General features: G+C 25.1%; 203 protein-coding genes, 4 tRNA genes, 1 rRNA gene, 1 other RNA gene and 5 pseudogenes (2 of these 214 only partly in view). 124 read left to right on the forward strand and 90 right to left on the reverse strand.

The genetic code is table 11. The features are described 5' to 3' along the window. Positions 1 to 644: the end of a methionine--tRNA ligase gene (gene metG / locus BUSG_RS00560; RefSeq protein WP_011053638.1), read on the forward strand. The gene continues 994 nt to the left of window position 1, outside the view; 644 of the gene's 1,638 nt are visible here — the last part of the coding sequence; the start codon falls outside the window, past its left edge; it ends in the stop codon at positions 642 to 644. Positions 645 to 678: 34 nt separating this feature from the next. Here metG and tilS read toward each other — a convergent pair whose 3' ends face one another. After that, positions 679 to 2,016 (reverse strand): tRNA lysidine(34) synthetase TilS, encoded by a 1,338-nt coding sequence (gene tilS / locus BUSG_RS00565; RefSeq protein ID WP_011053639.1) that lies wholly within the window; start codon positions 2,014 to 2,016, stop codon positions 679 to 681. Between the two features lie 28 nt (positions 2,017 to 2,044). Beyond that, positions 2,045 to 2,118, reverse strand: a tRNA-Val gene (locus tag BUSG_RS00570). Positions 2,119 to 2,261: 143 nt separating this feature from the next. On the opposite strand from BUSG_RS00570, the gene BUSG_RS00575 reads away from it, so the two are divergent. From BUSG_RS00575 to tyrS, 10 genes and pseudogenes are all read left to right on the forward strand, one after another. Continuing rightward, a complete protein-coding gene (locus tag BUSG_RS00575) occupies positions 2,262 to 2,888 on the forward strand; it encodes a riboflavin synthase subunit alpha (protein ID WP_011053640.1) in 627 nt (208 codons plus the stop codon). Positions 2,889 to 2,922: 34 nt separating this feature from the next. Continuing rightward, a complete protein-coding gene (rsxA, locus tag BUSG_RS00580) occupies positions 2,923 to 3,504 on the forward strand; it encodes an electron transport complex subunit RsxA (RefSeq protein ID WP_011053641.1) in 582 nt (193 codons plus the stop codon). Positions 3,505 to 3,512: 8 nt separating this feature from the next. Further along, the gene (locus tag BUSG_RS00585; protein ID WP_164464359.1) at positions 3,513 to 4,013 is read left to right on the forward strand and encodes an RnfABCDGE type electron transport complex subunit B; all 501 of its coding nucleotides are present in this window, start codon (positions 3,513 to 3,515) and stop codon (positions 4,011 to 4,013) included. 133 nt (positions 4,014 to 4,146) lie between these two features. Continuing rightward, positions 4,147 to 5,657: pseudogene (gene rsxC / locus BUSG_RS00590) on the forward strand (electron transport complex subunit RsxC). Between the two features lie 51 nt (positions 5,658 to 5,708). Beyond that, entirely contained in the window at positions 5,709 to 6,743 is a 1,035-nt protein-coding gene (locus BUSG_RS00595; protein WP_079169856.1) for an RnfABCDGE type electron transport complex subunit D, read from the forward strand. Further along, positions 6,740 to 7,348: an electron transport complex subunit RsxG gene (rsxG, locus tag BUSG_RS00600; protein ID WP_011053644.1), complete on the forward strand. Its 609-nt coding sequence runs from the start codon at positions 6,740 to 6,742 to the stop codon at positions 7,346 to 7,348. The genes BUSG_RS00595 and rsxG overlap by 4 nt, the downstream gene beginning before the upstream one ends. A 16-nt stretch (positions 7,349 to 7,364) precedes the next feature. After that, positions 7,365 to 8,036: an electron transport complex subunit E gene (locus BUSG_RS00605; RefSeq protein ID WP_011053645.1), complete on the forward strand. Its 672-nt coding sequence runs from the start codon at positions 7,365 to 7,367 to the stop codon at positions 8,034 to 8,036. 7 nt (positions 8,037 to 8,043) lie between these two features. Continuing rightward, positions 8,044 to 8,673, forward strand: coding sequence for an endonuclease III (gene nth, locus BUSG_RS00610; protein WP_011053646.1), 630 nt, complete (start codon positions 8,044 to 8,046; stop codon positions 8,671 to 8,673). A gap of 26 nt (positions 8,674 to 8,699) precedes the next feature. Further along, positions 8,700 to 10,862, forward strand: coding sequence for a replication restart helicase PriA (gene priA / locus BUSG_RS00615; RefSeq protein WP_011053647.1), 2,163 nt, complete (start codon positions 8,700 to 8,702; stop codon positions 10,860 to 10,862). 162 nt (positions 10,863 to 11,024) lie between these two features. Further along, a complete protein-coding gene (gene tyrS, locus BUSG_RS00620) occupies positions 11,025 to 12,293 on the forward strand; it encodes a tyrosine--tRNA ligase (protein WP_011053648.1) in 1,269 nt (422 codons plus the stop codon). A gap of 23 nt (positions 12,294 to 12,316) precedes the next feature. Here tyrS and BUSG_RS00625 read toward each other — a convergent pair whose 3' ends face one another. Then, positions 12,317 to 12,706 (reverse strand): iron-sulfur cluster assembly accessory protein, encoded by a 390-nt coding sequence (locus BUSG_RS00625; RefSeq protein ID WP_011053649.1) that lies wholly within the window; start codon positions 12,704 to 12,706, stop codon positions 12,317 to 12,319. A gap of 227 nt (positions 12,707 to 12,933) precedes the next feature. Here BUSG_RS00625 and ydiK point away from each other — a divergent pair, with 227 nt between their 5' ends. The 12 genes from ydiK to yajC all read left to right on the forward strand — a co-directional run bounded on the left by ydiK (position 12,934) and on the right by yajC (position 25,278). Then, a complete protein-coding gene (gene ydiK, locus BUSG_RS00630) occupies positions 12,934 to 14,028 on the forward strand; it encodes an AI-2E family transporter YdiK (RefSeq protein WP_011053650.1) in 1,095 nt (364 codons plus the stop codon). 411 nt (positions 14,029 to 14,439) lie between these two features. Then, a complete protein-coding gene (locus tag BUSG_RS00635) occupies positions 14,440 to 15,486 on the forward strand; it encodes a 3-deoxy-7-phosphoheptulonate synthase (protein ID WP_011053651.1) in 1,047 nt (348 codons plus the stop codon). A 117-nt stretch (positions 15,487 to 15,603) separates the two neighbouring features. Further along, entirely contained in the window at positions 15,604 to 17,532 is a 1,929-nt protein-coding gene (gene thrS, locus BUSG_RS00640) for a threonine--tRNA ligase (RefSeq protein WP_011053652.1), read from the forward strand. 3 nt (positions 17,533 to 17,535) lie between these two features. Beyond that, complete coding sequence (gene infC / locus BUSG_RS00645) at positions 17,536 to 18,075, forward strand: translation initiation factor IF-3 (RefSeq protein WP_011053653.1); 540 nt, start codon at positions 17,536 to 17,538, stop codon at positions 18,073 to 18,075. Positions 18,076 to 18,146: 71 nt separating this feature from the next. Next, positions 18,147 to 18,344, forward strand: a complete 198-nt coding sequence (gene rpmI / locus BUSG_RS00650) for a 50S ribosomal protein L35 (protein WP_011053654.1) — start codon at positions 18,147 to 18,149, stop codon at positions 18,342 to 18,344. Positions 18,345 to 18,385: 41 nt separating this feature from the next. After that, a complete protein-coding gene (gene rplT, locus BUSG_RS00655) occupies positions 18,386 to 18,742 on the forward strand; it encodes a 50S ribosomal protein L20 (protein ID WP_011053655.1) in 357 nt (118 codons plus the stop codon). Between the two features lie 154 nt (positions 18,743 to 18,896). Beyond that, positions 18,897 to 19,886, forward strand: coding sequence for a phenylalanine--tRNA ligase subunit alpha (gene pheS / locus BUSG_RS00660; RefSeq protein ID WP_011053656.1), 990 nt, complete (start codon positions 18,897 to 18,899; stop codon positions 19,884 to 19,886). A 9-nt stretch (positions 19,887 to 19,895) separates the two neighbouring features. Beyond that, positions 19,896 to 22,292, forward strand: a complete 2,397-nt coding sequence (pheT, locus tag BUSG_RS00665) for a phenylalanine--tRNA ligase subunit beta (protein WP_011053657.1) — start codon at positions 19,896 to 19,898, stop codon at positions 22,290 to 22,292. Positions 22,293 to 22,296: 4 nt separating this feature from the next. Then, entirely contained in the window at positions 22,297 to 22,599 is a 303-nt protein-coding gene (locus tag BUSG_RS00670) for an integration host factor subunit alpha (RefSeq protein ID WP_011053658.1), read from the forward strand. A gap of 75 nt (positions 22,600 to 22,674) precedes the next feature. Continuing rightward, positions 22,675 to 23,748 (forward strand): tRNA preQ1(34) S-adenosylmethionine ribosyltransferase-isomerase QueA, encoded by a 1,074-nt coding sequence (gene queA, locus BUSG_RS00675; RefSeq protein ID WP_011053659.1) that lies wholly within the window; start codon positions 22,675 to 22,677, stop codon positions 23,746 to 23,748. 56 nt (positions 23,749 to 23,804) lie between these two features. Beyond that, a complete protein-coding gene (gene tgt, locus BUSG_RS00680) occupies positions 23,805 to 24,911 on the forward strand; it encodes a tRNA guanosine(34) transglycosylase Tgt (RefSeq protein WP_011053660.1) in 1,107 nt (368 codons plus the stop codon). Positions 24,912 to 24,945: 34 nt separating this feature from the next. Continuing rightward, the gene (yajC, locus tag BUSG_RS00685; protein ID WP_011053661.1) at positions 24,946 to 25,278 is read left to right on the forward strand and encodes a preprotein translocase subunit YajC; all 333 of its coding nucleotides are present in this window, start codon (positions 24,946 to 24,948) and stop codon (positions 25,276 to 25,278) included. Positions 25,279 to 25,307: 29 nt separating this feature from the next. On the opposite strand, the gene glyS is transcribed toward yajC, so the two are convergent. Together glyS and glyQ are read right to left on the reverse strand one after the other, a co-directional pair. Then, positions 25,308 to 27,383 (reverse strand): glycine--tRNA ligase subunit beta, encoded by a 2,076-nt coding sequence (gene glyS / locus BUSG_RS00690; RefSeq protein ID WP_044006080.1) that lies wholly within the window; start codon positions 27,381 to 27,383, stop codon positions 25,308 to 25,310. Positions 27,384 to 27,411: 28 nt separating this feature from the next. Beyond that, a complete protein-coding gene (gene glyQ / locus BUSG_RS00695; RefSeq protein ID WP_011053663.1) occupies positions 27,412 to 28,290 on the reverse strand; it encodes a glycine--tRNA ligase subunit alpha in 879 nt (292 codons plus the stop codon). Positions 28,291 to 28,473: 183 nt separating this feature from the next. On the opposite strand from glyQ, the gene folE reads away from it, so the two are divergent. The 3 genes from folE to rplY all read left to right on the forward strand — a co-directional run bounded on the left by folE (position 28,474) and on the right by rplY (position 30,451). Then, positions 28,474 to 29,130 carry a GTP cyclohydrolase I FolE gene (folE, locus tag BUSG_RS00700; protein ID WP_011053664.1) on the forward strand — a complete coding sequence of 219 codons (657 nt, stop codon included), beginning with the start codon at positions 28,474 to 28,476 and terminating at the stop codon, positions 29,128 to 29,130. Positions 29,131 to 29,276: 146 nt separating this feature from the next. Continuing rightward, a complete protein-coding gene (nfo, locus tag BUSG_RS00705) occupies positions 29,277 to 30,116 on the forward strand; it encodes a deoxyribonuclease IV (protein WP_011053665.1) in 840 nt (279 codons plus the stop codon). Positions 30,117 to 30,160: 44 nt separating this feature from the next. Continuing rightward, positions 30,161 to 30,451: a 50S ribosomal protein L25 gene (gene rplY, locus BUSG_RS00710; RefSeq protein WP_011053666.1), complete on the forward strand. Its 291-nt coding sequence runs from the start codon at positions 30,161 to 30,163 to the stop codon at positions 30,449 to 30,451. A 46-nt stretch (positions 30,452 to 30,497) separates the two neighbouring features. Here the strand turns inward: rplY and BUSG_RS00715 are convergent, their stop codons facing one another. After that, positions 30,498 to 31,256, reverse strand: coding sequence for a DedA family protein (locus BUSG_RS00715; RefSeq protein WP_011053667.1), 759 nt, complete (start codon positions 31,254 to 31,256; stop codon positions 30,498 to 30,500). A 259-nt stretch (positions 31,257 to 31,515) separates the two neighbouring features. On the opposite strand from BUSG_RS00715, the gene BUSG_RS00720 reads away from it, so the two are divergent. From BUSG_RS00720 to BUSG_RS00730, 3 genes are all read left to right on the forward strand, one after another. After that, entirely contained in the window at positions 31,516 to 32,817 is a 1,302-nt protein-coding gene (locus BUSG_RS00720) for a peptidylprolyl isomerase (RefSeq protein ID WP_256359014.1), read from the forward strand. Between the two features lie 67 nt (positions 32,818 to 32,884). After that, positions 32,885 to 33,709, forward strand: coding sequence for a 16S rRNA (adenine(1518)-N(6)/adenine(1519)-N(6))-dimethyltransferase RsmA (rsmA, locus tag BUSG_RS00725; protein ID WP_011053669.1), 825 nt, complete (start codon positions 32,885 to 32,887; stop codon positions 33,707 to 33,709). Positions 33,710 to 33,738: 29 nt separating this feature from the next. Then, the gene (locus BUSG_RS00730) at positions 33,739 to 34,560 is read left to right on the forward strand and encodes a symmetrical bis(5'-nucleosyl)-tetraphosphatase (RefSeq protein ID WP_011053670.1); all 822 of its coding nucleotides are present in this window, start codon (positions 33,739 to 33,741) and stop codon (positions 34,558 to 34,560) included. A 34-nt stretch (positions 34,561 to 34,594) separates the two neighbouring features. On the opposite strand, the gene folA is transcribed toward BUSG_RS00730, so the two are convergent. The 8 genes from folA to ribF form a co-directional block, all read right to left on the reverse strand. Then, positions 34,595 to 35,080, reverse strand: a complete 486-nt coding sequence (gene folA / locus BUSG_RS00735) for a type 3 dihydrofolate reductase (protein WP_011053671.1) — start codon at positions 35,078 to 35,080, stop codon at positions 34,595 to 34,597. An 80-nt stretch (positions 35,081 to 35,160) separates the two neighbouring features. Continuing rightward, positions 35,161 to 38,394, reverse strand: coding sequence for a carbamoyl-phosphate synthase large subunit (carB, locus tag BUSG_RS00740; protein WP_011053672.1), 3,234 nt, complete (start codon positions 38,392 to 38,394; stop codon positions 35,161 to 35,163). Positions 38,395 to 38,407: 13 nt separating this feature from the next. Continuing rightward, positions 38,408 to 39,553: a glutamine-hydrolyzing carbamoyl-phosphate synthase small subunit gene (carA, locus tag BUSG_RS00745; protein ID WP_369665112.1), complete on the reverse strand. Its 1,146-nt coding sequence runs from the start codon at positions 39,551 to 39,553 to the stop codon at positions 38,408 to 38,410. Between the two features lie 149 nt (positions 39,554 to 39,702). Next, positions 39,703 to 40,524, reverse strand: coding sequence for a 4-hydroxy-tetrahydrodipicolinate reductase (gene dapB / locus BUSG_RS00750; protein WP_011053674.1), 822 nt, complete (start codon positions 40,522 to 40,524; stop codon positions 39,703 to 39,705). Positions 40,525 to 40,536: 12 nt separating this feature from the next. Then, a complete protein-coding gene (ispH, locus tag BUSG_RS00755; protein WP_011053675.1) occupies positions 40,537 to 41,478 on the reverse strand; it encodes a 4-hydroxy-3-methylbut-2-enyl diphosphate reductase in 942 nt (313 codons plus the stop codon). A 73-nt stretch (positions 41,479 to 41,551) separates the two neighbouring features. Continuing rightward, a complete protein-coding gene (lspA, locus tag BUSG_RS00760; RefSeq protein WP_011053676.1) occupies positions 41,552 to 42,022 on the reverse strand; it encodes a signal peptidase II in 471 nt (156 codons plus the stop codon). Beyond that, on the reverse strand, positions 42,019 to 44,835 hold the full coding sequence (gene ileS / locus BUSG_RS00765) for an isoleucine--tRNA ligase (RefSeq protein ID WP_011053677.1): 2,817 nt from the start codon (positions 44,833 to 44,835) through the stop codon (positions 42,019 to 42,021). The genes lspA and ileS overlap by 4 nt, the downstream gene beginning before the upstream one ends. A gap of 28 nt (positions 44,836 to 44,863) precedes the next feature. Continuing rightward, complete coding sequence (ribF, locus tag BUSG_RS00770) at positions 44,864 to 45,802, reverse strand: bifunctional riboflavin kinase/FAD synthetase (RefSeq protein ID WP_011053678.1); 939 nt, start codon at positions 45,800 to 45,802, stop codon at positions 44,864 to 44,866. 163 nt (positions 45,803 to 45,965) lie between these two features. On the opposite strand from ribF, the gene rpsT reads away from it, so the two are divergent. Next, positions 45,966 to 46,235: a 30S ribosomal protein S20 gene (gene rpsT, locus BUSG_RS00775; protein WP_011053679.1), complete on the forward strand. Its 270-nt coding sequence runs from the start codon at positions 45,966 to 45,968 to the stop codon at positions 46,233 to 46,235. Positions 46,236 to 46,291: 56 nt separating this feature from the next. Here the strand turns inward: rpsT and dnaJ are convergent, their stop codons facing one another. Together dnaJ and dnaK are read right to left on the reverse strand one after the other, a co-directional pair. Beyond that, positions 46,292 to 47,428 carry a molecular chaperone DnaJ gene (gene dnaJ / locus BUSG_RS00780; protein WP_011053680.1) on the reverse strand — a complete coding sequence of 379 codons (1,137 nt, stop codon included), beginning with the start codon at positions 47,426 to 47,428 and terminating at the stop codon, positions 46,292 to 46,294. Between the two features lie 102 nt (positions 47,429 to 47,530). Beyond that, positions 47,531 to 49,447: a molecular chaperone DnaK gene (gene dnaK / locus BUSG_RS00785; protein WP_011053681.1), complete on the reverse strand. Its 1,917-nt coding sequence runs from the start codon at positions 49,445 to 49,447 to the stop codon at positions 47,531 to 47,533. A gap of 369 nt (positions 49,448 to 49,816) precedes the next feature. Here dnaK and ndhC point away from each other — a divergent pair, with 369 nt between their 5' ends. From ndhC to BUSG_RS03315, 17 genes are all read left to right on the forward strand, one after another. Next, positions 49,817 to 50,197, forward strand: coding sequence for an NADH-quinone oxidoreductase subunit A (gene ndhC / locus BUSG_RS00790; RefSeq protein ID WP_011053682.1), 381 nt, complete (start codon positions 49,817 to 49,819; stop codon positions 50,195 to 50,197). Positions 50,198 to 50,254: 57 nt separating this feature from the next. Further along, positions 50,255 to 50,926 carry a NuoB/complex I 20 kDa subunit family protein gene (locus tag BUSG_RS00795; RefSeq protein ID WP_011053683.1) on the forward strand — a complete coding sequence of 224 codons (672 nt, stop codon included), beginning with the start codon at positions 50,255 to 50,257 and terminating at the stop codon, positions 50,924 to 50,926. Between the two features lie 105 nt (positions 50,927 to 51,031). Continuing rightward, entirely contained in the window at positions 51,032 to 52,825 is a 1,794-nt protein-coding gene (nuoC, locus tag BUSG_RS00800; RefSeq protein ID WP_011053684.1) for an NADH-quinone oxidoreductase subunit C/D, read from the forward strand. Between the two features lie 20 nt (positions 52,826 to 52,845). Beyond that, complete coding sequence (gene nuoE / locus BUSG_RS00805; protein ID WP_044006081.1) at positions 52,846 to 53,334, forward strand: NADH-quinone oxidoreductase subunit NuoE; 489 nt, start codon at positions 52,846 to 52,848, stop codon at positions 53,332 to 53,334. Continuing rightward, the gene (gene nuoF, locus BUSG_RS00810) at positions 53,331 to 54,674 is read left to right on the forward strand and encodes an NADH-quinone oxidoreductase subunit NuoF (protein WP_011053686.1); all 1,344 of its coding nucleotides are present in this window, start codon (positions 53,331 to 53,333) and stop codon (positions 54,672 to 54,674) included. Before nuoE ends, nuoF begins: the two co-directional genes overlap by 4 nt. 71 nt (positions 54,675 to 54,745) lie before the next feature. Further along, the gene (gene nuoG, locus BUSG_RS00815) at positions 54,746 to 57,478 is read left to right on the forward strand and encodes an NADH-quinone oxidoreductase subunit NuoG (RefSeq protein WP_011053687.1); all 2,733 of its coding nucleotides are present in this window, start codon (positions 54,746 to 54,748) and stop codon (positions 57,476 to 57,478) included. Then, entirely contained in the window at positions 57,475 to 58,443 is a 969-nt protein-coding gene (nuoH, locus tag BUSG_RS00820; protein ID WP_011053688.1) for an NADH-quinone oxidoreductase subunit NuoH, read from the forward strand. The genes nuoG and nuoH overlap by 4 nt, the downstream gene beginning before the upstream one ends. 21 nt (positions 58,444 to 58,464) lie before the next feature. Beyond that, the gene (gene nuoI / locus BUSG_RS00825; RefSeq protein ID WP_011053689.1) at positions 58,465 to 59,007 is read left to right on the forward strand and encodes an NADH-quinone oxidoreductase subunit NuoI; all 543 of its coding nucleotides are present in this window, start codon (positions 58,465 to 58,467) and stop codon (positions 59,005 to 59,007) included. A gap of 14 nt (positions 59,008 to 59,021) precedes the next feature. Further along, a complete protein-coding gene (gene nuoJ, locus BUSG_RS00830) occupies positions 59,022 to 59,513 on the forward strand; it encodes an NADH-quinone oxidoreductase subunit J (RefSeq protein WP_011053690.1) in 492 nt (163 codons plus the stop codon). A gap of 42 nt (positions 59,514 to 59,555) precedes the next feature. Beyond that, complete coding sequence (gene nuoK / locus BUSG_RS00835; protein WP_011053691.1) at positions 59,556 to 59,858, forward strand: NADH-quinone oxidoreductase subunit NuoK; 303 nt, start codon at positions 59,556 to 59,558, stop codon at positions 59,856 to 59,858. Beyond that, positions 59,855 to 61,702 carry an NADH-quinone oxidoreductase subunit L gene (gene nuoL / locus BUSG_RS00840; protein ID WP_011053692.1) on the forward strand — a complete coding sequence of 616 codons (1,848 nt, stop codon included), beginning with the start codon at positions 59,855 to 59,857 and terminating at the stop codon, positions 61,700 to 61,702. The genes nuoK and nuoL overlap by 4 nt, the downstream gene beginning before the upstream one ends. A gap of 84 nt (positions 61,703 to 61,786) precedes the next feature. Further along, on the forward strand, positions 61,787 to 63,292 hold the full coding sequence (gene nuoM / locus BUSG_RS00845; RefSeq protein ID WP_011053693.1) for an NADH-quinone oxidoreductase subunit M: 1,506 nt from the start codon (positions 61,787 to 61,789) through the stop codon (positions 63,290 to 63,292). 31 nt (positions 63,293 to 63,323) lie between these two features. Further along, a complete protein-coding gene (locus BUSG_RS00850; RefSeq protein ID WP_011053694.1) occupies positions 63,324 to 64,784 on the forward strand; it encodes an NADH-quinone oxidoreductase subunit N in 1,461 nt (486 codons plus the stop codon). A 159-nt stretch (positions 64,785 to 64,943) separates the two neighbouring features. Continuing rightward, positions 64,944 to 65,783 carry a TerC family protein gene (locus BUSG_RS00855; RefSeq protein WP_158294246.1) on the forward strand — a complete coding sequence of 280 codons (840 nt, stop codon included), beginning with the start codon at positions 64,944 to 64,946 and terminating at the stop codon, positions 65,781 to 65,783. A 110-nt stretch (positions 65,784 to 65,893) separates the two neighbouring features. Further along, positions 65,894 to 67,150, forward strand: a complete 1,257-nt coding sequence (folC, locus tag BUSG_RS00860; RefSeq protein WP_011053696.1) for a bifunctional tetrahydrofolate synthase/dihydrofolate synthase — start codon at positions 65,894 to 65,896, stop codon at positions 67,148 to 67,150. A 22-nt stretch (positions 67,151 to 67,172) separates the two neighbouring features. Then, the gene (locus BUSG_RS03340) at positions 67,173 to 67,370 is read left to right on the forward strand and encodes a CvpA family protein (RefSeq protein ID WP_044006045.1); all 198 of its coding nucleotides are present in this window, start codon (positions 67,173 to 67,175) and stop codon (positions 67,368 to 67,370) included. Between the two features lie 5 nt (positions 67,371 to 67,375). Further along, entirely contained in the window at positions 67,376 to 67,630 is a 255-nt protein-coding gene (locus tag BUSG_RS03315; RefSeq protein WP_071812947.1) for a CvpA family protein, read from the forward strand. An 87-nt stretch (positions 67,631 to 67,717) separates the two neighbouring features. Here the strand turns inward: BUSG_RS03315 and BUSG_RS00875 are convergent, their stop codons facing one another. Beyond that, positions 67,718 to 68,665 carry a ribose-phosphate pyrophosphokinase gene (locus BUSG_RS00875; protein ID WP_011053697.1) on the reverse strand — a complete coding sequence of 316 codons (948 nt, stop codon included), beginning with the start codon at positions 68,663 to 68,665 and terminating at the stop codon, positions 67,718 to 67,720. Positions 68,666 to 68,734: 69 nt separating this feature from the next. Next, positions 68,735 to 69,613, reverse strand: coding sequence for a 4-(cytidine 5'-diphospho)-2-C-methyl-D-erythritol kinase (ispE, locus tag BUSG_RS00880; RefSeq protein ID WP_011053698.1), 879 nt, complete (start codon positions 69,611 to 69,613; stop codon positions 68,735 to 68,737). 331 nt (positions 69,614 to 69,944) lie between these two features. Here ispE and prfA point away from each other — a divergent pair, with 331 nt between their 5' ends. From prfA to sirB1, 3 genes are all read left to right on the forward strand, one after another. Next, positions 69,945 to 71,030 carry a peptide chain release factor 1 gene (gene prfA, locus BUSG_RS00885; protein WP_011053699.1) on the forward strand — a complete coding sequence of 362 codons (1,086 nt, stop codon included), beginning with the start codon at positions 69,945 to 69,947 and terminating at the stop codon, positions 71,028 to 71,030. Beyond that, positions 71,027 to 71,854, forward strand: a complete 828-nt coding sequence (prmC, locus tag BUSG_RS00890) for a peptide chain release factor N(5)-glutamine methyltransferase (RefSeq protein WP_011053700.1) — start codon at positions 71,027 to 71,029, stop codon at positions 71,852 to 71,854. The genes prfA and prmC overlap by 4 nt, the downstream gene beginning before the upstream one ends. A gap of 164 nt (positions 71,855 to 72,018) precedes the next feature. Further along, positions 72,019 to 72,828 carry an invasion regulator SirB1 gene (gene sirB1 / locus BUSG_RS00895; protein WP_011053701.1) on the forward strand — a complete coding sequence of 270 codons (810 nt, stop codon included), beginning with the start codon at positions 72,019 to 72,021 and terminating at the stop codon, positions 72,826 to 72,828. Between the two features lie 18 nt (positions 72,829 to 72,846). On the opposite strand, the gene nadE is transcribed toward sirB1, so the two are convergent. Continuing rightward, positions 72,847 to 73,653: an ammonia-dependent NAD(+) synthetase gene (gene nadE / locus BUSG_RS00900; protein ID WP_011053702.1), complete on the reverse strand. Its 807-nt coding sequence runs from the start codon at positions 73,651 to 73,653 to the stop codon at positions 72,847 to 72,849. A gap of 121 nt (positions 73,654 to 73,774) precedes the next feature. Between nadE and BUSG_RS00905 the strand changes: the two genes are divergently transcribed. Together BUSG_RS00905 and pta are read left to right on the forward strand one after the other, a co-directional pair. Next, complete coding sequence (locus BUSG_RS00905) at positions 73,775 to 74,986, forward strand: acetate kinase (protein WP_011053703.1); 1,212 nt, start codon at positions 73,775 to 73,777, stop codon at positions 74,984 to 74,986. A gap of 53 nt (positions 74,987 to 75,039) precedes the next feature. Then, a complete protein-coding gene (gene pta, locus BUSG_RS00910; RefSeq protein WP_011053704.1) occupies positions 75,040 to 77,169 on the forward strand; it encodes a phosphate acetyltransferase in 2,130 nt (709 codons plus the stop codon). 8 nt (positions 77,170 to 77,177) lie between these two features. Here the strand turns inward: pta and yfaE are convergent. From yfaE to gyrA, 4 genes and pseudogenes are all read right to left on the reverse strand, one after another. Beyond that, positions 77,178 to 77,437: pseudogene (gene yfaE, locus BUSG_RS03150) on the reverse strand (class I ribonucleotide reductase maintenance protein YfaE). Between the two features lies 1 nt (position 77,438). Then, positions 77,439 to 78,569, reverse strand: coding sequence for a class Ia ribonucleoside-diphosphate reductase subunit beta (nrdB, locus tag BUSG_RS00915; protein WP_011053705.1), 1,131 nt, complete (start codon positions 78,567 to 78,569; stop codon positions 77,439 to 77,441). A 50-nt stretch (positions 78,570 to 78,619) separates the two neighbouring features. Continuing rightward, complete coding sequence (nrdA, locus tag BUSG_RS00920; protein ID WP_011053706.1) at positions 78,620 to 80,911, reverse strand: class 1a ribonucleoside-diphosphate reductase subunit alpha; 2,292 nt, start codon at positions 80,909 to 80,911, stop codon at positions 78,620 to 78,622. A 100-nt stretch (positions 80,912 to 81,011) separates the two neighbouring features. After that, on the reverse strand, positions 81,012 to 83,489 hold the full coding sequence (gyrA, locus tag BUSG_RS00925; RefSeq protein WP_011053707.1) for a DNA topoisomerase (ATP-hydrolyzing) subunit A: 2,478 nt from the start codon (positions 83,487 to 83,489) through the stop codon (positions 81,012 to 81,014). Positions 83,490 to 83,767: 278 nt separating this feature from the next. On the opposite strand from gyrA, the gene BUSG_RS00930 reads away from it, so the two are divergent. After that, a complete protein-coding gene (locus BUSG_RS00930; RefSeq protein WP_011053708.1) occupies positions 83,768 to 84,472 on the forward strand; it encodes a DUF2076 domain-containing protein in 705 nt (234 codons plus the stop codon). A gap of 102 nt (positions 84,473 to 84,574) precedes the next feature. Here BUSG_RS00930 and BUSG_RS00935 read toward each other — a convergent pair whose 3' ends face one another. Continuing rightward, positions 84,575 to 85,171, reverse strand: coding sequence for a peroxiredoxin C (locus tag BUSG_RS00935; protein ID WP_011053709.1), 597 nt, complete (start codon positions 85,169 to 85,171; stop codon positions 84,575 to 84,577). 116 nt (positions 85,172 to 85,287) lie between these two features. On the opposite strand from BUSG_RS00935, the pseudogene ung reads away from it, so the two are divergent. Next, positions 85,288 to 85,954 (forward strand): annotated as a pseudogene (gene ung / locus BUSG_RS00940) (uracil-DNA glycosylase). Between the two features lie 78 nt (positions 85,955 to 86,032). On the opposite strand, the gene BUSG_RS00945 reads toward ung, so the two are convergent. Next, positions 86,033 to 86,599 carry a nucleotide exchange factor GrpE gene (locus BUSG_RS00945; RefSeq protein ID WP_011053710.1) on the reverse strand — a complete coding sequence of 189 codons (567 nt, stop codon included), beginning with the start codon at positions 86,597 to 86,599 and terminating at the stop codon, positions 86,033 to 86,035. Between the two features lie 105 nt (positions 86,600 to 86,704). Between BUSG_RS00945 and nadK the strand changes: the two genes are divergently transcribed. Next, complete coding sequence (gene nadK / locus BUSG_RS00950) at positions 86,705 to 87,583, forward strand: NAD(+) kinase (RefSeq protein ID WP_011053711.1); 879 nt, start codon at positions 86,705 to 86,707, stop codon at positions 87,581 to 87,583. A gap of 89 nt (positions 87,584 to 87,672) precedes the next feature. Beyond that, positions 87,673 to 87,987: an outer membrane protein assembly factor BamE domain-containing protein gene (gene bamE, locus BUSG_RS00955; RefSeq protein ID WP_011053712.1), complete on the forward strand. Its 315-nt coding sequence runs from the start codon at positions 87,673 to 87,675 to the stop codon at positions 87,985 to 87,987. A 32-nt stretch (positions 87,988 to 88,019) separates the two neighbouring features. On the opposite strand, the gene ssrA is transcribed toward bamE, so the two are convergent. Continuing rightward, positions 88,020 to 88,393, reverse strand: a transfer-messenger RNA (tmRNA) gene (ssrA, locus tag BUSG_RS03155). Positions 88,394 to 88,515: 122 nt separating this feature from the next. Between ssrA and grxD the strand changes: the two genes are divergently transcribed. Then, a complete protein-coding gene (gene grxD / locus BUSG_RS00960) occupies positions 88,516 to 88,839 on the forward strand; it encodes a Grx4 family monothiol glutaredoxin (protein ID WP_011053713.1) in 324 nt (107 codons plus the stop codon). A gap of 108 nt (positions 88,840 to 88,947) precedes the next feature. Here grxD and rnt read toward each other — a convergent pair whose 3' ends face one another. Further along, positions 88,948 to 89,607, reverse strand: coding sequence for a ribonuclease T (rnt, locus tag BUSG_RS00965; protein ID WP_011053714.1), 660 nt, complete (start codon positions 89,605 to 89,607; stop codon positions 88,948 to 88,950). 332 nt (positions 89,608 to 89,939) lie between these two features. On the opposite strand from rnt, the gene BUSG_RS00970 reads away from it, so the two are divergent. From BUSG_RS00970 to ychF, 3 genes are all read left to right on the forward strand, one after another. Next, the gene (locus tag BUSG_RS00970; protein ID WP_011053715.1) at positions 89,940 to 90,551 is read left to right on the forward strand and encodes a Fe-Mn family superoxide dismutase; all 612 of its coding nucleotides are present in this window, start codon (positions 89,940 to 89,942) and stop codon (positions 90,549 to 90,551) included. Between the two features lie 153 nt (positions 90,552 to 90,704). Next, the gene (pth, locus tag BUSG_RS00975; protein ID WP_050702904.1) at positions 90,705 to 91,238 is read left to right on the forward strand and encodes an aminoacyl-tRNA hydrolase; all 534 of its coding nucleotides are present in this window, start codon (positions 90,705 to 90,707) and stop codon (positions 91,236 to 91,238) included. Between the two features lie 73 nt (positions 91,239 to 91,311). Beyond that, on the forward strand, positions 91,312 to 92,400 hold the full coding sequence (gene ychF, locus BUSG_RS00980; protein ID WP_011053717.1) for a redox-regulated ATPase YchF: 1,089 nt from the start codon (positions 91,312 to 91,314) through the stop codon (positions 92,398 to 92,400). Positions 92,401 to 92,457: 57 nt separating this feature from the next. Here the strand turns inward: ychF and thrC are convergent, their stop codons facing one another. From thrC to thrA, 3 genes are read right to left on the reverse strand one after another with little or no spacing between them, the layout of a single operon-like run. Then, a complete protein-coding gene (gene thrC, locus BUSG_RS00985) occupies positions 92,458 to 93,747 on the reverse strand; it encodes a threonine synthase (RefSeq protein WP_011053718.1) in 1,290 nt (429 codons plus the stop codon). Positions 93,748 to 93,750: 3 nt separating this feature from the next. After that, positions 93,751 to 94,680, reverse strand: a complete 930-nt coding sequence (gene thrB / locus BUSG_RS00990; protein WP_011053719.1) for a homoserine kinase — start codon at positions 94,678 to 94,680, stop codon at positions 93,751 to 93,753. 19 nt (positions 94,681 to 94,699) lie between these two features. After that, positions 94,700 to 97,144: a bifunctional aspartate kinase/homoserine dehydrogenase I gene (gene thrA, locus BUSG_RS00995; protein WP_011053720.1), complete on the reverse strand. Its 2,445-nt coding sequence runs from the start codon at positions 97,142 to 97,144 to the stop codon at positions 94,700 to 94,702. A gap of 768 nt (positions 97,145 to 97,912) precedes the next feature. Between thrA and hpt the strand changes: the two genes are divergently transcribed. Next, positions 97,913 to 98,446 (forward strand): hypoxanthine phosphoribosyltransferase, encoded by a 534-nt coding sequence (hpt, locus tag BUSG_RS01000; RefSeq protein ID WP_011053721.1) that lies wholly within the window; start codon positions 97,913 to 97,915, stop codon positions 98,444 to 98,446. An 8-nt stretch (positions 98,447 to 98,454) separates the two neighbouring features. Here the strand turns inward: hpt and panC are convergent, their stop codons facing one another. From panC to dksA, 3 genes are all read right to left on the reverse strand, one after another. Beyond that, the gene (gene panC / locus BUSG_RS01005; protein WP_011053722.1) at positions 98,455 to 99,312 is read right to left on the reverse strand and encodes a pantoate--beta-alanine ligase; all 858 of its coding nucleotides are present in this window, start codon (positions 99,310 to 99,312) and stop codon (positions 98,455 to 98,457) included. Between the two features lie 15 nt (positions 99,313 to 99,327). Next, the gene (gene panB, locus BUSG_RS01010; protein WP_011053723.1) at positions 99,328 to 100,119 is read right to left on the reverse strand and encodes a 3-methyl-2-oxobutanoate hydroxymethyltransferase; all 792 of its coding nucleotides are present in this window, start codon (positions 100,117 to 100,119) and stop codon (positions 99,328 to 99,330) included. 98 nt (positions 100,120 to 100,217) lie between these two features. After that, positions 100,218 to 100,673, reverse strand: a complete 456-nt coding sequence (dksA, locus tag BUSG_RS01015) for an RNA polymerase-binding protein DksA (protein ID WP_011053724.1) — start codon at positions 100,671 to 100,673, stop codon at positions 100,218 to 100,220. 306 nt (positions 100,674 to 100,979) lie between these two features. Between dksA and truA the strand changes: the two genes are divergently transcribed. The 7 genes from truA to BUSG_RS01035 all read left to right on the forward strand — a co-directional run bounded on the left by truA (position 100,980) and on the right by BUSG_RS01035 (position 107,286). Then, positions 100,980 to 101,771: a tRNA pseudouridine(38-40) synthase TruA gene (gene truA, locus BUSG_RS01020; protein ID WP_011053725.1), complete on the forward strand. Its 792-nt coding sequence runs from the start codon at positions 100,980 to 100,982 to the stop codon at positions 101,769 to 101,771. Between the two features lie 390 nt (positions 101,772 to 102,161). Then, positions 102,162 to 102,290: a hypothetical protein gene (locus tag BUSG_RS03260; RefSeq protein ID WP_234414139.1), complete on the forward strand. Its 129-nt coding sequence runs from the start codon at positions 102,162 to 102,164 to the stop codon at positions 102,288 to 102,290. After that, positions 102,256 to 102,507 (forward strand): transglycosylase domain-containing protein, encoded by a 252-nt coding sequence (locus BUSG_RS03320; RefSeq protein WP_071812949.1) that lies wholly within the window; start codon positions 102,256 to 102,258, stop codon positions 102,505 to 102,507. The genes BUSG_RS03260 and BUSG_RS03320 overlap by 35 nt, the downstream gene beginning before the upstream one ends. Positions 102,508 to 102,623: 116 nt before the next feature. After that, positions 102,624 to 102,788: a transglycosylase domain-containing protein gene (locus BUSG_RS03325; protein ID WP_256359012.1), complete on the forward strand. Its 165-nt coding sequence runs from the start codon at positions 102,624 to 102,626 to the stop codon at positions 102,786 to 102,788. 854 nt (positions 102,789 to 103,642) lie between these two features. After that, the gene (locus tag BUSG_RS03330) at positions 103,643 to 103,771 is read left to right on the forward strand and encodes a hypothetical protein (protein WP_256359013.1); all 129 of its coding nucleotides are present in this window, start codon (positions 103,643 to 103,645) and stop codon (positions 103,769 to 103,771) included. Positions 103,772 to 104,239: 468 nt separating this feature from the next. After that, positions 104,240 to 106,864 carry a preprotein translocase subunit SecA gene (gene secA / locus BUSG_RS01030; protein ID WP_011053726.1) on the forward strand — a complete coding sequence of 875 codons (2,625 nt, stop codon included), beginning with the start codon at positions 104,240 to 104,242 and terminating at the stop codon, positions 106,862 to 106,864. 29 nt (positions 106,865 to 106,893) lie between these two features. Further along, positions 106,894 to 107,286 (forward strand): NUDIX domain-containing protein, encoded by a 393-nt coding sequence (locus tag BUSG_RS01035; RefSeq protein ID WP_011053727.1) that lies wholly within the window; start codon positions 106,894 to 106,896, stop codon positions 107,284 to 107,286. A gap of 25 nt (positions 107,287 to 107,311) precedes the next feature. Here BUSG_RS01035 and coaE read toward each other — a convergent pair whose 3' ends face one another. Then, positions 107,312 to 107,944 carry a dephospho-CoA kinase gene (coaE, locus tag BUSG_RS01040; RefSeq protein WP_011053728.1) on the reverse strand — a complete coding sequence of 211 codons (633 nt, stop codon included), beginning with the start codon at positions 107,942 to 107,944 and terminating at the stop codon, positions 107,312 to 107,314. 149 nt (positions 107,945 to 108,093) lie between these two features. On the opposite strand from coaE, the gene BUSG_RS01045 reads away from it, so the two are divergent. The 4 genes from BUSG_RS01045 (at position 108,094) to lpdA (ending at position 114,732) form a co-directional block, all read left to right on the forward strand. Further along, positions 108,094 to 109,143 (forward strand): GMP reductase, encoded by a 1,050-nt coding sequence (locus BUSG_RS01045; RefSeq protein ID WP_011053729.1) that lies wholly within the window; start codon positions 108,094 to 108,096, stop codon positions 109,141 to 109,143. Positions 109,144 to 109,369: 226 nt separating this feature from the next. Continuing rightward, positions 109,370 to 112,036, forward strand: coding sequence for a pyruvate dehydrogenase (acetyl-transferring), homodimeric type (gene aceE, locus BUSG_RS01050; protein WP_011053730.1), 2,667 nt, complete (start codon positions 109,370 to 109,372; stop codon positions 112,034 to 112,036). A gap of 12 nt (positions 112,037 to 112,048) precedes the next feature. Then, positions 112,049 to 113,275 (forward strand): 2-oxo acid dehydrogenase subunit E2, encoded by a 1,227-nt coding sequence (locus BUSG_RS01055; protein WP_162465260.1) that lies wholly within the window; start codon positions 112,049 to 112,051, stop codon positions 113,273 to 113,275. A 26-nt stretch (positions 113,276 to 113,301) separates the two neighbouring features. Next, on the forward strand, positions 113,302 to 114,732 hold the full coding sequence (lpdA, locus tag BUSG_RS01060) for a dihydrolipoyl dehydrogenase (RefSeq protein WP_011053732.1): 1,431 nt from the start codon (positions 113,302 to 113,304) through the stop codon (positions 114,730 to 114,732). Positions 114,733 to 114,819: 87 nt separating this feature from the next. Here lpdA and speD read toward each other — a convergent pair whose 3' ends face one another. The 23 genes and pseudogenes from speD to BUSG_RS01160 all read right to left on the reverse strand — a co-directional run bounded on the left by speD (position 114,820) and on the right by BUSG_RS01160 (position 137,292). Beyond that, a complete protein-coding gene (speD, locus tag BUSG_RS01065) occupies positions 114,820 to 115,626 on the reverse strand; it encodes an adenosylmethionine decarboxylase (RefSeq protein ID WP_011053733.1) in 807 nt (268 codons plus the stop codon). A 27-nt stretch (positions 115,627 to 115,653) separates the two neighbouring features. After that, complete coding sequence (speE, locus tag BUSG_RS01070; protein WP_011053734.1) at positions 115,654 to 116,514, reverse strand: polyamine aminopropyltransferase; 861 nt, start codon at positions 116,512 to 116,514, stop codon at positions 115,654 to 115,656. Between the two features lie 222 nt (positions 116,515 to 116,736). After that, positions 116,737 to 117,444 (reverse strand): 5'-methylthioadenosine/adenosylhomocysteine nucleosidase, encoded by a 708-nt coding sequence (locus tag BUSG_RS01075; RefSeq protein ID WP_011053735.1) that lies wholly within the window; start codon positions 117,442 to 117,444, stop codon positions 116,737 to 116,739. Between the two features lie 77 nt (positions 117,445 to 117,521). Then, the gene (gene erpA / locus BUSG_RS01080) at positions 117,522 to 117,866 is read right to left on the reverse strand and encodes an iron-sulfur cluster insertion protein ErpA (RefSeq protein WP_011053736.1); all 345 of its coding nucleotides are present in this window, start codon (positions 117,864 to 117,866) and stop codon (positions 117,522 to 117,524) included. A 274-nt stretch (positions 117,867 to 118,140) separates the two neighbouring features. After that, the gene (ftsZ, locus tag BUSG_RS01085; protein WP_011053737.1) at positions 118,141 to 119,295 is read right to left on the reverse strand and encodes a cell division protein FtsZ; all 1,155 of its coding nucleotides are present in this window, start codon (positions 119,293 to 119,295) and stop codon (positions 118,141 to 118,143) included. A 47-nt stretch (positions 119,296 to 119,342) separates the two neighbouring features. Beyond that, entirely contained in the window at positions 119,343 to 120,599 is a 1,257-nt protein-coding gene (ftsA, locus tag BUSG_RS01090; protein ID WP_011053738.1) for a cell division protein FtsA, read from the reverse strand. A 345-nt stretch (positions 120,600 to 120,944) separates the two neighbouring features. After that, a complete protein-coding gene (locus tag BUSG_RS01095) occupies positions 120,945 to 121,865 on the reverse strand; it encodes a D-alanine--D-alanine ligase (protein ID WP_011053739.1) in 921 nt (306 codons plus the stop codon). After that, positions 121,862 to 122,989, reverse strand: coding sequence for a UDP-N-acetylmuramate--L-alanine ligase (gene murC, locus BUSG_RS01100; protein ID WP_244372253.1), 1,128 nt, complete (start codon positions 122,987 to 122,989; stop codon positions 121,862 to 121,864). Before murC ends, BUSG_RS01095 begins: the two co-directional genes overlap by 4 nt. Positions 122,990 to 122,997: 8 nt before the next feature. Next, complete coding sequence (locus BUSG_RS03270) at positions 122,998 to 123,312, reverse strand: Mur ligase domain-containing protein (RefSeq protein ID WP_234414126.1); 315 nt, start codon at positions 123,310 to 123,312, stop codon at positions 122,998 to 123,000. Positions 123,313 to 123,363: 51 nt separating this feature from the next. Then, positions 123,364 to 124,428, reverse strand: coding sequence for an undecaprenyldiphospho-muramoylpentapeptide beta-N-acetylglucosaminyltransferase (gene murG / locus BUSG_RS01105; RefSeq protein WP_011053740.1), 1,065 nt, complete (start codon positions 124,426 to 124,428; stop codon positions 123,364 to 123,366). Next, positions 124,429 to 125,580 (reverse strand): cell division protein FtsW, encoded by a 1,152-nt coding sequence (ftsW, locus tag BUSG_RS01110; RefSeq protein WP_050702897.1) that lies wholly within the window; start codon positions 125,578 to 125,580, stop codon positions 124,429 to 124,431. Next, positions 125,576 to 126,898 (reverse strand): UDP-N-acetylmuramoyl-L-alanine--D-glutamate ligase, encoded by a 1,323-nt coding sequence (murD, locus tag BUSG_RS01115; protein ID WP_011053742.1) that lies wholly within the window; start codon positions 126,896 to 126,898, stop codon positions 125,576 to 125,578. Before murD ends, ftsW begins: the two co-directional genes overlap by 5 nt. Then, positions 126,898 to 127,964, reverse strand: a pseudogene (gene mraY / locus BUSG_RS01120) (phospho-N-acetylmuramoyl-pentapeptide-transferase). The gene murD and the pseudogene mraY overlap by 1 nt, the downstream one beginning before the upstream one ends. Further along, the gene (locus tag BUSG_RS03275; protein WP_315968472.1) at positions 127,948 to 128,529 is read right to left on the reverse strand and encodes a glutamate ligase domain-containing protein; all 582 of its coding nucleotides are present in this window, start codon (positions 128,527 to 128,529) and stop codon (positions 127,948 to 127,950) included. The pseudogene mraY and the gene BUSG_RS03275 overlap by 17 nt, the downstream one beginning before the upstream one ends. Beyond that, entirely contained in the window at positions 128,505 to 129,320 is an 816-nt protein-coding gene (locus BUSG_RS03280) for a Mur ligase family protein (protein ID WP_244372255.1), read from the reverse strand. The genes BUSG_RS03275 and BUSG_RS03280 overlap by 25 nt, the downstream gene beginning before the upstream one ends. After that, a complete protein-coding gene (locus tag BUSG_RS03285; RefSeq protein ID WP_369665111.1) occupies positions 129,317 to 129,613 on the reverse strand; it encodes a glutamate ligase domain-containing protein in 297 nt (98 codons plus the stop codon). The genes BUSG_RS03280 and BUSG_RS03285 overlap by 4 nt, the downstream gene beginning before the upstream one ends. Continuing rightward, positions 129,613 to 130,812 (reverse strand): Mur ligase family protein, encoded by a 1,200-nt coding sequence (locus BUSG_RS01130; RefSeq protein WP_244372257.1) that lies wholly within the window; start codon positions 130,810 to 130,812, stop codon positions 129,613 to 129,615. Before BUSG_RS01130 ends, BUSG_RS03285 begins: the two co-directional genes overlap by 1 nt. Positions 130,813 to 130,828: 16 nt before the next feature. Continuing rightward, positions 130,829 to 132,535 carry a peptidoglycan glycosyltransferase FtsI gene (ftsI, locus tag BUSG_RS01135; RefSeq protein ID WP_011053743.1) on the reverse strand — a complete coding sequence of 569 codons (1,707 nt, stop codon included), beginning with the start codon at positions 132,533 to 132,535 and terminating at the stop codon, positions 130,829 to 130,831. Positions 132,536 to 132,606: 71 nt separating this feature from the next. After that, positions 132,607 to 132,852 (reverse strand): cell division protein FtsL, encoded by a 246-nt coding sequence (ftsL, locus tag BUSG_RS01140; RefSeq protein ID WP_011053744.1) that lies wholly within the window; start codon positions 132,850 to 132,852, stop codon positions 132,607 to 132,609. A gap of 2 nt (positions 132,853 to 132,854) precedes the next feature. Beyond that, complete coding sequence (rsmH, locus tag BUSG_RS01145; protein WP_011053745.1) at positions 132,855 to 133,793, reverse strand: 16S rRNA (cytosine(1402)-N(4))-methyltransferase RsmH; 939 nt, start codon at positions 133,791 to 133,793, stop codon at positions 132,855 to 132,857. A gap of 172 nt (positions 133,794 to 133,965) precedes the next feature. Then, complete coding sequence (ilvN, locus tag BUSG_RS01150; protein WP_011053746.1) at positions 133,966 to 134,442, reverse strand: acetolactate synthase small subunit; 477 nt, start codon at positions 134,440 to 134,442, stop codon at positions 133,966 to 133,968. A 4-nt stretch (positions 134,443 to 134,446) separates the two neighbouring features. Then, complete coding sequence (locus tag BUSG_RS01155; RefSeq protein ID WP_011053747.1) at positions 134,447 to 136,162, reverse strand: acetolactate synthase 3 large subunit; 1,716 nt, start codon at positions 136,160 to 136,162, stop codon at positions 134,447 to 134,449. A gap of 212 nt (positions 136,163 to 136,374) precedes the next feature. After that, positions 136,375 to 137,292, reverse strand: coding sequence for an FAD:protein FMN transferase (locus BUSG_RS01160; RefSeq protein WP_148140853.1), 918 nt, complete (start codon positions 137,290 to 137,292; stop codon positions 136,375 to 136,377). A 305-nt stretch (positions 137,293 to 137,597) separates the two neighbouring features. On the opposite strand from BUSG_RS01160, the gene degP reads away from it, so the two are divergent. Continuing rightward, positions 137,598 to 139,034: a serine endoprotease DegP gene (degP, locus tag BUSG_RS01165; RefSeq protein ID WP_011053748.1), complete on the forward strand. Its 1,437-nt coding sequence runs from the start codon at positions 137,598 to 137,600 to the stop codon at positions 139,032 to 139,034. Between the two features lie 48 nt (positions 139,035 to 139,082). On the opposite strand, the gene dapD is transcribed toward degP, so the two are convergent. Further along, positions 139,083 to 139,904, reverse strand: coding sequence for a 2,3,4,5-tetrahydropyridine-2,6-dicarboxylate N-succinyltransferase (gene dapD, locus BUSG_RS01170; protein WP_011053749.1), 822 nt, complete (start codon positions 139,902 to 139,904; stop codon positions 139,083 to 139,085). 49 nt (positions 139,905 to 139,953) lie between these two features. Further along, the gene (gene map, locus BUSG_RS01175; protein ID WP_011053750.1) at positions 139,954 to 140,739 is read right to left on the reverse strand and encodes a type I methionyl aminopeptidase; all 786 of its coding nucleotides are present in this window, start codon (positions 140,737 to 140,739) and stop codon (positions 139,954 to 139,956) included. Between the two features lie 287 nt (positions 140,740 to 141,026). On the opposite strand from map, the gene rpsB reads away from it, so the two are divergent. The 9 genes from rpsB to dnaE all read left to right on the forward strand — a co-directional run bounded on the left by rpsB (position 141,027) and on the right by dnaE (position 152,777). After that, positions 141,027 to 141,761, forward strand: a complete 735-nt coding sequence (gene rpsB / locus BUSG_RS01180; RefSeq protein WP_011053751.1) for a 30S ribosomal protein S2 — start codon at positions 141,027 to 141,029, stop codon at positions 141,759 to 141,761. A gap of 41 nt (positions 141,762 to 141,802) precedes the next feature. Beyond that, positions 141,803 to 142,606 (forward strand): translation elongation factor Ts, encoded by an 804-nt coding sequence (gene tsf, locus BUSG_RS01185; RefSeq protein ID WP_011053752.1) that lies wholly within the window; start codon positions 141,803 to 141,805, stop codon positions 142,604 to 142,606. Positions 142,607 to 142,703: 97 nt separating this feature from the next. After that, positions 142,704 to 143,426: a UMP kinase gene (gene pyrH, locus BUSG_RS01190; protein ID WP_011053753.1), complete on the forward strand. Its 723-nt coding sequence runs from the start codon at positions 142,704 to 142,706 to the stop codon at positions 143,424 to 143,426. A 49-nt stretch (positions 143,427 to 143,475) separates the two neighbouring features. Next, complete coding sequence (gene frr, locus BUSG_RS01195) at positions 143,476 to 144,033, forward strand: ribosome recycling factor (protein ID WP_011053754.1); 558 nt, start codon at positions 143,476 to 143,478, stop codon at positions 144,031 to 144,033. Between the two features lie 104 nt (positions 144,034 to 144,137). After that, a complete protein-coding gene (ispC, locus tag BUSG_RS01200; protein ID WP_011053755.1) occupies positions 144,138 to 145,334 on the forward strand; it encodes a 1-deoxy-D-xylulose-5-phosphate reductoisomerase in 1,197 nt (398 codons plus the stop codon). A 50-nt stretch (positions 145,335 to 145,384) separates the two neighbouring features. Beyond that, complete coding sequence (gene uppS, locus BUSG_RS01205) at positions 145,385 to 146,134, forward strand: polyprenyl diphosphate synthase (RefSeq protein ID WP_011053756.1); 750 nt, start codon at positions 145,385 to 145,387, stop codon at positions 146,132 to 146,134. A 192-nt stretch (positions 146,135 to 146,326) separates the two neighbouring features. Continuing rightward, positions 146,327 to 148,726 (forward strand): outer membrane protein assembly factor BamA, encoded by a 2,400-nt coding sequence (bamA, locus tag BUSG_RS01210; RefSeq protein ID WP_011053757.1) that lies wholly within the window; start codon positions 146,327 to 146,329, stop codon positions 148,724 to 148,726. 75 nt (positions 148,727 to 148,801) lie between these two features. Then, positions 148,802 to 149,260 carry a 3-hydroxyacyl-ACP dehydratase FabZ gene (gene fabZ / locus BUSG_RS01215; RefSeq protein ID WP_011053758.1) on the forward strand — a complete coding sequence of 153 codons (459 nt, stop codon included), beginning with the start codon at positions 148,802 to 148,804 and terminating at the stop codon, positions 149,258 to 149,260. A 31-nt stretch (positions 149,261 to 149,291) separates the two neighbouring features. Next, the gene (gene dnaE, locus BUSG_RS01220) at positions 149,292 to 152,777 is read left to right on the forward strand and encodes a DNA polymerase III subunit alpha (RefSeq protein WP_011053759.1); all 3,486 of its coding nucleotides are present in this window, start codon (positions 149,292 to 149,294) and stop codon (positions 152,775 to 152,777) included. Between the two features lie 19 nt (positions 152,778 to 152,796). Here the strand turns inward: dnaE and BUSG_RS01225 are convergent, their stop codons facing one another. Then, a complete protein-coding gene (locus BUSG_RS01225; RefSeq protein ID WP_011053760.1) occupies positions 152,797 to 154,512 on the reverse strand; it encodes a proline--tRNA ligase in 1,716 nt (571 codons plus the stop codon). Positions 154,513 to 154,723: 211 nt separating this feature from the next. On the opposite strand from BUSG_RS01225, the gene flhB reads away from it, so the two are divergent. Further along, positions 154,724 to 155,869, forward strand: coding sequence for a flagellar biosynthesis protein FlhB (gene flhB / locus BUSG_RS01230; protein ID WP_011053761.1), 1,146 nt, complete (start codon positions 154,724 to 154,726; stop codon positions 155,867 to 155,869). Next, positions 155,862 to 157,949, forward strand: a complete 2,088-nt coding sequence (flhA, locus tag BUSG_RS01235) for a flagellar biosynthesis protein FlhA (RefSeq protein WP_011053762.1) — start codon at positions 155,862 to 155,864, stop codon at positions 157,947 to 157,949. The genes flhB and flhA overlap by 8 nt, the downstream gene beginning before the upstream one ends. 104 nt (positions 157,950 to 158,053) lie before the next feature. Here flhA and argS read toward each other — a convergent pair whose 3' ends face one another. Further along, positions 158,054 to 159,796 (reverse strand): arginine--tRNA ligase, encoded by a 1,743-nt coding sequence (gene argS, locus BUSG_RS01240; RefSeq protein ID WP_011053763.1) that lies wholly within the window; start codon positions 159,794 to 159,796, stop codon positions 158,054 to 158,056. A 375-nt stretch (positions 159,797 to 160,171) separates the two neighbouring features. Here argS and BUSG_RS01245 point away from each other — a divergent pair. The 3 genes from BUSG_RS01245 to BUSG_RS01255 all read left to right on the forward strand — a co-directional run bounded on the left by BUSG_RS01245 (position 160,172) and on the right by BUSG_RS01255 (position 161,950). Beyond that, positions 160,172 to 161,723: ribosomal RNA gene (locus BUSG_RS01245) — 16S ribosomal RNA — on the forward strand. 61 nt (positions 161,724 to 161,784) lie between these two features. Next, positions 161,785 to 161,861 (forward strand) — tRNA-Ile (locus tag BUSG_RS01250). A gap of 16 nt (positions 161,862 to 161,877) precedes the next feature. Further along, positions 161,878 to 161,950 (forward strand) — tRNA-Ala (locus tag BUSG_RS01255). A gap of 1 nt (position 161,951) precedes the next feature. On the opposite strand, the gene gloB is transcribed toward BUSG_RS01255, so the two are convergent. Together gloB and rnhA are read right to left on the reverse strand one after the other, a co-directional pair. Further along, entirely contained in the window at positions 161,952 to 162,704 is a 753-nt protein-coding gene (gene gloB, locus BUSG_RS01260; protein ID WP_011053764.1) for a hydroxyacylglutathione hydrolase, read from the reverse strand. Between the two features lie 23 nt (positions 162,705 to 162,727). After that, positions 162,728 to 163,213, reverse strand: coding sequence for a ribonuclease HI (gene rnhA / locus BUSG_RS01265; RefSeq protein WP_011053765.1), 486 nt, complete (start codon positions 163,211 to 163,213; stop codon positions 162,728 to 162,730). 43 nt (positions 163,214 to 163,256) lie between these two features. Between rnhA and dnaQ the strand changes: the two genes are divergently transcribed. The 5 genes from dnaQ to BUSG_RS01290 all read left to right on the forward strand — a co-directional run bounded on the left by dnaQ (position 163,257) and on the right by BUSG_RS01290 (position 166,044). Further along, complete coding sequence (gene dnaQ, locus BUSG_RS01270; protein ID WP_011053766.1) at positions 163,257 to 163,961, forward strand: DNA polymerase III subunit epsilon; 705 nt, start codon at positions 163,257 to 163,259, stop codon at positions 163,959 to 163,961. 91 nt (positions 163,962 to 164,052) lie between these two features. Next, positions 164,053 to 164,126 (forward strand) — tRNA-Asp (locus tag BUSG_RS01275). A gap of 60 nt (positions 164,127 to 164,186) precedes the next feature. Next, complete coding sequence (lpcA, locus tag BUSG_RS01280; protein ID WP_011053767.1) at positions 164,187 to 164,771, forward strand: D-sedoheptulose 7-phosphate isomerase; 585 nt, start codon at positions 164,187 to 164,189, stop codon at positions 164,769 to 164,771. Positions 164,772 to 164,874: 103 nt separating this feature from the next. Beyond that, a complete protein-coding gene (gpt, locus tag BUSG_RS01285) occupies positions 164,875 to 165,339 on the forward strand; it encodes a xanthine phosphoribosyltransferase (RefSeq protein WP_011053768.1) in 465 nt (154 codons plus the stop codon). Positions 165,340 to 165,435: 96 nt separating this feature from the next. Beyond that, positions 165,436 to 166,044 (forward strand): nucleotide exchange factor GrpE, encoded by a 609-nt coding sequence (locus tag BUSG_RS01290; RefSeq protein WP_011053769.1) that lies wholly within the window; start codon positions 165,436 to 165,438, stop codon positions 166,042 to 166,044. Positions 166,045 to 166,048: 4 nt separating this feature from the next. Here BUSG_RS01290 and BUSG_RS01295 read toward each other — a convergent pair whose 3' ends face one another. Next, positions 166,049 to 166,336 carry an RnfH family protein gene (locus BUSG_RS01295; RefSeq protein WP_011053770.1) on the reverse strand — a complete coding sequence of 96 codons (288 nt, stop codon included), beginning with the start codon at positions 166,334 to 166,336 and terminating at the stop codon, positions 166,049 to 166,051. A 122-nt stretch (positions 166,337 to 166,458) separates the two neighbouring features. Here BUSG_RS01295 and smpB point away from each other — a divergent pair, with 122 nt between their 5' ends. Next, entirely contained in the window at positions 166,459 to 166,950 is a 492-nt protein-coding gene (gene smpB / locus BUSG_RS01300) for an SsrA-binding protein SmpB (protein WP_011053771.1), read from the forward strand. A 9-nt stretch (positions 166,951 to 166,959) separates the two neighbouring features. Further along, positions 166,960 to 167,415, forward strand: a complete 456-nt coding sequence (tadA, locus tag BUSG_RS01305) for a tRNA adenosine(34) deaminase TadA (RefSeq protein ID WP_011053772.1) — start codon at positions 166,960 to 166,962, stop codon at positions 167,413 to 167,415. 25 nt (positions 167,416 to 167,440) lie between these two features. On the opposite strand, the gene acpS is transcribed toward tadA, so the two are convergent. From acpS to lepA, 5 genes are all read right to left on the reverse strand, one after another. Beyond that, positions 167,441 to 167,821 carry a holo-ACP synthase gene (acpS, locus tag BUSG_RS01310; protein ID WP_011053773.1) on the reverse strand — a complete coding sequence of 127 codons (381 nt, stop codon included), beginning with the start codon at positions 167,819 to 167,821 and terminating at the stop codon, positions 167,441 to 167,443. Positions 167,822 to 167,914: 93 nt separating this feature from the next. Beyond that, positions 167,915 to 168,751: a GTPase Era gene (era, locus tag BUSG_RS01315; RefSeq protein WP_011053774.1), complete on the reverse strand. Its 837-nt coding sequence runs from the start codon at positions 168,749 to 168,751 to the stop codon at positions 167,915 to 167,917. Further along, a complete protein-coding gene (rnc, locus tag BUSG_RS01320) occupies positions 168,748 to 169,428 on the reverse strand; it encodes a ribonuclease III (RefSeq protein ID WP_011053775.1) in 681 nt (226 codons plus the stop codon). The genes era and rnc overlap by 4 nt, the downstream gene beginning before the upstream one ends. 137 nt (positions 169,429 to 169,565) lie before the next feature. Next, a complete protein-coding gene (lepB, locus tag BUSG_RS01325) occupies positions 169,566 to 170,504 on the reverse strand; it encodes a signal peptidase I (RefSeq protein WP_011053776.1) in 939 nt (312 codons plus the stop codon). 16 nt (positions 170,505 to 170,520) lie between these two features. Next, positions 170,521 to 172,314, reverse strand: coding sequence for a translation elongation factor 4 (gene lepA, locus BUSG_RS01330; protein WP_044006049.1), 1,794 nt, complete (start codon positions 172,312 to 172,314; stop codon positions 170,521 to 170,523). Positions 172,315 to 172,576: 262 nt separating this feature from the next. On the opposite strand from lepA, the gene mnmA reads away from it, so the two are divergent. The 10 genes from mnmA to ribA all read left to right on the forward strand — a co-directional run bounded on the left by mnmA (position 172,577) and on the right by ribA (position 182,902). After that, positions 172,577 to 173,680 carry a tRNA 2-thiouridine(34) synthase MnmA gene (gene mnmA, locus BUSG_RS01335; protein WP_011053778.1) on the forward strand — a complete coding sequence of 368 codons (1,104 nt, stop codon included), beginning with the start codon at positions 172,577 to 172,579 and terminating at the stop codon, positions 173,678 to 173,680. Between the two features lie 149 nt (positions 173,681 to 173,829). Further along, on the forward strand, positions 173,830 to 175,200 hold the full coding sequence (purB, locus tag BUSG_RS01340) for an adenylosuccinate lyase (protein ID WP_011053779.1): 1,371 nt from the start codon (positions 173,830 to 173,832) through the stop codon (positions 175,198 to 175,200). A gap of 247 nt (positions 175,201 to 175,447) precedes the next feature. Further along, the gene (locus tag BUSG_RS01345; RefSeq protein ID WP_234414137.1) at positions 175,448 to 175,876 is read left to right on the forward strand and encodes a transglycosylase SLT domain-containing protein; all 429 of its coding nucleotides are present in this window, start codon (positions 175,448 to 175,450) and stop codon (positions 175,874 to 175,876) included. Positions 175,877 to 175,949: 73 nt separating this feature from the next. Continuing rightward, on the forward strand, positions 175,950 to 176,732 hold the full coding sequence (locus BUSG_RS01350) for an enoyl-ACP reductase (RefSeq protein ID WP_011053780.1): 783 nt from the start codon (positions 175,950 to 175,952) through the stop codon (positions 176,730 to 176,732). A gap of 193 nt (positions 176,733 to 176,925) precedes the next feature. Then, a complete protein-coding gene (gene rnb, locus BUSG_RS01355) occupies positions 176,926 to 178,866 on the forward strand; it encodes an exoribonuclease II (RefSeq protein WP_011053781.1) in 1,941 nt (646 codons plus the stop codon). Between the two features lie 63 nt (positions 178,867 to 178,929). Next, positions 178,930 to 179,565, forward strand: coding sequence for a YchE family NAAT transporter (locus BUSG_RS01360; RefSeq protein ID WP_011053782.1), 636 nt, complete (start codon positions 178,930 to 178,932; stop codon positions 179,563 to 179,565). Positions 179,566 to 179,643: 78 nt separating this feature from the next. After that, a complete protein-coding gene (lipB, locus tag BUSG_RS01365; RefSeq protein ID WP_011053783.1) occupies positions 179,644 to 180,300 on the forward strand; it encodes a lipoyl(octanoyl) transferase LipB in 657 nt (218 codons plus the stop codon). Between the two features lie 170 nt (positions 180,301 to 180,470). Then, a complete protein-coding gene (gene lipA / locus BUSG_RS01370; protein WP_315968474.1) occupies positions 180,471 to 181,382 on the forward strand; it encodes a lipoyl synthase in 912 nt (303 codons plus the stop codon). 94 nt (positions 181,383 to 181,476) lie between these two features. Further along, on the forward strand, positions 181,477 to 182,187 hold the full coding sequence (gene pyrF / locus BUSG_RS01375) for an orotidine-5'-phosphate decarboxylase (RefSeq protein WP_011053785.1): 711 nt from the start codon (positions 181,477 to 181,479) through the stop codon (positions 182,185 to 182,187). 124 nt (positions 182,188 to 182,311) lie between these two features. After that, entirely contained in the window at positions 182,312 to 182,902 is a 591-nt protein-coding gene (ribA, locus tag BUSG_RS01380) for a GTP cyclohydrolase II (protein WP_011053786.1), read from the forward strand. A 186-nt stretch (positions 182,903 to 183,088) separates the two neighbouring features. Here the strand turns inward: ribA and cls are convergent, their stop codons facing one another. The 8 genes from cls to trpD form a co-directional block, all read right to left on the reverse strand. Continuing rightward, positions 183,089 to 184,549, reverse strand: coding sequence for a cardiolipin synthase (gene cls, locus BUSG_RS01385; protein ID WP_011053787.1), 1,461 nt, complete (start codon positions 184,547 to 184,549; stop codon positions 183,089 to 183,091). A gap of 359 nt (positions 184,550 to 184,908) precedes the next feature. Then, positions 184,909 to 185,316, reverse strand: coding sequence for an acyl-CoA thioester hydrolase YciA (gene yciA, locus BUSG_RS01390; protein WP_011053788.1), 408 nt, complete (start codon positions 185,314 to 185,316; stop codon positions 184,909 to 184,911). Positions 185,317 to 185,357: 41 nt separating this feature from the next. Further along, positions 185,358 to 185,891, reverse strand: a complete 534-nt coding sequence (locus BUSG_RS01395) for a septation protein A (protein WP_011053789.1) — start codon at positions 185,889 to 185,891, stop codon at positions 185,358 to 185,360. A 28-nt stretch (positions 185,892 to 185,919) separates the two neighbouring features. Beyond that, entirely contained in the window at positions 185,920 to 186,663 is a 744-nt protein-coding gene (locus BUSG_RS01400) for a YciC family protein (RefSeq protein ID WP_011053790.1), read from the reverse strand. 111 nt (positions 186,664 to 186,774) lie between these two features. Continuing rightward, positions 186,775 to 187,590, reverse strand: coding sequence for a tryptophan synthase subunit alpha (gene trpA / locus BUSG_RS01405; RefSeq protein ID WP_011053791.1), 816 nt, complete (start codon positions 187,588 to 187,590; stop codon positions 186,775 to 186,777). Next, a complete protein-coding gene (gene trpB, locus BUSG_RS01410; protein WP_011053792.1) occupies positions 187,577 to 188,776 on the reverse strand; it encodes a tryptophan synthase subunit beta in 1,200 nt (399 codons plus the stop codon). The genes trpA and trpB overlap by 14 nt, the downstream gene beginning before the upstream one ends. Positions 188,777 to 188,813: 37 nt before the next feature. After that, on the reverse strand, positions 188,814 to 190,169 hold the full coding sequence (trpCF, locus tag BUSG_RS01415) for a bifunctional indole-3-glycerol-phosphate synthase TrpC/phosphoribosylanthranilate isomerase TrpF (RefSeq protein ID WP_011053793.1): 1,356 nt from the start codon (positions 190,167 to 190,169) through the stop codon (positions 188,814 to 188,816). A 1-nt stretch (position 190,170) separates the two neighbouring features. Next, positions 190,171 to 191,178: an anthranilate phosphoribosyltransferase gene (gene trpD, locus BUSG_RS01420; RefSeq protein ID WP_011053794.1), complete on the reverse strand. Its 1,008-nt coding sequence runs from the start codon at positions 191,176 to 191,178 to the stop codon at positions 190,171 to 190,173. A gap of 211 nt (positions 191,179 to 191,389) precedes the next feature. Between trpD and BUSG_RS01425 the strand changes: the two genes are divergently transcribed. The 4 genes from BUSG_RS01425 to topA all read left to right on the forward strand — a co-directional run bounded on the left by BUSG_RS01425 (position 191,390) and on the right by topA (position 196,854). Further along, positions 191,390 to 192,292: a DMT family transporter gene (locus BUSG_RS01425; RefSeq protein ID WP_011053795.1), complete on the forward strand. Its 903-nt coding sequence runs from the start codon at positions 191,390 to 191,392 to the stop codon at positions 192,290 to 192,292. Then, positions 192,289 to 193,062, forward strand: coding sequence for a pseudouridine synthase (locus tag BUSG_RS01430; RefSeq protein ID WP_011053796.1), 774 nt, complete (start codon positions 192,289 to 192,291; stop codon positions 193,060 to 193,062). Before BUSG_RS01425 ends, BUSG_RS01430 begins: the two co-directional genes overlap by 4 nt. A 46-nt stretch (positions 193,063 to 193,108) precedes the next feature. Beyond that, entirely contained in the window at positions 193,109 to 194,137 is a 1,029-nt protein-coding gene (sohB, locus tag BUSG_RS01435) for a protease SohB (RefSeq protein ID WP_011053797.1), read from the forward strand. Positions 194,138 to 194,292: 155 nt separating this feature from the next. Further along, on the forward strand, positions 194,293 to 196,854 hold the full coding sequence (gene topA / locus BUSG_RS01440) for a type I DNA topoisomerase (protein WP_011053798.1): 2,562 nt from the start codon (positions 194,293 to 194,295) through the stop codon (positions 196,852 to 196,854). A gap of 10 nt (positions 196,855 to 196,864) precedes the next feature. Here topA and BUSG_RS01445 read toward each other — a convergent pair whose 3' ends face one another. Beyond that, complete coding sequence (locus tag BUSG_RS01445; RefSeq protein ID WP_011053799.1) at positions 196,865 to 197,674, reverse strand: inositol monophosphatase family protein; 810 nt, start codon at positions 197,672 to 197,674, stop codon at positions 196,865 to 196,867. Positions 197,675 to 197,837: 163 nt separating this feature from the next. Here BUSG_RS01445 and BUSG_RS01450 point away from each other — a divergent pair, with 163 nt between their 5' ends. From BUSG_RS01450 to glyA, 4 genes are all read left to right on the forward strand, one after another. Beyond that, positions 197,838 to 198,929, forward strand: a complete 1,092-nt coding sequence (locus BUSG_RS01450) for a bifunctional tRNA (adenosine(37)-C2)-methyltransferase TrmG/ribosomal RNA large subunit methyltransferase RlmN (RefSeq protein WP_011053800.1) — start codon at positions 197,838 to 197,840, stop codon at positions 198,927 to 198,929. 113 nt (positions 198,930 to 199,042) lie between these two features. Further along, complete coding sequence (gene ispG, locus BUSG_RS01455; protein WP_011053801.1) at positions 199,043 to 200,146, forward strand: flavodoxin-dependent (E)-4-hydroxy-3-methylbut-2-enyl-diphosphate synthase; 1,104 nt, start codon at positions 199,043 to 199,045, stop codon at positions 200,144 to 200,146. A gap of 44 nt (positions 200,147 to 200,190) precedes the next feature. Next, positions 200,191 to 201,477 (forward strand): histidine--tRNA ligase, encoded by a 1,287-nt coding sequence (hisS, locus tag BUSG_RS01460; protein ID WP_011053802.1) that lies wholly within the window; start codon positions 200,191 to 200,193, stop codon positions 201,475 to 201,477. 71 nt (positions 201,478 to 201,548) lie between these two features. After that, a complete protein-coding gene (glyA, locus tag BUSG_RS01465) occupies positions 201,549 to 202,802 on the forward strand; it encodes a serine hydroxymethyltransferase (RefSeq protein WP_011053803.1) in 1,254 nt (417 codons plus the stop codon). Positions 202,803 to 202,891: 89 nt separating this feature from the next. Here the strand turns inward: glyA and bioD (BUSG_RS01470) are convergent, their stop codons facing one another. The 3 genes from bioD (BUSG_RS01470) to bioB form a co-directional block, all read right to left on the reverse strand. Beyond that, a complete protein-coding gene (gene bioD, locus BUSG_RS01470; RefSeq protein ID WP_369665113.1) occupies positions 202,892 to 203,449 on the reverse strand; it encodes a dethiobiotin synthase in 558 nt (185 codons plus the stop codon). Beyond that, a complete protein-coding gene (bioD, locus tag BUSG_RS03290; RefSeq protein WP_244372261.1) occupies positions 203,395 to 203,598 on the reverse strand; it encodes an ATP-dependent dethiobiotin synthetase BioD in 204 nt (67 codons plus the stop codon). Before bioD (BUSG_RS03290) ends, bioD (BUSG_RS01470) begins: the two co-directional genes overlap by 55 nt. Before the next feature lie 225 nt (positions 203,599 to 203,823). Next, positions 203,824 to 204,852 (reverse strand): biotin synthase BioB, encoded by a 1,029-nt coding sequence (gene bioB / locus BUSG_RS01475; protein WP_011053804.1) that lies wholly within the window; start codon positions 204,850 to 204,852, stop codon positions 203,824 to 203,826. A gap of 80 nt (positions 204,853 to 204,932) precedes the next feature. Between bioB and bioA the strand changes: the two genes are divergently transcribed. Beyond that, entirely contained in the window at positions 204,933 to 206,231 is a 1,299-nt protein-coding gene (gene bioA / locus BUSG_RS01480) for an adenosylmethionine--8-amino-7-oxononanoate transaminase (RefSeq protein ID WP_011053805.1), read from the forward strand. 25 nt (positions 206,232 to 206,256) lie between these two features. On the opposite strand, the gene pgl is transcribed toward bioA, so the two are convergent. Together pgl and mfd are read right to left on the reverse strand one after the other, a co-directional pair. Continuing rightward, complete coding sequence (gene pgl, locus BUSG_RS01485; RefSeq protein ID WP_011053806.1) at positions 206,257 to 207,258, reverse strand: 6-phosphogluconolactonase; 1,002 nt, start codon at positions 207,256 to 207,258, stop codon at positions 206,257 to 206,259. Positions 207,259 to 207,349: 91 nt separating this feature from the next. Beyond that, on the reverse strand, positions 207,350 to 209,407 hold the full coding sequence (mfd, locus tag BUSG_RS01490; RefSeq protein WP_044006050.1) for a transcription-repair coupling factor: 2,058 nt from the start codon (positions 209,405 to 209,407) through the stop codon (positions 207,350 to 207,352). Between the two features lie 829 nt (positions 209,408 to 210,236). On the opposite strand from mfd, the gene BUSG_RS01495 reads away from it, so the two are divergent. The 4 genes from BUSG_RS01495 (at position 210,237) to gap (ending at position 214,440) form a co-directional block, all read left to right on the forward strand. Then, positions 210,237 to 211,436 carry an ABC transporter permease gene (locus BUSG_RS01495; protein ID WP_011053807.1) on the forward strand — a complete coding sequence of 400 codons (1,200 nt, stop codon included), beginning with the start codon at positions 210,237 to 210,239 and terminating at the stop codon, positions 211,434 to 211,436. Further along, positions 211,429 to 212,118 (forward strand): lipoprotein-releasing ABC transporter ATP-binding protein LolD, encoded by a 690-nt coding sequence (lolD, locus tag BUSG_RS01500; protein ID WP_011053808.1) that lies wholly within the window; start codon positions 211,429 to 211,431, stop codon positions 212,116 to 212,118. Before BUSG_RS01495 ends, lolD begins: the two co-directional genes overlap by 8 nt. Before the next feature lie 20 nt (positions 212,119 to 212,138). Then, entirely contained in the window at positions 212,139 to 213,380 is a 1,242-nt protein-coding gene (locus BUSG_RS01505; protein WP_011053809.1) for an FtsX-like permease family protein, read from the forward strand. Between the two features lie 61 nt (positions 213,381 to 213,441). Beyond that, positions 213,442 to 214,440 carry a type I glyceraldehyde-3-phosphate dehydrogenase gene (gap, locus tag BUSG_RS01510; RefSeq protein WP_011053810.1) on the forward strand — a complete coding sequence of 333 codons (999 nt, stop codon included), beginning with the start codon at positions 213,442 to 213,444 and terminating at the stop codon, positions 214,438 to 214,440. Positions 214,441 to 214,575: 135 nt separating this feature from the next. Here gap and queF read toward each other — a convergent pair whose 3' ends face one another. Both queF and fldA read right to left on the reverse strand, forming a co-directional pair. Further along, entirely contained in the window at positions 214,576 to 215,364 is a 789-nt protein-coding gene (queF, locus tag BUSG_RS01515; RefSeq protein WP_011053811.1) for an NADPH-dependent 7-cyano-7-deazaguanine reductase QueF, read from the reverse strand. 144 nt (positions 215,365 to 215,508) lie between these two features. Further along, a complete protein-coding gene (fldA, locus tag BUSG_RS01520) occupies positions 215,509 to 215,973 on the reverse strand; it encodes a flavodoxin FldA (protein WP_011053812.1) in 465 nt (154 codons plus the stop codon). Between the two features lie 281 nt (positions 215,974 to 216,254). Here fldA and phrB point away from each other — a divergent pair. From phrB to BUSG_RS01555, 7 genes and pseudogenes are all read left to right on the forward strand, one after another. Next, a pseudogene (gene phrB / locus BUSG_RS01525) lies at positions 216,255 to 217,696 on the forward strand (deoxyribodipyrimidine photo-lyase). Positions 217,697 to 217,700: 4 nt separating this feature from the next. Beyond that, positions 217,701 to 218,444 carry a Nif3-like dinuclear metal center hexameric protein gene (locus BUSG_RS01530; protein ID WP_011053813.1) on the forward strand — a complete coding sequence of 248 codons (744 nt, stop codon included), beginning with the start codon at positions 217,701 to 217,703 and terminating at the stop codon, positions 218,442 to 218,444. A gap of 97 nt (positions 218,445 to 218,541) precedes the next feature. Next, on the forward strand, positions 218,542 to 221,313 hold the full coding sequence (locus BUSG_RS01535; protein ID WP_011053814.1) for a 2-oxoglutarate dehydrogenase E1 component: 2,772 nt from the start codon (positions 218,542 to 218,544) through the stop codon (positions 221,311 to 221,313). An 11-nt stretch (positions 221,314 to 221,324) separates the two neighbouring features. Then, the gene (sucB, locus tag BUSG_RS01540) at positions 221,325 to 222,506 is read left to right on the forward strand and encodes a dihydrolipoyllysine-residue succinyltransferase (RefSeq protein WP_011053815.1); all 1,182 of its coding nucleotides are present in this window, start codon (positions 221,325 to 221,327) and stop codon (positions 222,504 to 222,506) included. Between the two features lie 171 nt (positions 222,507 to 222,677). Continuing rightward, positions 222,678 to 223,370 carry a 2,3-diphosphoglycerate-dependent phosphoglycerate mutase gene (gene gpmA, locus BUSG_RS01545; RefSeq protein ID WP_011053816.1) on the forward strand — a complete coding sequence of 231 codons (693 nt, stop codon included), beginning with the start codon at positions 222,678 to 222,680 and terminating at the stop codon, positions 223,368 to 223,370. 206 nt (positions 223,371 to 223,576) lie between these two features. Further along, entirely contained in the window at positions 223,577 to 224,539 is a 963-nt protein-coding gene (gene pfkA / locus BUSG_RS01550) for a 6-phosphofructokinase (protein WP_011053817.1), read from the forward strand. 83 nt (positions 224,540 to 224,622) lie between these two features. After that, entirely contained in the window at positions 224,623 to 225,411 is a 789-nt protein-coding gene (locus tag BUSG_RS01555; RefSeq protein WP_011053818.1) for an MIP/aquaporin family protein, read from the forward strand. A gap of 4 nt (positions 225,412 to 225,415) precedes the next feature. Here the strand turns inward: BUSG_RS01555 and tpiA are convergent, their stop codons facing one another. From tpiA to serC, 5 genes are all read right to left on the reverse strand, one after another. Then, positions 225,416 to 226,180, reverse strand: coding sequence for a triose-phosphate isomerase (gene tpiA / locus BUSG_RS01560; RefSeq protein WP_011053819.1), 765 nt, complete (start codon positions 226,178 to 226,180; stop codon positions 225,416 to 225,418). A 93-nt stretch (positions 226,181 to 226,273) separates the two neighbouring features. Then, the gene (ihfB, locus tag BUSG_RS01565; protein WP_011053820.1) at positions 226,274 to 226,555 is read right to left on the reverse strand and encodes an integration host factor subunit beta; all 282 of its coding nucleotides are present in this window, start codon (positions 226,553 to 226,555) and stop codon (positions 226,274 to 226,276) included. A 39-nt stretch (positions 226,556 to 226,594) separates the two neighbouring features. Next, complete coding sequence (rpsA, locus tag BUSG_RS01570) at positions 226,595 to 228,274, reverse strand: 30S ribosomal protein S1 (protein WP_011053821.1); 1,680 nt, start codon at positions 228,272 to 228,274, stop codon at positions 226,595 to 226,597. A gap of 821 nt (positions 228,275 to 229,095) precedes the next feature. Continuing rightward, positions 229,096 to 230,382 carry a 3-phosphoshikimate 1-carboxyvinyltransferase gene (gene aroA / locus BUSG_RS01575; RefSeq protein WP_011053822.1) on the reverse strand — a complete coding sequence of 429 codons (1,287 nt, stop codon included), beginning with the start codon at positions 230,380 to 230,382 and terminating at the stop codon, positions 229,096 to 229,098. A 64-nt stretch (positions 230,383 to 230,446) separates the two neighbouring features. After that, on the reverse strand, positions 230,447 to 230,686 hold the 3' end of the coding sequence (serC, locus tag BUSG_RS01580; RefSeq protein WP_011053823.1) for a phosphoserine transaminase. The gene runs 846 nt beyond the window's last position; 240 of the gene's 1,086 nt are visible here — the last part of the coding sequence; its start codon lies off the right edge, out of view; the stop codon is at positions 230,447 to 230,449.

The following is a 230,686-nucleotide window of genomic DNA, read 5'->3' on the forward strand; positions in this document are numbered from 1 at the left end:
AATTATCAAAATCTCGAGGTTTTTTAATTAAAGCGTCAGACTGGATTAAATGTTTTGATTCAGATAGTTTACGTTATTATTATGCAAGTAAATTAAGTAATAATATTAATGATATTGAAATTAATTTAGAGGATTTTATCCAAAAAATTAATAGTGATATTGTCAATAAATTAGTTAATTTGGCTTCAAGAAATGCTAGTTTTATTCATAAGTATTTTGATGGATATTTAGCTGATTCTTTGGGAGATTGCAATTTGTATCAAGATTTTATTGATATAAGTAAAAAAATTGCTAATTTTTTTGAAAATCGTCAATTTAGTAGTGTAATTCGCGAATGCATGAAATTGTTAGATTTAGCAAATCAATATATTAATCAAAGAGAACCCTGGAAAATAAAACAAGATAATTTTAATAAATTACATACAATTTGTACTGTAGGTATTAATTTATTCAGATTAGTTGTAATTTTTTTAAAACCAATAATACCAGATTTAGCTAAAAAAACAGAGTATTTTTTAATTTCAGATCTTACTTGGAAGGGTATTGATAAACCTCTTTTATCTCATAAAATAAAAAAATTTAAAAAATTATATAATAGAATTAATCATGATAAAATTTTACAATTATCTCTTTTATGTAAATAAAATCTCATTTTTTTTATCATTTTACTAGATGATTTTAATAAAATAAAAAGAAATTTTTTCTATTAAAATGTACGTTGTTGATCCAAGATATTTTCCAATTTTTTTGAATTTCTTTTTCCTTGTTAATAATTTTTTCCTTAATAACAAACAAACCAATAGCGCTAATAAAACGATTATTATAAAATAAAAGAGGAATTTTATTTCTCAACCAAGGAGGTATATTGTGTTCTTGCCATATTTTTTTGATTTTTCTTCTTTTTTCTCGTCCTAAAATGAGAATTTTACCTTCAAGTTGAAAACGAATATTAATTAATTCATTTTTTTTAGGTGAAGGAAGAATAAAGCCTTTGTCGTTTTTTATTAAATATCCTAAATCTTCAGGAAGCAATAATTTTTTATCTGTGTTATGCCAGAACAAAAATATATTACTGATATCTTTTTGTATTTTTATAAAATAGAGAGATGTTTTGTAACGTCTGATCTCGTTTTTGTCTATAATTATTTTTGGATTAGAATCTTTCTTACTGCATATTATTTCATTATAAATGCATTCAATTGTTTTATATGATGGCATTTTTATATTTTTTAAAGAAATCCAATATCGAATAAGTGCTTTACATACTTCTTTATTTATGTTTTTAAAATTTTGAATATTTAAAGATTCATCAAAATTAATAAGATTTTGAATTTTTTCTTTTAAAAATATATTTTTTAATTTAGTTTCTTCGCGACATATAACTGTTGTTCGAAAACAATTTTTTAAAAAAAAAGGCCATCTTTGTTCTAATATAGGAATTAATTTATGACGTATAAAATTACGATCGTAATCAATATTAAAATTACTAAAATCTTCAATCGATTCTAAGTTGTTTTCGCAAGCCCATTTTTGTAATTCTTTTTTAGTTTTTGTTAAAAAAGGACGAACTATTCTTTTTTTTCCTAAAAAATTTTCAATAGACATTCCGGATAATCCAGTTGGTCCACTTCCTCTTTTTAAAGATAAAAAGAGTGTTTCACATTGATCATTCAGATGATGTCCAGTAAGTAAAATTTCATCATTAAGTAAATAATTATAAATAGTATTATATCGTTTAATTCTTAATGTTTCTTCGATATTTTTTTTTAAAAGAATCTTAATTTCTTTAGTAATTATTGGTATTTTATATTTGTGACAAATTTTTATACAGTGTTCTTCCCATTTTTTTGAAGATGGATGAAGATTGTGATTAATATGAATGGCACGTATTTTAATTTGAGGATTTTTTTCTTTTATTTTTAACATTTTATAAAGAAGAACTGTAGAATCGATTCCGCCACTATATGCTATTAAAAATAATTTTTTTTGATATTGATTAATAATTTTTTCAATCAAATACAGATAACCTAGTAAAATTTTTTAATACGTTCGAGTGGACTTGAACCACTAACCTCTACCATGTCATGGTAATGCTCTAACCTATTGAGCTACGAACGTAAAATTTAAATTAATTTTTAATATTTAATTATATAATAATATTATTATAATATACAAATATTTTTTATAAAAAATCAGATATTTTCTAAATTTTATTAACTTTAAATTTATTATCTACATTGTATTAATTTTAAGAGGGTTTTATGTTCACAGGCATTGTAAATGGCATTGCAAGAGTTGTTTCCATAAATAAGAAAAAAAATTTTCATACCTATACTGTTAATTTTTCGTCTATTTTGTTAAAAAATCTGAAAATAGGTGATTCAGTTGCTCATAATGGATGTTGTTTAACTGTTAAATATATTAATTGTCCTCATGTAGTTTTTGATATTATGAAAATTACGATTGCGAATACTAATTTAGGAGTTTTAAATATAGGAGACTATGTTAATATTGAAAGATCATTAAAATATGGTGATGAAATGGGAGGTCATATTATATCAGGTCATATTATGAATACAGGTGAAATTTCTAAAATATCAAAATTAGATAAAAATTATATTCTATGGTGTAAAGTAAAAGATCTTTCTTTAATGAAATATATTTTTTATAAAGGTTTTATCGCTATTGATGGCATCAGTTTAACTATTAATAATATCATTAAAAATGAATTTTGCGTTAGTATAATACCAGAAACTTTATCTTCAACTACTATAGGATTTAAAAAAATAGGACAATTAGTGAATATTGAAATCGATTTTTATACTCAAATCATTGTAGATACAACAAAACGTTTGATTAAAAAAGATATATCTACGTTGTTTAAGTAGTTTCATTTTTTTAGTCATTTCAAGGAAATTATCAATGAAAAGTTACTTTTTTTTTATTTTATCAAATATATTAATTGATAATTTTATTTTAGTAAAATTTCTTGGTTTATGTCCCTTCATAGGTGCGTCAAATCAAATAAAACAAGCTTTTGGAATAAGTTTCGCCACTTCTTTTGTTGTAGTTGTATCGACAGTTTTATTATGGTTTGTTAACTTTTTTATTTTGTTACCTTTTGATTTAGTTTATTTAAGAATTATAGTGTATATGTTAATTATTTCTTTTGGTGTTCAATTAATAGAAATTATTTTACGAGGGACTAGTCCTATCTTATATCGTATACTTGGTATTTTTCTCCCTTTAATTACAACTAATTGTGCCGTTTTAGCTATTCCATTGTTTAGTCTCTATTTAAATCATACATTCTTAGAATCTATTCTTTATGCAGTCAGTGCCTCTTTTGGTTTTACTTTAGTGATGGTTATATTTTCTAGTATTCGTGAACGTATATTATTATCTGACGTTCCTTTAGCATTTCAAGGGTCGCCTATTGTTCTTATTACTGTAAGTTTAATATCTATTGTATTTATGGGGTTTAAAGGTTTAGTGAGAATTTAATTATGTCTATTACAATTATTTTAATTTTTTCTATCTTATCTTTTCTTTTAGGTATAATATTAAGTTATGTAAAATATATTTTTCCAATAAAAAAAAATTCTATTATAGCTGAAGTTGATGATTTATTACCGCAGAGTCAATGTGCACAATGTGGTTACTCTGGATGTTATCCTTATGCAAAAGCAATAGTTAAAAATAATGAAAATATTGATAAATGCATTCCTGGAGGAAATAATTTAAAATTTAAAATTGCCAAGGTACTTAATATAAAAAATATTAAATACTCTTTAGATAATTTAAATGCTAAAAATGAAAAAAATATTCATACTACTGTTTTAATTGATGAAAAAAATTGTGTTGGTTGTTCTAAATGTGCTTCTTTTTGTCCAGTAGATGCAATAATTGGTACTCCTAATTTCATGCATACAGTGTTACAAAAATTTTGTACTGGTTGTAACATTTGTTTATTACACTGTCCTACAAATTGTATAAAAATAATTAAAGAATAATATAAAATGTTAAAAATAAATTTTTTTTTAAAAATATTTCTCATTAAATACTGGAAAAATTTAATTGTTAATTTTATAAATAAAAAATTTTTAAATAAAAAAAAAATATAATTTTAAAGGAGGTATTCAATGTATAACAACAAAAAAAGATCGTAACGAATATTTTTTAAATTATTTACCTCATCCTGAAAAATTTTTTATTTATATAAAACATAGTAATTTTAAAAAAAATATTTTAAGAGTAAAAGTAGGTCAAGAAGTTTTATGTGGACAACCTTTAACTTTTGGCAATGATTTAATAGTTCCTACTCATTCTCCAACTTCAGGTTGGATAGAAAATATTTCTTTCAATTCAGATTCTGATAATACAAATCAAGAAAAAATAAAAATTGTTATTTTATCTGATCACTTAAATAAGTGGATTAGATTAAAAAGTATTAAAAATTATAAAAAATATACTCCTAACAGTTTAATCAAAATAATTTATCAATCAGGTGTTGTTGGACTTGGAGGTGCTCAATTTCCTTCTTTTAAAAAACTAATGTTAAGTATTAATAAAGTACATACATTAATTGTAAATGCGATTGAAAGTGAACCATGCATAACATCCGATTATTGTCTCATGAAAAACTATATTAATGAAATTTTAATAGGGTGTGAAATTGTAGGTTGGATATCAAAAGTTAAAGAAATTTTAATTGTTATTCAAGAAGATAAAACAGAATTAATTTTAAAAATTCAAGAAATTATTAAAAATAAAAAACTTTTTAAACTTTGTATCATAAAAAAAAAATATCCTGGTGGAAGTAGTAAAATACTTGTTAAATCTTTAACAGGAAAAGAAATTCCTTATGGAAAACATTCTATAGATATAGGATATCTTGTTTTTAATGTAGCAACTATATACGCTATTAAAAGATCTATTATTAACGGAGAACCATTAATTAAACGAATTGTTACCCTTTATAATGAAGATAAAAATATTTTATCTAAAAACTTTTGGGTTAAAATAGGTACTCCTATTCGTTTTTTTTTAAATTATTTAAAAATGAACAATTCAAATTTATTAATATATTCAGGAGGTATTTTTATGAAAGATTTGATTGTTGATTTAAATTATTCAATACAAAAAAACATAAATTGTATTTATACAAAAAATAAAAAAAAAATAGAAAAATAATTGAGTATCCATGTATTAATTGTGGTTATTGTGTTGTTTCATGTCCGGTTAATTTACTTCCTCAGAAAATTTTTTTATCTTGTAAAAATAATAATAATAAGAAATTAAAAGAATTAAATATTTTAGATTGTATTGAATGTAAAATATGTGAAAAAGTTTGCCCTAGCAATATTCCATTAGTAAAACATTTTAGAATTGCAAAAAAAACACAAAAAATTATAGATTTAGAAAATAATCGTAAAAGATTGTTTTCATCTCTTTTTAGAAAAAGAGAAAAAAGATTGTCAATTGAGAAAAAAATATCTTATTCAAAAGATCAAATTTCTAATATTAAAATGATAAATGTTTTTTCAAAAATAAAAAAGAAGAAAAATAATCATTCTATTAATCAAAAAATAATAGAAAAATCTCTTAGGAAAGAAATGTTAAAAGAAGCAATAAAACGCGCAAGATTAAAAAAATAAAGTTTTATATCAATATTTCTTTTTTTCTATAAATATATGAAATTAAAAAAAATGAATCTACCTTATATAAGTAATACCTATGATGTAAGAAAAATAATGTTTTTAGTTGTTTTATCTTGTATCCCAGGATTATGTACTGAAATTTATTTTTTTGGATGTGGTGTCTTAATACAAACATTATTATTTGTGATAATTTCCTTATTATTTGAGATAATAATTTTAAAAATGAGACGTAAAAATATTAAAAATAGTTTATTTGATTATTCATCATTTTTAACTGCAGTATTACTTGGATTAAGTACTCCCTGTGCACTTCCTTGGTGGATGATAATTTTCAGCTGTTTTTTTGCTATTGTTATTTCAAAATATTTATATGGAGGTCTTGGGCAAAATATATTCAATCCAGCTATGATTGGTTATGTAGTGCTATTGATATCTTTTCCTGTACATATGACTGCTTGGAATGAAAAAAACTCTTCTTTATCTTTTTACAATGATATAAAAAAATCTATAAATTTAATTTTATTCTACAACAAATTGAATAATTCTAAAAAAAAAATTTGTCCTGATAACTTTACGGAAGCCACACCTTTAGATGATTTCAAAACTAAATCTCATTTTGATTATGATTTTTTTCCAGAAGAATCAGCAGTGAAAAAAAAAACAAAGATTGTTTCAATAGCTTGGAAATATATAAATATAAGTTTTTTAATAGGAGGATGTTTTCTATTATATAAAAAAGTTATTTGTTGGCGTATTCCATTGAGTTTTTTATCCAGCTTAATTTTTTTTTCAAGCATAACTTATTTTTATTCACAAAAATTTTTTTGTTCTCCTTTATTTCATCTTTTTTCTGGAGGAACAATGATGTGTGCTTTTTTTATAGCTACTGATCCTGTAACAACTTCTTGTACTAAAATAGGAAAAATATTTTTTGGTTTAATTATTGGTTTTTTAGTCTGGATAATTCGAAATTATAGTGATTATCCAGATGGCATTGCTTTTTCAGTATTATTTGCTAATATGATTGTTCCATTAATGGATGCTTATTTAAAGACATCTGGATATGGTCATAAAAATTTATGAAATCTTTTAAAGAAACTATAATAAATGCATGTTTAATGGGATTTTTTTCTTTTTTTTCTCTTTCAAGTGTCATTTTTGTTAAAAACATAACAAATAATCAAATAAAAAATATAAAAGAAAAACAAAAAAATACTCTTATTCAACAAGTTATACCAAGAGTTATGTACCATTCCTTTGAAAAAAAATATTTTTTGATAAAGGATAAATTATTAGGAGATCAAAAAAAACATAATTTATGGCTTCTTTTTAAAAACAAACAAGCTAAAGTAGCTGTTGTTGAAAGTATTGCTCCAGATGGATATTCTGGTTCAATTTCTATCTTAGTAGCTGCATATCTTAATGGAAAAATTATTGGTGTACGAGTTTTATCTCATAAAGAAACTCCAGGAATTGGAGATAAAATTGAAATATCTATTTCTAATTGGATTACAAAATTTCAAGATATGAATGTAATTGATTTAAAAGATAAAAAATTTTTATTAAAAAAGTATGGGGGTAAGATTGAACAATTTACAGGAGCTACTATTACACCTCAATCAGTTTCTAACGCTGTAAAAAGAACTGTTGTTTTTATTAAGAAAATACCATTAATATTTTCATTATAATAGAGTAAAAATATATATGGAATTCAAAAAATTTTTTAAAAAGAGATTGTGGAATAATAATTCTTCTTTAGTACAGCTTTTAGGTTTATGTCCAATTTTAGCCATGACTACAAATACTATTAATGCTATAGGATTAGGAATAACAACTACCTTTGTATTAACTATAACAAATAGTATTATTTCAATTTTAAAAAACTTTATACCTAAAGATATTAGAATTCCTATTTATATGATAATAGTTTCTTCGACAGTTACTTGTATAGAAATGCTATTGCATGCTTATCAATTTAATTTATATCAGTCATTAGGCGTCTTCATTCCGTTAATAGTAACTAATTGTATTGTTGTTGGAAGAGCTGATTGTATTGCTTATAAAAGTTCTTTTGTAATTTCTTTTTTAGACGGTATGTCAATAGGCTTAGGGTCAACCTTTGCAATGTTTGTAATTGGTTCCATACGTGAAATACTGGGAAATGGAACTTTTTTATTTGGTGCAAATAAAATTTTTAATGTTTTAGATCATTCATTTTTTTTTACGTTCATAGATAAAAACTCTACAATAATTTTAGCTATGTTACCTTCAGGTGGATTTTTAGTATTAGGTTTTGTAATTGCTTTCAAAAATTATTTAGATTTAGGTAAAAAAAATTGTTTAAAATGTTTTCATTCGTGTAAACTAAAAAAATAATATTAATATGAATAAAAAAAAACGTTTTGAAATTTTGTCTTTATTTTATAAAAAAAACTCTAATCCTAAGATAGAATTAGTTTTTTCTTCTGATTTTGAATTACTTTTATCAGTTATTTTATCTGCAAAATCAACTGATGTTATGGTAAATAAAATTACTGGTACTTTATTTCAAATAGCTAATACTCCTCAAAGCATTTTAAAATTAGGTTTTAATAAATTACGACACTATATTAAAAGTATTGGTTTATATAATACTAAATCTTTAAATATTATTAATAGTGCATATTTAATTAAAACTAAATATAACAATAAAGTTCCATCAAATCGTACTGAATTAGAATCTTTACCTGGAGTTGGCAGAAAAACAGCAAATATTATTTTGAATGTATTGTTTAATAAAAACACTATTGCTGTAGACACGCATGTTTTCAGAGTTGCTAATCGCACTGGATTTGCTAAAGGGAAAAATGTAATTGAAGTCGAAAAAAAAATGATTAAGATAGTTCCGTCTATTTTCAAAAAATATGTTCATTTTTGGTTTGTTTTACATGGTAGATATGTTTGTACTGCTCGTCAATTGAAATGTAAAACATGTTTCATAGAAAAATTATGCGAATTTGACAAAAAAAAATAAGCACTCTATTTATTTTGGGTACATAAGTGATTATTGTAAAAGTTGTTTTACCTTTACCTATTAGAAAGTATTTTAAATATTTTATGCCTGATTCTATGTGTCCTATTATTGGTGGGCGAATCGTTGTGCCGTTTCGTTCTAAAGATATAGTAGGAATTGTAATTTCATTTTGTAATAAAAAAAATATAAGTAATTTAAATTTAGCATTTGTTAAATCATGTATTGATACTGAGTCTATTTATAGTGATGTTGTATTTAGTATTTTAATATGGTTAAGTAGATATTACTATTTTCCTATAGGAAGCATATTTTTTTCAATATTGCCAAAATATTTAAAAAAAATCTGTTTAATAGATAATAAAAATTATAAATTTGCTATTTTAAGAAAAACAAAATATAAAGATTTTAAAACATTTAATCTTTTATTTTTTTGCAAAAAAAAAAGTTTTATTGACAAAGATTTAGAAAAATATACTTTTTTTGATTTTTTTTTAAAAAAAAATTTTTTGCAAAAATCATGTAAAAATTATTTTTATCATGAAAATATTCCTCATATATATCAAAATTATTTAATTAAAAAAAAATTTTTTTTAAATAAAAAAATAATTTTTATAATTAATAAAATTTTAATGAAAAATTGTTTTACATCTTGGCTAATAACTAAAAATAATTTTTATTTAAAAGTTAAATTTTATTTAGGTTTAATTAAAGAGTGTTTAAGTAAAAATTTACAAATTTTAATTTTAGTCCCCTTTGTTAAGGATATATATCAAATATTATTTTTTTTAAAAAAATACTTTAATGTATATATTGATATTATTCATTCTCAATTAAATAATGAAGATTATTTAAAAAAATGGATTAGAACAAAAAGTGGTAAAAATTCTATTATTATAGGCACAAAAAATAGTGTTTTTTTCCCTTTTTTAAAACTAGGTTTAATTATTGTTAATCAAGAACATCATTTGAACTATAGAAATTTAGATCAATGTAGATATAATGTTAGAGATATAGCAATATTAAGAGCCTATAAACAAAATATACCAATTATTTTAGATTCTGATACTCCTTCTTTAAGAACATTATATAATATTTTACATAAAAAATGTTTTTATATTAAATTTATAAAAAATAAAAAAACATTTTTTTTAAAAAATAATGTTATTGATTTAAGAAAAGAGAGAATAAAAATAGGTTTATCTTCGACTCTAATAAATGAAATATTTAATAATATTCAAAAAAATTATCCAGTATTATTAGTTTTGAATAAATTTAGTTTTGTTTTTTTTGGTTTAATATGCAGAAGATGCGGCAAGATAGAAAAATGTCATATTTGCAATGATTATTTTGAAACGAAAAAATACGATAATTTTTTATTTTGTCGAAATTGTTTAATCAAAATAAAAAAACCATTGTTTTGCTATAATTGTAAAAATTTTTCTTTAATCGTATTTGATTTTGGCATAAAAAAAATAAAAAATAGTTTCAAGAAGATTTTTCCTAACATAAATTTATTTTTTTTATTAAGCTTAAAAAAAAACAAAACAAAAAAATTAAAAATACAATTTTTTAAATTTCCTATTTCTAATGCTTGTATTATTATCACTACTGAAAAAATTTCTCAACATTACTATTTTCCTTATGTTAGATTTATTGCTTTAACAAACGTTGATCATTATTTTTTTTCTTTTCATTTTTGTTCTATAGAACACTTTTTACAATTTTACTTTAATTTAATTAATTTAACGGGAGAAAATAAAAAATTATTAAAAATATTTATACAGACGTCTTATCCTAATAATAAATTTTTATTAAATCTGTGTAGTAGTGATTATTTTTTATTTTGTCGTAAGATATTATCTTTAAGAAAAAAATATTTTTTACCGCCTTGGAATTTTCAAGTAATTTTTTACTCTTCAAGTAAATTTTTCGAAAAAAGTTTTATTTTTTTAGAATGTATACAAATAATTTTAAAGAAACAATCTAAAAGAGATAACGTTTCTTTATGGTTTGTAGGTCCTCATCCTGTATTTTCATTGAAAGATAGAAAAAAATGTTTTTATCAATTATTAATACACTCTCCTTCACGTACTTATTTAAAAAAAATATTAAAAGAATCAATTAATATAGTTCAATGTTTTTCTATATCGCAAAATGTTCAATGGTTTTTAGATATTGACATTTATTAAATTGAAAATTACTAAAAAATATTCAATTTTATTGAAATATCTTCTTTATTGAAGTAATTGAAGTAAAAAAGAAATTAGAATAAAATACTGTAACATTGCATTTTTAAAATGCTTAGTAACAATTATTGTTGTATCTATATTTAAAATAAGGTTTTAAATAAAATGGATTTAATTAATGAATTACATCAAAGAAATTTAATATTTCATATTACAAATGAAAATAAATTAAAAGAACTTATTAAAAATAAATATATTTCACTTTATTGTGGTTTTGATCCTACAGAAGATAGTTTACATGTGGGTCATCTATTACCTTTAATCACTCTTAAAAGATTTCAAGTTTTAGGTCATAAACCTATAGTGTTAATAGGAGGCGCTACAAGTCTTATTGGAGACCCTAGTTTTAAAACAAAAGAAAGATTGCTAAAATCAGATAGTTTTGTGGAAAAATGCACACTAAAAATAAGTCAACAAATTTCTTTTTTCTTAGATTTTAATTCTAATTTTAATAGTGCAATTATATTAAATAATAATTTGTGGTTTAAAAAGATTAATATTCTTCAATTTTTACGTGATGTTGGCAAATATTTTTCAGTTAACGCTTTAATTAATAGAGAAGCTGTTAAAAAACGAATTAAAAGGTCAGATCAAGGTATTTCTTTTACAGAATTTTCATATAATTTATTACAAGCATACGATTTTTTTATACTAAATCAAAAAAATCAAGTATCACTCCAAATTGGGGGCTCTGATCAATGGGGAAATATTTCTTCAGGTATGCATTTAATTCATCGAATATCTAAAAAAGAAGCTTATGGTTTAACTCTTCCATTACTTATGCAATCTAATGGTATTAAATTTGGAAAAACAGAATCAGGAACTGTGTGGCTAGATCCTCAAAAAACTACTCCTTATAGATTTTATCAGTTTTGGATGAATATAGAAGATTCTAATGTTTACCGTTTTTTAAAATTATTTACTTTTATAGATATTCATGAAATAAATGAACGGGAAAAAAATAGCTATAAAAAAAATCAAATTGTTTCTGATAAGGTTTTATTAGCTAAACATATGACTCGTTTAGTACATGGAGATGAAAAATTATCAGCTGCAGAAAGAATTACAAATATTCTTTTTTTTAAAAATATTAATGATATACAGATATCTGATTTAGAACAATTAAGAAAAGATGGTGTTCCTGTAGTGGAAACTTATAAAATAAAAGATTTACAAGAAGCTTTGGTTTTGTCTTCTTTAGCACAGTCTCGCACTCAAGCTAAAAATATGATAATATCAAATTCAATATCTATAAACACTAAAAAAATAGTCAATAAAAATTATATTATTGATGATAATGATAAATTATTTAATCAATTTACCTTACTTTCTAGAGGAAAAAAAAATCACTGTCTTATTTATTGGAATAAATAGAATTTTAATTGATTTTTGCTATTTTAATCAATTGAAAAACTTTCTCCACAACCACAGAATGTTTTTATTCTAGGATTGCAGTATTTAAATACTTCATTAATACTATCTTTTACAAAATCAATTTTTATGCCGTTTAAAAATGGTGCTTCTTTTAAGGAGATGTATACTAGAATATTGTTATAGTAAAATACTATATCATTTTTATTTTCTTTTTCTATTGTATTATTTTTAACTAATTCCATTGTATATCGAAATCCTGCACATCCAGACTTTTTTGTACCTATTCTTATGCCTTTATTTTTAGGATTCTTATTAATTAAAAATAAAATTTGTTCTATAGCTTGTTCAGTTATTTTAATACCTTTCCATTTATATTTTTTTGGTGAATAAAAATTCATTTTTTCTATTTTCATGTTTTTCTCTTTAAATATGAAATAAGATTGTTAATCATACTAAGATTATCAAGTATATAAAAAAACAATTATATTATAAATTAAGTTTTTTGTTTTTAAGAATGTTATTTTTATTTATTATTTTTATAAATTTTAATGTTATAATTGTTTAGTTATAAAAATTTTGTAGTAAAATTTCGTTTTGCAAATTGATTTATAATATAAAAATATTGAGGTGAAACGATTATATGCAAAATCCAAAAGAAAAAATGGATTTATCGCAATTTATTTTATCACTAATATTTATTATTGCTATAAGTGCTACAAGTTTCTTAATAATTCAACCGTTTATACTTGGTTTTTCTTGGGCAAGTATGATTGTCATTGCAACTTGGCCTCTTATGTTAAAAATGCAAAAATTTTTAGGAGGTAAACGCTTAGTTGCCGTTATTGGCATGATTATTATTTTACTACTATTATTCATCATTCCTATAGTTTTTTTAGTAAACAGTTTAATTAAAACTAGCATTCCTCTTATTCATTGGTTTAGTTCTAATAATTTAGAATTTCCAGAGTTAATTTGGCTTCAAGATATACCCATTATTGGTAAAAAAATCTTCATCAGTTATCAAGAACTATTAGATAGTGATGGAGGTGAATTAATTCGTGAAATTAGACCATATATGGGACGTACAACAGAATTTTTTATCATTCAAGCTAAGAATTGCGGATTATTTATTATGCATTTGACTTTAATGTTGTTATTTAGTCTTTTGCTATATTGGAACGGAGAGAAAATTAGTAATTCTATTCGTCAGTTCGCGTCGCGTCTCAGCTCTCGGAACGGAGAGGCTATTGTTTTACTTTCAGTTCAAGCTGTGAGAGCTGTTGCATTAGGTGTAGTAGTAACAGCTTTAATTCAAGCAGTTTTATCAGGAATCGGATTACTCATTTCCGGTGTTCCATATTGGACATTACTGATGATTTTAATTGTTTTTTCATGTTTAATACAATTAGGACCATTACCAATCTTAATACCTTCCGTTATTTGGCTTTATTGGAACAGTAATACAACTTGGGGTACATTGTTATTAATTTGGAGTTGTTTTGTTTTTATATTGGATAATATATTGAGACCATTTTTCATTAGAATAGGATCAGACTTGCCTACTTTTCTAATTTTATTAGGAGTAATTGGTGGTTTGCTTGCTTTTGGAATGATTGGATTATTTATCGGTCCTGTCGTATTAGTAATATTATATCGTTTGATAGTATCTTGGATATATGGAATTTCAATTGCTTCTTTTCTAGAAAATACAACTTTGAAATCAAAATCTAATTAAATTTATATCTAAAAAAACATTTTAAATGTTTTTTCATGATAAAATTAAGCGCAATTAATTTTTTAATAACATAAAAAATAAATAGAATACCAATTTTTAACTTAAGTAAATGATAAATTGTGATATTATAAAAAATAATTTAATTATATTTAATAATTACTAAACAGGATACTAATAATCTTGTATAATTATATTATTTTTAAGATTTTATCTTCATTTTATTTCCTGTTTTAAACTTCTGTCACTGTATTTTTTTAGTATACTATTAAACTTATCCTCCCTAATATTACAATTTTTATATTGATTAATTTTAAAAATTTATTAGAAATGAGTTTATGACTAGTTAGTTTATCGTGATTTTATCACATCTTGCTATTCTTTTCAGGATAAAAAATTCATTTAGAGAACAAAATGAAAAAAACAGATGAACTACGTACAATACGAATTGATCCATTGATAACACCATCTGAATTAGCAAAAAAATATGCTATTACTTCAGAAATCATGGATAATGTTATTATAACGAGACAAAATATAGCTCGAATTATGACTGGAGAAGATTTGCGTTTGCTTGTTGTAATAGGTCCATGTTCAGTACATGATCCAATTGCAGCAGTTGAATATGCTCATCGATTATATGAACTACGTAAAAAATATCAAGATCGTCTTGAAATTATAATGCGTACATATTTTGAAAAACCAAGAACAGTAGTTGGTTGGAAGGGATTAATTTCAGATCCAGATTTAAATGGTAGTTTCAGAGTTAATCATGGTTTAGCTGTTGCACGTAAATTATTATTAGATATCAATGAACTAGGAATGCCTGCAGCAACAGAGTTTTTAGATATGGTAATAGGGCAATTTATTGCGGATTTAATTAGCTGGGGTGCGATTGGAGCTAGAACTACTGAAAGTCAAATTCATAGAGAAATGGCTTCAGCTCTTTCTTGTCCAGTAGGTTTTAAAAATGGAACAGATGGAAATATACGTATTGCAATTGATGCTATTAGAGCAGCACAAGCACGTCATTTGTTTTTTGCTCCGAATAAAGATGGACAAATGACTATTAATCATACCAGTGGAAATCCTTATGGACATATAATTATGAGAGGTGGTCGAACTCCTAATTATCATGCTCACGATATTAATTCAGCAATAGAACATTTACGTGAATTTAATTTGTTAGAACATTTAATGATTGATTTTAGTCATGGTAATTGTTTAAAGGAACATATTCGTCAAAAAGATGTTGCTAAATCTGTTTCAAAACAAATTTCTCAAGGTTCAAAAACTATATTTGGTGTAATGATTGAAAGTTTTTTAGAAGAAGGTTTTCAAACAGTTAAAGAAAATCAACCACTAATATATGGAAAATCAATTACTGATGCATGTTTAAATTGGAAAGACAGTGTCCTTATTATTAAGCAATTAGCAGATGCGGTAGATACTCGTTTTTAATAATTATTGTGTATGCTAGTCAAAAATTTGACTAGCATCTTTTTATTAAACTCAACAGTTGAAATTTTTTAAATAATTTTTAAAAAATAATATTTTTTTAATTAAGGATCTAAAAGAATGCCTGTGATAAGATTTTGTGATGGGAGTCAGCAGGTATATAAGCATTCTGTCTCATTGAGAGAAATTATAGAAAATAAAAAACCTAATATAATTAGGTCCCTTATTGCTATTTCTGTCAATAATAGTTTTTCAAATTTTAATACTTTAATAACAGAAGATTCTTCTATATCATTTATTAGTAAAAAAGATTGCGAAGCATTAAATATTATTCGATATTCTTGTATACAGCTTTTAAATTATGCAGCGAAAAAAACATGGCCATCGTGTAAGATTGGAGAAAGTGAAATTACAAAAAGTGGTTTTTATTGTGATATTGATTTTGAAAATAGTATTACAGAAGAAGATTTTTTTATATTAGAAAATAATATGAAAACTCTTATAAAAAGAGAATATTTTATATCTCATCAAAACATTTCTTTTGATCATGCGTATGAAATGTTTAAAAAGAAATCAGAAATATATAAGATTCATTTAATAAAAAAATATATAAATAAAAAAAATAAAATATCATTGTATTATCATGAAAATTATTTTGATATTGATATGGGGATGCAAGTTTTTAATATAAAATTTTGTAAATATTTTAAATTACAAAAAATTGGAGGTATTTATTGGAAAGGTGATCATAAAAATAAAATGTTACAACGTATTTACGGTACTGCTTGGTCAACTAAAAAAGAATTAGATAAACATTTAAGCTATATTAATGAATTAAAAAAAAGAGATCATAGAAAAATTGGAAAATTGTTAAATTTATATCATATGCAGAAAGAATCTCCAGGTATGATATTTTGGCATAATAACGGTTGGATCATTTTTAATGAACTAGAAATATTTGTTCGAGAAAAACTAAAAGAATATAAATATAAGGAAGTTAAAACACCTTTATTAATAGATAAATCAATATGGCAAAAAAGTGGTCATTGGGACAATTATCAAGATGCTATTTTTACTACTTCATCAGAAAATCGAGAATATTGTATTAAACCAATGAATTGTCCAGGACATGTTCAAATTTTTAACTGTGGATTAAAGTCATATCGAGATCTACCTATTCGTATGGCTGAGTTTGGAAGTTGTCATCGTAACGAATCTTCAGGATCTTTGCATGGTCTTATGAGAATTCGTAATTTTACTCAAGATGATGCTCATATATTTTGTACCCAAGAGCAGTTGCGATATGAAATAAATAATTGTATTAAGATGATATATGATTTATATAGTACATTTAATTTTAAAAAAATATTAGTAAAATTCTCTACTCGACCAAAAAAACGTATTGGAGATGAATCTGTTTGGGATCAAGCAGAAAAAGATTTATCTGATGTATTGATAGAAAATAATCTAAAGTTTGAACATCAAGAAGGAGAAGGTGCTTTTTATGGTCCTAAAATTGAGTTTGTTTTACAGGACTCTTTAGATCGTAATTGGCAGTGTGGAACGATTCAACTTGATTTTTATTTGCCAATTCGTTTACGTTCATTTTATATTGATGAACACAATCATCAAAAAATTCCTATAATAATTCATCGAGCGATATTAGGTTCAATAGAACGTTTTATTGGAATATTAATTGAAGAGTTTTCAGGAAAATTGCCTACATGGTTATCTCCAATACAGGTAGTAATACTCAGTATTACTGATAGTCATATAAATTACGTTAAAAAAATAGTCCAACATTTTTCTGATATTAATATTCGAGTTGAATCAGATTTAAGAAATGAAAAAATAGGTTTTAAAATTCGTGAACATACATTGCGTCAAATTCCATATATATTAATTTGTGGAGAAAAAGAAATTAAATCTAAAAAAATTTCGGTTAGAACTAGAAATGGTTACAATTTAGGAATTATAGATATTGATTGTTTTATTAAAAAGTTACAAAAAGAAATTTTTACTCGTAGCTTTTATCAAATGGAGGAATAAAGTATTAAAGGCGGAAAAAGAATTCAATTCACGCGGCCGAATCGTATTAATAATGAAATTCGTGCCATTAAAGTTCGTCTTACTGGTGTCGAAGGCGATCAAATTGGGATAGTTAATTTACGTGAAGCTTTAGAAAAAGCTGAGGAATTAGGATTAGATTTAGTAGAAATTAGTCCAAATGCAGAACCTCCAGTTTGTCGTATTATGGATTATGGCAAATTTCTTTATGAAAAAAGTAAATCTTCTAAAGAACAGAAAAAAAAACAAAAGGTAATTCAAGTAAAAGAAATTAAATTTCGTCCTAGTACAGATGAAGGAGATTATCAAGTTAAATTACGTAATTTAATTCGTTTTTTAGAAGATGGGGATAAAGTTAAAATTACCCTACGATTTAGAGGACGTGAAATGGCACATCAAAAAATAGGTATTGATGTGTTGAATAGAGTGAAAAATGATTTAATTGAATTAGCAATTATTGAATCATTTCCATCTAAAATCGAAGGTCGTCAAATGATTATGGTATTAGCACCAAAGAAAAAATAATAATTTTTGACTAAACATGCCAAAAAGAAATATGTAGTTTATTTTTTTTTACAATTAAAATGAAATATTTTATGCCAAAAATTAAAACTTTAAGAAGTGCAGCAAAACGTTTTAAAAAAACTGCATCTGGTAAATTTAAACGTAAACAAGCAAATTTACGTCATATTTTAACAAAGAAAACAACAACTAAAAAACGTCATCTTCGTCCTAAAATTCTAGTTTCAAAAGGAGATATAAGTAAAGTTAAATCTTTTTTACCATATTTTTAAAATAATTTCTAATAAATTTCTATAAATAGGGAAGTATATCAATGGCTCGTGTAAAACGTGGCGTAACTGCTCATGCTCGCCATAAAAAAGTTTTAAAACAAGCAAAAGGTTATTATGGAGCTCGTTCTCGTATTTACAGAGTTGCATGTCAGGCAGTAATTAAAGCCGGACAATATGCTTATCGTGATAGACGTCAAAGAAAAAGACAATTTCGTCAATTATGGATTACACGAATTAATGCTGCAGTTCGTCAAAGTCAAATGTCTTACAGTAGTTTTATGTATGGATTAAAGAAAGCTTCGATTAATATTGATCGAAAAATATTGTCTGATATTGCAATTTTTGATGGATTTTCATTTAATATATTAATAAAAAAAGCAAAAGAAGCTTTATTGTAAAACTTTATTATTTTTTTTCAATAAATAAAACGAGGAAATTGATCTCCTTTATATTTTAAATGTAAAACATACTAAGCTTCCTTTATGGAAGCTTTTTCATATTTTAAATATATGTATTTAAATTAAAAATATAAAAAAAATAGGTATATAATATATGTTGATTTTACAAAAATTATTTGACAGCGTAAAAATTGAAATTAAGAATTCACACACAATAGATAAATTAGATCATATACGAATTAAATATTTAGGGAAAAAAGGAATTTTTTCTAATCTTATAAAAGATTTAAAAAATTTTTCTCTTGAAGAAAGAAAAAAATACTTTATCATTTTTAATGAAATTAAAAAAAAAACAATAAATCAAATTAATAAAAAAAAAATAGAACTAAATAAAATTATTTTAGATAAACAGATTGAAAAAGAAAAAATTGATGTATCTTTACCTGGTCGTCGTATAAAAAACGGTGTTATTCATCCTATTAATCATACTATTACTTATATAAAAAATTTTTTTTCTAAATTAGGATTTGAATCTATTAGTGGATTTGAAATAGAAGACGAATATCATAATTTTGATGCATTAAATATTCCTAAAGATCATCCTGCTCGCAATATTCATGATACCTTTTGGTTTGATGAAAATCGTTTATTAAGAACACAAACTTCTAGTATGCAAATTAGGATTATGAAAAAAGAAAAACCTCCTATTAGGTTGATTTTTCCTGGAAAAGTATATCGTAATGATTATGATTCTACACATACACCTATGTTTCATCAAGTTGAAGGATTAATAGTCGAAAAAAATATTAATTTTTCTAATTTAAAATGGATTATATATAATTTTTTACGTAATTTTTTTCATAAAGATATTGCTATTAGATTTCGTCCATCTTATTTTCCGTTTACTACACCTTCTGCAGAAGTTGATGTTGTTACAAATAATGGAAAATTATTAGAAGTATTAGGATGTGGTATGGTTCATCCATCAGTTTTAAAAAATGTGAATATTGATTCAAATTTTTATTCTGCTTGTGCATTTGGAATTGGTATAGAACGAATTACTATGCTACGTTATGGAATTTCTGATCTTCGTTCTTTTTTTGAAAACGACATAAGGTTTATAAAACAATTTAAACATATTTAGTGAGATAAAATGAAATTTAATGAAAACTGGTTACGTGAATGGATTAATCCGAAAATAACTAGTGTTAGTTTAAGAAATCAAATTGTTGAATCTGGTATAGAAATAGAATCAATACATGAATTTAATCCTATTTTTGATGGTTTTTTAGTTGGTAAAATAGTTGAATGCATCAATCCTTGTAAAGGAAATAATTTAAAAATATTAAAAGTAGATGTAGGATATAAAAAATTATTAAATATTGTATGTGGAGCTTCAAACTGTCGTAATAATATTAAAGTTGTAGTGGCTACGATTGATAGTATTTTGCCAAATGGATCAAAAATTAAGATAAAAAAAATAAAAGAAAAATTATCTGAAGGTATGATATGTTCTTTTTTTGAATTAGGTTTGTTTAATTTTTGCAAAGATATTATTGAACTTCCTGAAGATATTCCTATAGGAAAAAAAATAAACGATTTATTTTTATTAAAAAAAGATACTTTTATTAAAGTTGCTGTTACACCTAATCGTCCAGATGGATTAAGCATTTTAGGAATAGCTCGAAATATAGCTGCTATTAATAATTTAAAAAAAATCCGATTAAAAAAAAGAATTCTTCCAACAACAATTGAAGATCAATTTCCTATTACAATTAATACTGAAAAACAAAGTGTTAATTATTTCGGAAGAATTATTCAAAATGTTAATTTAAATGTTGACACTCCATTTTGGATGAAAAAAAAATTATTTTTTTGTGATTTGTTATCAGATAATATAATTGAAAATATTCTTAATTATATTTTAATAGAAATTGGACAACCATTAAATATATTAAATGCAGATAAAATAGATGATGTAATTGAAATTCGTATGGCTATAAAAAAAGAGTTTTTAATTTTAAAAAATGATACTCGAATAGTATTAGATAAAGATATTTTAGTGTTTTCAGATAAAACAAAAATATTGTTTATCCCGGGTAATATAAACAATTCTGATTTAGAACCAAATAAAAATACTAAAAATATATTTTTAACATCATATTTAGTTGATAAAAAATCGATATTAAATATTTTAAAAAAAATAGATTCTAATAATATTTTAGACTATTATAGTCATGGTGTTGATGCATCACTGCAAAAATATGCTATAGAATATGCAACATATTTAATTGTTAAGATATGTGGTGGTAAAATAGGTCCTATTAATACAAAAAAATCTAATTTTAATTCTTTATCTTGCTCAAATAAGATTAAGTTATATCATCAAAACTTCAATAAATGTATAGATTCTTTCGTTGATTCTTCTATTATTTCAAACATTTTATTATGTCTTGAATATAAAGTTAATTTTCACAAAAAATATTGGTATGTGTTTCCACCTAGTTGGCGATTTGATATTTTGATTGAAGAAGATGTAATAGGTGATATACTTCGTATATACAATTATAATAATATTCCTTTAACTCCATTAAAACAAAATTACTATTTTAATAGTAAAAATAAAGACTTAAAAAGTCCCTTATTAGATGAAGCAGCTGTATTACTTATTAATAGAGGATATTATGAAATAATAACATATTCTTTTATCAATCCCTCTCTACAAGATGATATTATTCCAAATAATAATCAAATATTAATTTCTAATCCTATTTCTAAAGATTTTTCGTCTATGCGTTTATCATTATGGCCAGGTCTTCTTAAGACTGTTTCTTATAACAAAAATCGTCAACAAGAAAGTATGCGTTTTTTCGAAAGAGGACTCTGTTTTTCAATTGATGAATCACAAATTCTTGGAATACGACAAGAAATGTTTTTAGGAGGCGTAATAAGTGGTTTTTATAGTAAAGAAAACTGGTTTTCTGTTAGAAGGAAAGTAGATTTTTATGATTTAAAAGGTGATTTGGAATCTTTATTAGAAGTTATATGCGGATTAAATAAATTTGAAATAAGGCATCAAAATATATTAGGTTTACATCCAGAACAAAGTGCAAAGATTTATTTAGATAATAAGTATATTGGTAGTCTTGGTAAAATTCATCCGAAAATAGAAAAAAAGTTAAATTTATATAATTCTACATTTTTATTTGAACTATCATTAAATTATATTTCAAAATTAAAATTTTATAATACAGAAGAAATTTCTAAATATCCTACAAGTCGTCGTGATATAGCTATATTAGTATCCAAAGATATTCCGTTTTTAGACATTATTACAGTATGTAAAGATTTTTTTGTTAATAAAAAAGTAGAAATTAATTTATTTGATGTATATTCTTGTAAAGAATTTGATAACAGAAAAAAAAGTTTAGGAATTAGTTTTGTATTTCAAAATTTTAAAAAAAATTTAAAAGAAAATGAAGTTAACTTAATGCTTCATGATTGTATAAAAATATTAAAGAAAAAATTTCAAGTAGTTTTAAGGAAATAAATTTATGGTAGTTACAAAAGCTGCAATTTCAGAAAATTTATTTGAAAAATTAAAATTAACTAAACGTGATTCTAAAGAATTTGTAGAGTTTTTTTTTGAAGAAGTTAGAAAGTCTTTAGAAAAAGGTGAAGATGTTAAATTATCTGGATTTGGAAATTTTCAATTAAAAAACAAAAAAGAACGCCCTGGTAGAAATCCTAGAACAGGAGAAAACATTCTTATTACCCAAAGGCGTGTAGTTATTTTTAAAGCAGGTCAAAAATTGAAAAATAGAGTTGAACATTATTTAATGAAGGTTAAATATTAACGATATTTAATTTTTACTTGTAAAAAAAATCTATATATATTAGGTTTATACACTATTCTCTTAAAGAAATAAAATATGCATCTTAGTAATTTTTATTTTAAAATACCAAAATCACTTATAGCTTTTTATCCATGTTTTATTCGAAGTCAATCTCGTTTACTTATAATCAATGGTCACACAGGGAAAATAGCTCATAAATTTTTTTTTAATATTTTAAATGAAATTAATTCTGGTGATTTGATCATTTTTAATGATACTAAAGTAATTCCTGCTCGTTTATTTGGTTATAAAAAAAGTGGTGGTAGAGTTGAAGTTTTATTAGAAAGAATATTAAATAAAAATAGTATTTTAGCCAGTATTAAATCTTCTAATGAAATTAAAATGAATTCTTATTTGTTTTTTGGAAAAAAAAATAAAATTAAATCTTTTATAATTGGTTATAAAAATCCCTTTTACATAATTAAATTTTTGCATAATAAGAAATCAGTTATTGATATATTTAATAATATTGGACATATACCCTTACCTCCTTATATTAAAAGATTTAATGAAAAAATAGATTCAAGTTTATATCAAACAGTGTATAAAAAAAATTTAGGTTCTGTTGCTGCACCAACTGCTGGATTACATTTTGATTTACCTTTATTAGAAGCATTAAGTAAAAAAGGTGTTGATATAGATTTTTTAACATTACACATAGGAAGCGGAACATTTCAACCTATTAGAACTGCAAAAATAGAAAAACATATTATGCATTCTGAATTGGTTGAAGTTTCATCAAATTTAATTCAAAAGATTAAATTATGTAAGAAAAAAGGCGGTCGTATAATTGCGGTTGGTACTACTACTTTGCGTGCATTAGAAAGTGCTTATCATTCTAATTCGTGGAATAATAAGAAAAACTATGTTAAAGATACAAATATTTTTATATATCCTGGTTATAAACATAATGTTGTAGATGCTTTAATTACTAACTTTCATTTTCCTGAATCAACATTGATAATGCTAGTATGTTCTTTTTTAGGTTATAAAAATACTATGAATGCTTATCATGAAGCAATTAAAAATAATTATCGTTTTTTTAGTTATGGGGATGCAATGTACATAACTTATAACACACATGCTCCATATGAAAAAATACTAACTTAATATAATCTTACCTTTTATTAAAAAGTTGAATTTTTTATAAAATTTGCGGAAAAAATATGAAATTTCAGGTTATTAGTCAAGACAAAGAAGCCCGACATGGTATGTTTAACTTTAATGGAAATATTATCGAAACTCCTGTTTTTATGCCAGTTGGAACATATGGAACAGTAAAGAGTCTTAATATAGAAGAAATTAAAAATACTGGTAGTAAAATAATTTTGTCTAATGCACTCCACTTATATTTAAGACCAGGTCAAGATATAATAAAACTACATGGTAGTTTGCATAATTTTATGAATTGGAACGGTCCTATTTTAACTGATTCAGGTGGATTTCAAATTTTTAGTCTTTCAAACTTTTGTAGAATTAAAGAAGAAGGAGTAATTTTTAAAAATCATATTAATGGTAAAAAATTTTTTTTAACTCCAGAATTATCAATGGAAATTCAAATAGATTTGGGTTCTAATATTATTATGATTTTTGATGAATGTATTGCATATAATAAGGATTGGGAAAAAACAAAGTTTGCCATGGAAAGATCATTAAACTGGTCTAGAAGAAGTCGTATACATTTTGATTTAAAGAAAAAAAACAAGAAAAATCTTTTATTTGGTATTATTCATGGTGGATCATATAAATCTTTACGTGATATTTCTCTTAAAGAATTAATAAAAATGGATTTTGATGGATATGCTTTAGGTGGATTAGCTGTTGGTGAATCTAAATTAGAAATGCATGATTTATTAGATCATATTACTCCTCAAATACCTAAAAAAAAACCAAGGTACTTGATGGGAGTAGGAAAACCTGAAGATTTAATTGAATCTGTTTATCGTGGAATAGATATGTTTGATTGTGTTCTCCCCACAAGAAATGCTAGGAATGGACATTTGTTTGTAACAAATGGTATAATAAAAATCAGAAATGCCAAATATAAAAAAGATTTGTCTGTATTAGACAAAAAATGTACTTGTTATACTTGTCAAAATTATAGCCGATCTTATTTACATCATTTAGATTCTTGTAATGAAATCTTAGGAGCTCGTCTTAATACAATACATAATTTACATTATTATCAAACTTTGATGTTCAATATAAGAAATGCAATAAAACAAAAAAAGTTTGATGAATTTGTATCAAATTTTTATAATCAAAAAAAATAAATATATTTTTTTAATACATTAGGAAAACTATTTAATGAGTTTTTTTATTAAAGATGCTAATGCAGCAGTGAATCAAGCATTAGAGGGAAATTCTTATTCCTTAATTTTCATGCTAGTAACATTTATATTAATATTTTATTTTATGCTCTTTCGTCCTCAGCAAAAAAAAGATAAAGAACATAAAAATCTTATGAATTCTATTGCTCCAGGAGATGAGGTAATGACAACTAGTGGTTTTTTAGGACGAGTTAAAAAAGTTACAGAAAACGGATATGTTTTACTTCAATTAAACAATACCACAGAAATATTTATAAAAAAAGATTTTATAGTTTCATCTCTTCCTAAAGGTACCTTAGAATCTTTATAAATAATTTTTAATTAAAATTTTTATGTTTTTTAATATAAGTAAGAAAAATTTGCTATTTTTAAAAAAAATTTTTGAATTTTTATTAAAAGCAATAATCTATTTTGTCTAATTTCAAAATTTGAATGATTTATTTGTACTTTATCAAAAAAATTATCTATTGGTTTTTCAAGTTTTTTTATTTCTACTAATATTTCTTTATATTTTTTTTGTATAAATAATTCTTTTGTTTTACTATTAAAAATTTTTATTTCTTTTAATAAATTTTTTTCTTCTGTTTTTTTCATCAGTTCAACATGAATTTCACTAGAAATTATTTGATGGTTGTTTTTTACTATATTATCTATTCGTTTAGCAATTAATATAATTGATTCTATTTTTTTAAGATCAGATATTGCATTAATTCTTTTATCGATATCTAAAGGTTCTGTCAATTTACAGGATAATACTGATTTAATGACTTTAGTACTATATCCTTTTTTTTCATAAAAAAACGATAATCGTGATATAAAGAATTTTATAATCTTTTTAGATATAATTGAATAGTTTACTTTTTTAAAAGTATAAATTTTTAGGCTGATTTCAATTATTTTTTTTAAATCTATTGGTATTTTTTTTGTTATAATAATGCGTAATATTCCTAAAGCAGCACGTCTTAATCCAAATGGATCTTTTTCTGGTGTTGGAGTCTCTCCAATCGCGAACATTCCTGATAAAGTATCAATTTTATCAGAAATAGATAATAGACAACCTATCGGGGTAGAAGGTAATTCATCACCTGAAAAAGACGGTAAATATTGTTCTTTAATAGCTATAGCGACTTCTTTATTCTCTTTGTTTTCTAAAGCGTAATACATTCCTATAGTGCCTTGTAATTCTGGAAATTCATCTACCATTTGAGTTATGAGATCACATTTTGATAAAACAGCTGATCTGATTAAGTCATTTTTATTAATTGTATTGGTATAACACGAAATAGATTCTATAAGTAATTTTAAACGTAATGTTTTTTCATATAATGTACCTAAATTATTATAAAATGAAACTTTTTTTAAAAATGGGAGATAATTTTCTAATTTCCTTTTTCTATCTTGTTTTAAAAAAAACATAGCATCTGATAAACGTGCATGCATAACTTTTTCATTTCCTAAAATAATTTCTTTATTTTTTTTAGATTTTATATTAGAAATAAAAATAAAATATGGTAAAATTTCTTTTTTTGAATTATTACTATATATTGAAAAGCATCTTTGTTGTTTTTCTATAGTATGAATAAGTATTTTTTTAGGTATGTAATTAATATAATCTTTTTTAAAACGTGCTAAAAGTGCTTGAGGTGATTCTACTAAAGAAGTAACTTCTTCAAGTAGAAAAGGATTCGTTTTTATAATTCCATCAACTTTTTTTGCTATTTTTTTTGCTTCATATTTTATTTTTTCTTTACGAGTTTCATAATTAGCTATTATTTTATTTTTTTTAAAAAGAACTGCAGGATATTCTATTGCATTTTTAATGTATATTTTTTCTTCTTTACAAGAAATATGGTGATAAAGAAAATTATTAGAAGGTACATTAAATACTTCGCTTTTAATAATTTTTTCATCTAATAGCATTACAATATTACGGATAGGACGAATAAATCTAAGATTAGTAGTTTCCCATCTCATCGTGTTTTTCAAATTAATTTGTTTAAGTATTTTTTCTATTATTTTAGGAAATAACAATTCAATTTTTTCTTTTTTTTCTTGTATACGATGTATGATCCATTCTCCTGTTTTAGTTTTCAATCTTTCAGCTTGATTTAAATTTATTTTACAACTCTTAGCCCAATAGTAAGCTGCTTTTGTTGGATTACCGTTTTCATCAAAAGCATGTTTTATTGCTGGACCTTTTTTTATTTTTTCATTTATTTTTTCTGAAGTGTCAAGTTCTATAATTTGTAATGCTAATCTTCTTGGAGTAGAAAAATAATTGATGTTTTTATATAAAATTTTATTAAAACTTAGTTCATCTACAAAATTTTTGTAAAAAACTAAAATAATTTTTTTAAGGATGTTAGAAGGTAGTTCTTCAGTTCCTATTTCGACTAAAAATGTTTTTTTTATCATTTTTTTCTCGTTAATTATAATAAAAATTTTATTTTTTTCTTGAATATAAATATTCTTGTGCAATTTTTTTAGCTAATTTTCGAATTTTTAAAATATAATTTTGACGTTCACTAGAAGATATTGCTTTTCTTGCATCTAGTAAATTAAATACATGACTTGCTTGTAATATTTTTTCATAAGATACTAATAGCAAAGGTTTTTTTAATTCTATTAATTTTTTTGCTTCAAATATATATTTTTGAAAATATTCAAATAACAAATTAATATCAGAGTATTCAAAATTATATTTGGATTGTTCTATTTCATTTTGTTGAAAAATATCACCATAAGTAATTTTTTTAAATTTATTTTCGCTCCAAATAAGATCATATACGTTTGATTGATTTTGCATGTGCATAGCTATTCTTTCTAAACCATAAGTTATTTCTACAGTTACAGGATTGCATTCTAATCCACCTACTTGTTGAAAATAAGTAAATTGAGTAATTTCCATTCCATTTAGCCAAACTTCCCAGCCAATGCCCCAAGCACCTAATGTAGGATTTTCCCAATTGTCTTCTACAAAACGTATATCGTTTCTTTTTTCACTTATTTTAAGTAAATTCAATGATTTTAAATAAATGTTTTGAATATTTTTTAAAGGCGGTTTTATAATTACTTGAAATTGATAATAATGTTGTAAACGATTTGGATTTTTTCCGTATCTTCCATCTGTAGGACGTCTACAAGATTGTATATATGCTGCTCGTATGGGTTCTGGTCCAATGGTTCCAAAAAATGTTGTATTATGGAATGTACCTGCTCCTATCGGTAAGTCTAAAGGTTGAAAAATAGCGCATTCCTGTTCTGTCCAATATTCTTGTAAAATTGTAATTAGATTAGAAAAATTGTTATGATTATTTTCCATTTTTATATCCAAGAGAAGCAATAGTAGATATATTTTTATTATATATATTTATATATAATTTATATATTTATATATAATTAATAATGATTTTTTTACGTATAAATGTTTTAGTTATAAATCAGTTTAAATGGTTTTCACATGTAAAAATAAAAAGTGTATGATATTTAATTTAAGGAAAAAATTATGATTAAAATCACTAAAGAAGCTAATATTGCACGTAATGTTTTATTATTAAAAGGTTTAGAAAATCCTATTTTAAAAGAATACAATGATATAAAAGAAAAAGAAAGAGAATTATTAATTGCAGAATATTTATATAAAATTATGTCTTTACTAAATTTAGATCTAAAAAACGAAAGTTTAAAAGATACACCTATTCGAATATCAAAAATGTATGTTAATGAAATATTTTCTGGTTTAGATTATAAAAATTTTCCAAAAATTATGTTGATGGATAATAAAATAAAATTTCATGAAATGATTATAGTACGCGATATTCTATTAATAAGCACTTGCGAACATCATTTTATTACTATTAATGGACAAGCTACTATTGCATATATTCCTGAGAATAAAATTATTGGTTTATCTAAAATAAATAGAATTGCACAATTTTTTGCAAAAAGACCTCAAATTCAAGAACGTTTAACAAAACAAATACTTCTAGTTCTGCAAGTTTTATTACAAACTAAAAATGTTGCAATAATTATTCATATGGATCATTTTTGTGTTAAAGCTCGAGGAGTATGTGATACCAGTAGTAGTACTGTTACTTCATGTTTAGATGGTTTATTTAAATCTGATAAAAATATTCGAGAAGAATTTTTTTTTAAAAAATAAAAAATAGGAATAAATATATCTATTTTATTGATTAAAACAATTTTTCTCAGTATGATATTAATTATTCATTAAAATATATAATTTTTAAAAAAATCAATTTTTTCTCCTTGCTAAAAAATATAAAAATCTTTACGGAAAAGAAAAATATGAACTATATTGGTGCACATGTTAGTTCTTCTGGTGGTTTAGAAAAAGCAGTCTTTCGTGCTTTTCAAATAAAAGCAACAACTTTTTCATTTTTTACTAAAAATCAACGTCAATGGATTTCTCTTCCCTTACAAAAAAAAAATATAGAGGATTTTAAAAAAGCTTGTATTAAATATAATTTTTCACCGGAAAAAATTTTACCTCATAGTAGTTATTTAATTAATTTAGGTCATCCTATTGATTTTTTTTTAGAAAAATCTCGGGTTGCTTTTATTGATGAAATAGTTCGTTGTGACCAACTTGGTTTACGTTTTTTAAATTTTCATCCCGGTAGTCATTTGAATAAAATTTCTGAAGTGACTTGCTTATCAAGAATTTCTGAATCTATTAATATAGCCTTAGAAAAAACAAAGAACGTAGTTGCTGTAATAGAAAACACTGCAGGTCAAGGAACTAATATTGGTTATAGATTTGAACATTTATATGAAATTATTAAAAAAATTGATGATAAATCTAGAATCGGAGTTTGTATCGATACGTGTCATTTATTTGCTTCAGGATATGATTTAAGAACAAAAATAGATTATGAAAGTACATTTAATAAATTTTTTGATTTAATAGAAATGAAGTATTTAAAGGGTTTCCATTTGAATGATTCTAAAAAACAGTTTAATAGTCGTGTAGATCGGCATGAAAATTTAGGTTTAGGTGAAATTGGAAAATCAGTTTTTAAATGGATTATAAAAAATAAAAATTTTCATAATATTCCAATGATATTAGAAACAATTAATCCAAAACTATGGGAAAAAGAAATTGATTGGTTAAGATCATTACAATGAAAATCTAACTAATTTTTTTATTAAAATCAGAGAGAGTATCCCCTATGTTTATAGTCAAAGCGGAAATAAGAGATAAAAAAGGTAAGAGTTTTAGTAGAAAATTACGTATAGAAGATAAATTTCCAGGAGTTTTATACGGTTTTAACAATACTCCCATATCCATTACAATGGATCATAATTTAGTTTTTAATTTGCAAAAAAAAGAAGATTTTTATAAAGAAACTTTATGTTTATTAATAAAAGAAAAAAAATATACAGTAAAAGTGCACGCTATACAACGGCATGCATTCAAAATGAAGATATTACATATTGATTTTATTTATGCGAAGATCTAGTATCTTTAGTAGTATATTGATATCAATTATCTTGATACCAATATCTTTATAATATAGTTGAAAAAACTTTTCTGACAATTATCATTGTAGGATGAAATTGAATTAATATTAACCCTATGATTCCAGATGATAGTATAATTAATGCTATCCATCCTATGTTTCTTTTAATAAAATGTATATTATTTTTATTTTTTATTTTTTTTATTTTCCACCATTTTGATGTTAACCATATTCCAAACCATATTAAAATTGCAATAATCAATAAAAGCCATTTAAAATAGTCATTTTTTGGATTTGGAGGTATATTAATAGTTATTCCTGTAATAATTCCTGGAAAGAAATATATTGGAGGCCATAAAATGCATCCTAATAAACTAGGAAGAATAAATTTTTTTAAAGGCAATTTTAGCATTCCAGAAACCATTGGTATAAGAGGTCTAGTTGGTCCTATAAAACGACCTACGAGTATTGTTATCATACTGTGTTTATGCAATAGAGATTTAGTTTTATCAAGCAAATGACAATTTTTTTTTAAGAATTTTAAACTATATAGCCAATTTTTAAAGTATAAACCGATAAAGTATGAACACCAATCTCCTAGTAAACATCCGATTATACCTGCTATCCAAGAGGGATAAAAAGGCAGTTTTCCATTACCTATAAATGTACCTAATGTTGCCATAAACACTATTCCAGGTAATAGCAATCCTACTAAAGCGAGTGATTCTAAAAAAGATACAATTCCAACTATTAATATTGAAAATGTTAAAGACTGTGTTATTAAAGATGTTAACCAAGATTCCATAAATACTCATTAATTTTTCAAGTTTTTTATTGTAAAATATATAAAATAATTTTAAATGTAATTATTTTTTAATTGATTTAGTTTTTTTTGATAAATATTGAATATTGTTTATTATATATATTTTTAATATAATCTCCAAAAAAATTTAAAGAAAAATTAATCTTAAAATTATAACAAAAAATAATTAAAAATTAATATTTTGAGAAAATTTAAGCATTTTTTCTAAAAAAATCAAGAAAATTTAAAAGAAAGAAGAATAATAATGAAAGTATATTTTTTTTTAATTTTATATGTTTTTTTAAGTTTTTTTTCTATTACTTATTCTAAAGAATTAGAAATTGATAAAATTATTGCTATCGTAAATAATCAAATTATATTAAATAGTGATGTAAATCAAGTTCTTTTTTCGTTAAAAGAAGAAGATCAAAGAGTAAAAATACCTTTAAAAATTAATTTTTTAAGAAATAAAATAATTAAAAAATTAATTACAGAAACTTTAATTTTAGAAGAAGCAAAAAAATTTAATATTGTAGTAACTGATGATCAAGTAAATAATGTACTTAGTAAATACGCTTTAAAAAAAAATATTACTATTGAAGAATTAAAAAGAAATATATTAATGAACAATACTAATACTTCTTTCAGTTACAATGATTATTTTAACAAGATTAAAAATTCATTAAAAGTTAAAATTATTCAAGATTATGTGTTACATAATCGCGTTCATATTTCAGAAAAAGAAGTAGATTTATTTTTAAATAAACTAATAAATACTCAAAATGAATTAAAAAAAATAGATATTAATTGTATTTTTCTACCTTTTATAAAAGAAAAAAATAAAATTTTTATTAAAAATACAAAAATTTTAGCAGATCATTTTGCCAAAAAAATAAAGAAAGATGCTTCTTTCAACTATTATTATGAATATTTTAAAAAAAATAATAATATATTTTTATCAAAAGAAATAAGATCTAAATCGTTAAAATATTTAAAAAAAATATTCTTGAATAAATTAAAAATTATTAAAAAAAATCAAATATTAGGTCCTATTTTAGGATTGAAAGGTTTTTATATTTTAAAAATAAATAAAATTGAAAACGAGAATAAAGAAAACTTGACAACTGAATTTCATATACAACATTGTTTAATACGTCCTTCTGTTATTTTAGATGATAAACAAGCAAAAAATAGTATATATTATATATATAATAATATTAAAAACAAAAAATATAGTTTCGATTACGCTGTTCAAAAGCTATCTCATGATGTTTATTCATCTCACAAAAAAGGTGACTTAGGATGGATTTCAACTGATTTTTTTAGCAATGATTTTCGCAATTTTTTGACTGATTTAAGAAAAAATGAAATCAGTAAACCAATTAAATCTAATTTTGGATGGCATATAATTAAGTTGTTAGATATACGTCAAGTAGATAAATCCAATAGAATAGATAAAAATTTAGTTTATCGTTTTTTGTTAGAAAAAAAGATAAAAAAAGAAAGATATAATTGGATAAGACAACTAAAAAAATCATCTTATATTAAGATTTTTAAAAATTAATTAAATTTAAAATTAACTTTTTAGTAAAAAAAGTTTAATTCTTATATCAAGTAATTACTATATTCTAATGAAAAAAAAAATAAAAAAACATTTGCCTCTTAAAAGATTTAGTCAAAATTTTCTTATAAATCAAAATTTAATTAAAAAAATAGTTAAGTTTATAAATCCTCAATTAAAGCAAACACTAGTTGAAATTGGTCCAGGTTTAGGTGCATTAACTAAACCTATATGCAATATAGTAGATGAGTTGATTGTTATTGAAATTGATTTAAATTTATTAAATTTTTTAAAAAAATATTCTTTTTATTCAAAGTTAATAGTTTTTTGTCAAGATGCTTTAATCTTTGATTATTTAAATTTGTTTTATAAAAAGAATAAATTAATTCGCATTTTTGGAAATTTACCATATCATATTTCTACATCTTTGCTTTTTTGTTTTTTTGAAAAAAATAAAATAATTCAAGATATGAATTTTATGCTACAAAAAGAGGTTGCTGAACGTTTAATTGCTTTTCCGGGAACTAAATCATATGGTCGTTTAAGTATTATAGCGCAGTATTATTGTAATATTAAAATCATATTTAACGTTGCATCTGAAAATTTTCGACCTATTCCTAAGATTGATTCTACATTTGTCAATTTAGTTCCTCATAAAAAATCTCCTTATTTTACTCATGATATCAAAGTTCTTAGTTATATAACAAATTTAGCTTTTCAAAAAAGAAGAAAAATATTGCGTCATAGTTTAGGGAAGATATTTTCTGAAAAAATTTTTTTAAAATTAAATGTTGATCCAAAATTAAGAGCAGAAAATCTTTCTATACTGCAGTATTGCCAACTATCTAATTATATAATTGAAAATGATATTTTAAAAAATAAAAATTTTAATTAATTATTTTCTTTTAAAAAAGTGAAAAATATATGAGCATTTATTTTATCAGTGATATTCATGGTTGTTATAAAGAATTCAAGTTACTTTTAAAAAAATCTTTTTTTAATGATAAAAAAGATTTTTTATGGATTGCAGGTGATCTAGTATCTAGAGGACCAGATTCTCTTAAAGTAATAAGATATCTTTATTCTTTAAGAAAACGAATAAAAATCATACTTGGAAATCATGATTTAAACTTAATTGCAGTGTATTCTGGTGTTAAAGAAAATAAAAAAGAAAATTATTTTGATGAATTTTTATCTGCAAAAGATAATTTACAATTGATTAATTGGTTGCGATGTCAATCTATTTTAAAAATTGATGAAGAAAGAAAAATTATTATGTCACATGCTGGTATTAGTCCTAAATGGGATATCGATACAGCAAAAAAATATGCGTTAGAAATTGAAAAATGTTTATCAGGTAAAAATTATTCTTCATTTTTAAGATCTGTTTTTAACAATAAAATTAATTATTGGAACTTAAATTTAAATAAATTAGACCGATTACGATATAGTATTAACGTTTTTACGCGTATGCGATATTGTTATCCTGATAGTAGATTAAACCTTATTTGTAAAAAATCTCCTAATTTAGTTAAATATCCTCTGATACCATGGTTTAAAATACCAAATAAGATTCCAAAAGAATATTCAGTTTTTTTTGGACACTGGTCTTCTTTAATAGGAACAAAGGTACCTCAACCATTTTTTCCATTAGATAGTGGTTGTTGTTGGGGAGGAAAATTAACCATGTTTCGATGGGAAGATAAAAAATACTTTTTTCAATCTTTTCAAAAAAACAATAGTTAAAATTAAATTAAAAATATTTAATTAATATATTTTTTTATCTTGATAAAATTTCAAAACAAAAATTATAAGGATTATTTTTATCTTTAAAATGTTGTTTTCTAAATATAGTTTTCCAAAATTTACATGATTTATATTGAGGAAAATAAGTATCACCAATTCCATTAAAATCTACATGTGTTAAATATAGCTTAGTTGCATAAAACAACATTTGTTTATATATTTTTGATCCTCCGATTACCATAATTTCTTTGTCATATGTAGTAGAAAGCAATGCTTTCGAGATTGAATTGGCCCATATCACATCCTTATGTATGATTTCTTTATGACTGATTACAATATTTTTTCGCATTGGTAAGGGATGATTTAAAATAGATTCCCATGTGAGACGTCCCATAATAATATCTTTATGTATTGTATTTTTTTTGAACCATTTTAGATCTTCTGGAAGATACCAAGGTATTTTATTATTATGTCCAATTACTAAATTATTTGAAATTGCTGAAATTAAACTAATTTTCATCTTAATTTACGATTTTTTAAAATTTAAAATTATAAATATGTTTTACAACATATTTATAAAAAGTTATAAATTTAATTTTTTTAATTAATTAAATTTATTTTTTTGTGAATTTCTTGTAAAGATATAATGTTTTCTGTTGGCTCTTCATTTAATGCCATAACAGTTGCAAAAGCACCGTTAACAGTAGTATCATAATGTACTTTATACTGTAAAGCACTCCGGCATATTAACTGAGAATCTTTCATACCCTGATGACAAGATGTAGTATTTACTATATATGAATATTCTCCATTTTTTAAACGATCTTGTATATGAGGTCTTCCTTCATGGACCTTGTTCACTAATCGAGCCATAATTCCAGATTTTTTTAATGCTATAGAGGTACCCTTAGTAGCATCTATTTTAAAACCAAACTTTTGAAGTTTAACTGCTAAATTCACAATGCTATTTTTATCATCATCTCTTACTGAAAGAAGTACACGACCTGATTTTTTCATATTTGTATGAGAACCTAACATTGCTTTAGAAAATGCTTCTGAAAAATTTTTTCCTATTCCCATAACTTCACCGGTAGAACGCATTTCAGGACCTAATATAGGATCTACTCCTTGAAATTTATCAAAAGGAAGGACTGCTTCTTTTACTGAGAAATATGATGGTATAACTTCTTTACAAAATCCTTGTTCTGATAATGTTTTACCATACATTACACGAACAGAAATTTTTGCAAGTGCTAAACCTGTTGCTTTTGATACAAAAGGTACTGTACGAGCTGCTCTAGGATTGACTTCGATAATGTATATTTCATTGTTTTTTATAGCAAATTGAACATTCATTAATCCCTTTACTGATAATGCAAAAGCTAATTTTTTAACTTGTTCTCTAATTTTATTTTGAATCTTATTTGTTAGTGTATATGCTGGTAAGGAACATGCTGAGTCTCCAGAATGAACTCCAGCTTGTTCAATATGTTCCATTATACCTCCAATTAATACCTTTTCTCCATCACATATTGCATCTACATCAACTTCTATAGCATAGTTTAAATATTGATCTAATAAAATTGGAGTAATATGATTATTTTTTAAAAATTTTTTAAAATAGTTATCTAGATCACATGGCTCATAAACAATTTCCATCGCTCTACCACCTAATACATAAGATGGTCGAACCATAATAGGATAACCAATTTCTATAGCTTTTTTGTGTGCTTCTTCAAGGGTTAGAACAGTTGCATTTAAAGGTTGTTTTAATTTTAATTTAGTTACAATTTTTTGAAAACGATTACGATCTTCTGCCTTGTCGATTGCATCAGGATTAGTTCCAATAATTGGTATGCCTTCTTTTTCAAATTGACGTGCTAATTTTAATGGTGTTTGACCTCCATATTGAATGATGACTCCTTTTGGATTTTCAATTCTAACTATTTCTAAAACGTTTTCTAACGTAATGGGTTCAAAATAAAGTCGATCAGAAATATCATAATCCGTAGATACAGTTTCTGGATTACAATTAATCATGATTGCTTCGAAACCATCTTCTCTTAAAGCTTGAGCTGCATGTACACAACAATAGTCAAATTCTATTCCTTGTCCTATTCTATTGGGCCCTCCACCTATAACGATAATTTTTTTAGTGTTTTTCGTTGGATGAGATTCACATTCATCTTCCCATGTTGAGTACATATATGCTGTTTCAGTTGAAAATTCAGCTGAACAGGTATCAATTCGTTTATAAACAGGATGTAAATTTAATTCATATCGAAGTTGACGTATTTCTTCTTCTTTTTTATTAGTTAAAATTGCTATACGCAAGTCTGAAAAACCTTTTCTTTTAATAAAATAAAAGAAATTATAATCTAATCCAATAAATCCCTTTTGTATGATTTTTTTCTCTAATTGAATAATTTCTTGAATTTGAACAAGAAACCAGGGATCAATAGACGTCAATTCAAATACGTCATTTACAGACATTCCACAGCGAAATGCATCACCTATATACCAAATTCTTTCCGCTCCAGCATCTTTTAGTTCGTGTCTAATTTTTATTATGTCTTGTTTATTATCAGCAAATGATACCTTAGAATCAAAACCACTTGATCCAATTTCTAATCCACAAATGGCTTTTTGTATAGATTCTTGAAAAGTTCGTCCTATAGCCATTACTTCTCCGACAGATTTCATTTGAGTAGTGAGTCTATCGTTGCATCCTAAAAATTTTTCGAAATTAAACCTAGGAATTTTAGTTACTATATAATCTATTGATGGTTCAAAAGATGCTGTGGTATTTATCCCTGTGATGTCATTAGCAAGTTCATCTAATGTGTATCCTACAGCTAATTTAGCTGCTATTTTTGCAATTGGAAAACCAGTTGCTTTAGAAGCTAAAGCAGAAGAACGAGAAACTCGCGGATTCATTTCAATTACAATCATACGGCCATTTTTAGGATTAATTGCAAATTGTACGTTGGAACCTCCTGTTTCTACTCCTATTTCTCGTAAAATTGACATAGAAGCATTTCTCATAATTTGATATTCTTTATCACTTAAAGTTTGTGCTGGTGCTATAGTAATTGAATCACCAGTATGAATACCCATAGGATCTAAATTTTCAATTGAACATACGATAATACAATTATTATTTTTATCTCTTACAACTTCCATTTCATATTCTTTCCAACCGATAAGTGATTCATCAATTAAGAGCTCAGTAGTAGGAGATAATTTTAATCCTCTTTCACAAATATCTTCAAATTCTTCTTGATTATAAGCAATTCCTCCACCATGTCCGCCCATAGTAAAGGAAGGTCGTATAATACATGGAAAACCTACATTTTTTAAAACTAATAATGCTTCTTGAATATTATGTGCAATTCCACATTTTGCAGTTTTTAGATTCAGTTTTTTCATAGAATCTTCAAATAATTTTCTATCTTCTGCTTTATTGATAGCATCAATAGTAGCACCTATTATTTTTACATTGAATTTTTTTAGTATTCCTCTTCGATTTAATTCTAAAGCACAATTCAGCGCAGTTTGACCACCCATAGTAGGAAGCAATGCATCAGGTTGTTCTTTTTGTATAATTTTTTTTACTATTTTCCAATGAATAGGTTCAATATATGTAGCATCTGCCATGCAAGGATCAGTCATAATAGTTGCAGGATTAGAATTTACAAGAATAATTTTATAACCTTCTTCTTTTAGTGCTTTGCATGCTTGTGCACCTGAATAATCAAACTCACATGCTTGTCCGATGACTATTGGTCCCGCACCAAGAATTAAAATTGATTTTATATCAGTAGATTTAGGCATCTTTTTTTCCTAATTAATTACTGAATTTTACTTGATTGAGTAATTTAATGAAATGATCAAATAAAGATGAAGCATCATGTGGTCCAGGACTAGCTTCTGGATGTCCTTGAAAACTAAAAGCTAATTTATCAGTTAAACATAATCCTTGTAATGTTCCGTCAAAAAGTGAGCTATGTGTTATAGCAATATTATTTGGCATATTTTTTGCATCTACGGTAAAGCTATGATTTTGTGATGTGATTATTACTCGATTTGTTTTAATTTCTTTTACAGGATGATTTCCACCATGATGACCGAATTTCATTTTGATAATATTAGCTCCACTAGCTAATGCAAGAAGTTGATGTCCTAAACAAATTCCAAAAATAGGAATGTTTTTTTTTAAGAAACATTGAATTGCATGAATAGCATAATCGCATGGTCTTGGATCACCAGGACCATTAGATAGAAAAATTCCATCAGGATTTAAATTTAAAGCTATTTTGGGATCAGTTTTAGCCGGTACTACAGTTAAATAGCATCCTCTATCTACAAGCATACGTAATATATTTCTTTTTACTCCAAAATCATATACGACAATATGGAATAAAAATTTTTTTTTCTTTTCAAGTTTAGATTTTGATTTATTGATAAAAAAGCTGCCTTTATCCCAATTATAGATAAATTTAGTACTAACTTTTTTAGCTAAATCTAATCCTTGTAAACTTAAAAATTTTTTTGCTTTTTGATATGCGACACTGTAATTTTCTTTTTTGTCTTCTATAATACATCCATTTTGTGAACCTTTAGTACGTAAAATCCTTGTTAATTTTCTTGTATCAATATCGGATATTGCAACAATATTGTTTTCTTTTAAGTAAGAAGAAAAACTTTTTTCGCTCCTATAGTTACTTGATATTGGTGACATATCACGAATAATTAGTCCTCTTATATGAATTTTTGATGATTCTTCATCGTTACAATTAGTGCCAATATTGCCGATATGAGGATGAGTTAATGTTACGATTTGATGTGAATAGGAAGGATCAGTAATGATTTCTTGATATCCAGTTATTGATGTATTAAAAACAACTTCACCTACAGTTGTCCCCTTAGCTCCAATAGAACGTCCATGAAATCTAGTTCCATCTTCTAAAACTAGTACTGCTAATTGGCCCAAAGCATCCTCCATTTAAAAATTTTTAAATAAAAGCACAAAATCGTTAAAAAAATATGAAAAATTGCATATTATTTTAACTAAATTTAATATTTTTGTCTATTATCGTAGTAAATATTTATATTTTTATAAATTTTTTTAATATGCATACTTTAAAATTTATCTTTTAATATATCGTTCATATTAAATAATCCGTGTTTTTTTTCGTGAATCCATACAGCTGCTTCAATAGCACCTTTAGCAAAAGACTCTCTATTAAAAGCACTATGAGTAATTTTAATTTCTTCATCAGAGCTTGAGAATAAAACAGTATGTTTACCAATAATATTTCCTGATCTTATACTAGAAAAACCAATTTTTTTTGTTTCTCTGATTTTTTTTGTTATACCTTTTGTATAATACAAAGAGTGTTTATTTAATTCCCAGTTCATGACTTTTGATATATTTTCTCCAATACTGAGTGCTGTTCCTGAAGGTATATCTATTTTATTACGGTGATGATATTCTATAATATCAATATCTGAAGTATTTCCTAAAATTTTAGTAGTTTTTTGAATTAATTGATATAATAAGTTAATCCCAATACTAAAATTTGATGCTTTAATTAAAGCAATTTTTTTAGCATATGAATTTATAGTTTTAATTTCTTTCTCTGAAAAACCAGTGGTTCCTATAATCATATTTTTTTTAAATTCATAGCATTGTTCTAAAAAATAAAACGTACCACTTGGTTTTGTAAAGTCGATTAAAACGTCAAAATCATTTTTTTCTATATTTATATCACTACTAATAGATACGCTTGTTTTACCTATTCCGATTTTTTCTCCTATATTTTGACCAATCAAGGGATGATTATTTTTTACTAATGCCGCTGTTAAAACAGTATTTTTATTTTTTTGTATTTCTTTAATTAATACCTGGCCCATACGTCCCATAGCACCAGTAATTGCGATACGAGTTATTTTTTTTTTCATAATTGTATTTTTCTAATTTTGTACGTTTAAATTTTTGGGTATTTTAAAAATTGTTTTTTCTTCATCTCCTAACATTTCTTTTGGTGGATTTTTAAAACCTAGTTTTTTTAAATGTTTGATTACTTCCTCTACTAATATATCCGGTGCGGAAGCACCAGCTGTAATGCCAATATTTTTTTTATTTTTTAGCCATTCTTCTTTAATATCAGAAAATGATTCAATTTGTTTCGTAAATACACCTGTTTCTTTTCCTAATTCTGAAAGACGACTAGAATTAGAAGAATTTTTAGAACCAATTACAAGTATTATATCAGTTATTTTAGATAATTTAATAATTGCATTTTGTCTATTTGTTGTTGCATAGCATATATCCTCTTTTTTAGGACCAGATATATTTAAAAATTTTTTTTTCAAAGCTAAAATAATAGATTGAGTATTTTTGATAGATAAGGTTGTTTGTGTAAAAAAATTTAATTTTTTATCTATTTTAATTGTTAATTGATTAACATCTTCTATATCTTCAATAAGATGTATTTTTCCCTTTTTATTATCATATTGACCAATTGTACCGATAACTTCCGGATGTCCTCTATGACCAATTAGAATTGTTTCTATGCCATTTTTACTTGATTTAGAAACTTCTAAATGCACTTTTGTCACTAATGGGCAAGTGGCATTTAATATTGTTAAATTTTTTTTTATAGCTTTTTTTTTTATTTTTTTTGATACTCCGTGTGCTGAAAAAACTACTATTGAATTATTTGGAATATCTGAAATATCTTCAACGAAGACAACTCCCTTTTGACGTAATGTTTCTATAACATATTGATTATGTACTAGTTCATGCTGAACATAAATAGTTTTTTTATAAATTTTTAAAGCATTTTCAACTATTAAGAGAGCTCTTTTAACACCTGCGCAAAAACCTCTTGGTTTGGCTAATATAATATTCACTATTTTTCTCAAACTGTATTTTTATTACAAACAAAATTTATTTAATTGATAATTAAAATTCATTATAGATTCATTACGAATTATAATAATTTTTTTTTATGATCATAATCATGCCAATAAATATACTGAAATCAGCTATATTAAAGGTTGCAAAATGCCAACTTTTAAAGTGTAAATCAATAAAATCTATTACAAATCCATAGTTAATACGATCTATTAAATTTCCTATTGCACCTGCGAGAATGAGAGAATAAGAAAGAATTTTATTTTTATCTTTTTTTTTAAATTTTATCATTATTTTTATAATTGCTAATATAATAATTATACTAAATATTAACAGGAAATATTTTTGCCATCCGTTTTGATCTGACAAGATGCTGAATGCTGCTCCAAAATTATGGACATGAAATAAATTTAATATGAAAAATACTTTTTGTTTTTCATATATATTTAAATGATTTAAAATCCATTTTTTACTATAAAAATCTACTGTTATGATAAAAAATATAATATTTATATATATCCAATAGTATTTTCTTTTCATATAAAAAAGCGCTTTTCACCATTTCCTTTAGTATTTAAAATACAACGTGTACAAATTTTATCATTATTATTTTCAATAAAAATATTATAATGCCAGCATCTTGGACATTTTTTTTCTTTTATTTTTTTTAAAAATATTTTAAAATTAGAAATTTTTTTACTTTTTGTTGAATTTATTGGTGCTGTATTATACAATTCTATTTTAACTTTAGATGTTAAGAATATAAATTTTAATTCTTCTCCTAAAATATTTAATGTTTTCTTTACTTCTGGGGTTACATATAATATTAAACATGCCTCTAATGAATTGTTTATATTTTTATTTTTTATTTCAGTTTCTAAAAATTTATTTATTTCATTTTTCATTTCTATTAGATTTTTCCAAAATTCACGGTTAAATAAATCATTTTTATCTAAATCAAATAGTTTATTAAACCATTCTTCTGTAAATACATATTGAGCATGTTTTCCAGGTAAGTGATTCCAGATTTCATCAGCAGTAAATGATAATATTGGTGCTATCCAACGGACGAGGGCATTGATTATATAGTATATAGCTGTTTGACAACTTCTTCGTTCTTGACTATTTGTTTTTAAAGTATATTGTCTGTCTTTTATAATATCAAGATAGAAAGAACCCATTTCAATAGAGCAAAAATACATTAAACGTTTTATGATGGCATGAAAGTTGTATTTTTTATAAAATTCAATGATTTCTTCTTGCACTATTTTTGCTTGACTTATAGCCCATCGATCTAAAAGGACCATGTTTTCTTTTAAAACAGTGTTTTTTTGAGGATTAAAATCGTTTATGTTTGCTAACATAAAACGTGCTGTATTTCTTATTCTTCGATAAATATCTGAAGAACGTTTTAAAATTTCATTAGAAATAGAAATATCATTAGAATAATTAGAAGAAGCAACCCATAATCTTAAAATATCTCCTCCTAATGTTTTTACTACTTCATTAGGACTAATAGTATTTCCTATAGATTTAGACATTTTTTGACCATTTTTGTCAACTACGAAACCATGAGTTAAAACTTCAGAATATGGTGATTGATTCTTTACTAACATAGAAATAATTAACGATGACATAAACCATCCTCTATGTTGATCAGAACCTTCTAGAAACATATCTGCATGATTTTTGCTGTATTTTTTATTTTTATATTTTATTACAGTATGAGTATTTCCTGATTCAAACCATACATCTAATATATCAAATGTTTGATTATACATGTTATATGTTTCACCCAACATTTCTTTCAAATTAATCTTCCACCATGCTTCTATTCCTTCTAATTCTACTTTTTTTATTATTTTTTTTATTAATAAGGTATTTTCAGGATGAATTTTTCCTGTTTTTTTATGCAGAAAAAGACACATTGGTACACCCCATTTTCTTTGTCTTGAAACACACCAATCAGGTCTTTTTTTTATCATTTCTTCTATTCTAGATCCTCCCCATTTAGGTATCCATGATACCTTTTTGATTTCTTCAAGAGTTTTATAACGTAGTTTTTTCTGATCAATATTTATAAACCATTGTTCAGTTGCTCTAAATATAACAGGAGTTTTATGTCTCCAACAATGTGGATAACTATGTTTTAAAATATTATGATGCAATAAACAATCTTTTTTAATTAATAAATTTATAATTATTTCATTAGCTTGAAAAATATTTACACCATTTAATTTTGGATGTATATTATTTATATAATTACCCTTAAAATCTACTAAATTCATTGTTTTTATTTTATATTTTTGACTAACGATATAATCATCTGGTCCATGATCTGGTGCCGTGTGAACAGCTCCTGTACCTGAATCAAGATTGACATGATCTCCTAATATTACGGGTAAAGAAATATTTTCTAAAAATGGATGTAAAAACTTTTTTCCTTCTAAAATTTTACCTTTAAAAGAACTTAAAATATTCCAATGATTTATTTCTAAAATTTTCATTACATTTTTAACTAATTCTTTTGCTAAAATTAGATTGTATTTTTTAGTTTCTATTATTTGATATTCAAAAATTGGATTGACTGTAATAGCTTGACTTGATGGAAGAGTCCATGGTGTAGTTGTCCAAATAGGCAAATATATATCTTTTTCACTTGAAATATTCAGATTTAATACTTCTTTTAAAATTTTATTATTTTTACTTTTTATAGCAACAAAAATTGAATCTGATTCTTTATCAAAATGTTCGATTTCTGCATCAGATAATGATGAATAACATTTTAAACACCAATGTATAGGTTTAGATTCTTTATATAAATATTTTTTTTCGATAATTTTAGATAGTGTTTTAATTATATTAGCTTCATTTTTAAAATCCATTGTAAGATGTGCGTTTTCCCAATCTCCAATTACACCTAATCTAATAAAATCTTTTTTTTGTTTTTTTATTTGTTTTTCTGCATATTTTCTACATTTTTTTTGAAATATTGTAGTAATTATATTGTTGCTTTTTAAACCCATCTGTTCTTCAACTTTTTGTTCAATAGGTAATCCATGACAGTCCCAAGATGGTATGTAAGGTGCATCGAAACCTGACATATTTTTTGATTTGATAATTATATCTTTCAAGATTTTATTAACTGCGTGTCCAATATGAATGTTTCCATTAGCATATGGAGGTCCATCATGAAGAAAAAAAATTTTTTTACCTTCTTTTTTTTGTCTTATTAATTTATATAGATTATTATCATACCAATTTTTTAATATTTTTGGTTCTTTTTGAGATAGATTAGCTCGCATGGAAAATTGTGTTTTAGGTAAATTTAAAGTATTTTTATAATCATTCATAACTTTCTCTTTATTTTTGATATTAATTTTAAATTAGGTTAAAATATTTTTTAACAATTTCAATATCTTTTGAAATTTGTTCTTTTAATTTGTTTTTAGAAGAAAAAAAACATTCATTTCTTATTTTTTTGTATAAAAAAACTTCTATTTTTTCTTCATATAGATTCAAATTAAAATTGAATAAGTGGACTTCAAGAAGTCTATGTTTTTTAGAAGAAAAATAACTTGGTTTAATTCCAATATTACATATTCCTACAAATTTTTTATTAAAAAAACAGGAGATTTTTACAGCGTATACTCCGTTATTTAAAGGTATATTTTTACGTAATGATATATTTGCAGTTGGATATCCTAATTTTCGTCCTATTTTATTCCCGTGAATTACACGACCTGAGATACTAAATGGTCGACCAAGTAATTTTCTTGCTAGTTCAATTTTGTTTTCTAATAAACATTTTCTTATATTAGTGCTGCTTATTTTAATTTTATTTTTATATAATAATGAACTGATTTCTATAACTTTAAAGTTATATTGATATCCAATTTCTTTTAAGAGAGATATATTTCCATTTCTTTTTGATCCGAATCTAAAATCATCTCCAATTATTATAAATTTTATATTCAATTTTGTTATTAAAATATTTTTTATAAATTTTTCTGCGCTTAAAGATGAAAAAGATTCATTGAATTTAATACATAAAATAATATCAATTTTCCATGATTGAATGTATTTAATTTTATTTTGTATTGTTGTAAGTCTTTTAGGAGAGTTTTTATTGTTTAAAAATTCTAATGGTTGTGGTTCAAATAAGATAAGTACAGTTAATATGTTGTTTTTTTTTCCTATTTTGTATAAATTAGAAAGTAATTTTTGATGTCCTAGATGTACTCCATCAAAATTTCCAATACTTACAGCTGAATTAGAATTTATTTTTTTTAGATTATGAATGCCTCGTATGAGCTTCATTGTTAAATTGACCTAATGAAATGAAGTGATTTGTTATTAAAAATTTTTGTTTATTTTATAAATAATTTTGATGTATTATTCTTACTAATATATAATATTATTTTTATTTATAGATAAATTTTTAATTTATTAAAAAATTATTTTTTATATTTGGGAGTTAAAATTGGCAAATATTAAATCTGCTAAAAAAGATTCTATAATTTCAGAAGAACGTCGTAAAAAAAATGCTAGTCAACGTTCAAAAATGCGTACTTTTATAAAAAAAGTTCGTTTAGCCATCTCTTCTGGAGATAAAGAAAAATCATATGATGCTTTTAAGAAAATGCAACCTATTATTGATAAATATGCAACTAAAGGTTTAATACATAAGAACAAAGCTGCACGATATAAATCTATTTTGTCTTTCAAGATTGCAAAATTGCATAAAAATTAATTTTTTACAATGGTATTGCCTCTAATTTTTTTAAGAAGCAATACTTTACAATTTTTTTATTTTGTTAAATCATCAAAAAATCTTTTGACACCATCAAAAAATCTTTTCGAACGTGGGCTGTTTTTATCTCCTCTAAATCCATTAAAACTATTCCCTAGTTCACTTAAAAGATACTTTTGTTTTTCGTTGAGATTAACTGGAGTTTCTACTACCACGCGACATAATAGATCGCCTCGACTTCTACTTTGTACTGATTTTACTCCCTTTCCTCTAATGCGAAAAAGTTTTCCTGATTGAGTTTCAGACGGTATCTTTAAATTAACTCTACCATCTAGAGTAGGTACCTCGATTTCTCCACCCAATGCAGCCATAGTAAAATTGATTGGTACTTCACAGTAAAGGTTATTCTCTTCTCTTTCAAAAATAGGATGTTTATTGACCTTCATTTGTACATAAAGATCACCTGGTTGTGCACCATTTGTTCCTGCTTCACCTTCTTTACTCAATCGAATTTTATCATTAGTATCAATACCAGGTGGAATTTTTACCGATAATGTTTTATTTGTTTTTATTCTTCCTTGTCCTCGACACATACGGCATGGATTTTTAATTACTGTACCTATTCCATTGCATGTAGGACATGATTGTTGAACAGTAAAAAATCCCTTTCTAATATGAATTTGACCTTTGCCATGACATGTTGAACATCCATTAGGTTTAGTTCCAGTACTTGTTCCCATACCATAACAGGTTTTGCATTTTTGAAAAGTTGGAATACGGATTTCTTTTGTTGTTCCTTTCACGGCTTCTTCTAGTGAGATTTCCATATTATAGCATAAATCGGCTCCTTTTTTCACTCTTTGATTTCTGCTTCCTCCGAAAATATCACCAAAAACATCTCCAAAAATATCGCCAAAATCTGTAGAACTAGTAAAAGTACTATAAGTATTATTTTGATTGTAACCGTTTTCAAAAGCAGCATGTCCATATTGATCATATGCAGTTCGTTTTTCTTCATTAATTAAAATTTCATATGCTTCTTTTATTTCCTTAAATTTATTTTCAGCATTTTTATCTCCTTGATTACGATCAGGGTGGTATTTCATTGCTAATCGTTTATAAGCTTTTTTAATTTCTCGTTCTTCAGCTGATTTTGGAATGCCTAAAATTTGATAGTAATCTTTTTTTGCCATATTGCTATTCTTCCTGCTTTCAAAATAAGTACACGGGCGTAGATTTTTTCTACGCCCGTGCTGGTTTAAATACTCTAATGACTTTTTTTAGATTGAAGTTTATTATTTTTTAGGATCTTTTATTTCTTCAAATTCTGCATCTACAACGTTTTCATCTTTTTTTGATTCAGATGATGTATCTTCTTTTTTTAGATTTTCTTCTGATTTTTTTTGATTTATTTCTGTTAGCTTAGATGAAATATTTAAGAGATTTTGAATATTTTTTTCAATTTCAGATTTATTTTCTCCCTTTAATGATCTTTCTAGTTCATCTAAAGCTGATTTTATTTTTTCTAATTCTTTTTTTTCTATTTGATTTTTGTTTTCATCTAATTGTTTTCTAATACTATGTATTAATTGATCACCTTGATTTCTTACTTGAATTAATTCTTCAAATTTTCGATCTGCTTCAGAATTAGCTTCGGCATCATTAATCATTTTTTTTATTTCTTCTTCATTAAGACCAGAAGAGGCTTTTATAGTAATTTTTTGTTCTTTTCCAGTTTTTTTGTCTTTTGCGGATACATGTAATATACCATCAGAATCAATATCAAATGTTACTTCAATTTGTGCTGTTCCTCTTGGTGCTGGTTCAATTCCGTCTAGATTAAATTGTCCTAAAGATTTATTGTCTAGTGCTCTTTTTCTTTCACCTTGAAGTATATGTATTGTTACAGCGGATTGGTTGTCTTCTGCTGTTGAAAACACTTGACTATGTTTAGTAGGAATAGTAGTGTTTTTATTTATCAGTGAAGTCATTATACCGCCCATAGTCTCGATGCCTAATGACAATGGAGTTACATCGAGTAATAAAACATCTTTAACGTCTCCTGAAAGTACGCCTCCTTGAACTGCAGCACCAACTGCAACAGCTTCATCTGGATTAACATCTTTTCTAGGTTCTTTTCCAAAGAAATCTGCTACCTTGGACTGTACCATAGGCATTCTTGTTTGACCACCTACTAATATTACGTCATTGATATCTCCAACAGACAGTCCTGCATCTTTTAACGCTACTTTAAGTGGTTCAATAGAACGCATTACTAAATCTTCTACTAAAGATTCTAACTTTGAACGAGTTACTTTAATATTTAAATGTTTAGGTCCATTAGAGTCAGCTGTAATGTAGGGTAGATTTACATCAGTCTGTTGTGCTGATGATAATTCTATTTTTGCCTTTTCTGCAGCTTCTTTTAAGCGTTGCATTGCTAATGAATCATTTCTTAAGTCAATACCTTGTTCTTTTTTAAATTCTTGAACTAAATAATTAATTAGCCTACTATCGAAATCCTCTCCACCAAGATGGGTATCTCCATTAGTAGCAAGAACTTCAAATGTTTTTTCTTTATCAACATCGTCAATTTCAATAATTGATATATCAAAAGTACCTCCACCTAAATCGTATACTGCTATAGTCCTATTTCCTTCACCTTTATCTAAGCCATAAGCAAGCGCTGCAGCTGTAGGTTCGTTGATAATTCTTTTAACTTCTAATCCTGCAATTCTACCGGCATCTTTAGTGGCTTGTCGCTGAGCGTCATTAAAATAAGCAGGAACTGTAATAACAGCTTCTTTTATTGATTCTCCTAAGTAGTCTTCTGCAGTTTTTTTCATTTTTTTCAGTACTTCTGCAGAAATTTGAGGAGGTGCCATTTTTTGTTTTTTAACGTCAATCCATGCGTCACCATTTTCAGAATTAATAATAGAATAGGGCATAATTTTGATATCACGCTGAACTTCATCATCTCTAAATTTTCTACCAATTAATCTTTTTATAGCAAACAATGTGTTTTTGGGATTAGTGATAGCTTGACGTTTAGCAGGTTGTCCTACTAAAACTTCTCCTTTTTCAGTATACGCAATAATTGAAGGTGTTGTGCGATCACCTTCAGAATTTTCTAAAACACGCGGTTTGTTGCCATCCATAATGGCAACACAAGAGTTGGTTGTTCCCAAGTCAATACCAATAATTTTGCCCATTGAAATTCTCCTATTTATGATTGTTTGATAAATTGGGTTTGCAACCTTTATGCGGCCATTTTTTTTGGCTTTATAATTTAGCTACATAGGTTTGTTTTTAATATATCGTTTAATGATTATTAGATGGGGTCTTTTTTCTCGTCATCAAGGTCTCAGTATAAAAAAATAATTTTTTTAACCTCAATTTTTTTTCATTTTAATAAACATAATTTATTATTTCATATTTTTCATGTATATTTTATTTTTATTAACTATTTCTACATTTTAAGACAAATTGCATTTTTTTATTGATTTTTACTAAGATACAATAGATAGTTTGATTATCATAGTTATAAAAATATTTTTATATTTTATTAGGAACTATAAATAATGCTGAAAAATACATTAGATATGACTGAATATTTATCTTTTCTTTACTTTATTTTTTTTTCTTTATTTTTTTGTTGTTTTATGCTATTTACAAGTTGGTTTTTAGGGGGAAGATCGTTATCAAGATATAAAAATACTCCTTTTGAATCTGGCGTTGTTTCAGTAGGTAATACACATCTTCATTTTTCTGTAAAATTTTATTTAATTGCAATTTTTTTTGTAATTTTTGATGTTGAAGCACTTTATCTATATGCATGGTCTGTTAGTATAGTTGAATCAGGGTGGATCGGTTTTGTTGAAGCCACTATATTTATACTTTTTCTTCTTTTATCATTGTTTTATTTAGTCCGAATTAAAGCTTTAAACTGGGTTACGTCATGATAATATCAAAAAAATTGACATTGATTATATTTAGGATTTAATTAGATGAAAGAAAAAATGAATTATACTTTAACTAGAGCAGAAAGAAAAAGTCAGAGACATTATCCGAATGAGACAACTCAATCTACTATAGATCCTATAGAAGGATATTTAAAGAAAAACATTCTTATGGGTAAAGTTACTAAATTACTTCATAAAATAGTGAATTGGGGTCGAAAAAATTCTCTTTGGCCTTATAATTTTGGTTTATCTTGTTGTTATGTTGAAATGGTTACAGCATTTACTTCTGTACATGATGTTGCACGTTTCGGTTCTGAAGTATTAAGAGCCTCTCCAAGACAAGCAGATGTTATGGTAATTGCAGGTACACCATTTATTAAAATGGCTCCTGTTATTCAAAGATTATACGATCAAATGTTAGAACCAAAATGGGTTATTTCTATGGGTGCATGTGCTAATTCTGGTGGTATGTACGATATTTATTCTGTTGTACAAGGAGTAGATAAATTTTTACCAGTAGATATTTATATTCCTGGTTGTCCACCAAGACCTGAAGCATATATACATGCCTTAACATTACTTCAAAAAACAATTAATGAAGAAAGAAGACCTTTATCTTGGGTAGTTGGAGAACAAGGCATATACCGCAAGAAAATGTTATCAGAAAAAATTCAAAACAGAAAAAAAAGAATTTCTGTTGTGAATCTTCCAACTTCAGAAAAGATATAATTTTTTTTAAAAAGAATATAAATTTTTCATACTACTAGATCGTATTTTTTGTAAATATATTATTAATATTAAAAATTTTTAGGTTAATGAAAAAATGAGAAATCTATGATAGATGAAAATAAAAAAAAAAATACTAATTTAAATAAAAATGAGTATGAAGAAAAATCAATTCTTAAAGATTTATTTCATTTTTTTGGTAAAGATTTTTGTGTTGTACAGGATACTTGTATAGATTTTCCAGTAATCTGGATTAATAAATCTTTATTGTTGAAAGTCGGTAAATTTTTATCTAGTTCACCTAAGCCTTATAATATGCTTTTTGATTTGCATGGTGTAGACGAACGTTTTCGATTAAATCGATTAAATTTACCTGAAGCGGATTTTTCAATTTTTTATCATCTAATATCTATTGAACGGAATAGTGATATTCTGATTAAAGTTCCTTTATTGAAAGACGATTTAAATGTATCAACTTTTATTAGTTTATTTCCCAATGCGAATTGGTATGAACGTGAAACATGGGAAATGTTTGGTATTATTTTTGATCAACATCCTAATTTAACTCATATTATTATGCCGAATGAATGGAAGGGATTTCCTTTGAGGAAAGATTATCCAGCTAGGGCAACTGAGCATGAGTCTTTTTTTTTAGATGAACAAAAAGAAGATTTAGAAATGGAAAATCTAAGGTTTAAACCTGAGTTGTGGGGGATGAAAAGAAAAAATGATAATGTAGATTTTATGTTCTTAAACTTAGGACCTAATCATCCTTCTGCTCATGGTGCTTTTAGAATTGTTTTACAATTAGATGGTGAAAACATTGTAGATTGTGTTCCTGATATTGGTTATCACCATCGTGGTGCAGAAAAAATGGCAGAAAGACAATCATGGCATAGTTATATTCCATATACTGATCGTATTGAGTATCTAGGTGGTTGTGTTAATGAAATGCCTTATGTTTTAGCAGTAGAAAAATTAGCTAATATTTCTGTTCCAGAAAAAGTAGAAGTAATCCGAGTCATGTTATCTGAATTATTTAGAATAAATAGTCATCTTTTGTATATTTCTACCTTTATTCAAGATGTGGGATGTATGACACCTGTTTTTCTTGCTTTTACTGATCGTCAAAAAATATACGATTTGATTGAAGCAATTACTGGAGCTCGTATGCATCCTGCTTGGTTTCGGATTGGTGGAGTAGCTCACGATCTTCCTAAAGGATGGAATGTTTTATTAAAAGAATTTCTTGAATGGATGCCAAAAAGATTAAAATATTATGTACAATTAGCTTTAGAAAATCCAATCTTAATAAGGCGTTCTAAAGGCATCGCTCAATACAATCAAAAAGAAGCATTACAATGGGGTGTAACAGGATCAGGTTTACGCTCTACAGGATTAGATTTAGATGTAAGAAAGTGGCGTCCTTATTCTGGATATCAGAATTATACTTTTGAAATTCCTATAGGTCAAGGTATCAGTGATTGCTATTCGAGAGTTATAATTAAAGTAGAAGAAATATATCAAAGTTTAAGTATTTTAAAACAATGCTTAAAAAATATGCCAGAGGGTCCTTTTAAATCTGACCATCCATTAACTACTCCTCCTCCTAAAGAACGCGTTCTAAAAGATATAGATACAATGATTACTCATTTTTTACAAGTTTCTTGGGGTCCTGTTATTCCAGCTAATGAAAGTTTTCAAATGATTGAAGCAACTAAAGGTATTAATAGTTATTATTTAATAAGTGATGGTGGTACAATGAGTTATCGAACAAGAATACGAACACCTAGTTTCCCTCATTTACAGCAAATACCTTCAGTTATTCGTGGAAGTTTAATATCAGATTTAATTGTATATTTAGGCAGTATAGATTTTGTCATGTCAGATGTGGACAGATAATTATGGATAAAAAAAAAAAAATAAAAGAAATCTCTACAACATTTACTTTAACTACTTTTGAAATTAATGAAATAGAAAAGCAAAAAAAATATTATGAAAATTCTAGATCAGTTTCAATAGAAGCATTAAAAATTGTTCAAAAAAAACGAGGATGGGTCTGTGATCAAGCAATTATAGAAATTGCAAACATACTCAATCTTAATCCAAGTGAAGTAGAAAGTGTAGCTACTTTTTATAGTCAAATTTATCGTCAACCTGTAGGTCGTAACGTCATAAGATATTGTGATAGTGTGGTTTGTTATTTAACTGGTTATGAAAAAATAAAAAAATTTTTAGAAGACTATTTATTTATTAAAATAGGTAATACTACTGTAGATGGTAGATTTACCTTATTGCCAGTTTGTTGTTTAGGAAATTGTGATAAAGCTCCTACCATAATGATTAATGAAGATTTATATTCTCACCTTAATCCAGATTTAATACCAAATTTGCTGGAATTATATAAATGAATAATATTATCCCCACTGAGGAGACACATCCGTTAACATGGAGATTAAGAAATGATCGAGAAACAGTTTGGATTGAAGAATATTGTAAAAAAAATGGTTATTTTAGTTTAAAAAAAGCATTAAAAACTATGTGTCCAGAAGATGTTGTACATTTGATAAAAGAATCAGGTTTAAAAGGAAGAGGAGGAGCTGGTTTTTCTACAGGTTTAAAATGGAGTTTAATGTCTAAAGACAATAGCTCTAAAATTCGTTATTTATTATGCAACGCTGATGAAATGGAACCTGGAACTTATAAAGATAGATTTTTAATGGAAAATATACCTCATCAATTAATTGAAGGAATGTTATTATCAGCGTTTGCCTTAAATGTTTCTCGTGGTTATATTTTTTTACGGGGTGAATATATTAAAGCTGAATATATTTTAAAAAAATCTATACAAGAAGCAATTAATTTTGGTTTTATTGGTTCTAATATTTTAAATAGTGGTTTTAATTTTGAACTTTTTTTACATACTGGAGCTGGTCGTTATATTTGTGGCGAAGAAACTGCTTTAATTAATTCGCTAGAGGGACGTAGAGCTAATCCAAGAGCTAAGCCACCTTTTCCTGCAGTATTTGGGCTATGGGGAAAACCTACTTGTGTTAACAATGTTGAAACATTATCTAATGTTCCTTCTATTGTATTACATGGTGTTAATTGGTATAAAAAACTATCTAAAAGTACTGATACTACTGGTACTAAGTTAATGGGATTTTCAGGAAAAGTAAATAATCCTGGTGTTTGGGAATTACCTTTTGGAACTACTGCACGTGAAATTTTAGAAGATTATGCACGTGGAATGAAATCAGGTTTATTTTTAAAATCTTGGCAACCTGGTGGAGCAGGAACAGATTTTCTCATTGAAAAACATTTAGATTTACCGATGGATTTTACAAGTATTGCAAAAGCCGGAAGTCGTTTAGGAACAGCTATTGCTATGGCTGTAGATAATAAAACTAATATGATTTCTTTAGTTTGCAATATAGAAAAGTTTTTTTCTCGTGAATCATGTGGTTTATGTACACCATGCAGAGAAGGATTACCCTGGATTGTAAAGATATTAGAAAGTTTAGAGAAAAAAGAAGGTCATAAAAATGATGTCAAAAATTTAGAGAGGTTATGTTTAGATTTAAGTCCAGGAAAAACATTTTGTGCTCATGCACCTGGTGCAGTAGAACCTTTACAAAGTGCTATAAAATATTTTCGTTTAGAGTTTGAAGCTGGTATTAGCATAAAAAAATTAAAAAAATGTTCAAATATTCTTGGAATTCAATCAAATGAATTTACTTCAAAAGTTTAATTTTTTATATAAATAATTTCTAATATAAAGATTTTTATAAAAATAAAAGTTTTTTTTGGAACTCTTCTATTATGGCTAAAATTTATGTAGATGGAAAAGCATATTGTATGAGTGAATCAGATAACTTATTGCAAGCATGTTTGTCGTCTGGTTTGAACATTCCTTATTTTTGTTGGCATCCTATATTAGGAAGTTTAGGAGCATGCCGACAATGTGCTGTGACACAGTATAATAGTTCTTTAGATAATCAAGGAAAGTTGATTATGTCTTGTATGACACCTGTAATTGATGGAACTATTATTTCTATTAACGATGATACATCAAAGAAATTCAGAAGTAATATTGTAGAGCTTCTATTAACAAATCATCCTCATGATTGTCCAGTATGCGAAGAAGGTGGTAATTGTCATTTACAAGATATGACTGTAATGACGACTCATAACTTTCGAAATTATAGATTTTCTAAGAGAACACATAAAAATCAATATTTAGGATCATTTATCAAACATGAAATGAATCGATGTATTGGGTGTTATCGTTGTGTTAGATATTATCGAGATTATGCAGACGGTACTGATTTAGATGTCTATGGTGCGAATAATAATATTTATTTTGGTCGTATAGAACACGGTGTATTAGAAAATGAACATTCAGGTAATTTAATAGAAATATGTCCTACTGGAGTGTTTACAGATAAGACACATTCTAAAAAGTATAATCGTAAATGGGATATGCAGTATGCTCCAGGAATTTGTCAAAATTGTAGTATTGGTTGTAATATTAGTATTGGAGAACGTTATGGTGAAATACGTCGTATAGAAAATAGGTATCATGAAAGTATCAATCATTATTTAATTTGTGATCTTGGACGTTTTGGATATTCTCATACTAATTTAAAGAATAGACCTAAAAAACCTATTTTATCTACGAAAGAAAATGATGTAAATATATTAAATTTTAACAAAGCAATTGAATATGCAACAAATTTTTTTCAACGTTATAAAAATGTAATTGGAGTTGGCTCTATTCGTTCTAGTATAGAAAATAATTTTGCTTTACAAGAATTAGTTGGTAAAGAGAATTTTTGTAATGGAATGTCTGATAAAGAAAATTCTTGTATTAAGCTGATTTTAGACACTTTAAAGAATAATCAATTATATATCCCCTCTTTAAAAGAAATTGAAAGTTATGATACTATTTTGATTTTAGGTGAAGATTTAACACAAACAGCTCCTCGTATTGCTTTAGCAGTACGTCAAGCTATGAAGAATAAAGCTAAAGATTTAGCTGAACTGTATGGAATTCCAAAATGGAATGCTGCTCCTATATCTCAAATTTCAGAAATTTATAAGAATTATCTTTATATTTTTAACACGCATGAAACTAAATTAGATAACATTGCTGATTGGTCTTATTTTTCTTCTATTGATAATCAAGTACGTTTTGCACGTGCTATTGCTTATGAATTAGATAAAAATTTACCGGATATTTCATTTTTAGATTCTAATTTGCGCAAAAAAGCATCTTTAATTGCAAAAAAAATAATATCTTCAAAGAAAGTATTGATTATTTCTGGTTCTCATGTCTATAGCAAATCTATTATCCAAGCTTCTATAAATATAGCTATATCAATCAATCAAAAAAATATTAATCATGTTGGTTTAACCTTTGTAACTTCTTCTTCAAATACTTTAGGATTAGGAATACTTGGTGGTTTTTCCATAGAAAATGCGTTAAAAAAACTAAAAAATAGAGAAGCCGAAGCTATAATTTTTATGGAATATGATTTATATCGTTATATATCTAAACATGATTGTGACGTTTTGTTTAAAAAAAATGACAATATTATGTCTATAGATCATCAATATACTCAAACATATAAAAATTCTGGATTTGCGCTACCTTCTGTAAATTTTACAGAAAGTTCAGGTACCATAGTAAATTTTGAAGGTAGAGCACAGCGTTTTTTTCAAGTATATGATCCTATGTTTTATGATAAAAAAAATTGTCTTTATGTAAGTTGGAAATGGTTATCTTTCATTAAAAGTAAAATTGAAAAAAAAGAAATATCTTGGATAAACTTAGATAATATTATTTCCGAATATTCTGACAAATATCCTATTTTCAAAAAAATAAAAACAGCTGGACCTAATGCTTCTTTTCGCGTTCATGGTCAAAAAATTGCTCGTTCTCCACATCGGTCAAGTGGTAGAACAGCTTTACGAGCAAACATTAATATACATGAGCCCTCTCAGCCAAAAGATGCTGATACAATGTTTTCGTTTTCTATGGAAGGATACAGTCAGCCAAACAAATCTATATCACATATTCCATTTGCTTGGTTTCCTGGATGGAACTCACCACAAGCATGGAATAAATTCCAAAAAGAAATAGGAAGACAATTAATATCAGGTGATTCTGGCGTTCATTTATTTAAAAGTAATAAAAAAATTTTAGATATTTATTTTCATTTTTCTCCTAAAAAATTTATTAAAGAAAAATACTGGTATGTCATTCCATATTATCATATTTTTGGAAATGAAGAATTAACTCAATATTCATCTATTATAAAACAAAACATACCCTTAGAATACGTATTAATTAGTGAGTTGGATGGATTAGAATTAGGTCTTAAAAAAAATTCTATAGTAGAGTTTAATTGTTTAAATCAAGATTTTCGTTTACCCATACGATTGTCTAAACATTTAACTTCAAAGCACATAGGTTTACCTATAGGAAGAAAAGGATTTCCTATCTCTCTTATAGGTGAAAAAGTCAAATCTTTATGGGAAGTTATGTCATGAATTCTTTAGGAATCAATATTTATGAAATATTATTTCAAATTTTACATATAACGTTGATTATAATTTTTATTATTTTTTTTGCAGCAACTTTAAGTATTTTGGAACGTAAATTTTTAGCATTTTTTCAAAATAGACATGGTCCTAATCGAGTCGGTTGGTTTGGCAGTTTACAATTATGCGCTGATATGATTAAAATTTTATTCAAAGAAGATTGGGTTCCTCAATTTAGTAAAAAATCAATTTTTATTTTGTCTCCAATTATAGCTTTTGTTTCTTTATTGTTAGTTATTCCAACAATACCCTTTACACCTAATTTTTTGATAATAAATCTAAATATAGGAATTTTATTTTTTTTAATGATGGCTTCTTTATCAGTTTATGCAGTATTATTTGCTGGTTGGTCAAGTAATAATAAATATTCTTTATTAGGTGCGATTCGCGCTTCTGCTCAAACTTTGAGCTATGAAGTTTTTTTAGGTTTATCATTAATGGGTGTAATAGCTCGATCAGGATCTTTTAATATAGTAGATATTGTTAATAGTCAAAAAGAAGTTTGGAATGTTATACCCCAATTCTTTGGTTTTTTATGTTTTTTTATAGCTGGTATAGCTCTTTGTCATAGACATCCCTTTGATCAACCTGAATCTGAACAAGAGTTAGCTGATGGGTATCATATTGAATATTCTGGTATGAAATTTGGTTTATTTTTTATTGGTGAATACATTTCTATTATTACAGTTTCAGCATTAATTTCGACAGTTTTTTTTGGAGGATATTTTGGTTTTTGGGGATCTAGTTTTTTTTGGCTTTTTTTAAAAACAGTTTTTTTTATTTTGATTTTTATTTTAATTCGAGCATCTTTACCAAGACCTAAATACGATCAAATAATGTCTTTTGGATGGAAAATTTGTTTACCGTTAACGCTATTGAATTTAATTATAACAGCTTTTTTTATATTAATATAAGCTTTATTAAGAGATAATTATATGACTGTAAAAGAAATTATTATTGGATTTTTACTGCAAATAAGAAGTATTTTGATGGTTTTCAAAAACATATTTTCTAAATCTGAAACTAAAATGTATCCAGAAGAAAAATTATATTTATCTCCTCGATATCGAGGTCGAGTGATTTTAACACGTAATATTGATGGAGGAGAACGTTGTGTCGCTTGTAATTTATGTGCTGTAGTGTGTCCTGTTGATTGTATTTCTCTTCAAAAATCCGAAAAAAAAAATGGTCGTTGGTATCCAAAATTTTTTAGAATCAATTTTTCTCGTTGTATTTTTTGTGGATTATGCGAAGAAGCATGTCCTACAGCTGCTATTCAACTTATGCCTGATTTTGAATTATCAGATTTTAACAGACAAAATTTAGTTTATGAAAAAGAAGATTTATTAATTTCGGGTCCAGGAAAATATCCGGATTATGATTTTTATCGTTTTTCTGGTGTAGTTATCAAAGATAAGAAGGTAGATAAGTTAGAAGGTCAATTAAAACCTGTAAATGTGAAAGATTTATTACCATAGAGAGGATTAGTTCAATGGAATTTGTTTTTTACGCATGTTCTTTGATAGCTGTTATTTCTACTTTATTAGTTATTATTCAAAAAAATGCAGTATATTCTTTATTATATTTAATAATTTCTCTTTTATCAATATCTGGTATTTTTTTTATATTTGGAGCTTTTTTTGCTGGTGCTTTAGAAGTTGTTATTTATGCTGGAGCAATTATTGTTTTGTTTGTTTTTGTAATTATGATGCTTAATCTTGGTAAAAAAAATGATCTTCAGGAAAAAAAGTATTTAAATCCTATTTTTTGGATTGGTCCAAGTTTTTTGTCTTTAATATTATTTTTATTAATGACATATGCTATTTTTTTTGTTAAAGATAAACAAATATATTTTAGTTTAATTGATGTAAAAGAAGTAGGTATTAATTTATTTGGTCCGTATTTATTATTAGTAGAACTTTCTTCTTTGCTTTTATTATCTGCTTTAGTTGTCGTTTTCCATATTGGAAAAGAAAAAAAATGAATTAAAAAATAATCATTTTCATTATTAAAAGGGTAATATTTTATGATTTCTTTGTTTCATGGTTTATTTTTATCATTAATATTATTTATTTTAGGTTTGACATCTCTTATAGTTCGTCGCAACATACTATTTATGTTAATTAGTTTAGAAATAATGATGAATGCTGCTGCATTAGCATTAGTAGTATCAGGAAGTTATTGGAAACAGTCCGATGGTCAAATAATGTATATACTTGCTATTACATTAGCTGCGTCTGAAGCTAGTATAGCATTAGCTTTATTACTACAACTTTATAGACGTCAAAGAACGTTAAACATTAATGCTTTAAGTGAGATGAGTGGATGAATATTATTTTCTTGATAATTTTATTTCCATTAATAGGTTTTTTATTTTTGTCCCTTATACAAGGAACTATTTCTGAAAGAAACACAAATATTATAGGTATATCTTCAATATTTGTTTCCTTAATTATTACTTTTTTTTATATTACAGGTTTTATAAACTATTCATCTCAAATTTTTACTCAAAAATTATTCAGTTGGATTTCTATTAACGAATTAGATATAGATTGTAGTCTAATTTTAGACGGATTATCTTTAAGTATGTTAGCTATGATTCTAGGAATAGGATTATTAATACATATTTTTTCTACTTGGTATATGAAAGATAAGGAAGGTTATTCGCGTTTTTTTGCGTATACTAATTTATTTATAGCAAGTATGTCATTGCTAGTTTTAGCAGATAACTTTTTGTTTATGTATTTAGGATGGGAAATTGTAAGTATATGTTCTTATTTATTAATTGGTTTTTATTATAAAACTACTAATAATACTTCTTGTGCTCTTAAAGCATTTGTTTTCACTAGAATTTCAGATGTATTTTTAATCATTTCAATGTTTTTAATATATAATAAATACGGTACTTTTAATTTTCAAGAAATTAAATTTTTATCAAATTTTTTAAATGTAGAAGATTGTTTTGATTTAAATGTTCTTACACTATGTTTATTATTAGGAGTAATGGGAAAATCAGCCCAATTACCATTGCATACTTGGTTATCTGACGCTATGGTTGGTCCTACTCCTGTTTCTGCTTTAATACATGCAGCTACTATGGTAACAGCAGGTGTATACTTAATAGCAAGAACACATTTTTTATTCTTATTAACTCCAAAAATATTATATCTTATAAGTTTGATTGGTATAATAACAATATTTATTTCTAGTTTTTCAGCTTTAGTTCAACAAGATATAAAACGTATTCTTGCATATTCTACTATGAGTCAAATAGGATATATGTTTTTAGCTTTAGGTGTCAAAGCATGGACGGCAGCTATTGTTCATTTAATTGTACATGCTATTTTTAAAGCATTGTTATTTTTATCTTCAGGTTCTTTAATTCTCTCTTGTAATAATGAAAAAAATATATTTAATTTAAGTAAGGTCAGTTCAAAATGTCCTCTTTTATATGTTTCTTTTTTGGTGGGAGGTGCATCTTTAGTTTCTTTTCCTTTAATCACATCAGGTTTTTACAGCAAGGGGAATATTTTATTTAGTGTTTTAAAAGATGGTTATTTTAATTTGTTTTTAATCGGTTTATTTTGTTCTTTCTTGACATCTATTTATACATTTAGAATGATTTTTGTTATTTTTCATAGAAGTAGTGTTTCTTTTGTTTTTTCTAATAAAAGATTAGCACATAATTTACCGTTGTTAATTTTATTGTTTTTTTCTACTATGTTTGGTTATTTTATAATAAGATTACCCCTATTTTATGTTTTTCCGATGGTAAAAAGTTTAGAAAATGGTAAGTTTTTATATGAAATAATATCTAGTTTTATATCTTTTTTAGGTATATTTATTGCTTATCACATTTGGATTAAACAACCATTTTGGTTTTTTCGATTTTTAAAATTCAAAATAATTAAATTAATTCACAAATTTTTATTAAATGGATGGTATTTTGATTTTTTTTATAAAATTTTATTTATTCATCCTTATTTATTTATATCTAAAATTTTATCCTATGAACCATTTGATTTTTTTCCTACTTTTTTTGTTGCATTTATTAAAAAAACTAACTCAATTGTATTAAAAAGCGTTAATGGTAATGTAAAATGCTACATATCAACGATGTTTGTTGGTATTAATTTGTTTTTTATTTTAGTTTTATGTTCTTTTTTATCATAGAAATGTTTTTTATTAGTTGTTTTTAAATTTTTACATCCTTTTTTTGATTATATTAATATAATAAATAATAGGAATATACGTCTAATGTTGCTTTCTCTATTAGTTATAATTCCATTTCTTAGTGGTATTTTTTCATTTTTTTCTTTTAGATTCCAGAAAAATATTCCTCGTTGGATTGCATTGACAGGAATGGGATTAACTTTATTAACTGTTATTAGAATATGGTTTTTTGAAGATTATTATACTTATCAAATACAAAGTTACACTCATTTAAGTTATCAATTAATATTGCCTTGGATATCAAGTTTTGGAATTCAATTTCATATTGCTGTTGATGGTTTTTCAATTGTCATGCTTTTTTTAACTTTATTTTTAGGGATAATTGCTATTTTGTGCTCATGGAATGAAATTAAAAAAAATGAAGGATTTTTTTATCTGAATATTATGCTTGTTTTAATGGGTACAATTGGTGTTTTTATTGCTTTTGATTTATTTTTATTTTTCTTTTTTTGGGAAATTATACTTATTCCAATGTATTTTTTAATTTCATTATGGAATCAAAAAAAAGAAGATAAAAAAAAATGTATAAATATTGCTAATAAGTTTTTTATATATACTCAAATATCAGGTTTAATAATGTTAGCATCAATTTTATTATTGGTTTTGAATTATTATATTAACAATAAAATTTTGACTTTTAATTATGATTTGTTACTTATTCAACCAGTTGATAAAAGTATAGAATATATTATTATGTTAGGTTTTTTTTTAGCCTTCATTATAAAAATGCCGATTGTTCCCTTTCATGGATGGTTAGCAGATTTTCATGAAAGATCTCCATATTGTGGTGCTGTTGACATAATTGGTGCTTTATTAAAAACTGCTCCATATGGTCTTTTACGCTATAATAAAATGCTTTTTCCGAATGCAACAGAACAGTTTGCACCTATAGCGATCTTTTTAGGTTTTTTGAGTATGTTTTATGGAGCTTGGGTTGCTTTTTCTCAAGTCAATATTAAACGTTTAATCGCTTATTCGTCTATTTCTCATATGGGATTAATGTTAATTGCTATTTACGGTGGTAATGAAATATCTTTTCAAGGCTTAATCATTCAAATTTTATCTAATAGTATATCTACTTCTGCTTTGTTTATTTTATCAGGTCAAATTTACAAATATCTCAAAACACAAGATATAAGTGAAATGGGAGGATTATGGACGAATATTTATTGGATTCCAGGTTTTTCTTTATTTTTCGCGTTATCTAATTTAGGTATTCCAGGAACAGGGAATTTTATTGGTGAATTTTTAATATTATTTGGTATATTTAAAGAACATCCACTTGTGTCTATAATTTCTACAATAGGTATTATTTTTTCATCTATTTATTCTTTAAACATGATTCAAAAAATATATTATGGTTTATCTAAGCATGATTTTCCTAAATTTTTTTTAAATATAAAAGAATTTTGGATATCAATAGTACTGATTTTTGCATTAATTTTTTTAGGTTTAATACCTCAAAAAATATTAAATATTTCATTTGAATCGATACATTTTATATATAATTTTTCAAAAAGAATTCAGTAATTCTATTTTAAAGATAAGGTTATGATTAATAATGATAATTAATCTACAAGAATTAATAGCACTTTTACCTTTTTTAATTTTACTACTAACTGTAGTAATAGTTATTTTATCTATCTCTTATAATCGCAATCATTTTTTTATTGCTTTTTTAACTATAATCAGTTTAATAGTTAGCCTTTGTTCATTGTATTTTTTAATTGCTATAGTTCCTATTGATATCACTAGTTTGTTTCATATTACCAAACGTTCTATTTTATATATAAGTATGATTATAATTTCTAGTATCGCCACTTGTGTTTTTGCTTATCCTTGGTTGTTAAAATATGCTTTTAATAAAGAAGAATTTTATTTGTTAACGCTTATTTCGACATTAGGTGCTATTTTTTTAACTATTTCTAATCATATGGCGTCTTTATTTATTAGTGTTGAGTTAATGTCTTTACCAATCTTTGGTTTGATTGCTTATTCTAATTCTCAAAAATATTCTTTAGAAGCATCTTTTAAATATCTTGTTTTATCTGGTGTTTCTTCTTCTTTTTTATTGCTTGGTATTTCATGGATATATGCTATTTCTGGAAATCTTAGTCTTTTGTGCTTAAATCAAATTTTTTCCGATTTATCAAATAGTGAAAAAATGATGGTTTTATTCGGTATAATTATGGTATTAATGTCTTTTTTCTTTAAATTATCTATGGTTCCTTTTCATTTATGGACAGCTGATATTTATCAAGGAACTCCTGCATCTGTTTTGTCTTTTTTTTCTGTTTCTGGAAAAATCGCAATTTTTAGTATTTTACTTTATTTTTTTTCATACTTTTCAGTTTTTGATAATAAAGTAATATTTTTAATATTGTCATTAATTAGTTTTTTTTCAATATTATTTGGTAATTTAATGGCTATATTTCAAACGAATATCAAAAGGTTTTTTGGTTATTCATCTATATCACAAATAGGTTATTTATTAATAATACTGCTTGTATCAAAAGATGAGTATTTTTTTTCTGTGCAAACTGGTGGGATTTTTTTACTTAATTATTTGTGTACTAATATAGTATATTTTGGTGTTATTAATTTATTTTCTAATTCTTGTGACTATGATATAGATTCAATTCATTTATACAAAGGTTTATTTTGGGTACAACCTCTTTTAGCTAGTATAGTTACAATTGTACTACTTTCTTTAGGAGGAATTCCTATAACTTTAGGATTTTTTGGGAAATTTTGTATTTTTTCTATTATTATAAAAAATCATTTATGGACTATTGGTGCTTCATTCTTGATTGGTACAATATTAGGTTTATATGGCTATTTAAGATTAATTGTTAATATGTATTTAAATCCATCGGAACAATCATTCATTAATGATATAAAAAAATCTAATTTTTGGTTATGTAGTCCTTCCGGGATTTTAATATTCATTTCTGGAATAATGTTATTGATATTAGGAATATATCCTAATCCATTAATTAACTTGATAAATTCAGTTCAATAATTTAATAAGTTAGTTTTTATATGAAATTGATCATTTTTATTAAAAAATATAATAAGAATATTTTTAATGATTTATTTTTTTATCTCATCATTGTTTTTTTTGATTTTAATTACGTTAATGTTCAGTAAAAATATTTTTAAAAATATAAAAAAAATAAAATTGTTTTCTAAAAATAATTTTTTTTTCTATTTTCTTTTATTTGTATTATTTATTTTTATATTTTGGTTAGTTGTTTATACTGATCAAGGAATTAAAGTAGCCAATCAGAAAATCATTTATTTTTTAACTAGTTACTTTTTAGAAATTTTACTTTCAATTGATAATGTTTTTGCATGGTTTTTTATCTTTAAATCTTTGAAAATACCACTGATTTATCAGAAAAAAGTTTTATTGTACGGTTTATGGGGTGCTTTAATTCTACGTTCTATTTTTTCTTTTTCTGGAAGTTTTTTGTTTTCTAAATGGCATTGGATTTTATATTTATTCGGGGGATTTTTTATATTAACTAGTTTAAAATTTATTTTTTTTTCTAATTTAGAATGTGATAATAAAGAAGAAAATATAAAAAAATTATGGATTTATAAATTTTTTAGAGTTACTGAGAATATTAATAACGAAAATTTTTTTGTAAAGATTGAGAAAAAAATATTTATTACGCCTCTATTTGTATCTCTCATTCTTATAGAATTAAGTGATATTGTATTTTCAGTAGATAGTATCCCTGCTGCTTTATCTGTTAATAACGATTTATTTATTATTTTTTCTTCAAATTTTTTTGCTGTTTTAGGTTTAAGATCTATGTATTTATTTACAGCATATTTTTTAAAAAATTTTCCTATAATGAAATATGCTTTATCACTTATTTTAATGTTTATTGGATTTAAAATATTAATTGAAAAATTTTTTACTTTTTCGATTTTTTTAACTCTTGCTGTTATACTGATAATATTAATTACTACATTTTTAATAAATTTAATTTTTAATTTAAAAAAATGTTAATAATTTTAAAAAAAATATAAAATTTTTTATTAGTAGTGAAAAACATTATTTTTTATGTCATTTTTTATTTTTAGTAAATATATAAAAATTTTTTTTAATAAATTGAAAATATGCACAAAAAAAAATATACCTTTTCTATGTGGATGAAATATTTAGAAAAATTTGATAAAAAAGATAGAAAAAATCTTTTTGAATTAAAACTTATTGCAAAAAAATTAGGTTTATTAAACTTAAAATCCTTTTTTTTTACTGTTGGTGGCACTAATGGAAAAGGAACAACCTGTGCAATGTTAGAAAAATTACTTTTGGATTCAGGTTATCAAGTAGGATTATATACCTCCCCCCATCTTATAAATTATTCTGAAAGAATTAAAGTTAATGGATTATATCTTAGTGAAAAAGATCACATTTTTTCTTTTTTAATTATAGATGCTGAAAAAGGTAATGTTTCTTTAACTTACTTTGAATTTATTACTCTTTCAGCCTTATTTCTATTCAGTCAATATTCTTTGGATATAATAATATTAGAAGTAGGTTTAGGAGGACGTTTAGATGCAACTAATATTATAGATTCAGACTTATCTGTTATCACTAATATAGGGATTGATCATACTTCTTGTTTAGGAACAGATCGAATTAGTATCGGTCGTGAAAAATCTGGGATTTTTAGAAAAGGCAAAATTGCAGTTATTGGAGAAAAAAACATCCCAATTTCTGTTGACGAAATAGCTAAAGAAAAAAAAACAATTTTAAAAAAAATTGATGTAGATTGGTTTTGGACAAGAACAAAAATTGATTCATGGAATTTTATTCATTCAAATATTGAATTATATAATCTTCCAGTTTCTCGAATACCTTTGTCTAACACTGCTATTGCATTAGCATCTTTATTCTATTCTGGTTTAGAAGTTAATTTAAAAAAATTAAAAAGTAGTATTTCTAAAGTGCAATTATCTGGTAGATTTCAAACAGTTTTTAATTCTCCTCGAATCATTCTCGATGTTGCTCATAATGTTCATGCGGCCTTATATCTATCAGAAAAAATTGATGAAATAGATACAGAAGGACAAATATATGCAGTTTTTGGAATCTTAAAAGATAAAGATGTTGCAGGAGTTGTTCAAGTATTACAAAAAAAAATTAACTACTGGTATGTTGTAAACTTAAAAACAAATCGTAGTGCTAGTATAAACTATTTAAAGAAAAAGTTATCCCTTAATAACGCTCTTTTTTTTAATAATATTAATGAAAGTTGGCAAGCGATTAAAAAAGTAATAACTAAAAAAGATATTATTTTAGTCTTTGGTTCTTTTTTTACTGTCTCTGAATTTATGTCTATAAAAGATAGAAGATTAACATTGTATTAAAAATATAATTTTGGAAAAAAATATGATTTTTATAGATTATGTTTTTCTTTTAATTATTTTTAGTTCTTTTTTTTTAGGATTATTTCGTGGTTTTATTCAAGAATTAATTTCTTTTGTACGTTTGTGTTTTAGTATTTATTTTTTCAGTAATTATCATTATTTCAATTCTTTTTATGTAAAAAAATCGAAATTTTTTTTTGAAAACGATTTTTTTTTATAATTATAATTTTTTTATTGTTTTATATTTTAGACGTTATTTTAAATTTTTTTATAAAAAAAATATTTATAAAAATTGGATTGTCATATTTAAATATTTTTTTAGGAGCTATATTTGGTTTATTGCGTGGAATTATATTAGTTTTTTTTATTCTTTTTTTTATTTGCTATTTAAATAATTTAGTTTATTTACATTATTTAAAGCACTCTTTATTAATTAACATTTTATTTCATCTAAAAGATTATGTATTATTAAATTTCTAGTGATTTTAATAATTTTTTGAAAATGCTAAGCACATTAATAAGAAATATAGTGTGCTTAGGATTATTAAAGTTATTTTAAAAAAATTCTTAATGTTCAAACATAGCAGAAATAGATTCTTCATTACTAATTCGTCTTATAGCTTCTGCTAGCATACCTGCTAACGTTAAAGTTCTTACATTTGGTAATAATCTAATTTTTTCTTCTAATGGAATAGTATCACATACAACTACTTCATCAATAACAGATTTTTTTAAATTTTCTGATGCTTTTCCAGAAAAAATAGGATGTGTAGCATATGCAAAAACTCTTTTAGCTCCTCTTTCTTTAAGAGCTTCAGCTGCTTTGCAAAGTGTTCCTCCTGTATCAATCATGTCATCAACCAAAATACAATCTCTATTTGCTACATCACCAATAATGTGCATGATTTGCGAAATGTTAGGACGAGGCCTCCTTTTGTCTATAATAGCCATATCTGTGTCATAAAGAAGTTTAGCAATAGCTCGAGCTCTTACTACTCCTCCAATATCTGGTGAAACAACAATTGGATTTTTTAATTCTCTTTGTAGCATATCTTCTAAAAGAATTAAACTTCCAAAAACATTATCTACAGGTACGTCAAAAAAACCTTGTATCTGTTCTGCATGAAGATCTACTGTCAGTACTCGATCAACTCCAATACTGGATAAAAAATCAGCGACTACCTTAGCAGTAATTGGCACACGTGCTGATCTTACACGACGATCTTGACGAGAATACCCAAAATAAGGTATTACAGCTGTAATTCTACCAGCTGATGCTCTTCTTAAAGCATCTACCATCACGACTAATTCCATAATATTGTCATTAGTAGGAGAGCAAGTAGACTGAATTATGAAAACGTCGCTACCTCTAACATTTTCATTTATTTGAACACTAATTTCACCATCACTAAATCTACCTACAGCTGCGTTTCCTAAATTTATATAAAGTCGATGAGCAATAAATTTTGCTAATTTTGGAATAGAGTTTCCAGCAAATAATTTCATATCTGGCATAAAAAAACCTTGTTTTTTTTATTTAAAAGCGTGTTTTTTAATTATTTCCACATTAAACTAATTTAGTTTTTAGTTAAAAAGATTTATGTTTTTTTTATAAAAAGCATGATGTAATGGTGAAACGTTGACACTTTTCACAATAGTTCCTTGAACGTTGTGAGGAAGCAGAGAATGTATTTTTTGTGCAGATTTTTTGTCATTAAATTCAGCAAAAATACATGATCCTGTTCCAGTAATACGTGAAGGGGCATAAAGAGATAACATAGAAATTAATTGTTTTATTTTTTTAAATTTTTTTTTAATTACGTTTTCAAAATCGTTATGAAAACGTGATCTTAATAAAAAATCAATCGGTTTTTTTATTGTATTTTTTTTAATAGAGTAAATAGAAAATATATTTTTTGTTGATATTGAAATATTAGGATAAACAATTAAATACCATTTTTCTTTTCTATGAATAGGATATAAAATTTCTCCTATTCCTTCAACAATTGTTGTTTTTCCCATGATAAAAGCAGGTATATCTGATCCTATTTTTAAACTTAATTCAGCTAATTCTTGTAAAGTAAATTTTGTTTTCCATAAATTATTTAATACTACTAATGTAGTTGCAGCATTAGATGAACCTCCTCCTAATCCGCTTCCAATAGGTATTTTTTTATTTAAAAAGATTTTTGCTCCAAAATGAGAAGTTTTTTTTCCCAAAGAATGTAATGCTTTTTCTTTTAATAATTCAGCTGCAGTAATGATGCTATTTTTTATGTTTACAAGTGAATTACTTTCAGTAAATAGCTCAATAGTACCTTTTGTGTTTGGAATAATCGTCAACGTATCACCATAGTTAAGAAATTGAAATAAGCTTTGTATATAATGATATCCATCTGAACGAATACCAGTGACATAAAGAAATAAATTAATTTTTGCAGGAGATGGCCATGTATTTATCATTTTAATATTTGTATCTTAAAATAATTATTTTTTATATTCATGTTAGTTAAAATTATACTGAAAAATGTTAAAAATGATATAATCATTTTAATTGAAAATTTTTTATTTTTATCTTTTGTTTAAACTACATATAGAATATTTTTTTTATTAAAATTTTTAATTTAAAATTATTCTTATATATTTTTTTAAAAAAAAGAGTTGTTTATTAAATAACATATTGAATAAAGAAAATTTTTATATTTGCATATGTATAATTAATGCTGTGAAATTTTTTATTCTTTTAACTTAACAAAGTTGTTTGTAAGATAAATTATAAATAGGATAATATTTTATGAATTCGTCTATTTTTAATAAATTAAAATCCTTAAGAAATCGTTATGAAGAAATTGAAATTATGCTTTCTCAAAAAGATACTATATCAAATCAGGAAAAATTTAAGAATCTATCTAAAGAATATTTACAAATTTCAGAAATTGTTAAAAATTTTATTAAATGGGAAAAACTAGAAACTGATATTAAAAATATTAATTTATTATTTAATGATGTAGAAATGCATGACATAGCTCAAGAAGAGCTTTTTATAGTAAAAAAACAAAAAAAAAAATTAGAAGAAAAAATTAAAATATTATTACTTCCTGTAGATCCTAATGATCAGCATAGTTGTTTTATTGAAATTAGAGCAGCAACAGGAGGAGACGAATCTTCAATTTTTGCTGGCGAATTATTTAGAATGTATACGCGTTATGCTGAAAATTATATGTGGAAAACAGAAATAATGAGTTCAAGTGAAAATGAAAGAGGAGGATTTAAAGAAATAATAGCTAAAGTTACAGGAAAAGGTGCATGTGGTCGTTTAAAATTTGAATCTGGAGGGCATCGTGTTCAAAGAGTACCTGAAACAGAATCTCAAGGAAGAATTCATACATCAACTTGTACTGTAGCTATTATGCCTGTGAGACCTAAAACTAAAAAAGAAGAAATTAAAGTTTCTGATTTAAAAATTGATACCTTTCGTTCCTCTGGTGCAGGTGGTCAACATGTAAATACTACTGATTCTGCAATTCGCATCACTCATATTCCTAGTGGAAATGTAGTAGAATGTCAAGATGAAAGATCACAACATAAAAATAAAGCTAAAGCTTTATCTATTTTATCTGCTCGTGTATACGCTGATAAATTAGCAAAAAGTCAAAAAGAAAATTCGTCTATGAGACGTATTTTATTAGGAACTGGTGAAAGATCAGATAGAAATAGAACATATAATTTCGCTCAGAACAGAATTACAGATCATAGAATTAATCTTACTATATACAAATTAAATGAAGTTTTACAGGGAAAATTAGACTTACTTATTGATCCAATAATGCAAGAGTATCAAGCAGATATGCTTTCTTCTTTATCTGAATTTAAATTATGAATATAAACTATTGGTTAAAAAAAGCAATTAAAAAACTATCTCATTGTGAGAATCCTCGATATGAAGCTGAGATTTTATTAAGTCATGTTTTAAAATGTACACGTATTGCAATTATAATTAATCAAGAAATTGATTTAAGTAAAGAGCAATATCAAAAATTAAACAATTTTATTTATAGAAGATCTATAGGTGAACCTATAGCCTATATAATAGGAAAAAAAGAATTTTGGTCTTTATCTCTTTGTGTGTCGTATAAAACACTTATTCCTAGACCAGATACTGAAATTTTAGTAGAAAAAATACTGTCTAAAGTTAATAAAAATTTCAGATCAATCCTTGATTTAGGAACAGGTTCCGGAGCGATCGCTTTAGCTTTAGCTAGTGTTTGTTCTCATTGGAATATTATTGGTGTTGATAATTCATATTCAGCACTTAAAATAGCTAAGATAAACGGATTGAAATTAAATTTAAAAAATGTAGAATTTTTTTATAGTAACTGGTTTTCTCATATAAATGAGAAATTTCATATTATTGTCAGTAATCCTCCTTATATCGGTATAAAAGAAATACAGTCACTTAAAAAAGATATTTTTTATGAACCATTTAATGCATTAATTTCAAAAAAAGATGGATTACTAGATATTGAATTAATTATACAAAAAGCAAGTCAATATTTATTTGACAAGGGTTGGTTATTTATTGAACATGGATGGAAACAAAAATTAAAAGTGCAGTATTTTTTTAAAAAATATAATTTTTTTTGTATACAATCTTTTAAAGATTATGGAGGTAATGATCGAATTACTTTTGGTCAAAAAAAATGATAAAATCATTAAAATACCATATTGAATAAAATAATTTAATATTTTTTTATATAAAAAAAATAAAAAATATAATTTTACATTATGATTAAATATATATTAATATATCTCTACCTTCAAATTTTAAATTTTTTATTATCTAAACAATATTTATATAACTAATAACTATGAAATCTTTTTCCAATATTGATTTTTCTAAATTATCGCTTATTGATTCTATTATTGCGACTTCTCAAATAATTAGAGAAGATTTTCCTACAAAATTTGTAATTTCTGATTTATATAATAAGGTAAAAGAAGCCAAATTTTATATTTCATCTGAAATTGAACCAAACTTAAAATTAAAAAAATTGCTGAAACTTTTTTATAAAACTTGGAATTTTGGTGCTGCGAGTGGTATATATAAACTTTCAGATGTTTTATGGATTGATAATGTTTTAAAAACCCGTCAGGGTACTGCTGTTTCTTTAGGTATTCTTTTTTTACATATTGCACAAGAATTAAAATTACCCTTAAATCCTGTAGTATTTCCTACACAACTCATTTTAAGAGCAGATTGGATAAATAAAAAAAAATGGTTAATTAATCCCTTTAATGGAGAAATGTTAGATCAACATACTCTAGAGGTATGGCTGAAAGGTAATATTAGTCCAACTGCAGAATTATATGAACATGATTTGTACAAAGCAGAATCTATTACTGTTATTCGTAAAATGTTAGACATATTAAAATCAGCTTTAATGGAAGAAAAAAAAATGGAATTAGCACTAAATGTAAGCAATTTACTATTACAAATCAATCCTAATGATCCATATGAAATTCGTGACAGAGGACTGATATATGCAAATTTAGAATGTAATCATGTTGCTTTAACAGATTTAATTTATTTTGTTGAACATTGTCCTGAAGATCCTATTAGTGAAATCATTAAAGTACAAATTCATGCTATTGAGCAGAAAAAAATGATATTGCATTAGTAATTTTTTTTAAATATTTTATCCTAAGTTAATTATTTTACGTTTATGTTCTGTTGTTAAATATAACCTTTCAATTATTTGTTTATTTAAAGAATTTACTTTTTTTCCTTCCAAATAATCATCAATTATATTATATTTTATACCTAATGCTACTTCGTCTTCTTTTTGTGGTTTCTCATCTTCAAGATCAGCAGTAGGTTTTTTTAAATATAAGTGTTTAGGACAGTTTAATTCTTTTAATAGAAATTTACCTTGTCTTTTATTTAATTTAGAAATTAAGTTAACATCTGTTCCGTTGTCTCCATATTTTGTAAAAAATCCAGTGACGTTTTCTGCTGCGTTTCCTGTTCCAACAACGAGTCCATTTGTTATAGCTGCAAAACTATACTGTACTTTCATTCTTTCTCTTGCTTTTTCATTGCCTTTGATATAGTCTGAGATTTGTATTCCTTGTTTTTTTAATGATCTTTCACTATTTAAAACTGCGTTTTTAATATTAATTGTAAAAATTTGATCTGGATTTATAAAATTAATTGCATCTCTGCAATCTTTTTCGTCTATTTGTACACCATAAGGTAATCTTAATGCGATAAATTGATAAGATTTTTCTTTTTTTTCTTTTCGTAACTCTTGAATTGATAACTGACATAATTTTCCAGTTAGAGTTGAATCTTGTCCCCCGCTGATACCTACTATTAACGTTTTTAAATGGGTATTTTCAATTAAGTATCTTTTTAATATCTGAATACGATTTTCTATTTCTTTTTTAGGTATAATTAGCGGTTTAACTCCTAATAATTCGATAATTTTCTTTTGTAATGTCATTTTTGTCCTGTTATTATAGTTTTATTTTAAACATTATCTTTTATACATAGAGTTCATGATTATATATTAAAAATAATAATTGCAAAAGTTTATATATAAAATATAATCTTTTAATAAAGAAATGGTAAAAATATTGAATAATTTAATTTTTGTATTGAATTGTGGCAGTTCTTCTGTAAAGTTTGCAATATTAAATCCTGATAATAAAAAGAAATATTTATCTGGTTTAGTAGAGTGTTTGTTTTTATCAAAAACATATATGAAATGGAAAGATTTAACAACAGAACATAAAAAATGTATCGGTTCTAATTTATCTCATAAAGATGCTTTAAACTTTATTTTTAATAAGTTTTTTTTGGAAAAAAAAGATATATATAAAAATATAGTAGGTATAGGACATAGAGTAGTTCATGGAGGAAATAAAATAAAATCGTCGACTTTAATAGATGATAACATTATTCAATTAATTCAAAAGGCTATTTCATTTGCTCCATTACATAATCCAGCAAATTTAATTGGTATCAAAACAGCCATAGAGAAATTTCCTATTTTTGCAAAAAAAAATGTAGCTGTTTTTGATACATCTTTTTATCAAAATATGCCAGAAACTTCATTTTTATACGCGATACCATATTTTTTTTATAAAGAGCATCATATTCGAAGATATGGCGCTCATGGTACAAGTCATCATTATGTTGCTTCCGAAGTTGCTTTGATTTTAAATAAAAATTTTAATTCACTTAATGTTATTACGTGTCATTTAGGTAATGGAGCTTCTGTTTCGGCAGTATGTAATGGAATATGCGTAGACACTTCTATGGGATTAACACCTTTAGAAGGATTAGTAATGGGTACTCGTAGTGGTGACATAGATCCTTCAATTATTTTTTTCATGTATCAAAAACTTGGTATGAGTATTGACGAAATTCATACAATACTTACAAAAGAGTCTGGTTTATTAGGTCTAAGTGGAATAAGTAGTGATTTTCGTTATTTTGAAAAAAAATACTATTTTGAAAAAAAAGCGAGATTAGCTGTAGATATATTCTGTCATCGTTTATCTAAATATATTGCTTCTTATATGTCTTTAATGGAAAATAATTTGGATGCTATAGTATTCACTGGAGGGATTGGCGAAAATGTGCCATTAATTAGAGAAATTACCTTATCAAAATTATTATTAATAGGTTTTAAAATAGATACTCAACGTAATCTTGGTATTAAAAATGGAAAACATGGATTAATTACTACAGATAAATCTCGTCCTGCATTTGTTATTCCGACAGATGAAGAATTAGCAATAGCTCAAGAAACTATTAAGATAATAAAATAAAATTAAAACTGTTTTATAGTATTTTCTACATTAAATATAAATAAAAAAAAATTATGTCACGAATTATAATGTTAATTCCTTTAAACAAAAAAGTTAGTTTAACAACAATAAGTTTAAGTATACTTTATTTTTTTAATAAAAAAGAACAAAAAAATTGTTTTAAGTCTTTTTCTTATTTACCTCTTATCAAATCAGATAATATAAACTTTATCAGGGCATATTTTTCAAAAAAAATAAATGTACTAGATGACATAAATTTTTTTAAGAAAAATTTTAATTCTGATGAATATTCTTATCTTTTAGATAAGATAATTAAGGAATGTTTTAATAAAAAAAAGATAAACGAATTCATTTTAATTAAGGGTATTAGTCGAAAAGAGCACGATGATGCAGATCAAATTAATTTTGATATTGCGCAAAATATAGATGCAGAAGTAATATTTATAGATAATTTAAAAGATTTTTCTTTAGGGTGTTTTAAAAGAAAAGAAAGAAAAATAAATGTGTTTTTACAACAAAAAAAATATAAAAATTTTTTAGGTTTAATATTTAGTGATATTAATTCTCCCTTTATTTTTAATAAAATGAAATATAATTTTTTTGATAAATTAATAATTTTGAAAAATACAAAAAAAAATACATGTATTCATGCAATTAAAAAAAATATTTTTTTTAATAGTTTTTTTCGTGTTATAGCTTTTATTCCTTGGAATAAAAAATTAGTTAAATCATCTGTAATAAATATTTTTAAATTTTTAAATGCAACTCTTGTTAATACAATAAGCATAAAAGATGCTTTTATAAAAAACATAACAATATTTGATGAAGATTCTTCAGTCATTTTAAAAAAAAGTTATGCTAATACACTAGTATTAATTTCTTCAAGTCGAATGGAAACGTTTTTCAAAACATTATATTTAGTATGCAAATCAAAAAAAATAGGTGCAATTTTATTAACAGGCGTATTAAAATTAAGTGAAAATTCTATTAAACTCTTGAAATTTTTAACCAATCAAGGTGTTCCTGTATTTTTTATAAAAGAAAACACAGTAGAAACGTTGTCTCAATTGCAAAAATTTAATTTTAATATTAATGTTCAAAACAAATATTTTATTAATAAATTATTAGAATATACCTCTAGTTTCTTTAATAAGAATCATTTAATTAGCTTAAAGAAAAAAACTACTAATTTTTATAAAAAAACATATTCACCTAAAGAATTTTGTTATCGATTAAAAATACTATCTAAAAGCAAACATAAACGTATTATACTTCCTGAATCATATGAGCCACGTATATTAAAAGCAGCTTCGATATGTCATCGATTAGGTATAGCAGAATGTATATTATTAGGTGATCCGAAAAAAATTTATAATATTGCAAATGAAAATAAAATTGATTTAAATAAAAATATTGAGATAAAAGATCCTATTTTAATAAGAGACCAATATGTCCCACGTTTATTAGAAATTCGTAAAAATAAAAAAATAGATGAAATTTTTGCAAGAAAGCAATTAAAAGATAATGTGATTTTAGCAACTTTAATATTAGAATCTGGTAAAGTTGACGGATTAGTTTCTGGAACAATTAATACAACAGCTAATACTATACGTCCAGCACTACAGATAATTAAAACTGATCCTATTTATTCTTTAGTATCATCTATATTTTTTATCTTGTTACCAAACGAAGTTTTAATTTATGGAGATTGCGCAATTAATATAGAACCAAATTCAAAAGAATTAGCTGAAATTGCAATTCAATCTGCTAATTCAGCGAAAATGTTTGGTATAGAACCACGTATAGCAATGTTATCCTATTCTACTGGTTTTTCTGGAACTGGATGGCAAGTAGAAAAAATTAGAGATGCTACTTCTATTGTAAAAAGTAAAAGACCTGATTTACTTATTGATGGTCCAATTCAGTATGATGCAGCAATTTCAAAAGAGGTGGCTAAGTTAAAAATTCCGTATTCGTCTATTTTAGGATCAGCTAATATTTTTATTTTTCCAGATTTAAATTCTGGTAATATAACCTATAAAGCAGTTCAAAGATCAGCTGATCTTATTTGTATTGGACCAATGCTACAGGGTTTAAAAAAACCAGTAAATGACTTGTCAAGAGGTGCATCAGTTGAGGATATAGTCTATACAATTGCATTGACATCAATTCAGTCTTTATAAAATTATTTTCATATTTTAATTATAATATTACCATCAGGTTCGCAACAGCATGGTAGAATTTCTTTTTTTTTGAATAGAGCTGCCATTGGTTGTCTTATTGAATAAGACACATTACCTTTTAATATTTCAATACGACATGCGCCACAGTAACCAGATTTGCATTGGTATTCAATTTTTATGTTATGTTTTTCTAAAATTGATAATAAAGATTTTTTTTTTTATAAATTATTGTTTTTTTATTGAGTACTTTAATAGTAAAATTATTCATTTTATAATTTAAAATTTTTAAATTCTTGATTAGATATTTCTGATTCGATTTGACCTACTAAATATGAGCTAATTTCTGTTTCTTGAGGAGCAGCTTGTATATAATCAGAGTTCAACCAAGAGTTAATCCAAGGAATTGGATTTGATGTTTTTTCAAAAGGCATTTTAAAACCTATTGCATGCATACGAATGTTGGTAATATATTCTATATATTGACATAAAATATCTTTATTCAATCCTAACATTGAACCATCTTGAAATAAATATTTAGCCCATTTTTTTTCTTGTTCTGAAGCAGATATAAATATTTTAATTGCTTCTTCTCTGCATTCTAAAACGGTATTTTTCATGTTTTCATTATTTTTTTCATTATTTAAAATATTTAAAATATGCTGAGTTCCAGTTAAGTGTAATGCCTCATCGCGTGCTATTAATCTAATAATTTTGGCATTTCCTTCCATGATTTCTCTTTCAGCGAATGCAAAAGAACACGCAAAACTAACGTAAAATCTGATAGCTTCTAATACATTTACACTAATTAAACAAAGATACAATCTTCTTTTTAATAATTTTAAATTAATTTCAACTTTTTTTTCATTAATTTTATGATTTCCTTCACCGAGTAAATGCCAATACGCTGTTATTCTGATTAATTCATCATAATAAATGGAAATGTCTTGTGCGCGATCATTAATGTTTTTATTAGAAATAATATCATCAAATACGATAGATGGATTATTAATAATATTTCTAATAATGTGTGTATATGAACGCGAATGAATTGTTTCTGAAAAAGACCATGTTTCAATCCACGTTTCTAATTCAGGAATAGAAACTATAGGTAAAAAAGCGATATTAGGACTTCTTCCTTGAATAGAATCGAGTAAAGTTTGATATTTTAAATTACTTATAAAAATGTGTTTTTCGTTAGAAGGTAAATTATCAAAATCTATTCTATCTTTAGATAAATCTATTTCTTCTGGTCTCCAAAAAAAAGAAAGTTGCTTTTCAATTAATTTTTCAAAAATGTTATATTTTTGTTGGTCATATCGAGCTATATTTACAGATTGTCCAAAAAACATCGGTTCTTTAAGTTGATTGTTTTTCTTTTTTGAAAAAGTTGTATAAGACACTTATGTTATATCCGAAAAATTTTTAATTTTTAATTAAATTTATATCATTATTATATCGTACAAGAGCCACTTGTACAATTATCTTCTTTTATGTTTTCAATAGATTTATTCAAATTTTGATTATCTTCAGCACCATCACGAGTATTTTGATAATAAAGTGTTTTGATTCCCAGTTTATAAGCTACAAGTAAATCATATATAAGCTGTTTCATAGGTATTTTTTCATTTAAAAATCGTTTTGGATCATAATTAGTATTTGCTGAAATAGATTGATCAACAAACTTCTGCATAATTGCAACAAGTTCTAAATATCCTATATTATTTGGTATCTCCCAAAGTAACTCATATTCAGATTTTAATTTTTTATATTCTGGAACAACTTGTCTCAGCATTCCATCTTTTGAAGATTTTATACTGATAAAACCTCTTGGAGGTTCAATACCATTAGTAGCATTAGATATTTGAGACGAAGTTTCTGAAGGCATTAAAGCGGATAAGGTAGAATTTCTTAATCCATATTTTTTAATTTTTTTACGTAATAAATTCCAATTTAAATGCAATGGTTCATTACATATTGAGTCTATATCTTTTTTATATGTATCAATGGGAAATTTACCTAAATAGTAATTAGTTTGATTGAATAATGAACAGGATCCTTTTTCTTTAGCTAACTCGCAAGAAGCTTTTAGTAAATAATACTGTATTGCTTCAAAAGTTTTATGTGTTAAATTTTTTGCGCTACCGTCTGAATAACGTACTTTATTTTTAGCTAAATAATATGCGAAATTAATTACACCAATTCCTAAAGAACGTCTTGAAATAGCTGATTTTTTCGCGCATACTACTGGATAGTTTTGATATTCTAATATTTCATCTAATGCTCGTACAGATAATGTAGATAATTCTTTAAGATCGTGTAAGTCATTAATTAAACCTAGATTAAGAGCAGATAAAGTACAAAGTGCAATTTCTCCATTTTTATCATCAATGTTATTTAATGGTTTTGTAGGCAATGTAATTTCTAGACATAAGTTAGATTGTCTTATTGTTGCTAATTTAGAATTAAATGCACTATGTGAATTACAATGATCTACATGTTGTATGTAAATTCGTCCAGTTGATGCTCTTTCTCGCATAATTAAACAAAATAAATCAATTGCATTAATACTTTTTTTTCTTATATTTCTATTTTTTTCATATTTAATGTAAATTTCTTTAAATTTTTTTTGATCAGAGAAAAAAAATTCATATAATTTAGGAACGTCGGAAGGACTAAACAGTGTAATTTTTTGCCCTAGTAGCATTCTTTGATACATTAATTTATTAATTTGTACAGCATAATCAAGATGACGTACTCTATTTTCTTCAATGCCTCGATTATTTTTCAAAACTAATAAACTTTCAATTTCTAGATGCCATATTGGGTAAAAAACAGTTGCTGCTCCTCCTCTAACTCCACCTTGAGAACAAGATTTTACGGCGCTTTGGAAGTGCTTATAAAAAGGAATGCATCCAGTATGAAATGCTTCTCCATTTCTAATAGGACTCCCCAAAGCCCGAATTTGACCAGCATTAATACCTATTCCTGCTCTCTGAGAAACGTATTTTACAATTGCACTAGTTGTGGCATTAATAGAATTTAAATTATCTGCACACTCAATTAGTACACAAGAACTAAATTGACGAGTTGGCGTTCTTACTCCTGACATTATTGGTGTAGGTAAAGATATTTTAAAAGTAGAAATTGCGTTATAAAAACGTTGAATATAATTCATACGAACTTTTTTTTCGTATTTAGAAAATAAGCATGCGGATATTAAGATATATAAGAATTGTGCACTTTCATATATTTGTCCAGTAACGCGATTTTGTAGAAGATATTTTGCTTCTAACTGTTTTACTGCTGCATAAGAAAAGTTCATATCGCGCCGATGATCGACAAATGAATTCATTTCAACATATTCTTCAAAAGAATAATTTTGTAGTAATTTTTCGTCATATTTTCCCAACTGAACCATTTTTTTTACATGATAATAAAGATTTGGCGGTTCAAACTGACCATAAGCTTTTTTTCTAAGATGAAAAATTGCAAGTCTTGCGGCCATATATTGATAATCAGGTGTATTTTCAGAAATTAAATCTGCTGCAGCTTTAATGATTGTTTCATGTATATTCACAGTGCTAATATTATTATAAAACTGAATACGTGAACGTAATTCAACTTGGGAAACAGATATATTTTCTAATCCTTTCGCTGCCCAATTTAAAACTTTGTGTATTTTATCTAAATTTATTTTTTCTTTTTTTCCATTGCGTTTTGTCACAAATAAACTATTTTTCATATTTAAATTAACCTATTTAAAAAAATATATATAAAAATATTGTTTTTGAAATGTAGTATAAAAACTCTTTTAGTTAAAATGGTTTTTTATTAAAATATTTTTATATAGGTTCTACAATTCTTTGTAAAGCAACAACTTTTTCATTTTTTGATGTTCTTATTAAGATGACACCTTGTGTATTTCTTTTTAAAACACCTATTTCTGACGCTCTAATTCTAACTAGTGTCCCTGCGTTAGTAATCATCATAATTTGATCTTTTTCTACCACTTGTATAGCTCCAATTATTTTTCCGTTCTTTTTAGTAATTTTTATTGAAATTACACCTTGTGTCGCACGTGATTTAATTGGAAAATCAGTTATTTTTGTGCGTTTTCCATAGCCGTTATTTGTTGCTATTAAAATACTTTCTTTTTTATACGGAACAATAAGGGATACTACTTTGTCATTTTTAGAAATTTTAATTCCTCTTACTCCAGAAGCTGTTCTTCCCATTGTTCTAACACTATTTTCTAAAAATTGAACCACTTTTCCATTTTGTGTAAATAACATGATATTGTTCTTACCATTTGTTAATGAAACTCCAATAAGTTCATCATTAGCTCGTAAATTAATTGCTATAATGCCTGCAATTCTAGGTTTTTTAAATTCTTTTAAAGAACTTTTTTTAACTATTCCTTGTGCAGTAGCCATAAAAATATTTAGATTATCTTTAAATTCATGAATAGGAAGTATTGCTGTAATTCTTTCCTTGTTACTTAATGGTAACAAATTGACTATGGGTCTACCTTTTGCATGTCTACTAGATTCTGGTAGTTGATAAACTTTCATCCAATATAGGATACCTCGACTGGAAAAACATAGTATAGTATCATGTGTATTCGTCACGACTAAACTTTCTATAAAATCTTCTTCTTTAATTTTAGCTGCTGATTTTCCCTTTCCTCCTCTTTTTTGAGCATTATAATCAGAAAGAGGTTGATATTTAACGTATCCAGAATGAGATAATGTTACTACTACATCTTCTTGATTAATTAAATCTTCAATGCTAATATCAGGATTATTTTCTGTAATTTCTGTTCGTCTCTGATCTCCGAAATTATTTTTTATTGATACTAATTCATCTCTAATAACTTCTCGCATACGATCGCGACTTTTTAAAATTTTTTTTAATTCTTTGATTTTTTTAGTTAAACAATCGTATTCTAAAACAAGTTTATTTTTTTCTAAACTTGTTAATTTATGTAAGCGTAAATCTAAAATAGCTTGCACTTGTTCTTCAGTAAAATGATAATCATGATCTTTTTGATTTATTTTTTCTGAATTTTTATAAATCCACGTTTTTTTTATTATTAACTCTTTTGCTTCTAATGAACTTTTAGCTTTTTTTATTAGATCAATAATACAGTTAATGTTTATTAAAGCTATACTTAATCCTTCAAGAATATGAGATCTTTTACAAGTTTTATCTAATTCAAAAATACTGCGGCGTGTAACTATTTCTTCTCTATGTGATAAAAAATGTTTTAATATCTCTTTTAAAGATAATGTTTTTGGTTGTCCTTGGCATAATGCAACCATATTTATACCAAAAGAAATTTGTAGTTGAGTAAGAGAATATAGTTGATTTAAAATTATTTCTGACATAGCTTCTTTTTTTATTTCAACTACAATTCTCATTCCATCTTTGTCTGATTCGTCACGTAAAGCAGTTATTCCATCAATTCTTTTTTCCTTTACTAGTTCTGCTATTTTTTCAATTAAACGTGATTTGTTAACTTGATAAGGAATTTCATAAAAAATAATTGATTCTTTTTTGTTTTTTTTATTTTTTTCAATTTTGTTTCGAGCACGAATATAAATCTTTCCCTTTCCTGTTCGATATGCTTCTTCAATTCCCTTTTTACCATTGATAATTCCTGCAGTTGGAAAATCTGGTCCTGGAATATGTTGAATTAATTCTCGTAGTGTAATGTTATCATCTTTTATATAAGCTAAACATCCGTCAATTACCTCATTCAAGTTGTGAGGAGGAATATTCGTTGCCATACCCACCGCTATTCCTGATGATCCATTAATTAAAAGATTTGGTATTTTAGATGGCAGGATTTCTGGAATATGTTCTGTTCCATCATAATTCGGAATGAATTCTACAGTATTTTTTTCTAGATCAGCTAACAACTCTTGAGAAATTTTAGACATACGTACTTCTGTATATCGCATTGCTGCTGCTGCATCCCCGTCAATTGAACCAAAATTGCCTTGACCATCTATTAACATATAACGTAATGAAAAATTTTGCGCCATTCGCACGATTGAATCATATACAGCAGAATCTCCATGTGGATGATATTTACCTATTACATCTCCTACCACTCTAGCAGATTTTTTATATGCTTTATTCCAATAATTACTTAATACATGCATTGCAAAAAGTATTCTTCTATGGACTGGTTTTAAACCATCTCGAACATCTGGCAAGGCTCGTCCTACTATTACAGACATAGCATAGTCTAGGTAAGAACTTTTCAATTCTTTTTCAATATCGACTTGTACAATTTCTCGAGCAAGGTGTTTCATATTAACTATTTTCTCTTTTTTGCGTTGATTAATAGAATTATATTGAGTATAAAATTATAACATAGTTAAAGTGTCAGATGCATTGAAAGAACTGATTCTAAATAATGAAATTATTATTTATAATTAGATTTTTTTTAAATAGTTAAAAAATATTTTTTATATTGTTTATTTTAAATGAAAGTATTAAAATAATGAGTTATTAGAGTATTTTATATAGATCAATACTGAATTATATAAATAATAACTTTTCTAAGTTTAATGGAAAATGAGATACTTTTATGAAAGATGAAGAAAAAAATTTAATAGAAAATTTATTTCATCGTTTGAAAAAAATTGAACTAAACTGTTCTGAGCGCGATGATACAGCAGATGTTTTAATCCAAAATTTAGTAAAAAAACAGCCTTATTCTTCTTACTACATGGTGCAAACAATCTTAATTCAAGAAACAGCTATAAAAAAAATGAATTTAAAAATCGAAGAATTAAAAAATCAAATATCAATTTTAAATTCAGATCAAGTGAATAAAAAACCAAGTTTTTTATCAAACTTTTTAAAAAAAGATCCAGGATCAAAAACTATATCCTATGATAATACTATATGGAAAAAAAACCAGAATAACTTAGAATCTTGTAATACAAATATTCCTTCTTCTTCAGCAGCAACTACCAGAAATAGCGGATTTCTTAAAAACGCATTACAAACAGCGACAGGTGTAGCAGGAGGTATGATTTTAGGAAATATGTTAATGAATTTGTTTAATCATACTACACCGGAAGAAGAAATTTTTGATAATATTAATCAGTCGTCAGCATCTGATATAGATAATGAATATGATTCTATTCAGAATAATCATTCTGATTTAGTAAATTATGATAATCAAAACGAACCACTTGAAAATTATTCTGATGATAATAATTTTTCTAATTTTGATGAAACGGAACATGTTGATGATAGCGAGATGAATGATGATAATTTTATTTGATAATGTTTAGTATTTAAATCAAAGTTGTTAATAATTTATTTTTAAATTAAAAATAAAGCCAGCATATTTTTTTTTGCTGACTTTAAAATTATCTGTTAATTTTTATGAAAAATATTTTTTTAAATATGAAGAAACTCCCTCTTGAGAAGCTTTCATCCCCTCTTGTCCATGCTTCCAATTTACAGGACATACTTCTCCGTATTTATTATGAAAATTTAAAGCGTCTATCATCCGTATCATTTCATCAATGTTACGTCCGAAAGGAAGATCATTAACAACTTGATGACGTATAATCCAATTTTCATCAATTAAGAATGAGGCTCTTAATGCTATATTTAATTCCGGATGTTCTATATGATAAGATTTTTGAATTTCATGTTTTATATCAGAAACCATAGGAAATTTTATTTTTCCAATTCCTCCATTTTCAGGAAAGGTATTTTGCCATGCTTGATGAACAAAAACACTATCAATAGAAACACCAACAATTTTTACATTTCTTTTTTCAAAAGCTTCAAAGGTTTTATTAAATTCGATGATTTCAGAAGGACAAACAAAAGTAAAATCCATAGGCCAAAAAAACAATACGGTTATTTGACCATTAGAATATTTTTTTAAATCAAAATTATTCATGATTTTACCATTTTTTAAAATTGCTGGTGCTATAAAATTTGGCGCTTTTTGTGTTACTAAAGTCATTTTTTTTCCTTTTAATTAAAAAAATAGAATAAGATATGTGTTCCTTAATAAAAAAAAGAATTTATTTTGATAAATAATTATGTGTAAAATTAATTTTTATTTAAAGTGGAGGTAATGTGAGAAATAGTTTAACTTGGAAAGATCTTTTATCTCAAGAAAAAAAAAAAATATTTTTTTAAAATTATTAAATTTCTTAAAGAAGAGCGTCTAAAAAAAATAATATATCCTGCTTCAAAAGATGTTTTCAATGCTTTTTTGTTAACTCCTTTTAGTAAGATAAAAGTTGTTATAATTGGACAAGATCCTTATTTTTCCAAAGATCAAGCTCACGGATTAGCTTTTTCAGTCCCTAGAAATCATATTATACCACCTTCTTTAAAAAATATATATAAAGAATTAAATAATGATTTTAATAAAAATCATATATTTTATCATGGTTGTCTTGAAAACTGGGCTACTCAAGGTGTTTTTTTATTGAATACTATTTTAACTGTTGAATCAGGAAAACCAAAATCTCACTATAATATAGGATGGCATATTTTTACGGATAATGTTATTTCTCTTATTAATTCTTATAAAGAATTCATTGTTTTTTTAATTTGGGGTAATGATGCAAAAACAAAATGCAATCTAATTGATACAAATAAACATTATATTTTAAAAACATCTCATCCTTCTCCTTTATCAGCACATCGTGGTTTTTTAGGATGCAAACATTTTTCGAAAACTAACAAAATTTTACTTAAACACAAAAGAAATAAAATTGATTGGTTTAAGATTTAAAAATAGAAAAAATTTTAAATTTTTTCTATTTTTAAAAAATTTTAAAAATGTTTTTTATTAATATCAAAATATATTTTTTTAAGTTTTAGAAATTACAACAGCTGCCTTACGAAGTATTGTTTTTTTAAAAATAAAACCTTTTTTCTTTACAGAAATAATATAATTTGGTTCTATTGTATTTGATGACTCAGTTAAGATGACATCATGAATTTTTGGATTGAATATTTCATTTTTTTTGCCTTCTATTTTTACTCCAAATTTTATTAATATACTTAGCAAAGATTTTAATGTTAATTCTATCCCCTGTATTGATGGTTCATCATTTAAATTTAACTTTGTAGAAATTGTTAATATGTCTTCAAGATTATTTATAATAGGAATAATTTGTTTAAAAAAGTTTTCTATTTCTGCATTTTTTATTTTTTTTATTTTTTTTTCAGTATTTTTTTTAATATTTTCTATATTTGCTAGATGTCTTAGTTTAAGATTATTTATTTCTTTTTTATTTTTGAATATTTTTTCCCTTATTTCATTCATTTTTTTATTTTGAAATATTGATTCATCATTTTTTTTTTCTTTATTTTTTTCTAAATCATTTTCTTTATCAGTATTTTGATAGTTTGTTTTTTTCTCTTGATTATCCATAATATTACCATTTTAAATGTTATTAATTAAATGTAGAGTTTTTAATATGTTTTTCAAGGTAATTTTTTTATTAAAAATATTTTTTTTATTGGGAAATTTAATGCAATGAAACAATATTTTAATTGTATTGGTATTGTTGGACGTCCGCGTCATTCAACTGCATTAATAACACATGAAATACTTTATAAGTGGTTAATTAAAAAAGGTTATCAAGTTTTTATTGAATATAATATTTCTAAAAAGCTAAATTTAAAAAACCCTAAAACTGCGACATTAATAGAAATTGGTCGATTATGTGATTTAGCAATTGTAATAGGCGGAGATGGAAATTTATTATTTACAGCTCGTATTTTATCATATTTTAATATTAAAATCATTGGTATTAATTGTGGAAATTTAGGTTTTCTTACAGATTTGAATCCAGATAATAAATTTAAAAAACTTTCAGAAGTTTTGTCTGGTAAATATTTCGTAGAAAATCGATTCTTATTAGATGTAATGATTTATAAAAAAGAACAAGTTTCTAAATCTAGTATTGCAATTAATGAAGTTGTTTTGCATCCTAAAAACGTAGCGCATATGATAGAATTTGAAGTTTATATTAATGACAATTTTGCTTTTTCTCAACGTTCAGATGGCTTGATTATTTCAACTCCAACAGGTTCAACAGGTTATTCACTTTCAGCTGGAGGACCTATTATAGAAACTTCCTTAGAATCTATTTTGTTAGTACCTATGTTCCCCCACACTTTATCTGCGCGTCCTTTATTAATTCGCAGTGATAGTGTAATTCGTTTGAGATTTTCTGATATAGAAACTGATTTAAAAATTAGTTGTGATAGTCAAATAGTTTTACCTGTTAAGAAAAAAGAATATGTATTTATTCGTCGCAGTAACTATTATTTGAATCTCATACATCCTAAAAGTTATAATTATTTTGAAACTCTAACATCTAAATTAAATTGGTCTAAAAAATTTTTTTAGATTATTAAAGATTTTTATAAAATTTTTTTATAGTTAAAGATTGTTATTAACAATATTTCATATAAAATATTATAGGTAGTGATTTTTTTATGAGTAATCAGATTGTTTTAGGAATGTTAATGATTTTTTTATTCTCGAGTTGTTCAGTATTAGAGAATAAACACTATGTTTTAAATAATAATTTAAATGAGTCTTATTTTAATTTAAATAAATTTAAAAAAAATTATAAAGGAATGACAAAAGAACAAATAATTTATATTTTTGGAAATCCAATTATTTCAGATTCCTTTAATGATGTTTTTCACTATATTATTTGTGCAGAAGAAAACGGATTTGGATGTCATCAAAAGATACTAAACATATTTTTTAAAAAAAATAAAGTGTCAAAATTAGATATTCGATAATTTATAAGTAATAATTATTTTTTTTAATTTTTTTGGAGCTGGCGGGATTTGAACCCGCGTCCAAAATTTCTATAAATAAAGATACTACATGCTTAGTTTTTCTTTATTTTTTCATTGCTTAATTTGGAAAAACTCATTTTAAGCTTATAGCTTGAAAAATTAATTTTGTGTCACTATCAAGCATAGTGCTCACATTTTTCTCTTTAAATGTCGGCCTTTCTTAAAAATTTCTCGTTCTCAAGAGAGAAGTCAGAGATGAAAGGGCTTTATACAGTTTTTTAAGCTGCTAAAGCGTAGTTTTGTTTATTATTTGCAGCTATTTTTTTACGGTTTTTTATCGAGGCAAACCGTTCCTCGGCATGCACTTTACTTTTTTGATAACTTTGTCGAATCCAAAAACAGCCCCATAATTTAAAGTTAAAATTCATTATTTAGTATTGCAAAAAAAAATGAAATTGTCTATAAAATTTTTTTAAAAGTGTTTTTTAATAAAGCATTTTATTTCTTTAACTTTATTTTGGAAAAAATATGAATGTAATTGAAAAGATAGAACGTCAAATTAAAGATAATATTATTTTAATTTATATGAAGGGTACACCTCAATCTCCTAGTTGTGGTTTTTCAGCTCAAGCAGTACAAGCTTTATCTATTTGTGGAGAAAAATTTGCATATGTTGATATTTTAGAAAATTTAGATATTAGAAAAGAATTACCAAGATACGCTAATTGGCCAACTTTTCCTCAGTTATGGATAAAGGGAGAGTTAATTGGTGGATGCAGTATTATACTCGAAATGTTAGAAAACGGAGAACTAAAAAAAATAATATCTAATGCAGTATTAAATTCTAAATAATAAATTTAAACAAAATAAGATATGACATTATGTAAAAATCAGAATTGTTATTATTAATGTCATATCTTTTTTTATAAAAAGTTTAAAAATATTTTTTTTATTATTAACTTAATATGAATTTTGTTTACTTTTTTTAACATTTATAGGCCATCCGCCTAAACCTTTCCAACGATTTACTATTTTACAAAAAAGATTAGCTGTTTGTAAACTATCGTATAGTGCTGAATGCGCTTGATTATTGTCAAATGACAAACCAATTGCCTTGCATGCTTTTGCTAACACAGTTTGACCTACGGCTAGCCCACTCAATGCGGCTGTATCAAATGTAACAAAGGGATGAAAGGGATTGTTTTTAATTTTAACTCTTTGAATAGCTGCCATTAAAAAATTATGATCAAAATGAGCATTATGTGCTACGACTATCCCCCGAGTGCATCCCTGTATTTTTATTCCATAATTTACTTTTTCTAATATTGATTCAATAGCTAATGTTTCACTAATAGCTCCACGTAAAGGATTAAATGGATCAATTTTATTAAAAGCAATAGCATCAGAATTGATAATAGATCCCTTAAATGGTTTTATATGAAAGTGAAGTATATCTTCTTTATGCAGCCATCCTAATTTATCCATTTTTAAAGTTATTAATGCGATTTCTAATACTGCATCAGTTTTTGGATTAAACCCTGCTGTTTCAATGTCGATAACAACAGGATAAAAAGTGCGAAATCGATTACTTAACAAATTGAATTCTTGAGTTATAGACATCAAAATCTCATCATTTAAAACACTTCGTGTGTAATATAGTTAACTTTTGATTTATTTTTATTAATCTTTTAAGTTATATTTTTTTGGTTTTATTGATAGATAAAATATTAAAAATGAATCAAAAAATGAGTAGTGAAAAATATTTTTGATAAAAAATTTTAAATAAATATTTTAATGAAACAATATTTTTTAATTTAGATATTGATTGAATATTCGTTATGAACCTTGTTTACAACCTAATAATTGTACTATAATTTAATAAAATATTTAAGATTAAATTACTAATTTCATCTTAAATTTATTATTTTATTTTTTTATTTATAGGAAAAAAAATGTCTTATTCCCTACCTGATCTATCTTATGCATATAATGCTTTAGAACCTTTTTTTGATGAAGAAACAATGAGAATTCATCATACGAAACATCATCAAAATTATATTAATAATACTAATTCTATTTTAGAAAGAACAAATTTTTCTTCACTTTCAATTGAAGAGTTAATGTCTATTTTTAATGAAATAAGTTTAGAAAATAAAAATGTATTACGTAATAATGCAGGAGGACATATAAATCATAGTTTATTTTGGAAAGGTTTAAAAATTGGAACAATATTGCAAGGTGATTTAAAATCAGAAATTAACAAACAATTTGGAAGTGTTGAATATTTCAAGAGTAAATTTGAAGATATTGCGTTAAACCACTTTGGTTCAGGTTGGATTTGGTTAGTAAATCAAAATGGTATACTATCTATAGTATCTACAATAAATCAAGATAATCCATTAATGGGTAAATCAATATCTGGTACTCATGGTAATCCTATTTTCGGATTAGATCTTTGGGAACATGCTTATTATTTAAAATATCAAAATAGACGATTAGATTATATTAAATCTTTTTGGAATGTAGTAAATTGGGATGAAGCATCTCGTCGTTTGTCCAAATAGTTTTTAATTACTTTTAATGTATAATTATTTTTAATATAAATCTTTAATTAATAAATGTTTTAAAATAAAAACATATAATATTTAATATTATATGTTTTTCATTTTTTATATAAATCTGAAAATGTTAAAGGATTTTTTTTGAATAAAATAAAAATGATAGTAGGATTATCTAATCCTAAAAAAAAATATCATAAAACGCGTCATAACGTTGGATCTTGGTATATTTATTCGTTAGCAAAAAATTATTTGAGTATTTTAAAAGAAGAAAAAAAATTTTTTGGTTTTACTGGTTGTTTAAATATCAAATCAAATTTTATTCGTTTACTCATACCTGATATTTTTATGAATATAAATGGTTTTTCCGTACATAGAATGGCTTCATTTTATAATATAAGTTTAAATCAAATATTAATAGTACATGATGATCTTGATTTAGCACCTGGAATTATAAAATATAAATATAGTTACGGGCATAGTGGTCACAACGGATTAAGACATATTATTAAAGAATTTAATACTAAAGTGAATTTTTATCGATTGAGAATTGGCATTGGTCGTCCAAAAAATAAAAATGAAATATCATCGTTTGTACTTTCTATACCTGATTTCAAGGAAATGAAGTTAATTAAGAAATCTATTTCATATGCAATAAAAGAAAATTTTACATTATTAAATTTGATACAATAGTCAGATATAAAAATTTTTTTATATTTTTTAAATCAATTTTGTGTAATTGTTCATTTTTTAAGGCGTATAAAATATGGGTTTTAAATGTGGAATTATAGGATTACCCAATGTGGGTAAATCTACTTTATTTAATGTTTTAACTAAAGGTAATTCGGCAGTTGCCAATTTTCCATTTTGTACTATTAAGCCAAATATAGGTATTGTTTCAGTCCCTGATAATCGCATTAATAATCTTTCTAAAATTATTTTACCTAAAAAAATAACAAATGCTTTTATAGAATTTGTAGATATTGCTGGTTTAGTGAAAGGTGCGTCTAAAGGAGAAGGTTTAGGTAATCAATTTTTAAGTAACATACGTGATACTCATGCAATTGCTCATGTTGTTCGCTGTTTCAAAGATGATAATGTTAGTCATATTTATAATCAACTACAACCTAAAATAGATGTTGATATAATTAATTCTGAACTTATATTAGCAGATTTTGAAACTTGTGAAAAATCTATATTAAAATTGCAAAAAAAACTAAATTTTAATAAAAAAGAGATAGAAGAAAAATTAGTTGTATTAAGTAAGTGCCTTGATCATTTAAAAAAATTTTTAATGTTAAAAACACTTGAGTTAGATGAAAATGAAAAGAAAATTATTAGTTATTTACGATTTTTAACTTTAAAACCCACAATGTATATTGCTAATATTAATGAACAAAAAGAGTCATGTTTTTTTTTAAATGAGTTAGAAAAAATGGCTAAAAAAGAAGGTTCTTCAGTCATTCCAATTAATTCGAATCTAGAATTAGATTTAATAAAAATGAATGAAGATGAACAAAAATATTTTATGAAATCTTTTAATATAACGAATTTAGGATTAAATAATATTATTAAATCTGGTTATAAAATACTTAATTTAATAACATTTTTTACCGCCGGAATAAAAGAGGTTCGTGCTTGGGCTATACCTAATGGCAGTACGAGTCTTCAAGCTGCTGATAAAATACATAGTGATTTTAGACGAGGTTTTATTCGGGCACAAATCATCAATTATTTAGATTTTATAAAATATAAAAGTGAGACGAAGGTTAAAGAAGCAGGGAAGTATCGAAGCGAAGGAAAATTTTATCAAATTCAAGATGGCGACATTATTAATTTTTTATTTAATGTTTAAAAAAAGTTATTTTTTATTAGAGAGGAAAATTTAATTTATCCTCTCTAATTTATATGATTATTTTTCTAATAAAAATTCTTTTAATTTATTAAAATCAGGATTAATATTATGGGATAATAATGGTAAATTATTTCTATTTTTCAATTCTTTTGGTAAAGAAATACTGTTTTCTAATATTTTTTCTACAGTATCTTTAAATTTAGACGGATGTGCAGTTCCTAAAAACAAACCGAATTCTTCTTTTTTTAATTGATCATGCAATAGCCTGTAGGCAATTGCAGCATGTGGTTCGGATACATAACCCATTCGAAATAACTCTTTAAGAGTCTCTTTAGTAACATTATCTGATACACTTCCGAATCTTAATTCTTTTAAATCCCATTTTTTACGACGAAATAATTCTTCAATTCGGGGCCAATTATTAGGGCAACTAATATCCATAGCATTAGAAATTGTTGATACAGTTTTTTTAGGATTCCATTTTCCACTATTCAGAAATCTTGGAACTGTATCATTAGAATTAGTACATGCAATAAATGATTGAATTGGCAAACCAAGAGATTTGGCTAATAAACCAGCTGTTAAATTACCAAAGTTACCGCATGGAACGGCTATAACTAAATTTTTTCTTTTTTCTTCAGAAATCAATGAAAAAGCTTCAAAATAATAGCATATTTGGGCTAATAAACGACTTATATTAATAGAATTAGCAGAATTTAATCCTATTGATTCTTTTAATTTTTTATCATCAAAGGCTTTTTTGACTAATTTTTGACAATCGTCAAAACTACCGTTAATAGAAATAGTTTTTATATTTTTCCCTAAAGTACAAAATAATTGTTCTTGTAATAGAGTGATTTTTCCCTTTGGATATAAAATAATTACTCGAATGTTTTTCATTCCATAAAAAGCATGAGCAACTGCAGCTCCGGTGTCTCCTGACGTTGCTGTCAAAATCGTAAAAGATTCATTTTTTTTATTAAGACATAGTATCATTTGAGCCATAAAACGTGCCCCAAAATCTTTAAATGCTAATGTTGGGCCATGAAATAGTTCAAAACAGCTTATATTCTTATTAATACAAATTTTTAATGGTTTTGAAAATGAAAATGCTTTTTTAACATGTTCATGCAATACTTCTTTAGAAATTTCACTACTAATAAATTTAGAAAGTATTTCAGTACTTCGTGTAATAAAATCCATTTTTAATATTTTTGATAACTCTACAGGAGTCATAATTGGTAATTTTACTGGAAAAAACAAACCTTGTTTCTGTCCTAATCCAAGTTTTACGGCAGTTTCAAAATTTACTTGTTCGTTATGGTTTTTTAAATTATAGAGTTTCATTTTTTATCCTATTTTTCGCACACCTTTTACATCTACAGCACAAATGTGAACAAATCCTGTTTTATTTTGTAAATAATTATTTTTTAGCCATAAAGATATCTTTTCAGCAGTTTTTATTTTATCAGAAATTGCAAAAATAGTAGGACCTGATCCAGATATTCCACAACTTATAGCTCCAATTTTTTTAATTTTTTCCTTGGCGTTTAAAAAATTAGGAAGTAATTTACTACGATATGGTTCTGCTATGAAATCTTGCATACATCTAGCTGCTAAATGAGATTGTTTAGTATACGATGCATGAATAAAACCTGCTAAATAACGACTATTTTTAATACAAATATCTTTTTTATATTCTTTAGGCAAAATTTTTCTTGCTTCTGCAGTAGAAACTTTAATTCCTGGCCAAGCAATAATCCAAAACCAATGTTTAAAATTAGGGATCTTTTGACTTATAATATCAGAATCTTCTAGTATTAATTGAAGACCTCCTAAATAAGATGGTGCTACATTATCATAATGTATGCTTCCTGATATTTCACCTTCTATTTCACCCATAAGTAATAGTAATTCTTTTGAATTCAAAGGATTATTACAAATTTGATTAATAGCAACTAAAGTAGCAACTACTGAGCATGCACTAGATCCTAGTCCTGATCCGATGGGCATATTTTTTTCAAGTATTATAGAAACTGGAATATTTTTTTTTATTACTTTACAAAATTTGAACCAACATTTCCAAACAATGTTTTGTTCTTTATTTATAGGTAATTTATTAGAAAAAATCCCTTTATTAATTAATTCAAATTTTTTTGATAACTTTACTGTTACACAATCACCTAACAAAGTACCATTTATTGGTATAATGGCTGCACCTAAAATATCAAATCCAACTCCAACATTAGCAACAGAAGCTGGTGCATAAATTTTAATCATTACTGTACTCCGCTGATGCTTATAATATTATACGTAGTAAGTCGGAAAACACCCCAGAGGCAGTAACATCGTTACCCGCACCATATCCTCTTAATACAAGAGGAATTGGTTGATAATAATTTGTATAAAATGTTAGTGCATTTTCACCATTTTTTACCTTATATAATGGATTATTGCTATTTATTTCCTCAATTTTCACTGAACATTTTCCATTTTTTTCTATACTTCCAATAAAACGCAGTACATTGCCTATATCACGTGCTTTATTAACTCTTTCTGAAAAGAATGAATCTAGTTCTTTTAATTTAAATAAAAATTCTTCAGAATTTTGATATTTTTTAAATCTTTCTGGTAATATGGGTTCAATGCTTATGTCTTTTAGTTCTATTGAATATCCAATTTCTCGAGCTAAAACTAATAGTTTTCTAGCAACGTCGATTCCAGATAAATCATCGAAGGGATTAGGTTCAGTAAAACCTAATTTTTTTGCTTCTTTAGTTGCTTCAGATAATAAAACACCTTCTTCCAGTTTTCCAAATATGAAAGATAAAGAACCAGATAATATACCTTTAAAAGATATAAGACAATCACCTGTACTAAATAAACTTTGAAGTGTGTTAATAACTGGTAATCCTGCTCCAACATTAGTTTCATATAAAAATTTTTTATTTTCTTTTAATGCAGTAGTTCTAATTTCACTGTAATATTTTAACGAATCTGTATTAGCTTTTTTATTCGAAGTAATTATATGAAATCCCTTTTTAATGAAACTGATATATTGCTTTGACAAAATATAATCAGATGTACAATCTATTATTACTGAATTAGAATCGCAGGTATTTTTTAATAGTTCATTTAATATTGTTAAATTAAATTTTTCTTTTGATTTTTTAAAATTTTCTTCCCAATTATTTAAATTTATTGAATTTTTTAAAAAAAGTAATTTTTTAGAATTAGCAATCATACGAAATTGTATTTTTATATTTTTTTGGTCTAAAAATTTTTCTTGCTTTAAGATTTGTTTTAATAATGCTTTTCCCACTCCACCTATTCCAATTAGAAAAACATTTATGATTGTTTTCTTAAAAAATAATGTATTATGAATATTTTGTATACCTTGTAAAAGGTTTTCTTTTTTAATTACTATTGATATAGAATGTTTTGAAGATCCATGTGCAATTGCAAGTACATTGATTTTTGATGAACCTAAAGAAGAAAAAATTTTTGATGCAATATTATTTTTTTCAGAAATATTAGAGCCAATAACTGACAAAATAGTTAAATTTTTTACTATATTAAAATCATTTAATAATCCTTCTTTTATTTCTAACGTAAATTCTTTTTTTAATATTAATAAAATATAATCAATGTCTTTTTCGAAAGTACAAAAATTTATTTGATTTTCTGAAGAAGATTGTATTATTAAAATAATTTTCATACTCTCTCTTGAGAGAATAGTAAAAATACGTGCAATTGTATTTCCTGAATCTTTTAGACAAGAACCAGAAATATTGAACATTATGATGTTATCAAGATATGTCACCCCTTTTAGAGAATTGTCACTTGGATTATTTTCTTTACCAATCCAAGTTCCCTTAGACTCAGTGTTATTAGTGTTTTTTATGACGCAAGGTATTTGAAACTGAGAAATTGGTTCAATAGTTCGAGGATGTAGTACCTTAGCCCCAAAATAAGATAATTCCATGGCTTCTTGATATGATATGTAATCCAATAGGTAAGTATTTGAAACTATCCTCGGATCTGCTGTCAAAACACCATCAACATCAGTCCAAATTTCACAACATTTGGCATTTAAGCAAGAAGCTAAAATTGCAGCAGAATAATCAGAACCATTACGTCCTAGTACTACTAATTCTCCTTCTTTATTGCCTGCAATAAAACCAGCCATTAAAATAATATTTTTTTGATCTATATTAATTTTTTTAATACGTTTTTTAGACTCTTTAATATCAATAGTAGAATCTAAATAGTTTCCTATTGATAAAAGATTTGTGACTGGATTTAAAATAGTAACTTCATGATTTCTAGATTGTAATATATTTTTCATAATATCAACTGAAAGTATTTCTCCACGAGATATTATGATAGGTTTAATACCTTCTGGACATTGTTTTATTAAAAGAATACCATTGATTATTTTTTTTAATTTATTAAATTCTATTTCAATTGTTGATTTTGTATTTTCATATGGGAAAAGTGGTTGTATTCTTTTAATGTCTTGTATTAATTCAATAAAAATGTTTTTTGCAAGATTAATTTTTTTTAAAACTTCATCATCAATCTTATTTTCAATTATTGTAGCTAAGTAATTAGTTATTTTAGCTGGAGCTGAAAGAACAACTGCAATTTGTTCCTTTTTATTTTTTTTTTCTATAATGTCAGCTACACATAAAAACTTTTTTGCATTAGCTAGCGAAGTTCCACCAAATTTCAATAGTTTCATATTTTTTTATATCCTTAAATTTATATCATAAAAAACCCGCATTATTTTTGAGCGGGTTTTTATTAAATATATACATTGTCTCATATTAATTATGATTAGTTATAATAAATAAAAACAGTTCTTCTATTTAGAGAAGAAACGATAAGAAGCAGATATTAATATTGTTGACGCAGTATCCTTGATATATAAATTAATAAAAGTTTAAAGTAATTGAATTAGTTTATTGAATAGTGTTGTTTAATAAGATTTAGAGCCGTAATTAAGAATATTTTTATTTTTTATTTTTTATTATAGCGTATATTTTAAATATTATTAATGTTATCACAGATTTAGTTTATTAATATTGTAAAAAGTTATTAGGAAAAAAAGATATGTTTTTTATTTAAAATTTTTTCTATTTCTGTATATGATTTTTTTAAAAAATAATTGTATAAAATCATTATATAATATGAAATATTAATATTTTTTGTTGATTATAAAAAAATAATAACAATTCTAATTATAGAATAAATATTACTTAACAAATGTAAAATAAATTGAACTAATTTATAAACTTTTTTATTAAATTAATATTATTTTTTTCTATTAGTAGTTTGATTTTTATAACATAATGATTATTATTAGTGCAATAGTTAAAAATAAATATTTTGTTTTTAAATTTTATATTACAATTTTTGTTGTTGAATATACTCGCTATTTTGAATAAATATCAATAAATGATTTTTAGTATAATAATTTAAAATATACATTAAAAACTTATTTCATATTATGAAACATACTATCAAAGTGATTATTTCTGAAAAAGAACTAGATATTCGCGTTCGTGAATTGGGTGAAGAAATTACTAAAAAATATAAAAATAGTAAAAATAAAATAATATTAATTGCTTTATTACGTGGTTCATTTGTATTTATAGCAGATTTATGTCGTAGAATTAAAATTGAACATGAAATTGATTTTATGACCACTTCTAGTTATGGACGTGGCATGATATCTACTGGAGATGTAAAAATTATAAAAGATTTAGACGAGGATATCTATAACAAAAATGTTTTAATTGTTGAAGATATTATTGATTCTGGAAAAACGTTAAGTAAAGTACTAGGTATTTTAAAATTAAGAAATCCGAAATCATTATCAATTTGCACTCTTTTAGATAAGCCAGAATGTCGTGAAGTTAATATTAATATTGATTTTGTAGGTTTCTCTATACCTGATGAATTTATGGTTGGATATGGAATAGATTATGCTCAATCTTATCGATATTTACCATATATAGGAAAAGTGATTTTTAAAAAATAAAAATTTTTTTAATCTCTTAGTATTATTTTTTTATTGTCAATTAATCGAATTTTTCCTAACCAAACTGATGCTATTATAATAATATTTTTGCTGTCTTTAGATATAGGATCAAGTGTTTTGGAATCATACGCATTAAATATATCAATATAAAATCCTTTTTTTATAAGATATTTACGTGATGTATGAATATTTTTTTTAATGTTTTTCCCATTGTTGTTTTTAATAAAATTACAAGTTTGTTTTATAGCTTGATATAAGTAAGATGCTTTTTGTTGTGCTAGATCGCTCAGGTGCTTGTTACGAGAGCTAAAAGCTAATCCGTTTTTTAATCTTATTATAGGTAAACTAATAATTTTTATAGGATAATTTAATTCTTTTACTAATTTTTTTATAATTAATAGTTGTTGATAATCTTTTTCTCCAAAGAAAGAAAAATTTGGTTGTATTAAGTTAAATAACTTACAAACTATTGTTGTTACGCCTATAAAATGTCCAGGACGTACCTTTCCTTCTATAATTTTAGATAATTTAGGTACATCAATATATGTGTGATTTTTTAATCCAAGAGGATACATTTCATTTACATCCGGACAAAAAAGAATTTCAACTTTTTCTTGTTTTAAAATACAACAATCTTGTTCAAAAGTTTTGGGATATTTTTTAAGATCCAATAGATCTTCAAATTGCATAGGATTAATAAAAATGCTTACTATTACAATATCTACATTTTTTTTTGCTAATAAAATTAATTTTATGTGACCATCATGTAAATTTCCCATTGTTGGTACTAATCCAATTATTTTATTCTTTTTTTTTAGTTCTTTTATTTTTTTTTCTAGTAGGTTGATATTTTTTATAATATTCATGATCATTCCAAAAATTTAAAAACTATATTTTTCACTGGGGAAATTTCCATTTTTAACTTCATTGATATATTGTTTAATAGCATTTTGAATGCTTCCATTGTGACAAAGGAAATTTTTTACAAATTTTAGTTTTTTTCCATCCGTTATTCCTAATAAATCTTGCATAACAAGTATTTGTCCGTCAGTATGATGACCTGATCCTATACCAATTACTGGAATAGATAAGTTTTCAGTTATTTTTTTAGCTAAAAGTGAAGGAATACATTCTAAAACTAGCATTTTAATTCCTGCTTCTTCTAGAATAAAGGCTTCATCTATTATTCGTTGTGCATCATTTTTTTCTTTTCCTTGAATTTTATACCCGCTTAAAAAATTTATAGATTGTGGGGTTAATCCTATATGACCACACACTAATATTGATCTTTTTGATAGTTCTTTGACAGTTTCAACTAACCATTTTCCACCTTCTATTTTTATCATATTAGCACCAGATTGTATAATTTTAGCTGTGTTTTTTAAAGTTTCTTCGATACTATAATACGACATAAATGGTAAATCAGACAATAAAAAGGAATTTGGTGCACCTCTTCTCACTGCTTTTGTATGATATTTAATATCTTGAATTTTTACAGGTAGTGTAGAATTATGACCTTGAATAGTCATACCTAGAGAATCACCTACAAGCATAATAGGAATACCTTCCTTTTCAAAAAGTCTAGAAAAACTGAAATCATAAGCTGTAATAGCAGCAAATTTTATTTGATTTTTTTTCCAGTTTTGTATTTTTGATATAGTAATAGATTCCATAATTTACCTACTTTGTTTAAAGAACATAATTGACAAAACTAAAGAAAGGATACTCGATATAATTTAATATATCAATCGAATATCCTCATCTATATATATTAACCAGCCATTTGTTTTTCTCGAATTTCTGCTAGTGTTTTACAGTCAATACACAAATTTGCAGTAGGTCTGGCTTCTAAACGACGTATGCCAATTTCAACAGCACAAGAATTGCAATAACCAAAATCTTTATCTTTTATTTTTTTTAAAGTTTCTTGTATTTTTTTTATTAATTTACGACTTCTATCTCGATTTCGTAATTCTAAACTAAATTCTTCTTCTTGAGCTGCTCGATCAATAGGATCTGGAAAATTAGTTGATTTATCCTGTATATAAAGCAAAGTATGATTAATTTCAATTGTTAATTGATTCTTCCATGTTTCAAGAATTTTTTTAAAATGTAACATTTGTTTTTCATTCATATATTCTTCATCTGTTTTTTTTTGATAAGGCTGTAAACCAGCAATAGCAAGAACGTTTAGAGATGATGTTTTTTTATTTTGTTCTTTTTCCATATTTTTTTCCAATAAAAAATTTACATGTATTTAAAATAAAAAATCTATTATTAGCATAATATTAATTATTAACAATACATGTTATTCAAAAAATGTTTACATAAAAATAAGAATAGAAAAATAATTTAGATATTATTTTTTTAATAAGATTAATTTTTATAATTGAAAAATTTATTTTTTTCTTTTTATAAAAGAAAAAATTAATATAAATAATATTAACATAAACTTTAGTTAAATATATTCTATAGAAGTATGTTGATTTAAAAAATTATATTTTTTTATCTATAATTATAGGAAATGTAATAAATGAAAGAAAAAAAAAATAAAAAATTTGCCTTAGGAGTAGAATACGATGGAAGTTATTATCATGGTTGGCAAAGTCAAAAAGGACTTTCTACTATTCAATCAGAAATAGAGAAGGCTTTGTCTAAAATTGCAAATCATCAAGTGAACGTTATATGTGCTGGTCGGACTGATTCCGGTGTTCATAGCATAGGACAAGTAATACATTTCACTAGTATTTCGTTTAGAAGTGATTTTTCTTGGATAGTGGGAGTGAATAGTTATTTATCTAAAAATATTTCTGTAAAATGGATTAAAGAAGTTTCAGAAAATTTCAATGCTCGTTATAGTGCAATTTCTCGCTCTTACCGTTATATAATATATAATCATAAATGTCGTTCTGCTATTTTTCGAAATAGATCAAATCATGTTTATAAAGAATTAAATGTTGATAAGATGTATTTTGAAGCACAATCCTTATTAGGAGAACATGATTTTTCATCTTTTCGATCCTCAGGCTGTCAATCACGTTCTCCTTTCAGAACAATTACTGATTTAAATATTCGGCGTTTAAAAAATTTAGTTATTATTGATATTACTGCTAATTCTTTTTTATATCATATGGTTCGAAACATTGTTGGTTCATTGATTCAAATCAACGATAATACAAAAAAAAATTATATAAAAAAAATATTAGATAAAAAAGATAGAAACTATGCAGGTCCTACTGTTTCAGCTCGAGGGTTATACTTATTTTTTGTAAAATATCCTATGTGTTTTAATTTGCCTATATTTAAGGATGATTTTATTATTTGAAGAATAAAAATGCACGTCAGATTACTTTTTAGAATAGTTGACTTCTTAAATTTATCATTAATTATATTCAACAAGTTATGTATATGCTTTTCAAATGAAAATTTATTTTTTTCAATAAAAAATTTTAATTAAAAGGGTTTTTGATGTATTTAAATAAAAGAAAAATAAAATTATTAGGAAAGATTTTTTATATATGAAAATAAGTCGATTAATTAATCTGAAGGTCTGGCATTTTCTTACGTTAATATAAAGTCGTATAATAAATTTAGAGCCTGGTAATTCATATTCTCAGAAAAGGTATCAAAATTTTTGAAAGGTACTCTGTATAGAGAAGTTAATACTGTTATGTAACTAGGTGAATATAACATAAAGAATAATAATATAGAATTTATACATCGTTCTTTTGACTTTTCAGATTTGAAAGAGAATGAATTTCATGTAAAGTTGTTTTTTAATAAAGATTATTTATTAAAAATTAAAAATCTTGAACATAATCGTAATTTTATTTTTTTCATTTAGAATCCAAGTTAATTGCTGTGTTAGAATCTCCAAAAGGAAAAAACATATTTTTATTCCTAAATCGAAATATTCAGAACTTTTAATTAAAACATTATTAGCAATTAAAGATAAATATTTTTATGAACATAATGATATTAATATATCTTCGATTGGAAGAGCTTTTTTAGTAAATATAATGACAGGTCGAATAGTGCAGGATGGTACTACTCTTACTTAAAAATTAGTCAAAAATCTTTTTTTTAACAAATGCTCGTTCAATATGGAGAAAAATTAATGAAATGTATATAGCTTTAATTTTAGATTGCTTTTGTAAAAAAAGATCGCATTTTAGAAATGTATTTAAATGAAGTTTATTTAGAACAAGATGGTAACGAACAAATGCGAGGTTTCCCTCTTGAGAGTTTATATTGTTTTGGTAAACCAATTGATGAATTAAATTTAGATCAGTATGCTTTATTAGTAGGAGTAGTTAAAGGGGCTTATTTATATAATCTTTGAAGCAAACCTGATTTTGCTTTAAATAGAAGAAATTTCATTTTACTTTCATTATATTATCAAGAATATATTTCAAGAAAAAATATATTTTAAATTATGTGAAAGACCTTTAAATGTTAAAACTAAGGGATATTTTATTTCTTTTTATCCTAATTTTACAGACCTTGTTCAAATAGAAATAAAAGAAAAATTAAAATTAAAAATTCTTTAGGCATGAAAGTTTTTAGAACTTTAGATATTTTTTCACAAAGTGCTACTGAAAAAGCTGTTAAGATAGGAATTCTAATTTTAAAAAAGAAAAAAAATTAAAAGATTTAGAAATTGCCATGGTTGTAGTAGATTGTTTTACTGGAAAAATTCAATCTTTTATGAGAGGTTTTAATCCAAAACTTTTTGGTTATAATTGTGCTTGACAGGTTCGTCGTGTTATTGGTTCTTTATCTAAACCAATAACTTATTTAAAGGAATTATCTTATCCTAAAAAATATCATTTACATACTTGGATTCCTGACTTTCCAATTGCAATTAAATTGAATAATAGTAAATTCCAAAAAATAATAATTATCATTTTAGAGAACAAGTTATGTTAATAGATGTATTAACCAATTCGATAAATATTCTTACTATTAATTTAAGTATGGATATGGGTTAAAAATTTTTAATGAAAAATTGATTTCATTATAGGTATTTCTAAAAAACTAATTACCCCTGTTCCCTCTATTATCTATAGGAGCAATTAATTTAACACCTATTGAAACAGCTCAAGTTTTTTAAGTAATTGCAAGTAGTGGTTATAAAATTTTTCGTCTTCAGTTTGATCAATTATTTCTAATGATGGCAAGGTACTGTATCAAAACTTGCCTCAATCTAAAAATATAAGATCTATTAAAGTCATTTATTTAACATTTTATAGTATGCAAAAAGTAGTCAGTTGCGGAACAGCAAAATCATTAGGCTCTATTTTTAAAAATTTTTCTTTAGCATAAAAAATAGGTACTACAAATAATTTAGTAAATAATTGGTTTGCGAGTATTGATGGAAGACAAATGATAATTATCTGGATAGGAAGAAATAACAATAAACAAAGTAAATTTTATCCTTTTTCTAGTGTGATGCAGATTTATAGAAGATATCTTGAATATCAAAGTCCGATGCTATGAAAATTAAAGCTTTCTAAAAATGTCAATGTTTTTTATATGAATAAATCAGGAATATTATTTTGCGAGAGAAATTATGAATATAACAAACCTTTACCAACATAGTTATTTCATGATGAAAATATATGTGGTAAATAAATCATTTTTAAAAAATTTTTAAGAAATTTAAAAAAAATAAAAGAAAATTTATATTTTTGATAAAACTTTTTTTATATTCAATTAATAAAAATAGTATTTTTATTGAATAAATTTTTATTTTTTTGACTAGTAAAATAAGTATAACCTGAGAATTATAATATGTTTATTAAATTTTTACATAAAATATTTAGTAATCGTAATGATCGTATTTTAAAAAAGTTCAAAAAGATAGTATCTTCAATTAATCAATTAGAAGAAAAATTTAAAAAATTATCAGATAAAAAGTTACAAGAAAATACAGGAATATTTCGTTTAAGATTAAAAAAAGGTGAATGTTTAGACGATTTATTACCAGAATCTTTTGCAACAGTTAGAGAAGCAAGTCGTCGTGTTTTCAATATGCGTCATTTTGATGTTCAAATTCTTGGTGGAATAGTTTTAAATAAACAATGTATTGCAGAAATGCGTACAGGAGAGGGAAAAACATTAACCTCTACCTTACCTGCTTATTTAAATGCATTAACAGGTCGAGGCGTTCATATAGTTACTATGAATGATTATTTAGCAGAGAGAGATGCTAAAAATAATACTCCTCTATTTGAATTTCTTGGTTTAACAGTTGGTTTAAATTTACCTGAAATGTCTTTTATTGATAAAAAAAAGGCTTATTTATGTGATATTACCTATGGTACTAATAATGAATACGGATTTGATTATCTTCGAGATAATATGATTTTTTCTGCTGAAGAAAGAGTTCAACGTGAACTAAATTATGCTTTAATAGATGAAGTAGATTCGATCTTAATAGATGAAGCCAGAACACCTTTAATTATTTCTGGACCTTCAGAAGATAGCTCTTTTTTATATAAAGAAATTAATAAATTGGTACCATCTTTAATTTGTCAAAAAAAAGAAGATTCAGATAAATTTCATGGTAACGGTCACTTTTCTATCGATGAAAAGTCAAAACAAATATATTTAACCGAAAGAGGTTTAGTTGAAGTTGAAAAAATATTACTTGATCGAAAATTAATGAAAAAAGAAGAATCTTTATATTCTTCAAATAATATTATATTAATGCATCATGTTATATCTGCCTTACGTGCTCATAATTTATTTACACGAAACATAGATTATCTTGTAAAAGATAACAATATTATTATTGTTGACGAACATACAGGTCGAACTATGCCTGGTAGAAGATGGTCTGATGGATTGCATCAAGCAATAGAAGCAAAAGAAAATGTTACTGTAAGAAATGAAAATCAAACTTTAGCGTCAATTACATTTCAAAATTATTTTCGTTTATATAAAAAAATAGCAGGTATGACGGGTACTGCTGCAACTGAATCTTTTGAATTTAGTTCAATTTATAATCTTGATACTGTGATAATCCCCCCTAATAAACCAATGATAAGAAAAGATCTCTCTGATTTAGTTTACATGACGGAAGAAGAAAAAATCAATGCTATCTTAAAAGATATTAAAAATTGTATAAAAAAAAATCAACCTGTACTAGTTGGTACTATTTCAATTGAGAAATCAGAAATGATTTCAAAAAAATTGAAAATTTTAAATATTAAACATAATGTTTTAAATGCTAAATTTCATGCAAGGGAAGCTGAAATTATAGCTCAAGCAGGAAAACCAAAATCAGTGACAATTGCTACTAATATGGCTGGTCGGGGTACAGATATTGTACTAGGAGGTAGTTTAGAATCACAATTAGAAAAAAATATGTATTTAGATAAAATTGAAACAATTAAAAGAAATTGGAAAAAACAACATGATTTAGTTGTTTTATCTGGAGGATTACATATTATTGGCACTGAACGTCACGAATCACGTCGTATTGATAATCAATTGAGAGGTCGATCTGGTCGACAAGGAGACAGTGGTTCTTCACGTTTTTATCTTTCTATGGAAGATTCTCTGATGAGGATTTTTGCATCTGATAAAATTATTAGTATGATGCGAAAGTTAGGACTTTCTTTAAACGAAGCAATCGAGCATCCTTGGGTGACGAAAGCTATAGAAAATGCTCAAAAAAAAGTAGAAAATCGTAATTTTGATATTAGAAAACAATTATTAGAATATGATGATGTATGTAATGAACAACGTCGTGTAATTTACGCACAGCGTAATAAATTAATTGATTCAGAAAACATTCAACAAAATATTTATGATATTTTAAAAGATGTATTACATAGTATAATCAAAACACACTTAAATTTCGATTTTCCAAAAAATACACGAAATATTCTAGATTTAGAAAATAAATTAAGCATTGAATTTAATTTAAATATTTCAATTAAAGATTGGTTGAAAAAAGATCATGATATAAAAAAAGAAAACATTATAAAAAAAATTATTGATATTGCAAAAAAAAATTATCTGAATAAAGAAATTCAAATAGGTTTTCATAACATTAGAATGATAGAAAAGTCTATTATGCTAAAAACATTAGATTCTCTTTGGAAAGAGCATTTATCCGCAATGGATTATTTAAGACAAGGTATTCATTTACGTGGTTATGCTCAAAAAGACCCTAAACAAGAATATAAACGTGAATCTTTTAACATGTTTTCTAACATGTTAGAATTATTAAAATATGAAGTTATATCTTTTCTTAGTAAATTAGATATATCTTATATAAAAAGCAATTTGCATTTAAACATGAATAATAATTCTTCTATTGTAAATAATGATATTAAAATGGGAAGAAATACGCCCTGTTTTTGCAAATCTGGAAAAAAATATAAGTATTGTCATGGAAGTTTATAATTTTTTTTTAAAAATTTGGATTCTATTTAATGAAGTATACAAATATAGTAATTGGAATAATTATAAAAAAAAATAAAATTTATATTACTAAAGCAAGAAAAAAAAAATATGTCTTAGATTTATGGGAATTTCCTGGGGGAAAGGTAAAAGAAAATGAAAATTTAACATACTCGTTGAAACGAGAATTATCAGAAGAGGTAGGTCTTAAAATATTAAGATTTCGTTTTTTTCGGTGTATTAAATATTTTTATAAAAAAATAAAATTATATTTTTTTTTAATTACTAGATGGAAAGGTAGAATATATAGTAAAGAAGGATATTTATATAAATGGATATTTCTTGATGATCTAAAATATTTTAACTTTCCTAGTCCAAATAGTCATATTATTCATGATTTACAGAAAATGATTTTTTTTAAGTGAAAATTTATATTCTTAGTAAAATTAGTTATATTATTTTTTTCATGTTTTTTGGATTGTTCTGTTTTGATAAATATATATAAAAGTTATTAAGATAATGAATATATAAACTTAACTTTTCAATATTTTTATTTTTGTTTAAAATAATATCATCTGATAATGAAATTCTTTTTTTTCTTCTAACTTGATAAGAAATAATTTTTTTAGCTTCATTAATATTTATTTTATCTCGTTTTATCATACGTCTTATTTGTATTCTTATTGGTGTATCAATTAAAAGTATTCGATTGGCTTTTTTTTGTATTTTTTTTTCAAAAAGCAATGGAACAACCCATAAACACCATGTTGATTGTATTAATTTTATCTTTTTTTTACTTTTTTTTAAAATTTCAGGATGTAGTATATTTTCTAACCATAATCTACTTTTTTTTTCATTAAAAATACAATTTCGAAGCAAAAAACGGTTTATTGAATTATCTTTATTTAATATTTTTTTACCAAATTTTTTTTTGATTGAATCTGATATTTTTTTATTTTTTTCTATTATTTTTCTTCCAATTACATCAGTGTCAATAACATTAATACCTATTTTTTTAAATCTATCAGAAACAGTAGTTTTTCCGCTACAAATTCCTCCAGTAAGTGCTACAATATAAATCATAATTTTTTATTTATTTAAAATTGAGTATTTTCTAATTATTAGAAATATAAAATATTTAATTTTTATTAAAAAAAAGAATTTTAATATATTTTTATATTATAAAATTTTTTATATCATATTTTTACTATTCAGTATAGGATTTTTATTTTATGCGTATTGAAGAAGATATTAAACTGGGTTTTAAAGATGTATTAATAAGACCGAAAAGATCTACCTTAAAAAGTCGTTCTGAAGTTAATCTCATTCGTTGTTTTTCCTTTAAATATTCCACCATGAAATGGTTTGGAATTCCACTTATTGCTGCTAATATGGACACTATAGGTACCTTTCGTATGGCTGAAGCTTTATCAAAATTTAATATATTAACAGCAGTACATAAATATTATTCTTTTGATGAATGGAAAAATTTTATTAGTGTTTCTTCTAAAGAAATATTAGAACATGTTATTGTGTCAATTGGAACGTCTAATCTAGATTTTTTTAAAATAAAAAAAATTTTTTCATTATCTTCTGAATTGAAATATATTTGTATTGATGTAGCTAATGGTTATTCCGAACATTTTGTGTCTTTTTTAAAAAAAATAAGAAGTTTTTTTCCAGATAAAATAATTTGTGCAGGTAACGTTGTTACTGGTGAAATGGTAGAAGAACTAATTTTGTCTGGCGCAGATATAGTAAAAGTAGGAATAGGACCTGGTTCTGTATGTACTACACGACTCAAAACGGGAATAGGTTATCCTCAACTTTCAGCTATCATAGAATGCGCTGACGCTGCACATGGATTAAATGGTCAAATTATTAGTGATGGTGGTTGTACTGTTTCAGGAGATATTGCAAAAGCCTTCGGAGGAGGTGCAGATTTTGTTATGTTGGGTGGTATGTTTGCAGGACATACTGAATGTTTAGGAGAAATAATTCAAGAAAAATCTAAAAAATTTATGTTGTTTTATGGTATGAGTTCGACTTCTGCAATGAAACGCTATACAGGAAAAATTCCAGGATATCGTGCATCTGAAGGTAAAATCGTGAAAATACCTTTTCGTGGGAATGTAGATGTGACTGTACGTGACATTTTAGGAGGACTCCGTTCTTCTTGCACTTATGTAGGAGCCCAAAAGTTAAAGGAATTGACTAAAAGAACTACTTTTATACGAGTTAGTGAACAAGAAAATTGTATTTTTAATAATTTTAAAAATTAAAACATATTTTTTGTTAAAAAGTTAAATAAAATCAATAAAATTAATTATACTCATAGTTAATTTTATTGATTTTTTTTAGAAAAAATAATTTTTTAAAAAATTTTTATTTTTGTAGTAAATCAAAATTATTTAATTATATAAAATTAACTATTAATATTACAATAATAATATTTTAAGTCAAATATTCATTTTGTCATTAAATATAAATACATAAGGAATTTAGACCATGTCAGAAAAGTTATATAATTATGACGTGGATCCAGTCGAAACTAATGATTGGGTGCAATCAATTGAATCTGTTATTCGTGAAGAAGGTCTTGAAAGAGCTAAATTTTTAATTGAAAAGATCTTAAAAAAATCTAAAATAACTAGAGCAAATTTTTTTAAATGTTTTTTTACAAGTGATTATATTAATACAATTAGTAGCGAAGAAGAAGTTGAATATCCAGGTGATTTAATTTTAGAAAAGCGTATTCGTTCAGCTATTCGTTGGAACGCAATAATGATGGTTTTACGTGCTTCAAAAAAAGATTTAGAATTAGGTGGACATTTATCATCTTTTCAATCTTCTGCAACAATATATGAAGTATGTTTTAATCATTTTTTTCGTTCTAAAAATGATGAAGATGGAGGCGATTTAGTTTATTTTCAAGGTCATATTGCTCCAGGTATTTATGCTAGATCTTTTTTAGAAGGCCGTTTATCAAAAAAACAAATTGATAATTTTAGACAAGAAGTTGATGGGAAGGGATTATCTTCTTATCCTCATCCTAAGTTAATGCCAAATTTTTGGCAATTTCCAACTGTTTCAATGGGATTAGGCCCACTGTGTGCTATTTACCAAGCAAAGTTTTTAAAATACTTGCAGAATCGTGAATTAAAAAATACCTCTAAACAAACGGTTTATGCTTTTTTAGGAGATGGTGAAATGGATGAACCAGAATCTAAAGGAGCAATTTCTATTGCTGTTCGCGAAAAATTAGATAATTTAATTTTTGTAATAAATTGTAACTTACAAAGATTAGATGGTCCAGTGGTAGGTAATGGAAAAATTGTGAACGAATTAGAAAGTTTTTTTTATGGTGCTGGATGGAAAGTAATAAAAGTTATATGGGGAGGAAAATGGGATTCCTTATTGAAAAAAGATAAAACTGGAAAATTGATTCAACTAATGAATGAAACAATAGACGGTGAATATCAAACATTAAAATCAAAAGATGGAGCATACGTTCGAAAATATTTTTTTGGTAAATATCAAGAAACACTAGAGTTAGTGAAAAACATGACGGATGAAGAAATATGGAATTTAAACAGAGGAGGACATGATCCTAAAAAGATGTTTAATGCACTTAAAAAAGCTAAAGAAATTAAAGATAAACCAACTGTGATTTTGGCACATACAGTGAAAGGATACGGTATGGGTGTTATTGCTGAAGGGAAAAATATAGCGCATCAAATAAAAAAAATTAATATTAATGGAATTATATATATTAGAGATCGTTTTAATATTCCTATATCAAATGAAGATATTAAAGAATTACCGTATGTTGTATTTGAAAAAAACTCAAAAGAATACTGCTATATGCATCAACAAAGAAAAAAACTAGGTGGTTACATTCCATTTCGTTTGTCTAAATTTACTAATGCACTAAACATTCCAGATTTAATAGATTTTAAATCTTTATTAAAAGAACAAAACAAAAAAATGTCAACAACTATTGCTTTTGTTCGTGTTTTAAATTTAATTTTAAAGAATCATTCCATTAAAAATTTGATAGTTCCGATTATTGCTGATGAGGCTCGTACATTTGGCATGGAAGGTTTATTTAGAATGATTGGAATTTATAGTTCTATTGGACAAAAATATGTTCCTCAAGATCGAGAACAATTAGCTTATTATAAAGAAGAAAAAAAAGGACAAATACTGCAAGAAGGAATAAATGAATTAGGTGCTGCTTCATCTTGGTTAGCTGCTGCTACTTCTTATAGTACTAATGATTTTCCTATGATTCCCTTTTACATTTATTATTCAATATTTGGTTTTCAAAGAATAGGTGATCTTTTTTGGGCTGCTGGAGATCAACAAGCAAGAGGTTTTCTCATTGGAGGAACTTCTGGAAGAACTACTTTAAACGGAGAAGGTTTACAGCATGAAGATGGTCATAGTCATATACAGTCATTAACGATTCCTAATTGTGTTTCTTATGATCCTGCATTTGCTTATGAAGTTGCCGTTATTATACAGGATGGATTAAGAAGAATGTATGGCCCTCTCCAAGAGAATATATACTATTATATTACAACAATTAATGAGAATTATTATATGCCTGCTATGCCTCAAGGTGTGGAAAAAGGCATTTGTAAAGGTATTTATAAGTTAAAAACTTTTTATGCCACTGAATTAAAAGTTCAATTAATGGGATCTGGAGCGATTTTACGTTGTATTTGTAAAGCTGGTGAGATTTTGTCTAATGATTATTGTATAACTACAGATATTTATAGTGTAACTTCTTTTACAGAATTAGCTAGAAATGGTGAAGATTGTGAAAGATGGAACATGTTACATCCGTATGAAAAGAAAAGAATTGCTTATATTAAAACTGTAATGAATTCCTCTCCAGCTGTAGCAGCAACTGATTATATGAAGTTATTTGCTGAACAAATTCGTCATTATATTCCATCAAATGAATATCATGTATTGGGTACAGATGGTTTTGGACGTTCAGATAGTCGTGATAAATTGCGTGATCATTTTGAAGTTAGTGCTTATTATATTGTAGTAGCTGCTTTAAACTTATTAGCTAAATTAAATAATATTAATAAAAAAGTAGTAGAAGAAGCAATTATTAAATTTAATATTAATGCAGATAAAATTAATCCGCGTTTAGCTTAAGAGGTGAAAAAAGTGCATATTGAAGTTAAAATGCCTGATATTGGTTTAGAAGAAGTTGAGGTAACAGAAATATTAGTAAAAATTGGTGAAGAAATAAAATTAGATCAAGGATTAATAACTGTAGAAGGAGATAAAGCTTCTATGGAAATACCCTCACCAATATCTGGAATTGTAAAAGATATTACTATAAAAATTGGTGAGAAAGTAAAAACTTCTTCTATAATTATGATTTTTAAAGTTAATAACTTGAATTCTATTAAAAATGAAAAAGATTTAAATTATATAAAAACAGAAAAAAAATTAAATGAAAACTTTTTAGAAGAAAAAAAAGATATTAAGAAAATTGTTTTAGTTCATGCAACACCAGTTGTAAGACGTCTAGCTCGTCATTTAAACGTTGATTTAAAAAATATTACACCTTCTGGTCCTAAAAATCGTATCTTAAAAGAAGATATTGAATTATATATACGAAATAATACTTCAAATAAAAGTTCTTTTAATATAGAAAAAAATAATACTACAAATTTTCATAAAGATTTGTTTAATGAAATACCTATTACAAATATTCAACAAATTATTGGTAAGAATTTACATCAAAATTGGGTCAACATCCCCCACGTTACTCAATTTGATGAAGTTAACATAACTTTATTAGAAGAATTTCGTCATAAATATAATACTGAAAAAAAACAAAAAAATAATATGTGTTCTAAAATTACTATATTACCTTTCATTATAAAATCTGTCGCATATGGGTTATTAGAATTTCCTATTTTTAATAGTTCCCTATCTGTGAATAAAAAAACAATTTTTTTAAAAAAATATGTTAATGTTGGTATTGCTGTTGATGTTCAAAATGCTTTATTTGTCCCTGTTTTAAAAAATGTTGATAAAAAAAATATAGCAAATTTATCTTCTGAATTAATATTTCTTTCAAAAAAAGCACATGAAAATAAATTAGATGCATCAGATATGAAAGATGGTTGTTTTACAATTTCTAATTTAGGTGGAATTGGAGGGAGTTGGTTTTCTCCCATTATTAATTCTCCTGAAGTTGCAATTCTTGGAGTTTCAAAAGCTTTAATAAAACCATTATGGAATGGAAAAGAATTTATCCCTTCTTTAATGTTGCCATTATCTTTATCATATGATCATCGCGTTATTAATGGAGCAGATGCCGCTCGTTTTTTAACTTTTATTGGAAAAATGTTATCTGATATACGTTTTTTAATTATGTGATTTTTTTTCTAAAGAGGTTTATTAAAATGCATCAAGAAATTCAATCTGAAGTCGTAATTATAGGTTCAGGACCTGCAGGTTATTCTGCTGCCTTTCGATGTGCAGATCTAGGTTTAGAAACTGTTTTAATAGAACATCAAGAACGATTAGGTGGTGTTTGTTTGAATGTAGGATGCATTCCCTCAAAATCATTATTGCATATAGCTAAGATAATAAAAGATGCAAGTGAATTATCTGAATCAGGAGTTTTTTTTAATAAACCAATTATTGATATTAAAAAGATTAATAATTGGAAAGAAAAAATTATTAAAAAACTTACTACTGGACTGTCTAATATGGGGGAGAAAAGAAAAGTAAGAATCGTTCAAGGAAAAGCGTTATTTAATACTGATCATAGTGTTTTGGTAAAAAATAAAAAAAATGATTTTACGATTTTTTTTAAACATGCAATTATTGCTACTGGCTCTAAACCTATAAAAATACCTTCCTTGCCTAATGAGGATAATAGAATTTGGAATTCAACAGATGCTCTATCATTAAAAAGCATACCTAATCGTTTTTTAATTATAGGAGGAGGTATTATTGGATTAGAAATGGCAACAATATATAGTGCATTAGGTTCAAAAGTAGATATTGTTGATCGATTTAATGCTTTTCTTCCTTCAGTGGACAAAGATATCACTGATATATATATAAAAAGTATTAAAAAGAGATTTAAGTTATTATTAAATACTCATGTTAAAAGTGTTGAAAAATCAAAAGATAACGATCTTATTGTAAAAATAGCTGAAGAAAACAGTGATGAAAATGTTTGTTGTTATGATAATATACTGGTTGCAATTGGAAGAAGTCCAAACGTTGATTTTTTAGGATTAGAAAAAATTGGATTAAAATTAAATGAATCTGGATTTATTGAGATAAATCAACAATTAAAAACAAATATATCTCATATTTATGCTATTGGTGATGTCACAGGTTTTCCTATGTTAGCTCACAAAGCAGTACAACAAGCACATATTGCAGCTGAAGTGATTTCTGGTAAAAAACATTATTTTGAGCCTAAAGTTATTCCATCAGTTGCTTATACAGATCCTGAAATAGCTTGGGTAGGTTTAAGTGAAAAAGAAGCTGAAAATAATGATATAGATTATGAAGTGTCTTTATTTCCTTGGAGTGCATCAGGAAGAGCACATGCATCAAATTGTACTTTAGGTATGACAAAATTAATTTTTAATAAAAATACTAACAAGATTATTGGTGGATCTATAATAGGTACAAATGCAAGTGAATTAATCAGCGAAATTGGACTTGCAATTGAAATGGGATCTGATGCTGAAGATATTTCACTTACTATTCATCCACATCCAACTTTGAGTGAATCAATTTCTTTGGCTTCAGAAGTTTTTCAAGGAACAATAACAGATCTTTTAAATTTAAAAAAATCGTTGTTAAATTAACAATTGATACACTTCTTTTCTTGGTGTAAAAGAAGTGTATCAATTTTTTAACTTTTGAATACATTATAAAAAATATAAGTTCAAAAGTTATATTTTTTTAATCATAGAGATATTTTTACCATGATATATTTCTCTCATTTCTTTCCATAACAAGTCTATAATATAAGAGTGTTCTTTTTTTGATAAATCTTTTACGTTAATATTAAATAAATAGTTTTTTAAATTAAATTCTTTTAGTAACATACGAGTATGAAAAATGTTTTCTTGATATATATTAACATCAAACATTTCATACATTGATTTTATATCATGAGACATAAAATTCTGAATAGAATTAATCTTATGATCAATAAAATGTTTTATACCATGAATATCGCGCGTGAATCCTCTAACACGATATTCAATTGTTACAATATCTGATTCTAGTTGATGAATAAGATAATTTAATGCATTAAGAGGAGAGATTATCCCACATGTTGAAACTTCTATATCTGCGCGAAAGGTACAAATTCCACTTTGAGGATGACTTTCTGGGTATGTATGAACACAAATATGACTTTTATCTAAATGAGCTAATACAGAAGATGATATAATTTTATTACTTTTATTTACAATATTTACTTTTTCTAAATTTATTGGTTCTTCGCATACTAAAATAGTTACGCTGGCACCTTGAGGTTCATAATCTTGATGAAAAACGTTAAGAACGTTAGCACCAATAATTGAACAGGTTTTTTTTAAGATTTTTGTTAGTCGAATAGCATTATATTGTTCATCAATATAAGAAATATAACTATTTCTTGAATCATTAGTATTCGCATAACAAATATCATAAATACAAAAACTTAGGCTTTTAGTTAAATTATTAAAGCCATATAATTTTAGTTTTTGCAATTTAATTACTCTCCTATATCAGGATTTTTAACTTTTATCTAATGTATTAATTATATATTGAGGTAAATAAAAACTGCTTATATGAATATTGGAATTATAGTAATTAAAAGTTAATTTTTTATCTTTTATACGTTTTTCTAAATTTTTAATATTTATTTGACGAAAATCTATATTATCAGTACCCCAAGAAAACATCATTGTTCCACCATAATAACTAGGAATAGTTGCTTGATAAAAACTTACGTCATGAAAGTTTTTTTTTAAATTTTTATAGCTTTGATTAATATCATTTTTTTGAAGAAAAAAAACGCCATTTTGTCCTACAAATATACCGTTTTTAACAAGACAATTCTTACAATGAAAGTAAAAATCTGATAAAAATAAATCTTTTCCACAACCAATTGGATCAGTGGAATCTGATATAATAAGATCAAATTTTTCTTTTGTTTTTTGTACGAAGTTTAATCCATTATCTATAACTATTTTTAGACGTGGATCTTTATATGCATTATTGTTATGTTTGGGAAAAAATTGTTTACATAAATCAATAATATTTAAGTCAATTTCAACCATAGTGATATTTTCAATACTCTTATGTCGACATATTTCTCGTAGTATACCGCCGTCTCCTCCACCTACTATTAGTACATTTTTTATCAACCCGTGATAAAATATAGGCACATGAGTTAACATTTCATGATATATAAATTCATCTTTTTCTGTTGTTTGAACGACACCATCTATTGCCATAATTCGTCCCATAATCGAATTTTGAAAAATGATAATATCATGGTATTTATTTTTTTTTTGATATAATATTTTATCAATTGAAAAATATTGTCCAACATGACGATGAAGTTTTTCATGCCATATTTTTTCGTTAATCATGGTTTTTTTATCCTGTAAAATATAAATAATTTGAGGACAAATAGTTCACTACTGAATAGTGAAATAATAGAATTTATTTTTAGACTTTTTTAAAAGAAGGATAATTATTTCTATAGTAAAAAATCTTAAAGTCGATTGATTATTGTAAATAATACATTTTTGAATATGAATTCAAAAGATACTACAAACTTATTAAGAATATAATAAAAATGTTATTTTTAATTAAATAGAATTTTGAGAACTTATTTTTTTTAATAATAATTTAACTAATTTTGAAGATTTTAACGATGCAATTGGAATGTTTTTCTCAAAATGCGAAGTAGCGTTATTATCGGATAAATCAGATATTGATTTTATTATAATAAATGGTATTTTAAAATTATGACACACTTGACCTATTGCGGTAGATTCCATATCTACTCCTATTGCTGAAGAAAATTGATTTTTTATTTTTTTTATACAATTACTTTTTCTAATAAAAGAATCTCCAGTAACAAGTAGTCCTGTCAAAAATTTAAATTTAAATTCAACAGCAATTTCTTTTAGAATTTCACGTAAATTTTTATTTGTTTTAAAGGTTTGAGGATATTCAGGTATTTGTCCCTTAGAATAGCCAAAATTTGTTAAATCTACATCATAGTAACATGTTTTTTTGGGAATAATAATATCACCTATCTTTAAACAAGCATTTAAACTTCCCGCAGAACCACTATTAATAATAAAATCAGGTTGAAATAAATTTATACTAATCGTAGTAGACATACTAGCAGAAACTTTTCCAATTCCTGATAGAATCAAGAAAATTTCTATTTTTTTAAATGTTCCTGTATAAATTTTAATATTGCCAATTTTTTTTATTTTTAAATTATTTATAATTTCTTTGATTTTTCTAATTTCTTGTTCTATAGCACCAATGATTCCAATTTTCATTTTTTCCAATAAGATATAATTTTTTTAGAGTATTAATAATTTTTAGAATTTTAATTTTTTAAAATTAATGCAATATTTTAAATACTGAAAGATAGACCGCATCCGCAGGTGTTTTTAGCGTTTGGATTAGATACTATAAATTTTGACCCTTCTAAATTTTCTAAATAATCTATTGTACCACCATGTAAATACTGTAAACTGATGGGATCAATTACAAGACAAATATTTAATTTTTTAACTAAAATATCATCTTCATTAATTTTTTCATCGAAAATAAATTGATATTGAAATCCACTGCATCCACCACCAATAATATATATTCTTAATTTTACATTTTTATTTTTTTTTTCTTTAATAATGCTTTTTATTTTTTTAGCAGCTGAATTAGTGAACTCAATGTATTTTATAGGATTTTTTTCCATTTTTAATATATTCTCAAAATATTTAAAGAAATTTTAGAAAATAAAATATTTTATTTAATTTTATCATAAAAAACAATTTTAAACATATTTTTAGTATGAAAAATGTTAAATCAATTTTTTTTACTATAAAAAATAAGTCCTTGCGCCGATAGATAATACATTAATTATTGGCGCAGGTTATGGAATAATAATATTATTTTAATTCGTTAGAATAAAAAAAGATTTACAATAATATTTCTTAATATATTCATTTTTTAAATGCTTGTAAGAAAAGTTAATCAGATCGTTTGCGAAGAAAAGCAGGAATATCTAAATATTCTGGTTCCTTTCTTTTTTTATTATCTGTTTCTTTTATTTCATTTTTTACATTTTTTTTATCTATTGCTGTAGGAGAAATATTTAAATATTGATAGCGATAATCCATTAGTATTTCTTTAGAAGATTTATTTTTTGTCTGATTGACATCTGAATATTTTTCCATTCCAATACCTGTTGCAACTACTGTTACTCGAAGTGTATCATTCATATCAGGATCTAAAGAAGTTCCTATAACCACTGTTGCGTTATCTGAAGCGAAAGATCTAATGGTATTACCCACAGTTTCAAATTCATCTAATTTTAAATCAAAACCAGCGGTAATATTCACTAAGACACCTCGTGCTCCTGATAAATCTATATCTTCTAACAAGGGGCTAGATATAGCAATTTCTGCGGCTTCTTCAGCACGATTTTCTCCAGAAGATATTCCAGTTCCCATCATTGCATATCCCATTTCAACCATAACAGTTCTCACGTCGGCAAAATCTACGTTCATTAAACCAGGTCGAGTAATTAATTCTGCAATTCCTTGTACAGCTCCTTTTAAAACGTTGTTAGCGGCACCAAAAGCATCTAATAAAGAAATACCTCGACTTAATACTTTGAGTAATTTGTCATTAGGTATTGTAATCAAAGAATCTACATGTTTTGATAGTTCTAAAACTCCTTGATCAGCAACCATCATTCTTTTTTTACCTTCAAAATTAAAGGGTTTTGTTACTACAGCAACTGTTAAAATACCTAATTCTTTTGCTATTTCTGCAACTACAGGTGCTGCTCCAGTTCCAGTTCCTCCACCCATTCCTGCTGCTATAAATACCATATCAGAACCATCTAATGCAGATTTTAATAATTCTTTATCTTCTTCTGCCGAAGTACGTCCAATTTCTGGATTGGCACCAGCTCCTAATCCTTTAGTAATATTATTTCCTATTTGTATAGTTTGTCCTACTTCTACCTTTCTTAAAGCTTGCGCATCAGTATTAATAGCAAAAAATTCAACACCTTCAATTCGTTCTCGTACCATATGTTCTACTGCATTTCCACCACCACCACCAACACCAACTACCTTAATTACTGCATTATTACTTAATTCTACAGGTTCAAACATAATTTAATTCCATTATCTATCTTTAATGTTAGAAGGTTTTTTAATTTTTAAAATTCTTTTTTAAACCAATTACTAATTTTTTGAAACCATTTTTCAATAAAAGAAATTTCCCTTTTTTGGTTTGTGTCATCAAAGTAAAATTCTTTTCCGTAGTGTAATAAGCCAACTACTGTTGAATAATGCGGTTCAGTTACATTGTCTGTTAGTCCTGAAATATTAAGAGGTTTGGCAATTCGAATTTTTTTTTGGAAAATTTTTTCTGCACATTCTGTTAAAAACGAAATTGTTGAAGCACCTCCAGTAAGAACTATACCACCTGTTAATTGATATTTTCTTCCTTCTTTATAAAGTTTTTTTTGTACATAAAGAATTCTATTGTTAATTAAATGCAATAATTCATTATATCTTGATTCAATTACTTCTATCACTGTATCTTGTTGTAAATTTTTCTGAAAATTTCCATATTTACTGGACAAATCAATGTTTTTTGATGTTCCAGGAGAAAGTTTTATTGCAGAACCATATTTAATTTTGATCTTTTCTGAATCAGAATAAGATGTACTAAAAGCATATGAAATATCTTTAGTTACAATATTACCTGCATATGGAATAACCTGACTATCTTGTATAGATCCATCAATATAAGTAATAAGGTCTATTGTTCCTCCTCCTATGTCAATCATACAAACGCCCAGTTTACATTCATCTTCAGTTAAAACAGCTTTGCTAGAAGCAAGACCAGAAAATATAACTTGATCAACTTTAATATCACACTTTTCTACTGCTTTAATAATATTTTTAGCCATATTTTGATGACATGTAATTAAATGTACTCTTACTTGCATTCTTGTTCCAGATAAACCTATAGGATTTTTTATACCAGATTGTTGATCAATAGAATACTCTTGTGGAATTACATGTAATATATGATGTTCATTAAGAATTTTTACAGATTTTGCAGTATGTATTACGTTTTCTATATCTTCTTTTGTAACTTCATCTTCAGAAATAGGAACTATGCCTATTTCATTTTGACAGTTAATATACTTACTTGACAAAGATAAATAAACAGAAGTTATTTGACAATTAGCCATAATTTCAGCTTGATGGATAGATTCTCGTATACATGAAATTACTGCATCTAAATTATTTATTCTACCTTTGTCTATTCCGTTAGATTGACATATTCCGATTCCAATTATTTTTATTTTACCATTTGTTAAAACTTCTCCTACTAAAGTTACCACTTTCGTAGTGCCGATCTCTAATCCAACTACTAATTTTCTATTTTTTGATATAATCATTATTCTTTAGCCTATACTATATTTTTAAATATTACTTTTATAATAAAACAGGATTTCTAATTTTTTATATTTATTTTATAACGTAATTATTTAATATAAATAATATTTGCTTTTTTACGGTGTTTATTTTATAGAAATGATTAATTTTTATAAATTAGTTTATTTTTTTATTTATACAAGATTATTTAAAAAAATATTATAGGATATAGCTATTTATTAAATTACAAATATCACTAATATAGTATATTCTGTTCTGATCTTTATTGAAGAAATTTTTAATTTTAAATAGTTTTATTAATCAAAAAATTAAAAATTAGTAATAATTATAAAAATTATTTTTTTTATTTATTTATTTATTTTCAAAATTTTTAATATCAGTTCATCAAATGATATTCCTATACTTTTAGCTGCCATTGGAACTAAACTTCGATGAGTCATGCCAGGAATAGTGTTTATTTCTAACAACCAAAATTTATCTTTATTATCTAATATTGCATCGATTCTTCCGCAACCTTTACATCCTAAAGAATTCCAAGCTATTTCTACAATTTTTTTTAACTCTTCTTCTTTTTGATAATTTAATCCACTTGGACATATATATTCAGTCGAAGATTCTATATATTTAGAACTATAATCGTAAAAATTATTTTTTGTAATAATTTTTATCGGAGGTAATACTTTTTTATTAAGAATTGATACTGTGTATTCCGTTCCTTTTAAAAATTTTTCAATAATTATATTATTACTATAATTGAATGCGAGATTAATAGAGTCAATTAATAGATCTGGATGATTAACTATTGTGATTCCTATACTAGAACCAGCATTATTTGGTTTTATTACAACGGGAAATTTTAATTTTAAAATTTTTTTTAAAATATAAGAATACGTATATTTTGAAATATCTTTTTTTTGTAGATATATATCTGGTAATACTCGCAGCGATAAAGATTTCCACAATAATTTAGTTCTCCATTTATCTAAAGAAATTGCAGAGGACATGATTCCACTACCTGTATAAGGAATATTTAAATATTCAAGAATTCCTTGAATACTACCATCTTCACCTCCTGTTCCATGCAGTGCAATATAAGCACTGTCAAAACCTTGTTTTTTTAGTTGCATAATAGGAAAATCACGAGTATCAATTGCATATGCGTTAAATCCAGATCTTAATAAACTTTGAAGAATTGCATATCCTGATTTAATTGAAATTTTTCTTTCAGAAGAATTTCCTCCTAATAATACTGCTATTTTTTTTTTCATATTATCACTTTTTTATTTTTTAAGATAAAAATTTTATTTATTATAGTATCTATATCTCCCGCACCTTGTATTAAAATAATATCATTTCCGTTTAAATGAGGCAGAAGATAATTTAATATTAAATTGCGATTAGTTACTAAGATTACATTTTTTTTTATTTTCTTTATGTCACTATAAAGTGAAAAACTATCTGCTCCTGAAATAAATGATTCGTTTGCAGAATATACATTTAGTATTAATAAAGAGTCTACTTGAGATAAAATTTTAATAAAATCGAAATATAGATTTCGGGTTCTTGTATATCGATGAGGTTGAAATATCATTATTAAATTTTTTTTAGGCCAGCTTTTTCGTATTGTTTTAATAGTTTCAGATAATTCAGTAGGATGATGTCCATAATCATTTATTAACATAACACTTTTATTTTGAATAGATTTTTTTTTTATAAATAATTTTCCAACATATTCAAATCGTCTTGAAGTGCCTTTAAAATTTTTTAACGATTGATAAATTTTTTCATCAGGTATTTTTTGATATGTTGCAAAAGCAATAGCAGCTGTAGCATTTAATGCGTTATGTTCACCGGGTAAATTTAAGATAATTTCTAAATTATTTAATTGTTTTTTTCTAATTAATGTAAAATTACTTATAAAATCAGATTGTTTATAAGATGTAATACGAAATTCTGCACTTTTATTAAATCCATATGTAATAACTTTGCATTTTATTTTCGGTAAAATATTAAGAATGGCTTTGTTGTCTGTACATAGTATAGCAATACCGTATGATGGAATTTTATTTAAGAAATCTAAAAATGTTTTTTTTAATAGTTTAAATTCACCATTATAATTATCTATATGATCAGGTTCTATATTAGTTATAATAGCTGTTGTTGGATTTAAACAAAGAAAAGAACCATCACTTTCATCTGCTTCTGCAATAAAATATTTAGAAAACCCAAGTTTTGCATGAGAATTAATTGATTTTATCAAACCTCCATTAATAACTGTAGGATCTAATTTATTTTGATTTAATATATCAAAAATCATTGAAGTAGTTGTAGTTTTTCCATGTGTCCCTGAAACTGCTATTCCAAATTTAAATTGCATGAATATTTGAAGCATTTCAGCTCTTAATAATATAGGAATATTTTTTTTTTAGCTGCTTTAATTTCGGGATTATCAGAAGGAATCGCACTAGATATAATAATAAAATCAGCATATTTAATATTTTCTTCAGAATGTTGAAAATAAATATTTATTCCCATATTTTTTAATTTTTTTGTCATAAAGTTTTCTAATAAATCCGAACCACTGATTTTATATCCTAAATTGAATAAAATTAAAGCAATTCCACTCATTCCTGATCCAGCAATTCCAATCAGATGAATTTTTAGAATTTTTTTTTCTTTAAAAAAATTATTTTTTTTTATCTTATTTATGTTCATTTTTTAATTTTTTAAGTAAAAATATTTAATATTTGTATTGTTAGCAATTGTTTATATTTTATTGCTAACATCGTGAATAATTTTGGAAATTTTTGATGTAGAATTTCTAATTCCAAGAGAATAAGCTTTTTTAGCCATTATAAACAGTTTTTCTCTGTTTAGAGAATTTAATATTTTTATAATTAATTCTGCAGTAAACATTGATTGTTCAATAATTTTCGCAGCACCGTTATTTTCTAGATCTTCTGCATTTAAATATTGTTGCTTATCTTTATGAGGATAAGGTATGAATATTGCACCTAATCCTACTACAGTAATTTCACTTACTGTTAAAGCACCGGATCGAGATATAATTATATCTGCCCATTCATATGCTTCTGCTATATTTTTTATAAAAGAGCTGACTATATGTTTATACGTACTATATTTTTTGTATTTTTTTCTAGTTTTTTGTAAATCATTATTACCTGATTGATGCCAAATAATAGCTTTTTCTTGTAAAAAAAATGATATTTTTGGAAGGATTTTATTGAAAATAGAAGCACCTTGACTTCCTCCAATAATTAAAATTCTTAATGGACCTTTTCTGTTTTTGAAACGTTTAATTGGAGGTGGTATATCTATAATATTTTTACGAATAGGATTTCCGACTATTTCTGCATTTAATAAAGTTCCAGAAAAAGCCTGCATATTTTTTGTAGAAATTTTAGAAAGTAATTTGTTTGTTATCCCTGCAATTTTGTTTTGTTCATGTAAAATAAAAGGAATTTTACAGCTCCATGCTGCTAATCCGCCAGGACCTGATACGTATCCTCCCATTCCTAAAATAATATCCGGTATCCAATTTTTTATTATCTTCCTCACTTGAAGATAAGAATTTAATACATTGATTGGAGTCATAATCAAATTTTTTAAGCTACTATTACGTAGTCCTTGAATTTTTATAAAATGAATTTTAATATTACATTTTGGAATAATTTCAGATTCTATTTTATTCTTTGTACCTATCCAATTAATATCCCATCCCTTTTTAATTAAGTGTTTCGCAATAGTAAGACCTGGAAAAACATGTCCTCCGCTACCGCCTGCTAAAATTATTATTCTTTTAGAATTCATTTAAATGCCTTTAGGAAAAGCTTGATGTTCGCTTAATCGTATTTCAAAATCAATTCTTAATAATATACAAATAGCCATTAAATTAACAATTAAACTTGAACCGCCATAGCTGATTAATGGTAACGTTAAACCTTTAGTAGGTAGTATACCAGTTACAGCTCCAATATTTATAAGTGTTTGAAAACTAAACCATAAACCAATTGAACAAGCTAAAAATCCTGAAAAAACTTGTTTTTTTTCAAAAGATTGTTGTCCAATATACATAGCTCGAAAAGAAATAAAAAAAATCATTAGTAATATTAAAAAACAGCCTATATAGCCTAATTCTTCACCTATTATAGAAAATATAAAGTCACTATGAGCTTCTGGTAAATAATTTAATTTTTGTATTGAATTACCTAGACCTTGTCCGAAAAAATGACCACGTCCTAAAGCTATTAAAGATTGTGTTAGTTGATACCCATTACCAAATGGATCTTTCCAAGGATTCCAAAACGATAAGATTCTTTTAATACGATATGGTTCAAATAAAACTAAAGCAGTAATAATTAAAGTCACAAAAAAAATAATTATAAAAAATTGTTTTATTTTTACTCCAGAAAGAAATAAAACTGATAAAGTAGTTAGAAATAAAACAATAACTGTTCCTAAATCCGGTTCTGCTAATAGAAGAACTGATTGTATTATTATAATTGTTATAGGTTTTAAAAAACCCCAAAAATTATTACGTACTTCATTTGTTTTTCTCGATAAATAATTAGATATATAGAAAAATGAAGATATTTTACATATTTCAGCAGGTTGTATATGTAATATACCTATATTTATCCATCGATATGATCCATGTACTGATTTTCCTATTAATAATACAATTGTAAGCAAAAAAATTGAAATAATTAATATTAAATTACTATTTTTTTCCCAAAATGACATAGGTATACGTAAAAGAATAAAAGATAATAAAAATATTAAAAAAAAATAAAATATTTCCCTTTTCACAAAAAAAAAGGGATCGTGATATAAAATTTGACCTATAGGGATCGATGAAGAAGTTACCATCACTAATCCTGTTATACATAAACCTAAAGTTAACCATACTAATACACGATCGTATAATACAATATAGTTTTTTTTTTTAAAAAAAACATTAATTTATTTCCTTGGATAATTTTATGAAAAGATTCCCTCTTTCTTCAAAATTAGAAAATTGATCTTTACTGCTGCATCCTGGTGATAAAAGAACAACATCACCTGGTTGAATTTTTTTTGATATTAAAATTATGGCTTGTTTTAAAGTTTTAGTATAGATAGATTTTTTTTTGCATAGTTTTGATAGATTAAGACCATCCTTTCCAAAACAATATATTTTTATTTTTATTTTTTCGAAATATTTTTTTAAAATATTGAAATTAGAAGATTTTCCATCTCCTCCTAGCAATAACCATATTGTTCCCTTTATCTTTAAATTTTTAAGAGCAGCTTTTGTACTGTCAACATTTGTGGATTTAGAATCATTAATCCAGGATATATTATTATTAATGTGTACTGTTTGAAATCTATGTGGTAATCCTAAAAATTTTTTAAGTACATTTATTGAAACTTTTTGATCAAATTTCATTTGGTCTGAAATTGCTAATGATGTAAGTATATTTTCATAGTTATGATGTCCATTTAATAAAATGTTACTAGTATCAACTATTTTTTTGTTTTTATGGAATAAAATTGCTTTTTCTTTTTCATAATTAATATAATAATCATTATTATTACACGTTCCAAAACTAATATATTTTTTTGATTTTGTGTTAAATGGTTTTTTTTCTCCTTTTTTTAATTTAATTAAACAAATTTTAGCTTTATTATAAATAGACAATTTAGTTTTTTTATATTGTTCAAAACCTTCTGGATATCTATCAAGATGATCTTCAGTAATATTGAGAACTACAGCTATTTTTGACTTCAAATTAAATGTAGTTTCTAATTGAAAACTAGATAATTCAAGTACATATAAACTAGCTTTTTTATTGAGCATTTCTAATACTGGGAATCCAATATTTCCTCCTAATAAAACTTTATATCCTGATTTTTCTGCAATTTTTTTTACCATAGTTGCCACAGTACTTTTGCCATTAGTACCAGTAATAGAAATGATTGGACATTTTGTTTCTCTAGAAAATAATTCAATATCGCTAATGATATCGATGCCTAATGAACGGGCTTTCATTAAAATAGGTTTAAAAGAAGAAATACCTGGACTGATAATAATTAAATCAGATTCTAAAATCCAATTTTCTTTTAAATTTCCTAACTTGTATTCAATATTTTTGGGAATTTTATTTAAAAAAATAGGTTTATTAGATTCATCTATTACTCGAGGTTGTATTCCTTTTTTTAGAAAAAAGTTAATACATGATATTCCAGTCAATCCCAATCCTAAAATTAGTATTTTTTTTCCAAAATAATTATACGACATTAATTTACCTTTAAAGATAGTATTCCTATGAATAAAAGCAGCATAGAAATAATCCAAAATCTTACGACAATGACAGATTCTGATAATCCTTGTATTTCATAATGATGATGAATAGGTGCCATTTTAAAAATTCTTTTTTTTCTAAATTTGAAGTATATAATTTGTAATATTACTGATATAGTTTCAAAGACGAAAACACCACCTAAAATTAATAATAAAAATTCTTGATGTAATAATATAGATATTGTTCCTAAAGCACCACCTAATGATAATGATCCAACATCACCCATAAATATTTTAGCTGGATAAGAGTTAAACCATAAAAATCCTAATCCTGATCCAATTATTGTCATACATAAAATACTTAATTCATTTGATTTTGATAAATAAGGAATATTCATATATTTTGAAAAAATAACATTTGAACTACAAAAAGAAAGCAATCCTAAACCTAATGATAATAAAATTATTGGCATAATTGCTAATCCATCTAATCCGTCTGTTAGATTTACTGCATTACTAGTTCCAACAATAACAAAATAACATAAAAACATATATAGATAATTGATTTTAAAAACTACTTTAGTGTAAAATGGAATTACTAATTCAATATTAGTAGTATTACTTAAATTCAAATGAATGGCATAGATAATAATAACAGCAATTATTGACAATAAAAAAAATTTCCACAAGATCTTTAATCCCTTAGGATGATTATATCGTATTTTTTTATAGTCATCTAAAAACCCAATCAAGCCATATCCTACTAAAACACCTATAACATACCAAATATCCAGATTAGATAAATTACAATAAAGAAAAATAGAAATAAAGATTGAAAAGAGTATAAATACCCCTCCCATAGTAGGTGTTTTTTTTTTAAATGATGTGTTACTGGTCCGTCTTGACGTATTACTTGATATTTTTGTAATTTTTTAAAATAAGAAATAATGTATGGAGCAAAATATAAATTAATAAAAAAAGATGTCAGTAAACTAAAAATTATTCGAAATGAAACGTAAGACAATATTTTTATATGTAAATATTGATTAAGATAAATCAGCATTTTTAAACTCCTTAATTAGGTATTCTACTATTTGTTCCATTTTTGTATTACGAGATCCTTTAATTAAAACTGTAGTTTGATCTTCTTTTAAAATTGTTTCTTTCAAACTTTGTTTTAATTTTTCTTTTTCTAAAAAATGTATGCTATTTTTACATATTTTACTAATTTCATAACTATTTTTACCTATAGTTAAGATACTATCTATTTTAGATAAATTAGCAATATTGCCTATCATTTTATGATATAGAATACTTTTTTCTCCTAACTCAGCCATATCACTGACTACTAGTATTTTGTAACCTGGCATTTTTTCTAATACCTTAATTGCACTTATCATTGATGCGACATTAGAATTATATGTATCATTAATTAAAATTTTATTTATGCTTAATTTAATTGATTCTAATCTACCAGGTAATGTAGGTGTTGATAATAGACCATCTTTAATTTGTTTTAAAGGTATATGAAGAGAAAATGCGAGAGCGCTAGCTGCCAAAGCATTAGAGACGCTTTGATATCCTAGAAAAGGCAATTTAATATCTATTTTACCAGATGGTGTGTACATGGTAAAACATGTTTTATTTGTATGTATTGTAATGTTAGTAGAAAAAAAATTACTTTCTTTTTTTTTTCGATAGAAAAATAAAAAACATTTTTATTTTTTATCTTTTTTTTCCATTGAGAAAGATGATTGCTGTCTAAGTTGATAATGACTGTACCTTGCGATCTTAGACCAGATAATATTTCTGATTTTGCTTTGGATACTCCTAATAATGATTTAAAACCTTGTAAATGTGCATGATAAATATTGTTTATTAAAACTGTATTTGGTTGTGCAATATTAGAAGTATAAGAAATTTCACCAGGATTATTAGCACCTAACTCAATTACTCCATATTTGTGTTTTTTTGTCAACCTTATCAAGGTTATAGGTACTCCTATATGATTATTTAAATTATCAATTGTAGATATTATTTTTTTATTTTTTTCTAGTATTGATTTAGTCATTTCTTTTACTGACGTTTTTCCACAAGATCCAGTAATCGCAAGTATTTTAGGATTGATTTTTTGACGAATCCAAGATGCAATTTTCCCTAAAGCAATAGATGTATCTTCTACTATTATGTAAGAAACATTATAATTTATTTTTTTTTGACTTATAATTGCAGCGCAACCTTTGTTAACTGCTTCTTTTATAAATATATATGCGTCAAATTGCTTACCCTTTAAAGCAATAAAAAGACAACCTAATGTAACTTGTTTTGTATCTATTACAATGTCATTTATTACTAAATCCCTTCCGTATAGTTGACCATTAGTAATAATGGCAATTTTCTTTAAAGATAAAGGAATCATATTTTTTTTTCCAATAATTTTATTACTACTTTTTGATCTGAATAATTAATTATTTTATTCTTAATTATTTGTTGATTTTCATGTCCTTTTCCAGATATAAAAATTATATCATCAATATTCGCTTTGAAAAAAGTAGAAGATATTGCTTTTTCTCTATTAGGAATAATTATTATTTTTTCTTTTTTTATGCACCCTTGTACAATTTCTTTGATAATTTTATTTTGATTTTCATTTCTAGGATTGTCATTTGTAATTATTACTCGATCAGCTATTTTTTCCGAAATAGATCCCATTAAAGGACGTTTTGTTTGATCTCTTTCTCCGCCACATCCAAATATACACCATATTTTTTTTTTACATAATAAGATTTAATTGCGTTTAATGCTTTTTTTAATGCATCAGGGGTATGAGCATAATCTATAATAACTTTTGGTTTTCCAAAAACGTCAAATTTTTGCATTCTACCTAGGATTGGTTGAAGTTGAATAGATGTATTAATAAGATCTGATAACTTATAGTTCATTTCTAGCATAGATGCAAATGATAATAATAGATTTTGTATATTAAAATAACCGATTAAACAAGTTGATAAGATTCCTTGACCCCAACTAGATTCGAATTCTACATCAGTAGAATTAACGTTATATTTTATACCAGTAGCATTTATCCATTTTGTAGAATATTTTTTTTGTTTTTCATTTTGTATAGTCACTGCAATTGTATATTTATCAGAGAGTTTTCTTAACCATTTTTTTGCATATTTATCATTAGCGTTTAATATTATTTTTTTTATTTTATGTTGACTAAAAAAAGACCATTTTGCTGATTCATATTGTTTCATATTTTTATGATAATCTAAATGATCTTGAGTTAAATTTGTAAATATTCCAATATAGAATGGAATGTTTTTTACACGATTTTGTACCAAACCGTGTGATGAAACTTCCATAGTAACTAAATTAATTTTTTTTTTTGCAGCGATGTGTAAAAATGATTGAATATCAATAGCTGAAGAAGTAGTATTTTTTGTAGTTTTTAATGCATTATAAAAACCATTTCCTAAAGTACCCATTGTAGCAATTTTTTTACCTAATAACTCACTCCATTGATTAATTAATTGTGTCACAGTAGTTTTTCCATTAGTTCCAGTTACACCAATAATTTTTAATGTTTTAGCTGGTTCTTTATAGACTCTTGCTGCTAAATTTGAAATTTTTTCAGATAATTTAAAAAAAGATAATATAGGAATATTATTAATATAATTGATTTCCCCATGTTTTTTTTTCTCTTTAGTTTCAGATAGTATTGCTACTACCCTTTTTTTAACTGCTTCAAAAATAAAATCATTTCCATCTTTTTTTGTGCCTTTTATAGCTATAAAAACGTCTTTAGAAGTTAGCTTTCGACTATCTAAGGATAGATTTGAAAATTTTTTTTGAGGAGTGTTTTTAATCCATGGAAATAGAATATATTTTAAGTTATTTTTTTTCATTGATTTTTTTAGAATATTACGATAATTTGTTTTTTAAATTATCTGGTTTAATTTTCATTTCTTTCAGTACTAATTTCATTATTTTACTAAAAACTGGCGCAGATACTGCACCTCCATAATATTTTTCTCCTTTAGGATTATCAATTATAATTGTTAAAGAAAATTTTGGATTGCTAGCTGGTGCTATTCCTGCAGTATAGGCTATATATTTTTTGATATAGTATCCGTGAATACCTACTTTTTTCGCAGTTCCTGTTTTAATTGCAACACGATATCCTTTAATAGCTGCTTGAGAACCACCTTCTCCAGGGTGAGCAACAGTTTCCATCATATGGATAACATTTTTTACATACCTTTTAGGAAAAATTCTTTTTTCATATAACGGATGATCAATTTTAATAATTGAAAGAGGACGATAAATTCCATAGCTTCCAATAATTGTATATAGACGAGCTAATTGCAGAGGAGTTATCATAAGTCCGTATCCAAAAGAAAAAGTCGCTTTTTCTAGATCTGATAATTTTTTTTTCTTAGGAAGAAAACCTTTTTGTTCTCCGATTAATCCTAAATTAGTTGGCTGTCCTAATCCAAATTTAATATAGCTATTAATCAGTTCTGAGGTATTCATAGATAATGCAATTTTTGATACCCCAACATTACTAGATTTTTTTAATATTCCTGTTATATTTAATTTTTCATGGTATGCAACATCTGTTATTTTATGTTTTTTTATAAAATAAGGTTTTGTGTTAATTATTGAGTTTTTTTTAATTATTCCTCTTTTTAATGCTTCCATAATAACTATTGGTTTAACTGTCGATCCTGGTTCAAAAATATCTGTAATAGCTTTATTACGAAGATTTTTGTTAATCATGTATTGCATATTATTTGGATTATATGAAGGGCTATTAGCCATAGCTAATATTTCTCCAGTTTCAATATTAATTAAAATTGCAATTCCAAAATCTGCTTGATTTTCGTTAACAGCATTATTCAATTTTTGATATACGATTGTTTGTAATTTTTTGTCAATACTGAGTATTAAATTATTAGAATTGGATTTATTAATTAAAGATTCGTTTTCGATTATTTGTCCTTGATTATCTTTTCTTATTTTTCTTTTACCTGGTGTGCCTGTTAAATATGAATTAAAACTTTTTTCTATACCTTCAATTCCCTCTCCATCTATATTATTTATCCCAATTAATTGAGCTGCGATAGCACCAGTAGGATAGTATCGTTTTGATTCTTCTATCAAAAAAACTCCTGGTAATTTTAATGCTTTAATATAATCTCCGATTTCTGGATTAATTTGACGAGCTAAATAAATAAACTTAATATTTTTATCTGAATTAATAAAAAATATTAATTTATTTAATGGAATAGATAGTATCTCTGATAATGCTTTCCAACGTATGTTATTTTTTATATCGTTTTTATTGGTAATCATTGTGGGATCTATAAATACTGCATTGACTGGAACAGCTACAGCTAATGGGTATCCTAATCGATCATTAATTATGCCTCTTCTATTTATTACTGATTGTATTCTTAGTGTTCTACGATCTCCTTCGTATGCTAATTTTTTAGAATTTATTATTTGAAGAAATATTATGCGTAATGTTAAAATTACTAAAAATAAAAAAACAATACTGCATAATGTGACAAAACGCCAATTTATATAAATTATTTTTTTTATTTTTTTTTCTTTAAATAAGTTCATTTTTTTCGTTTATATTTTTATCTATCTATATATTTTAGACATATTTTTTATTTGATTTAAAATATAGATTTTTAATGAATAGAAGGCATAGAAATAGCATTTTTTTCAATGATTAAATTTCTCCATTCATCATCTTTTTTTTTTGTTTTTAAATTTAAATTTTCTTCTTCAGCAATTAGTAGTCGAGTATTGTAGACTACAATAACAACAGAATTAGCAGATAAAATTATTGCTAATAGTAAAATTAAATGAATTTTTCCATATATAAAAAAATCTTTTTTAATTATTTTTGGTAAATCATAACGTTTTATTTTCATATTTATTCTTTTAATTCAGCTGTGCGAAGCACAGAGCTGCGAGCTCGAGGATTTTTTTCAATTTCTTTTTGAGTCGGAAAAATTCGATTAATAATTTTTAATTTACATATTCTTAATGTTTCTAATTTATTTTCTGTAATTGGTAAACCATATGGAACAGTAGCTTTTTTACTATATTTCATCATAAAATTTTTTACTATTCTATCTTCTAAAGAATGAAAACTAATAATAGAAAGACGACCTCCTGGCTTTAATATTTTTAAGCTATTTTCTAATCCTTTTTTAATTTCTTCTAGTTCTTGATTAATATAAATTCTAATAGCTTGAAAAGTTCTTTTCGCAGGATGTTTAAATTTGTTTTTTATAGGTGTTGCTTTTTTTATAATATCTACCAGTTCAAAAGTATTGTTTATTTTCTTTTTTTTGCAATAGTCTTTTATTGCATAAGCAATTCTTTTTGAAAATCGCTCTTCCCCAAAATTTTTTAAAACAAAATAAATTTTATTTATATCACTTTTGAAAAGCCACTCTGAAGCAGAAATACCAGCATGTGGATTCATTCTCATATCTAAAGGACCATTTTTTTTAAATGAAAAGCCTCTTTTTTCATTTTCTATTTGCAGTGATGATGTTCCAAGATCAAATAATATTCCGTTAACTTTGCCAATAATGTTATTATATTTTGCATAATTTAAAATTTTTGAAAAATTTGAATGAATAATATGAAAACGTTTGTCTTTAATTTGATTGCCTATAAATACAGAATTTGGATCTCTATCAATAGCATAGAGTCTTCCTTCTCTTCCTATTGTTTTTAAAATTGAAAGGGCATGACCACCCATTCCAAATGTACCATCAATATAAATGCCATTTTTTTTTATTTTTAATGATTCGATTAGTTCTTTTTTCATTACAGAAATATGTTTGATTGTTTGATTCATATTGGAATATACATGATATAAATAAAGAAAGTACATAGTCATTTTCAAATGAAAATGACTATGTTTAATGTATTTTTTATAAATTATTTTTAAATATTGTTATATAAATAAAAAATCTTTTTTTTAAAAGAATTTTTTTCAATAGAAGTTATTTTCTATGTTTACAAAAAAGTTAACCTCGAGCAATTCCCACTATCCCAGAACGAGTCATTTCAATGATTTCTGTTGTATTTCTAATTATTTTAAGAAAAGAATCTAATTTTTTTGCAGTACCAGTAATCTGTAATACATATGTTGTAGATGTTATATCTACAATTTGTCCTCGAAATACTTCGGTAATATGTTTAACATCATCTTTTTTACAGTTGTTTGTTTGTACCTTTAATAACATTATTTCACGTTCTATATGAGAATTTTGTCCGACTTTTATTACTCTTAATACATCAATTAATTTGTGTAGTTGTTTTTCAATTTGCTCAATAGATTTTTCATTTCCGATTGTTTGTATAGTCATTTTTGATAGAGAAGGATCTTCTGTTGGTGCGACTGTAATTGTTTCTATATTGTAACCTCGCTGTGAAAACAATCCTATGACTCGTGATAATGCACCTGATTCATTCTCTAAGAGAACAGATAAAATTCTTCGCATATTTTTAGGAAACCTCTTTTTTCCTTAACCACATTTCATTCATGCCACCACCTTGAATTTGCATAGGATAAACATGCTCAGAATCATCTATTTGAATATCTAAAAAAACTAAATTACCTTCAGATAGTTTTTTTAATGCTAATATTAATTTTTCTTCTAATTCTTCATTTGTTTTTACCTTTAAACCAATATGTCCGTATGATTCAACTAATTTTACGAAGTCTGGAAGTGAATCCATATATGAATGTGAATGTCTTCCAGAATAGATCATGTCTTGCCATTGTTTAACCATACCTAAAGAAGAATTATTAAGATTTAATATTAAAACTGCAAGATTATACTGTCGTGCTGTAGATAATTCTTGAATATTCATTTGAATACTGCCATCTCCAGTAACACAAATTACAGTAGCTTTCGGTAATGCTAATTTGACCCCTAAAGCAGCAGGCAATCCAAATCCCATAGTACCTAATCCACCTGAATTAATCCAACGTCTAGGTTTATTAAATTGATAATATAACGCAGTAAACATTTGATGTTGACCAACATCTGAAGTAATATAAGACGTTCCCTTTGTTAACTTAAAAAGAGTTTGAATAATTTTTTGTGGTTTTATTTTATTACTTTTTTTATTGTATTCTAAGCTTTTAATTTTTTTCCATTTTCCTATGGAAGACCACCATTCTTTTAAAGAATGAATTTGTTTTTCTTTTTTTATTAATTCAATCATTTCTTTTAAAACTTGTTTAGCATCTCCAACAATAGGAATATCTGCTGAAACAGTTTTAGAAATTGAAGTAGGATCAATGTCAACATGTAAAATAGTAGCATTTGGACAATATTTCTTTAAATTATTTGTTGTTCGATCATCAAATCGTACACCAATTGCAAAAATTACATCAGAATAATGCATAGCCATATTAGCTTCATAAGTTCCATGCATACCTAACATAGAAATACTTTGAATGTGATTTCCAGGAAATGCTCCTAATCCCATTAAAGATGTTGTTACAGGACAATTGATCTTTTCTGCAAATATACGTAATTCTTCACTGCTGTTAGAACTGATTATTCCTCCACCTGCGTAGATAATAGGTTTTTTTGCTTTTAATAGAATACGTAATGCTTTTTTGATTTGTCCCTGATGACCTTTAGTTGTTGGGTTATAGGAACGTATATGTATATTTTTTGGCCATATAAAATTGTATTTATTTGTTTTTTTTAAAATATCTTTTGGTAAATCAATAACTACTGGACCAGGTCGTCCGGTAGATGCTAACCAAAAAGCTTTCTTAAAAATTATAGGTATATCTTCAGTTCTTTTTACTAAAAAACTATGTTTAACTATAGGACGAGAAATACCAATCATGTCACATTCTTGAAATGCATCGTATCCGATTAATGATGAGGCAACTTGACCGGAAATGACGACCATTGGGATAGAATCCATATAAGCTGTAGCAATACCGGTAATAGCGTTGGTAGCACCTGGTCCTGATGTGACTAATACAACACCTATTTTCCCAGTAGATCTCGCATATCCATCAGCCATGTGAGTTGCTGCTTGTTCATGTCTTACTAAAATATGTTCAACTCCGCCAACAGTTTTTAGAGCATCATAAATATCTAGGACAGCACCACCAGGATAACCAAATATATGCTGTATTCCCTGATTAATTAATGATCTGATGACCATTTCGGCTCCTGATAATATTTCCAATTTTTTCCTCCAGGATGCTAATTTATTAGGTTTTATTTCCTAGTTTTCTATTTGTAGTTTATCCTGATAGTTTATCTAGATAAAAAAAAAATAATTTAAAATATTAAAAAATTTTTATTTTTTACTTCATTTTTTAAAATTTGTAGAAAACTTAATTTTTAGATTAATTAATTGAATTATTTTATTATTACAAATATATTTAATATTATCAATCAAGTATTGATTAAAAATTTTTTAAAACAGGGTGATATCCATGTTGAAAATGTATTATTTTTTTTAGTTATAAGACAAACTGCAAGATTTTCTCTTAATGCTAATATTTTAGCTTTTTTAAAACCTAAAATAAGTAATGCGCTATCCCAACCATCAGCTTCTAAAGCAGTTGATGAAATTACACTTACTGATATTAAGTTGTGCGTTACAGGCATTCCTGTTTTAGGATCGATTAAATGTGAAATTTTTTTGCCTTTTAAATAATAATAATTGCGATATGTACCAGCTGTACTAATAGATTTGTTTTTTAAGTGAATTAATAAATGAATTGATTGTATTTTATCAGTAGGTTTTTGAATTGCAATAATTTTAGAATTTTCTTTATTTTTTATTTTAACTAATACTGTACCTCCTATTGAAATAGTATAATTTTCTATTCCTTCTTTTTTGAGAACTGAGGAAAGATGATCTGCTGCAAATCCTTCTCCTAATGTAGAAAGATTAATTTTCATGCCATCTATATTTTTTTTGATGTAATGTTTATTAGCATTGCTAATTAAACTTAAGTGTTTCATTCCGGTAAGAGCCATAACTTGTTTTATTTTATTAATAGAAGGATAGTTATGTGGTTTTTTTTGATTACCAAATCCCCATATATTAATTAGATTGCCAATTGTAATATCTAGTTTTCCATAAGTTTTTTTATTTATTTTTAATGCTATTGAAATAATTTTAAAGAATTTTTTATCAATAGCTAATAGTTGGTTTTTTTTTAGTTTATTAAATTTAGATACTAAAGAATTTTTTTTCCAAGAAGATAATAATTTTTCATCTTCATCTAATTTTCTTTGTATTAAATTTTTTATATGTAATTGATTTGGTACATATGGAATTTTAACTTGCCAATATGTACCCATAGTTTTTCCTTTCAATTTTATAGATTTTTTTTCTTCATTTTTATGTAAAATTGTAAAAAAAATTATAAACAAAAAAAAACATTAAATATAAAATTTAAAATCATTGATATGAAATTATCCGTTTTAAAATAAAAATTTATTATAAATTATTTTTGTATTTTTATTTCGATAAATTTATTTTTTATTTAACCATCGATGGAGTTAATCAAATATCGAGTGTATACTAAAATTTATTGTGATTTAATAATAATATTTTTTATTAGTTTTATTTATAAGATCAGATTGTAATTTACGAGAAAGAAAAGATGAAAAGAATAAATATAGTATTAAGCGGGATAATGCTTTTTTTAACGCTATTACTAAGTTTTGGAATGTCTTGGGGGAATAAAAATTTTACTTCTTCTCAAAATGTTTCTTCTGTACAACTAGCTCCTAGTTTAGCTCCTATGTTAGAAAAAGTTATGCCTTCAGTAATCAGTATCAATATAGAAGGAAGCACTGTAGTTCATACTTCTCGTTTACCTCATCAATTTCAACCCTTTTTTGGTCATAATTCTCCTTTTTGTCAGGGTAATTCACCATTTCGAAATTCTCCTTTTTGTCGTTCTAATCCAAATTCTAATAGTATGCATGAAAAATTTCATGCTCTGGGTTCCGGTGTAATTATTAATGCTGATAAGGCATATGCTGTAACAAATAATCATGTTGTAGAAAATGCAAATAAAATTCAAGTACAATTAAGTGACGGACGTCGTTATGAAGCCTCTATAATTGGTAAAGACTCTCGTTCCGATATTGCTTTAATACAGCTAAAAAATGCGAAAAATTTAAGTGCAATAAAAATTGCTGATTCTGATACTCTTCGAGTAGGTGATTATACTGTAGCTATTGGTAATCCATACGGTCTTGGTGAAACGGTAACTTCTGGTATTATTTCGGCGTTGGGACGAAGTGGATTAAACATTGAGCATTACGAAAATTTTATTCAAACTGATGCAGCTATTAACAGAGGTAATTCTGGTGGTGCATTAGTTAATTTAAAAGGTGAATTAATAGGTATCAATACTGCAATATTAGCACCAGACGGAGGTAATATTGGAATTGGATTTGCTATTCCTGGAAATATGGTTAAAAATCTTACAGAACAAATGGTTAAATTTGGACAAGTAAAACGTGGAGAATTAGGCATAATAGGCATGGAACTAAATTCAGATTTAGCTCATGTAATGAAAATAAATGCTCAAAAAGGTGCATTTGTAAGTCAAGTTTTACCTAATTCTTCTGCTTTTCATGCAGGTATTAAAGCAGGTGATATTATTGTTTCTTTAAATAAAAAAACAATTTCTAGTTTTGCAGCATTACGTGCTGAAGTGGGATCTTTGCCAGTATCTACTAAAATGGAATTAGGAATATTCCGAAATGGAATAACTAAAAACGTGATTGTTGAATTAAAACCATCTTTGAAAAATAGTGTTAGTCTAGGAGATATTTATACAGGAATTGAAGGTGCTGATTTAAGTGATTGTTCATTAAATGGACAAAAAGGTGTAAAAATAGAAAATATAAAATTGAATACTCAAGCTTCAAAAATTGGTTTTAAGAAAGATGATATTATTGTAGAAGTCAATCAAAAAGTAATAAATAATTTAAATGATTTAAAAAATATTTTAGATTCAAAACCAAATATATTAGTTTTTAGTGTGAAGAGAGGGAATAATAGTATTTACTTAGTTAGTGAATAACTACTTTATTGTTCCGCCCGATATAATCACCGGGCGGTTTTCATTTTTCTATTTATCACGCAAAAGTTGATTTATTTCTACTTTATTAAGTGTTTTAGAGTCTACTCGTTTAACAATAACGGCAGCATACAGATTATATTTTCTATCTTTTGATGGTAAACTTCCAGAAACAACTACAGAGTTAGCTGGTACCCTTCCATATAGAATTTCTCCTGTTTCTCTATTATAAATTTTAGTACTTTGCCCTATAAAGACTCCCATAGAGATCACTGATCCTTCTTCTATGATTACTCCCTCTACTATTTCGGAGCGTGCTCCAATAAAACAGTTATCCTCAATAATTGTAGGATTATTTTGTAGAGGTTCTAAAACACCTCCTATGCCTACACCTCCAGATAAATGCACATTTTTCCCAATTTGAGCACAAGAACCTACCGTGGTCCAAGTATCTATCATAGTTCCTTGATCTACATATGCACCAATATTGACATATGATGGCATGATAATAGTATTAGAATTAATAAATGAACCATACCTAATTGTAGCTGGTGGAACTACACGAATTCTTTCTTCTTTAAATTTTTTTTCATTGTAATTTTCATATTTAAGAGGAATTTTGTCGTAATAGTTACTGAAACTTCCTTGAAATACGTTATTTTGATTTAAATACATATACAATAAAATGCTTTTTTTTATCCATTGATTTGTAATCCATATATTGTCTTTTTTTTCTGCAACTCTAATTTTCCCGCTATTTAATAATTCAATAACATGATGAATTGTTTGTTTTGTTTCAATATCAATATTTTTAGTATTGACTTCATTTTTTTTTAAATAAGCGTTTTCGATAATGTCATAATATTTTTTCATTTTTTAAATTGACCTAATTTAATATTTTATTAAATTTTTAATAGATTAATCATTTATTAATAAACTTAGATGGAATTTTTTCATTTTTTTGCCATGTTAAAATATCACATCCGTTTTCTGTTATTAATACAGTATGTTCATATTGTGCAGATAGAGAATGATCTTTTGTTTTAACAGTCCACCCATCTTTCATACATTTAACCTCATGACTTCCTGCATTAATCATGGGTTCAATGGTAAAAATCATTCCTTTTTCTAAAATAACATGACTTTTATTTTTATAATGTAATACATATGGTTCTTCGTGAAATGCACGTCCAATGCCATGACCACAGTATTCTTTTACAACTGAAAAGTTGTTATTTTCGACGTAATTTTGAATAACTTCACCTATTTTATATAACGGTATTCCTGGTTTTAATATGTTTAAAGATTTGTATAGACTTTCTTGAGCTATTTTACATAAACGCTGAGATAAAATATTTGTTTGTCCTACAAGAAACATTTTTGATGTATCTGCATGATAGTTTTTTTTAATAATTGTAACATCGATATTAACTATATCGCCTGATTTTAAAATTTGATTCTTATTTGGGATTCCATGACATACTACATCATTAACAGAAATACAAATAGACTTTGGAAAACCATGATATCCTAAACATGCTGAAACGGCTTTTTTTTTAATAATGAAATTATGACAAATATTATTAATTTCCTCGGTACTTATATTGGGTTTTATATAGTTTTCGATCATTTCTAATACTTCTGCAGCTATTTTTCCAGATACTTTCATTTTTTTAATTTCTGATTCTGTTTTTATTATGCAATTCATAATATTTAGCCGATTTTTATATTTAATAAAATTTTTAATATTTAAATTATACGTTTTAAATTTTACTTGAAAATAATTTTTTATTTTATTGTCAAATAAATAATATTTTGAAATAAAAAGTAAAAGACATTAATAATAATTATTATTCTTAATATTGAATATGATATATTTATATTAAACTTATTTAATATAAAATATTTTCTTCATTTATTTGAATTATCTAGTTTTATTTAAAATAATTTTTTTTATAAAATTCTTATTAATTTTTTTTATTTTGAGGAATAATCATGGAAATAGTATCAATGCGCGATATGTTAAAAGCCGGTGTTCACTTTGGTCATCAAACACGCTATTGGAATCCGAAGATGAAACCTTTTATTTTTGGTTCTCGAAATAAAGTGCATATCATTAATTTGGAAAAAACCCTTCCAATGTTTAATTTTGCTTTATCTGAATTGAAAAAAATTTCTTTAAAAAAAGGAAAAATACTATTTGTAGGTACTAAAAGAGCAGCCAGTAAAAAAATAAAAGAAACGGCTTTAAATTGCAATCAATTTTACGTTAATCATCGTTGGTTAGGAGGTATGCTAACTAACTGGAAAACTGTTCGCCAATCTATAAAACGTTTAAAAGATTTAGAGACAGAATCACAAGATGGCACTTTTTCAAAAATTACTAAGAAAGAAGCATTAATAAGAACACGAGAATTATCTAAATTAGAAAATAGTTTAGGTGGTATTAAGAATATGGGGGGGTTACCTGATTGTTTATTTGTCATTGATGCTGCTCATGAAAATATTGCGATTAAAGAAGCAAACAATTTAGGAATTCCTGTATTTGCCATAGTTGATACTAATTCTAATCCTGATGGTGTAGATTATGTTATTCCTGGTAATGATGATGCTATTAGATCAGTGACTTTATATTTACAGGCTGTATCACTTAGTATTTGTAAAAACCAAAATGGTAATTCGTTTAGCGAAATGTTGTTAGATTCAGATAAAAAAATGAACATAGAATAATCATTTCATATTTTTAATTCAAAAGAGAAGAGAAAATTATTATGAGTCATATTACTGCTTTACTAATTAAAGAGTTGAGATTACGTACCGGAGCAGGGTTTATGGAATGTAAACGTGCTCTAATAGAAGAGAAGGGAGATATTGAGTTGTCAATTGATAATTTAAGAAAATCAGGACAAGCACGAGCTGAGAAAAAAATACATAATATTACAAATCAAGGACTGATATTTGCAAAAATTAAAAATAAAATTGGTGCTATGGTTGAATTGAATTGCCAAACTGATTTTGTTGCGAAAGATACTTTATTTTATTCATTAGGTAAAGAAATTATTTTAACAGCATTGTCAAAAAAAATAAAAAATATTGATGATATTAGAAATGTTTTTGAAATAAAGAAAACAGAATTAATTGTAAAAACAGGTGAAAATATAAAAATTAATCGATTTAGTTTCATCGAAGGTGATAATATAATATCTTATATACATAGTGGTCGAATTGGTGTATTAGTAAGTGCTAGTAATTTAAATCAAGAAACACTAAAAAATATTGCTATGCATATTGCGGCAAGTAAACCTGAATATTTATCTCCAAATGACATATCTGATTCTGTTTTTAAACGTGAATATGAAATTCAATTAGAATTAGCAAAAAAACAGAATAAATCTTCTGAAATACTAAAAAAGATAGTTCAAGGTCGAATGAATAAATTTGTTAATGACATTTCATTAGTTGGTCAAAAGTTCATTATGGATAATACAAAAACAGTAGGTGCATTACTAAATGAATATAATGCGCGTATTATATCTTTTATTAGATTTGAAATCGGTGACAAAATATTTAATTGATTTTAAAAGACTATTTTAAAAAACAAAATATATATTGATCAATTTACAAAAAGTAAAAAATATTTTTAATAAAAAATTTATTTAGGTTAAAAACAATATGTCTACCAATACAAAATTTATATACCACCGCATCTTACTTAAAATAAGCGGTGAAGTCTTGCAAGGAGTCAATAAATTTGGTATTGATATAAATTCTTTAAAAAGAATAGTAAAAGAAATTAAATTAGTATTGCAATTTGGTATTCAAGTAGGTTTAGTTATTGGTAGTGGTAATTTATTTCGTGGTGCTACTTTATCTCAGTTAGGAGTAAATAGAATAGTATCAGATCATATAGGTATATTATCAACAATAATCAATAGCTTAGCTATGAAAGATATTATGAATTCTTATTCTATTCCTAGCTACGTTATGTCGTCTATACCAGTTGATGGTATATGCGAAACATATAATTACGAAAGAGCGATAGATTTGTTATCTAATAATTTTGTCGTGATTTTTGCTGCCGGTACAGGTAATCCTTTATTTACAACTGACTCTGCAGCGTGTCTACGTGGCATTGAAATTAAATCAGATATAATTTTAAAGGGTACAAAAGTTGATGGAGTTTATTCAAAAGATCCAAAAAAATATTCTCAAGCAGTTTTTTATAAAAGATTAACATATAAAGATGTTATTCAAAAAGAATTAAAAGTGATGGATTTATCGGCTTTTTCTTTAGCTAGAGATCATAATTTACCCATTCGAGTATTTAATATCAATAAACCTAAATCTTTATACCGTATTGTTAAAGGTTATGATGAAGGTACTCTGATTAAATAAATTATTAACAAATATTGTAAATTAAAGAATATATTGTATAGGTACTCATGTGATTAATGATATTTATATTAAAAGTAATGAAAAAATGAAAGTATGTATTAATAACTTTCAAATTCAAGTTAATAATGTTCGTACTGGACGTGCTTCTCCAGAATTATTAAACAGTATCTATGTTGAATATTTTGGTTCTAAAGTTCCTCTACGTCAAATATCTAATGTCGTAGTTGAAAACTATCACACTCTTAAAATTAATATTTTTGATGATTCCAGTACATCTTTAATTAAAAAAGCAATTTTAAATTCAAATCTTGACTTAAATCCTATTTTATATGGTAAAGATATTATTGTACCAATACCTGGATTAACAGAAGAAAGAAGAACACATTTAATAAAAGTAATTCGTAATAATGCAGAAAATGCACGAATTTATATAAGAAACATTCGCAGAGATGCAAATGATAAGATAAAAAATTATTTAAAAAGTAAGATTATTAGCGAAGATAACGAGCATGCTGCACAAAATAAAATTCAAACAATGACAGACGATTATATTAAGAAAATAGATAAAATATTATCGGAAAAAGAAAAAGATCTTATGAAATTTTGAAGTTACATAGAATATTTTGTAAATCATTTTCTATATTTTATCGTATTATTTTTGTACAGTCATTTTAGCAATTCAATATTATTTATTAATATTAAAAATTTTTTATGAAAAAAATAACTGTTTTAGGATCTACTGGTTCTATCGGCATTAGTACTCTGTCTATTGTTAAAAATAATCCTTCTTTATTTAAAGTTATTGTTTTAGTAGCTAATAAAAATTCTTCTATGATGTTAGAACAATGTGAATATTTTTCTCCTGATTGGGCTATCATGAAGAATAAAAAATCAGCTCATATTTTAAAAAAAAGATTAAAAGATAAAAAAATAAAAACACAAGTTTTATCTGGTAATAAAGCTATTTGTCAACTAGCTGCTTTAAAAGAATCCGATTTAGTTATATCTGCCATTGTAGGAATGGCAGGTTTATTACCTACTTTATCTGCAATAAATGCTGGGAAAACAATTTTATTAGCTAATAAAGAATCTCTAATTGTCTGTGGTATTATTTTTATGAAAGCTTTATCTTCTAATAAAGCTAAAATTTTTCCTATTGATAGTGAACATAACGCTATTTTTCAAGTTTTGCCTAAGTTTGTTCAAAAAAATTTAGGTAAAGTTAATTTAAAAAAAAATGGTGTTAAATCTATTATTTTAACTGCTTCTGGAGGTCCATTTTATAATTTTAAAAGAGAAAACTTATCTTTTGTTACTCCTTTAGAAGCATGTTCTCACCCAAATTGGTCAATGGGAAGAAAAATATCAATAGATTCAGCAACTATGATAAATAAAGGTTTTGAATATGCTGAAGCAAGATTGCTATTTAATGCCTCATCTTCAGAAATTGATATTTTAATTCATCCTCAATCAATTATTCATTCTATGGTTGAGTATATTGATGGAACAATATTAGCACAACTTTCAGTTCCTGATATGAAGGTTGCAATTTCTTATGCAATGTCTTGGCCTAATCGTATATCTTCTGGAGCGAAATTTTTAAATTTTAATAAATTAAGCAATTTGAGTTTTTTTAAACCAGATTTTATTCAGTTTCCATGCTTAAAATTAGCTATTGATGCTTTTTCTCAAGGTCAAGCGGCAATGACAGTTTTAAATGCTGTTAATGAAGTTACTGTTTCAGCTTTTTTAGATTCAAAAATTAGTTTTAATAAAATTTCGGAAATCAATACTGATATTTTAATGTCTTCTTCTTTTTCAGAACCTGTTTCCGTTGAAGAGGTTTTAGAAATTGACAAAAAAACAAGAATAAAATCTCAAAAAAAAATATCGTCTCTAATATTTTAATATTATTTTATATAATTTAAAAAATTTTTTAAGAGAAATTTAGAGAAATTATGTTATATAAATCCTCGTTAAAAAATAAAAAAAGAATTCAAAAAGAAAATCTTCGTCATATAGCAATTATTATGGATGGAAATGGAAGATGGGCTGAAAAAAGAGGAAAAATACGTACCTTAGGTCATAAAGAAGGTTTTAAAACAGCTAGAAAAATAATAAAGTATGCCGTTGAAAATAACATAAAAATATTAACATTATATGTTTTTAGTCGAGAAAATTGGAGACGTCCCAAGTTAGAAATTACAGCGTTGATGAAATTATTTTTTTTTGCATTAAAAAGTGAAATAAAAAATTTAAATAAATATAATATTCGTTTAAAAATAATTGGAGATACAAGTCCTTTTAATGAAAATTTAAAAAATTATATTCACAAAGTAGAAAAACAAACTTTTAATAATACTGGTTTAATTTTAAATATTGCTGCAAATTATAGTGGTAGATGGGATATTATACGAGGTATAAAGAAAATCATCAAAGATGTTCAAAAAGATGTGTTAGATATTGATCAAATTCAAGAACGAAATTTCTCTCAATATTTATCTACAAGTGAATTACTACCAGTAGATTTAGTGATTAGAACAGGAGGAGAAAAAAGAATTAGTAATTTTTTGTTATGGCAAATAGCATATTCTGAATTATATTTTACTGATATTTTATGGCCTGATTTTAACTGGCGCGATTTTCAGCATGCAATTGATTATTTTTTTACTCGTGAACGTCGTTTTGGAGGAATTTCAATTAGTTAAAAAACATTTTTTTAAACAGTATGGATCATATATAAAAAACGTTTTATTAAAAAAAATCAAATTTTTTATTAAAGTAATTTTTACTCAAATCTTCTTTTTTATTTTGTAATGTCTTTTATTATAATAAAATTTTAAATAAAAATGATTTTTTTTTAAAATAAAAGATATACTGTAGGAAAAATTCTAATAATAATGTTAATTAAAACTATTTTCATAATTTTTTTAATGTTTTTTAGTGTTAACGTTTTTTCAAAAAATGTATGGATTATAGAAAATATTCAATTTAAGGGATTAAAATATTTTTCAAAAGATGAGGTGTTAAAAAATATTTTTTTTAATATTGGAAGTAATATATCTGAGAATGATATTAAACATAGTATAAAATCTTTGTTCCAAACTGGAAAGTTTGAAACTATTAAAATAGTTCATTCAGGTAAAACTATTATTTTTGAAATAAAAGAGAGACCTATTATTTCAAATATTACTTTTTCAGGAAATAAAATAATTAAGGATTCTATACTTAAAAAGTATCTTACCGAATTAGGTATTAAAGAAGGGAATTTTTTTAATCCCTTTTTAAATACTGTTTTTGTAAAAAATTTAAAAGAATTTTATAGTAATGTTGGAAGATATAATTCTGATATTAAAATTTTTAAAAAAATTTCTTCAAATAACAAAATAGATTTACAAATATTTATTCATGAAAGTAACTTAGTAGAAATAAATCATATTAAAATTATTGGAAATAATCATTTTCCTCGAGATAAAATACTTTCGTTGTTTAAATTAAAAGATTGCAAGTCTTGGTGGAATTTTTTAGAGAAACGGTTTTATTATTCTCAGCAATTAGAAGAAGATTTAAAAAATTTAAGTAATTTTTATTTAAATCAAGGATATTATTATTTTAATATACATAGAAAAAAAGTACGCTTTTTAAAAGATAAAAATAAAGTGAATATTACAGTTTATATTTCTGAAGGCAAGAAATATAAAATATCCAATTTTTTTCTTAATGGGAATTTATTACAGTATTATCAATCAATTAAAAATTTTATTAATATTCATAACAATGAATTTTATAACAAAGAAAAAATTACTTTAATAGTTAAAAAAATTCAAAGATTCTTGTCTGAAAAAGGATATATTGATCCTAAAATTATTATTTATCCACAAATTAATTTTAAAGAAAAAAAAATAATTTTAAATTTTAACATAGATATTCAAAAACGTTATTTTGTAAATAAAATAAATTTTAGAGGCAACGAACTAACTCAAGATATAGTTTTAAGACGCGAAATGAAACAAATAGAAGGTGAATGGTTTAATTTAAAATTAATAGAGTTAGGTATAAAATCTTTAGAAAAACTAAAATTTTTAAGTGATATTACTGTACAAAAAGAGATATTATTTAATAAAGAAAATGGAGTTGATATTACCTATACACTAAAAGAACAGCCTACTGGTACCTTAAATTTTGGTTTAGGATACGGAAGAGATAGTGGCTTAAGTTTTAATGCATCTATTTCTCAAGATAATTTATTTGGTTCTGGAAATTCACTTAAAGCTAGTATCATCAAAAATGATAATCAAAAATATGCTGATATATCAATTATGCATCCGTATTTTATTGACGATGGTACAAATTTAGACACTAGAATTTTTTATAATGATTTTAAATATAATATAAATAGTTTTTATAATATTGTAAAAACCACTTCTGGATTCGAAAGTGACTTGAGTTTTTTAATCAATGCATTTAATAGAGTTAATATTGGTTTTGGATATACTCATAACGGTTTACTAAATAAAGAAGAAAAATTTTTTTCGAAAAATGGAAATAAATCTAGTGATAAATTTTTAAAAACTAGTTTAGTTGACGATTTCACTTTAAATTATTCTTTGACGCACGATACTTTAAAATATTTTTATTTTCCTATTTCGGGAAATCAAACTTATATCAGTGGGAAAAATACGATTCCTGGTTCAGATAATAAATTTTATAAATTTTTATTTGATAGTGAACAATATATTCCATTAGAAGAAGAAAAAAAATTTATATTTTTAACTCATATTCGTGCTGGTATTGGAAATAGTTTGAATAAAGAAAAATTACCTTTTTATGAAAATTTTCATGCCATTGATTCAAATAATATTCGTGGATTTAGGGCAAATACTATTGGTCCTAAAAAAATTTATATTAATTCTAATTTAGAAGAGTGTTTAGGATATAATAAAAAAAGTATTTTTTGTGAATCTGTAGATTCTATTGGCGGAAATGCTATGATTATTTCTAATTTAGAATTAATTACACCAATTCCATTAATTAAAACTGAATACAGTAAATTTCTTCGGTCTTCATTTTTTTTAGACGCTGGAAATATTTGGGATACTAGATGGGATAAGGAACAAAATATTCATTTTTCACAATTTCCAGATTATACTATTTTGAATAACATTCAAGCATCAATTGGTATATCTTTACAATGGTTTTCTCCTATTGGTCCATTAGTTTTTTCTTATGCATACCCTATTTATAAAAATAAAAATAATCAATTAGAAGCATTTCAATTTAACTTTGGAAAAAATTGGTAATTAGAATAAAGTTTAATGTTTAGTATTAATTTTATAAAAAATAAAAATATTGTTTTTTTTAAATAGGAAAAAATTTTGAATTCTGATGAATATATTTTTAATATTAAAGATATTTTAAATATTTTACCGCATCGCTATCCTTTTTTACTTATTGATCGGATTTTAGATTTTAAAGCATTTCAATATTTAAAAGCACTTAAAAACTGTACTGTAAATGAACCTTTTTTTCAAGGTCATTTTATAAAAGAACCTGTTTTTCCTGGTGTTTTAATGATTGAAGCTATGAGTCAAGCGGCTGCTGTTTTGATTTTTAAAAGCATAGGTAAATTGAATATTAATCAGTTGTACTACTTCGTAGGTATTGAGAATACGCGATTTAAAAAAATTGTAGTGCCTGGTGATCAAATATTTATTGAAGTAATATACCTAAAGTCTAAAAAAAACTTTATAAAATTTAAAATTTTTGCCATAGTGAATAAAAAGAATGTTTGTAAATCTACAATAATTTTTTATAAAAAAAATATCTTTAATTGAAAAGATGTTGATATAATTTTTAGGAAATTCAATGAATTTAGAAGAATTTGTACATCTTCACGTACACAGCGATTATTCAATTGTTGATGGATTGTCTAAACCAGAAGATTTGATAAAAAAATCAGTTAATTTAGGCATGAAAGCACTTTCTATAACAGATTTTAATAATTTATACGGTGCAATAAAATTTTATAACGCTGCTCATAAATGGGGTTTAAAACCTATTATTGGAGTGACAGTTAAATTTTTTTCTGAGTTAATAAAAAATGAATTAACAGAACTGACTCTACTAGCTACTAATCAAGATGGATATAAAAACTTAATTTTATTAATTTCTCGTGCTTATAAAAAAGGATATTTTTGTGAAAAATATGTAACAATAGAAAAAAAGTGGTTATCAGAATTAAATAATGGATTAATACTTCTTTCAGGAGGTTGTCAAGGTGAAATTGGAAAGACTTTATTACGTGGTCAAACTTCATTAATATCTGATTGTTTACATTTTTATGAAAAATATTTTTCTGGTTTTTACTATTTAGAATTAATTCGTACGTATAGAGAAAACGAAGAAAAATATTTATCTTTAGCAGTAGACTTATCTTATTCTCAAAATATACCAGTTGTTGCAACCAATGATGTATGTTTTTTAAATAAAGAGGATTTTAAAATTCATAAAATTAGAATTGCAATTAATGAAGGTGTAAGATTGAAAGAATCTAAGATTCAAAATAATTATAGTAAACATCAATTTTTAAAAACTGAAAAAGAAATGTGTTTTCTTTTTTCTGATATTCCAGAAGCTATTATTAATAGTGTAGAAATTTCAAAACGTTGTAATGTTTTTATAAAATCTGGTCAATATTTTTTACCTCAATTTAATACAAGAAAAATAAGTATTGAAAACTATTTAATTCAAAAGTCTAATAAGGGATTAAAAAAACGTTTAGAATCAAATTTTAAAAAAGTAGATAAAGAAATTTTTTTAAAATATAAAAATCGTCTTGATACTGAACTAGGTATAATTAATAAAATGGGATTTCCTAGTTATTTTCTAATTGTTATGGAATTTATACAATGGGCAAAAGATAATAATATACCAGTAGGTCCTGGAAGAGGTTCAGGAGCTGGTTCATTAGTAGCATATGTATTAAATATAACTGAGGTAGATCCACTATTTTTCGATTTATTATTTGAACGATTTTTAAATCCTGAACGTATTTCACTACCGGATTTTGATATTGATTTTTGTATGGAAAAACGTGATCGAGTAATTGAACATGTTGTGCATACGTATGGTAGAGAATCAGTAGCTCAAATTATTACTTTTGGTACAATGACAGCGAAAGCTGTTATTAGAGATGTTGGAAGGGTTTTAGGATATCCTTATGGATTCATCAATAATTTGTCTAAATTAGTTCCTTTAGATCCAGGAATCACATTAAAAGATGCTTTTTCTAAAAATTCAGAATTATATACTTTGTATAAAAGTGACGAAGATATTCAAAATTTAATTGATGTATCAAAAAAATTAGAAGGAGTAAATCGTAATGTAGGAAAACATGCTGGAGGTGTAGTAATTTCTCCAAGTAAAATTACTGATTTTTGCCCTGTATATTGTGATGAAAAAGGTAATAATCCTGTGACACAATTTGATAAGAACGATATAGAGTATGTCGGATTGTTAAAATTTGACTTTCTTGGTTTACGTACATTGACAATTATTAATTGTGCAGTAAATATGATTAATAAAAATTTATTATTAAGTAACAAAAAAACAATTAATATCAATTCTATTCCTCTGAATGAGAGTAAATGTTTTCTTTTATTGAAAAAATGTGAGACTACAGGAATTTTTCAATTAGAATCATACGGGATGAAAGATTTAGTCAAAAGATTACAACCAGATTGTTTTGAAGATATAATCGCATTGATTGCACTTTTCAGACCTGGACCTTTACAGTCGGGAATGGTAGATAATTTTATTAATCGTAAGCATGGGTATGAAGAGATTTCATATCCTGATCATAAATGGCAGCATATATTATTAAAGCCAGTATTAGAATCAACATACGGTATTATTTTATATCAAGAACAAGTAATGCAAATTGCTCAAATTTTAGCAGGTTATACTTTAGGAAAAGCTGATATTTTAAGACGAGCAATGAGTAAAAAAAATATAAAAGACATGGCTGAACAGCGATCTATTTTCATAGAAGGTGCTCAAAAAAATGGGATTAATAGAAAGCTTGCTATAAAAATTTTTGATTTATTAGAAAAATTTGCTGGATATGGATTCAATAAATCTCATTCTGTAGCTTACGCTTTAGTATCTTATCAAACTTTATGGTTAAAAGCACACTATCCTTCTGAATTTATGGCTTCTGCTATGACTTCTGACATAGATAATACAGACAAAATTGTAATGTTAGTTAATGAATCTATTCAAATGGGCATAAAAATAATCCCTCCAAATATAAATTTAAGTAAATATGAATTTTATGTTGATCATACAAAGAATATAGTTTATGGTCTTGGAGCTGTCAAAGGTATAGGTAGAAATCCAATACTTAATCTTGTTCAAGAAAGAGAAAAAAATGGATTGTTCTCTGATCTTTTTGATCTGTGTATGCGTACTGATCCTAATAAAATCACTCGTAAAGTACTAGAAAAATTAATCATGTCAGGAAGCTGTGACTGTTTTAACAAAAATAGAAATTATTTGCTTTCTTTAATTGAAGATGCTATTAAAGCATCAAAAGAACATTTTAAAATAAAAAAATTTCAACAAGAAAGTTTATTTGGTTCATTTAAAGAAGAATTAAATATTCTAAAAAAGAATAATAATTTATTAAATTCTTTTTCTGATGAAGAAAAAAAACTAGAAAATGAACATAAAGTTTTAGGTTTATATCTTACAGGGCATCCTATTGATCGCTATGCAGAAGAATTAAAATATTATCTTAATAATTCAACATTTTCAAAATTAAAACTTTTTAATCATACTAAAAAAAAAATTATGGTGGCAGGAATAGTTGTTTCTATTAAAACAAAAGTTACGAAAAACAAGAATCGTATAGTTATTTTAATATTAGATGATAGCACTGGTCTTTTAGAAGTAGTTATTTTTAAGAGATTATTAAACATATCTGAAAAATTAATTCAATTAAATAAAATTTTAATCGTTTCAGGTTTTTTAAACACTAATTTCATTAGTAAAAATTTAAAAATGACAGCATATGATATTATGAATTTAAATTTAGCAAGAGAAAAATATCTTGATAAATTAACGATTGTATTAACCGAAAAACAAAGAGATAAATGTTTTTTAAAAAAAATTTATCAGTTTTTTCAGAATCAAACTACAGGTATAGTTCCTGTTTATATTTTTTGTAAAAAAAAAGATCTTGATTCTGAATATAAACTAATAAAAAAATGGTTAATCACAATTAGTAATAAACTTTTAGTTGAATTAGATATCTTTTCCAAAGAAAACAAAATGCAAATAAAGTATTTCTAAAAAAATTTGATTTGTTCTTTTAAATTAAGTTTAATTTTTTTTTTAAAAAATAAGTAATTTCTTTTACCTTAATTAAGGTACTCTTGTTATTTTTTCTTTCTCTATATTCAACTTTATTTTCATTAATATGACGTGGACTAATTATAATTTGATGTGGAATTCCAATTAAATCTATTTGATTAAACATAATGCCTGGTCTTTCATTGCGATCGTATAAAATAACGTCTATTTTTTCTTTTTTTAAAATTTTGTATAAATTTTCTGTAATTTCTTTTATTTTAATACAATTTTTTGTATTTAAAGGCAGGATTACAACTTGAAAGGGAGCGATAGAATCAGGCCAAATAATTCCATTATCATCATAATTTTGTTCAATTACAGAAGCAACGATTCGTGTTATTCCTATACCATAGCACCCCATATGTATATGTTTATAGTTATTGTGTTGTTCTTGAACTAGTACGTTCATTTTTTTTGAATATTCTTTTCCTAATTGAAAAATATGTCCAATTTCAATGCTTTTCTTAATTTCTAAAGATTTTGATCCATCTGAACTTATATCTTTTTTTGTTATATTTCTAATATCTTTAATAATTGGAATAGGAAGATCTACATTCCAATTCACATTAATAAAAAATTTTTCATTTATGTTAGATCCAATAGTAAAATCTTTCATATAATATACAGAAACGTCAGCGAAAATAGGAATTTTCAATCCTAAAGGGCCTAAAAATTTTGATTTAACTCCCATTAAAGTGATTATTTCTTCTTCATTTACAAATGATAATGGTTTTTCAATTATATCGATTTCTTCTATTTTAAATAAATTTAATTCGTGTTCTTGACGAATCAATAGAGCAGCTAAGGAAGGTTGATTATTAATTTTAGTACGAACTAAAATAGTTTTTATAAAATTTTTAATGGGTTTTTTAAATTCATTAAAATTTTTTGTGCATTTTTTACTTTTTATTTGATTCGGAATTATTCGATTTTTTTCTTTTAAAAAGTTAATACTTTGCATTGATTTTGCTGTATTGATATTTGAAGCATATGCTGTATTTTTTGAAAAAACAATTTCATCTTCACCATTTTCAGACAAAGCTTGAAATTCATGAGAAATACTTCCTCCCATAGATCCTGAATCAGCATTTACTGCACGAAATTGAATTTTTATTTTATTAAATATATTTATGTAACTTTGATAAAAATCATTATAAGTTTTTTCCAAACAATGTTTATTAATATGGAAAGAATAAGCATCTTTCATAATAAATTCGCGGGATCTAACAATACCAAATCTAGGCCTTATTTCATCTCGAAATTTTGTTTGTATTTGATATATAATTAAAGGAAGTTCTTTAAATGAATTAATTTCATTTCGAATAAAATTAGTTACGACTTCTTCGTTAGTTGGTCCTAATATAAATTTCTGATTACGTCGATCATAAAATTGAAATAATTCCTCTCCATATATACTTAATCGTCCACTATTTTCCCATAGTTTTTTAGGTTGTACAACTGGCATTAAAACTTCTAAAGCATTTATTTTTCTCATTTCATTTTTGATAATGTCTTTTATTTTATTTAATACCCTGATACCTGTTGGAAGCCAAATATATATACCTGAAGATAGTTTTCTAATCATTCCACTTTTTAGCATAAGTTGATGACTGATAATTTTTGCATGATGTGGTGTTTCTTTTAAAGTTGAGAATAAATATTTACTTGCACGCATATAAAAAAAGTCTCGATTATAAGAATAAAAATAATTTTTTTTAAAATAAAATATTTATTTCAAAAATATTTAAAATGTTTATTTTAAATTATGATTAATAACCTTATTATATAATAAAATTGTATTTAAAATATTTTTTTTAAAAATATAGTTTTATTGAATTAAAATTAATTTTTTAATTAAAAAACTTTAATGGTTAAAAGTATTTAACATGAATCACGATATAAATGAAGAAAAAACAGAACAGCCAACAGAACATCATATTAAAAAATTTAGAAAAAAAGGCGAGACGAGATATTCACGTGAATTGAACTCTTTGTTAATTTTAATATTTGGTCTGTCTAATTTATGGTGGTCGAGATATTCAATTATTTTTGAATTAAAAACTATTATGTTTAATAGTTTTAATTTTAATCAAAATATTCTTACAAACCAACAAAATATTTCATTAAATTTCTTTTTTTTTATAAAAAAAATATTGATTGTTTTTTTTCCATTTTTTTCATTTTTAATCTGTATAATTATTATTCCTCCTATTTTATTTGGTGGTATAAAGTTTAATTTTACGTCATTAAAATTGAATTTTGCAAGATTAAATTTATTACATGGTTTAAAAAAATTTTTTTCTTTTCAAATATTTATTGAACTGTTTAAAACAACACTGAAGTTATTTATAATTAGCTGTATATCTATTTTTTATCTATGGATTTATTTTTATAAAATATTATTTTTAAGTACTAAAAATATTTCATCTTCGTTACTCGATGGGTTTAATGTAATTTTTTATTGCTGTATTTTAATAATACTAGGGTTGATACCGATTGTAATTTTAGACGTTTTTTGGCGACAATGGAGTTATTACAAAAAATTAAAAATGACTCATCAAGAGATAAAAGATGAATTTAAGGAAAGAGAAGGAAGTCCACAAATAAAAGCACGGATTCGACAGCAAATGAAAATAAATTTAAGAAGAAGAATGATTTCAGATGTTCCTAAAGCAGATGTTATTATAACTAATCCCATTCATTATGCAATTGCACTTAAGTATGATATTCATAAAATGAATGCTCCTAAGGTAATAGCTAAGGGTATTGGTGCAACAGCTATGAAAATACAAAAAATTGCCCTTAAAAATGGTATTGCTATTATTGCCTCTCCATCTTTAGCACGTGCATTATATCGTTATTCAGAAATAGGTCAATATATCCCAGGTCCTCTTTATAAAGCTGTAGCTGAAATTTTAGCATGGGTTTGGAAAGTGAAAAAATGGAAAAGAGAGGGTGGTATTTTCCCTGAAAAACCTAAAAATATATCAGTTCCATCAGAATTAAATGTTACAGGAGAAAGTAATGATTAATTTTTCTTCTTTTTTTCGGATTATACAAAATTTAAAAAAAACACAATGGCAAACACTAATAGGTCCTGTTTTAATTTTAATTATTTTATCCATGATGGTCTTACCATTAGCACCATTTGTTTTAGATGTTTTTTTTACCTTTAATATCGCTCTATCAATAATTATTTTACTTGTTTCAATGTTTACTCGACATACTTTAGATTTTGCTGCTTTTCCAACAATTTTACTGTTTTCTACATTGTTACGTTTAGCACTAAACGTTGCATCTACACGTGTAATATTTTTAAATGGTCATAATGGGACTCATTCAGCAGGTCGGGTAATAGAATCATTTGGTCATTTTTTAGTAGGAGGAAATTTTGCCATTGGTATAGTTGTTTTTGTTATTTTAGTTATTATTAATTTTATGGTAATTACCAAAGGATCGGGAAGAATAGCAGAAGTTGGAGCAAGATTTATATTAGACGCAATGCCGGGAAAACAAATGGCTATTGATGCTGATTTAAATGCAGGTTTAATTGGGGAGGAAGAAGCTAAAAAACGTCGTTTAAAAATAACAAAAGAAGCTGATTTTTATGGATCAATGGATGGTGCAAGTAAATTTGTTCGAGGAGATGCCATTGCCGGTATTTTGATTATGGTTCTTAATATTTTTGGAGGACTAATTATAGGTTTTTTTCAGCATAATATGTTATTAGGTAAAGCTGCAGAAGTATATACCTTATTAACTATAGGAGATGGTTTAGTTGCTCAAATTCCAGCTTTAGTTATTTCTACAGCTGCTGGAGTAATTGTAACACGTGTAAGTACCAATCAAAATGTTGGTGAGCAAATGATAAGTCAATTATTTTGCAATTCACAGGTAATTTTACTGAGTGCAATAGTTTTAGGTATTCTTGGTTTAGTTCCAGGAATGCCAAACATCATATTCTTAGTATTTACCGTTTCCCTATTATCTCTTTCTTGGTGGTTAAGTAGAAAAAAAAATAATATTAAGAAAAATGTTTTAATTTCTGACAGTAAATATAAATCAAGAGAAAATTCAATTTCTGAAGCTTCTTGGAATGATGTTGAATTAGAAGATCCTATAAGAATAGAAATAGGGTATAATTTAATACCTATGGTGGACATTCAAAAAAAAGGTGATTTATTAGATAAAATTCGTATTATTCGCAAAAAATTTGCTCAAGAAATTGGATTTCTTCCTCCATTAGTACATATTAAAAATAATATAAATTTGAAACGAACTAGTTATCAAATTTTTATCAAAGGAGTAGAAGTGGGTCAAGGTACGTGTTTTTATGGAAAATATATGGCTATTCGTTCAGGAAGAGAAACGGAACCTTTACCATTTAAAGAGGTTTATGAACCTACTTTTGGTTTATCTGGTTATTGGATCGATTTAAACTTTAAAAATAAAGCAGAAAAAAAAGGTTACTCTGTGGTAGAAGCCAGTGCTATTATTGCAACGCATTTAAATTTTTTGATTTCTAAACATATTGATGAATTATTCGGTCGTCAAGAAGCTCAACAATTATTAGATCATGTTAATTTAGAAATGCCAAAATTAACTGAAGATTTAATACCTAACATAATAAATTTAACGATTTTACACAAAATTTTAAAAAATTTACTTTTAGAAGAAGTACCAATACGAGATATGAGAACAATTTTAGAAACATTATCAGAATTTTCTATTGATCAAAAAGATCCAAATGAATTAACTAGTTTAGTTCGTATTGCATTAAGTAAAATTATTACACAAAAATTGTTTTATAAAAAAGATATTATTGAAATAATAGGTTTAGAAAAAAATTTAGAACAATTACTATTAGATAATCTAAAAGGACAAAATAATACTATAGAACCAAGTTTATTTGAATTACTTATGATTAAAACTCAAGAAGCTATTGAAAAACAAAAATTAATAAATGCTCCTATTGTATTATTAGTCACTCATCCTCTTCGATTTTTTTTGTCGAAAATTTTGCGAAAAAAGTTTCCAGAATTAACAGTTTTATCTCAATTTGAAGTAACGGATATAAAAAAAGTAAAAATGACTAGTATAATCGGTAGTTAATTTTATTTTATAAATTCAGATTGGTGTGGTTTTAGGTAGTACGTTTTTAGTACTGCGTTATTTCCCCACCTTACTGATTTTTTTAAAAAAAATAAATTATTTTTTTACATTTTTTTTATTGTTTTAATTCCTAATAAATTCAGTCCTTTTTTTATTGTTTTTGCTGTTAAAAAAGATAATTTAATCCTGCTTTTTCGAATTTTTATTTTTTCAGAAAAGAGAATTGAACAGTTTTCATAAAAATGAGAAAAATACGTAGAGAGTTGATAAAGATATTTACACATAATATGAGGAGTTCCATTTTTAGCTATTAATAGAATGATTTCTTCAAATTCTAGTATTTTAATAGCTAAGTTAATTTCACTTTCTTCATTAAGAATAATTTTCATTTTTATTTTATGTAATGGAATATTTGACTTTTTTAAAATAGATATAATTCTTGTATAAGCGTATTGTATATAAGGCGCTGTATTACCTTCAAAACTTAGCATTTTGTCCCAATCAAATATATAATTAGTGTTTCTATTTTTAGATAGATCAGAATATTTTACAGCACTTATTCCAATTATTTCCCCTAATTTGATTAATTTTTTTTTGCATAAGTTAGGTTGTTTTTTTTGAATTAAATTAGTAGCTCTATTTATAGATTCATTAAGTAGATTAGAAAGTTTAATTGTATTTCCGTCACGAGTTTTAAAAGGACGTCTATTTTTAGATAACATCATTCCAAACATATGATGTTCTAATAATAAATTTTTAGATATATAATTAGCTTTTTCAGCAATAGTCCATGATTGTAGAAGATGTTGATATTGACGAGAATCAGTATAATATATGATTCGATCAGCATGTAAGTTTTGATACCTATATTTAAGGCAAGCAATATCAGTAGTAGAATATAAAAAACCTTTGTCTTTTTTTCGGATTATAACTCCCATGGAGTCTCCCATCCTGTTTTTAAACTCATCAAGAAAAACAATAACAGCTCCATTTTTTTCAATAGCTATTTTTTGTTTTTTAAGATCTTCTACAATTTTCGGAAGCATTGGGTTATAGAAACTTTCACCCATAGTATGTTTTTCTTCCAATGTTACATTAAGTTTTTTATATATTTTGTAATTTTCTAACATAGTTATTGATACTAATTTTTTCCAAATAGCACAACAATATTGATCTCCATTTTGTAATTTTACTACAAATTCTCTAGATTTTTTTGAAAATAGTTCATTTGAATTGTATTGTTTTTTTGATTGACAATAAATATTGTCTAAATCTTGAAGTGAAAGAAGATTTTTTTTTAATTTTTTTAATAATTTTTTATCTTCTAAATACGCAATGAGTATACCAAATTGTGTCCCCCAATCTCCAATATGATTTGCTCTAATTACCTTTTGTCCTAAAAATTCTAGTATTCTTACTGTAACGTCTCCTATTATAGTTGATCTTAAATGTCCAACATGCATTTCTTTTGCAATATTGGGAGAAGAATAATCTATTACAATATTTTTTTTAGGATAAATATATTTGACACCAAGACGAGATGAAATAAATGGTATTTCTAATTTTTCAGATAACCATTCATTTTTAATAAAAATGTTAATAAATCCTGGATGTGAAAAAATTATTTTTTTATAGATCTTTTTTTTTTCTATAAGAATCAGTATTTTTTGAAATAATTTATAGGGTTTTATTTTCAATCTAGAAGATATTTTCATTAGATTGTCAACTTGATAATGACCAAGTTCTATTTTTTTACTTGATATAATAAATACTTCATAAGTGTAATTACTATTAATTTTGATTAAAGCTTGTTCAATATCTTTTTTTATTAGATATTTTATATTCATAAATAAATAACCTTTTTAATAAATTAAAAAAATAAATTTTTAGAAAACAAGATTTGCTATAAATTTTTTTTAAATGTCGTTAAATACAATATATTATTTTAATTCGTCTTAATATTTTTTATTTATAATGTTATTATAATTTCTTTCTCTTTATTAATATAACTTACTTTAATAAATTTTTTTATAAAATTAAAAATTAATTTTATTAAAAAAGGTTGACAACACGATAAAAAAAATGTAATCTCATATAAAGTTTAAAAACAACGCTCTTTAACAAAATAATTAGATAATCTGTGTGGGCACAGAAAATTAAGTACAAGATTACTTTTTTAAAAAAATCTTAAAGTTATTTTTTCTTTAAGAAAAAAGATTTTAAAACTGAAGAGTTTGATCATGGCTCAGATTGAACGCTGGCGGCAAGCCTAACACATGCAAGTCGAGCGGCAGCGAAAAGAAAGCTTGCTTTCTTGTCGGCGAGCGGCAAACGGGTGAGTAATATCTGGGGATCTGCCCAAAAGAGGGGGATAACTACTAGAAATGGTAGCTAATACCGCATAAAGTTGAAAAACCAAAGTGGGGGACCTTTTTTAAAGGCCTCATGCTTTTGGATGAACCCAGACGAGATTAGCTTGTTGGTAAGGTAAAAGCTTACCAAGGCAACGATCTCTAGCTGGTCTGAGAGGATAACCAGCCACACTGGAACTGAGACACGGTCCAGACTCCTACGGGAGGCAGCAGTGGGGAATATTGCACAATGGGCGAAAGCCTGATGCAGCTATGCCGCGTGTATGAAGAAGGCCTTAGGGTTGTAAAGTACTTTCAGCGGGGAGGAAAAAATTAAAACTAATAATTTTATTTTGTGACGTTACCCGCAGAAGAAGCACCGGCTAACTCCGTGCCAGCAGCCGCGGTAATACGGAGGGTGCGAGCGTTAATCAGAATTACTGGGCGTAAAGAGCACGTAGGTGGTTTTTTAAGTCAGATGTGAAATCCCTAGGCTTAACCTAGGAACTGCATTTGAAACTGAAATGCTAGAGTATCGTAGAGGGAGGTAGAATTCTAGGTGTAGCGGTGAAATGCGTAGATATCTGGAGGAATACCCGTGGCGAAAGCGGCCTCCTAAACGAATACTGACACTGAGGTGCGAAAGCGTGGGGAGCAAACAGGATTAGATACCCTGGTAGTCCATGCCGTAAACGATGTCGACTTGGAGGTTGTTTCCAAGAGAAGTGACTTCCGAAGCTAACGCGTTAAGTCGACCGCCTGGGGAGTACGGCCGCAAGGCTAAAACTCAAATGAATTGACGGGGGCCCGCACAAGCGGTGGAGCATGTGGTTTAATTCGATGCAACGCGAAAAACCTTACCTGGTCTTGACATCCACAGAATTTTTTAGAAATAAAAAAGTGCCTTCGGGAACTGTGAGACAGGTGCTGCATGGCTGTCGTCAGCTCGTGTTGTGAAATGTTGGGTTAAGTCCCGCAACGAGCGCAACCCTTATCCCCTGTTGCCAGCGGTTCGGCCGGGAACTCAGAGGAGACTGCCGGTTATAAACCGGAGGAAGGTGGGGACGACGTCAAGTCATCATGGCCCTTACGACCAGGGCTACACACGTGCTACAATGGTTTATACAAAGAGAAGCAAATCTGTAAAGACAAGCAAACCTCATAAAGTAAATCGTAGTCCGGACTGGAGTCTGCAACTCGACTCCACGAAGTCGGAATCGCTAGTAATCGTGGATCAGAATGCCACGGTGAATACGTTCCCGGGCCTTGTACACACCGCCCGTCACACCATGGGAGTGGGTTGCAAAAGAAGCAGATTTCCTAACCACGAAAGTGGAAGGCGTCTACCACTTTGTGATTCATGACTGGGGTGAAGTCGTAACAAGGTAACCGTAGGGGAACCTGCGGTTGGATCACCTCCTTAAAAATATATACTTTTTTTGAAAGTGCCCACACAAATTATCTAATAAAATTTTGTTTAATAAAGGCTTGTAGCTCAGATGGTAAGAGCGCACCCCTGATAAGGGTGAGGTCGGTGGTTCAACTCCACTCAGGCCTACCATAGTAAACATTATCTGGGGGCTATAGCTCAGCTGGGAGAGCGCCTGCCTTGCACGCAGGAGGTCAGCGGTTCAATCCCGCTTAGCTCCAATTAAAAATCATCTTTCTCTTTCCTTAGTAAAATAAAAACCTCAAAGCTGCTCGTGTCTTTTTTTAACCCCATTGCTTTTTTAATTGTCTTCTCATTTGTTCTTAAAAAAATATTTATTTTTTTTTCAGTTTCAAGAGAAACTGGAAGACTTGTCTTATTCTGAGAAATATGCTTTTTTATTTTCTTATAGTATTTTTTTATTTTTTTATCAAATGGGAGAATAGACATAGCGAAATTTAAATTAGATAGAGTATATTCATGAGAACAACATAAAATTGTTTTTTTTGGTAATGATTTTATAAAATTAATAGATTGATACATATCAAAAAATTTATTTTTAAAAACACGACCGCAACCTCCTGAAAATAAAGTATCTCCGCAAAAAATATATGGTTTTAAATAATATGAAACATGTCCTAACGTATGACCTGGTGTAAGAAAAACATGAATTTCACTTTTTAACAATTTTATTACATCTCCTTGTTTTACAATTTTATTTACATTTCTTGTTTTTGTTTCTTCAGGACCAAAAACAGTTACGTTTGGATATCTTCTTATAATTTCTTCTACTCCTCCTACATGATCAATATGATTATGAGTTAATAAAATTGCTATTAGTTTCCAATTTTTTTTTTCTATTTTTTTTATTATATCTTCTGAAACACCAGGATCAATAATTATACAAGAACAATTATCGTTGTATAGAATCCAAACGTAATTATCTTTTAATACAGAAATACTTGTTAAAATCATGTTTAATTCCATTAAAAAAAATTTTATAAATTTTTGTTTTGATAAAAGTTATTTTCATAAAAAAAATCTTTAACTGAAGGACTTTGAGCAGATTGACGTGCTATTTTATCACATCTTTCGTTTTCTAAATGACCCATATGGGCTTTAACCCAAAACCATGTAATATGATGATTTTTTATAACAGCATTGATACGTAACCATAAATCTAAATTTTTTATTAATTTTTTTTTAGTTGTTTTCCATTTCTTTTTCTCCCATGTAGCAATCCAATTTGTAATACCTTGCTTTACATATTGACTGTCAATTGTAATTTCAACTATGCAAGATTCTTTAAGAGATTCTAAACCACATATTACACCCATTAATTCCATTCTATTATTTGTAGTTAAAAAAAAACCGGAAGTTAATATCTTTTCATGTAATTTATAACGTAATATTGTACCATATCCACCTGATCCAGGATTTCCTAAACAAGAACCATCTGAAAACATTTTAACTAATTTTAACATTTTAATAATTATTCCAATATTAAATAACTTAAATAGATCATTTATGATGAATAATACACAAAGAATAATTGTTTTAGATACTGAAACAACAGGAATGAATAGTGTAGGTCCACCTTATCTTAATCATAGAATTATTGAAATTGGTGCCATTGAAATAATTAATCGTCGTTTTACAGGGAAAAAATTTCATACTTATATTAAACCTAATAGATTGATAGAATCTGACGCTTCAAAAATTCATGGTATTACTGATGATTTTTTATCAGATAAACCATCTTTTAAAGACATAGCTAAAGATTTTTTTAATTATATAAAAAATTCAGAATTAATAATTCATAATGCATCTTTTGATGTAGGTTTCATAAATCAAGAATTTTCAATGTTAACTAAAAAAATACAAGATATATCAAATTTTTGTAATATTATAGATACATTAAAGATAGCTAGAAAATTATTTCCTGGTAAAAAAAATACCTTAGACGCATTATGTATGCGTTATAAAATAAAAAATTCTCATAGAGTTTTACATGGTGCTATTTTAGATGCTTTTCTATTAGGTAAATTATATCTTTTAATGACTAGTGGTCAAGAATCAATTATATTTAATAAAAATATCCAAAATGAAAGAAATTTTAGATATATTAAAAAATCAATAACAAAAAAACATCGTTTTTTAAAAATAATAAAAGCAAATAAAACAGAATTAAAACTTCATAATGAATATTTAAAATTTTTAAAAGAAAAATAATGTCTATTTCGTAGTAAATTATGAATAACTATAAAAAGATGATTGACTCATTTTTTTAAAATATGTACAATGTATAAATATTAATAATAAAGGTGCGGTAGTTCAGTCGGTTAGAATACCGGCCTGTCACGCCGGGGGTCGCGGGTTCGAATCCCGTCCGCACCGAAAAAAATAATTCTCTTTAATAATTTTTTCTATTTTTTTAAATTTTAAGAACATTCAAAAATGTATAAAAAAATTATTTCTTCTGAATTAGATGCTGCATTAAAAATATTAAAAAATTTTTTAAAAAACGAAGAGCAAATAGAAAATATTGAAAAGGCAGCTATCTTAATTGCAAAATCCTTTAAAAACAAAAATAAAGTAATTTCATGTGGAAACGGTGGTTCTCATTGTGATGCAGTTCATTTTTCTGAAGAATTAACTGGTCTTTATCGAGAAAAAAGACCCGGATACGCTGCAATACCTATTTCTGATGTTGGTCATATTTCTGCAATAGGAAATGATTTTGGATATGATCAAATATTTTCACGTTATATAGAAAGTATTGGTTTGCCTAACGACGTACTTCTAGCAATTTCTACTTCCGGAAACTCTATTAATATTATTAATGCAATACAGACTGCACATAGAAAAAAAATGAAAGTAATTGTTTTAACGGGAAATGATGGAGGTCAAGTTAAACATTTATCTGATGTAGAAATTTGTATTCCATATCATGGTTATTCAGACCGAATACAAGAAATGCATATTAAGATTATTCATATATTAATATTAATTATTGAAAAAGAAATGAAAAAAATAAACTAATTAATCATTGACTTTTATTTTAATAATTATAAATCCTACAATAATTACAAATTATTTCCACTTTTCTAATAAATACTATTTTATAGTTTTGGATTTTTTTTTTATGAGTGAGAAATATATTGTTACTTGGGATATGCTTCAAATTCATACTAGAATACTAGCTCATCGACTACTTAAAACAAAAAATGCTTGGAACGGGATAATTGCTGTAAGCCGGGGAGGTCTTGTCCCCTCTGCTATATTAGCAAGGGAATTAGGTATTCGATGTGTAGACACCGTATGTATTGCAAGCTATAATTATGATTGTTTACAAAAAAATAGAAAAATAATTAAAAAAGCAAGGGGCGATGGAGAAAAGATTATTGTTGTAGACGATCTTGTTGACACAGGAGGGACAGCAAAAATTATTCGTAATTTGTACCCAAAAGCATACTTTGTAACTATTTTTGCAAAACCGTTAGGTCGATTATTAGTAGATGATTATATTATCGACATTGATCAAAACATATGGATAGAACAACCATGGGATATGTCAATATCTTATATTTCACCTCTTATTAAAAAATAATAATACTAATTTCAAAAATTAAAAAATTGTTTTTTATAAAAAATACTATAAAATTACATCAATAAATATGTATTAAATTGTAAAAAAGGTACATTTATGAAAAATAAAAAAGAAGAAAAAATTAATAATTTAAAAAAAGAAGAAAAAATTAATAATTTAAAAAAAGAAGAAAAAATTAATAATTTAAAAAAAGAAGAAAAAGAAAAAAATGATGACGTTCAAAACAAAATAATAGATTTATTAGAAATAAAGTTAAAGAAATCGCAAGAAAAAATTATTAATATGCAATTAAAGAATCATGAAGAAATTTTAAAATTAAATTATCGTTTAAATAGTGATATAGAAAAATCTAGAAAGTTTTCTTTAGAAAAAGTAATAATTGAATTTCTTCCGATTATAGACAATATCGAACGTGCTCTAAGTGTAATTAAAGATAAAAAAGAAGCATTTTATTTAGAAATTATTAATAAAATGAATTTTATTTTTTCCTTATTAGAAGAAATTTTAAGTGAATTTAATGTGTCAAAAATTAATGAAAAAAACATTTCATTTGATCCAGAAATTCATCAAGCCATGTCTATTAATTATAATGATGAAATAGAAGATAATCATGTAGTAGATGTTATGCAATCTGGTTATATGCTTCATAAAGCTCGTTTATTGCGCCCTGCTATGGTTATTGTTTCAAAAAGAAAAAATAATTAATTTTTTATTTTTTTAAACAAATATTTGATCTTTTTCTTCTTCGTTCTTTGGGATCGATTATTAAATTCCTATAAATTTCAATTCGATCTCCATTTTTTACATTTTCATTTAAATGTACTAACTTATTATAAATTCCTACATTATTTTTATAAAATTGAATATTTTTTACTGTATTAAGTAAATTTGAAGCTAATATAGCATCTTTTACAGTTGAATTGGAATCAATATGAACTTCTTTAATATATTGAATATCTGGTAAGGCATAAACTACCTTAACTTTAATAATATTCATAATTTCTTAAATTTATTTTTTAATAAACTCTTTCTAACAAACTTTTAAAAATAAATCAATATATATAAGTAAAATTTTTTAAAAAATATTTAAATATAAGTTTTTTCGGATTACATCTAATTATGTCTTATAAAAAAAAACGTTGTTTAAAATCATCTATCATTTGTAAAAATAAAAAAGCGTACTATAACTATTTTATAGAGGAAGTATTTCAATCAGGTCTTGTATTAATGGGATGGGAAGTAAAATCAATTCGATTAGGACAAGTAAATATTATTGAAAGTTACATTAATAATGATAATTTGAATGAAATGTATCTTTATAATTCTATTGTTCAACCTTTACATACATCTTCGAATTATGTATCGTGTGATTCTTCTAGAAAAAGAAAATTACTTTTGCATAAAAATGAAATTCAATATTTATGTAATAAAAAAAATAAAATAGGTTCTACATTAGTTGCATTATCTTTGTTTTGGGAAAAATCTTGGTGTAAATTAAATTTTGGATTAGCTAAGGGAAAAACTAAAATAGATAAAAGAGCGAGTGAAAAACAAAACGAATGGAAAAAAGAAAAATTAAAAATTTTAAAGAAAGTTAAATTTCAGAATTAAAAATATTTTATGAAAAGTAATCGCGATAGCTATTGGATGAAAATTGCTTTAAAATATGCATATTATGCAGAAGAAAATGGAGAGGTACCTATAGGTGCAATACTTGTTTTTCAAGAAAAAATAATAGGAACGGGATGGAATAGTGTTATTTCTCAAAATGATTCTACTGCTCACGCAGAAATTATAGCTTTACGTGAAGCAGGTAGAAACATAAAAAATTATAGATTAGTAAATACAACGTTATATGTCACATTACAACCATGTATGATGTGTTGTGGAGCTATTATAAATAGTCGTATTAAAAGATTAGTATTTGGTGCAAGTTATAAAGATTTAAAAAAAAACCCCTTTTTAAAAAAAATTTTTATAAATCTAGAAAAAAATAAATTAAAAATAAAAAAACACATAATGAGAAATGAATGTGCTAAGATATTAAGCAATTTTTTTAAAAATAAAAGATTTTAATTTATACCCTTTTTCTTAAAAATAATTATTTTTCTAAAATAACTAATGCACATGCGTACAATTTCTCATCAGATATACTGACAAATATAGATTTACATTTCATCTCTTCAGATTTTTGTAAAGCATATTTTAAAAAACGTAATTTTGGTTTACCTAAATTATTATTATATAATTCTATTTGATTAAATTTTATTCCATAACTTATCCCTGTTCCTAAAGCTTTAGAAGCTGCTTCTTTAACTGCAAATCTTTTAGCAAGAAATTTTATGGGGTTTTTATTGACTTTATATTTTTCCAATTCTTGCACTGATAAAATTCTTTCAGCTAATTTATCTTTAAAATTGTAAACAATATTTTTAATACGAAAAATTTCTATAATATCTGTTCCTATACCAATAATAGACATTTTAGTAGTAAAATTTCCTTTGTTTTAGTAAAATGTTTAGTTTGATTTTTAAAATTAGTTAAAATTTTTAAGTATTTTAACTAATTTTAAAAACTATTTTTTAATTTTCACCTTCACCCATATTATAAGATATATTTTCATATTTATTTTTTTTTCAATATCTAACCTAGATGCAATACTAATTTTTTTAATCCCTTCAGCTTTTTTTCCAATAATAATTTTTTTTTGTCTTTCATGTTTTACATAAATTGCAGCTCTAATATACAGTTTTTTTTTGAATTTTTCCTCAATTGATTCAATTTTTACTGTTATTATTGAAGGTAATTCATCTCTTAAAAAAAATATTAACTTTTGACGAATGATTTCAGATATTGAAAAAGATAAAGAATGTGTTGTAATATATTTTTTAGGAAAAATATGATTGTTATTTGGTAAATAGGGGTATATTAAATTTTCTAAAAGAACTATATTTTCTCTTTTTTTTGCCGAAATAGGTATAATTTCTATTGGATTAATTTTTTTTAAAAGAAAATTAATATGTGGTAAAATTATACTTTTATCTAAAATTTTATCAATCTTATTGATAACACAAATAATTGGAATCTTATTTTTTTTAATTTTATTTAACACTATTTCGTCATCTGTTTTCCAGACAGTACGATCTACAATAAATAAAATTAATATTGAACTTTTTATAATTTTAAAACTATCATCTTTTTCGTTATTCAAATATATTCCTGGTGTATCTACGTAGATAAATTGATGTAATTGTTTTGTTTTTATACCTAGGATGTTTTTTTGTGTTGTATTTTTCTTTTTTGATGTAATAGAAATTTCATTCTCGATTATTTCGTTAATTAAAGTTGATTTACCCACATTTGGCTTACCAACAATCGCTATGTATCCGCAATATTGTTTTCTTTTTTTCACTCTACACCTAATTTAATTAATGCTTTTCTTGCTGCATCTTGTTCTGCTTTTCTTCTACTTGTACCTTTACCAATGAAACTTGTTGAAAGTGTACTCACTTCACAATGAATAGTAAACAATTGATTGTGTGCTTCGCCATAAACTTCAACAATAAAATATGAAGGTAAGGATAAATGTTTAGATTGTAAATATTCTTGCAATCGTGTCTTAGGATCTTTTTGTGTGTCTCCAGGACTGATTTTTTCTAAACGTTTTTCGTACCATTTAAGTATTAATTCTTCTACTGTTTTAATATTACTATCTAAATAAATACTACCGATTAAAGCTTCTACAGTATTAGCTAAAATAGATTCACGACGGAAACCTCCGCTTTTCAATTCACCTTGACCTAATTGGAGATATTCTCCTAAATCAAATTCATATGCTATTTCTGCTAAGGTATTACCTCTTACTAAAGTAGCTCTCATACGACTCATATCACCTTCATCAATATACGGAAAATGCTGATATAAAGCATTAGCAATTACAAAGCTTAGAATTGAATCTCCTAAAAATTCGAGTCTTTCATTATGTTTACTACTTGCACTACGATGGGTTAATGCCTGTTTTAACAACTCTTGATGAGTAAAGGTATATCCTAATATTTGCTGTATTTTATTTGCTACGATATGGTTCATGTTATACCAATTTCAATAATATTTTAATTGATTTTTACATATAACAGGAAAAACAGTAAAATTTTGATAACATTGAAGATATATTTCAAATATTAATATATAATACTGATTATATTCTGCTATATTAATTATTATTTTTAATATATGTTTCCAATTCTTTTAATACGTATACCTGTAGGCCATTCATTTTCTTTTTTTTCAAAACTCATCCATATTTTTGTAGCTTTTCCTAATAAATTCTCTTCAGGTACAAAACCCCAATAACGACTATCTAAACTATTATCACGATTATCCCCCATCATAAAATATTTATTCTTAGGTACTATCCATATTAATTTAGGCATACCCTTTTGCTGATAATAATCGTTTATTTTACTGTTAATTCCGTCTAATATCAGTATATTATGTTTTAAATTATTAATTTTTTCTTCAACTTTCTTAAAATAAATAGAATTGTATACTTTCTCTTCTTCATTTGTTCTTGATTTCAAAAGATATATTTTCTGAAAAAAGTTGCTTAATTTAGGTTTAGAATATGTAATAAACAACTTGTTTTCACAGTTTTTTTGATTAGTATAATTAATACAAATTTTTATTTTTTTTCTATTTATATCATATTGAATTTTATCTCCAGGTAATCCTACTACACGTTTTATATAATCAATATTATTTTTAGGATGTTTAAAAACTACAATATCACCACGTTGAGGAAGATTCATTTTAATTATAGTTTTATTAGTAATAGGTTCCTTAATACCGTATGAAAATTTTTTTACTAAAATAAAATCTCCTATCAAAAGAGTCGGCATCATTGAACCTGAAGGAATTTGAAAAGGTTCATAAATAAAGGAACGTATTATGAAAACAATAAAAAAAGTTGGAAATAGAGATGATAAAGATCGAAAAAAACATTTTTTATTTTCTAAAATCACTTTATTTATTAAAATTGTATTATTATTTTTTGTTTTTTTTTTATTATAAAAGTAATTTTTAATTAATAGAATATGATCAATGATCCATAATATACCTGTAAAAAAAGTGCTTGTTAATAAAAAAATAGTCAATATATTACGCATTATTTCTCCTTATGTTTTAATCCTTATGGATATTTAAAATGTCAAGAAAAGCTGTTTTTGGCATATTGACGTTTCCTATTTTTTTCATTCTTTTCTTACCATCTTTTTGTTTTTTCAATAGTTTCTTTTTTCTACTAATATCACCTCCATAACACTTTGCTAACACATTTTTTCTTAATTGCTTAATCGTTGATCTAGCAACAATAGAATTGTTAATTGTTGCTTGAATATTAATATCAAATTGATGACGGGGTATTAATTCTTTCATTTTATTAACTATTTCACGAGCACGATTTTGAGCATTCTTATAATAAGAAATTACTGTCAGTGCATCTACTCTTTCTGAATTGATTAGAATGTCTATTCTAACCATTTTAACAGTTTTAAAATATTTAAAATCATATTCTAATGAAGCATATCCACTTGAAACTGACTTTAATTCATCAAAAAAATTCAAAACAACTTCATTCATTGGAATATGATATTTCAAAGATACTTGCTGTTCATGATAAATCATATTAATTTCTGTTCCTCTTTTTTTTATACATAATTTCATGACTGGACCGAGAAATTTAGGTGGTAATAGAATATTACATTCAACAATGGGTTCTTTAATTTTTCTTATTTTATTGTCAACAGGAAAATTTGAAGGAGTATCTAAATAAATTTTTTCACCATTATTGAATTCTATTTGATAAATTACATTCGGAGCTGTTGAAATTAGATTAAGAGAATATTCTCGTTCTAAACGTGCTTGGACAATTTCCATATGTAGTAAACCTAAAAAACCACATCGAAATCCAAAACCAAGAGCAGTTGAATTTATTGGTTCATAAAATAATGAAGAGTCATTTAAACTTAGTTTTCCTAAAGCATCTCTGAAAATTTCATATTGATCTGATGTAACAGGAAATAAACCAGCATAAATCTGAGGTTTAATTTTTTTAAAACCTGTTAGCATATTCATTGCTGGATTTTTGGCATTAGTTAATGTATCTCCAACTGGAGCGGCAGAAATGTTTTTAATGCCACAAACAATCCAACCTACTTCGCCGCATTTTAAATAGTTTTTATTTATTTTTTTAGGCGTGAATATACCTAAATGATCAACAAAATATGTTTTTCCTGTACTCATCACTTTAATCTTATCTTTTTTTGAAATTATTCCATTTTTAATTCTTATTAAAGATACTACACCTAGATAATTATCAAACCAAGAATCGATAATAAGTGCTTGTAATGGTTTTTTTTCATCACCATCAGGCGCTGGAATTTTTTTAATGATTTGTTCTATTAATTCTTCTATTCCTTGACCAGTTTTAGCTGAACATCTAATTGCATCTAATGCAGAAATACCAATAATTTCTTTAATTTCTCTCGCTACCTTTTCAGGATTTGAATTAGGTAAATCTATTTTATTTAATACTGGAACTATTGATAGTTTCATTTCTAAAGCGGTTGCACAATTGGCTAATGTTTGTGCTTCTACCCCTTGACTTGAATCAACAACTAATAACGCCCCCTCACACGCTGCTAATGATCTAGAAACTTCGTATGAAAAATTTACATGACCAGGTGTATCAATAAAATTTAAATGAAAAACATTGCCATTTTTATCTTTATAATCAATCATTACACTTTGTGCTTTAATTGTTATACCTCTTTCTTTTTCTAAATCCATAGAATCTAAAACTTGATCAGACATTTCTCTTTCAGAAAGTCCACCGCATTTTTGAATCAAACGATCTGATAAAGTTGATTTTCCATGATCAATATGAGCGATAATAGAAAAGTTTCTTATATTTTTCATTTTTTTGACCATTTTAAAATTAATTTATTTAAATTGTGTAGTTAAAAGGTATATTCAAAATTTATTTTATATTAATATTTTTTAAAAGTATAAATATTTAATATATTTCTTATATTCATTTGAATATAATATAAATTTGACTACTTAAGATATTTTAGATATAAAAAATTTAAAAAATTTTGCAATATTAAAAAATAATTTTTTATTTCAAAAAAAATATTAAATTTAATATCTTTTAAAACAATGTAAGATCTAATTATTTATGATAAAAAAAAATAAAAAAGTAATTATTGCTATGTCTGGAGGTGTAGATTCATCAGTTTCTGCTTGGTTTTTAAAAAATGAAAACTATCAAGTAGAAGGTTTATTTATGAAAAATTGGGAAGAAGATGATGAAAAAGAATACTGTAATGCCGCTAAGGATTTATCTGATGCAGAAGAAGTATGTAAAAAATTAAATATTCATTTACATAAAGTCAACTTTTCTAAAGAATACTGGGAAAAAGTATTTGAAAATTTTTTGAATGAACATAAAAAGGGAAAAACTCCAAATCCTGATATATTATGTAATAAAGAAATCAAGTTTAAAATATTTTTTAATTATGCGATTCAAGAGCTTCAATCAGATTACATTGCTACCGGTCATTATGCTCAGATTAAAAAAAAAAATGGAAAATATTTTCTTTTAAAGGCAGTAGATCTTAATAAAGATCAAAGTTATTTTTTATATACCTTAAAAGGTATACAGCTAAAAAATATTTTATTTCCTATTGGAGGATTAAAAAAAAGTCAAGTTAGAATCATTGCCAAAAAAATTGGTTTAAAAGTTGCTGAAAAAAAAGATTCTACTGGAATTTGTTTTATTGGCCCTAAAAAAATAAATAATTTTTTAAATCGTTATATTAAAGCAGAAAAGGGAGATATTATTACAACTGAAGGTACAATTGTTGGCAAACATAATGGTTTATTTTGTTACACATTGGGTCAACGTAAAGGTTTAGGAATTGGTGGAATTAAAGGAAATTATAATATACCATGGTATGTAATTGAAAAAAACATTATAAATAATACATTAATTATTGCTCAAGGTTCTTGTAATAAAAGATTAATGTCTATAGGTTTAATAGCTGAAAAAATTAATTGGATTAATGATGATAAAATAATTTTCCCTTTTTCATGTCAAGCTAAAATAAGATATCGTCAAATTGATATTTTTTGTAATATAAAATATATAAATGATTTTCTTATTAAGGTATTATTTGATTCTCCTGTTTCTTCTGTCACACCTGGACAATCAATAGTTTTTTATTCATCAAAAATATGTTTAGGTGGAGGAGTTATACAATCAAGATTACCATTGTTATGATTTATAATTTCTTTTAAAAAATAAAAATAATTATTTTAATCTTGTATTTAGATAATTACTTTTAATAAAATTTAAAGAAAAATATTGTATAATAGAAAATTCGAAAATATTTTTAATATTTTTATCTTTACAGCGTGAGAATATAAAATATGGAATTAAATTCATTAACAGCTATTTCTCCAATTGATGGTCGATATTCTAATTCTACTAAGTTATTACGAAATATTTTTAGTGAGTTTGGTTTTTTGAAATACCGTCTTTACGTAGAAATTCAATGGTTAAAAAAATTAATTAATATGCATCAAATATTAGAGATCAAAAAAGTAGAAAAAACAGATATATTATTTCTTGATAACATTTTTGAGACATTTAATGAAGAAGATGCAATATCTGTTAAAAATATAGAAAAAGAAACTAATCATGATGTAAAAGCGTTAGAATATTTTTTAAGAAAAAAACTTTCTCAATCAAAAAAATTATCTCCATTTTTAGAATTTGTACATTTTTTATGCACTTCAGAAGATATAAATAACATAGCATACGCTTTAATGATCAAGAATGCTCGTGATGAAATTATTTTACCATTATGGAAAAAAATAATTAATTTTTTAAAAAACGCTTCTTTCCAATATAGAAACAATTCATTACTATCTTTAACTCATGGTCAACCGGCTACGCCATCTACTATGGGAAAGGAAATGGTTAATTTTTACTATCGTATGCAACGTCAATATCACAAATTAAAAAAAATAGAAATATTAGGAAAAATAAATGGTACTACTGGAAACTATAACGCACATTTAGTAGCGTATCCGAAAGTTAATTGGCATGCAGTCAGCAAAGAATTTATAACATCACTTGGAATTTTTTGGAATCCATATACTACACAAATAGAACCACATGATTATATTGCAGAATTGTTTGGATGTGTATCTCTTTTTAATAATATTTTAATTGATTCTAATCGCGATATTTGGGGATATATTTCTCTTAATTATTTCAAACAAAAGTTAATAGATCAAGAAATAGGTTCTTCCATAATGCCTCATAAAATTAATCCTATCGATTTTGAAAATTCTGAAGGTAATTTAGGATTATCTAATGCTTTAATGAATCATATGATAAATAAATTACCGATTTCTAGATGGCAGCGTGATTTAAGTGATTCTACTGTTTTAAGAAATATAGGAGTAGTATTTGCCTATTCTATAATTGCATATAATTCAGTTTTGTTGGGGACAAATAAATTAACAATTAATACATCACAGTTGTTGAAAAATTTAGATAATAATTGGTCTGTTTTATCGGAAGCAATTCAAACTGTTATGCGTCGCTATACAATCGAAAATGCATATGAAAAATTAAAAAAATTAACTAGAGGGAAAAAAATAGAAAAAGTTGATATACATAAATTTATTGACAAATTAAATATTCCAAAAATAGAAAAAGAACGTTTAAAAAAGATATCTCCATCTAATTATATTGGTGCAGCTAGCCAAATTATTGATGAAATAAAATAAAAGTATACTAGTATGCATATTTATCTTTCAATTTTAAGGAATTTTTTCCAGCGATGTTAGAAATACTAATTCTTTCTATTATACTGCTAATGGGATGTAATAATTATTCAGATATAAAAAAAAAACAATAAATAATTATTCTTCTTTAAATAAAAAAAACATAGAACATACTATTCATAACTGGAATTTTCTTATTAAAAAAGCATCATATAAATATAATGTTGAAGAAAAACTAATTAAATCTATCATTTATGTTGAATCTTCTGGTAACCCTTATGCGAAAAGTAGATCAAATGCAATTGGTTTGATGCAAATAAAACCTTCTGCAGCAGGTTTAGAAATATATCGATTAAATGGAAAAAAAGGTCAACCTTCTGTCAGAGAGTTATACAATCCTAAAGTAAATATTAACATTGGTACTTCTTATCTAAATTTATTGCAAAAAAAAAATTTATTAGGTATAAAAAATAAAGAAATAATGAGATGTGCAACCATCGTTTCATATGTTAATGGAGCACATGCATTATTAAAAATATTTTCTAAAAATAGAGATGAAGCAATAAAAAAAATTAATTCTATGACAGTAAAAACATTTTTTAAGTATGTAAAAAAACACCCTTCAATACAGGCTTCACAATATTTAGAAAAAGTCATAAAAATTTATAATGTAATTTAAATATTTTTTGTCATTTTTGAGTGTAAAATATAAAATATTTTTTATATATCAAGTATATATTTGGAATTTTAAAATGGGAATTTTAAAAGGTAAAAAAATTTTAATTACTGGTATCTTAAATGAAAAATCAATTGCATTTGGTATTGCAAAATCAATGTATAAACAAGAAGCAGAATTAATTTTTGTGTGTCAAAACAAAAAAATAATTAATAAAATAAAATATTTAATTAAATCAATTAATTACAATACTATTTTCTTTTGTGATGTATCTCACGATGAAAATATTAAAGAACTATTTTTTAATATAAAAAAAGTTTGGAATAATTTTGATGGATTAGTTCATTCTATTGCTTATTGTCCTAAAAAGCAAATGCATGAAGATTTCGTTGAAAGCAGCAGTAGAAAATCATTCAATATATGTCATGAAATTAGTTCATATAGTTTTTTAAGTATGGCGAGAGAATGTAAAAATATGCTGAATAAATTTTCCTCTCTAGTAACATTATCTTATCTAGGTTCACAAAAAATAGTATCTAATTATAATATGATGGGTTTAGCAAAATCTTCTTTAGAAGCTAATGTTCGTTACATGGCTAATTCACTTGGTAAAAATAATATTAGAGTGAATGCTATTTCTTCTGGACCTATTAAAACTACATCTTCTTATCAAATTAAAAACTTTAACAAAATACAAAAAATACATAAGTTATTTTCATTAACAAAAAATCATGTATCCAGTGAAGAAATAGGAAATGTTGCAGCCTTTTTATGTTCGGATTTATCTATTGGAATTACTGGTTCAATTATTAATGTTGATCACGGTTTTAATTTAAATGGAATAAATTCTATAATTTAAATTCATGTAAATAAAATTTTTTAAATATGTTTTTTTCAGTTACTAATCTGAAATTTAACTTTAAAGTAATTTGATAAATATAATATTAATTTTCATTAAAAATTTTAGTAAAATTTATCTATGATATTTTGAAAATAAGTTATATATTAAAATTATTAATTATTTTCTACTATAATAATTAGGTAGTATCATTATGTTCCAAAACAATCCATTACTTGCACAATTAAAAAAAAATCTACATGCTAAAACACCACGGGTTGAGGGAATAGTAAAAAGCACTGAAAGAGGATTTGGATTTTTAGAAGTTGATGCTCAAAAAAGTTATTTTATACCTCCTAAAAATATGAAAAATGTTATGCATGGAGATAAAATATCAGCTGTATTAAAAATAGAAAAAGATCGTGAAATAGCTGAACCTGAAAAATTGATTGAACCTTTTTTAAATCGATTTGTAGGAAAAATCGAAAAGAAAGATAACAAACTATTTATTTTTCCTGATTATCCATTTTTAAAAGATTTTATAGCATGTCGACCTAAAAAAAGTTGTGTCCATGTTTTTCAGACAGGAGACTGGGCTGTAGCAAAATTAATTCAACACAAACTTAATGGAAACCATATATTTTATGCTGAATTAATTGAAGAAATAGTTAAAGCAAATAATCCATTAATACCATGGTGGGTAACTTTATCACGTCATAATCTTGAAAGAAAAGAACCTAAAATAGAAAAAGATGATCTTATTTTAAAAAATAATTCTCATAGAGAAGATTTAACACATCTTAATTTTATTACAATAGATAATTTTAATACAAAAGATATTGACGACGCTCTTTTTATTGAAGAAATTCATAATGGTAATCTTCGTTTAATCGTAGCTATTGCAGATCCTACGTCTTATATAAAGAGTGGTAGTAAATTAGATATAACTGCTGCGAAAAGAGGATTTACAAATTATTTACCAGGTTTTAATGTTCCTATGTTACCTCGAAGTTTATCAGAAGATATATGTTCTTTAAATCCTCATGAACGTCGTCCGGTATTAGCATGTTGTATCACAATTTTAAAAGATGGAAACATTTGTAGTAAAATTAATTTTTTTTTAGCATGGATTAAATCAAAATCAAAATTATCTTATGATAATGTATCAGATTGGATTGAAAAAAAAAGTTCATGGAAACCAGAAACAAAATCAATTGAAAATCAAATATTACTTTTACATCGTTTGTGCTTATTACGTATAAAATGGAGAACGTCAAACGCTGTACTATTTCAAGATAGTTTAGAATATAGATTTCAATTTTCTGAAACTGGAATTGTAGAAGATGTTGTTATAGAAAAAAGACGCATTGCACATAAAATTATTGAAGAATCAATGATAATAGCAAACATATCTGCTGCCAACTTTCTATCAAAAAATCTTGGATTTGGAATATATAATACACATGCTGGTTTTGATCCTATTAATGCTGAAAATGTTGTTTCCTTTTTAAACAATTATAATTTAAAATTCACTGTAAAAGAAATTACTACTTTGAAGGGATTTTGCAATCTTAGGCGTGTCTTAAATATATTATCTGATAATTATATTAATAGTCGTATTCGTCGTTATCAGTCTTTCGGAGATTTTAGCATTACTCCGAGTCCTCATTTCGCTTTAGGTCTTGTAGAATATGCTACTTGGACCTCTCCTATTCGAAAATACAGTGATATGATCAATCACCGTTTGTTAAAATCTATTATCAATCAAGATACAAATATTACTAAACCTAGTGAAGATATAAAACTAAAAATTAGTGAACAGAAACGTCGCAATAGAATTGCAGAACGAGATATTTCAGATTGGCTTTATACCTTACTTTTACAAAAAAAAGAATTTAAGAATAAAAAATTTAATGCTGAAATTATAGATGTTTCAAGAAGTGGAATAAGAGCTAAATTATTAGAAAATGGTGCAAATGTATTCATTCCTGCTTTATTTTTACATCCTATTCGAGAAGAACTAGTTTTTAATCAAGAAACAGGAAAAGTCTTTATTAAAGGTGTTTTATATTACAAGATATCTGATTTAATAACAGTTGTTTTGTCAGAAATTCGATTGCAAACACGTAGTATTATTGCTCGAATTGATCATTAAATATTATCATTTTTAATGATTTCAATATAATTGTAAAAATTCAATATAAATTAAGAGTATAATATGCATATTTCAATGTTTGATTTTTCTATATATATAAAATTTTTTGTAAGTTTATGTGCTTTAGTGAATCCAATTGGAATGATTCCTATATTTACAACTATGACTAATCATCAATCTCATTTAGAACGAAAAAAAACTAATTTAGTTGCTAATTTTTCTGCTTTTATAATTTTATTAATATCTCTTTTTGCAGGTAATAGTATTTTAAACGCTTTTGGCATATCTATTAATTCATTTCGTATTGCAGGAGGAATACTAATTATTAGTATTGCTTTTTCTATGATTAGTGGAAAATTTACAAAAAATAATAAAACAAGTAAAGAAAAAAATCAAGAAAATATAAGTGTTGTACCGTTAGCTATGCCATTAATTGCAGGACCGGGAGCAATCAGTTCAACTATTGTTTGGAGTACGTATTATTCTACTTGGTCTGATTTTTTAGGTTGTAGTATAGCTATTTTTTTATTTGCTTTTGTTTGTTGGTTATGTTTTCGAGCCGCTCCATGTGTAGTTGAAATATTAGGAAAAACAGGTATTAATATTATTACACGTATTATGGGTTTGTTACTGATGTCTTTAGGAATCGAATTCCTTAGTATTGGAATAAAATCTATTTTTTCTGCATTACTACATTAATAATTTATCAAAATTAGTATTTTCGTTAAGTGTAGATTAAATATAGTATCGATCAAATATAAAATTGGATTTTTCTCATTGAATAATAGAATTATTTTGTTTCAAAATTTCGGTTTAAAACATTGGATTGATATGTTTAATAAAATGCATGCTTTTACAGAAGTACGCAATATTAATACATATGACGAAATTTGGTTTTTAGAACATTATCCAATTTTTACTCAAGGTCTATTACAAAAAATAAATACAATTACATATAATAATGATATTCTTCATGATATTCCAATAGTCTCTACAGATAGAGGTGGTCAAATTACATATCATGGCCCTGGACAACAAATATTGTATTTTTTAATTGATTTAAAACGTCGAAAAATTACTATTCGTGATCTTATAAATATAATGCAAAATTTAATAATAGAAACTTTAAATTATTTTTCTATTAAATCACATATTAAAAAAAATTCTCCTGGAGTTTATGTAAATAATAAAAAAATATCTTCTTTAGGATTAAGAGTAAAAAAAGGATTTACATTACATGGTTTGTCATTAAATGTTGATATGGATTTAACGCCATTTAATTATATTTATCCTTGTGGTGATATTAACATCAAAATGACACAGGTTAAAGAATTTAACTCTTTTTTAACACTAAACGATATTCGTGTGATTTTAATTAAAAAGCTATCTCAGTTACTAAATGTTTCAATCATTGAAAAATTTTCTATTAAATGAAAAATACAATTTTTAGAAAAAAATTTTATTCTTATTAAGAATATAACATTGTATCAAATAATTACCTGTTAAGTTAATAATTACTATGTAAATTAAAATTTCTGATCGAGACAATTTATTTTATGAATAAAAAAAAAGATTCTTTGTTCAAAACAATAAAAAAAAATAACATAATAAATGTTATTACTACTGAAAGTTTTTCTAAAAAAATAATAAAACTTAATAAACCTGATTGGATAAAAATTAAAATACCTGTCGATACGTTTCGTATTCGTGAAATAAAAAGTGCTTTACGTAAAAACAATTTACATTCTGTTTGTGAAGAAGCTAATTGTCCAAATCTACCAGAATGTTTTAATCGCGGAACTGCAACGTTTATGATTCTTGGATCAAGATGTACTCGTAATTGTCCATTTTGTGCTGTATCTCATGGCAAACCTAATTCTCTAAATGTCGAAGAACCAAATAATTTAGCAAAAACTATATTTGATATGGGTATTGATTATGTAGTAATCACTTCAGTTGTAAGAGATGATTTGTATGACGGAGGAGCGCAACATTTTGTTAATTGTATTAAATCAATTAGAAAAAAAAATAAAGTTAAAATTGAAATATTAGTTCCTGACTTTAGGGGAAGAGTAGAATTAATTTTAAAAATTTTTAATTCAGGATTGCCTGATGTGTTTAATCATAATGTAGAAAATGTTCCTCGTCTTTATAAAAAAGTACGTCCTGGAGCTGATTATAAAAAATCGTTGTTTCTATTAGAATCCTTTAAAAAAAAATATTCTAATATTCCTACAAAATCAGGTTTAATGTTAGGTTTAGGAGAAAAAGATACAGAAATAATTCAAGTAATGAAAGATCTGTATTCAAATGGTGTTACATTGTTAACAGTAGGACAGTATCTGCAACCTAGTATTAATCACATTCCAGTACAACGTTATATACCACTTTCAGAATTCAAAAATATAAAAAAAGAAGCATTATCTATCGGTTTTACTAATGCATTCTGCGGACCTTTTGTACGTTCATCGTATCATGCTAGTTTTCAAGCAAATAAATTGATTAAAAAAATTTAATTTTTTTTATTTTAAATAAATGTTTTAAATATTATTTAATTAGCATCTTTATATATTGAAAATATATAAAACTATTTCTAATAGAGGTTAAATAGTGTTATACACTAACAATTACAATATTCCAAAAATTATTATTGCTTTAGATTTTTACAATAAGAAAGAAGCTATGACATTAGTAGATCTTCTTGATCCTTCTGTTTTTTATTTAAAAATTGGTAAGGAAATGTTTACAATTTTGGGTTTTAAATTTGTAAAAGAACTGCATAAGTTAGGCTTTAATGTATTTCTTGATTTAAAATTTCATGATATTCCAAATACTGTATTTAATGCTACAAAAGCAGCTGCAGATTTAGGAATATGGATGTTAAGTGTTCATGCATCTGGTGGTAAAAATATGCTTCTTTCAGCAAAGAAAGCGTTAAAATCTTTTAAAAAACCTCCTTTATTAATTGCTGTCACTATGTTGACTAGTTTAAAAGAAAAAGATTTAAAAGAAATTGGAATTAAAATATCATTAAAGGACTATATTTTAATATTGTCAAAGTTATCTAATGATTGTGGTTTAGATGGAATTGTCTGTCCAGGAAACCAAGCGAAAAAAATAAAATCATTATATGGAGATAAATATAAAATTATCACTCCAGGTATTAGATTGTCCAGTGATTCTTCATTTGATCAAAAGCATATTATTACTCCAAAAGAAGCAAAAGAATTTCAAATAGATTACATAGTTATAGGACGTTCTATTACCACTTCAAAAAACCCAATTAAAAAATTAAATCTTATAATAGAATCTATGCGATAATATTTTTAGATAAATAAATATTTACATAAAATAATTTTGTAATAATATTTTAAGATATATCTTTCTAAGATAAATTGTTAATTATTTTTTTAAATAATTAAATTTAGTAAAAATAGGAGAATTTATGCAATTAATTCAAATAGAAAAAGCTATTTTACCAACGCCTTGGGGGGATTTTTTGATCTTTGGTTTTGAAGAGAAAAAGAATGGAAAAAATCATATTGCTCTTGTATATGGAAAGATAAAAAAAAATATTCCTATTCTTGCAAGAATACATTCTGAATGTTTAACAGGAGATGCTTTCTTTAGTTTAAGATGTGACTGCGGTATTCAATTAGAAATGGCAATGAGTAGAATTGCATCGGAAGGAAATGGTATATTAATATATCATCGTCAAGAAGGAAGAAATATTGGTCTTTTAAATAAAATTAAAGCATATTCTTTACAAGACAAGGGTTTAGATACTGTTGAAGCTAATCAAAAACTTGGTTTTTCTGCAGATGAGAGAGATTTTTCATTGTGTGCTGATATTTTTAATATTTTAAATATAAAAAAAATTCGTTTATTAACAAATAATCCATTTAAAGTTGATATGCTTATAGCATCTGGAATAGAAATTGTAGAAAGAATTCCTATTATTGTAGAGAAAAATGATAAAAATGCTCATTATTTAAAAACTAAAGCTGAAAAAATGGGTCATTTACTATTTAAATAAAATTTTTTAAAAATATATATGTAATTTATTTTTTTAATTCATGAAATATTTTTATATAGTATGTCATTATTACGTATATGTTTTTTAAAAATTTTCATTTATGCAGTATGAAGAGTTTTAAATATTTTTTATTTTTTTTTAAATATCAGGGGTTTTTTAATGAACCCCCTAAAAGTTTTTTTTAAATTATAATAACGGACTTAAAAAATAAAAAATTTTTTCTAAAATTCTAGTCCAATATGCGCGCATAGACCAAGTATTTTTATCTAATAATCGAGAATTATCAATATATTCTTTTTGTATAGCAGATAAATGATGGCTAAATTTCCTATCGTCAATTACTAAGGTAATTTCGAAATTTAACCATAAGCTTCTCATGTCTAAATTTACAGTACCAATCAAACTAAGTTGTTGATCAATTAGTATACTCTTACTATGTAATAATCCTTTTTTAAATTGATATATTTTTACTCCTGCTTCTAATAATTCACTAAAAAATACTCTACTTGCCCATTTAACTAAAATAGAATCATGGTACAAAGGTATGATAATGCTAACTTTTACACCTCTTTGAGCAGCAGTACAAATAGCATGTAGTAAATCATCACTAGGTACAAGATATGGAGTTGTCATAATTAATTCATTTCGTGCTGAATAAATAGCAGTTAATAACGCTTGATGAATTACATTTTTAGGAAATCCTGGACCTGATGCAATTACTTGAATACTAGAGTTTTGGTTGCATTTTTTTTTTAGCATTTCTTTATTTGGTAATTTAGGTAAAATTTTAAAACCTGTTTCAATTTCCCAATCACATGAATAAATTATACCTATAGCTGTAGCTACAGGACCTTCTATTCTTGTCATTAAATCAATCCATTGACCTACACCTGAGGATTGTTTAAATAAGTATGGATCTACAAGATTCATACTTCCAGAATAAGAAATATAATTATCAATTAGTATAATTTTTCTGTGTTGTCTTACATCTAAACGCCTCAAAAAAATTCTTATTAAACTAACTTTTAATGCTTCTACAATTTCGATTCCAGATTTTTTCATAATGTCAAACCAAGGACTTCTAAAAAATTCTACACTTCCTGCTGAATCTAACATAAGCCTACAGTGTACTCCACGTTTAGCGGAATCTATTAAAGCCATGGCTACATCATCAGCAATACCTCCTGGTTTCCAAATATAAAATACCATTTCAATATTGTTACGAGCTGAATAAATGTCGCGTATTAAAACTTCAATAGTATTTTGAGTGTTAGTTAAAAGAGTTATTTTATTATTTTTAATACCATAAATTCCTTGCCGATGCTTGCACAATTGAAATAAAGAAGTAGCTACTTCACTATTTTTTATTTGAAATATATATTTATAAGATTTAAGTTTATTAAGATATGTATTAGATATAGACCAAATTTTTTTTGCTATTTTCTTTTGTCTTTTTCCTAAATACAATTCGCCAAAGAAAAACCAAATAGCTATTCCTATAAATGGAATTATATAAATAGTCAAAAGCCAAGACATGGAGGAGGGTATACTACGACGTTTAATTAAAATACGATAGGTAATATTAGCAATTAATAACCAGTATATTAAGACAACTAGCCATTTTATTAAATCATAGAAAATATCCATTCATTTGAAGGTCCTATTCATACCTTTTTATAAAATTATTTTATATTAAATTAAATATTTTTTAACTATTTAAATATGAAAAATTAACTAATAGTCTGTTTAATAAATATTAATGTTCTATAAAATTTTTCAAAATAAAAAAGTAATAATTTAGTATTTAAAATAAAAATGTGCATATTAAAATTAATGAATTCAACACTTTAAACACAAGGTAAATAACTTGTTGCATTTATAATGCATGTTATTGAATTTTAAAGTGTTGAGTCTTATTTTTTAAAATTTTTTATTAAATTATGCTGAAAATTTGTTTCTAGTAGTAGAAAATATAAAAATGTTTTTAATTTTTTAAAATTTTTATTTTAAATAATACTCATAGGTAATAATTCTCGAGGTTTTCCTGTTTCATCAATTGCTACATATATAAATATAGCCTCTGCAGCACAATAAAATTGACCTAGAGGTTTAGAATAAATTTTTTTAATCCATACCTCTAGATTGATAGTAATAGAACTGTTTCCAGTTTTAATACAATGTGCGTAACAACTTACAATATCGCCAACAGATACAGGCTTAAAAAAAGTTATACCATTTACTTGTACTGTTACTACTCTTCCACCAGCTATTTCCTTCGCTAATATTGCGCCACCCATATCCATTTGTGACATAATCCACCCTCCAAAGATATCACCATTAGCGTTTGTATCTGAACGCATTGTAAGTGTTTTTAAAACTATTGTTCCTTGTGGTAATTTGTTTTTTTTTGGCATTATTAAAATTTTCACTCTATTATATTGAAATAACATGCAATTTATTTTTCTTTTAACATTTTGAAATTTATATAAATACTTGTAATTAAAATTGAAAGAAACATTAAAAATGAAAGTCCAAAGACTTTAAAATTTACCCAAATTTTTTCTGGTAAACAAAGTGCTACATAAATATTTAAGATACTGCAAAATAAAAAAAACAATGCCCAAAAAAAATTAATTTTTTTCCAATACAAATCAGAAATTTTTATATCTTTTTCTAAAAATCTTTGTATTATAGGTTTTTTCATGAAAAATTGACTAATAAATAATATTACAGAAAATATCATATAAATTATTGTTATTTTCCATTTAATAAATTGACTGTTATGAAAGATTATTGTTAAAGAACCAAAAATAGCAATTGTAATAAAACTAAATAAATTAATTTTATCTATTTCTTTATAAATAATCCAATAAAGTAAACAAGTTAAACCTGATATAAAAATTAAAGATTTCGATGCTATAAAAATATCATAAAATCTATAAAATATGAAGAAAGTAAATATCGGTAATAAATTTAGTATTTTTTTCATATTAAAAACCTAAAAAATATTTAATTATTTAAGAACGCAAAAAAAGCATATAAAAACGAAATAAATATACAATTAAGATTGAAAAAAATATATTCATATTAATATTCAAGATTAAAAAAATAAAATTCTTACTTATTATATAAGTATTAGAAAATACTGTTGTTAAAATAAATTTAACACACATCCAAAATAAAACACTGGTTCCAACAATATTTAAATGTTTACAGGAAATAGAAATACTAAGACGTATACAATCTATTAAATTGTTTTTTTTAAACGATAAAATAATAGGTGATAACGCAAGTAGAACTGATAAAAATATACCTGGAAAAATAAAAAACATAAAACCTATTTGAATAAAAAAAGTTGTGATAAAATTTAATATAAATAAACTCGGTAAAAATTTACATAAGGAGTTCAGTGAAAACTGAATTGATTCCTTTTTATGATTAGATAAATGTGTAATTAAAGTAATTATACTACCTAACAAAAAAGTTTTACTTATCAAAAATTCAAATATTTTGAATATTGAATATTTAAGTAATTCTTTTTTTTCATATATACTCATACTATTAATTAAATCAAAGATCGAATGAGAACTTAGAAATTTTTTGTTTTCTATTATAGAAATAATATGTATATTAGGTTTGATAAGAACGTTTATTAAAATACTTATAAAAGCAGCTAATACAGATATAAAAATAATAATTTTTATTTCTTTAGATACGAAATGATACGTATCATTACACAATTCACGTATTGTTATAGACATGTATATTCCTTAATAAAAATTGTATAAAATTTAAAGATTATACACATTTTTTTAGATAAAATTTTTTTCAATAAATTTATTAAAGATAGATAAAATTTAAGTTTTTATAAACTAAGATTGTACGAATTTAGTAGCTTTTTTTAATTTACTAGTAAAATTTTTTATCTCATTTATCATTTTTTTTTCTTTGTTTAAATTTTTTTCGATTATATCGATAATTGCTGAACCACATATTACACCATTAGTACCAGATAAAATCGATTTTTGAATTTGTGTAGGGTTTTCAATTCCAAATCCTTGTAGTAGTGGAAGAGAATTATATTTTTTTATTTTTTCTATAAATATATTTGACAATGATATTGTTTTTTTTTCTATCCCAGTTACTCCTGGACGAGATAATAAATAAATATATCCCTTTGCATATAAAGAAATTTTAGATAAAAGTGAATCGTCTGCATCAGGAGGACATATAAAAATAGAATTAATATTATATTGATTTGCTATCTTGTAAAAAGGTTCATATTCTTCTATAGGTATATCTGCTATTAATACAGAATCCAAACCAGATCGAAAACATTGATAATAGAAGTTTTTAATACCGTAATTGTATACTAAATTGGCATATAATAAGATACCAATAGGTAAATGCAAATACTTATTACGTATATTCTCAATGAGTTCAAAACATTGTAAAAAAGTGTTTTTTTTATATAATGCACGCAGACTTGCTTTTTGAATAATAGGACCATCTGCTAATGGATCTGAAAATGGAATTCCTAATTCTAAAGCATCTGCTCCATTTTCAATCAGTGTTTCAATAATTTTTAATGACATTTCTAAAGAAGGATCTCCTATCACTACGAAAGGTACAAAACATCCTTCTTTAAGAAAAGATAATTTTTGAAACATTTTTTTATAACGACTCATGTTTTTTTTCCGTTTTTTTTAAAATCTCACGAACTGTAAATATATCTTTGTCTCCACGTCCAGAAAGATTCACAATAAATACTTGTTCTTTTTTAGGATCTAGATACATTAATTTTAATGCATAAGCTAATGCATGAGAAGACTCTAGTGCAGGAATAATACCTTCTTTTTTAGATAAAATTTGGAAAGCTTCTAAAGCTTCTATATCAGTAATGGATACATATTTAGCACGATGAATACTATTTAACCAAGAATGTTCAGGACCAACAGAAGGAAAATCTAAACCAGCAGAAATAGACCAAGATTTTTCTATTTGACCTTCTTGACTTTGCATTAAATGTGATTTCATTCCAAAATAAATACCTGTTCTACCATGATTTAATGGTGCTCCATGTTTTCCTGTTTCTATACCCTGACCAGCTGGTTCCACACCAATTAAATTCACGTCTTCATCTATAAAGTCAGAAAAAATACCAATTGCATTAGACCCACCACCTACACAAGCAATTATTGCATCTGGTAATCTATTTTCTTGTTCTAGAATTTGTTTTTTTGCCTCTTCTCCAATCATTTTTTGAAATTCTTTTACAATTGTGGGATAGGGATGTGGACCTGCAGCAGTACCAATCATATAATGTGATTTTTGATAATTTCTAGACCAATCACGTAAAGCTTCATTGCATGCATCTTTTAATGTTCCTGATCCACTTTCTACTGATACGACTTCTGCTCCCATTAATTTCATACGAAAAACATTCGGACTTTGTCTTTTTATATCTTTGTAACCCATATAAATTTTACATTTTAAATTAAATAATGCAGAAGCAATAGCAGCAGCAACACCATGTTGACCAGCACCAGTTTCAGCAATTATTTCTTTTTTTTTCATTTTTACTGCTAACATTGCTTGTCCTAATACCTGATTAGTTTTATGAGCTCCTCCATGTAATAGGTCTTCTCTTTTAAGATAAATACGTGTTTTTGTACCATTAGTTAAATTATTACATAAAGTGAGCGGAGTTGGTCTTCCAGCATAATTCTTTAAATAGTTAAAAAAACTTTTTTGAAAATTTGAATCTTTTTTTGCGTCAACAAAATTTTTTTCTAATTGATATAAAGCTGGCATTAATATTTGAGGAACATACATACCTCCAAATTTGCCAAAATAAGGATTAAGTAAAGTCATTTTTCGTTGATTTCCAATATGTTTTTAATATAATTGATTAAAAAGTTAGTTTTTTAAAAATTAAACTAATTTTTTTGTGATCTTTGATGCCAGGAGATTTTTCTACTCCTGAATTAAAATCTAATCCTGAACAGTTTAATTGCGATGCAATAAGAACATTGTCTGTATTAATACCCCCTGCTAGGATGACATTTTCTAGAATAGATCCTTTTAAAATCGACCAATTAAAAGTTTTGTTAGTCCCTCCTGAACCAGAATCAAAAATATATTTATCGATATGATCCCAATTTAATAATGGCAGTGTAGATTGAATAGAAAAAGCTTTCCAAATCTTTATTTTTTTACATAATTTTTTTCTTAATATATTAATATATTTTTGATTTTCAGAACCATGTAATTGAACAGCATATAAAGAAAGTCGTTGAGCTATATTAACAATTTTTTCTATATCTTGATTTTGAAAAACACCTATGAATCTTAAATTATTTTCAAAAATCATTTTTTCTGCTATTTTTTCGTTAGTTTTACGTAAAGAATTGTCTGCAAAAATTAATCCTCCATAGACTGCACCACAACTTTCTACAATTTTTGCGTCAATAATACGAGTCAGTCCACATACCTTATTATCTCCTATGATTAAAGATTTGATATTTGTTTCTAAATTTGTCCTGTACATTAAACTTGAACCTATTAAAAAACCATGAACAATGTTACTTAATTCTTTTATCTGATGGTTTTTTTTTATTCCTGATTCACTAACAATGATTTTATTTTTAATTAAAGGTGATAAAGTTCGTGTTCTATTCAAATCTATTGATAAATCGTGTAAATTACGGTTATTTATTCCAATAACAGAAGCATTCAATTTGATAGCTCGCTTTAATTCTTTAATATTATTAATTTCTGTCAGTACTCCCATATTTAATTCTTTTGCAATTCTAGATAGTTCGAGATATTGACTATCGTTTAATACAGATAACATCAATAAAATAGCATCAGCACTATAATATCTTGCTAAATAAACTTGATATGAATCAATAAAAAAATCTTTGCATAAAATCGGTTGAGATACACATCTTCTTACAACATTGATATATTCTATATTTCCATGAAAATATTTTTCATCTGTAAGAACTGAAATAGCTGAAGCATAATTTTTATAAATATTTGCAATTTCAATCAAATTAAATTTTTTTCTAATTATTCCTAAAGAAGGAGAACTTTTTTTGCATTCTAATATAAAAAAGGGACGTTTTTCTTTTAAAGAATTATAAAAGTTACGTGTTTCTTTATTAATTTTGTTTTTAAATTTAATTAATGGTTGTATTTTTTTTCTATATTTAATCCAATCTATTTTATCTTTTATAATTTTATTTAGTATTGTTTCTTGCATATTAATCTTCTTTCAACATATTAGAAACTTGCATTATATGTTTATAAACGTCTCCACTGCGAATTTTTTTCAGTGCTATTTTTGTATTTTCTTTTAAATTTTCGTGTCCAAAAATTTTTAGTAATAATGCCACATTAACTGCAATTAATTCTTCATGTAATTTTTCACCTTTACCCTGCATTGTTTTTTTAATGATATGGTAGTTTTCTTCTGGTGAATATTCTACAAATATTGATTTAGAATGTCTTTTTATACCAAAATCCTCTGGTTCTAATTCATACGAATAAATTTTATTATTTAATAATTCAGAAATATATGTCGTACCGTGCAATGTAACTTCATCTGTATCATCACCATGTAAAATTATACCCCGTTGATATTTTAGTTTTTTTAAAATTCTAGACATAGGATTTACTAAATCTTTTTTATAAACACCAATTAAAGTCAAAGGAGGACGAGAAGGATTAAGAAATGGTCCTAGTAAATTAAAAATAGTTTTAATTTTTAGGATACTACGAGTTTTAGATGCATATTTAAAAACACTGTGATATTTAGGAGCAAACAGAAAACAAATATTTAATTTATCTAAAATTTTTTTAGAATTTTCTAGAGATGTATTTAAGTTGATTTTAAATTTATTTAAAAGATCGGAAGAACCAGATTTACTTGAAACTCCTTTGTTACAATGTTTAATAATTTTAAATCCACAGGATGCAGCAACAAAAGCACTCGAAGTGGAGACATTAATAGTATTTTTACTATCGCCACCTGTTCCAACTATATCAGAAAAAATATAATTGGGTCTAGGAAAGAATTTCATTCTTTCTGAAAATGCATATATTGCACCTAATATTTCTTTTTCTGATTCACCATGCATTTGCATTGCTGTTAAAATAGATGATAATTGTATTTCATTGATTTTACCTAATGCAATTGATTTAAAAAGTTGATAGCTTTCCTCTTGATTTAAGGATTTTGATTCATAAATTTTATTAAAAATATTTTGCATGAATGACCTTTTAAAAATTTTTTAAAAAAATTGGGATTTTTTATTATCTTGATAATTTTTCACAATAATCTATTGATTAAAATAATTCAATTTAAATTTTTAAAAAAATTTATCCTTAAATATTTTATTATTTTTTATAAAAAATAAGATGTAACTATTATTAGTTTAATATGTTATATAGTCTATATTTTTATTATCTTGGAATTTTAATATGCACAAAATTATAATCATAATGTTGTTTTTTTTAGTTTCAATTACTTGGGGGACAACTTGGATCGCAATGAAAATCGCAGTAGAAACAATCCCACCTTTTTTTGCGACTGGGATAAGATTTTTAGCAGCCTCTCCATTGTTAATTATACTTTCTTATTTAACAAAAAAACCTCTTTTATTCCCGTATGGTCAAAGACGTTTTCAAATTTTTATTTCTATCTTTTATTTTTCAATACCTTTTACATTAATGTTATATGGTGGTAGTTATGTAAATTCTTCTATTTCTTCTATTATATTTGCTAATATGCCTGTTTTAGTATTAATAATTTCACATTTCTATTTAAAAAAAAAAATAAATTTTATTCAAAAAGTTGGTATGGTAATTGCTTTAATTACATTATTTTTCGTGTTATTAATAGATCTTAAATCGGAATGTTTTTTTCAGTGGAAAGGTATTTTAGCTTTACTTTTAGCATTACTTAGTCATGCTGTAATTTACGTTGAATGTCAAAAAAAATCTTGTAATGTATCTGTTATTACATTTAATGCACTACCGTCTTTAATATCTGGAATATTTTTGTCTATTATATCCTGGTTTATCGAATCTCCTAACATTAATTTTTTTTCTACTAGATCTATTTTAGCTGTTTTTTATCTTGGTAATTTTTGTGGTATTTGCGGTATTTTATCTTATTTTTATTTGCAAAAAAGAGTCAGTTCGTTCTATGCTTCTATAGTTTTTTTAATTTTCCCATTAATTGCAGGTTTTTTAGAAATATATATTTATAAAAAAACAATCTTATTGTATGAGTTATGGTTTATTATTCCGTCAGGATTAGGAATATTATTAACTTTAATTCCAATAAATTTTTTTAAAAATATTATAAGGTTTTCAAAATGACTGCAAAAATACAAAAAATATTATCTGATTTAGGATATGGTTCACGTCGTTTTATTGAATGTATGATTAAATGCGGTAAAATAAGTATTAATGGTGAAAAAGCTATTATTGGTCAGTATTTAAATAAAAAAAACCCTGGTGAAATTTTAATTGATAAAAAAAAAATAATTGTAAAAAGAAACAAAAATCTTCCTAAAGTTTTAATTTATAATAAGCCTATAGGAGAAGTTTGCACTAGAGATGATTTTCAAAAAAGATTAACTGTATTTGATAAACTTCCTAAATTGAATTTAAATCGATGGGTTAGTGTAGGAAGATTAGATATTAATACTAAAGGTTTGTTGTTATTCACTAATGACGGAACATTAGCTAATAAACTAATGCATCCACGTAGTCAAATTGAAAGAGAATATAATATTCGAATTTTTGGAGAAATGAACAAAAATAAAATAAACATTTTAAGAAAAGGAGTTAAAATTATACATGGTTACGTTTCTTTTAAAGAAATAGTACCCTTGTACGATAAAAAAGAAGGCAAAAACAAATGGTTTAAGGGTATTTTGTGCGAAGGTAAAAATCGTGAAATTAGATTAATGTTTAAATCTATTCAATGTCAAGTAAATCAATTAATTAGAGTTCGATACGGTAATATTATCTTACCAAAAAATCTAAAAGAAGGTCAATGGATGATGTTAAATTCAATATTTTTGAAAAAATTATATAATCTAATTAATTTTGATAAAGAAATAATCAACAAGAAAAAAAATTGAAAAAATTTTTATACACTACAAATTTATTTTTAAAAAGGTTAATTTTGTGAATTTACTTTTAAATTACGAGTTGTTTTTAGCAAAAGCAATTACTTTTTTATTTATTATTTTTATAACTCCATTCATTTTTAATATAATAAAAAGAAAAAGAACAGATCAGAAAAAATTTAAAATTATTTTATTAGAAGAAAAATATAAAAATATAAAAAAAGATATTTTATTATCTAAAATGAATAAATTAGAAAAGAAAAAATGGATAAAAGAAGAGAAAAAAAAAGACAAAGAATTTGAAAAAAAAAATAAAAATAATATTGTAACTTTAAAGAAAAAAACTCTTTTTGTATTAGATTTCAAAGGTGGAATTCATGCACATGAAGTTATTGGATTAAGAGAGGAGATATCTGCAATACTTTTAGCTGCAAACAAAGATGATGAGGTTTTATTACGACTAGAAAGCTCAGGTGGTGTAATTCATGGATACGGTTTAGCAGCAGCTCAATTGGAAAGATTGCGTCAAAATAAAATACGTTTGATTATATCTATTGATAAAATTGCTGCTAGCGGAGGTTATATGATGGCTTGTGTTGCAGATTATATTATTTCAGCACCATTTGCTATAATAGGTTCAATTGGTGTAGTAGGTCAGTTACCTAATTTTAACAAATTATTAAAAAAATGTAACATTGATGTTGAGTTACATACTGCTGGAGATTATAAGCGTACATTAACTATGTTTGGTCAAAATACAGAATTAACTCGTAAAAAATTTTGTCAAGAATTGAATTTAACACACGAAATTTTTAAAAAATTTATAAAAAAAATGAGACCATGTTTAGACATTGAAAATATCTCTAACGGAGAACATTGGTTTGGAACAATAGCTTTTAAAAAAAATTTAGTTGATGAGATTAATACAAGTGATAATATTTTAATGTCTAAAATGAAAGAAAAATACACTTTATTAAATATTCAATACATTTATAAAAACAAAAAATTAGAAAATTTTACATCTTTCATTATAGAAAACATTAAAATTATTATAATTAAAATATTTTCTTATAAAAAAATTTTGTGAAACTTAATTAAATAGCTCATTAAAAAATTTTAATTTTAAATTAGAGTATATACTCTAAACATTTAAAATATATATAAATTTTTTAATCTATTGTAAATTATAATTGTGACTTTGTCTTATTATTAAAGAGATTTTGATATTATTGGATAAAAATTATGTGTAAATCTTTAGTTATTGTTGAATCACCAGTAAAAGCAAAAACTATAAGTAAATATTTAGGTAAGCAATATATAGTCAAATCTAGTGTGGGTCATGTACGAGATTTAATAAATAATAAATCTAAAAACAAAAAAAATATTAAAAAATCTAATATCAAACATAATGAAAAAACAGCTTTAATACAACAAATGGGGATTAATCCATATAAAAATTGGAAAGCAGAATATCATATTTTACCTGGTAAGGAAAAAATTATTTCTGAGTTAAAAAATATTGCAAATAAAGTTCACTATATATATCTTGCTACTGATTTAGATAGAGAAGGTGAAGCAATAGCGTGGCATTTAAAAGAGGTAATTGGAGGAAATTCTCTTAAATTTAGACGTGTTGTTTTTAATGAAATAACTAAAAAATCAATTGAAAAAGCTTTTCAAAATATTGGTAAAATTAATATGAACCGGGTGTATTCGCAACAAGCTCGTCGATTTATGGATAGAATTGTAGGCTATATGATTTCACCTTTATTATGGAAAAAAATCTCAAGAGGATTATCTGCAGGTCGTGTTCAATCTGCAGCTGTTCGACTTATAACAGATCGAGAATATGAAATAAAAAATTTTATCGAACGTGAACATTGGAAAATTAGTCTTTCTCTTTTATCTAAAGAAAATAAAAAAGTCACGATGGATATAACACATTATAGAAATAAAACATTTTTATTAAATAATAAAAAAGAGGTAAATTCTACAATAGAAAAAATAAAAAATTTATCTTTTATTATTACAGATCGAAAGGATAAAATTTTCAAAAAAAAACCACCAGCTCCATTAATTACCTCGACGTTACAACAAGCTTCTAATATTGATTTGGGATTTAGTGTAAAAAAAACAATGTTTTTAGCGCAAAAATTATATGAGCAAGGATATATAACTTATATAAGAACTGATTCTTATTTTTTAAGTAATTATGCTATTGAAAAAGTTAGATCGTATATAGAAAATTTTTATGGAAGTGATTTTTTGCCTAAAAAATCAAATATATACTCAAATCAAAAATATTCTCAAGAAGCTCATGAAGCTATTCGACCTTCAGATGTCCAAGTTGTAAATATTGATAATTGTGATCCAGATGCTAAAAAATTATATAAATTAATTTGGAATTATTTTATTGCTTCTCAAATGAAATCAGAAAGATATAAATCTATTAAAACGACAGTTATGGCTGATGTATTTAAATTACAGTCAAATACAAAAATAGTGCTCTTTTCAGGATGGACTAAAATTTTGAAAAAATCAAATAATGTTAATTTTAAATTTCCTGTTTTAGATATAGGAACTACATTGATTTTAGATAAAATTTTGCCTCATCAAATCTTTACTAAGCCTCCACCACGTTTTAGTGAGTCATCTTTAGTACGTGAATTAGAAAAAAAAGGTATTGGAAGACCTTCTACCTACGCTACTATAATAACGAAAATAAAAGAAAAAGGGTATTTAAAGATAAAAAAAAATAAATTTTATGCTGCAAAAATAGGAGAAATTCTTATAACTCGATTGAAAAAAAATTTTTCTGATTTAGTTGATTATGATTTTACAGCTCGTATGGAAAAAAATCTTGATCAAGTTTCTGATAAATTAATTAATTGGAAACATTTGTTGAATTCTTTTTTTGATAATTTTTCTCAACAGTTAGAACAAGCAAAAAAACCTCCTGAAGAAGGTGGTATGGAACTTAATACGACTGTTCCGACTGAAATTGATTGCTCTTTATGTAATAAAAAAATGGGGATTAAAACCGCTGTTACAGGTGTATTTTTAAGCTGTTTAGGATATAATTCAGAACCTAATGAAAAACGCTGTAAAAATACAATAAATTTAATTTCATTAAATGATTTGAGTACAACAAAAAAAGAAGAAAAAAATTTTCATTTAAAAAATAGATGTAAAAAATGCAATTTGGTAATGGACGTGTATTTAATTAATGAAAATTTAAAAATTTTCATTTGTATAAATAATCCTAGTTGTAATGGTTACAATCTTAAAAAAGGCATATTTAAAAAAAGTTTAAATTGCTCATTAAAAAAAATAAAATGTGAAAAATGTAAAAATGATATGTTATTTAAAACAGGTAGATTTGGAAATTTTTTCATGTGCATTAATGATACATGTAAAAATACACGAAAAATTTTACCTAACGGTGAAATATCAGAACCAAAATTTGAACCTATTCCATTTCCTGATATATTATGTGAAAAATCTAATACATGGTTTGTTTTAAGAGAGGGAATTTCTGGTATTTTTTTTGCTGCAAATACCTTTCCTAAATCGCGTGAAACAAGATCTCCTTTTGTAGAAGAACTTGCTAGATTTGAATATTTATTACCAAAAAAATTACACTATTTAGCTAGCGCACCTCAAAGAGATAACAAAGGAAATAAAACTATAGTATGTTTTAATAAATTAAATAAACAGCAATATATTGCCTCTAAAAAAGAAGGAAAATTTACAGGTTGGGCAGCTTTTTTTATTGATAGAAAATGGTGTATTGTGAATAAATAACATAAACTAATTAATTATTGAAAGAGTAACATTGACTTATTTTTTCAGTAATTAATCTCATAAATTTCGAACTACTAGTTAAATTTGAAGTACAAAAATTACCTTTTTCACTTTTTTTTTCACTATTTTCAGTAAACTTACTAGTTAAACAACCTGCTTCTCTTGCTTGTAATTTTCCTGCTATAAGATTAATGGATTGTGGATTAAAATCAAATAAACAATCTATTCTACCAGAAGCTACATATGCTAAATCCAATAGAGTAGAACCTGTGCATCTAAGAGAAATTCCAGACAAAATTAACTTTTTATATATTTTTAAATAAAATAAAGATTTTGCGTAGTGTTTAAGAGGTAAATTAATAGCTATAGTGCTATAATTTAAACTGTTAATATTATTGCATCTAATACGATAACCATTTAATTGTGAACCTTGTCCCTTGACAGCTGTAAATAAATCATTTCTTATAGGATCATATATTACTGAAATTTCTGTATTATTTTTCATAATAACAGCAATAGATATACAAAAATGCGGAAAATTTTTAATGAAATTATTTTTTCCGTCTAATTCATTAATAATCCATAAAGTATTTTTTTCATTTTTTATAAGATCAGTATTTTTATTCAAAATGATATGATTAGGATAAGATTTATAAATTACTTCACTAATTATTCTATATGTTTTATACATTATGTTTTTAATAAATATTTTCTTTTTATCTAAATCTTCTTTAATAAATTTTTGAGTATCATAATTTTGTACAATAATGTTTCCTCCTTTTCGAATTGCACGAATGGCAATATTTAACATGGGATGCATTATATTCTCCTAAATTTTAAAAAAATAAATTTTTTGTAAAAAAAATATATTATTTTTTATAATATCATAATTTATATATTTGTAATATTTTTTAATTAAACTAATTATTATAACAATTATTTATATATAAAATATTTGTGAACTAATTACTTAAGGCTATTAGATGCATAAAAGTATTAATATAAAAAATATTTCTGATGATAAAATCAACTTATTAGATTTAAATCGTAAAGAAATAGAAATTTTTCTTCTTTCTCTTGGAGCAAAAAAATTTGTTACAGATCAACTTATGAAATGGATTTACAATCGTCATTGCAATAATTTTAATTTAATGTCAAATCTTAAAAAAGATATCAGAAAAAAATTAAATGAACGATCTTATATATTTGCATCAAATTTTATAGAAGAAAAAATATCTTATGATGGTACTGTAAAATGGATTACATCTATTGATAAACAAAAAATAGAAACTATTTATATTCCTGAAAAAAAACGTGCTACTCTTTGTGTTTCTTCTCAAATTGGTTGTTCTTTAAAATGCAAGTTTTGTGCTACTGGGCAACAAGGTTTTAATAGAAATTTAAAAGTGTCAGAAATCATTTCGCAAATTTGGCAAGCAAATAAAATTTTAAAAGAAAAAAAAAATAACAGTACAATTACTAACATAGTTTTTATGGGTATGGGCGAACCTTTATTAAATTTAAATAACGTTATTTCTGCAATAAAAATTATTTTAGATAAAAATGGATTTGGATTATCGAAACGTCGTATTACTCTCTCTACTTCAGGAATTGTACCAGCATTAAATAAACTTATTAAAAAGATTGATGTTAGTTTAGCTATATCTTTACATGCACCAAATGATTTTATTAGAAATTCAATTATGCCGATAAATATGAAATATAATATCAAATCTTTTTTAAACTCTGTTTCTAAATACTTAAAACATTCTCATGCAAATAGAGGTGGTGTTACTGTAGAATATGTCATGCTGAGGGGTATTAATGATTTAAATGAACATGCTGAAGAATTAGGAAATATTTTAAAAAAAATACCTAGTAAAATAAATCTTATTCCTTGGAATTTTTTTAAAAATGCAAACTTTATATGCAGTAGTAAGAATAGGATTAATATTTTTGCAAATATTTTAAGAAAAAAAGGGTTTAATACAACAATTAGAAAAAATAGAGGTCAAGATATTGGCGCTGCATGCGGTCAATTAACTGGTGATATAGTTAATCGTATTAAAAATTAATTATAAATTTTTTAAGCCTATTAACGTTTAAACGTTTTTAATATTTTATCTAAAATACTAAAATACTCTTGTAATTTATAAAGACAATATTAAGCATATATATATAACGAAAAATGAATAAATATAAAAATATTAAAAGAAGAAAATCTAATCGTATTTATGTTGGTAATGTACCTATTGGAGATGGAGCACCTATTTCTGTGCAGTCAATGACTAATACTCAAACTACAAATATAGAAGAAACAATAAAACAAATTATAAAATTGAAAAAAGTAGGAGTAGATATTGTTCGAATTTCAGTTCCTACCCTAGAAGCTGCAGAGTCATTTAAAATAATTAAATTAAATGTAGACGTTCCATTAATTGCTGATATACATTTTGATTATAGATTAGCTATTAAATCAATAAAATATGGAGCTGATTGTTTAAGAATTAATCCAGGTAATATTGGCAACAAAAGAAGAATATTAGACATCGTTAATTGTGCAAAAGACAAAAATATACCTATTAGAATTGGTGTTAATGCAGGTTCATTAGAAAATGATTTATTAAAAAAATACAAATCACCAATTCCTGAAGCTTTAGTAGAATCAGCTATCAGACATATTGAATATTTAGATAGTTTAAACTTTAATCAATTTAAAGTTAGTGTAAAGACATCTGATGTCTTTTCAGCAATAGAAGCAAATGAAATTTTAGCAAAAAAAACTGTGCAACCAATACATATTGGGATAACGGAATCAGGAGCTTTACGCAATGGGATAGTCAAATCTTCTATTGGAATAACTTCTTTATTATTATCTGGTATTGGTGATACTTTAAGAATTTCACTTGCTGCAGATCCAGTAGAAGAGGTAAAGGTAGGATATGATATTTTAAAAACTTTAGGAATTAGATTTAGGGGTGTTAATTTTATTGCATGTCCGACTTGTTCTAGGCAAGAATTTAATGTAATTGATGTAGTAAATCAATTAGAAAAAAATTTGGAAGATCTTTCAACTCCTATGAATGTTTCTATTATCGGTTGTATTGTTAATGGAATAGGAGAGGCTAAGGTATCTACATTAGGAATTGTTGGAGGATCTAAAACAAGTGCATTATATAAAGATGGTATTCGTCAAAAAAACAAGTTAAAAAATCAAGAAATTATCAAAGAATTAGAGATTAAAATTCGTAAAAAAGCAAAATCATTAGATAAATTAAAAAAAATTATTTAACTACGATTAAAAAATAAACATAAGAAAAATAATAAGAGAAAATAGTGAATAAAAAAATTAATTCAGTAAGAGGAATGCACGATTATCTTCCTGAAGAATTAAAAATTTGGAAAAAAATAGAAAATATTATTCAAAAAATATTAACTAGTTATTGTTATGAAGAAATTAGATTACCTATATTAGAAAAAACTAAAATTTTTCAAAGAGCTATTGGAAATATAACTGATGTAGTTGAAAAAGAAATGTATTCTTTTAAAGATAAAAAGGGAAATAGTTTAACTTTGCGTCCTGAAGGAACGGTGGGTTGTGTGCGTGCTATAATAGAAAATAATCTATTATTTCAAAAAAAACAAAGATTTTGGTATTTAGGTCCTATGTTTAGATATGAAAGGCCACAAAAGGGAAGATATCGTCAATTTTATCAGTTAGGTGTTGAAGTATTTGGATTGAATACACCAGATATTGATTTAGAAATTATTTTATTAATAAGTCGTTTATGGAAATGTTTAGGTATTAATCTTCATATAAAATTAGAAATTAATTCAATTGGTTCAAAATTAGATCGTATTAAATATCAAAAAGAGTTAGTTTTTTTTCTTGAAAAATATAAAAATATTTTAGATGAAGATTCTAAAAAACGATTATATACTAATCCTTTTAGGATCTTAGATTCTAAAAACGACATGATGCAGAAAATTTTAAAAAAAGCTCCATTATTAAAAAATTATATCAATACTTCTGCAATTAATCACTTTAATAGTCTATGTAATATGATGGATTCATATGGAATCAAATATATACACAACCAAAATTTAGTACGTGGGTTAGATTATTATAATAGTACTGTATTTGAATGGAAAATTGATCAAATTGGATCACAAAATACTATTTGTGCTGGCGGGAGATATGATTCTTTAGTTCAAGAATTAGGTGGAAATAAAACATCTGCAATAGGATTTGCAATAGGTATTGAACGTTTAGTTTTATTAATAAAATCATTAAATATTATCTCTTGCAAAGAAGAAGACATCAATATCTATATCATATTTATAGGAGAATTAAATAAAATTTATGCAATAAGCTTATCAGAAGAAATAAGAAATATATATCCTAAATTAAAAATATTTGTAGATTTCATGACTTGTAGTCTTTCAAAAAAAATAAAAAATGCTGTAGATTCTCTAGCTCATATTGCAATTTTAATAGGTGCAAACGAAATAAAAAAAAATTGTTTTTTATTAAAAGATTTAAAAAGGGGGAGGGAATATTTTTTTTCAAAAAGTGAATTAATATTAAAGATTAAAAAAATTTTTTACAAACAAGGTAATTAAAAGAAAATATTTTTATAAAATTTCGTTATATATGTTTGATATTTATCTTATTTTAAATTTATAGGAAAAAAATGTTTAATACAAAAATAGAATTTTCAAAATATGATCCAGAATTATGGAAAGCGATAGATCAAGAAAAAAATAGACAAGAAAACCATATAGAATTAATCGCATCAGAAAATTATACTAGTAATTACGTTATGCATGTACAAGGTTCACAATTAACTAACAAATATGCAGAAGGTTATCCTGAAAAACGTTACTATGGTGGTTGCAAATATGTAGATATTATAGAAAAATTAGCGATTAATCGAGCTAAAAAACTCTTTAATGCTGATTATGCCAACGTTCAACCTCATTCAGGATCTCAAGCTAATTTTGCTGTTTATACAGCACTGTTAAATCCTGGTGATACAATATTAGGCATGAAATTATCGCACGGAGGTCATTTAACACATGGTTCTTCTGTAAATTTTTCAGGGAAAACATATAATGTTATTGGGTATGGAGTAGATAAAAAAGGAAATATTGACTATCAAGAAATTTTAACATTAGCAAAGAAATATAAACCTAAAATGATTATTGGTGGTTTTTCAGCCTATTCTGGCATTTGTAATTGGTCAAAAATGCGCGATATTGCTGACGAAATTAACGCTTATTTTGTTGTTGATATTGCTCACGTTGCTGGTTTAATAGCGGCGAATCTTTATCCTAATCCTATAGATTATGCACATGTTGTAACAAGTACGACACATAAAACATTAGCAGGTCCTCGAGGTGGTTTAATTTTAGCTAAAAATGGAACTAATACTTTCTATAAAAAAATAAATTTATCTGTTTTTCCAGGAGCACAAGGTGGACCGCTTATGCATGTTATTGCAGCAAAAGCTATTGCTTTTAAAGAAGCTTTAGAACCTGCTTTTAAAATATATCAAAAACAGGTAATTAAAAATGCTCAAGTTATGGTTCAATCTTTTTTAAAAAAAGATTATCAAATTGTATCCGGAAACACATTTAATCATTTATTTTTACTAGATTTAACAAGCAAAAATATAACTGGACAAGAAGCTGATATTGCTTTGGGTAAATGTAATATAACTGTTAATAAAAATACTATTCCAAATGATCTTAGAAGTCCTTTTATTACATCAGGAATTCGTATTGGGACACCTGCGGTTACAAAAAGAGGTTTTAAAGAAAACGAAATGTTACAAATATCAGATTGGATCGTTCATATTTTAAATAATATTAAAGATAAAAATAGTCTTCTTGGCATAAAAAATGAAGTATTAAAACTCTGTTCAAAATATCCTGTCTATATTTAAATCAAAAAAAGCTTAGTATATCCATCTTTGTTAAAGATAATATTAATTATAATAATAATAAATTTTTGAAAAAAATTTACTTTTATATTTTATTCAGGAACCAGAATTTTTATTTTTTTAAAATTAATTGAATGTATGTTTTTTAAATAAGGAATTGTTCCTAATAATGGTGATTTAATATAACTTAACAAAGTTTGGATATAATACGAAGTGTATTTATTTTTCGGAATTATATTATTAGCAATCCATCCTAAACATGTTAAATTTTCTGAAAGAATAGCTTTTTCAGTTAAGATAGCATGATTAATACATCCTAATTTGATACCTACGACAAAGATAATTTCTAATTGTTCTTCTTTAACCCAATCTGAAAAAGACACTCTGTCAGATAAAGGTGTATACCAGCCTCCAGCTCCCTCTATCAAAATCCAATTAGATTTTTTAGAAATACGACGCAACCCTAAAGATAAATCTTTTTTCCGTATAACTTTTTTTTGAATTAAACTCATCATATGAGGAGGTATGTTGCCAGAAAATGAAATTGGATTTACTTCTTTATAATCTAATATAACAGAACTATTTTCTTTTAAAATTATAGCATCTTGATTGATAAATTTATATTTTTTTTTTTTTGCATTACAGAAGATATCATCTTACGTTTTTTTATTCCAGAAGATATCGGTTTATATCCTGCAGTTTTATATCCTAATTCATTAGCTTTTTTTAATAAAATACCGCTTACAATTGTTTTTCCGATACCTGTATCAGTACCTGTGATAAATATTTTTTTTATCATAATTGATTTAATTAGTTAAGTAAAATATACGATGTAGATTGTTTATTAAAGTTAATTGTTTTAAATTTATAAAAATTTAAGTTGGGTAACTCAACTCAGTTTATTCTATGTATTTAATTAATTTATTAATACAAAAGAATATAACGGTTGGTTACTCAAATTAAAAAATAGATATTTTAAAATAAATAAAAATATTTCTTAAAAAATATCTTTGTATTTAGTTTATTAAATTGCCGCATTATAGTATTGTGCTTTATTTACATCAGATATTTTTAAGTTTTCATTATTTTTATTTTCTTCTGTAATGCTTTGTATCTTGTAATCAGGAAAAAGATCTAATTTTTCAAAAAGTTTTTGATCTTTTTCTTCTTTCGGATTACTTGAAGTTAATAATTTACATCCATAAAAAATAGAATTTGCTCCTGCCATAAAACACATAGCTTGAGTTTCATCACTCATGTTTTCACGACCTGCAGACAATCGAATATAAGATTTTGGCATCATAATTCTTGTAGCTGCAATAACTCTAATAAATTCAAATGGATCGACATTTTCATTTTTTTCCATAGGTGTTCCTGGTATTTTTACTAACATATTTATTGGTACACTTTCTGGTTGAATAGATAAATTAGATAATTCCATTAAAAGTTCCATACGATCTTGTTTTTTTTCCCCAAGACCAATAATTCCTCCAGAACAAATTTTCATACCTGAATTTCGAACCTTTTTTAAAGTACTTAAACGTTCTTCATATGTACGAGTTGTTATAATACTGCTATAAAAATTAGATGATGTATCTAAATTATGATTATAAAAATCTAAACCTGCTTTAGCTAATTTTTTTGCCTGAGAATTATTTAATGTTCCTAAAGTCATACAGGTTTCCATGCCCATTTTTTTTACTTCTTTAACAATTTTTTCTAAATATGGCATATCTTTTTCTTTAGGATTTTTCCATGCAGCACCCATGCAAAATCGAGTTGAACCTGAAGATTTAGCTTTTTTTGCAGCTTTTAAAATTTGTTCTATTTCTAATAACGGCTCTTTTTTTAAACCAGTTTTATATCTTGAACTTTGTGGACAATACTTGCAATCTTCTGGACACGCTCCAGTTTTAATTGATAGTAATGTACTAATTTGTATTCTATTAGGATTAAAATATTCACGGTGTTTTTTTTGAGCTTCGAATATAAGATCAAAAAAGGGTTTTGAAAAAAGTTTTTTTGTATCTTCTAGGTTCCATTTTCGTTTCATATTAATCTCCAAAAAAAATATGATTTTGTTTAATTAAAAGTTTATAATGAATTATTTAATATTTTTATATATAAATCATAATGAGTCAATCTGATATATTTTTTGATCATAAACATATTTGGCATCCATATTCTTCTATGGTCAATCCTCTTCCTTGTTATTCTGTAATATCAGCAAAAGGTGTTTATTTAAAATTAAAAAATGGAAAAAATATAATAGATGGTATGTCTTCATGGTGGTCTACCATACACGGTTATAATCATCCTATATTAAATAAATCTTTAAAAAAACAAATAAGAAAAATGTCCCATGTAATGTTTGGAGGGATTACTCATCCTTCTGCTATTCTACTTTGTAGAAAATTGCTAAAATTAACTCCAAAAAAATTAGATTGTGTTTTTCTTTCTGATTCTGGTTCAATAGCTATTGAAGTTGCAATAAAAATGTTAATACAATATTGGGAAGCATTAGGACAAAAAAGAACACAAATTCTAACAATTAAAAATGGATATCATGGAGATACTTTTTCAGCTATGTCCATTTCTGATCCCAATAATTCTATGCATAAAATATATAACAAATTTTTACCTAAAAATTTATTTGCAGAAACACCTACTTCTTCTTTTCATAAAGAATGGAATTCTATTGATATCCAATCTTTTAAAAAAATAATAGAAAAAAAATCAAAAAAAATAGCTGGTGTAATACTAGAACCTATTGTACAAGGTGTAGGAGGAATGAATTTTTATCATCCTACATATCTAAAAGAAATAAAAAAATTATGTAAAGCTTATTCTATTCCATTAGTATTTGATGAAATTGCAACAGGATTCGGCCGTACTGGAAAATTTTTTGCTTTTCAACACGCTAATGTTATACCAGATATACTATGTTTAGGTAAAGCTATGACAGGTGGTACAATAACATTAGCTGCCACTTTAACTTCACGAAATATTGCACATACAATTAGCAGCAGTAAGGTAAGTTGCTTTATGCATGGACCAACTTATATGGGTAATCCATTAGCATGTGCAGTGGCTAATGCTAATATAAAAATATTAGAAAAAAATGAATGGAAAAAACAAGTTATTAACATTGAAAAACAACTTTGTCAAAGTTTATTACCGTTAATTCATCATCCAAGAGTAGTAGATGTTCGCGTATTAGGTGCAATTGGTGTAGTTGAATGTTTTCATTTTGTAAACATGGCTCTCATACAAAAATTTTTTGTAAAAAATGGTGTTTGGATTCGACCTTTTAAAAAAATAATTTATATTGTACCACCTTATATTATAAGTATGAATTGTTTAAAAAAACTTATCAATGTTATTGAAAAATCTTTAGATAATGATACATTATTTAATGTAGAAAATATTTAATTTATAATATTTCTCTTTGAAAAATTTAAATTAAAAATGAAGTTATCCATAAAGGACCGTTACCTGTTTGATATTGATTTATTTTTTTTAATTCACCTGTTTTTTGACAAATTTTATATACACTTAACTTATTAGATTTTTGTCCAATAACTATTAAATAATTATTATTTCTATCAATACAAAATGCACGAGGTTGTTCTTCTGTAAGATATTGTTTAAAAAAAATAATTGTATTATCATTTTTATTAACATGAAATAGTGAAATACTATTCAAATATCTATCGGATACATATAAAAAATTGCCGCATGAAGTTAAGTGAATATCAGAAGACCAATATTTTTTTGAAATCAAATCATTTAATAATTTTATATTTTGTATGTTTTTTACCTCTAATACTTTATTTTCTTTAGATATTTTCCATACGTCAACACTACCATTTAATTCATTAACGGTATAAGAAAAATTTTGATTAGGATGAAATATAACATGACGTGGTCCTGAATTTTTTTGAGAAAAAACTAATTTTTGTTCTGTGCTTTTCAATATACCAAAATGTGTTAAGTAATATAAATAAATACAATCATTTTTTAATGAAGTTATAAATAAAACATTATATTTACTATTGAATTTAGCAGCATGACAACCTTCAATATTATGAATAATTTGTATTGGGTCTTTAGGAATTCCATTTTTGTCTAATGGACTTACACTTATGCAATCAGCATGATAAGAACTACAGAATAAAAACTTTTCACTGCTATCGAAAGAAATATAATTAGGAGTACCAGGAACAATACTTTCTTTTTTTTTTTTCAATAAACCGTTTTTATCTATCTGATAGGTAATAACACGATTCTTAGGACGAATTCCAGCATATAATAACTTTGTATTTTTTATAATTGAAATAGGTTGTACCTGACCATCAGTTTGAACTGTTTGTATTAATTTCATATCTCCGTTGTTATATAAAATCCAGACCTCTATATTTTCACTTTCCGCGTTAGCAATATAAATAATTTGTTGCATACATTTTCCTCAATATTTTTTTAAAAAAATAAATATTTTTTATATAATTCTTCATAAAATTTTTTAAGAATAACTTTAATCTATTTTGATTTTATATTGTTTTTTTACTTAAATTTTTTAGCAAATTTTTAATCCATTTCAGACGTGTATAATCGTCTTTCAAATCATGAAAAAAATTTAATTTTATTGAATTTTCCATTTTCCAAAAATTAGGTTCTTGTTTAAATAGTTTTAATAAATATTCTGTATTGATAGAATTATGGGTATCAAATTCTATAATTCCTATTTTCCCATTAGACTTAATTCGTACAATACCAATCTCTTCTGTTAACAATCTAATTTTAGAAATTAAAATTAGATTTTTTGCAGGAATAGGTAATTTTCCAAATTTTTTTACTAATTCAGATTGAATTTTCTCTATATCATTTTTATTTTTAGAATTTGCAATTTTTTTATAGTAAAATAATCTTGTATTTACATCGAAAATATAATTTGAAGGTAATAAAGAAGGTACATAGAGCTCAACATCTGATTTTTTTATTAAATTTTCTAATGAGGGTTGTGTTGTGCTATTTTTTAAAATTTTAATTGCTTTTTTTAATAATTTTATATATAAAGAAAAACTAATATTCTGTATATGACCACTTTGTTCCTTACCTAATAATTCACCTATACCTCTGATTTCTAAATCTTCATTTGATAAGGTAAATCCTCCTCCAAAATTATTTATTGATGAAATAGCATATAATCTTTTTTGTGCATCTGGTGTAATTTTTTTCAAATTATTAACAAGAAAAAAAGAGTATGCTTGACAATTTGATCTTCCAATTCTTCCTCTAAGTTGATGAAGTTGAGATAATCCGAAATAATCTGAATTTTCTACAATAATTGTATTTGCTTTGGGTATATCAATACCACTTTCAATAATAGTTGTACAAACTAAAACATTAAAATTTTTATGATAAAACTCGTTCATTGTCCTTTTTAATTCAGATTTTTTCATTTTAGCATGACCTATTTTAATGTTTGCTTCAGGAACTAAATTTGATAATTTCCTTGCTATATTATTGATATTTTGAACTTTATTATAAATATAATATACCTGTCCACCTCTAGATATTTCACGTACAATTGCCTTTTTTACTAAAATAGGATTATATTCTTCTATAAAGGTTTTTATTTTTAATCTTTCTTTAGGAGGTTGTGATATAATAGATAAATCCCTGATACCTGTCATGGCCATATTAAGAGTACGAGGTATAGGTGTAGCTGTTAAAGTTAATATATCAATATTAGGATATAACTTTTTTATGGTTTCTTTATGATTTACACCAAATCGATGTTCTTCATCAATAATCAGTAAACCAAGATCGTGCCAATTTATTTTTTTTAGTAAAACCTTATGTGTTCCTATTAATATTTTAATATCTCCATTTTGAATTTTTTTTAAAATGTTTTCTTGTTCTTTTGCATTTCTGAATCGAGATAAAAAATCAATTTTGACAGACCAATTATGAAAACGTTTTTTAAAATTATTGAAATGTTGCTGTGCTAATAAGGTAGTCGGTACTAAAACAATAACTTGTTTATAATTTAAAACAGATATGAAAGCAGCTCTTATTGCTACTTCTGTTTTACCAAATCCCACGTCTCCACAAATTAATCTATCCATTGGAATTGATTTTTTCATATCGTTTAGTACGCATCGTATCGCTTCGTCTTGATCTAATGTGGTCTTAAATGGAAACTCTTTGCAAAAACATTGATACTTCTTTTCATTAATTTGAAATGAAAATCCATTTTGAGATGATCTCTTTGCATAAACATCCAATAAACAGGCTGCATGATCATAAAGATTTTTATTAATTTTCTTTTTTTCTTTGTTCCAAACATTATCACCTAATTTGTGAAGTGGTGTATTTTCTTCTGTAATTCCAAAATAAGGAGAAATAAGATGTAAATGAGAAATAGGAACATACAATTTATCTTGTTCCGCATATAAAATCACTAAATATTCAGATTCAATACTCGCAGTTTCTATTTTAGTTAATCCTTGATACCGTCCAATACCATGTTCAATATGTATAATAGGATCATTAAATTTTAATTGATCTAAATTTTTTTTTTTTTGAAAAACATTTTTTTTCATTGATATAAGAGATTTATTTTTATTAAAATTGGGAAAGATTTTTTTACAGGAATAAATAAAGAGTTATCTTTCATATTTATAAATGCATTATATAAATTTCCTATGATGTAAAAATAATTAATTTTTTAATTAAAATTAGCAATATTTTTTATATACTTTAGATGAATATTTTTAGATGCTAAAATCTTTGAAAACGTTTTTTTCGCATTATCTTTCTGTTAGTAAAAAAATTATCTTTCTTAATTAAAAAAGATTCTTTATAAATATATTGATAGGAATATACTTTTTGTAGAGTATTTTAGATTGTAATAATTAATAAACTTTTTTTTTAATTCTAGACAAATGATATAAAATAGAAAAACAAGAAGAAACAATTTTTTTATGACATCAAATATAATCATATAGCAATTTTTGCTAATTTGCTAATCTTGAAAAACTCTTATCTTTCTATCTATAGATTGTTTTATTAATTTTTTAATTATAAGGTGTCTTTGACATTCAGATGTAATTAATGCAACTAAGTTTGAATAACTTTTAACGATAGAAGTATATTTAAATGGTATTATTAATAATAATTAATTTATATAATATATGTTTTTCACTTTTTTTATCATCCATAATTTATTTAATTAGAAATTTTATAAAATACTTAAAAATAGATTAAATATTTTATAAAAAAATATTTTTTTCTTAAAAAATATAAATAATAATCTATTTATAGATATGTTTACATATATTTTTTAAAACTATTTATTAAATATGATAACATGTAGTTTAAAATACCCCATTATGCAATTAATATAAATAAATTTAAGTTAAATTTACTAAAATGTATAAGCCTATATATATATTTATTGGTTTACGTTATCTCTGGAATCCTTATTTACCAAATTTTAAAAAAATTATTATTATTCTATCAATTTTAGGTATAGGTATCGGCATATCTTCAACTATTATCACCATATCTATAATGAATGGATTTCAAAATAAATTTAAAAATGACATTTTATCTTTTATTCCTCATATAATTATTACTAATAAAAATCGCAATATTAACAAATTAAATTTTCCTAAAGAAACTTTAAAATTAAAAAACGTTGAAGAAATTACTGATTTTATCAGTAAAAAGGTCATTATTGAAAATAAAAATGAAATTAATATAGGAGAGATCATTGGTATTAACATAAAGAATGAAAAAAATTTAGAAAATTATAACATAAAAAAATTTTTACATACTCTTCATTCAAGAAAATATAACGCAATTATAGGAAGCGAACTAGCTAAAAAAATGCATGTTAATATTAATGATCAAATTAAATTGATTGTTTTACCCATTAGTAAAAAAAAATTTTTACAAAATGATCTCAATATAAAATTATTTAAAATAACTGGTATATTCTCAACTAATAGTGAAATTGATGAGTATCAAATACTGATTAATAAAAAAAATGCTTTAAATTTTTTAAATTATAATAAAAATTATATCACTGGTTGGAAAATAAAGTTAAAAGACCCATTTATTCTAAATATTCAAAAAATAAAAAAATTAAATAAAAATTTTATTATATTAGATTGGAAAACAAAAAAAGGTGAATTATTTAAGGCAATGAAAATTGAAAAATATATTATGTTATTTTTTTTTATTTTAATTTTATTAGTGTCAAGTTTTAATATAGTTATATCATTAACAATGAATGTATTAGATAAAAAAAATAATATTTCAATTTTTCAATCTCAAGGATTATCTCGTTATAAAATAATGTTGATATTTATTATTTTAGGTTCAACTATTTCTATAGTGGGAAATTCATTTGGAACAATAATTAGCATTATATTAATCTTTCAAAAAGATTTTTTAAATTTTTTAATTAAAATATTTTTTATTGATATTGAAATTCCTATAGAAATTTCTCTCATTCAAATTTTAACAATCAATATTACATTTATATTTCTTACTATTTTATCAACGTTATATCCAATTTGGTATGCTATTAAATCTACTCCATCTAGAATTTTATCTGATGAATAACAATATAATTTTACAGTGTATTAATTTAACAAAATCCTTTTACAGAAAAAAAGAAGAAATAAGAACATTAAATAAAATATCATTAAAAATTAGAAAAGGCGATATAACTTTTATAACTGGAAAATCTGGTTCTGGTAAAAGCACTCTTTTGCACTTATTGGGTGGATTAGATAAACCTACTTCAGGAAGTATATTGTTCGATGGTGTCTCATTACATTCTATGTCATCTAATGAAATAGCCAAGTTAAGAAACTTAAAATTGGGATTTATTTTTCAATTTCATCATTTACTTTTAGATTTTAATGTTCTTGAAAACATTGCTATCCCATCTTTAATTAGTAAAAAGAGTATTCAGGAATCAAAAGAAAAATCATATGAAATATTAAAAAAAGTTCATTTAGAAAAAAAAATAAATAAATATCCTTCTGAGTTATCTGGTGGTGAAAGACAACGTGTAGCTATCGCTCGAGCTTTAGTAAATCAACCATCTTTGGTAATAGCAGATGAACCAACAAGTCATTTAGATAAGAATAATGCAAAAATTATTTTTGATTTAATATTTGAGTTAAACAGTAATTTAAATACTTCTTTTTTAATTGTCAGTCATGATCTTCGTTTTATAAAAAAAGCACCTATTTTACTTGAAATGAAAAATGGTCAACTATTTAATAATAAAAATTAATAAAAAAAAAGACATATTCAATGAATTTTTTACCTTTTTTAATTGCAAAACGATTATATCATCGAAATAATAAAAATCATGCAGTATTATTAGTTTCTATTCTATCTAAAATAGGAATTTCTATTAGTATATTCACATTAATTTTAAGTTTTAGTGCTTTAAATGGTTTTCAAATATTGATAAAAAAAAATATTTTGTCATCTTTACCACATGGAATTATTGAATTAACAAATACATCAGCATTTACTTGGAAAGATATTACAAAAAAATTAGAATCCCTACCTGAAGTGATTTATTCTGAGCCATATGTTTTAATGAACAGTGTTTTGTTAAAAAACGATAAAATGAGATTTATTAACATTAAAAGTTTTAAAAATATAAAATATATAAAAAAATATTTTTCTTTTCAAAAAAAATTATATAATTTTTCTAAATTAAAAAAAATATATAATAATGAAATCATTATTTCTTCCGACTTAGCAAAATATTTTTCTCTCAAAGAAGGAGATTGTATTAATTTAATTATTTTAAATAAAAAAATAAGTTTTGATAAAACTCAAATTCAAAGTTTTTCTTTTAAAGTTAAATCTATATTTCATTCTAATGGAATTTCAAATTCAAATATTGGATTAATACCTTTTATATTTTTTCAAAAATTTTTTAATATAAAAAATAATATTAATAAAATTGAATTATATATGTCTGATCCATTTCAAGCAGATAAAATTATTTTAAAAATAGCTAAAAAAATAAAAACACCTCTTTTTTTTTATAATTGGATGTACAGTTATAAATATATCTATCACGATATTAAAATAATTAAAACAATAATATATGTAACGTTATTTTTAATAATAATAATTTCATGTTTTAGTGTAATATCTATTTGTTTAACATCTATATCTAAAAAAACAAAAGACATTGCTATTTTAAGAAGTATAGGAGCTAATAATATTCTTATTCAGTTGATTTTTTTTTACTATGGGATGCGTTTTATTATAATAGGAAATTTGATAGGTTTATTGACAGGAATTATAACAGTATTAAACTTTAAAAAAATTATGTTTTTTTTAGAAAAGCACTTTGAAGAAAACTGGTTTTTAAAAAATGTTTATTATAAAAATTTTTTATTACTACAAATAAATTTTTTTGATTTAATCATTATTTTTATAAGTACTTTAACAATAGGAATTGTTGCAAATTGGTATCCAATATATTATGCATCAAAGATAAATCCTAACAAAATATTAAAAGAATATTAAAATCATTTATTTTAAATAAAATATAATATTAATTATTAATAATTTAAAAAAAGGTGAAATAATGACTATTAAAATAGGTATTAATGGATTTGGTCGTATTGGACGTGTTTTATTTCGTCTAGCTCAAGAACGTGAAAATATTGAAGTTGTAGCAATAAACGATTTACTTGATCCTAAATATATAGCTTACATGTTAAAATATGATTCCACACATGGAAATTTTAAAAAAGATATTGAAGTCAAAAATAATAATCTTATTATTAATGGGAAAAAAATTAGAATTACCTCAATAAAAGATCCTGAAAAATTAATGTGGGACAAATTATTAATTGATGTAGTAATTGAATCTACTGGTCTTTTCTTAACAAAAGATACAGCTTACAAACATATTTTATCTGGTGCGAAAAAAGTTGTAATAACCGGACCATCAAAAGATGATATTCCAATGTTTGTCAGGGGTGCTAATTTTGATAAATACAAAGGAGAAAAAATTGTATCTAATGCCTCTTGTACAACTAATTGTTTAGCACCTTTATCTAAAGTAATAGATGATCATTTTGGTATTATTGAAGGACTGATGACTACTGTACATGCTAGTACAGCTACGCAAAAAATTGTTGATAGTGCTTCTAAAAAAGATTGGAGAGGTGGTCGAGGAGCATTGCAAAATATAATTCCTTCTTCTACAGGTGCAGCTGTTGCTGTAGGCAAGGTTTTACCAAATTTAAACGGAAAATTAACAGGAATAGCTTTTCGAGTTCCTACCGCCAATGTATCCGTAGTTGATTTAACAGTACGTTATAAAAAAACAGCAACATACAATGAAATTTGTGAAGTTGTTAAAAACGCTTCTGAACAGAAAATGAAAGGAATTTTAGGATATACTGAAGATGAAGTAGTATCAACAGACTTTAATGGTAAAGAATTAACTTCGATTTTTGATGCTAAAGCTGGTTTGTCTTTAAATAAAAATTTTGCCAAATTAATTTCTTGGTATGATAATGAAACAGGTTATTCTAGTAAGGTATTAGATTTAGTTGAACTAGTTGCTTTAAAATAAATATAATTTTATTTTTAATATACATAAAATATTCAAATAGTTAGATGATTGTATATATAAAACATATTTTATTTAATTTTTTTAAAATTGCAGTATTAAGTATAATTTTAATACTGCTTTTTTTATTTCTACTATTTATTGTCTAGCTAATCGAGTAAGAAAAGGCGAAAAATTAGTATTACTGCGCCATGGATTGATATCAATTCCGCCTCTTCGAGTATATCTTGCGTATACACTTAATTCTTCAGGTTTGCAAATATTATTAATATCATTAAAAATTCTTTCAATACATTCTTCATGAAATTCGTTATGAGAACGAAAAGAAATCAAATAACGTAATAAAGATGCATGATTAATTGATAGTCCAGTATATGCAATATATATTGATGCCCAATCAGGTTGTTGGGTGACAGGACAATTAGATTTAAATAAATGAGTATATAGATCTTCTTTGATTATCTTTCTTTCAGAATTGATCATCAAGAATGATGGAGTATATTTATATGATTCTATTTTAATATTTTGATTATCTATGCATATGCCATGAAAATCTGTAATTGTTTCATTTTTAATTGCATCTAAACTGAATAATTTAATAGAAATTTGTCCACATATACACTTAGTAAGATCATTAGTTAATATATTAATAAAATCAATATTATTGTTAAATTTCATTTGGTTAAAACTATTTATATAAATTTTAAAACTTTTAGATTCAATAATATTAGCGCTATTTACATCAATTTCTATTTTAGCAATGGCAATTTGAGGCAATCCATTTTTATTTAGCCAAGATAATTCGTATAAAGTCCAAATATCTTTACCTTTAAAAGGAAGATTAAGGCAGTTTAATTTAATTTTTTTTCGATGTTTTTTTCTAGATATAGGTCGTAAAAAATTAAAATTATTTATTTTAAGACTCATAGTTTCTCTTTTATATAAAATGTGTACGATTATATTTATGTTATAATAGAGATTTTTTTTGATTCAACATATTAATTTAGGATAAAATCATATTGTTTATGACTGAAAGTCAGGCAGAATACCTCCAATCCATAGATTTATTCTTTATTCTGTTTTTTCTGGCTGACGAGCTTCATCTAAAACTAATCCTACAAAATAGTCTTTGTTTAAAAGAGCTTTATAAGATTCAAAATTATATTCGATTGTAGGCCATTTTCCAACTATTTTAGCATTATTTTTCTTTAAAACTTGATATATTAAACCTAATGCGTCACAAAAATATTCTGCATAATCTTCTTGATCACCACATCCAAACAACGCTACCGTTTTATGCAAAAAATTTATTTTTTTCAAAATAGGTAAAAAATCATCCCAGTCACATTGAATTTCACCATAATACCAAGTAGGAACTCCTAATATTAGATGATCAAAACTTTCAAAATCCTTTTTAGAAACATTGCTAATATCATATAACATAGAAATATTACTACCAATTTTCTTATGAATTAATTCAGCTGCTTTTTCTGTATTCCCAGTGTCACTGCCAAAAAAAATACCTATTTTTTTCATAATTTTTTACCTATTCATCAAGGTATATTTCTTTTTGAAAATAAGAATATATTTGAAATCTTTTTTTATTTAAAAATATTTTTTTAACAAAATACATGAAAAGTGTAAAACCAAGAAATTTATAATTTTTTTTGTTATATTAGTAAAATAAATGTATTCTAATAACTTATTATTAATTTATATTTTTTAATTTTTAAAGTTATTTAATAGTTTTTTATAAAAAAAAAAGAAAAAAAATTATAACATATATTTTCAACATAATATAAATATATTAAAAAATCATGAAAAAAAATTTAATTTGGTTTCGTAACGATCTGCGTTTATATGATAATACTGCATTACATAACGCTTGTATGTTTGACATAGATAAAGTTATTGCTTTATTTATTGCTACTCCGAAACAATGGAAAGATCATTTTCTTGCTGATAAAAAAATATCGTTTATTTATCAAAATTTAATAAGTTTAGAACAAGAATTATTTAAATTGAATATTACTTTACATTATCATAAATGCTCTGATTTTTTAGATTCAATAGATTATTTAGTTTATTTCTGTGAAAGAAATCAAATAAATAATTTGTTTTATAATTATCAATACGAAATAAATGAACGAAAACGCGATTGTCTAGTAAAAAAAAACTATCTGAAAAAGGTATATTCGTAAAAGGATTTCACGATAGTTTGTTAACTTCTGCTAATAGCATAAAAAATAAAAACAAAAAAACATATAAAATTTTTTCTTTTTTTAAAAAAAAAGTAATATGTAATTTATTAAAACAAATTCCAGAATGTTTTCCTATTCCCAAAAAACGAAAAATTTGTTCTAGTTTTTCATTACTAAAATTATTTCCAGAAAACTTAGTTATTGATTTTAATCAAAAAAATTTTCCTATTGGAGAAAGAAAAGCTATTGAGAGATTAAACAAATTTTGTGTCGATAAAATAGACAAATATGTTTTAAAAAGAAATTTTCCATTTTTAAACAGTACTAGTATGCTATCTCCTTATTTATCTTTAGGAATAATATCACCAAGGTATTGTTTAAAGGTAATTTTAAAAAAATATAAAAAAATACCATTAAATATTATTTTAAATTCCGATTGGTTAAATCAAATAATATGGCGTGAATTTTATTATCATTTATTAATTGGTTTTCCTATGCTTAGTCAATCTCAATCACTAATTATATGGGAAAAAAAAATAAAATGGAAACATAATGTAAATTATTTTAACGCTTGGAAAAACGGAAATACAGGTTTTCCTATAATAGACGCAGGGATGAGACAACTAAATAAAATGGGATGGATGCATAATAGGTTAAGAATGATTACATCTAGTTTTCTAGTAAAAAATCTTTTAATAAATTGGAGAGAGGGTGAAAAATACTTCATGTCTAATTTAATTGATGGAGACTTTGCCTTAAATAATGGTGGATGGCAATGGTCAGCTTCAACAGGGAGTGATTCTGTGCCGTATATACGTATTTTTAATCCCTTGAATCAATCAAAAAATTTTGATAAATCAGGTTTATTTATACGTAAATACATTCCAGAATTAAATTCTGTACCAGATAGATATATTCATAATCCATACGAATGGTCAATAAAAAATAATTGTACAATAAATTATCCGGAACCAATTATAGATTATAAAAAAAGTAAAGAACAAGCATTAGAGGTATACAATAAAGCTCAATTAACTTCAAAAAAAGAAAAGGTTTAATAAAATGGAAAATTTTTTATTAGAAAAAATAATTAATAAAAAATTATCAAGTGATCAATATAGTGATGTTGTACCAAATGGATTACAAATAGAAGGTGAAAAAATAATTAAAAAAATTATTACAGGTGTTACAGCTTGTCAAGAATTATTAGATAAAGCATTATCTTATGGTGCAAATGCTATAATAGTTCATCATGGTTATTTTTGGAAAAACGAATCTCAATGTATTCACAACATGACAAGAAAAAGATTAACTACTATACTTTCTAATAATATTAATTTATATAGTTGGCACATACCTTTAGATATTCATCCTAAATTAGGTAATAATGCACAAATAGCTAAAAAATTAAATATTCGTATTAAAGGTTATATTTTACCTTACTTGTTCTGGGGAACTTTAGAAGAAAATATAAATGCTTTTGACTTTTCTAAAAAAATAGAAAAAAAATATGAGAAAAAACCCATACATATATATGCAAATGCTCCAATTTATATTTCGCGTATAGCTTGGTGTAGTGGAAGGGGGCAAAATTTTATAAAACAAGCTTATAATTTTGGAATAGATGCTTTTTTAACAGGTGAAATTTCAGAAGAAACAATGCATATTGCTAAAGAATTAGGTATTCATTTTTTTTCTATTGGTCATCATGCTACAGAAAAAGACGGAATTAAATCATTAGGTAAATGGTTAAATAATAAGTATGATTTAGATGTAACTTTTATCGATATTCATAATCCTGCATAATTTAAAAAATAAAATTAGAAAAATATAATAAATTTTTTAGATTTTTTTAGATTTTCTATAATAAATCATGTAACAAACAATTTAAATAAAAAATAAAATGAAAAAAAATACACTAGAAAAATGGTTTAACTCTTCCTGGTTATCTGGCAATAATCAGAATTATATTGAAAAAATATATGAGAGTTATTTAATCAATCCGAAATCTGTTGATATTACATGGCAGGATAAATTTTCAGATTTATCTAAAAAACGAAAAAATATTTTAAAAGAAGAAAAATTTGTTTATAAAAATAATTCTTTTAAAGAAATTAAAATTGATAAACAAGAAATATTAGAAAAAAAAATTAATTATATTATTAATACTTTTCGAAAAAAAGGTTATAAAAAATCTTTAATAGATCCTCTTAAATTAAATGAACAGAAAAAATATAAGTATTTAGAACCTACTTTTTATCATTTTAGTGAAGATGAATTAAAAAAAACTGTGAAAATCGATTTTAAAAATTCTTCTCAATATGAAATAAAAATCAGAGATTTATATGAACAATTAAATAACAAATATTGCGGTTCTATTGGATTTGAATATATGTATATTGAGAATTCATTTGAAAAAAAATGGATTACAAAACATATAGAGTTATTTTTTAAAGAAAATTTATTTATAAAAAAAGAAAAAATAAGATTTTTAAAGGAGATTCTTTATGGAGAAACTTTTGAAAAATACCTAGGAAAAAAGTTTTCTGGTACAAAAAGATTTTCTTTAGAAGGAGGAGAAACATTAATTAGTATTCTGCATGAAATTATTCGATATTCAAAAAAAAATGATGTATCTGAAATCATTTTAGGCATGGCTCATAGAGGTAGACTAAATGTATTGGTAAATGTATTAAACAAAAATCCACAAGTTCTATTTAATGAATTTTCAGGTATTAATATACCAAAAGAATATAGTGGTGACGTAAAATATCACATGGGAGGCATTACAAAGATAAAAAACGATAAAAAAAAAATATATTTAAAACTAGCATATAATCCATCTCATTTAGAGATAGTGAATCCAGTTGTTTTAGGTATAGCACGAGCATCTATAAATCAATTAAAAATTTCTGAAAATAAATTTTTATCTATTAATATACATGGTGATGCTTCTATTATTGGGCAAGGTGTAATTCAAGAAACATTAAATATGTCTCAAACAGAAGCCTATAAAATAGGTGGTACTATTCATATAGTAATTAATAATCAAATTGGATTTACTACATCTAATCCTAAAAATCTTCGTTCTAGTAAGTATTGTACTGATGTTGCTAAAATGATTCAAGCACCTGTGTTTCACGTTAATGCTGATGATATAGAAGCTTCTATTTTTGCAATTCAATTAGCTTTAAAATTCAAAAAAAAATTTAAAAAAGATGTTTTTATTGATTTGGTATGTTATAGACGACATGGACACAATGAAGTAGATGATCCTTTTGTAACGCAACCTATTATGTATAAAAAAATTCATAATCATCCTACTATAGGTCAAATATATTCTAACTTACTAATTTCCGAAAAATTAATTACATCAAATGATATTGAAAAAATAATAGAAAAATACACTACTAAACTAGTACAAGGAAAAAATGTTTTATCGCAAGAGAGAAATATCACATTCCAAAATGGGAATAAAAATTTTTTTATAAAAAAACAAAAAGAAAATACACAGTTAAATTTTTTAAATATTAAAGATTTATTATATTCTATTAATACTATTCCTAACTCAATTGAAGTGCATAATCGAGTTAAAAAAATTTATCAAGAAAGAATAGGTATGGCTGACGGACAAATATTGTTGGATTGGGGTACAGCTGAATTATTAGCTTATGCTACAATACTTAAAGAAGGTATTTCATGTCGTCTATCAGGAGAAGATATAAGTAGAGGAACTTTTTTTCATCGTCATGCTTTTATTCATGATCAAAATAATGGTTCTATTTATGTTCCTTTACAAAATATAGAAAAAAATCAGGGAAAATTTGAAATTTGGGATTCTGTTCTATCAGAAGAAGCAGTTTTAGCTTTTGAATACGGATATTCATTATTTCCATCAAATAATTTAACAATTTGGGAAGCACAATTTGGAGATTTTGCTAACGGTGCTCAAGTAGTAATAGATCAATTTATCAGTTCAAGTGAACAAAAATGGAATCAAAAATCAAATTTAGTTCTTTTCTTGCCTCATGGGTATGAAGGGCAAGGACCTGAACATTCTTCTGCTAGACTTGAAAGATTTTTACAACTTTGTGCTGAAAACAATATACAAGTATGTATACCTACTGTATCTTCTCAAATATTTCATTTATTAAGGCGTCAAATTTTTAGCAATGTTTATAAACCATTGATTGTTTTGACTCCTAAATCACTTTTAAGAAATAATGTGGCAAGATCTTCTTTAGAAGTTTTAGTAAATGAAAATTTTAAAAATGTAATAAATGAAATAGATAAAAATCAAAAAGAAGTGAAACGTATAATTTTTTGTTCTGGTAAAATATATTATGATCTTTTGGAATATCGTAATAAATGTGACATTAATAATGTTTTATTAATTCGAATTGAACAATTATATCCATTTCCAAAAGATGAAATATTAACAATACTCAAAAGTTATTCTTACGTACAAGATTTTATTTGGTGTCAAGAAGAACCCCATAATCAAGGTGCATGGTTTTATATTAAAGACCTTCTATCTACTCTTTTACCACTTAATTCTCATTTAAATTATGTTAGTCGTCCATCTGCTGCATCACCTGCAGCTGGTCATATTCTAATTCATAGAAAAGAACAAGAAAAACTAATAAATAATGCATTCAATTTTAAAATAGCATAGAAGGACATAAAATGAATAGAATAAATATTCTTGTTCCTGATTTACCTGAATCTGTTAACGATGCAGTAGTTGTAAAATGGTATAAAAAAATAGGAGAACAAATTTCTTCTGAAGATAATATAGTAGATATTGAAACAGATAAAGTAATGCTAGAAGTGTCTGCTCCATGTAATGGAATATTAAATGAAATTTTAGAAAAAGAAGGTTCAATTGTTAAATCAAATCAAATATTAGGAAACATTGTTGAATCAAAAAATATTGAAAGTAAAACAAAATCAAAACTGGAAAAAAGTAATAAATATTTTATAAAAGATAAAAATTTTAATATTTCTTTTAAAGAAAAAATATACAATTTTCCACCTTCTATAAGACGTATAATAAGAATTAAAAAAAACAAAGAAATATTTAATGAATTAAATTATATCAAAAATCAAGAAAACATAATTGAAGAAAAATTAAATGATCAATCTTTTTCTAATGAAAAAGAAAAAAAAATTTATGAAAATAGAATAAAAATGACGCGATTGCGTCAAAAAATTGCTGAAAGATTATTAGAAACTAAAAATAATACAGCTATGCTTACTACCTTTAATGAAGTAAACATGCAACCAATAATATCATTACGAAAAAAATATGGCGAATTTTTTGAAAAAAAACACGGTGTCCGAATCGGATTTATGCCTTTTTTTGTCAAAGCAGTAGTGGAATCCTTAAAAAAGTTTCCAGAAATAAATGCCTCTATTGATAAAAATGATATTGTTTATTATAAAAATATTGATGTTAGTATTGCTGTTTCTACTCCGAGAGGAGTAATAACACCAGTTTTAAGAAATGCAGATAATATGAGCATGGCTGATATAGAAAAAAAAATAAAAGAATTTTCTATTAAAGGTATTGAAAATAAAATAAAAATTGAAGAATTAATTGGAGGAAATTTTACTATAACGAATGGCGGTATTTTCGGTTCTTTAATGTCTACACCTATTATTAATCCACCTCAATCTGCTATATTAGGCATGCATCTTATTAAAGAACGTCCTATGGCTATCAATGGAAAAGTAAAAATCCTTCCTATGATGTATTTAGCATTGTCTTACGATCATCGACTAATAGATGGAAAAGAATCTGTGAGTTTTTTAGTAACTATAAAAAACATATTAGAAGACTTTAATCGAATTATAATTAATGTATAAATGTGTTTTTATGAAAAAAAACGTTTATTTTTTAGTGTATCTTAAAAGTACAAAAAATTCTTAATTATGAATTGTACTTTTATATTCATAAAAATTAATTTTTTATTTAGTCAAAAACTAATTTTTAATCAAATAATGATACACTTATATATCAAAAATAGAAGATGAAAAATGAAAACTAATAAATTAGTCTTAATTAGACATGGTCAAAGTAAATGGAATAAATTAAATAAATTTACTGGATGGCATGATATAGAATTAAGTGACAATGGTATAAATGAAGCTCTAAAAGCCGGTTCTCTCTTGAAAAAAGAAAAATTTTTTTTCGATTATGCACATACTTCTATGTTAAAAAGAGCAATACATACTTTAAGATATATTTTAGATACATTAGATCAATCTTGGTTACCAGTTCAAAAATCTTGGCGTTTAAATGAAAGACATTATGGTGCATTGGAGGGATTAAATAAAGATGAAATGATTTCAAAATACGGTGAAGAACAAGTAAATTTATGGAGACGAAGTTTTGAAATTATACCACCTCAAATCAGATTAAATGATAAAAGATTTCCAGGAAATGATATACGTTATTCGAATATAGATAACAATGAACTTCCGTTAGGTGAAAGTTTAGAATTGACTGCAAAAAGAGTGATTCCTTATTGGAATAAATTTATTTTACCACAAATAAAAAAAAGAAATAGAGTTCTTATTGTAGCACATGGAAATTCTCTACGTGCATTAATTCAATTTTTAAATAAAATAGATAATAAAAAAATTTTAGAATTAAACATTCCAACTGCAACGCCAATTATCCTAGAATTCAATGAAGAATATAATTCTATTAAATGGTATTATTTATAATCAATTATTTAAAATAAAATATTTTTCTGTCAAAAATTACTATGTATAAAAAAAATTTTTTAATATTTTTAATAATTTTAAAAAAAATTACATACAAAAATATATTTATATATTGTAAAAATACATTTTTTATTAAGTTGAAATTTTATCAATAATCAATAATAGGAAAAACAAATTTTTTTATAGTAGTTAAAAACGGGATTTTTATGATAAAAAAGATCGGAGTATTAACTAGTGGTGGAGATGCTCCTGGGATGAATGCTGCGATTAGAGGTGTAGTAAGAACAGCATTGAGTGAAAAATTAGAAGTATTTGGTATTTATGATGGATATTTAGGTCTATATGAAAATCGTATGACATTGTTAGATAGATATAGTGTTTCTGATATGATTAATAGAGGCGGAACATTTTTAGGATCTGCTCGATTTCCTGGCTTTTACAAAAATGAAATACGTACTATTGCAGTAAATAATTTAAATAAAAGAAATATAGATGCTCTTGTTGTTATCGGCGGTGATGGATCTTATATAGGAGCACAAAAATTAACGAAAATGGGAATTCCATGTATTAGTATTCCAGGTACAATAGACAACGATGTAGCAGGTACTGATTACACGATAGGTTATTTTACAGCCTTAGAGACAGTGGTTGAAGCGATTGATAGATTAAGAGATACTTCTTCTTCTCATCAAAGAATTTCTATTGTAGAAGTTATGGGGCGATACTGCGGAGATTTAACATTAGCTGCTGCAATAGCAGGTGGTTGCGAATTTATTGTTCTTCCAGAAATTCATTATAAAAAAGAAGAATTGGTTTCTGAAATTCAGGCAGGAATCGAAAAAGGGAAAAAACATGCAATAGTCGCAATAACAGAATATATTTGTGATGTAGAAAAATTAGCGAAATATATTGAGAAGAAAACCAATAGAGAGACAAGAGCTACAATTTTAGGACATATCCAGAGAGGAGGAGCACCAGTAGTATATGATAGAATTCTTGCTTCAAGAATGGGAGCATATGCAGTAGAATTGCTGATAGAAGGCTACAAAGGGAAATGTGTTGGAATACAAAATGAAAAAATGGTATTTAACGACATAACAGATGCGTTAAAAAATATGAAACGTGTTTTTAAAAAAGATTGGTTAATTACAGCTAAAAAGTTATACTAATATAAAATTAGTGCCGGTTTTTCCGGCGCTCTAAAATTTTAATTTTATTTTTAAATAAATAAAATTATTTAGGTATTCAAATAATGAATTTTTGTAGTAAAAAAAAAATATTAAAACAATGTTTTTTTGAATTTTTAGGAACAGGTTTAATAATATTTTTAGGAATTAGTTCTCTTGTCGTATCAAAATTAACAAATTTTCATTTTAATCACTGTGAAATTAGTTGTATTTGGGGATTAGGAGTATTTATATCAATTTGTTTTTGTTCTTCAGTCTCTGGAGCGCATTTAAATCCAGCTATTACTATTTTTCTTTTTTTATCTTCTCAATTTAATAAAAAAAAAGTAATACCGTATATTCTATCTCAAATATCTGGTACTTTTTTCTTTACTTTTTTAATTTATCTTATTTTTAATAATCTATTAAATTCATTTGAGTCTAAATACAATATTGTTCGAGGAACAAAAAAAAGTCTTGAATTAGCTTCATTATTCTGCGTTTTTCCTAAAGAAAATTATAATTTTATTCATGATTTTATATTAGAAATATTAATTGGAATTATTTTTATAATTATATTGATGAAATTGAGTGAAAAAAATAATTTATTTAAATTTTATAAATTTATCAATCCCTTTTTAATAGGAACATTAGTGATAATAATTAATTTATTTTTAACTTCATATAGTAATATTACTTTAAATCCAGCTCGAGATTTAGGTCCTAGAATATTTTTAAGTTTAATAGGGTGGGGAAAATTAGCATTTACAGGCGATGATAATATCATTTTTCCTTATTTTTTAATACCCACTATTGCTCCTATTATCGGTATCAATTTAGGTGGATGGATATATATCCTTTATATAAAAAAATAGTTTTTTATAAAAAACTATCTGATATTTTTATAATTTTTAAAAATTCTTCATGTTTTAAAGATGCACTACCGATTAATAATCCATCAATATCAGGTTGTTTAAGAAAATTTCCTGCATTTAATGAAGTAACAGAACCTCCATATTGTACAATCAAATTTTCTGCACTGACAATGTCATATTTTTTTATATAATTTTTTATAAATTTATGTATCAGTTGTACATTTTTAGGATCCGCTGAAACACCTGTTCCAATAGACCAAATAGGTTCATATGCAATAACTGCATTTCTAAATGCTTTTTCTCCGAAAGAATTAAATATAGAATTTAATTGTTCTTTTAAAATTTTTTCAGTTTTGTTAGATTTTTTTTCTGCTTCAGTTTCACCTATACATAAAATAGGCACTAAATTCAAATTTTTTACTAAACAAAATTTTTTCGCAATGATTTCATTGTTTTCATTATGAAGTAAACGTCTTTCAGAATGACCAATAATAATATATTTAACACCAATATCTTTCATCATTAAAGCAGAGTTCTCACCAGTAAATGCACCTGTTAGATTTACATCTATATTTTGTGCAGCAAGATGAATATTTATACTATTTATATCTTTGTATACTCTTTCTAAAAATACAGTCGGAGGTGCAATTATAATAATATTGTTTTTTAAAAAAGATGAAATTTGTGATTTTAAAAAAGTTAAAAAATAAGAAATAGTTTTTATACTACCATTTAATTTCCAATTAGCTGCAATAATTTTTTTTTTCATATTAATATACTCAATTTTTTAACGTTATAGAAACTAAGTTTTTTATAAAAAATTATATCAACTTAGTTTCTATTCAACAAGTATTAAAATATACTATTTATAATTAGCTCGATCTCGTAGTTGTTTTCCTGGTTTAAAATAAGGTATATATCTCTCATTCAACTTAATTTTTTTACCAGTTTTCGGATTTCTACCTATACGAGAAGATCTATAATGCAAAGAAAAAGTACCAAATCCTCGAATTTCAATTCGTTTCCCCTTAGATAACGAAATTGATATATATTCAAGCATTTCTTTTACAGCGCATTCTATTATTTTGTTTGAAATATGAGCTTTTCGTTCAGCAATTCTTTCGAATAATTCTGACTTTGTCATAAATCCTCTATAATTAATATATTTTTCTTTTTTAAATAATTATTCAGTATTTTGAGCTGCTTTAAAAGCTTCAGCCATTACGTTAGAAAAGGATTCATCATTTGATTTGACGTTTATTTTATTTTTTAAATCTTTTTTATTATTATTTTCATCTAAAATATGAAAAGTAAGATTAATAATTCTATTTTTCCGATCAAAATTAGATATTTTTACTAAAATAGTATCATCAATTTTTAGTTTTTTTATTATTTCTTCAGAATTAACACGAGAAGAATCAGAAAATTTTATATTACCTTCTACTCCGTCTGATAATTTTACTGTAACAGTTTTCTTATCAAAATCTTTTATTATTCCAGTAATTATAGCACCTTTTTTATGATTCGAAACATATACATTAAAGGGATCTTCTTCTAATTGTTTAATTCCTAATGAAATACGTTCTCGTTCAGCGTCGACTTGTAAAACTACGGCTGATATTTCATCACCTTTTTTATAATTTTTAACTGCTTCTTCACCTGATATTTTCCAAGAGATATCAGATAAATGCACTAATCCATCAATACCACCTTTTAAACCAATAAAAATACCAAAATCTGTAATAGATTTTATTTTTCCAGAAACATGAATTCCTTTTTTGTGAGTTTCAGAAAATTCTTGCCAAGGATTTATTTTACATTGTTTTAAACCAAGAGAAATACGACGACGTTCTTCATCAATGTCTAACACTATAACATCTACTATATTATTCACTGCAACTACTTTGGAAGGATGAATGTTTTTATTCGTCCAATCCATTTCAGATACATGAACAAGACCTTCTACTCCTTCTTCAATTTCTACAAAACAACCGTAATCCGTTAAATTTGTTACGCGACCACTTAATTTAATTCCTTCTGGATAACGATTAGAAATAGCTATCCATGGATCTTCACCTAATTGCTTTAATCCCAAAGAGACACGTGTTCTTTCTTTATCAAATTTTAAAATTTTAACATTTATTTCATCACCGACATTAACTATTTCACTTGGATGCTTAACTCTTTTCCATGCCATATCAGTAATATGTAATAATCCATCGACACCACCTAAATCCACAAAAGCTCCATAATCTGTTAAATTTTTAACAATTCCTTTAATTTCTATACCTTCTTGTAAACTTTCTAATAATTGATCTCTTTCAGCACTATTTTCAGATTCAATAACAGCTCGTCTAGAAACAACAACATTATTGCGTTTTTGATCTAATTTTATTACTTTAAATTCTAATTCTTTACCTTCAAGATGAATAGTGTCTCTAACAGGACGCACATCAACTAAAGAACCAGGTAAGAAAGCACGTATTTCATTTAATTCTACAGTAAATCCACCTTTTACCTTTCCATTGATAATACCAATAACTGTTTCTGATTTCTCATGAGCTTGTTCTAGTATCAACCATGCTTCATGTCGTTTTGCTTTTTCTCGAGATAAAAGTGTTTCTCCAAATCCGTCTTCAATAGCATCTAAAGCAACATCAATTTGATCCCCAACTTTTACATCTAAAAGTCCTTGAGCATTTTTGAATTGTTCAACTGGAATTGCTGATTCAGATTTAAGACCTGCATCAACCAATACTATGTCTTTTTCTATAGAAACAATAGTACCCCTGATAATTGATCCTGGCCGAGTTTTAATCTCTTTTAGTGATTCTTCAAATAGTTGAGCAAAAGATTCATTCATATTAATAATATTTAAAAAATTTTTATCAAATGTTTATTTTAACTTCGTGTTAAAATAAGCTTGTTTTATATATCTTTTAATAATCCATATTAAAGAGTGCAATTTTTCTAAATAAAATTTAGATTTTTTTGGTAATATACATTTTAGAAATTTTAATTATTTAACCAAAACTAATATTTATTGAATCTAATATTATAGCATTTTATTATGGGTATAAAGGAGAAATTAATTGATTTTGATCTATTTTATTGCGAATGTGTATTTTTCTTAATAGTTTTTAAAATTAAGATGATGTCTATTTTTTTAAATTGTAATATTCTTCTAAGATAAAAAAATTCTAAACTTAAATATGAAAAAATTTGTTATAAAATCTAGAAAAAATATTTTATTCATATCGCTCTTTTTTGCTATTAAATTAAAAAAAATGAAAATATCATTAATAATGAAGTAAAATTTTTCTGATTTTAGAAAAATTTTTTAATTTAACAGTAATCTGATTAACTGTTGAAAGATTTATTTTGTTTAAATCTATAATTTCTTTTTTTTATTTAAAAAAAATAGAACAACCTAATGTTTTATAATAAGAATTATTTTTCTTTCTCAAATAGAATTTTTATTTCATATTAAGGGTAATATAAATCGGTATATTTTACTGAATCCTAATATAGACTAATGCCATTTCTGAACTCTTATTCCTAAAATCAGACTTTTATATATACCACCAGAACCTTTAATGATAAAAAGGTAGTTTTATTTTTCATTTTTATAAAAGTACAAAAAAATTAAATTTAAACATATAAAACTATCTATAATGTTAAAAATCAATCAAATCTGCTAATCTTTAAAAAATTTTCAAAATAAGATGGAAAAGTTTTAGAAATACAATTTGGATTAAGTATCCTAACACTTATTCCAGATAAACATATGAGAGAAAAACACATAGCCATACGATGATCATTATATGTATCAATTTCTGCAAATTTGAAAAAATTAGGAGGAGTAATAGATAAACAATCTCTTCCTTCTTTAATTATTGCACCAACTTTTTTTAATTCTTTACTCATTGCAGATAATCGATCAGTTTCTTTAACACGCCAGTTATATATATTTTTAATAATTGAAGTTCCTTTTGCAAAAAGAGCTACTATTGCAATAGTCATTGCTGCATCAGGGATATGATTCATATCTAAATCTATTTTTTCTAATTTATTATGCCTGCAAACAATGAAAGAATCACCCCAATCAATAATAGCTCCCATTTTTTCAAGTACATCAGCAAATTTTATATCACCCTGAACGCTTTTTTTACCAACTCCAACAACTTTTACCGAACCACCTTTAATAGCAGCAGCAGCTAAAAAATATGATGCTGAAGATGCATCGCCTTCAACTAAGTAATTTCCTGGTGATTCATATTTTTGATTCCCTTTTATATAAAAAGATTTATAACAATCATTTACAATATTGACACCAAAAGATTTCATGAGATTTAATGTGATATCAATGTAAGGTTTAGAAACCAAATTTCCTTTAATAAATATATTAGTATTTTGTAATGCTAGTGGTGCAACCATTAATAAAGATGTTAAAAATTGACTAGAAATACTTCCATCTAGCATAATAGAACCACCTTTAAACCCACCTTTCGTCAAAACAGGAGGATATCCTATACCTTTTTTATATTCAAGAGTTGCTCCACCTTGTTTGAGAGCATCAACAAGATGTGCAATCGGTCTTTCATGCATTCTGTCATCTCCACTTAAGACAACATTGTTTTCATATAACGATAAAGCAGCAAGAAGTGGTCGCATAGCTGTTCCCGCATTGCCTAAAAATAATGAAATAGGATGCGATAAATGAAAAGCTTTTCCAATACCATGGACATGACAAGTAGTATTATTATTTGATAAAAAAAATTTGATCCCAATTTTTCTTAAAGCATTTAACATATATTGAGTATCTTGACTATCTAGTAAATTTGTCAAACAAGTAATACCATTAGCCATAGCAGATAACAGTAAAACTCTGTTCGATATACTTTTTGAACCAGGTAAATAAATCGTTCCATTAATATAAGAAACTGGTTTTAACTCCAAAAATTTTTGCATAATAAAAATACGCTCTAATTAAAATAAAATTTTTAATTTATTTCTTCAAAAATAAAAAAATGTTTTATCCATACTTTTTTTCAAAATATAACATAAATTTTGCTAAAGACTGAACACCTTCTAATGGCATAGCATTATAAATAGAAGCACGCATTCCTCCAATGACATTGTGTCCCTTCAAAGCATTTAAACCTGCATTTTTTGCTTCTTTTAAAAATAAGTTATCTAACTTAGAATTATATAAATGGAATACAACATTCATTTGAGATCGATTTCTTTTATCTATATCATTAATATAAAAATT

This window comes from Buchnera aphidicola str. Sg (Schizaphis graminum), assembly GCF_000007365.1.
In the GTDB taxonomy this organism is placed as follows: domain Bacteria; phylum Pseudomonadota; class Gammaproteobacteria; order Enterobacterales; family Enterobacteriaceae; genus Buchnera; species Buchnera aphidicola.

Excerpts from the sequence above, each read along its gene's own strand:
- BUSG_RS00575 (WP_011053640.1), top strand. The coding sequence starts at position 2,262 with ATGTTCACAGGCATTGTAAATGGCATTGCAAGAGTTGTTTCCATAAAT.
- rsxA (WP_011053641.1), top strand. The coding sequence starts at position 2,923 with ATGAAAAGTTACTTTTTTTTTATTTTATCAAATATATTAATTGATAAT.
- BUSG_RS00595 (WP_079169856.1), top strand. The coding sequence starts at position 5,709 with ATGAATCTACCTTATATAAGTAATACCTATGATGTAAGAAAAATAATG.
- rsxG (WP_011053644.1), top strand. The coding sequence starts at position 6,740 with ATGAAATCTTTTAAAGAAACTATAATAAATGCATGTTTAATGGGATTT.
- BUSG_RS00605 (WP_011053645.1), top strand. The coding sequence starts at position 7,365 with ATGGAATTCAAAAAATTTTTTAAAAAGAGATTGTGGAATAATAATTCT.
- nth (WP_011053646.1), top strand. The coding sequence starts at position 8,044 with ATGAATAAAAAAAAACGTTTTGAAATTTTGTCTTTATTTTATAAAAAA.
- tyrS (WP_011053648.1), top strand. The coding sequence starts at position 11,025 with ATGGATTTAATTAATGAATTACATCAAAGAAATTTAATATTTCATATT.
- BUSG_RS00625 (WP_011053649.1), bottom strand. The coding sequence starts at position 12,706 with ATGAAAATAGAAAAAATGAATTTTTATTCACCAAAAAAATATAAATGG.
- ydiK (WP_011053650.1), top strand. The coding sequence starts at position 12,934 with ATGCAAAATCCAAAAGAAAAAATGGATTTATCGCAATTTATTTTATCA.
- BUSG_RS00635 (WP_011053651.1), top strand. The coding sequence starts at position 14,440 with ATGAAAAAAACAGATGAACTACGTACAATACGAATTGATCCATTGATA.
- thrS (WP_011053652.1), top strand. The coding sequence starts at position 15,604 with ATGCCTGTGATAAGATTTTGTGATGGGAGTCAGCAGGTATATAAGCAT.
- rpmI (WP_011053654.1), top strand. The coding sequence starts at position 18,147 with ATGCCAAAAATTAAAACTTTAAGAAGTGCAGCAAAACGTTTTAAAAAA.
- rplT (WP_011053655.1), top strand. The coding sequence starts at position 18,386 with ATGGCTCGTGTAAAACGTGGCGTAACTGCTCATGCTCGCCATAAAAAA.
- pheS (WP_011053656.1), top strand. The coding sequence starts at position 18,897 with ATGTTGATTTTACAAAAATTATTTGACAGCGTAAAAATTGAAATTAAG.
- pheT (WP_011053657.1), top strand. The coding sequence starts at position 19,896 with ATGAAATTTAATGAAAACTGGTTACGTGAATGGATTAATCCGAAAATA.
- BUSG_RS00670 (WP_011053658.1), top strand. The coding sequence starts at position 22,297 with ATGGTAGTTACAAAAGCTGCAATTTCAGAAAATTTATTTGAAAAATTA.
- queA (WP_011053659.1), top strand. The coding sequence starts at position 22,675 with ATGCATCTTAGTAATTTTTATTTTAAAATACCAAAATCACTTATAGCT.
- tgt (WP_011053660.1), top strand. The coding sequence starts at position 23,805 with ATGAAATTTCAGGTTATTAGTCAAGACAAAGAAGCCCGACATGGTATG.
- yajC (WP_011053661.1), top strand. The coding sequence starts at position 24,946 with ATGAGTTTTTTTATTAAAGATGCTAATGCAGCAGTGAATCAAGCATTA.
- glyS (WP_044006080.1), bottom strand. The coding sequence starts at position 27,383 with ATGATAAAAAAAACATTTTTAGTCGAAATAGGAACTGAAGAACTACCT.
- glyQ (WP_011053663.1), bottom strand. The coding sequence starts at position 28,290 with ATGGAAAATAATCATAACAATTTTTCTAATCTAATTACAATTTTACAA.
- folE (WP_011053664.1), top strand. The coding sequence starts at position 28,474 with ATGATTAAAATCACTAAAGAAGCTAATATTGCACGTAATGTTTTATTA.
- nfo (WP_011053665.1), top strand. The coding sequence starts at position 29,277 with ATGAACTATATTGGTGCACATGTTAGTTCTTCTGGTGGTTTAGAAAAA.
- rplY (WP_011053666.1), top strand. The coding sequence starts at position 30,161 with ATGTTTATAGTCAAAGCGGAAATAAGAGATAAAAAAGGTAAGAGTTTT.
- BUSG_RS00715 (WP_011053667.1), bottom strand. The coding sequence starts at position 31,256 with ATGGAATCTTGGTTAACATCTTTAATAACACAGTCTTTAACATTTTCA.
- rsmA (WP_011053669.1), top strand. The coding sequence starts at position 32,885 with ATGAAAAAAAAAATAAAAAAACATTTGCCTCTTAAAAGATTTAGTCAA.
- BUSG_RS00730 (WP_011053670.1), top strand. The coding sequence starts at position 33,739 with ATGAGCATTTATTTTATCAGTGATATTCATGGTTGTTATAAAGAATTC.
- folA (WP_011053671.1), bottom strand. The coding sequence starts at position 35,080 with ATGAAAATTAGTTTAATTTCAGCAATTTCAAATAATTTAGTAATTGGA.
- carB (WP_011053672.1), bottom strand. The coding sequence starts at position 38,394 with ATGCCTAAATCTACTGATATAAAATCAATTTTAATTCTTGGTGCGGGA.
- dapB (WP_011053674.1), bottom strand. The coding sequence starts at position 40,524 with ATGAAAAAAAAAATAACTCGTATCGCAATTACTGGTGCTATGGGACGT.
- lspA (WP_011053676.1), bottom strand. The coding sequence starts at position 42,022 with ATGAAAAGAAAATACTATTGGATATATATAAATATTATATTTTTTATC.
- ileS (WP_011053677.1), bottom strand. The coding sequence starts at position 44,835 with ATGAATGATTATAAAAATACTTTAAATTTACCTAAAACACAATTTTCC.
- ribF (WP_011053678.1), bottom strand. The coding sequence starts at position 45,802 with ATGAAGCTCATACGAGGCATTCATAATCTAAAAAAAATAAATTCTAAT.
- dnaJ (WP_011053680.1), bottom strand. The coding sequence starts at position 47,428 with ATGGCAAAAAAAGATTACTATCAAATTTTAGGCATTCCAAAATCAGCT.
- dnaK (WP_011053681.1), bottom strand. The coding sequence starts at position 49,447 with ATGGGCAAAATTATTGGTATTGACTTGGGAACAACCAACTCTTGTGTT.
- ndhC (WP_011053682.1), top strand. The coding sequence starts at position 49,817 with ATGCTGAAAAATACATTAGATATGACTGAATATTTATCTTTTCTTTAC.
- BUSG_RS00795 (WP_011053683.1), top strand. The coding sequence starts at position 50,255 with ATGAATTATACTTTAACTAGAGCAGAAAGAAAAAGTCAGAGACATTAT.
- nuoC (WP_011053684.1), top strand. The coding sequence starts at position 51,032 with ATGATAGATGAAAATAAAAAAAAAAATACTAATTTAAATAAAAATGAG.
- nuoF (WP_011053686.1), top strand. The coding sequence starts at position 53,331 with ATGAATAATATTATCCCCACTGAGGAGACACATCCGTTAACATGGAGA.
- nuoG (WP_011053687.1), top strand. The coding sequence starts at position 54,746 with ATGGCTAAAATTTATGTAGATGGAAAAGCATATTGTATGAGTGAATCA.
- nuoH (WP_011053688.1), top strand. The coding sequence starts at position 57,475 with ATGAATTCTTTAGGAATCAATATTTATGAAATATTATTTCAAATTTTA.
- nuoI (WP_011053689.1), top strand. The coding sequence starts at position 58,465 with ATGACTGTAAAAGAAATTATTATTGGATTTTTACTGCAAATAAGAAGT.
- nuoJ (WP_011053690.1), top strand. The coding sequence starts at position 59,022 with ATGGAATTTGTTTTTTACGCATGTTCTTTGATAGCTGTTATTTCTACT.
- nuoK (WP_011053691.1), top strand. The coding sequence starts at position 59,556 with ATGATTTCTTTGTTTCATGGTTTATTTTTATCATTAATATTATTTATT.
- nuoL (WP_011053692.1), top strand. The coding sequence starts at position 59,855 with ATGAATATTATTTTCTTGATAATTTTATTTCCATTAATAGGTTTTTTA.
- nuoM (WP_011053693.1), top strand. The coding sequence starts at position 61,787 with ATGTTGCTTTCTCTATTAGTTATAATTCCATTTCTTAGTGGTATTTTT.
- BUSG_RS00850 (WP_011053694.1), top strand. The coding sequence starts at position 63,324 with ATGATAATTAATCTACAAGAATTAATAGCACTTTTACCTTTTTTAATT.
- folC (WP_011053696.1), top strand. The coding sequence starts at position 65,894 with ATGCACAAAAAAAAATATACCTTTTCTATGTGGATGAAATATTTAGAA.
- BUSG_RS03340 (WP_044006045.1), top strand. The coding sequence starts at position 67,173 with ATGATTTTTATAGATTATGTTTTTCTTTTAATTATTTTTAGTTCTTTT.
- BUSG_RS00875 (WP_011053697.1), bottom strand. The coding sequence starts at position 68,665 with ATGCCAGATATGAAATTATTTGCTGGAAACTCTATTCCAAAATTAGCA.
- ispE (WP_011053698.1), bottom strand. The coding sequence starts at position 69,613 with ATGATAAATACATGGCCATCTCCTGCAAAAATTAATTTATTTCTTTAT.
- prfA (WP_011053699.1), top strand. The coding sequence starts at position 69,945 with ATGAATTCGTCTATTTTTAATAAATTAAAATCCTTAAGAAATCGTTAT.
- prmC (WP_011053700.1), top strand. The coding sequence starts at position 71,027 with ATGAATATAAACTATTGGTTAAAAAAAGCAATTAAAAAACTATCTCAT.
- sirB1 (WP_011053701.1), top strand. The coding sequence starts at position 72,019 with ATGAAATCTTTTTCCAATATTGATTTTTCTAAATTATCGCTTATTGAT.
- nadE (WP_011053702.1), bottom strand. The coding sequence starts at position 73,653 with ATGACATTACAAAAGAAAATTATCGAATTATTAGGAGTTAAACCGCTA.
- BUSG_RS00905 (WP_011053703.1), top strand. The coding sequence starts at position 73,775 with ATGGTAAAAATATTGAATAATTTAATTTTTGTATTGAATTGTGGCAGT.
- pta (WP_011053704.1), top strand. The coding sequence starts at position 75,040 with ATGTCACGAATTATAATGTTAATTCCTTTAAACAAAAAAGTTAGTTTA.
- nrdA (WP_011053706.1), bottom strand. The coding sequence starts at position 80,911 with ATGAAAAATAGTTTATTTGTGACAAAACGCAATGGAAAAAAAGAAAAA.
- gyrA (WP_011053707.1), bottom strand. The coding sequence starts at position 83,489 with ATGAAACACCTTGCTCGAGAAATTGTACAAGTCGATATTGAAAAAGAA.
- BUSG_RS00930 (WP_011053708.1), top strand. The coding sequence starts at position 83,768 with ATGAAAGATGAAGAAAAAAATTTAATAGAAAATTTATTTCATCGTTTG.
- BUSG_RS00935 (WP_011053709.1), bottom strand. The coding sequence starts at position 85,171 with ATGACTTTAGTAACACAAAAAGCGCCAAATTTTATAGCACCAGCAATT.
- BUSG_RS00945 (WP_011053710.1), bottom strand. The coding sequence starts at position 86,599 with ATGGATAATCAAGAGAAAAAAACAAACTATCAAAATACTGATAAAGAA.
- nadK (WP_011053711.1), top strand. The coding sequence starts at position 86,705 with ATGAAACAATATTTTAATTGTATTGGTATTGTTGGACGTCCGCGTCAT.
- bamE (WP_011053712.1), top strand. The coding sequence starts at position 87,673 with ATGAGTAATCAGATTGTTTTAGGAATGTTAATGATTTTTTTATTCTCG.
- grxD (WP_011053713.1), top strand. The coding sequence starts at position 88,516 with ATGAATGTAATTGAAAAGATAGAACGTCAAATTAAAGATAATATTATT.
- rnt (WP_011053714.1), bottom strand. The coding sequence starts at position 89,607 with ATGTCTATAACTCAAGAATTCAATTTGTTAAGTAATCGATTTCGCACT.
- BUSG_RS00970 (WP_011053715.1), top strand. The coding sequence starts at position 89,940 with ATGTCTTATTCCCTACCTGATCTATCTTATGCATATAATGCTTTAGAA.
- pth (WP_050702904.1), top strand. The coding sequence starts at position 90,705 with ATGATAGTAGGATTATCTAATCCTAAAAAAAAATATCATAAAACGCGT.
- ychF (WP_011053717.1), top strand. The coding sequence starts at position 91,312 with ATGGGTTTTAAATGTGGAATTATAGGATTACCCAATGTGGGTAAATCT.
- thrC (WP_011053718.1), bottom strand. The coding sequence starts at position 93,747 with ATGAAACTCTATAATTTAAAAAACCATAACGAACAAGTAAATTTTGAA.
- thrB (WP_011053719.1), bottom strand. The coding sequence starts at position 94,680 with ATGATTAAAATTTATGCACCAGCTTCTGTTGCTAATGTTGGAGTTGGA.
- thrA (WP_011053720.1), bottom strand. The coding sequence starts at position 97,144 with ATGAAACTATTGAAATTTGGTGGAACTTCGCTAGCTAATGCAAAAAAG.
- hpt (WP_011053721.1), top strand. The coding sequence starts at position 97,913 with ATGAAACATACTATCAAAGTGATTATTTCTGAAAAAGAACTAGATATT.
- panC (WP_011053722.1), bottom strand. The coding sequence starts at position 99,312 with ATGAATATTATAAAAAATATCAACCTACTAGAAAAAAAAATAAAAGAA.
- panB (WP_011053723.1), bottom strand. The coding sequence starts at position 100,119 with ATGGAATCTATTACTATATCAAAAATACAAAACTGGAAAAAAAATCAA.
- dksA (WP_011053724.1), bottom strand. The coding sequence starts at position 100,673 with ATGGAAAAAGAACAAAATAAAAAAACATCATCTCTAAACGTTCTTGCT.
- truA (WP_011053725.1), top strand. The coding sequence starts at position 100,980 with ATGAAAGAAAAAAAAAATAAAAAATTTGCCTTAGGAGTAGAATACGAT.
- BUSG_RS03325 (WP_256359012.1), top strand. The coding sequence starts at position 102,624 with ATGTATTTAAATGAAGTTTATTTAGAACAAGATGGTAACGAACAAATG.
- secA (WP_011053726.1), top strand. The coding sequence starts at position 104,240 with ATGTTTATTAAATTTTTACATAAAATATTTAGTAATCGTAATGATCGT.
- BUSG_RS01035 (WP_011053727.1), top strand. The coding sequence starts at position 106,894 with ATGAAGTATACAAATATAGTAATTGGAATAATTATAAAAAAAAATAAA.
- coaE (WP_011053728.1), bottom strand. The coding sequence starts at position 107,944 with ATGATTTATATTGTAGCACTTACTGGAGGAATTTGTAGCGGAAAAACT.
- BUSG_RS01045 (WP_011053729.1), top strand. The coding sequence starts at position 108,094 with ATGCGTATTGAAGAAGATATTAAACTGGGTTTTAAAGATGTATTAATA.
- aceE (WP_011053730.1), top strand. The coding sequence starts at position 109,370 with ATGTCAGAAAAGTTATATAATTATGACGTGGATCCAGTCGAAACTAAT.
- lpdA (WP_011053732.1), top strand. The coding sequence starts at position 113,302 with ATGCATCAAGAAATTCAATCTGAAGTCGTAATTATAGGTTCAGGACCT.
- speE (WP_011053734.1), bottom strand. The coding sequence starts at position 116,514 with ATGATTAACGAAAAAATATGGCATGAAAAACTTCATCGTCATGTTGGA.
- BUSG_RS01075 (WP_011053735.1), bottom strand. The coding sequence starts at position 117,444 with ATGAAAATTGGAATCATTGGTGCTATAGAACAAGAAATTAGAAAAATC.
- erpA (WP_011053736.1), bottom strand. The coding sequence starts at position 117,866 with ATGGAAAAAAATCCTATAAAATACATTGAGTTCACTAATTCAGCTGCT.
- ftsZ (WP_011053737.1), bottom strand. The coding sequence starts at position 119,295 with ATGTTTGAACCTGTAGAATTAAGTAATAATGCAGTAATTAAGGTAGTT.
- ftsA (WP_011053738.1), bottom strand. The coding sequence starts at position 120,599 with ATGATTATATCAAAAAATAGAAAATTAGTAGTTGGATTAGAGATCGGC.
- BUSG_RS01095 (WP_011053739.1), bottom strand. The coding sequence starts at position 121,865 with ATGAAAAAAAAAATAGCAGTATTATTAGGAGGAAATTCTTCTGAAAGA.
- murC (WP_244372253.1), bottom strand. The coding sequence starts at position 122,989 with ATGCTTCAAATATTCATGCAATTTAAATTTGGAATAGCAGTTTCAGGG.
- BUSG_RS03270 (WP_234414126.1), bottom strand. The coding sequence starts at position 123,312 with ATGAACATAAATAAGATAAAAAAAAATAATTTTTTTAAAGAAAAAAAA.
- murG (WP_011053740.1), bottom strand. The coding sequence starts at position 124,428 with ATGAATTCTAAAAGAATAATAATTTTAGCAGGCGGTAGCGGAGGACAT.
- murD (WP_011053742.1), bottom strand. The coding sequence starts at position 126,898 with ATGTCGTATAATTATTTTGGAAAAAAAATACTAATTTTAGGATTGGGA.
- BUSG_RS03275 (WP_315968472.1), bottom strand. The coding sequence starts at position 128,529 with ATGTACACACCATCTGGTAAAATAGATATTAAATTGCCTTTTCTAGGA.
- BUSG_RS03280 (WP_244372255.1), bottom strand. The coding sequence starts at position 129,320 with ATGATTCCTTTATCTTTAAAGAAAATTGCCATTATTACTAATGGTCAA.
- BUSG_RS03285 (WP_369665111.1), bottom strand. The coding sequence starts at position 129,613 with ATGGGATCTATTTCGGAAAAAATAGCTGATCGAGTAATAATTACAAAT.
- BUSG_RS01130 (WP_244372257.1), bottom strand. The coding sequence starts at position 130,812 with ATGAAAAAAAATAACTTAAAATATATTCTATTTCCATGGATTAAAAAC.
- ftsI (WP_011053743.1), bottom strand. The coding sequence starts at position 132,535 with ATGAACTTATTTAAAGAAAAAAAAATAAAAAAAATAATTTATATAAAT.
- ftsL (WP_011053744.1), bottom strand. The coding sequence starts at position 132,852 with ATGAAAATAAAACGTTATGATTTACCAAAAATAATTAAAAAAGATTTT.
- rsmH (WP_011053745.1), bottom strand. The coding sequence starts at position 133,793 with ATGAATCAAACAATCAAACATATTTCTGTAATGAAAAAAGAACTAATC.
- ilvN (WP_011053746.1), bottom strand. The coding sequence starts at position 134,442 with ATGCGAAGAATTTTATCTGTTCTCTTAGAGAATGAATCAGGTGCATTA.
- BUSG_RS01160 (WP_148140853.1), bottom strand. The coding sequence starts at position 137,292 with ATGGGTACATATTGGCAAGTTAAAATTCCATATGTACCAAATCAATTA.
- degP (WP_011053748.1), top strand. The coding sequence starts at position 137,598 with ATGAAAAGAATAAATATAGTATTAAGCGGGATAATGCTTTTTTTAACG.
- dapD (WP_011053749.1), bottom strand. The coding sequence starts at position 139,904 with ATGAAAAAATATTATGACATTATCGAAAACGCTTATTTAAAAAAAAAT.
- map (WP_011053750.1), bottom strand. The coding sequence starts at position 140,739 with ATGAATTGCATAATAAAAACAGAATCAGAAATTAAAAAAATGAAAGTA.
- rpsB (WP_011053751.1), top strand. The coding sequence starts at position 141,027 with ATGGAAATAGTATCAATGCGCGATATGTTAAAAGCCGGTGTTCACTTT.
- tsf (WP_011053752.1), top strand. The coding sequence starts at position 141,803 with ATGAGTCATATTACTGCTTTACTAATTAAAGAGTTGAGATTACGTACC.
- pyrH (WP_011053753.1), top strand. The coding sequence starts at position 142,704 with ATGTCTACCAATACAAAATTTATATACCACCGCATCTTACTTAAAATA.
- ispC (WP_011053755.1), top strand. The coding sequence starts at position 144,138 with ATGAAAAAAATAACTGTTTTAGGATCTACTGGTTCTATCGGCATTAGT.
- uppS (WP_011053756.1), top strand. The coding sequence starts at position 145,385 with ATGTTATATAAATCCTCGTTAAAAAATAAAAAAAGAATTCAAAAAGAA.
- bamA (WP_011053757.1), top strand. The coding sequence starts at position 146,327 with ATGTTAATTAAAACTATTTTCATAATTTTTTTAATGTTTTTTAGTGTT.
- dnaE (WP_011053759.1), top strand. The coding sequence starts at position 149,292 with ATGAATTTAGAAGAATTTGTACATCTTCACGTACACAGCGATTATTCA.
- BUSG_RS01225 (WP_011053760.1), bottom strand. The coding sequence starts at position 154,512 with ATGCGTGCAAGTAAATATTTATTCTCAACTTTAAAAGAAACACCACAT.
- flhB (WP_011053761.1), top strand. The coding sequence starts at position 154,724 with ATGAATCACGATATAAATGAAGAAAAAACAGAACAGCCAACAGAACAT.
- flhA (WP_011053762.1), top strand. The coding sequence starts at position 155,862 with ATGATTAATTTTTCTTCTTTTTTTCGGATTATACAAAATTTAAAAAAA.
- argS (WP_011053763.1), bottom strand. The coding sequence starts at position 159,796 with ATGAATATAAAATATCTAATAAAAAAAGATATTGAACAAGCTTTAATC.
- gloB (WP_011053764.1), bottom strand. The coding sequence starts at position 162,704 with ATGATTTTAACAAGTATTTCTGTATTAAAAGATAATTACGTTTGGATT.
- rnhA (WP_011053765.1), bottom strand. The coding sequence starts at position 163,213 with ATGTTAAAATTAGTTAAAATGTTTTCAGATGGTTCTTGTTTAGGAAAT.
- dnaQ (WP_011053766.1), top strand. The coding sequence starts at position 163,257 with ATGATGAATAATACACAAAGAATAATTGTTTTAGATACTGAAACAACA.
- lpcA (WP_011053767.1), top strand. The coding sequence starts at position 164,187 with ATGTATAAAAAAATTATTTCTTCTGAATTAGATGCTGCATTAAAAATA.
- gpt (WP_011053768.1), top strand. The coding sequence starts at position 164,875 with ATGAGTGAGAAATATATTGTTACTTGGGATATGCTTCAAATTCATACT.
- BUSG_RS01290 (WP_011053769.1), top strand. The coding sequence starts at position 165,436 with ATGAAAAATAAAAAAGAAGAAAAAATTAATAATTTAAAAAAAGAAGAA.
- BUSG_RS01295 (WP_011053770.1), bottom strand. The coding sequence starts at position 166,336 with ATGAATATTATTAAAGTTAAGGTAGTTTATGCCTTACCAGATATTCAA.
- smpB (WP_011053771.1), top strand. The coding sequence starts at position 166,459 with ATGTCTTATAAAAAAAAACGTTGTTTAAAATCATCTATCATTTGTAAA.
- tadA (WP_011053772.1), top strand. The coding sequence starts at position 166,960 with ATGAAAAGTAATCGCGATAGCTATTGGATGAAAATTGCTTTAAAATAT.
- acpS (WP_011053773.1), bottom strand. The coding sequence starts at position 167,821 with ATGTCTATTATTGGTATAGGAACAGATATTATAGAAATTTTTCGTATT.
- rnc (WP_011053775.1), bottom strand. The coding sequence starts at position 169,428 with ATGAACCATATCGTAGCAAATAAAATACAGCAAATATTAGGATATACC.
- lepB (WP_011053776.1), bottom strand. The coding sequence starts at position 170,504 with ATGCGTAATATATTGACTATTTTTTTATTAACAAGCACTTTTTTTACA.
- lepA (WP_044006049.1), bottom strand. The coding sequence starts at position 172,314 with ATGAAAAATATAAGAAACTTTTCTATTATCGCTCATATTGATCATGGA.
- mnmA (WP_011053778.1), top strand. The coding sequence starts at position 172,577 with ATGATAAAAAAAAATAAAAAAGTAATTATTGCTATGTCTGGAGGTGTA.
- purB (WP_011053779.1), top strand. The coding sequence starts at position 173,830 with ATGGAATTAAATTCATTAACAGCTATTTCTCCAATTGATGGTCGATAT.
- BUSG_RS01350 (WP_011053780.1), top strand. The coding sequence starts at position 175,950 with ATGGGAATTTTAAAAGGTAAAAAAATTTTAATTACTGGTATCTTAAAT.
- rnb (WP_011053781.1), top strand. The coding sequence starts at position 176,926 with ATGTTCCAAAACAATCCATTACTTGCACAATTAAAAAAAAATCTACAT.
- BUSG_RS01360 (WP_011053782.1), top strand. The coding sequence starts at position 178,930 with ATGCATATTTCAATGTTTGATTTTTCTATATATATAAAATTTTTTGTA.
- ribA (WP_011053786.1), top strand. The coding sequence starts at position 182,312 with ATGCAATTAATTCAAATAGAAAAAGCTATTTTACCAACGCCTTGGGGG.
- cls (WP_011053787.1), bottom strand. The coding sequence starts at position 184,549 with ATGGATATTTTCTATGATTTAATAAAATGGCTAGTTGTCTTAATATAC.
- yciA (WP_011053788.1), bottom strand. The coding sequence starts at position 185,316 with ATGCCAAAAAAAAACAAATTACCACAAGGAACAATAGTTTTAAAAACA.
- BUSG_RS01395 (WP_011053789.1), bottom strand. The coding sequence starts at position 185,891 with ATGAAAAAAATACTAAATTTATTACCGATATTTACTTTCTTCATATTT.
- BUSG_RS01400 (WP_011053790.1), bottom strand. The coding sequence starts at position 186,663 with ATGTCTATAACAATACGTGAATTGTGTAATGATACGTATCATTTCGTA.
- trpA (WP_011053791.1), bottom strand. The coding sequence starts at position 187,590 with ATGAGTCGTTATAAAAAAATGTTTCAAAAATTATCTTTTCTTAAAGAA.
- trpB (WP_011053792.1), bottom strand. The coding sequence starts at position 188,776 with ATGACTTTACTTAATCCTTATTTTGGCAAATTTGGAGGTATGTATGTT.
- trpCF (WP_011053793.1), bottom strand. The coding sequence starts at position 190,169 with ATGCAAGAAACAATACTAAATAAAATTATAAAAGATAAAATAGATTGG.
- trpD (WP_011053794.1), bottom strand. The coding sequence starts at position 191,178 with ATGCAAAATATTTTTAATAAAATTTATGAATCAAAATCCTTAAATCAA.
- BUSG_RS01425 (WP_011053795.1), top strand. The coding sequence starts at position 191,390 with ATGCACAAAATTATAATCATAATGTTGTTTTTTTTAGTTTCAATTACT.
- BUSG_RS01430 (WP_011053796.1), top strand. The coding sequence starts at position 192,289 with ATGACTGCAAAAATACAAAAAATATTATCTGATTTAGGATATGGTTCA.
- topA (WP_011053798.1), top strand. The coding sequence starts at position 194,293 with ATGTGTAAATCTTTAGTTATTGTTGAATCACCAGTAAAAGCAAAAACT.
- BUSG_RS01445 (WP_011053799.1), bottom strand. The coding sequence starts at position 197,674 with ATGCATCCCATGTTAAATATTGCCATTCGTGCAATTCGAAAAGGAGGA.
- BUSG_RS01450 (WP_011053800.1), top strand. The coding sequence starts at position 197,838 with ATGCATAAAAGTATTAATATAAAAAATATTTCTGATGATAAAATCAAC.
- ispG (WP_011053801.1), top strand. The coding sequence starts at position 199,043 with ATGAATAAATATAAAAATATTAAAAGAAGAAAATCTAATCGTATTTAT.
- glyA (WP_011053803.1), top strand. The coding sequence starts at position 201,549 with ATGTTTAATACAAAAATAGAATTTTCAAAATATGATCCAGAATTATGG.
- bioD (WP_244372261.1), bottom strand. The coding sequence starts at position 203,598 with ATGATAAAAAAAATATTTATCACAGGTACTGATACAGGTATCGGAAAA.
- bioB (WP_011053804.1), bottom strand. The coding sequence starts at position 204,852 with ATGAAACGAAAATGGAACCTAGAAGATACAAAAAAACTTTTTTCAAAA.
- bioA (WP_011053805.1), top strand. The coding sequence starts at position 204,933 with ATGAGTCAATCTGATATATTTTTTGATCATAAACATATTTGGCATCCA.
- pgl (WP_011053806.1), bottom strand. The coding sequence starts at position 207,258 with ATGCAACAAATTATTTATATTGCTAACGCGGAAAGTGAAAATATAGAG.
- mfd (WP_044006050.1), bottom strand. The coding sequence starts at position 209,407 with ATGAAAAAAAATGTTTTTCAAAAAAAAAAAAATTTAGATCAATTAAAA.
- BUSG_RS01495 (WP_011053807.1), top strand. The coding sequence starts at position 210,237 with ATGTATAAGCCTATATATATATTTATTGGTTTACGTTATCTCTGGAAT.
- lolD (WP_011053808.1), top strand. The coding sequence starts at position 211,429 with ATGAATAACAATATAATTTTACAGTGTATTAATTTAACAAAATCCTTT.
- BUSG_RS01505 (WP_011053809.1), top strand. The coding sequence starts at position 212,139 with ATGAATTTTTTACCTTTTTTAATTGCAAAACGATTATATCATCGAAAT.
- gap (WP_011053810.1), top strand. The coding sequence starts at position 213,442 with ATGACTATTAAAATAGGTATTAATGGATTTGGTCGTATTGGACGTGTT.
- queF (WP_011053811.1), bottom strand. The coding sequence starts at position 215,364 with ATGAGTCTTAAAATAAATAATTTTAATTTTTTACGACCTATATCTAGA.
- fldA (WP_011053812.1), bottom strand. The coding sequence starts at position 215,973 with ATGAAAAAAATAGGTATTTTTTTTGGCAGTGACACTGGGAATACAGAA.
- BUSG_RS01530 (WP_011053813.1), top strand. The coding sequence starts at position 217,701 with ATGGAAAATTTTTTATTAGAAAAAATAATTAATAAAAAATTATCAAGT.
- BUSG_RS01535 (WP_011053814.1), top strand. The coding sequence starts at position 218,542 with ATGAAAAAAAATACACTAGAAAAATGGTTTAACTCTTCCTGGTTATCT.
- sucB (WP_011053815.1), top strand. The coding sequence starts at position 221,325 with ATGAATAGAATAAATATTCTTGTTCCTGATTTACCTGAATCTGTTAAC.
- gpmA (WP_011053816.1), top strand. The coding sequence starts at position 222,678 with ATGAAAACTAATAAATTAGTCTTAATTAGACATGGTCAAAGTAAATGG.
- pfkA (WP_011053817.1), top strand. The coding sequence starts at position 223,577 with ATGATAAAAAAGATCGGAGTATTAACTAGTGGTGGAGATGCTCCTGGG.
- BUSG_RS01555 (WP_011053818.1), top strand. The coding sequence starts at position 224,623 with ATGAATTTTTGTAGTAAAAAAAAAATATTAAAACAATGTTTTTTTGAA.
- tpiA (WP_011053819.1), bottom strand. The coding sequence starts at position 226,180 with ATGAAAAAAAAAATTATTGCAGCTAATTGGAAATTAAATGGTAGTATA.
- ihfB (WP_011053820.1), bottom strand. The coding sequence starts at position 226,555 with ATGACAAAGTCAGAATTATTCGAAAGAATTGCTGAACGAAAAGCTCAT.
- rpsA (WP_011053821.1), bottom strand. The coding sequence starts at position 228,274 with ATGAATGAATCTTTTGCTCAACTATTTGAAGAATCACTAAAAGAGATT.
- aroA (WP_011053822.1), bottom strand. The coding sequence starts at position 230,382 with ATGCAAAAATTTTTGGAGTTAAAACCAGTTTCTTATATTAATGGAACG.